The organism is Shewanella sp. SM74 (genome assembly GCF_025653725.1).
Classification (GTDB): domain Bacteria; phylum Pseudomonadota; class Gammaproteobacteria; order Enterobacterales; family Shewanellaceae; genus Shewanella; species Shewanella oncorhynchi.
In genome coordinates, this window is record NZ_JAKKRZ010000008.1 from 1 (window position 1) to 188,855 (window position 188,855).

The window sequence follows — 188,855 nt, forward strand, 5'->3', positions numbered from 1 at the left end:
GAACGACGCACCCGATGCCATCGATGACACTTACGAGGTTGCTGAAGGCGGCAGCGTCACTGGCAACATCATCACTGACCTACTCGGACGCGATACCGACGCCGATGGCGATACGCTGACGATCACCCAAATCAATGGTCAGCCCGTCACCTTCGTGAATGGCGTGGCCACGGTGGCGGTGGCTGGCGGCTCTTTGGTCATCAACCAAGACGGGACTTTCACCTATACCCACAATGGCAGCCAACCGGCGCCAACCAGCTTCACCTATACCATTACCGACGGTAATGGCGGCAGCGATACCGCTACGGTGACCCTGAATGTGGATAACGTGAACGATGAAGTAATTCTTGATGGTCTTGATATCCAAGGTGGTGAGTTAACAGTTAGCGAGGCAAACCTTTCAACGGGTTCAGCGCCTAATAGCAATGCGCTGACTCAGACTGGTAACTTTAGTTTTACCTCTGTTGATGGTTTAGCCTCTATCACTATTGCCGGGCAAAGCTTCAATTTAGCGGCTTTACTTGCACTAAGTTCTAGTATGGTTAACATTCCAACACCTTATGGTGTCTTAACACTGACTGGTTTCACAGGCGATGCAAGCGGTGGGTCCATCAGCTACAGCTACACCTTAAATAATAATGTCGACAATGACTCCCCCCCTGCAACCAACACTAGCTATTTAGATAGTTTTGCTGTAACCGTTGTGGATCAGGATGGTAGCCAAGCAAATGGCAGCCTTGATGTGAAGATTGTTGATGATATCCCTAATGCCAAAAACGACACAGGCAGTGTCGATGTGATCGTGGATAGTTTTAAAGTATCTGGCGTTGAGGCGAATTGGGGATTACCGGAAAATGGGACAAACGTAACCAGATTCGATGGTACAAATAATCCTAATGGTGGTGGCACGGATAATGACAGTGGTCTCGACCAAATCAGATGGGGTAATCCAACTAACACTTATAAATCTGGCTATGGTTTTATCGATAATGACGGAGCGTTAAATGGTCAGTTTGCCTTAAACCAAGATATTGTTTTAGGTACTTTTACCCATTATAACTTCCCGATCTCTTCCGGTGGTGCTATCACAAAAGCAACCATGGATGTCACCTTCTCGGTGACAGATGCCTATGGGGTCGTCACACCAGTGACCCTTAAAGTCAACTTTGATCACAATGAAACACCGAACAACGACAACGATCCTGAAGCCTCAAAAGATATTATCAAGGTCGGCAATACTAATGTAACTTTTGAGCATGCCGGTGCACTTTATACACTACAGGTCATAGGTTTTAGAATTCCAGGTACCAATCAAATCGTCACTGAAATTAGAACGGCTGAAAATGCTGCAAATAGCTATGAACTAGTTGTGCGTGTAGTAGCTGGTAATGGTTACGAATTACCCTCAACTACTGGCAATGTGTTAGCTAATGACGTAATCGGTGCTGATGACGATATCACGGTAATTGGTGCCGCAGCGGGCAACCAAACAGGTTCAGGCACCTCTGGTAATGTAGGCAGCATTATTCAAGGTCTATATGGCACGTTAATCGTATTCGCCAATGGTAGTTACACTTACACCGTAACAGCCAACGCCTCTGCGATTCCGGCTAATGCAACGGAAACCTTTACGTACACCATGCAAGATGCTGATGGTGATAAATCCAGTGCATTACTGACTCTTAATGTCAATACTATTAATGCGAATGCGCTTAAAGCGGCTCAAGATCAAGATAGTGGTCTTGAAGATACAGCTGTTATCGGTAATGTACTGGATAACGACGGCAATAAAAATACGTCAGTCACTCATTTCACTGTGGCTAACGATACCACTCAGCATACTGCGGGTAGTAAAATCACCTTGGCAGAAGGCGAACTGACTCTCAATGCTGATGGTAGCTACACCTTTACACCCGCGGCTAATTGGAATGGCCAAGTCCCAGTGGTTACCTACACCACAAATACGGGAACAACAAGCACGCTGACCATCAAAGTAACGCCCGTTGATGATCCAACGGTAACAAATCCAGATAGCAAAACCATTTCTGAGGATGCCTTAGCTAATGGTAACGTGCTTAACAATGATATCGATATTGATAATACATTATCCGTAACCAGCTTCCAGGTGAATGGTGCGACCTATGATACAGGCAATACTTGGTATCAATTGCCTGAAGGTAAGCTGCAATTGAAGGCAAATGGTGAATACAGCTTTGACCCAAAAGATCACTGGAGCGGTTCATTACCTGAAATCACCTACACCACCAATACTGGTGTAACAGGTAACCTCAATATTAATGTCATCGCTGTGGCAGATACTCCTAATCTGAGCATCAATGGCTATACCTCTGTTGCGGCGATCAACTTTGAGGACGCGAATATTTCTGACAGTTGGAATGGTGTTAAAGTCAACGGTATAAGCGGTCTCAATACTATAGGTACTTGGCACACCAATAATAATGGCGGCCGCGTCGAGATAGGCTATGAGAGTGTCTATATTACAGGCGGTTCCTCCACCAATAAGGTAATGGAGGTCGAGTTTAACAATGGTGATAAAACACTTTATACCGATATACAAGCGGATGCAGGTAGATTCTATGAACTTGGATTTGATATTGCTGCACGCACAGGCAATGCTTCAACGTCAGGCCTAACCATTAAGCTTATTCCACTCGACGCTGCGGGAAACCCATTATACGCTCAAGCAGTCACCCTTTATGATTTCAACCCAACTGACTCTAACTGGTTAAAAGATCAAAAAGTAACGCTACCTATCGATCAAACAGGTAAGTACCGTTTGCTGTTTGAAGCCGATAACGCAGACTCCATTGGTGCTATTTTAGATAACTTAGCTTTCAAAGCTGTCGACAATATGGGCTATCGTGGGGAGTTTATAAAACTGAGCGCTATTTCTACATCACTAAAAGATATTGACGGCTCAGAAAGCTTGACCATAAAACTTCAAGGGCTACCTGAAGGCGCAGTTTTAAAAGACGCTAATGGGAAATTAGCGACCATTGGTGCCAATGGTGAACTCGACATCACTAATTGGGATCGCAGCAGCCTGCAAATTAAAGTTCTAAACAATGGTAACTTTACTATCACAGTTAAAGCCACAACAACTGAAAGTAGCAACCAAGATACCGCTACCAGTACTACAACCATCCCTATTACAGTGCTCCATCCCAATGAATATCTAGGTCGCGGCGGTGTTGATAGCTTCCAACTGGTCAAAACCAGCGGGGATAATGCCAATTTAAGTATTGCACTCAATGGGTACTATGAGGATACGACAGCCGTCAGCAGCGTCACCCAACAAGCTGCAGTGACAATAGATACCGATCTATTGATACGCTCCGGCAATAGTAATGACTATATTGACTTAGGCATAAGCCGTGCAAATAACATTGTCTATACTGGCAGTTCAATCCCTAATATTGATAACAGTAACCCCACATTGGAACTGCTAAAAGGCAGCAAATTCATGCAGGATGCTGTAATCACAGATGCTGATGGCAAGCTGTTACAATCAGTGCAGAGTGAAGTTCAGCCCATCACAGACACTGTCAATCTGGGCTCAGGCAATGACACTGTCTACGGCGGAGGTGGTAATCTTGCTGCTTACGGTGGTGCAGGCAATGACACCTTAATAGGCGGCACAGGTAATGATGCTTTACGAGGTGGTTCAGGTAACGACACCTTAATAGGTGGACTCGGTGATGACGTCCTGCGTGGTGATAGCGGCGCTGACACCTTCGTATGGCGCTATACGGATGCAGACCAAGGTACTGACCACATCATGGACTTCAATGTAAGTGAAGATAAGCTTGATCTGAGTGATTTACTCCAAGGAGAAACGGCTAATACGTTAGAAAGCTATCTGAACTTTAGCCTAGATAGCAATGGCTCTACCGTTATCGATATAGATGCAAACAAAGATGGGACTGTCGATCAACACATTGTGCTTGATGGGGTTGACCTCTATAGCCAATATGGTGCAACTGATAATGCGGGTATTATTAATGGGTTACTTGGTACCAATGGAAGTGGGCCGTTAATTATCGATACCCAGCCTGTCAATCCAGAAACACCGCAGGGATTAACTAGATTTACTGATGATCCTAATACCAATGGCGCTGTGATCCCTTAGATAAAATCAGTTCAGATGGCCTATAGAAATATAGGCCATCATGACCGATACTTGCCATAACCATATAAAAATCCAAAGGATAAGTAATTAGGTGTCAGCTGCAGCTTCTGAAAAAATTGATCAATGGACCATTTCAGCCTCACAAAGAGTGTTAGTGGATCCTTTGCTGGATTGTTTAGTGTTACTCACTGAGCATTTTGGCAATCCGTGCTCGAGCGATTCGCTTGCGGCAGGTTTACCCTTGTCAGGTACCGTATTATCACCTGACTTATTGCCTCAGGCAGCTTCAAGAGCGGGTCTAGCGGCTAAGCTGTCTCGAAAAGGCTTAAACGAAGTATCACCTATATTGCTCCCCTGTATTTTATTATTAAAAGACAAAAAAGCCTGTATATTGCGAGAACTTGATGTTGCATCAGATAAAGCAATTATTCAATTACCCGAGACGGGCGGTGAAGAGACACTGACAATTGAGTCGCTCGAAGCCTTATATGTGGGATATTTATTCTTAGTCAAACAAGAATACCGTGGTGACATGGGTTTCGATGTTTATCTACACGATAATAAAACCCACTGGTTAGTACAAACCCTCAAAGATTCAGCCCCCATTTATCGTGATGCATTAATCGCTTCTGTATTGGTGAATTTATTCGCCTTAGTTTCACCGTTATTTATTATGAATGTGTATGACAAAGTCGTCCCAAACCTCGCCTTTGAATCCCTTTGGGTTTTAGCGATTGGTGCGGCGATTGCTTATATGTTCGATCTTATCATGCGGCAACTTAGAAGTTACCTCATCGATGTTGCAGGAAAAAAAGTAGATATTATAGTGTCTTCGCGACTTTTTGCTAAAGCGATAGGCATTCCCCTAGAAAAACGTTCTCCTAGTATCGGCGGCATGGCGAAACAGTTAGGTGAATTCGATAACATTCGTGAAATTTTAACTTCGGCAACGATCACTACTTTAGTCGATCTCCCCTTCGCGATATTTTTCTTAATTATTATTTTTATTGTCGCTGGTGATCTCGCTATAGTTCCAGTCATTGGTGGCATCATCATTATTGGCTTCACGCTTTATATTCAACCTAAACTCAAAGCGGCAATCGAAGAAGGCAATAAATTTTCAAGCTTAAAACATGGGCATTTAATCGAGAGCTTATCAGCGCTAGAGTCAATTAAAGCTAATGGTGCTGAAGGAATTGTGCAAAAAAGCTGGCAACAGATGATAGGCCACAGTGCAAACTGGCAGTTAAGGTCAAAAAAGCTCTCCAACTCAGTATCGAACGTAGCGAACTTTACGGTGCAATTTACCGTTGTCTGTGTGGTGATTTTGGGCGTTTATCGTGTGGCTGATAATGCGATATCTATGGGCGGAATTATTGCTGCGGTCATGCTATCGAGCCGTGCCATTTCACCTATGGCACAACTTGCAGGCCTGATGACTAGAGCAAACCACACAGCCAGTGCACTACGCCAACTGAATGAAATCATGACTCAAGAAGATGAGTTTGAAAATAAAGGACATTTAGTTAGCAAACAAAGACTCATAGGCAAAATCAATGCTGATCATGTTGGTTTTAGTTATCCCGGTTCTGAAAAGCCTGTGCTGCATCCGATGTCGCTGACCATAAATCCCGGCGAGCGTATTGCAATTATCGGCCGTAATGGTTCAGGTAAAAGTACGCTAGCTAAGTTACTGGTCGGGCTATTTCAACCCACGGCAGGAAGCTTGCGCTACGACGGCTTAGACTCAGCACAGATTCATCCGAGTGATTTACGTCGTAATTTTGGATACCTACCGCAAGATGTCACCCTATTCCATGGTTCTATTCGCGACAATATTTTATTTGGTACACGTCAAGTCACTGAACATCAACTCATCCGCGCGGTACAGCTTTCTGGTGTGAGTCAATTCACCAACCTAGAAGCAGAAGGCCTAGACCAACAGGTCGGCGAAGGCGGCATGTCACTCAGTCGCGGACAAAGACAAACTGTCGCCCTTGCTCGCGCCACACTGAATGATCCCCCAGTGTTACTGATGGATGAGCCTACGGCGAGTTTAGATGCTCGCGCTGAACAACAATTTATTCGTTCAATGCAAAATGTCAGCAAAGATAGAACGTTAATTCTTATTACCCACAAGATGCATTTATTGCAACTCGTCGACCGCATTATTGTACTTGAACGCGGCCATGTGGTTGCCGATGGACCTAAAGCAGAAGTGCTAGAAAAACTCAATTTTGGCCTAGTGAACGGAGAGGCTAAAAGATGAGTAAACATTTAACAACAAACGACTTAGACATGGTTGATGATGTCTATGGCGCCATGATGACAGACGCTCCCAGCGGACACAGATTAATCATATGGGCACTTGCTGCTATGGTAGCGTGTTTTTTACTGTGGGCGGGGTTTGCTCAATTAGATAAGGTTACTACTGGAACGGGAAAAGTGATTCCTTCATCACAAGTTCAAGTAATCCAAAGTCTAGACGGCGGCATAATGCAAGAACTCTACGTTCAAGAAGGTGAGATAGTCACAAAAGGGCAGCCTTTAGTGCGTATTGATGATACCCGCTTTCGCTCCGACTTTGCTCAACAAGAGCAAGAGGTTTATGGCTTAAAAACCAATGCTATCCGCATGCGTGCCGAACTCGACAGCATTCTAATATCAGACATGACCTCTGATTGGCGTGAACAAGTGCTCATCACTAAAGAAGCATTGGTATTCCCTGAGGCTATCATTGCTGCGGAACCCGCCTTAGTGAAAAGACAACAAGAGGAATACAACGGGCGCTTAGATAACTTAAGTAACCAACTTGAGATCCTTGTACGTCAAATTCAACAAAGACAGCAAGAAATTGATGATCTCGCCTCTAAAACAACGACATTAACGACGAGCATGCAGCTAATATCCCGCGAGCTTGAACTCACTCGACCTTTAGCCAAAAAAGGTATTGTTCCTGAAGTTGAGTTACTCAAACTCGAACGCACGGTAAACGACTTGCAAGGTGAATTGAATTCAATGCGTTTACTCCGCCCTAAAGTAAAAGCGGCATTAGATGAGGCTATCTTAAAACGCCGTGAAGCCGTATTTGTTTACGCTGCAGAGCTGCGCGCGCAGCTCAATGAAACTCAAACCCGCCTCTCTCGCATGAATGAAGCACAAGTTGGCGCGCAAGATAAAGTCAGTAAGGCGATTATCACCTCCCCTGTTAATGGCACCATTAAAACCACGCATATCAATACACTGGGTGGTGTAGTGCAACCTGGAATCGATATTATCGAGATAGTACCGTCGGAAGATCAACTGCTGATAGAAACTAAAATCTTGCCTAAAGATATCGCTTTCTTACATCCAGGATTACCCGCCGTAGTAAAAATTACCGCCTATGATTTTACCCGCTATGGCGGCCTTAAAGGAACTGTCGAACATATTAGTGCCGACACTTCTCAAGATGAAGAAGGCAATAGCTACTATCTCATCAGAGTTAGGACTGCAGAATCTAGTTTAACCAAAAACGATGGCACACAGATGCCAATTATTCCGGGAATGTTAACTTCAGTTGACGTTATCACGGGGCAAAGATCCATACTTGAGTACATTTTAAATCCAATTTTAAGGGCTAAGGACACAGCGCTCAGAGAGCACTAAGCCTTTTTTTTATAAACCGGGAGGTTGGTCATGAAGACTTCAGCAATACGACAATTTCAATGTTCAAAGATAGCCATAGTGCTGTCATTAATCCTGTTACCTTTATCGGCTCAAAGTCAGACGTTAGAACAAGCCGTTGCACATACGCTAGATACAAACCCAGATTTACGAGTGGCCTTCAACCGCTTTAAAGCGCGAGAAGAACAAGTTAATCAAGCGATAGCAGGCTATATGCCAACTATTGATGTCAATGGTGGCTACGGTTATGAACAAACCGACAGCGTATCGACACGTAGACGACCCAATATCGGCGAAGTCGATAGCAAAGGGGTGGCTGAATTAAATCCCGGAGAGTTTGGTGTTAGCATAAAACAAATGCTTTTCGATGGTTTCTACACCAGCAGTGAAGTTGATCGTTATAGTTTTGAAGCTAGCGCAGACCAGTGGGTACTGCTTGCTGCCGCTGAAGATATGGCACTCGATGTCAGTAAAGTCTATCTCAACTATTTACGCACCGATGAAGTGTTAAAATTAGCCGAGAAAAACCTTAACAGCCATAAAGAAATTTATGACCAGATTAAACAACGTACTGACTCAGGTTTAGGCTCAATCGCAGACCTATCACAAATCTCGGGACGTTTGGCACGTGCTAATGCTAACGTTATTTCTGCTCGCAACAATTTACTTGATGCAAAAGCACAGTACATCAAAATTGTAGCGTCGGCTCCGGCGGACTTAATATTACCAGTGCCAGATGCAGACATGCTGCCAAAGGATCTTAGCTCTGGCATTATTGTTGCGCAAGAGAATCACCCCATACTCAAATCTGCAGCAAACGATATTAGTGCCGCTGAAAATGAACGATCTTCAGTACAATCCAATTACTATCCTCAGGTTTCTTTAGAACTGAATGGTAACTGGAACAACGATATCAGCGGCGAAGACGGAATATCAGGTGCTGGTGCTTTCCGCAGTGATGTGGGTGGCCATAGTAACGATCTCGTCGCCATGGTGAGGGTGAGATACAACTTATTTGCGGGGGGTAAAGATCTTGCCCGTGAAAAGGAAACTGCTTACAAGTTAGGTGAAGCGAAAGAAATCCGCCAACGTGCCCAACGTGAAGTTGTTGAAGGGGTAAACCTAGCTTGGAACGCATTTGAAATGCTAGCGCCGCAAAAACAATATATTCGCGATCATGTCGTGGCCGCAAAGGATACTCAAACAGCCTATGCACAACAGTTCAACTTAGGCCAACGCAGTCTACTCGACTTATTAGATACCGAAAATGAGCTCTTCGAGGCACGTAAAGACTACTTACAAGCTGAATATGATGAAGTTATTGCTAAGTATCGCGTGCTCAATTCTACAGGGCGATTATTAGACTCACTTAAAGTCACTAGACCTGATGCGTGGCGCGGAGAGCGCAATTATGAAGGAGGAGCTAACAAATGAAAACTCTCACATTTTTTCTAAGTGTCACTCTTTTAGCTGGTTGTTCGATGCGCGATACGGTTAATATTGACGAAATGGTCACAACTCAAACCTATGATCTATCTGATAAAGATAGCGATGGTGTCATTGAAGCCCGTGAACGCTGCAACGACACCGCCCAAGGGGCAGGTATTGATAACTATGGCTGTGGCAAAATAAAAGCGATTAACGAGCGAAAGGAAATAAATATTTTATTCCCGAATGACTCTGCTTATATTGCGCCTGAGTACTATCCTCAAATTGAAGAGGTGGCTATTTTTCTACGTCAGTATCCAACGACCAAAGTGACTATCGAAGGTCACACGAGTCGCACAGGAACCGATGAACGAAATACAGTATTATCTCAAGAACGTGCAAATGCTGTCACCGCAGTACTGGCTGAACGCTTTAGTATTGATAGAAGTCGATTAACTGCTATTGGATATGGTTCTAGCCGCCCAATTGTTTTAGAACAGACGCCAGAAGCAGAAATTCGTAACCGTCGTGTTGTTGCAGAAGTCACTGGTGATGATACGGCAACAGACATGAAATGGACAATTTACTCGGTCGATGACAACTCAAAATAAAGGACTAACACATTAGGTTATGAACGGCAGACTTGATTATAAAGATTCATTATTGCGAGTCTGCCGCTTTAGCCTAATAGCGTCAGCCTTAGGCATATGTTGCCTATATGCGGCCCCCACACAAAACCTTGATGAAGTGAAGATAACTTCAACCCTAGAAAAACATTACGGCGAACGTGCTGGAATGCGAGCAAGGGCTTGGTTCAAAGTGTTATCGGAAGCGAGTACGCTAGATGAAAAAGAAAAGTTATTGAAGGTGAATAACTTTTTTAATTTATTCCGTTTTGTGGATGACAGTAAATTATGGGGAGACTCGAATTATTGGGCAACGCCGATGGAGTTTATTGGTGTGAATGGCGGTGATTGCGAAGACTTTTCGATCGCAAAATACTTCACCCTACTCCAACTTGGTGTTCAAGAGGACAAGATGCGGATCACTATGGTTAAAGCCACTACGGTTAATCAATACCATATGGTATTGGCTTACTATGAAACACCATCATCAATTCCTTTAGTGCTCGATAATCTTGACCATGAAATAAAACCCGCCACAAAAAGAAAAGATCTACTGCCTGTTTATAGCTTTAATGGTAAACAGTTATGGCTCAATAAAGAGCAAGGTCGAGGCGTACTGGCAGGGTCCTCAAAACGATTAGAAAAATGGAACGATCTTAACCATAGATTAGGTGTTGACCGTCTTAGGCAACCAAAATTAAAACTGGAGTAGCACCAAAAATGACACTGTTTAGACAGATTTATTCGCTGCTTTTTAGCCTGTTCTTGCTTGTAGTTGCAAGCCTTGGCTATGTGCAATTCACTGAGACTCAAAGCTTTTTAACAAAGCAAATGGAGTCCGATCTAAACAATGCCAGCACTTCACTCGGTCTAATGCTTACCCCAGCACTCGAAGCCGGCGATACCGCTGCGGCAGAAACCTTAGTGAATGTTATTTTTGAAGGTGGTTACTATCAAAATGTAAAATTGACTTGGATGGTCGATGGTAAGCAACAAGAGTGGAATAATCCTTTAAAAATTGAAGATGTCCCTCAATGGTTTATCAATCTAAATCTGTTTAAAACCATCAAAAAACAAAGCACTATCACCTCAGGTTGGCTGCAGCTAGCACAGCTTGAAATCACTGCTCATCCTGGTTTTGGTTATCATGAACTATGGCGAATCATGTCCAATACCATCATCGCCTTCTCACTACTTTTTCTCGTTGCTATTTTTACAGCAAGAGTAGGCTTAACATGGATATTGAAACCTCTCCACACCCTGTCTGAACACGCGAAAAGTATCGCAGCACGCCAATTTGGTCCAGACATGGCACTACCCAAAACCACCGAATTAAAAGACTTAGTGACTGCATTTAACAGCATGTCAGCTCAATTGAAACAAGTGTTCCATTCTCTTGACGAAGAGGTAGGCGCGTTACGTAAGAAGAATCTTGTCGATCCCGCGTCAGGCCTGCCTAACCGCCAATATGTAGTAAGTCGTTTAAATGGTTGGTTAAGTGAACCTAGCAGCGGTGCTTTATTCCTCGCCAAACTCGACTGGCTCGAAGAAGTGCACAGTAAATATGGCTATCAAGTTCGAGATGAAACCATACGGATCCTCGCAGAAAAGTTTCAACAGCAATTAAACGAAATAACACCTTCGGTCATAGGCCGTATTGCCGCCTATGAATTTGCATTTTTAGTGACCGATGTTGAACACGATCAGATCAGCAAATATTTACAAACACTTATACGTACCATCAACCAAGAAATGTCAAAAGCAGGCTGTAAGCCCAACGAAGACTTTGCTATCGGTATTGCAGAACGTATTGGGCAAATGAATGTGTCGGATATTTTGGCCCAAGCCGACAATGCCCTTCAAAAAGCGTTACAAGAGAATAAAACCTTCCACTGGTTTGAAACCACAGAGCAGCAATTATTCACCCGCGAGCAATGGCGCGATAACCTCAGCCATGCTATCAGCAATAAGAAGTTTAAGTTTAGATGGCAACCCATCCAATTTTGCGATGGTGATGGCATAGCGCAACGGGAATTGTATTGCCAATTAGAGCTTGGTGATCAACTCGCCCATGCAGGGCAATTTATGCCGTATATCGAGTTATTATCACTTGGTGCCTTACTCGATAAATGCTTAATTGAAACTGTCTACGAGCAAAAACTGCTCGAGCGGAGCTATGAACCGCTCGCAATTAACTTAACCCACCAAAGTATTAACGATCCTCAGTTCCATGAGTGGCTAAATCAATTTTTGCGAAATGCCACATTTATTGAGCGCATCTGCTTCGAAATCCCTGAGGCTGGTGTTTATAGTGATCTTAAGTCATGCCAGCACTTATGTAACATCATTCGCGATAACGGTGCTAAGTTTGGTATTGACCACTTTGGTCGTCAGTTTGGCTCTATGTCTTATCTACAGGAATTAAGACCTAGCTATGTGAAGCTGGATCAATCCTTCGCCTACTATGATGAGACACACCACAATAGCGAATTGTGCCGCGCCCTAATCAACGTAGCAAAAGGATTGGACATTCAAGTCATAGTGACGGGTATTCAAGAAAAGGCTCAGCTAGAACGTTTTAACGAGCTTAGAACAGATGCCTATCAAGGCTTTATCGCCCCGCCAGTGAATCTTGACTAAGCCGTATTATTAAGAAGTGATGCTTGCAAACAAAAAGCTCCGTAAGGAGCTTTTTGTTTTTCTACGGTTGAGTGACTATGCCGATACAGTTCTGCTCTGCAAGTCTGCCAGGTGTAAATAAGAACTGTGGCCAACTTCTATACTCATTGAGGATACGCTATCAAGCAACAACAAACATGATAATGCAAGTGAGTAAGTTCCATTTCGCCAATGCAAAAAAGCCTCAGTGTATTCATTAATGAATGCTGAGGCTTTTCTACTTATTTGGTCGGTGATAGAGGATTCGAACCTCTGACCCTCTGGTCCCAAACCAGATGCGCTACCGGACTGCGCTAATCACCGTAAATTTTGTACTATTGTTTACATACGCTTAGAGGGTTCACCCTCTCGTCCACTTTCATCCAAAACATCTGGATGCGTTATAGGACTGCGCTTATCACCTTAAAACATTAACTATTTACTTAACTTACATTAAGCTCGCTAGTCACGCGAAGAATTTGGTCGGTGATAGAGGATTCGAACCTCTGACCCTCTGGTCCCAAACCAGATGCGCTACCGGACTGCGCTAATCACCGAGAATGAAAATCTTTATATCAAAGTAAATGAATGGGGTGACTGATGGGGCTCGAACCCACGACAACCGGAATCACAATCCGGGACTCTACCAACTGAGCTACAATCACCACTGATTTTCACTTACTTTGCTAACCTTAAAGCTCACAACTCTGTTCGGAAGTGGTGCGCCCAAAAGGATTCGAACCTTCGGCCTCACCCTCCGGAGGGGTGCGCTCTATCCAGCTGAGCTATGGGCGCTCGCCTTGGTTAGCGCCGCATATACTAGGGTCAAATCCCCTTTGAGTCTATAGCTGTTTTGCACTTTTTTTACTGACTGCTCAAGTTTTATCACATTAGCTGACTTTTAAAGCGGAATGCAGCCAAAATATGACTTGGATGTTACAGTATTTCATGCTAATTATAGACTTTGGTAAAAGCAAACATATATTTAACTAGTGAGTATCATGTTTAAGGATGAAGATGAAACTGGCCAGCCGCGTGTGAGTGAAACTGAACGCTTACGCAAAAAAATTATTCGCTTAAAACAATTAGCGCATAAATATAAGCATGCTGAGATCATTCAAAACGCATTACTCGAAATATCCAATATTGCGACTCATGCTTCTTCACTCGAAGAATTCTATGTCGGCGTACATAGCCATCTAAAACAGCTGATTCCCGCTGATAATTTTTTTATTTCAACCCTGGATACTCACACAGGTGAACTCGCCATCCCCTTTTTCGCTGATGAGAAAGATGCCCATCCAGCAGAGCTTTATCCTGAACAATCACTATCTACATTATTACAGCAAGGATTAACAGGCTACGTACTCAGAACTGGGAAAGCTTTGTTGTGTAACAATGACACAGTCAATGAACTGATTGCCGCTGGAGAAATTGTTAATTTAGGTTCTCCCTGTCATCTGTGGCTGGGCGTGCCCATCAAACAAGATGACATAGTAACGGGTGTGTTAGTGGTGCAAACCTATGACACAAACATCAGTTATGGTGAAATCGAACTCGAGTTAATGACGTTCATTTGTCACCATATTGCTGGGGTCATGGAACGACTAAAACATCAAGAACAATTAGAACAAGCTATCCAGCAAAGAACAAAAGAACTCAGCCAAGCCTACGATAAGTTAAAACTAGAAGTCTATGAACGGCGTAGAGCTGAACGCTTACAAAAATCACTGTTCGAAATCGCCGAGCTAGCAAGTTCCAGTGCAGACAACCCAGACTTTTATACCCAATTGCATAATGTTATTCGACATTTAATTCCGGCCAATAACTGCTATATCGCCCTATTAGACGACACAGAAACCCACCTCACGTTTCCTTTTTATGTCTCGCAATTAGCCAATAAGCACCCAGGCACTCGGCCGCTACAAGACGGCTTAACCGAATATGTACTCAAACATAAGCGCCCACTATTGCTAGATCAAAACAGTATCAATGCATTAATTGCCTCTGGTGAGCTATATTCCAAAGCGCCAGCGTTAAATCATACTCAAACCATGCATCAGTGGATCGGAATCCCGCTTTTTATCCATGATCAAGTTCGTGGTGCGTTAACGATTTACAGTTTTAGCATGACACAGAATTACCAAGTTAAAGACTTAGAATTACTGACATTTGTATCACAACATATAGGCTCGGCTATCGAGAAAAAGCTGTCCGCAGAGTCCTTACAACGCAGTTATGAAGAGCTAGAAGAAAAGGTTATTGATCGTACCAAAGCGTTAGCCGAACTGAATAAAAGTCTTGAGAAAGAAATTCAACAACGCCGTAGTATGGAAGCCAAGCTAGTTCACGATGCCAAACATGATGCACTTACAGGCCTGCCTAATCGCGCTATGTTTATGGAGCGTCTATCTCAAGCGATCAAGCATGTTCGTCGCCATAGCTTAGAACAGTTTGCCCTATTGTTTATCGACCTCGACCGCTTCAAACAGATTAACGACACTATGGGACACCTAGAGGGTGATAAATTCTTAATTGAGACGGCAAGCCGACTCAAGTCCTGCATTCGTGATAACGACACCTTAGCCCGACTCGGTGGCGATGAGTTTGTGATACTGCTCGATAGCATTAACAACATCAACGACGCGAAAGATATATCAGAAAGAGTGATCCAAAAAATATCCCAGCCCTATCGACTTGGCACAATGGAATTTAGTTCTGGAGCCAGCATCGGTATCACCATCAGTGGCAAACACAGAATCGATACCAGTGAATCTATGTTACGTAATGCAGATACTGCCATGTATCAGGCGAAAGCCAATGGTAAAGGCTGCTATGTTATTTTTGATGATAACGCCCAACATCAGGCCATGCAGGATGTCGAGTTAGAAACTGAATTTAGACATGCATTACACCATGCTGAAATCCAGCTTAGTTACTTACCAGTAGTCAATTTTAAAACAGGTCAAGTGCATGCATTAGAAAGCCGCCTGTTCTGGCAACATCCGCAGCGTGGGCTCTTACAGCAGGAACAACTTAGCACGCTTGCTGAACAGTCACACCTTACCGTTGAGCTCGATAAATATACGATCAGCATCATAGATAGCAGCTATCCCCAACTCCTCAAACAACATGATGAATCTGTTGAATTACATGTCATGCTTTCGAGCCAACATCTCAAGCATAAGCATGTACTGCGCAGTTTGAAAAACACTCTCAAGCAAACCCAGTTAAACCTGAGCCATTTGTGGTTATTCTTCAATGAAAAAGCCCTAGTGCAAGAAACTGAAAATCATATCAATGGCTTTGAATTGTTGCAGAAACTCGGGGTAAAACTCGGCATCAGCCAATACGGTAGCGGCTATAGTGCCTTAAATAGCTTATTGTTTCTGCCGATAAAAGGCTTAAAACTCGATGCCAACCTCACCAAACAAATACAAGGCGAGCAACAGCTTAAGTTAATGTCTGCCTATCAAAAAACGGCATCAACCTTAGAACTGCAAACCTTTGTCGATGGCATTGATAACCCTGAACAAAAACGTATCTTCAGTGAACTGGGTTATCAACTGGGTCAGGGGACTGCTTTAGCCAACACTTTTACCTTATGTGAAACCCAACCACAGATCTGTGCTCAGCTCGAATATGCCTAGTAAACAATAAGTAGCTGATTTAAAAGAATAGTAAGCGAAACCGCTCGCTATTTTTTAAACATGTCTCTTAAGCTAGAAATATTTGCCCGCCCCGTTTGCATCCGCTCCTGCTCCGTTTGTTGTGGCTTACGGTTTTCCCACACCACATCATCTTGAGGTAACTCAAGTAAGAAACGGCTTGGCTCACAACGCATGGTTTCACCAAATTGGCGCCTTTCGCGGCAGAGGGTGAACCAAAGCTCTCGTTGAGCTCGAGTGATACCCACATATGCCAACCGACGCTCCTCATCGACGTTATCTTCGTCTATGCTGGTTTGATGGGGCAAGATACGCTCTTCTACTCCAACCATAAACACGAAGGGAAACTCTAAGCCCTTAGAAGCATGCAAGGTCATCAACTGCACCTGATCACCCCCTTCATCCTCACTATTACGCTCCATCATGTCCCTGAGCGTCAATCGAGTCACCACCTCTGGTAGAGTCATAGCTTCATCTAACTCATCACCCGCGAGCATCTCAGTCACCCAACGGTAAAGCTCTGAGATATTCTTCATCCGCATTTCAGCGGCCTTGGCACTGGTGCTGGTTTCGTATAAGTAATCTTCATAATTGATCTTACGGATCAAATGCTTCACCGCCTCGACGGGTTCACCACGTTCAGCATGATCCCCAGTCTCCACGATAAAACGACCAAATTGATATAAAGATGACATAGCCGCAGGCGGTAAATGATGATTCAGTTCAGGCTCAAAAATCGCCGCAAACATAGAAATATGCTTCTCGTTGGCAAAATTACCTAAACGCTCTAAGGTTGATGGACCTATGCCACGTTTAGGCAAATTAACGATGCGCAGGAAAGCATTATCGTCATCGGGATTCACCACGAGCTTTAGATAGCCCATGATGTCTTTAATTTCAGCACGAGCAAAAAATGACGTACCACCACTCAATTTATAAGGAATACGGTTCGTCATCAGTGCGCGTTCGAGCAACCGTGATTGATGATTGCCCCGATACAAAATCGCATAATCGCCAAACTGAGTACGGCCGACAAACTTGTGACGCACAATTTCGGCAACAACACGTTCAGCCTCTTGCTCCTCATTGGCGGCAAACAGCACCCGCAACGGCTCACCATAGGCAAGCTCGCTAAACAGGGCTTTATCATAAACATGGGGATTATTCGCGATAAGAATGTTCGCAGCCCGTAGGATCCGCTGGCTAGAACGGTAGTTCTGCTCCAGTTTAATCAGCTTAAGCTGCGGAAAATCTTTACCCAATAACACGAGGTTTTGTGGCTTAGCACCGCGCCATGAATAGATAGACTGATCGTCGTCCCCCACCACAGTAAAGCGCGCCCGCTCACCCACTAACAGCTTTACCATTTCATATTGGCTGGTATTGGTATCTTGATATTCGTCCACCAGCAAATATTGGATCTTGGTTTGCCAGCGCGTACGCACTTCTTCATGGTGGCGTAACAATAAGGTTGGCATCAGAATCAAATCGTCAAAATCTAAAGCGTTATAGGCTTTCATATGTTGAGCATAACGCTGATACAACATAGCAAATAAGTGCTGTTGCTCATCTTTAGCGATTTTGCGTGCATGCTCGGGAATAACTAAGCCACCCTTCCAGTTTGAAATCGTACTGGCGAGCGCTTTGAGTAAATCTTTATCTTCATCCAACTCGTCTTGGGTTAACTCTTTGAGCAGTGCCAAGGTATCTTGATCATCAAACAGCGAAAAGCCTGGCTTTAAGCCTAAGACCTTATGCTCACGTTTAATGATCTCAAGCCCTAAAGTGTGGAAGGTTGAAATCCACAGACCTCTGGCTTCCTTGCGGCCCATCGACTGAGCGACCCGCTCTTTCATCTCGCGGGCAGCCTTGTTTGTGAAGGTCACCGCCGCGATATTACGCGCCTTATAGCCACATTTTTCGACCAAGTAAGCGATTTTATTGATAATGACGCGCGTTTTACCACTACCCGCACCCGCCAAGACTAGGCAAGGGCCTGAAACATAATGAACAGCATCGTTTTGGGCGGGATTGAGTTTCATCTTTGCGCAATATCCAAACAAGTCGACAGAAAGGGATGGGATCATAGCAGAATCGACAGTTTTAAGGCTAACAAATCCCCGCTTAGGTTGAGCAGAACTCAACTCTGTAGATAAGCTTCTCCGTGATATAAACCCCAACAACAGCCAACTAAAGTGTTCACGCGTCTGCTTTACTTTTGAAAGCTAACGTACTGAGTTACAATCGAGCTATTCAGTAAAGAGGCGGACAAGATTATGATCAATCCAAAGAAAATCGAAGAAATGGCGAAACAATTGAGCGAAAGTTTGCCCAGCGGTCTAAAGCAATTTGCCGGTGAATTTGAAGAGCGCAGTAAGCAAGTACTGCAAAATCAATTGCTCAAGTTGGATATGGTTTCCCGTGAAGAATTTGATGTGCAGCAACATGTACTACTGAAAACCCGCGAAAAATTAGAAGCCCTACAAGCTCAAGTCAATGAGTTAGAAAAAAAGCTCAACGCGGCGGGCTAACTTATCATGCATGTTTGAAAGAGCACAGTTAGCGATAGCGCAGCTGTGCTTTTTTGTTTTTAACACTTCAAGCATTGAGTCACTTGGGGAAATAATGCAACAACTCGCCAGCTATATCCTTGCTATTGAAGGCTATCCAAGCCCTGTCTACGTGGTAAGCCAATCAAACGAGCAGCAAACCTATCACGATGATAATGTGGAGATTTGTGAGTCCATAACGCTTTATCACTTCGATAACGGGGTTGTGATTAGCAAGCTAAGCGAGCAAGATAAACAAGTTTATGAGTCAGACATGGTTTGTGAAGATTATTGGCTCAGCTATCGGGTTGTAACAGCTCATATTGCGATTTCGCCGCAGCAAAAATCCTTTAGCAATCTATGTCAGCAAAGCTTTTGGCTTAAGATGCAGCAAGGGCTGGCAGTAAAGCCACCGCTGCAACCAGAGCATAAACAGACTTAATGCTTTAGCGTCGAACAATCAAGGAATGAAGCTACAATGGATGTCACAATCAGCACACACTATCAGGACTATCTTCTTTGGGGATTATTGTTGCTTGGTGGCCTGCCGCTACTCACTTATCCCGGTGTGCTTCTCGCCAGTTTGATGGGATTGGCCAGTCAATCAAGCATTAAACCCGCTTTTATCTATCGATTGATGAATCAGTGTTTTCTATGGGGAAGCCTAGTTTATCCCGCCGTGTATATTCCCTGTTATCGCATTACGAGCGATAGTACTGCGACTTCTTCATCTTTAGTCATTGCTGCGTTGCCACTGCTGTATCTAATCTTACTGTATGGCTGCTTTCGCTTTATGGATGCTCCAACTAAAGAGACAAATAGTTAAAGCTTTTGTTGGCGAGCATACTTTTGCTTAAGGCCTTTATGGTTAGCCTTAACTAACTTCCAGCGGTCACAACCATTGAAACGAGCATATTCACTGACTGCGATATCAAAGGCCGCACAGAAGTCCTCATCTAAGCCATTCACCATCACGCCCTCTTCTAAAATCAATTGCTGTAATAGCAATAGGTTAGCTTGACGATCGGCTTTAACATCCACGCGACCAACAAAAGTGTCGCGCCACAGAATTGCTAAAGAATAATAACCATACTGACGCTTTTCGGCTGGGACATAGACTTCAATTTGATAATCAAAATCAAACCATTGCTTTAATCTTTGCCGTTGGATCAATAAATTATCGAAGGGATTAAGCAGCCACACTTTATTAGGTAATGGTGCATTTAGCTGTAATGAAGGGCGATAAAAGTAGCTTTGGCCCGCCGTCTTAAAACACGCTAATAGCCCGTGAGCTAGCAGCTCTGCCAACTCTTGGGCTACTGCTGATTTCATACCTTTGCGTAAATAAGCCATTTGCGCCGCAGTACCGAAGGCGTGGGCATCGAGATAACGATCAATCAAATAGCGCGTAAACTCACTATCTGTCGGTGCTTTGGCATTTACATCTTGTGGCAACACTCGTGCGGTAAGATCGTAAACCTTTTGAAATTTCTCCCGCCGCACCACCATCAACTCACCACGCATAAACAGCTGCTCTAGGGCTTTCTTCGCGGGCTTCCAATCCCACCAGGTACCGTTTTTAGCTTCACTATGTTCGAAATCACTGGCCTTGAGTGGCCCTTCTGCAAGGATTCGCGCCCGCACTTCCTGCATTATTTTATCGTCGGGCTCAAACCAATGCTTACCGCCATTTTGCAGCAGCTGTTTACGCTGCAAACTAAAACGGTAATCGGCAATCGGTAAATAAGCTGCCGCATGGGACCAATATTCGAAAATCTCTCCTTTGGCTAAAGCCATATCGAGCATCTTTGGCTGATATTCTGGCATACGACTATGCAGCACATGATGATGCGCTCGCTCAACCACGTTGATAGAGTCAATTTGTACATAACTGAGACGTGAAATTGCCTCGGTAACTGAGGTATATGGTTGCAATAATCCTTGCTGCTGCATATTTAATTGCAGCCACTCGCGAGGTGAAAAGGGATTAGACATCGATTCTCCAAATTCAACGACAAGCAAATACCAAACCAGAGCAAAAAAACATAACAAACTGAAAATAAAAGTATTTAGCACACTATTCAACGAGTAGGTTTGTGAAATGTACGCACAAGTCTACTCACTAGGCAGTATCTTCGGATAACATAAGCTATTTATACCTTAACGGCTATCGGTTTACCTACCCGTTAGTTTCACGACTCGAAATAGAGCCTATCTGGCATAGGCTCTTCATTAAGGATTGATGATGAATATCTACTATCGCCAAGCACAACTCTGCGGCCGCAAAACGGGTAATGGCACTAAGCTGCCATTTTTGATGAATATCTTGTATTCACTTGCTGCTAAAAATGGCGATCACCAGCCCTTTTCAATAGATGACATTAACGCGGTACTGTTTAATCAGCATCAGTCGATTGGTTGCTCTATCGAGGCGCCGCTACCGATAGTGAGTTGGCGCACCGAAGCGATAGAGTATGAGTTATTTAAAGGCGAAGAGCTGGTGTACCTGCCCCAATGTATCATCTTTAGCAATGGCGCCATTGCCTATGTCATTGTCGTCATGGGTGATGAGTATGAGCTGCGTATTTGGCCCGATTACAGTAACCGTGATCGAGAAAAACACCACTGGTTTTCCCACCATGCCGTAGTCTATTCCGCAGAACTTGACGTCTTTAAACAAAGCTTCGAAGCACTGCTCAAACATATTAAAAAAGAAAATGACTACGAGAAAAAACACCCAAAATTTGGCAAAGACATCCCACTATCAGATTCATAAACTTGGATAATGAGTATGGATTTAGCGGCAATCGCCATAATTTTGCCACTATTGATCAGCAACTTGCCCGCAACTTTTGTAAAAAAATCTGTTTTAATACCCGCCGTGATACCGAGTTAACTCTGCACAATCTTAGCGGATAAGTCTCGGTCGTATTTCATAGGGAATGAAATTCAATGTTCAGCATTATTTTCTGGGTACTCACCCTACTTAGTTTGGCCTTATTTGGTAGCGCAGCCTATTTAGTGGTGCGAGCACTCCTCAAAAAATTTAATCGAAGTCAAGGAATCGATATGTCAGCACAAGAACCGTGGGCAGTAGCCACCGCAAAGGGAACGGCATTAAAAAACACCACCTTATTAAAAGCCTTAACCATTGGCATACTGTCAATCCTCGCGTTGATCCCGCTGGGGATCATTATGGATATGACTTCTGATCGCCAAGCCCTTTACCACAGCGTTGTCGATGAAATCGGCCGTTCATGGGGTGAGCAGCAAACCCTCTCAGGTCCTGCGCTAGTGATCCCTTACAGCTATTTTGTGTTACAAGAAGAAGTCAGTAACGACGGTAAAACTCGCCATGAAGTGAAACGTACCTATCAAGATGAGCTAGTGATCCTACCGAAAAAGCTCACCCTCGACTTAGACCTAAAACATGATTTTCGCACCCGTGGCATTTATCAATCGCTGGTGTATAACGCAGCTCTACAAGGTCAGGCCGACTTCAGCCTTAACCGTTATGATATTCCTAACCTTATCGCCTTCGATAACAAAAATGCCCGGTTAGTCTTTGGGGTGTCATCGAATCAAGCAATTGATAAAGTGGAAAAAATTGAAATTACCGGTGAATCGACCTTACTCTCTGGCTCGCTGATGTCGGGCACGGGGTTAACCACTGGCGGTTTAGAAAAAGGCTTTAATCAAAAGATCCAAGTCAGCGAAGCGAGTGATTTTAGTGTGGATTTTGCCATGACACTACGCGGCTCTCAGTCTATCAGCGCATTGCCACTAGGCGAGCAAACGCTAATCAATATTCGCGCCGACTGGCCGCATCCAAGCTTTAAGGGATTATTACCCGCAGAACGGGACATCAACGCGCAAGGCTTTACTGCAAGTTGGAATATCAGCCACTTAACCCGTAACTATCCACAAGAGTTTATTAAGAGTAATCAATCGACTCTCACTGAAGTGTCGGCCAATGCGATTTTATTCGAACCAGTGACTCACTACGGCAAGATTGATCGCTCGGTAAAATACGGCCTACTGTTTATCGTGCTGACTTTTATCATGTTGTTTATCTTCGAAATTGGACAAAAAACGAGCCTAAGCACGATTCAATATGTGTTAGTCGGCAGCGCCATGGCCTTGTTCTATTTGCTACTACTCTCGCTATCTGAGCATCTAGCCTTCTTGCATGCCTATTTAATTGCCGCCTGTATTCCCGTGCTGTCAGTATCGGCTTATGTAGGGAGTGCCACAGCAAGTATTAAGCGCGGTGCATTAGTAGGCATTATGCTGGTGAGTTTATATGCCGTGCTGTACTCGATACTGCAACTGGAAGATTACGCCCTATTGATGGGTTCAGGTTTACTGTTAGTCGTACTGTTGATTTTGATGTTCGTGACTAGGCATCACCCTAAGAACACGGCGCAATAGCGCCCTACCGATCCACCCTTGAAGACCCCCGACAGCGCCATCTTTTGCTGTCGGGATTTTTTTATTGGCAAAACCATTGCCGCGTTGTAGCCTATGGCGTTTTATGAAGAGGCTTATATTTTGACCCATAGCGTCTATCTTTTACGCCGTTTAGGTTTAGCTTGGATACTGTTGGCAACCATTCCGAGCTTACTATTACTGACACAGAATCAGCTGTTTCCACTGATCGATCTCCACTCTACCTTAGCCAAAACCTTATATTGGATTACCATGACGGGCACTGCGCCCTATGGCGTCGCAACAGTCTTGTTTGTATTAGCGATCGCCTATCGTCATATGCCTAAACCACTCTTTATAAGTTTATTTTTTGCCATCAGCCTCAGCCAAGTTATCAGTTTAGGCTTAAGCCACACCCTCAAATCCTATTTTAAAGAACCCAGACCTAATCTCGTTTTTCTAGCAGAACAAGCACTGCCTAAGCATGAACCGCTTTCACTCGATGCCTTTTATCAATTGGATAAACAGTCACGTTCTAAGACAATTGCCAATGCACTCGATGGCTTGATCGCTGCAGAACCCGCCTTAAAACTCGACTCACGGATCCATCAGCATTGGGAAGATGAAATCGGCTATTCTTTTCCTTCGGGACATACCATTTTTGCTGTAACGCTAGTGCTTACCGCCAGCTACTATTTGCTACTTGCTGGATTACCTAGCTTAGTCATGGCGTTATGGAGCTGGGGATTTTTGATGGGATTAAGCCGTATGCTGCTTGGCATGCATTGGCCGCAGGATGTGCTGTTTTCAACCTTTTTAGCCGCCATCATCAGCGGATGTAGCGTGTTCTTTGTCAGTAAGTTGCGTCCACTCTCCCATGCGTTTGCTAAAGGATCTGAGCGCTAACGCTGTTAATTCAGCGTCTCGATTTGGCTGTCGACTCGAATACGACAGCTTCAAACACTATGAAGTTAAATACTTAGGCATTGCTAAGCACTGCCTAAGTATTTTGCCACTAGGGCCTGATAAATCCCATTGGCCTTAATTCTAGCGAGCCCTTGATTGAAAGTATCCCGCGCCACTGAGTTGTGGAACACCATTCGATAGGATGTTGGGGGGAAAATAAAGTGGTAGCTTAATGCTTGCTGGATATCAATATCATCCTCAACGAACTTATTCAGTTGAGCGAATATATAACGATCGGCAATCACAGTATTAATGCGACCTAAGTACAACATACGGTTCTGGCTTAATTGGCTATCGACTTCACGATAAATAGTCTGTTGCGCTACGGCATTAAACTCAGTGCCAAGTAAGAAGCGAGCATTTTCAAAAGCGGCGACACTGTACTTTTTAAGATCCGCAATACGTGTTATTTCAAGGCGTTGTTCGGACAAACTGATCGCCACATTGGTATATTCAACATAATCATTGGACCAATAACCATCAACGCCATTTGCAGGGTTCATCGTCATCACAGCATCTAATCGATCTTTATTGAAATATAAAACTTGGCGTTTACGAGAGTAGAATTTAAAGTTGACTGGCTGCCCCATTTCCTTAAACGCGGCCTTAATAATATCGATCTCAAGCCCTGATTCAGCATCTTCGATAATATAAGGCGGTCGATTTAGAGCGCTACCAATGGTTAACGATGCAGAAAATGCATAAGTCGGTAATATGAATAAGCAGATTAGCAACAAACTCAAACGCATACAGTGTCTCACTCTTATTAGTATCATAACAATAGCGGTAAATAACGGGAGTTCCAAACCGCGCGACTCCCAAAATCTCTATCCGTTATCACTGTCACAACCTTAAAATGTTTCATTTGATCAAGATTTTTGGCAAAGTCCGCTAAGACTGGCAAACTAGAGGCTGACTCAGTTAACCCTAAGCTTTCGATGACAGACACTCACCCCTACAAACTCGATCAACTCGATTTAACGATTCTGCGCTTACTGCAAACCCACGGCAGATTATCAAATCTCGAACTGGCCAATAAAGTCGGACTATCGCCATCTCCTTGCTCGCGCCGTGTTAAAGCCTTAGAAGAAGCGGGTTATATTGCCGATTATGCAACGCGTCTGTCGGCGGATAAGTTCAACCTGCATTTGACCGCGTATATCCATGTTCGAATGGAGAAACATACACCGGCGATTCTCAATCAATTTGAAACCAATGCACTCGCCTACGAAGAAGTCCAAGAATGCGCGCTGATCACGGGCTCAGAGGCCGACTATCAACTTAAAGTGCTAGTACAAGATATGGCGCACTTTCGCACTTTCCTGTTAGATAAACTCACGACCAACGTGCATATCGCAGGGGTGCATTCCAGCTTTGTCCTCAAAAAGGTTAAGGACCACACGGCCATTCCCTTAGGACACGTCAACATTCAAGCATAAGCCAACACCCAACAGTCACAGTAAAGACCGCAAACAGGACAGCGGCACAAGTAACAGTCATAGCACAAAATAGCCATTAGACATCTGCCATACGGTATTTTTTGACCATAAGATCACAATTCAATGAATTTTTATCATCGCAATGATTCACCAAATCTCAACCATCAGTCGCACCTGATAGCAATAAAATCTCGCACAAAACAGATAGGCGGCACACAACATCAACTTACAGCCAAAAACCGATAAATTATTGCAGATTAACACCATTTTAACGCACTAAAATTGCGTTGAAATCCTAATTTATCCGCCTAAGATACGCCTTCTTTTTACGGGAGGCACAATGCAATCGGCCAATACAAGTTCAACTAACCACTTCAGCTCACGCTTAGGTTTTATCATGGCGGCCGCAGGTAGCGCCGTTGGCGTCGGCAATATTTGGGGATTCCCCACCCAAGCGGCCACCCATGGTGGCGGCGCCTTTCTACTTGTGTACCTAGTGCTGATTTTCATCCTAGGCATTCCCATGCTGATGGCTGAACTCATGATAGGTCGCCACGGGCAAACCAACCCCGCCGATGCCATGGGCAAACTCGGCTTCAACTCGCTCACCCGCGGTTTAGGCAAGACCATAGGTTTGCTTTCCATAGTGACAGCGGGATTGATTTATACCTTCTACAGCATTCTCTCCGGCTGGTTTGTCAGCTTTGCCATCGCGCCTATCGCCACTGCCTTTGGCTCGAATGATACCGCCGCTTGGCTAGTGGATTTTTCGCTGTCACGTAATCTGGTGTTTACACTGATCTTCAGCACGCTGGTTTTTCTGGTATTACTGCAAGGCGTGCAAGAAGGCATAGAAAAATGGTCGAAACGCTTAATGCCGTTATTACTGATCATGCTGATCGCGGGCGTGGCGTATATCTTCACCCTAAATGGTGCGAGCGAAGGGATAAGCGCGCTACTAACGCCTAACTTTACCAAGGCGCTGGCGCCAGATACCTTGATCAGCGCGCTCGGACAAACCTTCTTCTCCCTTACCATAGGCACAGGTGCCATGATGGTGTACGGCAGTTATCTGAGCCCAAAAGAGAATATTGCTAAACTGACCGTCTGGGTTGCCTTTACCGACAGCGGCATCGCCTTTCTCGCCGCCTTCTTGATTATCCCAGCCATGTATGTGGCCCAGCACAATGGCGTGCAGATTTTTAATGCTGAGGGCAAGTTACTCGATTCGGATGCATTGGTGTTTACTGTCTTACCCGCGTTATTTTCCACCTTAGGAGATACGGCTAACCTTATCATCAGCGTGATTTTCTTTGTTCTGCTGATCATCGCGGGTTTAACCTCGGCCATATCCATCGCCGAAGTGCCGACGAGTTATGTGATGCAAAAGTTCGGACTCAGCCGTCAACGCGCCACCTTGATCATCGGCCTATTGTTGACCTCATTATCCTTATTACTGGCGGTATTTTTTGAGACGCTATTTAGTTTCACTATAATGCTGACCACCCAAATCGCCCAGCCGCTGGTCGCCCTCGGTATTGCGGTTTACTTAGGTTGGATTTGGCGCCAAACCCAACTGCTCAAGGCAATTCGTGGGCAAGAAGGTGTCGATAGCACAGGGCTTTTCTGGCGCATTTGGCCAAGATATGTAAAGTATGTTTGCCCAGTGCTGATTATCGCCATAGCCATCAGACAATTTGTGTAACCATTTGAAAAAAATAACAAAATCCACGCTAATGGCGGGGATTTTTTATTTAGCAATTGATGCACTAATTAACTACTTTAAAATAATCAGCAAAGTCTTGCTGCCGCCAATAGTGAATGCGATGACAGCCGGATTTTTTCAATCTATCGATGACGTTGAACTGCTAGGGTAAGGCTGGATTGAAACGAAAGGGGATGTAAACAGCAGCCTTAAGAGATTAAGGCTGCTTTAAACACTGAGCTGATTACTGTTCGATACCCACAATTAACCAAGGTGAGTTGGCTTGCGTTACGTTACGCTCTAAATGCCAGATTTCCTTAATGTCCTCTTCTACGCCTTCAACGGTATCGCAATAGCGGCCGCTAAATTTAACACTCACTTCCGCAAGATTTGCATTGTGTGTGGCGCGGACAAGTTCTGCATCCAAAAACATCACTTCTGTGTGCTGATCGCCAACTAACTCGCGACGTTGGTTGCTGAGTTCATTGTAAAGATCAATAGAAACATACTCTTGGATTTTGCTTAAATCGTTTTCATTCCACGCCAATTGCAGGGTTTTGTAGTGACTACGAGCGCCTTCCAAAAAGCTTGGTAAATCAAAACCCGCGGGTAAATTAAAGGGCACATCGCTTATCGCTTGGCCAAAGCCATTGCTGCCGCTGTTTGCATTGGTGGCAAAACCTGTTTGTTCAGTCTGTTGGCGCTGTAGATTAGTACTTGGCTGACTCGCCCCTGCATAGGCCGGTCTTGGCTGCGCCCCCGCTTTTGAGGCCATCACAGTACGAACGATTTTGAATAGCACGAATGCCAGCAAACCGATAATCAAAATATCCATGATTTGAATATTTTCAAAACCACCGCCCATAAACAGCGCAGCCAATAAGCCACCTGCTAATAAACCGCCTAACATGCCGCCCATCATACCTTTTTTGCCCGGTGCTCCCGCTGGCGCCGTAGTCGGTGTGTTGGTCGCCGCTGGTTGAGCCGGAGCCGTTTGATGGCTTTTGCCGATAGATTTACTACCGCCGAATTTTTTTGCTTCAACGACTGGGCTAGTAACTAAGCTAACCGCAAAAATCATCGCCAGCATAATAAATAACTTTTTCATTTATAGGATCTTGTTCGTGTAATCTGAGGTGCTGCCATAATAGCGGGATGACATTATATGTCAATTAGCAAAAAGCGAAGGCTGATTGTCCTGTGCATATTTAGTGAGTTGCGATTAGCACTGTCATTCCAGTGACGCGCCAACTTTGGTTTAAAAATAAGTCATCCATGCGGGCTCGACGGCTGCATCTGCTGTATATGGACATACGAATGTCGCGATCACATGGATGTGAATGAGCGGCCATGCCGCCAACGGTCACTTACATGCCAGTGCTTAATCCCATAAACTGCCGTACATTCTGATAGCCTGAACTACCCAAACCGAAGTCCAGACAGAGGTGACCATCTCAGCAGTCATATCTTTTGAATCAAGATTTAGAATAATCGCCATGAAGAAAAGATGCGTTTGTCCTATATTTTTTCATCTTTTTTAAAAAGAGATTATTTTTCTATTTTTATAGATAAACCTGTACGGTTAATTAGTCAAATCTTAAAATAAATTCCATTAAAAGGGGGGCATCGTTTATTAATTTTGCAGAAGAGTTTTCTATTTCCTCAGACTCATCGTCGTCAGTAATTGAAACAAAACACACTGTCGAATTTAGCTCAATAGGCAGTTCTCTTTTTATTCTGATTAGTACATTTGATAATGTCTTAATTAGTTCATTTTTAAACTTTGCAAAGTTTATTTCTCGAGATGAGTCCTCTCGAAGCATCTTACTTATTTTAGAGAAGGCTCCCGCATTATATCCATCATAAAACCACTCAGATACTGCCCATCTATAGTAATTTTCACACTCTATGCTCTGATCTTCTTCAGCAACGAGAATGCTTTTAAGCTTACCCTCAGAGCTAGCACTTAATGATGCTGACATGGCACTACTGTCAGTGTAAAGAGATACCGCATAGAATGCCTCATCTTTATTTTCTAACAATAACATCTTGATTGTATCGTATGTAATTTCAAAGCATTTTTCTTCTAACTCAGTCCAGTCCATTATTCACTCCTTGTACTTAGCTTCAATATTTTCATTTTATGATACACTCAGCTCCATGCAGAATACTGATAATTATCATTTATTTCCTTAAAACTCACACCCGTTAAACCAAGAGCCTCGTACTCGTTTTTAAACTGAATAGAACATACAGAAGCCGCTATCTCGTTACAAAAGAATAAATGTTCACGAATATTATTCTTTATTTTAAATTTATCTATAGACTCATAATATGTCTTCTTTAACCCACGTTCCTCTTGCGTGTTCAATTTTCCAGAATCTAAGTCAATCGAGATAGTATAAGTGGACTCATCTTTATCTAAGATAGACAAATAACTTAGTGGAAAAAATAAAAAGTACTTTTTCTGCGGCCGAACTCCTCGATGCAGGTTAATATCGACAGGAATACGAATACACTTAACATTTAATTTTTCACACAAGTATAACATTTCATTAGAAACTAAATTTTCATCAACCAAATAATCACCATTCAGTTGATATGTTTTTGCTTTAAGAGAATAAGCATTTAAAAAATCACCCTCACATGGTGGTGAGTCATAAAACTCATAGTCAGGTAGCTCAGGAGTCCAATGTTTATCCATAAAATACGGTATTCCCTTACCATCAGGATCTGATTGCACAATAAAAAATGCCTGTGGATTTATACTCATAATAACTACCCTGTAATAGGTTAAAAGTTTAATGTCCCTAAGAAAGCATTAGCGCAAACTTGAATTTATTTTAAACATCGTTTTACTCTGTTGCCAGCAATAATATTCCCTCGCAAGTCAAAAAAGCTTAACGAGCCACCCATTGTTAAATTCTCGGTATTAAATTATCGGAATGCATAATTATAAATAACAGACTATCAGGTATACCAAGGGTTTAACGGGATTAAGCACTGTCGTGGAAGTGACCGTTGGCGGCATGGTCGCTCATTAACATCCATGTGTTCGCGACATTCTAGTCTTGTTATAAATCTAGCAGATGCCGCCGTCGAGCCCTCAGGGATGAGTTCATGGCGTGTCACTGGAATGACAGTGCTTAAGCAAAAACAGTATGCATACACAAAAACCCCCGCATTGCGGGGATTTTCAATATATCAAAGACAACTAACACTCACTGCGTTACACGCACTTTCCATCCGATGACTTATCGGAAAAAAGTGCTCGGCTGATGCCGCCAAAGATGACATTCAAGAAGCCGATACCGACATCTTTTTGCCGCTCATCGGCGCTGCCCGTATCGTGGCCGCTCGCATCGCGCATGCTTTGATTATTGTTGGTTCCGCGCACAAAATCGCAGGAGACATTGCTCGTATTATTCACCGAGCAGGCACTGAGCAAAGTGATCATTAGCCCGCAAAGTGCAAGGCGTAATCTTGGCATATTAGTTCAACACCTCTTCTAATGCCTTGAGGCATAAGGCGACATTTTCACGACGGGCACCAAAACCCATGAGGCCAATGCGTCATGCTTTACCCGCAAGGGCACCAAGGCCGGCGCCGATTTCGAGGTTATAATCCTTCAGCAAACGAGTCCGCACCGCAGCATCATCGACTCCAGCGGGGATGTAAACTGCGTTAAGTTGTGGCAGACGCGAATCTTCGGCAACCACAAAATTTAGCCCTAACTTTTCCAGCCCAGCACGCAGCACTAAGTGCATGTCATGATGGCGTTGCCACGCATTTTCTAAACCTTCGGCCGCTAACATACGCAGGGATTCATGCAGTGCATAAAGTGCATTAACGGGCGCAGTGTGATGGTAACTACGCTTGCCGCCCGCGCTGGTCCAATAGGCCATCACTAAGCTTTGATCGAGGAACCAACTTTGCACTGGGGTCTTGCGATTCTTGAGTTTTTCGACGGCAGCAGGCGAGAAAGACACAGGCGATAAACCCGGTACACAGGAGAGACACTTTTGGCTGCCAGAATAAATGGCATCTATGCCCCATTCATCGACCCTTAATTCGACGCCGCCAAGGGAAGTGACCGCATCAACTATGCTCAAGCAACCATAGGTTTTGGCTAATGCGCACAAGGTCTTAGCATCGGACAGTGCGCCAGTTGAGGTTTCGGCGTGCACAAAGGCTAAAAACTTGGCATCGGGATTGGCTTTCAGCGCAGCTTCAACCGCTGCAGGATCAACAGGTGTGCCCCACTCATTGTCCACCAGCACGGCAATAGCGCCCATACGCTCGACGTTTTGGCGCATACGCTCACCAAACACACCGTTACGACAGACAATCACCTTCTCACCCGGCTCGACTAAGTTAACGAAACAGGTTTCCATGCCCGCACTGCCCGGCGCTGATACCGCCATGGTCATTTCGTTTTTAGTTTGGAAAGCGTATTGGATCAGGCTCTTAAGCTCATCCATCATGCCCACAAACAGCGGATCTAAGTGGCCAACTGTAGGTCTGGACTGTGCCGCAAGCACTTCGGGATAAACATCCGACGGGCCAGGGCCCATTAAAATACGGCGAGGAGGATTAAAAGCGGTAAAACGCGGTGCTGGTAACATCATGTCTCCTTAATGCGTGTAGGTGTAGGTCGAAGTCTAGTTATTATTCGTTAGCCAATCGTCAGCGGATTAAGTCAGCGACTTAACTGTGACGTATTAATCGGCGGCTAGAGTATTAAGTCTACAAAACTACCACAAAAAGGAGCGCCTGTGCGCTCCTCCTTTAGCCTTAGTTATGACTAACATAACTATCACGCGCATGGTGCGCTAAGGTTGTAACGCCTTGTTGCCGTTACCCGCATTTAAAAACAGCTGATAGGCAGGACTTTGAGTTTCCTCTTGATAGACAAAACCCAACTCAGTTAAAAACTGTTGGAACGGCAAAGCATCACTCGCGGGTACTTCAAACCCCGCCAGCACTCGGCCAAAGGCCGCGCCGTGGTTGCGATAATGGAACAGACTAATGTTCCATTTACTCTGCAAGGTAGTTAAAAACTTCAGCAGCGCACCGGGATGCTCGGGGAACTCGAAGCTAAATAAACGCTCCTCTAAAGGCTCAGGTGGATGACCGCCGACCATATAACGCACATGCAATTTCGCGGTTTCATCACCGGATAAATCCTGCACTTCAAAACCATTGGCCTCTAAGGTGGCAATGATTTGTTCTAGCTCACCTTGGCCTCGGCTTAAACGAATGCCGGCAAACACCACGGCAAGATCACGACTACTGAAACGATAGTTAAACTCTGTCATCACCCGCTTATCGAGCAACTCACAGAATGTTAAGAAACTTCCCGGACGCTCAGGGACTTTCACCGCCAGTACCGCTTCTTTTTGCTCGCCGAGTTCGCAGCGCTCCGACACATAACGCAGACTGTGAAAATTCACATTCGCGCCACTTAAAATCGCCGCGACCTTTTCACCATTGCCGCAATCACCACTGGCATTAGCGCTGACATATTTTTTAAGCCCAGCTAAGGACAAGGCCCCTGCGGGTTCGGCGATCGCACGGGTGTCTTCGAAGATATCTTTCACCGCAGCGCAGATTTCATCCGAAGTGACAGTCACTACTTCATCGACATAGAGTTTAGCGACTCGAAACGGCTCAGTGCCGATACGTTTAACCGCCACGCCATCGGCAAATAAACCGACTTGCGCCAGCGTCACGGGCTCGCCCGCTTCCATCGCTGCCTTTAAACAGGCCGCGTCTTCTGGCTCGACACCGACAATTTTCACCTGCGGCATCACCGCCTTGTAATAGGCAGCGATCCCCGCGATGAGCCCGCCACCGCCTACGGGCACAAATACCACTTCGAGATCGCGCTGCTGCTGCAACATCTCTTGGGCGATAGTGCCTTGGCCTGCGATCACGGCTTCATCGTCGAAGGGCGCGATATAGACTCGGCCCTCTTCTTTGGCCATCGCCATCGCAAAGCCATTGGCTTGATCGAAGGCTTGGCCGTGCAATACCACGTTGCCACCTAAACGGCGCACCGCATCGACTTTAATATCGGGCGTCGTCTCAGGCATCACAATCACAGCATCCACACCGCGACTCGCCGCTGACATAGCCACACCCTGAGCATGATTGCCTGCCGAAGCGCACACCACGCCGCGCTGGCATTCTTCTTTCGTCAGCTGGGCGATACGGTTATAGGCACCGCGTAACTTGAAGGAATGCACTGGTTGCATATCTTCGCGCTTCAAAAATACCTGACAACCCAAACGCGCTGATAACTTGTTCATGCTGGAAAGCGGCGTCACTTTCGCTATGTCATACACGGATGACAACAGGATTTTTTGCAGATAGCTTTGTGCCAACTGAAAATGGGCTAAATCCGCCTGAGTTTGCGATGAGAGTGGCAACATAGATGCAGTAAACATAATTAGTCCTCCAGTTTACTGCGATCGCGCACCGCGCCCTTGTCGGCACTGGTGGCGAGCATGGCGTAGGCCTTAAGCGCGAGTGACACATAACGCTGGCGACCAATAGGTTTCCACGCCATTGGGCCAAGACTATGCATTTTTTCACGGCGAGCATTGAGTTCAGCATCGCTTACCGCCAGCTTGATGCTGCGCTTGGGTATATCAATTTCGATGCGATCACCATTTTCAATCAAGGCGATTGTACCGCCAGCGGCAGCTTCGGGTGAGACGTGGCCGATAGATAAACCAGAAGTACCACCAGAGAAACGACCGTCGGTGATCAGCGCGCAGGCCTTGCCTAAACCACGTGATTTTAAGTAACTGGTTGGATACAACATTTCTTGCATACCTGGGCCACCTTTCGGGCCTTCGTAACGGATAACCACCACATCGCCCGCCACCACTTCACCGCCTAAAATGCCCGCCACAGCATCATCTTGGCTTTCATAGACGCGAGCAGAGCCGATGAAGGTCAGATTCGATTCATCCACGCCCGCGGTTTTAACGATACAGCCGTTTTCGGCCACGTTGCCCGACAATACGGCAAGCCCGCCCTCTTGGCTAAAGGCAAACTCACGGCTACGGATACAGCCTTCTTGTCTGTCATTATCCAGTGACGGCCAGCGACAATCTTGGCTAAAGGCTTTAGTGGTCGGAATCCCCGCAGGTCCCGCCATAAAGAAATGTTTTACTTTTTCATCTTGGGTTTGCATTATGTCGTACTTGGCCAATACCGATTTCAAGGTCCCGCCGCCCAGCGTACCGTCATTATCGGCCGCCACATGGAACACATCGGTATGCAGCAATCCGGCTCTGTCTAGCTCACCTAAAATCCCCATCACCCCACCCGCACGGTGCACGTCTTCCATATGGTATTTAGGCGTCGATGGCGCAACCTTACAAAGGTGCGGCACTAGGCGCGACATGCGGTCGATATCAGCCATGGTAAAATCAACATCAGCTTCCTGCGCGGCCGCCAATAAATGCAATACAGTGTTAGATGAACCGCCCATGGCGATATCTAAGGTCATGGCATTTTCGAAGGCTTTAAAGTTGGCGATATTGCGTGGTAATGCCGATTCATCATCTTGATGATAATAACGTTTTGCCAGCGCCATCACGCGGCGCCCCGCTTCCAAAAACAGCTCGCGGCGATCGGCGTGGGTTGCCAACATAGAGCCGTTACCCGGCAGCGATAACCCTAGTGCTTCGGTTAAACAGTTCATTGAGTTGGCGGTAAACATGCCAGAACAAGAACCGCAGGTTGGGCATGCGCTACGCTCGATTTTAGCACTGTCTTCATCGCTCACGTTCGAGTCGGCGCCCGCCACCATAGCATCGACTAAGTCGAGTTTGATGAGCTTATCCGACAACTTAGTTTTACCCGCTTCCATCGGTCCACCAGACACGAATACCACAGGAATATTGAGGCGCAGCGCCGCCATCAACATACCGGGAGTGATCTTGTCGCAGTTGGAGATACACACTAACGCATCGGCGCAGTGGGCGTTAACCATGTATTCCACACTGTCGGCGATAAGTTCACGCGATGGCAGACTGTAAAGCATGCCGCCGTGGCCCATGGCGATACCGTCATCGACGGCGATCGTATTGAATTCTTTGGCGATACCGCCCGCCTCTTCGATGGCGCTCGCCACCAGTGAGCCCATGTCTTTTAAGTGCACATGGCCCGGTACAAACTGAGTAAAGGAGTTAGCAATGGCGATAATTGGCTTACCAAAATCATTGTCTTTCACCCCTGTGGCGCGCCATAACGCACGGGCACCCGCCATATTGCGGCCTTCGGTACTGGTAGCTGAACGTAACTTTGGCATTGACTGTATCCTTTATCTCAAATCGAAAATCGTATTCTTAATTCATATGGCGCAGGCTTACGCATTCGCCGTTTGTTGCAAGCTCAGTGGTAACAATACCTTACATTGAGTCACATCAATCAGTTTATTCAGCTGATTACTTAACAGTTCGATGGCACGTTCGCTATCGACCTCCATATCCAGCGACAGGCTAGCGTCGTCATTCATGCGCATCTGCATTTGGGTAATCCTAAAGCCACGATGGCGAGTCACGCGCAAAACACGCTCAAGCACTTCGGGGCGTTGTTGAACCGTTAATTCCAGAGAGTGGATCATGTTTGTTTCTCCATTTCGTCCATCATATCGCTGTTTGATGCGCCGGGGGGCACCAGTGGCCAAACGTTAAAAGCATCATCGATTGCAACGTGTAACAAATACGGGCCCTTAGCCGCTAACATTTCGGTTAAGGCTTCTTCCACTTCGTCGGAAGAAAAAATCGTCCGGCCGGGAATATCAAAAGCAGAGGCCAATAACACAAAATCAGGGTTATCGGATAAATCCGTTTCGCTGTAGCGCTCTTCAAAAAATAGCTGCTGCCACTGCTTCACCATGCCGAGTTTTTGATTGTCGATCAGCACTATCTTCACCGGCAGCTTACGGCGTTTGATGGTAGTCAGCTCCTGCACATTCATCATAAAAGAACCATCGCCAGAGACAGTCACCACTGTCGCATCGGGACGGGCCACTTGCGCACCAATGGCGGCGGGTAAGCCAAAGCCCATAGTGCCTAAGCCAGCGCTGGACAGGTGATCTTCTGGACGGCGGAACCACATATGCTGGGCCACCCACATTTGGTGCTGGCCCACATCGCAACAAACAACATTGTCTTCGGGTAATTTATTGGCTAAACGGCGCAGCAGCGCAGGCGCATAGATCAAACTGCCGGGGTGTTGATAATCCCATTGATGCTTACGGGATAAATGCTCCACCTCAGCCTGCCAAGGCGTAATGTTCATCGACATGGCTAAGGTGGGGAGGATTTGGCGTAAGTCACCGGCGATTGCCACCTCTGGCATACGTAACTTGCCCAGCTCAGCGGCGTCTATGTCTAAATGGATCACTTTGGCCTTGTCGGCAAAGCTCGCTAAACGGCCGGTGACTCTGTCGTCGAAACGGGCGCCCACCACGATCAGCAAATCACAATCCTGTACCGCTAAGTTAGCCGCCTTGCCACCATGCATGCCTAACATGCCTAAGTAACCGGGCGTGCCGTGGGCGATACTGCCAAGCCCTTTCAAGGTCGCGACCGAAGGTATACCCGTTATTTTGATAAACTCACGCAGTTGATCGACCGCGCCCGCCATGCCTACACCACCGCCGACATACAACATAGGCTGTTTAGCCTCAGCCAACAGCGCACGGGCAGCGTCGATATCACTCATCTCTGCTTGGGGTTCGTTCATGACGGCCAGCAAAGGTGTACGGTATTCAAGGTGAGCGAGTTGGATATCCTTCGGGATATCGACCAACACAGGGCCAGGGCGGCCGGATGCGGCGATTTCGAAGGCTTGATATAAGGTTGGGATAAGATCGTTGATGTTTGTCACCATAAAACTGTGCTTAGTGCAGCTCAGTGACATGCCCAGCACATCGATTTCTTGAAACGCATCTGTGCCGATAACGGCGGTGGAGACTTGGCCTGTGATAGCCACGATAGGCACTGAATCTAACAGCGCGTCGGCTAAGGAAGTGATCAGGTTAGTCGCGCCTGGGCCTGAAGTCGCAAAGCACACGCCGGTTTTACCGCTGGCTCTTGCGTATCCTACGGCAGCAAAGGCGGCGCCTTGTTCGTGACGGCTTAAGATATGTTCAACAGGGCTTCCATAGAGGGCATCGTATATTGGCATAATGGCACCACCTGGGTAACCAAACACTGTGGTGACTCCATGTGCTGCTAACACTTTGATTACCGCGTCTGCGCCTCTGATCATCTGCCCTGGTTCCATATTCTCTCTCGCTACGTTAGTCCTGAATTGCCGAAAATCGACGCTAATTTTTTACTCTTTCGAAGCTTAGAACCTTGCTCTAGGCCCTGAAACGAAGAACCCCCCGGTCCTTTCGGAGCGGGGGGTTCTTTCGAAACTTTTAACCTTTTAGGTCTATCAGTTCGCCATGCGCCGCCCCCGCTGTGATTTAATAATCACGACGGTAATAATCACGAGAATGAGCTTGGCAGCTTGGTTAAACATCAATATGGATTCCTAATCGGTGTTTCTAAAATTGGGATATTGCATGAAAGTTAGTTTCGCTTTGGACTTTGCCCTACCGCGAGCTATTAGCTTTACCATAAAGCGACAGCCAAACACAATAAAAAATATCTTTTGTCAAAAAAATTCAGCTTCCCTGCCGAGACAATGCAAAACAACAAAGTAAAACGTTAACTGTTGAGCCTCAGTCGGCGCGATTCACCTACTGAACGATAGACTCACTAACTGTGTCGTTTTTGCCCGCTCGACAACCCACTGAACAGGAAAAAATTTGTTTCTCACTAACTGATTTATCACTAAGCAAGCTCAAGATGCGCGTTTCACTATCTTGAGCTTGCTTGGGAACTGAGCTGAGACCCAAGTCCTTTGAGTCTCAACCCTCTCCCCCAATGCTAGGCTTAACTAACTATCACTTAAGCCTCAACAATGCTCTTCATATCTGTCATGTAACCGCGAAGCTCAGCACCAACATATTCCACTGCCGTTTCACGAATAGCTTCGTTAACAGCGATGAGCGTTAGGTTGTCGACACCGGTTGCGCTGTCTTTCAGGCCAGCACCTAAATACTCAGATGACATGGCATTAACATAGTCACGCAGCATAGGTACGGCAGCGTGATTGAACAGGTAGCAACCGTATTCGGCTGTGTCTGAAATCACTACGTTCATTTCGTACAAACGCTTACGAGCAATCGTGTTAGCGATCAGTGGGGTTTCATGCAGTGACTCGTAATAAGCCGACTCTTCCACAATACCCGCAGACACCATAGTATCGAACGCCAGTTCCACACCCGCTTTGATCATAGCAACAAGGAAAATACCTTTGTCGAAATAGGTTTGTTCGTCGATATGCTCGCTCGATACGGGCGCATTTTCGAAACCGGTTTCGCCGGTTTCCGCTCTCCAACGCAGCAAGTTCGCATCATCGTTCGCCCAGTCTTCCATCATAGTGCGTGAGAATTCGCCGCTGATGATGTCATCCATGTGCTTTTCAAATAATGGTTGCAGAATTTCTTTTAAATCTTCTGCAATTTCAAATGCTTTAATCTTGGCTGGATTAGACAAACGGTCCATCATGTTAGTGATGCCGCCGTGTTTCAGCGCTTCAGTGACCGTTTCCCAACCTTGCTGGATAAGCTTGGCCGCGTAGCCTGGCTCAACGCCATCGGCGATCATTTTCTCGTAACCTAAGATGGCACCCGTCTGCAACATACCGCACAGAATGGTTTGCTCGCCCATCAGATCCGACTTCACTTCTGCGATGAAAGACGACAGTAAAACACCGGCTCTGTCTCCACCCGTTGCGCTAGCATAGGCTTTAGCAATCTCTAAACCGTCACCGTTTGGATCGTTTTCTGGGTGAACCGCGATAAGGGTAGGCACACCAAAACCACGTTTGTATTCTTCACGCACTTCAGTGCCAGGGCACTTAGGCGCAACCATCACCACAGTGATATCGGAACGAACTTGCATACCCTCTTCAACTATGTTGAAGCCGTGTGAGTAAGACAAGGTAGAGCCTTGCTTCATCAGTGGCATAACTGCGTTAACCACGTTTGAATGCTGTTTGTCCGGCGTCAGGTTAAGTACCAGATCCGCCGCGGGTATTAATTCTTCAAAGGTACCGACACAAAAACCGTTGTCAGTCGCTTTTTGCCATGAGGCACGTTTCTGTTCAATCGCTTCAGAACGCAGGGCAAAAGAGATATTCAGACCCGAATCACGCATGTTCAAGCCTTGATTAAGACCTTGAGCACCACAACCTAAAATAACAATATTCCAATCTTTGATGTAGTTACAGCCGTCGCTAAACTCAGAACGATCCATGAAACGACATTGGCCAAGCTGTGCTAATTGTTGACGTAAATTCAGAGAGTTAAAATAGTTAGCCATCTGATATACCACCTATAAGTCAGAAATTTTGGACGCAACCAAACTAACATAATGTTACGGCTTGGTTGTGATTGAAATCACTATAACCCATGCTTATCATTGCTTAAAATGATATATTCGGAACTTCATATTGCATTCTACGCAACGTCAACTGCAATAATGAGCAGTAACATCGGCGCCAATATGCGCTACCCAATCACGCCGCCACCTAAGCCAAGGCTCAAGCTCAGACTAAACAGGATAAGATCATGGATATTCGTACCCTCAAATTGTACCTGCACTTATGTGACAGTTTGCACTTCGCCAAGACCGCGGAGCAGATGCATGTGAGCCCATCAACCTTAAGCCGAGCCCTGCAAAGATTAGAAGAGGAAGTAAACGCTAAGTTGTTAGAGCGGGATAATCGCAGCGTGACCTTAACCCACGCGGGACACGAGTTTAAGCGCTTCGCCGAGCAGACCTTGAACCATTGGAGCACCCTCAAGCACAGTATCGATCTCAAGCAGGACGTGCTACGCGGTCGGTTAAATCTGTATTGCTCGGTCACCGCTGCTTACAGTCATTTACCGGGTTTATTGGATTTATTCCGCCAAGAACATCCCTTCGTCGAGATTGCTTTAACCACGGGAGATGCAGCCAACGCGCTAGCAGAAGTGCAGCAGAATCGCGCCGATATCGCCATCGCCGCCCTGCCCGATCCTTTCCCCAGCAGCTTACATTTTGCCAAAATCGACGATGTGCCACTGTCGATTATCGCACCGACGATCCGCTGTGCAGTACAGCAACAAGTGAGTCAAACGCCCATAGATTGGTCGAGCGTGCCCTTTATCATCCCAGATCACGGCCCAGGACGGCGCCGCGCCGATAACTGGTTCAAACAAATGGGCATCAGCCCTAATATTTACGCCCAAGTCTCGGGACAGGAAGCGATCGCCTCTATGGTAGCGTTAGGTTGTGGCGTGAGCATGAGCCCAGAAGTGGTGATCAATAACAGCCCAGTGCGTGATCGCATTCAGCTGCTCTCGTCGCCAGTGGCGATTCCACCGTTCGAGTTAGGTTGCTGCTGCAAAGTGAAACGACTTGATGATCCCATCGTTAATGCGTTTTTGGATGTGATTTAAACGGGGAAAGTAATACAAAATAAAAGTGCGAGTGAATAGTTTCAACGAGATAGAAAACCGAAACGGCTCTCAAAAGGCTAAAAACTTAGCTAAAGAGAACCGCTTCACTATCGAACAGTTGCGATCAAATTGGTGCTAACGAGCTATTGCCACAGGATTTCTATCGCAAGGCAATCAACACAAGATGACAGGATTACACATCCGGCGAGTTGAGCTTATCAATAGGATCGATACGGGTCACCAATAGCTGATCGACCTTGTACGAATCGATATCGACCACCTCAAATTTATAGCCCGCATAGTTCACGAAATCCGTACGCTTAGGGATTTTACGCAGCATATACATCATAAAACCAGCAATGGTTTCGTAGTTCTGATTATGCGGAAACTCCTCAATACCAAAGGCGCGCATTACGTCGGTAATAGGCGTCACACCGTCGACTAACCAAGAGTTGCTATCACGGGCGATGATCTGCTCTTCGCTCTCGTGCAATGACCAAGCCCCCATTACGGCGCGCTGTAGATCGTTAGTCGTGACAATCCCCACCACTAAGGCGTATTCGTTCATGACCACGGCAAAATCGGCGCGACTATTTTTAAAGTATTCCATCGCTTCTGACAGGCTCAGCGTATCGGGAATGATCAGCGAAGTATGGATTAAGTTACTGCCTTTTAAGATGATATTCTCACCGTTGATCACACGGATCAGCAATTCTTTCGCATCCACGAAGCCTTTGATCATATCTAACTGACCATCGCAGACGAGGAACTTAGTATGGGGATCTTCAGAAATTTTACGCTTGATATCTTCTTCACTGTCTTGCAGTAAAAAGTACACTAAGCTTTCACGGGCCGTCATGGCCGAAGTCACAGAAACGGTTTGCATTTCAAACACATTTTCCATCATCTGTTGCTCACCGCGATCTAGCACCCCAGCTTCGGCACCCGCATTCATGACGGCATAAATGTCGTCGGAGGTGATGGCATCATTACGCACGGTTGGGATCTGCAGCAGTTTAAAGATACCACTCGCCATGCCATTGAAAAACCACACTAATGGGCGTAATAGCACAATACAGAAAGACATAGGCCCGACAACAGCTAAAGCGACAGGCTCAGGCATCGCCATGGCAATGCGTTTTGGCATTAAATCGGCGACTAAAATAAAGGCGCTGGTTACCGTTATGAAGGATAAAACAAAGCTCAATTGGCTCAGCCAAGGCTCGGCAACTAAAGGGGAAAGCAACTGATAGAAGTAAGGCCGAAATGCCGACTCACCCACAATACCGCCCATGATGGCAACGGCATTAAGACCAATTTGTACTACCGTAAAAAAGCTACCGGGAACGGCTTGTAACTGCAGCACTTTTTCTGCTCGTGCATCGCCCTCATCGGCTAACTGACGTAAACGAATTTTACGTGAAGCGGCAAGTGCAATTTCTGACATAGAGAAAAAACAACTCGCGCCGATTAGACACAATATAATCATCACGTTATCAAAGAGACTCATGTAACACCTTTCATTTAACACTGGACTAACTAGGACCAACTCGCGCTTTATTGCTCGCGAGTCAGTTGAATTCATTGTATTTGAGCAAAGTTTGCTTTGTCTGGTCGCTGCACAACAAGATTGTATTGACCACTTTCACCCCAAAGATGAATGATCGCTTAGATGACAATCCTTAGGGTGCACTCAGTATATCTGCAAATTCACGAGTTATGCGTGACTCCGCTCTCGCAGCCCACGCATAGCGCTAATGCACTTGCATCATTTAAGTAATGTTTTATGTCGAAGCGACTGAATATACAGCATTTAATTATTTTACTCGACTCGATGGCATTAGACATCCGAGCGCGGTGGCTTTGATATTGAGCTGCTAGAACGTACATTTAAACCAATAGAATTGACTATGCAGTCGTGGCTTTGCTTAGTTGCGTTACGTAAAATACGTCCAGAATGGCAGCATGGATGTCACTCAGAGTGCATCGCTAAATCGACATTAGGCGGCAGATTATATCTCATCTGCCGCCTAATATTACCTCACCTTGGGTAATTTTTATCTTAGCGACTTATCTACCGCTATGTTTCACATAAATGTTATCAATTAGTTATCATGATTGAGGGCGTCTGTGGCGTGGTGATGCTAACCGAATATGTCTCCAATTTTGCAGCATAGAGCCTAGACTCTTGAAGCTCAGTAGCCAATCCAGCAACGCGTTGGGATATCTTGGCGAAAGAGTAACGTCACCTTCAACCGGCTCCCATTAAATCACTTCAACCTCGACTCTGTTGCGACCTTTATCCTTAGCGCGATAGAGGCAAACATCGGCGCGGCGTAATACGTCGGCCATCTTAAACCCCGAGATCTTATCTAATGGCAAAAACACGCTGCCAATACTGATCGTCACCACAGCCAAGGGAGATACTTGATGGGGAATATTGAGTTGCTCAACGAGATAACACAGTTGCGTAGCAATAGCCGTTAACTGTGCTGGCGTGACCTGCTCGACGACCAAAGCAAACTCTTCACCACCAATGCGAGCCAATAGAGCATTATGCGGCAGGATATCGCACTGTGCTAAGGCATCTGCCACTCGCTTGAGCACAGTATCGCCTTCAAGATGACCATAAGTGTCGTTGTAGGATTTGAAATAATCGATATCCAACATTAACAATCCCGCTGGAGTGTTAGCTTGTAGCACAGTAGCTAATCTTTCGGTAAAGGGTCGTCTATTAGCTAAGCCAGTTAACTCATCGGTTTCAGCCATCACCTTTAATTGGCTATTCGCGGCAACCAGCGCTTGTTGTAGCACTATCATCTGACGCTCTTTCTGTTCGCGTAGCAGTAACTCGTTCAATGCGGAGGCGAATTGGGTCAGCATATTCTTTTTCTGGGCGTTCCAATTTAATGGCCGCGACACAGTCGACAGCGAGAGCAATCCCAATAACTCCCCAGCATTTTTAATCGCAAAGGCGGCAATCGAACATATCCCCACGGATTTCATTACCTCATATTCCTGTGGTGAAAAAGCCTTTAACGCCTCAAGATCCTCAATCACTAAGGTCGATTCCGTCTCGAATTTTTTAGCCAGTTGAGCAATATTATCTACCGAAATCACTTGGACCTTATTTGCGTGTAAGTCACTGGTCCAAAAGCTGCGGTAATAGGCATGCTGCTGATTGAATTCGAGAAGACTCACCCTTTCAACATCAAATAACTGACCTATTTTGTGGCATACTTCAGTTAAGGTTTTATCCACATTGCAGGTATCTATGCTCAAAAATTGCAACGAAATCTCTGCCAACAATTGATTCGACTGCGACTGCCAATCTAATTCTTTAGTTCGTTCTTTGACTAAGTCAGACAATAAATGCTGCTGTTGTTGCAGTGCACGTTGCTGACGTTTATTGATGGCTAAATCATTACGTATCCTTTGATACATACCCTTAAGTGACAATGCCACATGGGCTATTTCATCGGGTCTTGCGGTTACCGTCTCGGGCACAGATAACTTTTTTAACGAGTTAAGATTGATTTTATTAGTGAAATCTTCCAATGCCGACAATCTATCTGTCACCATGAGTCGCACTAAGGTCAAAATCAAATAAATCATCAATAGGGTCTTTAACCCATTACCGAGCACGATAAAAATCAACTGCCGCCACAGCTCGTAGTAAAGCCGATTGGTATCTAACCCTACGGTCAAAGTCGCTATCGACTGCTCTTGATAGGTCACAGGATAGTGAAATAGAGTTTGCGACTCATCATCGGTTAACAAAGGTTTACCCAGATGCATAGTGACGCCATCGATACTGTCTAAATGTACACTCGACACTAGTGGCATCATCCCCAGTCCAGAGAGCAAATCCGATAACAAGCTACGGTCGACGTCCCACAGTGACTTAGCCACGCTTGGCAAAATAGATTCTGAATACTCGCGGATATCCGAAGTCGCATTATCGATACTATCCTGATAGTTCCAAATCAACTGTACCAGCATAGTTAACACAGCAAAAAACGAGCTCACCCCAATAATAATCAGCGTCATCTTGTGGCTAATAGAATGATTACGATGCTTCATGTACACCTGTTATTACGCCTTGAGGGGCAACTTATTCAAAATCTGAGACTGGAAAATCTGTGGCCAATCTCGAGCAACTAACATTTGATAAAATGCCGAATCTGGTTGCAAAACACCGAACAAGGCAACATTGTCATAGGGGAGATATTTTTTATGCTGCTGATAATATTGCAATTCGACCAAACCTAAAGCGCCAACCAAAAAATGCCCGCCACCAATAACACTCACAGAGTGCTGGCGACAAAGCTGTAAAATCTCAGGTGAAGTATTGATCGTACCGACAAATACATCTTTACCAGACACCAAACCTTTTTCCTTCAATGCCTTAAGCACCCCAATCGCCATACGATCACTGGCGGTCCAAATCACATTCAGATCAGGATAACGATTCAGCAGGGTTAACGCTTGCCCATAAGCCACAGCCTCACTCCATTGGCCATAAACCGTTTGAGTCAGAGTGGCATTGGACTGCATAAAGAAATAGTCACTGGCGCCTTGGGTTCGTAGCACTGAAGCAGGCGTCGATTTATCGCCCGAAATCAACAGAACTTTAGCCGCCTTTCCCTCTAAGTCGTCCATTAAGGCCTTAGCGGTCGCCGAACCAATAGCGTAATTATCGGGAATAATGGCGGGTAACAGATATTCTTGCCAATGGGGATCTTGCAGCAAGGCATCACGCTCACCAGGGGAAATATCATTTAAAATCAATTGCACATAGACAGGGTGAGGATAAAGCGCCTGCAGCATTTTTATCGCGGATTGTTTTTCATTAACCAGAATAACGTAATTAGGTAACGCTTTTGCAGAAGCTAACAACTCATCGAGTTGAGTGATCATCTTGAAGTGATTGCGATCGGAATGAATGATATCGAGTTTAATATCGAGTGTCGTCGATGCCGCCAACATCAATTGGTCGACATCTCCCCAAAAACTGTCATCGACAGCCCCAGGATTAAAGAAAACCACATCGAGTTTTGCCCATGCTGCCCCACCAAAACCCGCAGTACAGATAAACACACACGCTAACATCCACGAACGCATAGGCGAGTTCTCCTCGACCATGTTCCCTCAAATGTCATCCTTCACAAGAGGTCACTTTATTATTATCGATTCACAACCTTGTTACCGCATCGCCGCCCAAAATGTTGCTAAAATCGGCAGCAGATGTTTCGATTAAACCACAAAATGATACAAAGTATACTTTATATGCTGACTATTTATTCCGACACCCTGTCTGTATAAGGAGTTCGAGTGGCTCAGTAGCAGAATGTTTATGGGGATGGTAAGTGGCGGCCTTATGGTCAGTCTTGCAACCTAACCACGGAGAAAATGACGGGGACTTAAAAGGAATACAAGTTAGAACTCAGACGTTAATGCAGCCTAGCGGTCAAGTTGAATCAAGGTCGTGGGGAGGGGAACCATGATTTTCAGTGGAGGGTAAACCAAATGAGACTGCTCAACGATGCCCTCATATAATGGCATAGGTTGACAAATCTCTATTAACTGATTGAAATGATTAAATATAACTATCAAGCACTCAATCTATTCAGTGGTAATCATTTATCCCAGAATCAATCCTTTATAACTCATATTCATTCAAAGGCACTAAATTGTGCTTGTGACTCTTCTTTTAATCGGTCGCAACATACATCTTCAATCGTCTCGATATACTCCAAGTGCTGTGTAGCCCGCATCGCCAAACAAAAAGGTTGGCAGTAGCCAACCTTTCAATACGCTAATAATCATAAATGCAGTAAATGCGATCGAATTTGCCTAGCGCTAAATCCGCTTGGTGGATAATAAAATTCAACTGCATAGAGTGCTCACTATAGACGGCTTTGAACAGCACCAGATAATCTTCAGCATTGCCGCCTAATTCAGCCGCGGCGCGGAGTTCCGGGGCTTTATAGCGGCTATCGCCATGGCCATTAATGCTGGCGATACCATCGTAATACGGCAGCGGCTGCTCGGGAACGAGCAATTCCTGCAAGTTGGATGACTGCCAGTCGGGTAGCGCTGACCATTGTGCTTGAGTGAGAATCTGGCCGGGGATTAACCCGTGTTTATTCATTTTCATCAGATCAAAGAAATAGAGCTGATCTTGCCACTCTGGTGCCAATTCATCTTCCGCAACCTCTAGGGCCTCCAGCACCATAGCTTGTTGCGGTTCTGGTAGCGCTTGTAAACGTGCCTTGGCTAACTTTACTAAATGCGGGTTGTCACTATTAATCATGTCAGTGGCTATCATCTTAATGCTGGCAATCCCCTGAAGTTGATAAGCCGCCTCATACTCATAGTTTGCACATACCGCATCGTCGAACTTAAGTTCGGCAATCGCTTTCCCAGAGTTCAGTTGCTGACCCTCTGCGATATAATAGACATGGCCGCGAAGCATTTCCGAGAATCGCCAGCGCTCCAAAAAGAACAACAATCGCCCCTCTCGAGGCAAATAAGATTGAAATGCCTTCAGTTCGCTACAATTGATTTGTGCGATAAATTGCATAGGCACACGGAAGGCTTGCGCAGCCTCGTCCCAATCCGAATCTTGCGACCAACAGTAATGCTCCTCGATATACTCGCGAGTGTGGTCGAATTCCTCAGCGTAAGCATCCAGCATCTCCTCCCGTCCAACCAAAGTCACTGGGTAATCCATGCCGACAGGCAAATCAGGCAATCCACCCAGTCGGCTGTTACCTAACTGGGCATAGTCTTCGATTGCACTGGGATAGAGATCGACACTACTGCGAATAAACGTAGATAACGTATGGGCAAGATGCGGGTCTTTAAACTGCACCAGCTTTTGCTCGAGCAGCTGCTGACGAATGGGGGAATTTTCTGCTAACAACATATCCATATTTACCTCACGACTCCAATGTTTGCTTTTATCATTTCTATCAACTATTTGCCATCTTCAAATAAGGTAAATTGCCAAACCTATCACACGATTAGCAAAGCCGGAGTCAACGGCTTGCTAATGAGAAGGGCAACGGCCTAGGCGATAGGAAACCCCTCCCATTAATTACTGCTACACTCAAATTCAGCGAAAAAGATCAACAAAAGGATTTGTTTATGGCGATTGCCTGTGTCAATACCCGAGCCAGTTGTGGGGTCGAAGCTCCTCAAGTCACAGTTGAAGTGCATCTCAGCAACGGCTTACCAGCATTTAATCTTGTAGGCTTACCCGAAGCTTCGGTAAAAGAAGCCCGTGAGCGAGTACGCAGTGCCTTGATCAATGCGGGATTCGAGTTTCCAATGCGGCGGATAACAGTCAATCTCGCGCCAGCTGATTTACCTAAACAAGGTGGCCGCTACGACTTACCCATCGCCGTGGGCATATTGGCGGCTTCGGAACAGATTCCCATTAACAGTTTAAAAAATATCGAGTTTGTCGGCGAGCTGGCACTGTCAGGGCACATACGTTACTGCCAAGGGTTATTGCCCGCGATTATCGCGGCGAAGCGCCAAGACCATACCTTGGTCTTACCGCTAGATAACCGCCACGATGCAGAGCTAGTCGGCTATCCCAATGTGTTATTTGGTTCGCATCTGCAAAGTCTAGCCGCGTATTTACAAGGGCAAAACCAACTGCCCACACTGGCGCCACAGTTAGAATGGGTAAGCCAAGAGACACCCGAGTCCCATACTTGCCTGAGCGATGTGATTGGCCAATATCAGGCCAAGCAAGCACTCGAAATTGCCGCTGCGGGTAACCACAACCTCTTGATGCTAGGCCCGCCGGGTACAGGCAAGACCATGCTTGCCAGCCGCATGATGGCACTATTGCCTGCACTCAATTATGAGGAAGCGTTAGAAGTGGCGGCAATTCATTCCGTTGCTGGACTCGACATTAAACCGCAGCATTTTTTACAGCGACCATTTAGGGCGCCGCACCACACGAGTTCTTCGATTTCCCTCGTGGGTGGTGGCAGTATCCCAAAACCAGGGGAGATCTCCCTCGCCCATCGCGGTGTATTATTCTTGGATGAAGTGGCTGAATTTCCTCGTAAAGTCTTAGATTGCCTGCGTGAACCGATGGAAACCGGCGAAGTGGTGATTTCCCGCGCCGCCGCTAAACTGACATTTTTGAGTCGATTCCAATTAATCGCAGCGATGAATCCTAGCCCTAGTGGCGACTTGGATAGCCATCATAGATCCAGCCCTGAACAAATCCAACGTTACCTTTCGCGGCTTTCAGGTCCGTTTCTCGATCGTTTCGACTTGACCATAGAAGTGCCCAAACTTCCCGCGGGCACTTTGACTCAAGCCGCGCCGCAGACAGAAACCAGCCAAGATATCGCCAAACGAGTGAAGCTAGCACGTGAACTACAACTTGCCCGTGCTGGTGTGCTCAATAGCGAACTTACAGGGAAACAATTGAAACGCTTCAGCGGACTCAGTGATGCTGATTTAGTGTTTTTGGAGCAAAGCGTGGTGAAGCTTGGCCTTTCGGTTCGCAGTTTTCATCGTATACAAAGAGTCGCCCGCACTATCGCCGATCTTGAACAAGCACCTAACACCGAACGCCGCCATCTTGCCCAAGCACTGGGTTATCGTGCTATGGATAGGTTGCTGGCACGACTATCCCAGCAATATTGAGTCAGCCGCTTTACAGTGAAGATGAACAAATGCACCGACCAGCTGTGCCTAAGATTGAGCCAAACGCCTACACCGAGTAACATAGGCCTCCAATTTTTGTCAGGGGGCTCGGATGGGAATGCTGTTTTCACAGATAAAAGGCTGTATTGCATTTTTAGGTTACGTTATAAATACCGTCTTTTGGACTATCCCAATCGTGTTAATCAGTTTTATAAAACTGATACCTATCAGTCCATTAAGGACTGCGACTAGTCATGTGCTCGACTTTTGTGCCAGCGCTTGGATCAGCGTCAATGGCGTGATTGAGCGTTGCTTGCATCCCGTTAAAATAGAACTGAGTGGTGACACCGACTTTTCCACTAAAGAGTGGTATATGGTGATTGCCAACCACCAGTCTTGGGTCGATATCCTGATCCTGCAGCGGATTTTTAACCGAAAAATCCCTTTCTTAAAGTTTTTCCTCAAGCAAGAGCTGATTTTTGTGCCCGTATTAGGCCTAGCTTGGTGGGCACTCGATTTTCCTTTTATGCGTCGTTATAGCACAGCGCAGTTGCGTAAGAATCCTAAGTTAAAGGGCAAAGACATTGAAATTACACGTAAAGCCTGTGCTAAGTTTAAGGCTAAGCCTGTGAGTGTGATGAACTTTGTCGAAGGCACGCGCTTCAGCAAGGCTAAGCATCAAAAACAAAACTCACAGTTCCAACATTTGCTAAAACCTAAAGCTGGCGGCATGGCCTTCGCGCTATCAGCCATGGGTGAACAGATCCACAAGCTAGTCGATGTCTCCATTTACTACCCAGACGCAGTGCCGAGCTATTGGGACTACCTGACAGGCAAGTTGCCAAGCGTTAAAGTACACATTAAGGTCTCCGATATTGATCCTGCAATGCGCGGTGATTATATGAATGACCGCGATTTTAAAATTGGCTTCCAAGAACAACTGAATCAACTCTGGCTCACTAAGGATCAAGTGTTAAGCCAACTCGCTAGCCAAGCGAATAAAGAATAAAGGTAACGCCACTATGTTGAATTTCCTGCCTGGTTCAGTGTTGTTTATTCTGAGCTTAAGCTTGCTGATCATTAATACCGCCGTTTGGGGCTCGCTTATCAGCATTGGCGGATTAGTGAAACTTGTGATGCCAGCGCAAGGTGCGCGCAATGCGGTGACTGCGGTCATGAACCGTTTTATGTGGGCTTGGGCCTGCTGCAACGGTGGCATCTTGTATTTGATCGCTAAAATTGAGTGGGATGTCAAAGGGCTCGAAGGACTCGATAAAAACAGCTGGTATTTGCTGATCAGCAACCACCTCAGTGGATTCGATATCGCCGCGCAAACTTACGTGTTACGTAACCACATCCCTATGCTGAAGTTCTTCCTTAAAAAAGAACTCATCTATGTGCCCATCATGGGCCTAGGATGTTGGGCGCTGGATATGCCATTTATGAATAGAACCAGCCCCGCAAAACTCAAAAAGAATCCAAAGCTTAAGGGTAAAGATTTAGCGACCACACGCCGCGCCTGTGCCAAGTTTAGCAATATGCCCACGTCAATCATTAACTATGTTGAAGGCAGCCGTTTTACCCAAGATAAACATCAGCGCCAAAACTCGCCTTATCAACATTTGTTACGTCCTAAAGCGGGTGGTATCGCCTTTACCTTATCAGCCATGGGCGAACAATTTACTAACCTGCTGGATATGACAATCGTCTACCCAGATGCGCCTGAAGATATTCTGTTTGGGGTGATGAATGGTAAGGTCAGTAAGATTATTGTGCGAATTAACGCCCTGCCCGTGCCTCAGGTCGATGCGGCACGTTATTTCTCTGAGTCTGAGTACCGCGTCGAATTCCAGCGCTGGTTAAACCAAGTGTGGGCGGAAAAAGATCAACAAATTGATGCTTTACTCCAAACGCACCAAAGTGTGAATAATAAGGCCACCAGCCCCAATCACACTCAAGCAAGCTAGCTCGTCTCTAGCTTTGCTCTAGTTCAGCAACGCATGCCGCTGCAGCGGATAACTCCAATTCATTGAATACGGTTATCCCTGCGGCACTGAGTTTTTCAGCCGTTAATCCTTGTCCCGCAATTAACTGTTTTACAAATTGACCATCGTAAATCTGCCTATTACCACAGGATGGACTGCGGGCTTTTAAAATCGCCACTTTAATCCCGTGTTGCTGCGCCAGCTTAAGCGCGAGATCGGCTCCCAGACTAAAAGCGTGGGTTACATCCTCACCTTGGGCAGTTAAGATGCGCTGTCCAATCCGCTCCGCTGGCGGTCTAGGTGTTGGCAAACCGCCTGCACATTCGGGACAAATCGCCACAATCCGCCCTTGCTCGAGCCACGTTTGCACCAGCTCGCTCTCCATCAAGTTATGGCCACCGTCGTAGCGCACCGCTTGTCCGAGTAAACAACTGCTCACTAACACTTTTTCCACTGTCATCCCCAAATGTCTCATTCCGCCCATAGCATAACGCGAAGGATAAACATGCCAAATGCATTTGGACGATTTCCCCCAAAACCATCAACATCCGCAACGAGGTTGGAAGGTTAAAACCATGCCATTGTTGACAATTTAATATTTAAACATTCATAACATAAAATATTAATAACGATATAATGAAAATAAAATGATAAAAATCAATAGCAAAAACAGAAACCCATTGAAATATAGACTTACGTCTAAGTAAACACATTGTTGACAATCCACCAAGGGAGGGCTATTTTTTACCCATTGTCGACAATCCTATTAATAGTGATGCGTTCTATGTTGAAGCAAGACACGACGTTCGTTTCTGATGACACTCAAGTTCCCCACCTGCATAAGGTCAAATCGACCTCGGCAGATAAAACGTCGACCACACTCGCCGATCAAATTTTGGTGCAGATCCAAACCAGCATCATCAAGGGCGAACTGCCTGCGGGCAGTAAAATTAACGAGCAAGCGCTGGCCGAAAAATACGGCATCAGCCGCGGCCCGACCCGCGAAGCCCTGCAAACCTTAGAAAGACAACGCTTAGTGGTGCGTGCGCCCCATGTTGGTGCCCGCGTCGCCCAGCTAACAGTGAGTGAACTTAACGATTTATATCAACTACGTAGCGTGCTTGAAGGCATGGCCTGCGAACTCGCCGCCAGCCGTATTACCCCAGAACAATTAGCCAAATTAGAAGATCTGCTCGCAACGCAAGAAGCGGCGCTCGCCAAGGGCGATACTTACTTCCAAGAGGAAGGCGATGTCGACTTCCACTACCAAATTATTCAAGCCAGCGGTAACAAGCATCTGCAGGAAACCTTAGTCGGCGGCCTGTATCACTTGCTGCGTATGTATCGCTACCAGTGCACTAATAAAAATCGTCCCGTGAAAGCGATTGCCGAGCACAGACGCATAGTCGAAGCCATTGCCCAGCGCGATGGTGAGTTGGCCAGTTTGCTGATGCGCCGCCATATAGAACAAGGGCGTAAAAATACCGAATTACGCTTAATTGAATTGCAAGCCAATGCAGCCGCAAAAGAAACCTTAGCCAACATTAGCTAAGTTCATACGGCTCAATATGCCCACTTCCCATAAAATGGAAAAGGATAACACCATGACCCAAAGCGCAGGATTACGTTTTCGCCAAGCTCTTGCTAAGGCCAAACCGTTACAAATCGTTGGCACCACCAATGCCTATTTTGCCTTAATGGCAGAACAAACAGGCTTCCAAGCCTTGTATCTTTCGGGCGCTGGCGTTGCCAATGCTTCCTACGGTTTGCCTGACTTGGGCATGACCTCAATGAATGACGTGCTGATTGATGCAGGCCGCATCACCTCTGCCACGCAAGTGCCTTTATTGGTCGATATCGATACTGGCTGGGGCGGCGCATTCAACATTGCGCGTACCATCAAAGAATTCGAAAAAATCGGTGTCGCCGCAGTGCACATGGAAGACCAAGTGTCGCAAAAGCGTTGCGGTCACAGACCCAACAAAGCAGTTGTGAGCATAGAAGAAATGGTCGATCGCATTAAAGCGGCCGTCGATGCCCGTACCGATCCTAACTTTGTGATCATGGCGCGTACGGATGCGGTTGCCGTGGAAGGTTTAGAAGCAGGTATCGAACGCGCGCAAGCGTATATCGCCGCCGGCGCCGACATGATCTTCGCCGAAGCCTTAACTGAGCTAGACCAATATCGCCACTTCAAGGCTCAAGTTAAAGCGCCGATTTTGGCCAACATGACTGAATTTGGTCAAACCCAATTGTTCAATAAAGAAGAACTCGCCGAGGCGGGCGCCGACATGGTGCTCTATCCACTCGGTACTTTCCGTGCAGCCAACCAAGCCGCACTGAACGTCATGCAAGCGCTGATGAATGATGGTCATCAACGCAACGTGCTAGACACTATGCAGACCCGTAAAGACTTGTATAAATACTTGGGCTACCACGCCTTTGAAGACAAGTTAGATCAACTGTTCAGCCAAGATAAATAACCGAAAAGCTGCAACCCTACAGAGTTTGGCGTTAAAACAGATTTAGCGTTAAACAAATTAAATAAAAAGTGCAGCCTTAACCAATAAATGCCGGCGAATAAGTGCTCTGAAATGAGCACTAAAATCCGCCAGCAATAACCAAACAGAGTTAACGGAAGGGAAGGATTATGTCAGAAGCTAAAAAACTAAGCGGTGCAGGATTACGTGGCCAGAGCGCAGGCGAAACCGCATTGAGCACAGTGGGCGTGTCAGGCTCGGGCCTAACGTACCGCGGTTATGATGTGAAAGATCTCGGTGAAAATGCCACCTTCGAAGAAGTCGCCTACCTTATTCTTTACGGCGAGCTGCCCACTCAAGCCCAACTTGATGCCTACAAAACCAAACTCAAAGGCCTTCGCGGTCTGCCGCAAGCATTAAAAGAAGTATTGGAGCGCATTCCCGCCGACACTCATCCTATGGATGTGATGCGTACTGGCTGCTCTATGCTAGGCAACTTAGAAGCCGAGCACAGCTTTAGCGAACAGAGTGAAATTACCGACCGTTTACTCGCCGCATTCCCATCGATCATCTGTTACTGGTATCGCTTTAGCCACGATGGCGTGCGTATCGATACTGAAACCGATGACGATCAAATTGGCGCACACTTCCTCCACTTATTACATGGCAAAGCGCCGTCGGCACTGCATGCTAAAGTGATGGACGTATCGTTAATTCTTTATGCAGAACATGAATTTAACGCATCAACCTTTACCGCTCGCGTATGTGCTTCAACCCTGTCAGACATGCATTCGTGCGTCACTGGGGCGATTGGTTCACTGCGCGGCCCGCTGCATGGCGGCGCGAACGAAGCGGCGATGGAACTCATTCAAGATATGAAAGATGAAGCCGATGCGCGCGACATCTTAATGGGCAAACTCGAGCGTAAAGATAAAATCATGGGCTTCGGCCACGCAATTTACCGCGACAGCGATCCACGTAATGCCATCATCAAAGAATGGTCAGAAAAACTGGCTGCCGCCAACGGTGACGACCGTCTATACCGGGTATCGGTTGCCTGTGAAGCCCTGATGTGGGAACAGAAAAAACTCTTCTGTAATGCAGATTTTTTCCACGCCAGCGCGTACCACTACATGGATATTCCGACTAAGTTGTTTACGCCTATCTTCGTGTGTTCACGCGTTACAGGCTGGGCGGCGCACGTGATGGAGCAACGCTCTAACAACCGCATCATCCGCCCGAGTGCCGATTATGTGGGCGTTGCGCCGCGCAAAGTGGTACCGATTGCCAACCGTTAAGCAAAATTGACCACACTTGGCGCGAGATTTCACTCAATGTAAGTCTCGCGCCAACTTCATTTTCCGAAATGGATGATGTTATGAGCACTGCTATGAATACCCAATATCGCAAGCCCTTACCCGGCACTCAACTCGATTACTTCGATACCCGCGAAGCCGTAGAAGCCATTCAAGCTGGCTCGTATGCCAAGCTGCCTTACACCTCGCGCGTTTTAGCTGAAAACTTAGTCCGTCGCTGCGATCCGGCCGTTTTGACCGACTCGCTAAAACAGATTATCGAATCTAAGCAAGAACTGGATTTCCCTTGGTTTCCTGCCCGCGTGGTGTGCCATGATATTTTGGGGCAAACCGCTTTAGTTGACCTTGCAGGTCTGCGTGACGCTATTGCCGCTAAGGGTGGAGATCCCGCCAAAGTGAACCCTGTTGTACCAACACAATTAATTGTGGATCACTCACTCGCTGTCGAATTTGGTGGTTTTGATAAAGACGCCTTTGCCAAAAACCGCGCCATCGAAGACAGACGCAACGAAGACAGATTCCACTTTATTGATTGGACGCAAAAAGCCTTTAAAAACATTGATGTTATCCCTCAGGGTAACGGCATCATGCACCAAATTAACTTAGAACGTATGTCGCCTGTGGTGCATTCACGCAATGGCGTGGCCTTCCCCGATACCTTAGTCGGCACCGATAGCCACACGCCGCACGTTGATGCGCTCGGCGTTATCGCCATAGGTGTCGGCGGCTTAGAAGCCGAAAGCGTCATGCTAGGGCGCGCATCCTATATGCGTCTACCGGACATTATCGGTGTCGAGCTCACGGGCAGACCACAGCCCGGCATTACAGCTACCGATATCGTATTGGCCTTGACCGAGTTTCTACGCGCACAAAAAGTTGTCTCTTCTTACTTAGAGTTCTTCGGCGAAGGCGCAGCGGCGCTGACATTAGGCGATCGCGCCACGATTTCGAACATGACGCCTGAGTTTGGCGCCACTGCGGCCATGTTCTACATCGACCAGCAAACCCTTGATTATTTGACCTTAACGGGCCGCGAAGCCGAGCAAGTTAAACTGGTTGAAACCTATGCCAAAACCGCCGGTTTGTGGGCCGACAGCTTGACCGAAGTGCACTATCCACGCGTACTGCATTTTGATTTATCTTCGGTGGTGCGCACCATTGCAGGGCCATCAAACCCACATGCACGGGTGCCAACATCAGAATTGGCTGAGCGCGGAATTAGCGGCGTAGTCGAAAACGAGCCCGGCTTAATGCCCGATGGGGCTGTGATTATTGCGGCGATTACCAGCTGTACTAACACCAGTAACCCACGCAACGTGATTGCTGCAGGTCTCATTGCCCGCAACGCCAATGCTAAAGGCTTAAGCCGCAAACCTTGGGTCAAAACCTCACTGGCACCCGGCTCTAAAGCGGTGCAATTATATTTAGAAGAAGCCAAGCTATTACCTGAGCTTGAACAACTCGGCTTTGGGATTGTTGGGTTTGCCTGTACGACGTGTAACGGTATGAGCGGCGCGCTGGATCCTGTGATTCAAAAAGAAGTGATCGACCGCGACTTGTACGCCACCGCTGTGTTATCGGGTAACCGTAACTTCGATGGCCGTATTCATCCCTATGCTAAACAAGCTTTCTTAGCATCGCCGCCATTGGTCGTCGCCTACGCGATTGCAGGCACCATACGTTTCGATATTGAAAAGGATGTGCTGGGATTAGATAAAGACGGTAAGCCAGTAAAACTTATCGACATTTGGCCATCGGATGAAGAAATCGATGCCGTCATTGCGACCAGTGTTAAACCTGAGCAGTTCCGTAAAGTGTACGAGCCCATGTTCGATTTAGCCGTCGATTATGGCGAAAAAATCAGCCCGCTGTACGATTGGCGTCCGCAATCTACTTATATTCGTCGCCCACCTTACTGGGAAGGCGCATTGGCGGGTGAACGCGCACTCAAGGGTATGCGACCACTGGCGGTGCTGGGTGACAACATCACCACAGACCATTTATCGCCTTCTAACGCCATTATGATGGACAGCGCCGCGGGCGAATATCTGCACAAAATGGGCTTGCCGGAGGAAGACTTTAACTCCTACGCCACCCACAGGGGGGATCACTTAACCGCCCAGCGCGCAACCTTTGCCAATCCTAAGCTTAAAAACGAAATGGCAATCGTTGACGGCAAAGTGCAACAAGGCTCACTGACGCGTATCGAGCCAGAAGGTCAAGTGACCCGTATGTGGGAAGCGATTGAAACCTATATGGAACGTAAGCAACCGCTGATCATCATCGCGGGCGCAGATTACGGCCAAGGTTCGTCCCGCGACTGGGCTGCCAAAGGCGTGCGTTTAGCGGGCGTTGAGGCCATTGTTGCCGAAGGTTTCGAGCGCATTCATCGCACTAACTTAGTCGGTATGGGCGTGTTGCCGCTGGAATTTAAAGCTGGTGACAACCGCGCCACCTACGGTATAGACGGCACAGAAGTGTTCGATGTCCTAGGCACACCAGCGCCAAGAGCGGACTTAACTGTCGTTATCACCCGTAAAAACGGTGAGCGCATCGAAGTACCAGTGACGTGTCGTCTCGATACCGCCGAAGAAGTGTCTATCTACGAGGCGGGCGGCGTATTGCAGCGCTTCGCACAGGACTTTCTTGAATCAAATCAGGCTTGAGTCGACATTTGAATCGACGCTCGAGTCTGGTTAGAGACGACACTTAAATATCAGCTAGCGAAACCGAGCGCCAGCGACTTCACCATTAAGTTACTGGCGCTCATTTGGACTCCATTGGGAGTCCTTTTGGAGTTAATGAATGAATGCTTCAACAATCCACGCGCCACAAATCAAAGTCGCCGCGACTTATATGCGTGGCGGCACCAGCAAGGGCGTGTTTTTCCGTCTGCAGGATTTACCTAAGGCCGCACAAGTTGCAGGTGCCGCCCGTGATGCCTTGTTACTGCGAGTGATAGGCAGCCCAGACGCTTACGGTAAACAAATCGATGGTATGGGCGGAGCCACCTCGAGCACCAGCAAAACCGTGATCCTCTCCCCTAGCACCCAAACCGATCACGATGTCGATTACCTCTTCGGCCAAGTGGCCATCGATAAACCCTTTGTCGATTGGAGCGGTAACTGTGGCAACTTAACCGCCGCCGTCGGTGCCTTTGCCATCAGTAATGGCCTAATTGATACGGCCCGCATTCCACACAATGGCGTCTGCACAGTCCGAATTTGGCAAGCCAATATAGGCAAAACGATTATCGCCCATGTGCCAATCACTCAGGGTGAAGTGCAAGAAACTGGTGATTTTGAGCTCGATGGTGTGACCTTTCCCGCCGCCGAAGTGCAAATCGAGTTTATGAACCCCGCCGCCGATGAAGACGGTGAAGGGGGCAACATGTTCCCTACGGGCAATCTTGTCGATGTGCTAGAAGTGCCTGGCATTGGCAACTTTAACGCTACTATGATCAACGCGGGCATTCCCACCATTTTTATCAACGCAGAAGACTTAGGCTACACAGGCACTGAGCTACAGGATGATATTAATAGTGACAATGCCGCCCTGGCTAAATTTGAAACCATTCGCGCCTATGGCGCCGTGCGTATGGGCTTGATTTCGCATATTGATGAAGCCGTTGCACGCCAACATACGCCTAAGATCGCCTTTGTCGCTAAACCCAAAGCCTATGTGTCATCGAGCGGTAAAACCGTCAATGCAGATGAAATCGACCTGCTGGTACGCGCCTTGTCTATGGGCAAACTGCACCACGCTATGATGGGCACGGCTGCCGTTGCGATTGGTACGGCGGCGGCAATTCCCGGCACTTTAGTCAACTTAGCCGCAGGCGGCGACACTAAGGACAAAATAGATGCGGTACGTTTCGGTCATCCCTCTGGCACCTTGCGCGTTGGCGCTGAGGCAAACTTAGTGAATGGTGAATGGACTGTCGTTAAAGCCATTATGAGCCGCAGCGCCCGCGTACTGATGGAAGGTTTTGTGCGGGTGCCCGCTGCGTAAATTTATCTAAGTAAAACAGTTCAACCAAAGACCTTGCTTCTCCCCCTTCCGGCAAGGTCTTTTTTCTATTCTCGCCCATCATTTTAATCTGCTTCGCCCGTATTTGTCTTAGCATGATATGTTGACATACCTGAAACAATGCTAAGATCCTTTAGCAAAAACGCCAGAATACAAACTCGTCATAAAAAGAATATTGGCAGTAAAACGGTACAGTTAATATATTGCATGATCTATTACAGAATCACGCCCATCGATTTTGGTTATTTTTAAACCAAGTCAGCAATTTAAGTCGCATTTTTACAGCAAAATGGCATGTAAGGTCTAGGCTAAGAACTAAACTAAATAGAAACCTAATCAGGATGGGTCCGTTTTTGGTAGGGGAAAATTTGAGTCAACTAATCCACAAGCTAATGTTAAGTACGCTTTTTATCCTAAGTTTGTGGGGGATCTCGTGCAATGGATTAGCTCAACCATTGAGCGCGGCTTCCACACAGCTTAAATTTGAACATATTCGCAGTGAAGATGGCCTTACCCAAAATACGATTACTAGCCTATTTATGGATAATGCAGGTATGTTATGGATTGGCACTCAAGATGGTTTGCATGCTTATAACGGTCACAGCTTCAATATTTTCCCCCATTCACCCAATGATCCGAGGAGTATTTCTGAGAGCTATGTATCTGACATTATTCAAGACTCAGAAGGTAATATCTGGGTTTCGACTTTCAGCCAAGGGGTAAATCGACTCGATTTGAGCACAGGGACCTTTGAACACTTTGGCCAAGAACAAGGGCTTACCGATCCGCGCACAACCAAACTCAGCGTTGTAGGCAATACACTCTGGATTGGTACTAAAGCAGGACTATTTTCCCTATCGACCAAAACCAAACGCATTACCCAAGTAAACTTAGGTAATAGTGTTCAACCCCACATCACCAGCTTAGCCAATGTTGAAGACACTTACCTTCTGGCAGGAACACAAGATAGCGGCACCTTTGCTGTCAGTGCCAATACTATCACTCGCTTAAATGTCCCGCAGAATCTCACTGCACATCAAATTAGGGCACATTCCGCTAATGCGATCACTTTAGCTCTGGGAGAGCAATTATGGCATTACAACTTGGCCTCACAACAGGGCGAAATCCTCTGGCAGACAGACGATAATGTGCCTTACATTAAAGATTTTATCCAAACTGAGCAGGGTGACTTTTGGGTTGTTGGGCCAGAAGCCGGTCTTATTCAACTCGAGAGAAACGATAAGGCATTTACTGCGACTTACCACAGGTATGATCCTAAGCGTACCAACAGTATTAGTGAAAATAACATACTGAGCTTACTGCAAGATCCCTTTGGCAATTTATGGTTAGGTGCCAGTTATTCTGGTCTGGATAAAATTAATACCCGTCGTCAGTATTTTCAGCATATTTACGAATCCACCCCTAACCTGTCGCAACAAAGTAACAACATTCGCACCTTGTTCCGCAGCCAAGATAATGCGCTATGGATAGGCACCGAAGGTGCTGGGCTTAAACGCATGTTAGCCAATGGAAAATATGAACACTACACGGAGCTCTTTGCTAACGCCTTAGGGATGCATCAACGCAACTTGAATCTTATCCTGCGAGATATAGACCAAGACAAAAATGGCGTGCTTTGGTTTGCCACTAACTATGGGCTAGGTCGACTGGCGCTAGATGGCCACTTCCAGTTACTCAAGGTGACAGAACGCACTGATCAAGGCTCAGAAACCAATTATATCCGTAGTTTAGATATTGATGAGCAAGGTCGCCTCTGGGTGGCAACAACCAATGCCCTCTACCGTAAGGCGATAGATACCGATGAATTTACTTTTATCTCATTGGCGCATATTGATAATTTCTATCCAGCACAAAACCAGTTTTTAATCCTCAGAACACACAAAGACACGCTATGGATAGGTACTCTCGATGGCCTACTTAAACTGGATATGAAAACAGGCACAGGTAAATCCTACTTCCATCAATCCTCAGACAAAAACAGCCTGATCAACAACCGTGTCCGCGATATTTTAGTCACAAAGTCGGGCGAGGTATGGTTTGCCACCCATGGTGGGATCGGCAAGTTACCGTCCCAAGAGACTGATGCAGGTTTTAGCCACTATACCCGCAATCAGGGATTACCAAGTGATACCATCTATGCCTTACTCGAGGATCAAGAACACAACATTTGGTTTAGTAGTAATGCGGGGATAGGAAAGCTCAATCCTAAAACCAATCGTGTCATCATATTTAATGAGCAAGAAGGGCTACAAGCACTGGAGTTTAACGGTGGCGTAAAACTTGAAGACAGCGATGGCGATCTCTGGTTTGGTGGCATTAATGGCATAAATCGTTTCAATCCAAAGTCAATTCCAGATCAACGACCCGATGTTAAAGTCGCACTCACTGGCTATAGTATTGCGGGTAAAGGGCACACTATTCTCGATTTGAGCCATCCACCTAGCATAGTAATGGACTATAGCGATCAGCTGATCAGTTTTGAGGTGACCTCATTGGATTTCAGCTATACGGGTAAAAACCGCTTCAGCTACTTTCTTGAGGGATTTGATAACGAGTGGCATGAGCTCCCCACAGGTAATGAAATCACCTTCACCAATATTAACCCTGGTCACTACCAACTGCATGTTCGCCATGGGCTGCAATACAACACTCAAGGTGACTACGCCCTGTCTGTCGATCTTCATGTACAAGCGCCCTTCTATCGAACTCAGTTCGCCTACGCCCTCTACAGCTTGCTCTCTCTATGGCTGTTGGCTTGGATCATTATCTGGCGTAAAAGAAAACGCCAGCAACAGCGCGAATTTGAAACCAGTATCCGCGCCTCAGAGGAGCGACTCAAACTTGCACTTTGGGCCTCTGGCGATGGCATGTGGGACTGGAACATACCAGAAAATCGCGTCTATCGTACCAATATGGATTCTTCAGTCCCCCATTGGAATAGCAGCAATATAGCCCATGAGAGCATGCACTCAGAGGATAGGGAAAGATTCAAATTTGAGCTTAACGAACACCTTCAAGGTCGTTCGCCTTTCTTCGAAGCATAGTACCGAGTCGAACGCTCCCCCGGTAATTGGGTATGGATTTTAGACCGCGGTAAAGTGGTGGAAAAAGACAGCCTAGATAATCCGATCCGCATGACAGGGACCAATCGTAACATTACCTCGCGCAAACTGATTGAAAACGAGTTAGTACTGTCATCACAAGTGCTCAACAGTATGAACGAAGCCGTTGTAGTGGGAGGATTAAACTATCGAATTCGTTCGGTCAACCCAGCATTTTGTGCCATTACAGGGTACACAGAACGCCAAATAACCGACAGGCATTTCATTCACTTAGCCTTTAGTCGCCAACAGCGGGAGTTGTTCAATACAATTGAACAACAGCTACTGCGTCACAAACATTGGGTAGGAGAACTGTGGATCCGCAATAAACAACGTCAGGCCATTTTAGTCTGGCTTGAAATCAACCAAGTGATCGATATCAAAGGCGAAACCAGTCACTTCGTTGCAGTATTTACTGACATCACAGAGCGGAAAAAAGCCGAAGAAGATCTGCGTTTCCTCGCCAGCTTCGACACATTAACTGGCTTACCGAACCGAACTTTATTTCAAGACAGGCTCAACCACGCGATTACTCAAGCGCACAGAGCGAATAATATCGTTGCCTTGCTGTTCTTAGACCTCGACCGCTTTAAACATATCAACGACTCTATGGGTCATCATGTCGGGGATTTGTTACTGAAAGCCGTGGCAAGACGACTGCAAAATGCAGTGCGTGATGGCGATACTGTCGCACGCTTAGGTGGCGATGAATTTACTATTATTTTAGAAGGTGTTGCGAAAACAAAAGCCGCAACCCTGATCTCAGAAAAAGTACTCAGAGCATTCCAAACGCCCTTCCTATTGGACGATAAAACGCTGACCATTTCGACCTCAATAGGTATCAGCTTATACCCTAACGATGCGGACAATGCCGACTCACTGATTAAATTTGCCGATACCGCCATGTACCACGCAAAATCATCAGGTCGAAATAACTTTCAGTTTTATACCTCTAAGTTAAATGAAATCGCCACCCGTCATGTACAACTCGAAAGTGGTTTAAAGGAAGCTATCCAACGCAAAGAACTAAGCTTAGTTTATCAACCTAAATTCTGTTTACGAGATGGTTCACTCACAGGACTGGAAGCACTTTTACGTTGGTATCACACTGAACTTGGTCCTATTTCACCTGTGGAATTTATTCCACTGGCGGAAGAAACGGGTATCATCACTCAAATTGGCCATTGGGTGATCAACCACGCCTGCCAGCAATTAGCCGAATGGAATAGCCTAGGATTTAACGGGATCACTATCGCCGTCAACCTATCGGCTCGCCAACTGAAGGCGGACATTATCTCCACCATCGAAGTCGCTTTAGCCGTATCAGGTCTCCCGGCTCAATCCCTTGAGCTTGAGCTTACTGAATCAATGATCATGGGCAATCCGCAGGAGTCGGTCAGCATCCTATCTAAACTCAAGGCCCTAGGATTGACCATAGCCGTGGATGATTTTGGGACGGGTTATTCGAGCCTAAGCTATCTCAAACGCTTCCCGATAGACACACTCAAAATCGATCGAGAATTTGTCAGAGACATCACCAACGATCCCGACGATGCCGCCATCACCAGCGCCATTATTGCCCTCGCTCACAGCTTAGAACTGAATGTCGTCGCCGAAGGCGTAGAGACCCAAGAACAGCTCAACTTCTTGGCGATGCAAGGTTGCGATCAAGTACAAGGTTTTTTACTGAGTAAACCCTTAAATGCCGAAGATTGTTTAACCTTACTCAAAAATCAATCTAAGCCACAGCCACTTTGATTTAAGGCATTATCGACAAAAACAGCCAATAAAAAAGGCTCCTAGGAGCCTTTAAACATCATCACAAATTCCTTACTTTGCTAAACGTTCAACACGCTTAACCCAGCCTTCAGGACCTTTAATATGGCCCTTTTGGATTTCGGTATACAGTTTATAGATGCGCTGAACATGCTCGCCCACTTCACCATTACCGACAGTGACAACATGGCCATCTTCAAAAATGTAGGAGCCCACAGCAGAAACCACGGCCGCCGTCCCAAAACCACCCGCCTCGATAATTTCACCAGATTCAATATCAGCGATAAATTTATCAAGCATGACAGTCTCTTGGCGCACTTCACAACCGAGCATCTCACCCAATTCCATAATGGATTGCGAGGTGATCGACTTCAAAATAGTATCTGTGAAGGTTGGAATAATCACAGTGCCATCTTTCAGAATGTGGAAATGGTTCATCGCGCCCGCTTCTTCAATCTGTTGATTGGTTGAATCGAGATATAGCACTTGCGATGCACCAAAGGCTGCCGCCGCTTTACCCGCACGCAACGAAGCCGCATAGTTACCCGCGGCTTTTGAGGCGCCAGTGCCACCCGATACTGCACGATGGAAAGTTTTGCTGATCAGTAAGCGTATACCTTTGTTCACGCCAGCCGCGTAATAAGCGCCACTTGGGCTTAACACAACACAGAAGGTATAACGCGAACTTGGGCTCACAGAGAGGCGGTCTTCGGTCGCAAAAATAAAAGGACGAATATACAGACACGCGCCTTCTTGCATCGGGAACCAGAGGCGATCGACATCGATCAACGCATTGATCGCATCCATCTGCATTTGTTCATCGATATTGGGAATACAGACGATATCGGCGGAGCGATTCATCCGCTCAGCATTCTTATTAATGCGGAAAGTATAAATCTCGCCATCTTCGTGCATAAAGGCTTTCGCGCCTTCGAAGATCGACTGGCCATAATGCAACGCCATTGCACCCGGTGCCATTTCAAATGGTCCATAAGGAACGATGCGCGGATCGCACCATTGTCCATCATGATAATCCATCAAAAACATATGATCGGTTCTGAGGCTACCAAAGCCCACATTCCCCTCGGGCTTGAATTGCTCAGTACGGCGCTCGGACGCAGGTTTTAAATTGTAAGTTATATTCATACTGCTTATTTCGCTCTGCTTAATAACTGTAATATTTAACTAATAAAAACAAGATGATGAACAAATTAACACTTGATTTATTTTCCCTTCAAAAACTACTGATGGCGACAAAGTGGCGACAGAGCTTTTTAATTGTGACTCGATAATATCGCGCTGGTTGGTTCGTCACAACATGCGTTTTTCATTTCAGTTTTTGATCGTCTTAAGTTGTTGATTATTCTTGCTTAGATCTTTTTCAATATTTCCTCATCATTCATAAAAACCCCACGGAATCCACGTAAAACCCTATTAAATCAATACTTAGATATTTTACACCATCACCAAACGCGCTGTATGGAACTGTAAAACAGTGAAATAAACCGCGATCATTTCAGATCTTCGATCCTTTAAAACCCCTAGGAATGGCGCTGGCTGCGCCTATGAACTGCAATAAACTAAAACTGAAAAAAAATTAACATACAAAGCCCGCAGGAGGGTGAGGAAGAGTGCGGATTTCGTGTCGTGGAATCTGTGTGGCGCTGGATTCCGTGGCGTAAATGGTCGGTGCTGGTGTTTGTGTGGCGATGATTTGATGACGTGGCCAACATAGTCGGCGGCGTCTTTACTCGATATAGATGCGAGTGGCTTTGCTGCAGATAACAAAAAGCCCTGCATTGCAAGGCTATGTGTCTGGTGTTGGCTTGATGCTTAGCTGGCTAGTAATGGGTTAATGGTTGTATGCAATTGGTTTGCGTGACTACTGCGTGCGCTCATGCTGCTGGTTAGGTCTGGCTTCTTGGTCGGCGTTGGGCCCACGTTAGACTTGTCATATAGATGAGTATGGTTTGCGCAATGATCCGCGAGTGATGAAACGCACTGCATGAGTTGGTCGAGTAATTCATAAATGTTGATGCTGTCTGTACCAACCCAATGCGTTGCAGCTTCAAATCGTTGCAACTCGAATGCTACCGAATGCCGTAACTTGCCGATCACTTCGATTAACTCGCCTGCGGTGGTGACGTGCATATTGCCGAGTGAGCCGAGCGATAAATCATCGGCGGCGAGCAGTTCGATTGCGCCGAGTGCTTCAATCAGTTTCTTTCCGCCAATGGTTTCGATTGAATGCTGTTTTACATCGATGACCGATGATCCAACTCTTGCCAGATACTCGTCAGCCTCGATAAGTTTCTGATACGCGATGTCGGCTTGATGCTGGTCAGTCGCGCGCGTTTGATTGCCTACTGTGTCGGTGCGCTCAAATACTTCGGCACGTTGCTGTTGCAATTGTTCGCCTGGCTCAATATCGGGTAGCGTCCAATCTGTGCCGAGCACGGTTCTGATAAATGGTTGGTCTGGTCTACCGTAGGCAAAACCCACCTCAACTAGCGTTCCGTCGACGGGGTATTGCATCAAACCTTGCTCAGTTCCGGCAAACATCACAGGCAACGGCATGGCTTTATAAACTGGCACATCAATGTCGCTCTCGCCGTTTTCGTCGAGCAGCTGCACATCAACCGCATAGCGCGGGCGAAATGGGTTATTGATATCGCCAGCGGTTGCACGGTCTGATATCGCCACCACTTTCGCAAACCTTGGCAGATGATAACCGCCTGCAATCTCAGGGAATGCGGCTTTAATCTGGCGCGCTAACTGCGAATTATCGGCGTTTTGTGCTAACCATGTGATATTCATCGTGTCGCCGATCAGCTCGACTTGATTCACTCGGTTGCTATTCACTAATGCACCTGGGCGCATGGCGGGCATTGCCAATAATGTCCAGCTGTTATTGGTTTGCGATTGGCTGACATCGCTAGGAATATCAACAGGCCTCGTTGCCCAGCGGCTATCCTGATAGCTACCCGCAAAGATTTGGCCGTCTTGCTGCTGATACCAAACCCCGTCAGGCACATTAAACGCACGAAATAGGTTTTTGAGTAACTGGTAGCCACTGCCCTGCGACGTAAAATTAGCAATGGGTTTATCGACATACTCGGCCGCTTCAGGGATAACAAAACTTAAGCCAGTATCATGCGCTAGCTGAGTGAGTACTTTTCGGTAAGTGGCATGCTGCATCGATAGCGGATAGCGCTCGGCTAAAATCCCCGCCAGCTCGCGCACCATCACCCGCGTTGTACCCGTTGCTGCTGGTGTTGACTTGCTCACATAGCCCGTAAAATAGCGCACTAATTGATTGTTATAACCAATATCTAGGCTAACTAGTTGGCCTTTGTTAATGTCACCTTTAGCGGTAATAATGCCGCGCCCGCCTGCTGACAATTCTAAAACAATATGGTGCGAAATCAGTTCGCGCACGTCAGTGCCAATGGTGAGGCGTTTGGTTAATTTCATGCTGGCGCGCCTATGCTGTTATCGATACCTTTTAACAGTTTCTCAAATGACGATAGCTCTACCTGTGGCGGTGCGTCGGTTATCGCGGCAGTTGGGATCACGCTGGCGGTTTGCTCGCTACTTTGTCCGGTATTGGCGGCGGCCTGAGGTTGGCGCTGTTCGGCCACTTCAGGAATACTCAAATATTCTCTTAGCTGAAAACTCACATTCCACGCCATCAATGTGGGGTGTTCTGGCGCCGAAATCGTGCCAAAAAACTTTACTTGGCGGATTTTAACCACACGGGCTAAATCTGAGCCAATCCGCATGATCACTCGATTACCTGCACCATCTTTGGCAACGGCCAATTCAAATAGGCGAGATAATTGCGCATCGTCAGTAAAGGGGATTAAGCCGGTGACTTTTAGCTCCTTGGCTTTGTCGCCCTGCTCGCTGCTGCCCGTTGCTGATGTCTGCCCCGACATATCTTGTTCAGCCAGTTGCATCGACAGCTCAATTTTACAGCTACGTAAGTTTATCAGTTCGCCATCAAGTGCGATTTGGCTCATGGCAATAGCTCCCGAATAAATAACAGCGGTTGCTCGCTGCAGATCACTAACGCCACACTGACCGGATTATTGATTGGCGCTGGCTGCGCCTTGAGTGCAGCGGCCAATTGAGTGGCATTGCCTGCATAGTCAAAGCGCCAAATGTTAGCCGCAACCTGCTTTATCTCCGTCAGCGCGGTGTTTAATTCGTTTAACATCGCCGTTCGCTTGGCGGCTAACGCACTCAGTTTGGCAAGGGGTGGCGTACGGTCATCACTTAATGATTCCAATTGCGCCAGCTGCTGGCCCATTAAGCTGGCAGCGCTGCGTAATGGCTGATAATTCAAGGCTTGCGCTTGTTTCCAGCGCGGCGCGATAGCGGGGATCATCTGCTGCATTTTATCATCGGTTAAAGTCAGCATTTTTTTCAGTTGGCGTTGATACGCTAATAGCGATGGCAAGGCTAATAAGCTGCAAATGGGTGTTAACTGGCTAAGCAGCTGCGCTGGTGAGGGTGCGCTCAATAACAACACTAAGGCGTGGGTCTGCGTCACGGGTAAATGGCGATCGGCGTGGTCAGTGAGTTTTTTCGCTATCGCATCAATCGCCGCTTGTCCCGACAAATTGCCCTCATTACCCAAACCAAACACGCTCGGGGTCACTGTGAGGATATTGCCCATCACAGTCAGATCATTAAGCGCCGTACGTAGGCTTAATAATGCCTGCGCATCATCGCTTAAATCGTGGCGGCTGTAGCTGACGTTATCCACGTTCGCGGCGACTCTGGCAACGGCTTGCGCCATAGCAGAACCGACTTGGTTTAATACCGAGTCGGCCGCGTTACTGATATTGCTAGCTGATGGCGGCCAACTGGCGCTAGTGTTAACCCATGCCATTAAATAGTCTGCCTGAGCACATCGAGTTTAATCGGTGCCACGGTAAAGGTATTTGGCGGCAAATCGATATTGGCCTCAATGTCGCTATAGCTGTATTGCCCCGATGTGGGAAAATTGAGCACGGCCTCAAACTCACCATTAACCACAGTCACAGGGAATAAGATCAGGCGGCCATCGTCACGACGAATCGGCATCGAAAATGTTCTATCGTTGACAGCAACATTACCTTTAACAATGATATTTGTTAGCTCACTGCATGTAATGTGAGTAAAGTCGCTGCTGCTCATTAGTGCACCTGTCACTGATGATATTGATATCTCAATAGGCGCTGGCTGTTCAAATGACTGCCCGAATCGAATTGCAGAGTGCGTTTCTATTTCAGTAGTATTACCAGCACTGTTTATGTGGATTTCAATTCTGACCTCTTCGTACTTAATTTTATTATCAGTAGGTCGTTCAATTAATTCTCTTATCCGCTGATTCTCGTCATTCAGCAGAAATAGTCTATTTATGATGTTCATTGGCTAATCCATATTTTCAACTGAAACTTGTGAATAACGTGCAGAAAACTCAATGTAGCTAGTTTCGCTTCGTGCTCTATATATCAATATTTTAAAAGATTGTTTGCAATATTGAGGGGTGTCTGGCGTTTTGAAAGCGGTCATATAATCGCTATATCCTGTGCCAATCACTGCAATATCTCTCCCCTGCAGTCCGCTATGAGTGATGGATTCCACTCCGTCGATGACATATTTAATAAAGTTTCCAACATTAAACATATATGCGACATTTTCGATAACGTGCTTGCCTGTCAATGATAAAACCTCTGCCCATTCATTAGCGGGTAAGATGCTTGGATAGTCATTCTTATCAAACTGTTGCACCACGCTAACTTGATTCAGCCTCTTTAAATATTTTCCGCCGCCGATTAATTGACTTAAGTCCATTAAAAACCCCCTGCATATCTAAGTTGATTTGGCGCGACACACTCAAAAATTAACGTGCCTGTTTTGCCTGCTGGCAACCAGTGATTTAACTCGCTTACCCCATTGGGCACGGCGATATTGACGGTGCCAACAATGTCGATGCGGCCGAGCTTAGCGAGCTTTTGCACTTCAATAACATCACCCGCGACTAGCGTAGCGGCGTCGAGTGTGACGGTTGCCGATTGCCCTTGGTCAAAGACCACGGTTTCACGTTGCGCAATACCGCTACAGACATGGTTAACCGGATTATGGGCGAACTTGTTAAATGTGCGGTTTTTAATGGCGTCTAACTCGCCGCCGATATCAAACATCCAACTCTCAGCCGACACCACAACAGGCGTTGCGTTAGCAATGCCAAGGTGTTCTATCACCATGTTGCGGGTGAGCACGTTACCCGCTGATGCCCCTTGCGTTTTAATTTTTTGCGTTAATGGCACATAGGCAAACATCACTAACTGGTCACCGGCTACGGGGTCGGTATAGACCAGCCCTATCCAGTTAAACGAAAAATCCCCCACGTCTGTCAGCATCATTTGGCTATAGGTCACACGGTTTTCATCTAATAGCCCCGCCTTAGTTGGCGCGCGGCTAAAGACAATATTGGCAAGCAGCGGCATAGGTTCGTCCACGGGTTCCGGTGCTGTGTGGTCTAGCCCTGGGATATTGGCAAACACAAATTTACTGATTGTTAGTTTTGGGCCATTGCCTACCGCAGCGGCGATCAGGTTTTGGCCTATGGTGGTTAAACGTGCCATTAATTGGCCCTCGCGGTTAATGTTTGATAGTCGTTATTGCACTCACTCGCGGCAAGAAACAGGCTAGTAGCTTTATTGGATACGTACTCATAACGGCGGCATGTGCGGCCGTAATCTTGGATTATCGTACCGAGCAAGGCGGCGCTGGCGACTTTGCTGTCGTCCAATTCAATCGAAATAATGTCCCAATCACGGTCGGTTTGGCGCTCAGCAATACTCAGTACAGGCACCCCAAGGCGGCCCATGATGTTAATAAATCCTTGGGTACTGCCTGCGTCTTTAGCATTGACAAAGGCATAGGCGACGCGCTTGCGGTATAGCCATAATGGTTCGTCACGAAAACGGGTTACATTGCGCTCCCATGCCAGCAAATTGAGCATTTCAACTGAGCACGTTAGCGGGTCATTTTGAGTCAGCAGCCATAAAAACCAGCCGCGCACACGTTGCCAAAACGATTGCATACCGTCGTTTAACATGGCGGGCTCTTGCGGCTGTTCTGGCGCGACGAGGGTTTTGCCATCCATCCACCACGGCAAGGTTAACGCGGGTAATTTAGGGCTAGTGTCGGTCATTGCGCTATCCCACGGTTGATGATGGTTAGGCTGTTAATGCGTGGCAATTCCAGCCCGTTAATTAGGTCAGCATTGGCCCAGCGCACGCTTTTCAGCGTGGCTAAATCGGCATGCAATTCGCTGCTTAATACCGAAAACGCAAACACGCTCTGCGGTGCGGTGCGGCTGATATTGGGGTATAAATTTGACTGCCTAAATGCCGCGCGGATACGCGACTCCATAGCTGTTGCTAATAGGGCGATATCCTCAGCGCTTAAGTTAGCCGAGTGCCAATATTCAAGGCTGAGGTCAGTAGGTGCAGGGGCTATCGCTTGCGCGCGCAGGTCGTCACCGTGGCCGTGATAGCCTTGGGTGTTAATGTAATCGTTAATCTCATCAATGAGGCTTTGCGGGGTTTCGCCCACATCAACCATCACATGGCAGTTTGCCGTGCCCGGGCCCCGCGGGGCGTTATGTTCAAAATACAGTAGATCACTGCGAATACCCGCGAACGTGGAGATGGCCGCGCGGTAAACCGCATCAATGTGATAATTGCCCACGGCGGCAAACTGGTCGCGAATACGTAACGCTAGCTCTTCGTCTTTTTCTTTGTCAGCGCCTGCGCGCGTTATCCAGTTGCCCACATTACGCGCGGATTCGATACCCGCTGGCGCACTGGGCAACACGTAGTAATAACCGGCTGCTAAGTTGTGCCCTGCGCCTGCGGTTTCGGCCTCGCATAAAATGGCGGCCGACAATACCCCCGAGGGGATCAGAGTATCAGCCAGTACAATCACTTTATAGATAGCGCCCAAGGTGTTATCGGTTTGCACTATCGTGCCCGCTTGGACGATGATATCGGCGTTAATGTCGTTTTTAAAAAAGGTGATGTTACCTTGGTTTTTTACCGCCGCTTTGGGCTCTAGGCCGACGTCCCACGCTTTTAAGGCTAAAAACTTTTCGGTAGCGGTGGCGGCAAACATGGCGGGTAAAACATGGTTTGCTAACAGGGTTTTAATCAGCCATAGCACAGGAGTAACAACGCACGCCGCAAACAGTTTCCAAAATGGACTCATGGCACTGTTGTTAGAAATGATCGAGTTAGCCGCGACCACATCGTCCTCAAGCAGTTTTATCACTGCATCGCTCGTCATCGGCACGCCTTGGTCGGCTAATATTTTTTCAAAATTAACGGTTGGACGCGGCATAGCTGACCTCGGTGTTGATGTTGCCAAATTCGTAGGTAGTGGCGTTAATTGTGATCTGGGTTTTATCGCGGGTATCGAGGGTGATTGAACCTGGCACTAAGCGGGTGTCGGTTTCGATTAACAGCTCGATTTCTGTATAAACATCGTTGCGCAAGGTATTGCTGCGCTGTGCCAGTAATTTAGTGACTAGCCCTGACTCCATTAGCATGTGTTTAACGTCCTGTGCAATGCTGGCGCGGGTGTTGGTTAGCTTTGGTTGTGCACCAACGTCGATGGTCATGCCGCCGCCAACAATGAGCAAGTCGCTGTATTTTTCGAGTGTCATGCGGTCATTAGCTCCTGTTGATCAGCGATTTCAGCAAGGCTAAAGTTTTTCGGCGGGTTGTGGATCACTACATCGCCAAAGCTCATGGTTTTGCCTGTGTTTGCCGTTTTGCTGGCCGTTCTGTTGGCCTGTGCGCTGGCGGCAATTTGCTGATTAAATTTAGGTGACATCATATTCGCCAACGCTGGGCTGGATGTGGGTTCAATATTCAGTTGCTGAGTTAATGGCGATGGCGTGTAAGGCGCTGGTATAGTGCGCTGCACATCAATTTGCTGTTTTACGGCGTCAGGGATAAAGGGCGCTGGCGCAAATGCGTTGGCGTTGGTGTTGCCTGCAGCATAGACATAATTTACCGCATCATTGGCGGCATGCTGTTGCATCCAGCTGGGCACCGCTTGCTGATTATGCTGGCTGATCACATCGGGGATTTGCGCGGCATTGACTTGCTCAACAACAGGATTTACTGCGATATCGATGCCCGGCAACATATTGAGGTTATCGACAATCCAGCCCCATGCGTCGCTAAAACTGGCTTTAATACTGATCCACAGTTGGCTGAAAAACTCGCCGACACTGCTGGCGCCCGAGATCAACCCTTGCACCCATTCCATGCTGCTCAATGCGCTAATCACATTGGCCCAGCCATCCGTCACGTAGTTAAAGGCGAATGAAAAGCCGCTAGAAATCGTGTTCACTAACCAACCGATAAGTGTGGCAAGGCCGCCAACGGCATAGGCGATGGCACCAAAAACCGCCCCCGCAACTGCGCCAACAACTTTAAGCGCAAACACCAACAAATCGAGCAGGAATCCGGCAACGGGTTTTAATACTGTCCAGACGATTTTTAGGTAGTCGAACCAAGATGAAAATGCGCTAACGGCGACAGAGCCGAGGATTTTTAATACATCGGCTATCGCATCCACAGCGAACAGGATTGGCTCACCCCATGCGGTGCCCGCTAGCATGGCGCGCAGGTCGTCAAAGTAGTAAATCGCCAGTCCGACGACGGCAATAAGCGCCGCTACGCCTGCAACGATTAGGCTGATTGGGTTGGCTGTCATAGCTAAATTCAATGCCCACTGCGCGGCAGCGGCTATTTTGCTGGTTCGTGCCATCCGTTTTAGAAAATATGGCATTAGTGCCATTTGGCGCGACAACCGGCTAAGATCAAGCGTTAATATTTTATACACACCACTGGTGATCATTCCGACAATGTTCCATGTGGTCATCGCCATTTTGCCCGCGCCCATCATTACCGTGAACAGGCCGCCAGCGGCTGTCAATGCACCAAAGCCAATCACGACATAACCCAGTTGGCGCGTGATATTGGGGAACATATCAGTGAACCACAATACCTTAGTGCCCATGTCGGCAATCTTGCCAACAAAGCTATTAAACGCGGGTAAGATGGCGCTACCGAAGGCGGCGCGGATCACGTACCAACTTTGGGCAAGGCGTTCGCTTTGGACTGTCATGGCTTTGGCCATATCTATGGCTGGGTCTAAACCGTTGACGCTTTTAAATCCTTGTATGGTGCTTTTAAGTCCGTCTAAGTTTTTCATCATATTGATGATCATTAGCGAGCCATCACCTAAGCCAGCATCGTCAAGAAATGTCCTTGCTTGAATACCCGACATGCCTTTCATCATGGGTTTTAATTTTTCAATTACATCAATCATTGGCAGCAAATTGCCTTTGCTGTCAGTGAGTTTTACACCTAATTTTTCTTGCGCCCCTGCTACACCTTCTAAAAAGTTTGTGTATTGGGTTACCGCGTCGCCTTGCCCCATAGACTTATTAAGCGTTGCTAACACGGCAAATTGTTCTTCAAGTGCAACGCCTAGCGTTGAAGGTAATGAGTGCATGCCGTCAATCATGCCCTCTAGATCACTCATTCCTGTGCCAAGTGTCTTTTTAGCGTATGCCGTCATGCCTGCAATTTGGGCAATAAATTTATCCTGCCCCATGGCATTGGCTTGGCCGCCATAGTTGCCATAGAGGGTTTTAAAATATTTGCTGGTAGTGTCAGCGTCTGACTTCATTGCCATAGCTAAAACGGCAGAACTGTTAGTCGCCGATGCCAATACATGGTCTGGCATTTCGCCTAATACACCGCGTAACTTTTCGGCATGGTTAATCACATCAACGCTGGATTTACCAAACTGCAAAGAGAAATCCATTGCAGTTTTAGTAATTTGTTTGAGTGCAGAGTCAGCAACGCCAACACCTTTAGCTTCGCCTAGCGCTCTATCTATTTCTAACGCAGGTTGCAAGGCTTGGTATAAACCATAACCGCTGGCCGCGATGCCACCGATACCTGACGCCATTTGCATGGTTCCGGCTTGGTAGTTGGACGCTAGACCGCTTAATCCTTGGCTGATTTTGGCAATCGGCTTGGTGATTTGGTCTATCAACCCAACGGTGAACATTAGCGGTTGCGGTGAGCTCATATTTTGCCTTATTTGCCGCTAAAGGCGCGGTTTACGCCGTTGGCGGTAATCACTTCTAATGATTCAAAATGGTTTTTTTGTAGCCACACTGCGCGGGCGAGTGATTCCTCGCTGTCGTCTTCGTTCGGTAGCCAATGCCTGCGCAGTGTTAACATCTGCCCGAGTTGGTTGCGGTCCAGTGCCTCAACCAGCTCGGTTATTTTTTTACGGCAATTTCCAGCACTGGCGAGAACTCGGCTTTAAGTTCGCCAGAGATTTGCAGCTCTGCACCTGGTGCGCCATCTAACAAGGTTTTAAAGTCGTCTTTTTGCTTGCTGTCGATGGCCCGCATCGCAAAGTTGTATGATGCGGCGGTGATTGACGAACCGCGCGCGACAGCATCCATATAATCACCGTGATCTTGTGCGGTGACATTGAATGAAAAATCGGTTCCGGCGATGGTTAAAATGATGGTCTTTTTCATGCTGCATTTTCCTTTTGTTTAGTCATAGTTGTATCAATAAGTGGGTTGTTACTGGGCAGTGCGCCCAGCTGAGCTTGTAGCAAAATTTTTTCTCTATGATCACGCCGTGCTTGGTAAAACCAGTTAATCGCAAACGTCAGCATGGCTAAAAATATGCCCATTAAAATGGCAATGTCATTCAGTGTTAATGCGCCGCCGATAGTGCTGATTAACGACGACAAATAGCTCGCTAGCGTGAATGATTTTTGGGCACTTAACTCGCTAAAATTATTTACTGCGTTGCTCATTGCTGTGTTCCTCTATCCATTTATGCAGGGCGTCCCAATCAACGTTGCATCTAGCAATTTCGGCGATCAGTGCTTGCGCGTAGTGGTATAACTCTTTGTTTGTCTTGCCGCTGTAATCTGGCACTTGGCAATAGCTCAGCAGCTCGCTTGGTGGTGTGACATATTGCGTCGTGCTGACGGTGACGGTTCGCACAATCGGCGGCGCGCTTGAGCAACTGATTAAGCTCATTAGGCACACTGCCATTAGCCCATTGTTTAATGGCTTCATCGGTTGAGTCCTCAATTACTGCGTTCGCTTTCGCCGTTGCGTCTTGCAATACGGTTGCAACCTTATTACGCCCCAGCTCGCGAACCGTGAGCGTTTCAGCGGTGAGCTTTGCATCAAGTCGTAACTGTTCCTTTTCAATCTCGGCCGCCTTAAGTGTTGCGGTAGCGTTGTCTAAGTCGGTTTGCAGCAGTGTTTTAGCCGCAACTGCATTAGCTAAGTTGGCGTTCGCCGTCGATAACTGGCCTGCCGTAATGGCCCACATGGCACCGCTAGCGATCACCACAATGGTTAGCAAGGCAATCGCAACTAGCGCAACGTTGTCTTTAATGGTTTGAAACATGCTGCAATTCCTTTAAACACAATTGCCGCTCAGTTTCACGGCGGTTAACAAGCCCTTGTAGTTTCTTGCCTTTGGCATAAACCCAGCGACTTAGCTCATTGCACGCGCCAATACGGTCGCCATGCAGTAACTTTTTTCGCAGTGTTGAATCACTAAAGTTCTGTGCGCCAACGTTGTACATAAAACTGAGGTAAGCCGCGCGTTCGCTATCCGTCAGCGGCACACGCACTTGATTCGTTAATTGGCGGTCAAATACGTCCAAATCCTCGGCTAACATCGCCAGACATTCTTGCTCGCTAAAGCGCTGCCCTAGTTCGAATTCAGGCCCCGTCTGACCGAAGCAGGCCGTTACAATTCCAACAGGATCAACGTACGTCCCGAGCACTAGCCCCTCTTGCTGAGCGACGAGTACGCCGCCAGTGAGTAATGCACCAGATAATCCCATGGCTAATAACGACTGCTTGAATTTGCTCATGTCATTTCTCACTTAGGCTTTGGCACTCAGTGCACAGTTGCACGCCTTTGATGGCTTGGCGGCGGCCTTCTGGTATGTCGTTGCCACACTCGGCGCAGTCCGTTGCGCTTTGTGGTACTGGCTTGGCGGCTTGCGCTTTGCGGTGCTGCTCGAAACGTTGCTCGGCGCGTAGCTGCTCACGGGTGACTAAATCCACTGCATCCATTCGTTATTGCGCCTTTACTGCTTAATGTTTTCGATTTCTTCAGGGCGCAGGTATGGCACGCCATCGATATGGATAAAGTCCGGGCTAGTCACATCAAATGGCAGTTTGATCAGTTGCGCTTGGCCGCCTTTTTTGTCGATGTCGAGTAAGTCACTTAGCTTGAAGCGACAGCCGAACGCTTCGACTTTCATTTCGTCTTTCGCTGTCTTGGCATAAAACATGTTGTCAAACGTCGGCATGGCGCGCCATGAACCCGCCTTTTTTGCTTCGGCAGATATCAATTCAAACTGGCTAACACTGAGTACTAGCTCACCGCTGGCTGCGACGTCACCGTCTGCCCAACCATCCGGTACGCCTCCTGTTAGGACTACGGCGCTGTTGTCGGTGATGGTTAAGGTACAGGTGTCAACTTGGATCATGGTGTCGCCCACGGTGACGTTGTAATTCATTCCAGAAACTCGAGACATGGTGGCGACTCCTTAAATGCTGTTTAGGTCTAATAAGATGTTGACGGTGATTTCTTTGGGGCTGTTGTACGGACGGACGATCATGTAAATGGTTACCGCCTTGTTACTGGTCCATACAATGGTGATGTCGCCGTCGCGGGGCGGCTGAATTTCACCTGGGAACTGCGTACCTAAAATGGTGGTGCTTTTGCTCATGTTGCGCAGCGGCTTCATAAAGTAGCTTTTGTTTAGCTCAATACTGGCTGGCGTGGAGTTAAGCGCGCGGTTACCAATGCGGCGAATGGCGAGGATGCGCACTTCGCGGCTGGCTTTGTGCACTGGGCGTAAGTGCTCAATGTATTGATAATCCCCGCCTGCGGCGTCGAGCGTTGTTCCGTCTCCCCAGTAGATGCCCTCTAAGTCTGGATACCACTGCGGCACGCTAAAGCGCGCATTGGCTAATGTTTCGAGCGTGTCTAGCGTGAGCGGTTTTTCGGCGCTATCAATCGGTGCAACGCCTAGGCCGAGTACAGAACCTGTGGCGACACGCATCGGGCTGTCGGCAATACTGACGGCACGATTGCATAGGCGGCCAGCGAGTACACCGACGTTGTTGCCATGTAACTGCGGTACGGGGATGACTAAGTGCGCGGCAATACCTGCTTGCAGTGTCACCATTGCGGTTTCGTACTGCGGCCACGTTTGAGTGGCAACATCGATACCCGCAACGGCGACTAAGCCTGATACAAAGCGGCCGTGGCTGGCTTGTAGGCTGGCTAAGTAATCGTGCTTGGCGCTTAAGTTGGCGGCGCTGATTGTGACGTCACAGAACACCACCATTTCAAAGCTTTGCACTTCGTTGGCGGCGGTGATGGCGTCGAATAGGTTTTCATCGGCGGCGAGTGGATACACGGCAGCTGTCCAGTTTTGTCCGGCATTAAGCTGGGCGGCGATCAACTGTTTACGCAAGGCGCTATCGGCAAAGTTCGCCTCGATATCGGTTTGCGCGCCGATGCTAAATAGCTGGCTTTCTTCATCGGCATGACCGGCTAGACCAATGAAAAGGAAGTGGCGTTCGATGGCGTTAATGTCACCTTGGCCTTGATTGAGATTGTTAACTTGCGCTTTACCTAGTGCCATTTTTAGCCCCTTTTCTGACGTTCTTTTTCAATGATGTTCAACAGTTGGTCTTGAATTCTTGCGGTTTTACTGCCCAAATGCCCCCTTGGTGATACGTTGACCTCCCAAGTTCTAGGCGCATCCCTTTTATCTCTCATTAGTCTCAGGATTAATCCCGCTTGACCCATTTTCATCCGCGCCATAATTTCGTTAATGGTGGCTCTACGATAATTTTTTCCTTTCGCTCGTCGGATTTTATAACCTTCATTTGCCAACGCTTTCGCCTGCCTTTTAGTACATGGATCGTCGTAAGATAATGGCCCGTCTTTTTTTGCCATTTTGGCAGCGGTCATGGTTTCAGAGCCGCCAAATTGTTGGAACGCAGCTATCTTGCCCGTTAATGTATTCTTGTGTTTAAGCTCAAGACGATTGGCGCTATAAACATATGGCTCTAATGTTTTCCCCAATTTGCGCAGCATCTTCACTCGGCTTTTACTTGCTCGCGCTTCGAATTTAGTACCTTCAACTGTGGTTTGTTGCCTGATGCGTTTTCTCGTTTCTGCGCGTTCCCAAGTGCCGAGTTTTTTCAATACTCTGATACGTTTTTTGGCAGGTAATGAGGCAAGCATTACTTGATTTTGAATGTTAAGTGCTTGCTGTTTGTTTGGCTTAATCGTCAGGCTCATAGCGCGCCCTCTGGCCGAGTTTGCAGATCAACACTTTCGGCATAGTCCACTGGCACTAGCGACACGCGAAAACGCTCACCGTTAAATAACACGGGGCCGTTGGCGTCGGGGATTAAGTCGATGTCGTCGATCAGTTCCAGCTCTATCAACACCATGGCGTGGTCTTTACTCACGACATCAATATCAAGTTCAGGATCCGCTAAGCCGTATTCATCACGCGGCCAGCCGCTATCGATTAAAAAAGCCGGTAGCATGGCGAGCAGGTTATAGGCGTTAAATTTGCGGTGCGGGAATTGCTCAATCGCGATCACTGCGTTGTGCTTCCACTTGGCGACTTGATAGCCGCCTTGGCCTAAGTCTTCGCTGCTTAAGATCAGCGTGCCGCGCTCTTGCCATGCGTCGATATTGCTGGCTTTAACGTATGGCGTCAGACTCGCGAGTAAAAATGCGGTGACTTGCTGTAGTTGGCTGACGGTTTGGCTCATAGAGAGTGCACTCCGGCACGGCCAAGGCCGAGCAATAAACGCACGGCGCGGTTAGATTGCGCGAGGATGGCATCTTGCTGCTGGGTATCTTGGGCTTTGTTGTTACCCGCATCCTTTTGGTCTACGGCAGAAAAATAACCCAGCAAATCGGCATGGGAACGGGCATAAACTGCGCCGCGGTAAATGCTAATTTGCTGCGCACTAAAATTAGGCGCTAGGCTAGCGCCTAGGGTAAAGGGTGCGTCCTTGCTGCTTGCCTGCTGCTCTTGATTGCTCGTTAAGTAGTTAATAAGTTGCTGCTGGATTTCGGCCACGCTGCGGTTGAGTGAGTCTTCGATGGCTTTTTCTGAAAAAAACTCAGGGATGCGGCGCAGTTCGCGAAATTCGCCTGTCGATAATTCGGGCCAGCCGCTAGCCGCATCGATAACGATGCTTGGCTCTACTGGTGCTTGAAATCCGAATCCGCTCATTGCTTTGCCTTCTTACTCATCAATCATAAATTGGGTTCAGTGCGGTTAACGTCGACGTGGTTTTTAACAGTCACCCGTTAAACACTCGGTTAGCGCACTGGAGGGTTGGGAGTCGTTCCCGTGCGGCTTATTGGTCTTGAACTATGCCTTGGCTGGCAAAGTCTTCTAACGCCCTAAGTCGCATCGCTATCTTGTTACGTACCGTTTTTACCTGAGCATGCTTGTGCAAACTAGCTGCCTTTTCGAGCAGGCGATCCGCTTGAGTAAGCCGCTCCACATCACCGATATGGCTTGGGGTAATGTCCCCGTTTGCTGCACGTAGTAATGCCAGCCCCGCGAATTTGTAGAACTTTGCGGTAACAGGTTCCGGCAGTTTCCAATCGTTAATAACGCGCTTAAACACAGTGCCGAAATACGGCTCAATGCTGCTTCCGTTTTCCGCTTGAGCTTCTGCCCAATCGAATACAGTGTCGGCAATAAAGCCCGGCCATTTGCGGCGAATGATTGGCGGCATTGGTTGCCCGAGTTCAATCGCTTTAAAGGCGTATTCGAGGCCACGACTAAGATCCACCACGTCAAACAGCCACACAGCGCAGTAAGCAAAAATAGGGTTATCGCTAATTCCATCATTTGGTTTTCTCGCTTTCTCGGTTAAATACTCTTCGACGATGGGTAGCCATTTAGGCAGTAGTACGTCACGTTTGTGGGCGATTTTGTCGGCCCGTCGTTCAAAGGCTTTGAGCCGCTTGAGGTCTGCATCTAACTCGATGAGCTGTAAATGCAGACTCGGCGCGTGCTCGGCGTTGCCTGTTAACCTGACTTTTTCGAGCTGCTTTTGGGCGCTGCGGCTTTCGCGCCACGCGAGGATTCTTGCGCCGCCGACGGCTTTTTTAGCTCTGCGTGCACTTCTTTCAGTTCGGCAACTACTTGGCCGAGATCGTCGGTGGTGTAGGCAAGCGAACTGGCGCTATCGTCTACAGCGCCAGCGGCGTTTTCTAAGTTGGTGGCGGCGGATTGGAGATCACCAGCTGCGCTGCTTACCTTGTCGGCTGATTCGCTGACTTTATCGGCGGCATCAATGGCGGTTTCGGCAGCGTCACTCACAGTGACGGCGCTGTCTTCGAGTTCTGCAGCGTGATCGATGATGCTGGCGATGTTGCCTTGGTCATCAGTGGTGACGGTGGCAATGGCGGTTTTGTCTGATTCGTCAGCGAGGTCAAATTGCCGATTCATTTTTTCAAAGAATTTCTCTTTTTCTTCTGCGGCATTACGGCCTTGCTCAATGGCGCTATCAACATCACAGCCGAGTAGATATGCAAGTAAGTGCAGCGCTTCGTTTTCTGGCGCTGGCGTGGCTGTTGTTTCCGTAGCGGTTGGTTTTTGCTGCGTTCTTTCTGCTTCACGGCGCTTTCTAAAATTGGCGATGGCACTCATGTCATTTCTCGCTTTGGTGTTCGGTGGAGTTGATAGCTAGGCACTGATTAGGTGCCTAGGCTGGTTTACTTAGCTTGTGTTACTGATCGATGGCCTAAGGTGCTGGCGCTGGGCCAATGTTCATCGCGGCTTCATCTACTGCGCCGTATGCCAAATACTCATCAACGGCATAACCTTCCATGCGCCAGTATTTGTCTTCCCAGCGTTTACGGTCTTCGACGTTCTCTGACTTGCGTGAACGGGTGCCCTTTTGCGTGTAGCAATGCAGGTTAGAAAGGAAGGTGACAACAAGGCGTTTACCTGGGAAGAACGGCGGCGTATAGGCGCGTAAGCCACCGATGGATTTATCCATCATTTGCGCGGCAACACGTTCGCTTGGTTTGTCTGCTTGGTTCATCAGCTTGATTTGTGCAGCAGCAATTAAATCGCTACCGACTAACACCACTAAGCGCGGGTCGTTACGGAACTCTTCAGGGACTAGGGTCAGTTTGATTTCGGTGACGATGGCGTCGAGGGTTTTATACTCGCCGTCTTTTAGCTCGCCCGTTGCATCAGGGTTAAAGTAAATGGCATCGGTCATGATTTGATCCGGTGCTTTTTCTTTTACTAATTGGTGCCAGCCTTTGTTCACATCTTGGCCTAGCGGGTTAGTGGTTGGATTTGTATTAACCGCCACCGATGTACCGTTAAAGCCGACACGCAGAATATCCAGTGCAAAACGCAATGTGGCATTTTCGCTCATCAACTGCATAAACTGGCGTTCGCTGCCTGCGTTGGCCCATACCGCTAATGTGGCCCATGGCACATAGGCACAAGAGTCGGTTTCGACGAGTTCATAGGTATTACCGTCAACGTCTTGACCTGTGGTAAAGCGTCCGTCTGACTTACGACCTGTGGCAATGCCATTGTTACCTACGCTGACGACTTGGCCTTTAATTTGGTCAACGTCCATCATGGTGATCAGTTTTAAAAACTCGACTGACTCTAGGATGGCGGCGCGGAGTTTGGTTTCCATTGGACCAGTGACGCTAAATTGTTTACTCACGTCTGGCGTTTGATAACCGGTTGCCATGTTGCTGCTGTATGCCAGCAAACAGGCTATTGCAAGTGGTGTTAAGTTCATGCTGTGTTCTCGCTGCTAATGTTTAACGAATTGGTTAATCTGCTTTTTTGCAGCGATTAAACCACTGTAAAGTTGTCGCCTTTACCTGCTGGATTTGGCTCTTGGTTCGGAGCTTCGGCGCTTAATGCGTTGAACTTGGTTTCCATTGCACCCAGCTTTTCGCTAAAGCCTGTGAACATAGTTTCCAGTTTGCTGAACTGCTCGGCGGTGATACCTGTGGCGGCTTTATCGTCGACTTTCTTGTCGGCGTCCGATTCGACTTTTACGTCGTCTTTTTTGTCGGCTTCTGGCTTTTTACCAAAGGTTTCAACTTTGGTTTCCAGTTCAGTTAGCTTGGTGCCAAAGGTGTCGAATTTGCCCATTAAGGCGTCGAATTGCTCTTTGTTCATCGGTTCTTCCTCGGTGTCGGTTGCCGCTGCCTTTGTCGGTTCGGGCGTGGTGTGTTTTTTAAATAAGTCGAGCAGTGCGGCAACAAAGCCTTTTTCCGTGGCTGAGTATTTTTCTGGGTTTTGCTGAGTGGTGTCTTTGATAAAGTCAGAGCTGAGCAGCTCTTCTAATTGGCTGACTTCGTAGTCGTGTTGGGTTTCACCCACGGAGAATTTAAGGCGAGTGGTGCCTGTAGAGGCTGGCGAGTCAGTAACGGCAATACCTTGCAGATAGGCTTTACCTGTGCCTTTGTAGTCGATATTTGGTTCGATTGACATAAACAGCTTTTGGCCGTCTTTGTTGGCTTCTAGCAAGTAGTCGTTAGCGGTTAACTTGACGTATAAGCGCAGCTTGCCACCTGTGGTTGATGCTTTTACTTCGTCAACTGTGCCCCAGTTTTTACCTTCGAACGGCCCCCAGTTTGAGCGGAAGTGCTCAGGCCAAATCATGGCGGTGTATTCATCGGTTGAATACTGGGCGGCCATGTCTTCAATCCACTGTTTAGTAATAGTGCGACCGTCGACGGTAGCGCCTTCGGTTGCTGCGATTACCCAGCCAGTTTGTTTGCTCATGTTTTTGCCTGCCCATTTGCTAAAAAATTACCTGTAAGGACTACAGCTTAAGGCGTTTGCAATGGGCAATCACTGGGCAAACTTCGGCGTAATTCCGATTTTTGCTAAATCGGAATTGATAGGAAAATTAGTCAGTTAATACGGCTCAGCAAACCAATACACTGGCGCTATGTATTCGTTAACGATGGCGTTTGACCGCATTTATGGCCTATTCACCCGAGATCCGCGAGGCAGCAAAACGGCTGTATTTAAAGCGTTGGACGCCCGACGAGATCCGCCTCGATTTAGACCTGCCTAATACCCGCATAATTTATTTTTGGGCGGCGAAATACGGTTGGAGTGATTTGCTGCGCGAGGAAGAAGTCGACGAGGCGATTGCGCGCCGCATTGTGCTGTTGACTGATATTGCGGATAAAAGCGGTAATCAGATAAAAGAGTTAGACATGCTGATTAACCAGCATGTGCGACTTAAAAAACAGCGGGTAGATGCTGAGCGTAAGTTATCATCTGATGATAACCAAGGCTCTGGTGAGCGCCAATCCGGCGCTAAGTCAGGCGCTCATGCAAGTAAGTCGGGAGCTGATAACGGTAAAGCGCCGCGCAATGGCCGCAAGCCTAAAAACGATATTAGCGATTTAACGCCTGAGGATTTCGAACCTTGGGTTGATAGCTTGTTTGATTATCAAAAGCTAATGCGGGCGGTGAAGAATGATCCCACTAAGCCACGAACGCGCAACGTGCTTAAGTCGCGGCAGATTGGTTTTACCTATGGCTGTGCGGGTGAAGCGTTTGAAGATGCGGTACTGACTGGCGAAAACCAGATATTTATCTCAGCTACTCGAGCACAGGCTGAGGTGTTTCGTTCGTACATTATCAAGATCGTGCGTAACTTTTTTGAAATTGAGTTAACAGGTAATCCGATTGTATTAAGCAATGGTGCCGAACTGCACTTTTTAGCGACTAGCGCTAACTCTGCTCAATCCCGCTCTGGCAACGTTTATGTCGACGAATATTTCTGGATTAAAGACTTTAAAAAGGTGAGCGCAGTTGTTACCGCTTGTGCAACTCAAACCCGCTTTCATAAAACTTACTTTTCAACGCCCAGCGCTAAAAACCACCCTGCTTACCCGTTTTGGACTGGTGAAGATTGGAAGGGCGACAATAAAACTCGTGAATTTATTGAATTTCCCAAAGATGCTGAATTAAAAGACGGCGGCCGCGTTTGCCCCGATAAGCAATGGCGCTACATCATTGACGTTGAAACCGCTGTGGCTATGGGTTGCAACTTAATCGACCCTGCAGAGTTGCAAGAAGAATACAGCCCTGAGATTTATGCAAACCTGTATTTGTGTGTGTTCGTTGATGATAGCGCCTCGGTGTTCAAGTTCGATGCACTTTCTAAGCTGATGATTGAGGCGAGCAAATGGCAAGACTTTAAGCCCGGTGAAGCGCGGCCGTTTGGCAATCGTGAAGTGTGGCTTGGTTATGATCCGTCGCGTACTCGTGACAATGCCTGCTTAGTGGTTGTGGCTCCGCCGATTGGTGATAAAGAAAAGTTCCGCTGCCTTGAGCGGCATTACTGGCGCGGGCTCAATTTTCAGCATCATGTGAGCGAAATAGAAAAGGTGTTTAAGCGTTATAACGTGACCTATTTAGGCGTTGATACTACCGGTATTGGTGGCGGTGTTTGGGACACGATTCACGGACTGCACCCACGCGAGGCGGTGGCGATTCATTACAGCAATGAAAATAAAAATCGCCTGGTGATGAAGATGATCGATGTGGTGGAAGGTAACCGCCTGCAACTCGATCAAGATATGAAGGATTTACCTGCGGCGTTTATGGCAATTAAGCGCGGCATGAGTGGCAGCGGCAATATGATGACATTCAAAGCTGATCGCTCTGAAAAGGTCGGCCATGCCGACGGATTTTGGGCGTTAAGCCACGCCATTATCAATGAACCCCTTAACTATTTACATAAGAGAACATCATCATGGGCGATGCAACACTAACGGCCGCGAACGACGACACACTGACCACTGACGCTAACGGCCCCGCTAAAACGGTGGTGTTTAGCATGCCCGAAACCGTGATGCCGAACATGTGGCTGACGGATTATGATTCACTTTATTACAACGAAATGCACGGCTACTGGGAACCGCCAGTCGATAGGCAACTGCTGGCGAACTTGACCCGCCGTAATGCGCAACACGGCGGCATAGTGCAAAGTCGGGCGAATATGGCGACGGCGCGCTATATGGCTGGCGGCATGAGCACGCAGGAAATTGGCGCGGCTTTTTTAAACTGCATTCAGTTTGGCGATGTGGCGTTACTCAAGATCCGCAATGGCTTTGGGCAAGTGCTGCGCTTATTCCCGCTGCCCAGTTACCGGACCCGCGTTGCTGGCGACGGTGGCGCAGTGGTGCTTGAGCGGGAAAATACGGTTAAGACTTATAAAGCCAAAGACATTATTTGGGTGCGAGTGTATGACCCTGTGCAACAAGTGTATGGCTGCCCCGATTATTTAGGCGGCTTACAGTCGGCGCTATTGAATGAAGATTCAACCCTGTTCCGCCGCAAATATTATATTAACGGCGCGCACATGGGCTTTATCTTGTATTCCACTGACCCGAATTTAGATGCGGAAGTCGAGAAAGATATCAAAGAGAAAATCCAAGAATCTAAGGGCGTGGGTAATTTTAAGTCATTGTTTGTGAACATACCGAACGGTAAAGAGAAAGGGATTCAGATTATCCCCGTTGGCAATTTTGAATCGAAAGACGAGTTTTTTAACGTCAAGGCGGTATCGGCGCAAGATGTGTTTAACGCGCATCGGTTCCCCGCGGGTTTGGGCGGGATGATCCCGACGAACACGGCTGGCCTTGGAGACCCTACAAAGTATGATGAAGTGTATTTTAAGAGTGAAACCCGCACGCTGATCAACATGTTTGTGGATGCAGTGAATCGTGACCCCGAGATCGGCAGCAAGTTAAAACTGGTGTTTGATATGGCTACTAACTAAGTAATAAATTTATCGTTATCAATAAAAATAAAAAAACCGCCTTAAAGGCGGTTTTTATAATGTTAAGATTTAATAGCTACTTACTAGCCTATCATCAAGCTCGCTTTCTACTTCAACTTCAACTTGTTGACTCATAGACTCTCTAGCGATCATCTTCATTTCAGCTTCTACGAAGCGCTCTAAGACCCTACGGATAAGAGGTTGATAACCACCTAAACCATTACGTGTAGCCAAATCTTTTAAATCTTGGATTAAAGATTTTTGTAGCCGAATTGAGATCATTTGTAGGGCTAACATATCATCAACTTCTTTAGAGGTGATATCCGTAGCTATCTCTACAAATGCTTCATCACTACCGAGAACTCGGTTTTCCCAATTCTCTACTGTACTTTCAATTTTCATATTCATACCCTTAATCATGAAGAGTTACATCGGTGTATGGATTCATATTTCCTTGGAGAATCGATAATAAATTGCTAACTCTACCTCATTAGGTGGAAACACAGATTTGATGAATAAGTCTTCATCATCTTGTATATAACAAACCTTTAGCTTCAATCCTTTGTCTGTCTCAGAAATAAACCATTTTGTAGGCGGGTCAGTGCGGTTTTCTTCTCGATTATCGATTAAATCTGTATGAGTACGGTTAACGAAGCATTCATAAGCCTCGCTAATGTGTACACCATGCTTATGTAAGAGCTTATCTCTTACCGCCTTCGACATTTTTATCGCCAAATGAGACTCCTTCCTTAGCTTTGGCCGTGTAATATACAACTGCCATTTGCATTTGTATATACAAACTGTATATATGTTTGCTCTAAATAACAACTTTCAATAGTAAATATCTGTTTTACACTAGGTATTTTACTGTTTAAAAAAACAGTACTTTGCCTTACACTATGCACTGTTCATTAAGCAGACGATTGGGAGATCGGTATGCGGATTTTATGCCCTACGTGCCACAAGAAAGCGATTATCGGTAAAACTGACCGCTTAAGCGCTGCCCACGCTAATTTATATTGCTCGTGCACTGACCCCGAATGTGGTCACACATTTGTGACTAATGTGTCGTTTAGCCATACCTTGAACCCTTCCGCAAAAAATACTACCGAGTTGGCAATGGCGTTAGTGAAAGCGCTGTCCCCCGAACAGCGCAAAACTTTGCAACGCGAGTTAGCCTTCTAATCCATCCTGCTGATGGTGTGCAAGCACCTGCGCAATGATTAAGACAGCAAGATCTTTTTGCTTTTCGTTAGTTTGCACCGCGTACAAATCAACCAACATCTGCATTTGTTCTACCAAAATCATCTTTTCATTCATCGTTTTATTCTCATGTTAGGCACACTAACGTCTTTAGTGCCTTACCTATTTTCCACACATTTGATCGGTGCTCGTCTTTCGGAAAATCAAATTTCAAAACTCAAATTTTCATTGCAAATTTTTTTCCTATGCATTGGCTGGGTATAGGCTAGTGAATTTGTTATACGCATGACAATAGGGCTAAGAAGAGTAAAAAATTAACACATAAAAAATTCTCATCTGAATGTTAGTTTTGCATTTAAAAAATGTACTCAGCGATTTATCTTTTTATAAAAAATGAACACTATTTTTCAACTGTTAAAAAACATACTAAAAATCAATAGCATAAAAAAAATTATTTATCTTTCTAACTTTTTTTCTCAAAAAAAAAACGTAACTGTTTACGTAACTGAATGCGTAACTGTTTACGTAACTTATTGACTACTAAATAAGTTTTTATGATCAAAAAAAATGTCATGCGAATAATTACACCACTTTTTTAGTGTTGTTTTTATGCTTTGTTGTTATTCGATGCTGCGTACTTCATGGCAAGATCCGCTTTTTGGTTAAGCGTGGCGAGTGCTTCGCTAAAGTGCTGCTGTGTTACTCCGAAACGGGCATAGGCGCGCTTTGCTGGTAAACCGTCGACAAGGTGCGCCCGTAGCGCATCCTTTTTGGCTTGGCTGCTGATGCTGGTTAGCATTAGCAAGATGTCGAACTGCTGCGCGCTTTCGCAGCCTTGCACGAGTGTTTTCATGCACTTGCCCTCATGGTGTCGATAGCCAGATCAGCAAACGCGATGCTGTTATCAAGGTGAAGTTCTGCCAGCCTTGATACACAAATCAGACATGTGCCGTTGTAACCTGCAGCCCTTTGTGTTGCGGCGAAATAGGCTAATATCGTGTCGTGGTCTGCTTGAGTAAGATCATCTTTAGTCAGTTGCATCATGCCACCTGCTCTATGTTGATTGGTGTTTGATAGTTGGCGCTGACCAGTGCTGCGGCCAGCAATGGCGGTACTGAATTACCACAGCGTGCGACTTGTTTTGCTTTGCTGTATTTCTTGCCAGTGTGATCGACGGCGATGATGTAATCGCTTGGGAATGATTGCGCGGCAAACAGTTCGTGTGGCTCAAACATACGCAAGCCGATATCAATAATTTGATAAGCCTCACCGCGAACCATGACTAGGCCAAAGCAATCACCTGTTCTGATGGTGTGCAATGGTTGGTTGATGTCTTGGCCTATGCCTTGGCCGTAATACTTCATTAAAAATGCACGCACTTCGCCAATGTGGTTACCGCCTGCGGTGATGGTGTGCACTGGTTCATCTGTTGGGAAACCGATATTGGTACCGCGCATTTTAATCATGTGGCTGGTGACTAATGCAAAGTGCCCACCTTTCACCTGGGCGCAAATGGTTCTTAATGGTTCGTCTGCTGGCATGTTGCGTTGGCTGCTGGCATTCGCAAATTCGGTGATTAATGGCACTATCGTCGCTTCTTCTGGGGCGATAAATGGCTCATTTGCATCAATCACAAACTTTTGAATACCTTTAGCGATGCGTTGCATGGTTTTTTCTGCTAACGGCTTATCGCGGTTAAATATCGATTTGCATGGGATTGACCAGTCGATAATGTCTGCGGCGGTTTTCCATGGCTTAAGGGATTTTCCGTTAGCCGGCTGCTTTTTTGGGTTGCCATGTGTCGGCGTTGGAAAGCTAATGGCTTTGCCATCGTTACGCGCTACTAAAAAGAAACGTTTGCGAATTGTTGGGCAGCCATAATCACTGGCGATCAGTTCGCGCCACTCGACTTTATAGCCATGTTGGCGCAGTTGGCGCACAAAGCTGTTAAAGGTTTGCCCTTTGCGTTTTTGACATGGGCGCCCGTCGATTACTGGCCCCCATGTGACAAACTCTTCGACGTTTTCTAGCATGATGATGCGCGGCTTGACTAATGCCGCCCAGCGCATGGCTACCCATGCAAGGCCACGGATTTTCTTTTCTAATGGCTTGCCGCCTGCGGCTTTTGAAAAGTGCTTACAGTCAGGGCTAAACCATGCCAAACCCACTGGCCGACCTGCGCACACTTTAATCGGATCGATATCCCATACTGATTCGCAATAATGCATTGTTAGCGGGTGATTGGTTTTGTGCATGGCAATGGCGTCAGGATCATGGTTGATGGCGATATCCACTGGACGACCAATCGCCATTTCTATGCCTGTTGATGCGCCGCCACCGCCCGCAAAGTTATCGACAACGAGTTCGTGTGCTTCAATATCTAATTCAAATTGGTTATTTCCTCTAAACATTTCCCTTTACCCCTGTTCTATTGGCTAACGCTTGGCGCAGTGCTTCGCGTTCGGCTGGTGTTGGCATGGCTGGCGCATCTTTTGCCGTGCTTGGTTTAGTTGGTTGGCCGCTGGCTTTGACTGCAGCATAGTGGCGCTTGGCGGCGACGATGCCGTTGAGCACGGCGCGGCATAGCTCGCGCTCGGTGTCTGGTTGGCTGGCTATCCACTGGCTGATGCGCTGCTTGCCGTTCGCTTGGCTGCTAAATTGGGTGAGTACCGCCTGGCAGCGTTGATAACGGGCAAGGCACTCGCCTGTTTTTTCATAGGCCGTTTCGATTTTTTGGCGTTCGTCGGTTTTGATCAGGTTAAAAAGGTTCATCGTCGTAGTCCCCTTCGTCATAGGCTGATACGGGTTGCTGAGTTTGTTCGTAAATACCTGGTGATGCGTATTTGTCTTTGCGGTGCAACTCGACAATTTCGCCCAACTGCTTAAGGGCGCGTTTTGCTGTGGCTGGCGTCATTTCTGAGATCCACTGTTCAACGTCGCGGCCTGTGTCGATTAGCTGCCATGCTTGCTGGCGCAGCTGCTTATCGAGTGCTTTATCGCTGGCGCGTTGATACGCATCGAACTGATGATTTAATGCGGCGTCGTCGTAATCGCTGGCGTCTCGCGGATTAAAAGGCTGACGACTGACGATAAGCATGCCGCTGCGCAGCCGAATGAACTGATGCGAGCCATTAACCACGGAATCAATGACAGCCCCCGCACGTAGGCGTTTAAGATCATCCGCGTCGAGTCCCAACTTTTTGCCCTCTTGAATTAAGAGGCGATCCCCTTTTGCGATCTTTTCATTGGTTTTGATCGACTGCGTACAGTTATTGCCAGTGCTCCAAGTGGCGCGGTTGTCACCGCTTTTAGAAGCCAAATCAAAAGCACAATCAAAAGCCAAATCAAAAGCCCGTTCCTCGGCACTGGGTGGTTCTTTGGCTGACTCTGGCGAGCGGATTTCCCAGCCGTCGAGGCGGGTATTGATTGGGGTGTGGTTTTCGAGCGACATCACGCCCATGATTTTTTGCACGTCTTCGCCGTAAGTATTGGCGCCGTCGTGGGTGACTTTGGCGAGTTGCACTGGCCTTTGGGCACGTTTGCAGAATGTGCCGCCCATGACTTCGACATAGCGCGACCAGTTGCTATTGTCGGCGGCGTGGCGTGCCAGCTCGATAATGTCGTCAAAGTCGATGGCTTCACGCAGGCGGCGCAGCTCGCGCCAAACCGTGACGCTAGGACCACCGATTTGTTGAAACTGGCGAATGTTCCATGTGCTGGCCCACGCTGCGACGTTTTGCGCGCCATGCTCGCCGCTGGTTTCGGCTTCGTAGTCGTCATCCACTTGAAAGCCGTCGATATTTTTGGCGATGTATTTAGCGATGTAACCTGTGGCGCTGCCCTTGGATGGATCGATAGTTTTAAAGTCAAAGCGTGGGCGGTAGCCTTGGAAGTTTGTACCGCGCTTGCCCTTAGGTGGGGCGAGTTCTTCTTTGTGATGTTCGAGCGCATAACGGCGCATGATCGAACGCGCTTGGCGCAGTTGTTCCGGTTTGAAAAATAGCAGTAGATGCCAATGTGGCGTGGCGTCGTGGTGCGGCTCGACCACGCGAAAGCCAAATACTTCGATATCTTCGCGGGCTAATTTGCTGCGAGCTTTGGCCCATTGGTGACAAAGATAGGCTTGGGTTTGCTTAGGGGTTGCCCCGTCGTAACGCTTATTTGAGTAAGTTTTACCCTTTTTGCTTTTACCCCATGAGTGATAACGGCTTGGGGCTGTCCATGTGTAAAACTCGCCTACACAGCCTTGCTCGACGGCTAAGTCTTCAAAGCCGCGCATACGGACCATGAGTTCAGCGCGGCGCACTTCTGGGTTAGCAATAGATGCGGCCACGGCATCGGCAAGGCTTAACTCGATGCCGTGTTCTTCATTCACGACCATCATGCTATTTAGCCATGCGGCGTTAGCGCGCTTGCGTGCCTTGTACTGTTTAAAGGCGTGATGGCTGACGTAAGGCGATACCCCGCCGCGCACTTTGCCGACGATGATGGCGACGTGTTCTTCGTAATGGGTATAGGCTTTGTCGAGTTTGCGTTGCCACCAAGCCTCGTCGGTTAGGCGTGCAATCGCGCCCGCGATCATGTCGTACATGGCGGGCGATTCATCAAATAAGCCGCTAGCTTTTTTATCGCCGTAGTTTTTAAAGCTGGGCAACATGGGGCAAAACTGCCATTGGTCGGCGGGTTGTTTTACGCCTTTGAGCAGTTCGAGTGCATCGACTTGCGCTGTGCCAAACTGCGTCATGTTGTTGAGTATGCTGGCGCAACGGTCGGCCCATTCGGTGCCAATGCTGGCGCGGCGGTCGTCGGTTTTTAGGTGATAAATTGGGATCGGGAATTGCTGCATGATGATGCGCAGCGACTTGCAGCGTTTACGCAGCCAAATGTTAGCGCTACGGCCAAGATTGAGCGCTCGGCGCTTGCGGCAGTATTCACGAAACAGGGTTACTGCGACATCTTCGGGTAAGTCGATAAGCTCTTTTACCGACCAGTTTAGGTCGGTAATCGCGTGCGGCGTGGTAAAAATAGCCGTCACATTGACGGCTGATTTGCGGACCAAATCATCGTGAGTCATTAGGCGTCGGCGCCTTCTTCGTCATCGTCTACAAAGTCATTTATATCGATACCGATACAAATGCACTCGGCTGTTGGCGGGGCTGTCATTTGTCGCCAATCAGGCTCTAACCAATCATCTAAAAGCATCTGTGCGGCAAGCTCTCCCATGCGCCCATGCTTGCAAACGTAGTCGATCAGCTCTTGGGCGTATGGGGTGATTTGTGACTGTGATTCTGTGGTTAAAAAGCGAGTGCTCATAAGCCACCCAGCTTTTTAATTTCGCGTGATAATCCTCGTGATAACAAAGCCCACTCGATGGCGTCTTGACGGAAAAATATTTCATCGTCTTGAATACCTGCAATTTTTGCCATCTTCAAAACTTCTTTTGAACGCTCACGCTCTAGATCTGCAAAATTTTTAATGTAGTCCAAGTTAACTGGCTTCATTTTATTGATGGCGCAATAGTGATTAAACTCATCGCGCGTCATCCAAACGAGGTCTTGGCTTGGGAATAGAAACCACTTCTTTTCTATTTTAGCAAAACAGCGGTCAATATTTGCGTGCAATTTTGTTTGCATTTCTTCTGGCGTTGCTGGCTCGCCGACTTGATCGAAACCTGCGAAAAAATCACCGATTTCAGATTGGATAAGCTGTTTAAATTCGATAATTGATTGATGGTCGCTCATAGGCCTACCACCCGTTCAGATAAAACAAGTGATAGCTGATCGAACGCTAAGGCGTCTTTTTTCATCGTCTCATAATGCCCGTAATCGATATCTTCTAAATGCGCCTCTACCTCTAGTATGTAACGCTTAAGTTCTTGGTTTCTATGAAAGACATGTTCTAGGATTCTGCCTAAGTGCCTGACGCTTAAATTGCTTAATGCCTGCGCTGCTTCATAGCTAAAATGTTCTTGTTTAGTTTCGCTAACCTCTACAATTTCAAATCGTTTTTTCTTGGCTTTGAGGTATTCAGTGATTTCATTCAATTTTGCTTCGCTGTTTGAACCGATTAAAAACAATTTTGCGCCAGCTAATGACCACGCCGATTGCACGCTCTTGCCTTTTCCAAATCCGTAAAAATAACGATCACCTGACGGTGTTTTGATTTTGATAGCGACTGTTTTATGGCTCATAGCGTGCCCCTTAATTCTTCCAAACTGATACCCAGCTCTTTGGCAAGAGCAATGTCTTCGATGCGGCGACAGGTTTCACGACTAGCACGCTTTTGCACACTAACGTTGACACGAGTGGCGAACGGCTGGCCGTCGCTGCGAATGCCTGCGTCTTGATAGGCGCGCACGCTGCGCTGCTTGTAGCCGAACTCGGCTAAGATTTGGCTCTGATTTGAATGCGAAAGGCTCATGCGCTGGCCTCCGCTTCGTTTTCTTGTGCTTCTTTGATGCAACTAGGGCATGCCACTGAACAACTTTCATCGGCGATTTCGTAGCTGTGCCAACCTTGTGAAGCGGCCATCGCGGCGGCATCACCGACACTGGCATCAATTTCACTCGCTGCTAGATGGAGTGGCTTTTCACAGAAGAAACAGGTGATCACGTAAAGCGATACGACTCTGATTTCTGATAACTCGACGTTGGCTAATTTCATGCTGCACCGCCTGTACATGAAGCGCTGGCGATTTCTCGATAGCGTGATTCAAACTTTAAAACTCGGCATACTTGGCTTAGGTCAATCTCCATTTTTTCGGCGATTTTATACGGTCTCATCCCTGCTTCACCGAGTTGGCGGCATAGTTCAATGTCGTGATTTGAATGTTTTGCCAATGGGCTCAGTTCGCCATATTTCATAAAGTGAATGCCAAGTGAGTAGGCTTTACCTTTGACTGAACACTCTGTTCTGCTGAGTTCTTCCGCGATGGCTGCTGATGTGTGCGTGACTGATAGCAGTGCTAACTGTTTAATCTCTGCATCCGTCCAAGGTCTTTTAGGTGTTACTGGCTTATTAAATGCCAGTGAAATACCTCTGTATCTGGCTGCTGCCCTTAGTTGCTTTTCGCTTAAGTGGTACTTTGCGCAAATGTCTTTTACAGGCATTTCCCCTGCGTGTTGTAGTGCCAACACATTTACAGGATTCGGCTTGAATTGATTACTGTTTTTCATGCTGCTGCCCTCGCTCTGTAGATTTCTTCCATGTAAAACATGGCGAAATTTAACGAGAGAGTTAATGAACCGAGCACAGGATCCGCAAGCACGTAAATGGCGGCGCGCTCTAATCCTTCCCCCACACCGCGATAGGCAGTGGCTGAGCATGGCCGCCCACACAAAAGCGCGTTGGCGTGGCTGGCATACACATATGCCATCTGTTTTCGCATGGCTAAATGCTGCGGATTGCTTACGTCAAATTGCGGCCCGTTGGCCGCTGTGGTTTGTGTGCTCATTATCAGGCCGCCTGTATGCTGTTGACGTGGATGTTGTTGCGGATGGCGATTAAGCGAATGCCAATGGTTTTACCGACGGCTGGCGCGATGATGTCGGCGACTTCTTTGAGTGATTCAAGCGCTACCTGAACCATTTCGCTGTCTGCTGGCGTGGGTAGTTTGAGGGTGGCGATAACGCGGTTGGCCTCGTTAGTGATGGCTTGCGCTGGGGTGATGTGTGCTGCTATGCTTGGTTTCATCATTTGGTGTGTCCTCATTGAATGATTGGGCCATAACCGTTACCGCGGTTGTGGCTTTTTGCTTTCTAGTGTTTTTCAATCTCGTTAATGTCAGCGCTGAGCGAGGCTGCCAGTCTGTTAATTTCTGCAAGTGTGCTATCCACATCGTTATTGATCTCACGTTCTATTGGCGCGGCTTGACTGCGGGCGACGGGTTTAAGTGCGCGTGGCGGGAAAAACTGGTCACGCGATAACGGCACACAGCCAAAGGCTTTGCCGAGATCGAGCAGCGCGATTATCGCCACGCGAATGGCTTCGCGCTCTTCTAAGGTCAGGCTGAGCAATGGCAGGTTGATGTATTTAGCGGGGCGTAAACGGGCGGCAAATAAGATCATCGCGCGCTGTTGCTGATTTAGTTTGTCGTACTGACTTGCTGCGCTGCTTTTACCTAACATGCTGCGCATCGCGGCAATGGCTGCTTGCCCCGCTTCGCCGTGGTGTTCGTTGGCGGCGTGCAGTGGTAATGCGGTTGGCGCTGGCTTAGTTGCTAGTTGCTTCATCTTCATTAATCCTTACATTACGCCCGGCATGGGCATGGTTTGCACTGCATCAAAAGCGACGGACAACACGGGTATCGCTTGGAATTTCTGTTCAACGTCATGCACAAATAACGCGAGTTGCGACATAGCAACACTGGCGCGCTTTACCGCCTCGTGGCGCATGCGCTCGGTAACGCTGCCGCGACGGGCTTTTACTTCTAACGCCATATTTCCCAGCCAGCCCGCATTAGCGCTGATTTCTAACGCGCGGTCGGTTAACGACATGCGCTCACTGTGGTTTACGTTGTCTATCGAAACGGAGGGCGCACAGCCGAGTTCAAACAACATGCCGTCGATAATGCAGCGATTGCCGCTGGCTTTGGCGATGTCCACGGCTTCGTGGATGCTCAATTGATGCGGTTGATTCAGTAACAATTTATTGCGCAACATTTGCGGGCGATTGAAGTGTGCCGCCTTAGCGATTTCATTCAGTTGCTCGCCATCGGCAAACTGCCTTAGCGCCCCCGCAATGTGCGGTTGGTGCGCTGCTTTGGCTGGTTGTGTGCATGGGCTGGTGCTATACATGGCCGCAAATCTCCGTTTTGCTATTCTCGTGTTGCTGAATACGGCTGTTAATAACCGGCTTGTTCGGCCAGTTGGTTTGCCTGTTTAGTCAGCGCAACCATGTTTATTAGTGGGGTATCTTTTGGGCGAACTTTAGGCGCGATAGGTAATTGACCTTGGCGCGCCATGTCTTGGATCTTGTTAAGCGATAGACCAGACATTGCGGCGTACTGTTGATAAGTGATAAACGGCGCACCGATGTGCAGGACAAGTTCACTCATTTGCTGGTATCCTTCTGTTTATGTGTACCTGTAGCATGTTGGCGCATGTTACTGGTTTAGGTGTTTTCATTTGGTGAGGCTATGATTGATCAAATGTCTGAGCTAGTCAATATCAAACGGTCAACTTTTCGTTACCCATTAGACAAACCTTGCTCGTTTGAAGGTGGCAAGACGATTATTGAACGTTTAATTACATTATTTAAAGTTAGAAATAGAGTTGAACTTGCTGATATTTTGGGCATGACTACTGGCACAATTGCCACTTGGCAAACCCGCGATACGATCCCCTTTGAACTATTGGTAAGAATCCATTTAGCTACTGGTGTATCAATGGATTACCTCTGTTTTGGCGGTGATGACTCATCTATAGATGTGATGGCTCACGCAGTTTCTAATATTTCAGAATATAAAGATGGGAAAGTGATTACTGTTGAAGAACGGCTCGCTACTTATCGCTTACCTTCACTAAAAATATTTTCAATTGAAAATGGTCATTTGAAACCAAACGCTGAAATTTACACCGATAAATCTTTCATGCGAATGGCTGGTGTTAATGGTATTGACACCGATATGGTGATCAAAGATGGTCATGTGCTGCTTTTTATCAACTCAAATGAAACTGCGGTTTCAAATGGCCGCTATTTATTTGCTATCAATCAAACTTACCAAATTGGTGATCTGCGCATGCTGCCAGATGGTTATGTGTATCTGTTCCATGAAGGTGACAAATATCAAGTCGACCCAAACACCACCAAGATCCACGGCAAAGTGGTATCAGTTTTAGAAAAGGTTTAACAAGGAGGTTTTATGAGTGAGCACCTAAAAAATACTAAGGTGATTTGGCAAGGACAAACTAAGACTGTTGAGTTTTCTTATGTTGATTTTCAAGGTAATAAAACAAGACGTAAAGTTGATGTTAGTCATGTTCTTTTTGATGCCGATAATAATTACCTGTATTTACAGGGGCATTGTCACTTAAAGAACGCTGAACGTCATTTTAGAGTCGATAAAATTGTTACAATGTTACTTGTTGGCTCAAAAAGAATTGACGTTCACGAGTGGTTATCTGAATCACTTGGTATTGATGATTGTTATTTTGATGGCACCTACTCAACAGATAAATCATCGACTACTGACCATTTTAAAGATCCTGAGACAGCCGCTTTACTAAAAAAAGTTGTTGATCAAGGAAATGGCAGAAATAGCCAAATCCCACTTTATGCTAAAACTACCCCTGAGCCATCAAACCGAAAAATAAGCCTAATTCTTGGCATTGGTATTTTCTTTATACCTGTGATTTTCTCATGGGTGACGTTGAAAAAAGGCTATTCAACTAAGGCGAGAATAATTTCTTTTGTTTGGCTTAGTGTTTTCGGCATTCTCACGTTATTGTCCGATGATAAAAAAACGGCTGCTATGCCTCCCGCTGTTCATACTCAACCTAAAAACACAATTGATACTGTCGTTAAAGCTAATGATTTTGAAGGTTTATCTGATTGTAAACTAGCTCAATTCATCATAAAAGATTACATGCCGCTGATGATTTCACTCGGTAAGTTTATTGATGAAAACCCGAACATGACTTATCAGCAAACTAATGTTTGGAAACAAACGGTTAATTTTGATGCTGTGCTTGCTGAGATAGATGCTAAATATCCTGTCATTACTAGAAGCGATATGCACAACGCACAAGTTGCTAAAGGTTTAAATTTTAGAGTTGGACAAATATGGCGTGATCTCTTCTTTAGCCTTAAAAAATCAAATAATGAAGGCCCACTTAAATTAGACCAGTTTCAACTTGTTCAAGATGAACTAACCCAAATTACAGCTAATTGTGCAGTTGAATTTGGTGACAAATAATGTCTGTTCGTAATCTAAAAGACGGCACCGATAAACCTTGGCTATGTGAGTGCTACCCGAACGGCCGAGAAGGTCGACGGGTGCGCAAGAAGTTTGCGACTAAAGGCGAGGCCACGGCGTTCGAGTTGTTCACCATGAAAGCGGTGAACGATAAGCCTTGGTTGGGTGAAAAGGCGGATAACCGCCGTTTGTCTGAGTTAATCCAGCGTTGGCATGACTTGCACGGCAGGCAGTTGAACTCGACGTATGGACGTATGCGGCGAATGCAGATTTTTTGCAAAGTGCTCGAAGATCCTATCGCGAACAGCATCACGGCAAATGACTTTGCCAACTTCCGAAATTTACGCATGAATGGCGACTTTGTAGACGAGCGCAATCGCTCTCGCATGGTGAGCCCGTCTTCGCTTAACACTGATTTATCTTACCTTAAAGCCATGTTTAATGAATTGCGCCGACTGGGTGAGTGGAAGTATCCCAACCCGTTGGCTGATGTTAAGCCGTGGCGCACTGATGAATTAGAACTGAGTTATTTGCACACTGAAGATTTACCGAAGTTATTGCATGAGTGCGAGCAAGCCATTAACCCGCACTTAATCTTAATTGTTGAGATTTGCCTGTCCACTGGATGCCGTTGGTCTGAGGCGGCAAACTTAAAAGGCTCACAAGTTAAGAATGGGCGGATTACGTTTATCAAAACGAAAGGCAAACGCAATCGAACAGTGCCGATCAGTGATGAATTGTTTAATAAGATACCCAAGAAAAACGGCCCATTATTTAGTGTTCCTCGCCACGATTTTGCATCGGCAGTCAAACGTGCTGGGCTCACGTTCCCAAAAGGCCAGATGACGCATATTTTACGCCATACTTTTGCATCACATTTTATGATGAACGGCGGGAATATTATTGTTTTACGCGATATTTTGGGGCACACAAATATTGAGTTAACGATGCGCTATGCCCATTTTGCACCTGAGCATTTAGACGATGCTATCACTAAAAATCCGCTGGCAAATCTTGATAGAAAGTGGCGACAAAGTGGCGACGTTTAAATACAACATGCCATAACATACCACAACATAACGCCTATAAATGATTGATATAACTGTAAGTTACTGTTTTTACGCATACTTATAAGTTATAAGTTATTTCCATCGCATACCACCTTGATTACTGAACAAGCAGACTAGGGAGCGACAGGAATAAAGTCAAGAGGGGCGCGCATATCTATACCCAAACAACCTGAAGATGCAGAATTCAGCGGCTGATTTTAATGATTAAGCAACACACTTTAGGTAAGGCCATTTATTGCTCCTGCATAAATGGCATTCACGCCATTCATGGCGATTGTGGTTATTTGCAGACCTAGCGGGCTAAGTTAAAAATAACCAATACGGCCTCAGAGACAGGATAAAACAATCCACAATAATGCCAATGGCAAGTATTTTTGCCACAATAGGGTCGAACTCCCAATGAGATGATTCAATGTCAGATTATAAAATGATCCCCTGCGCCCACTACGACTATCTCGAACTCGCCTGTCTGCGTGGTTATCAACTCAACATTGAGCTTATTGATGGCACCCAGTGCCAAGGTAAAGCCATCACCACGCAGACAAGAGCCGACAAAACTGAGTGGCTTATCATCCAACTGCAACAAACTAAACAATCCCTTAGACTCGACCATATCGCCGCCATCACGCCCCTCGAGCCTAATGCTGAATTTAGCCGAGTACTCATTGCGGCCAAGCAACCCTAGCAAAGGATATAACATGGCAACTATGATTTTATCGGTTGAAATCGGTCACTGGATCGGTGGGCATAACGGCCAATACCCTCATCTCATTGAATTTGATATGGCACATCTGGATAGACCCTTTCAGGTCAGCGAAGGTTGGGGGCATGGTTTAGGAGGCTCCGCTTACTCACTCGCACAATTTGTCGAAACGCCTTATTTCCTCAAACTCAAAACCGAGGCTCCTTGGGCGTTTGCCATTATCGAACAAGGCTTAGCCCAACAAGATATTGAGACTATCGCCACCGCACTCTCAGAACAATATGGGGATCATCCGCCGCTTGTCCCTACACATTTAATGGAATACTTATTAAATTAAAGCTAAAGAGCTTTATTAGAAGAGAGTGGACGTGCTGAACAATACAGGTTTAGTTAGTGAGGTGTATTGCAGAAAAGCTTCACCGAGTCATGACACTCGGTGACAGGATTCGAAATAGGGATCGAAACAGGCTTCTAAACGGGACGAAAAATAGCTTAGCGCTTAAACCGCAACCGCCGCAATCACTGAGACTTCAACCAAATATTCTGGCTCGGCAATAGCGGCTTGCACACAAGCACGGGCTGGCGCATGACCTTTAGGCACCCAAGCATCCCATACCGCATTCATCGCATCATAATCACCCATATCTTTCAGATAAATAGTCGCTGACAGTAAATGCTCACGCGAACTTCCCGCCTGCGCTAACAAGGTATCGACCTCCTCAAGCATAGTGACAGTTTGCTCGGTGATGCCTTGATACTTGTCCTTCGCCACTTGACCACACAGATACACAGTACCTTGGTGGATCACTATACTGCTCATGCGGGTACCTACATCTAAACGGGTAATACTCATATTGATAATCTCTTAAATCAGATGCACTTAAATAAATGGCTCAGCAAGAACCGAATCGGCTATTTTAACGATAAACAGGCTTTATGTCTGCGCCACGAATCTGGGCAAAGGTGAATAAAAACGTGCCATCAAGGCAAATAATCCTAGGCTACAGCTCACCACGGCCAGCCACACTAACGGCGTCGCCACGGCTAAATTGACTAATTGAAATCCGACTAAGGCTGCGCATGCCGCGATCAAAGCAAAGGGCAACTGAGTCACCACATGGTCATGGGGAGCGCAACCTGAGCTGGTCGCACTGAGCACGCTGGTATCTGAAATGGGCGAGCAGTGGTCGCCAAATACCGACCCCGCCATCACAGCGCTCAGTACAGGTAACAATAAATGAGGATCTAAGTTATGGGCAATCTCTGCGCCAATAGGGATCATAATTGCAAATGTTCCCCAGCTTGAACCCGTCGCAAAAGCCATTATCGCGCAGAGTAAAAACATTCCCGCTACCAGCAGGTGCGGAGAAAGATAAGCCTTAGCCCAAGCAGCCAACAATTTAGCGACGCCAAGATCTTGGATCACAGCGCCAATCATCCAAGTGCAGAGTAAAATCGCAATGGCGAAGGCGATCATGCGAACTCCGTGGCTCAAATCCCCCACTAACGCCGTTAAACGTCGCCCAGACAAGCCTAACATGGCAAGAGTGACTAAGGTTGCCAACAAACAAGCATCGCGCATAGAAGCGCCAATATCAGCCTTAGCAAGCCAAAGTGACACATCCCAAGAAGAGACCTGCTGAGCCCCCGACCACAAAGTTAATCCCACTGAAGCAGACAGCAGAGTCAGCATAGGGATTGCGAGCAGCCAAGGATTTCCCTTAACCTCGACCGTATTGGAGGATTCCACAGCAGTAGCAGCAACAAAAGAGTGAAAACCTACGCCATACCAAGCGACGAGCACGGACAAGCCTAAGGTCACTATGGCGTAAAAGTTAAATAAGGCCACCTCAATAAAGGCTTCCAGCGGCGACACGGGCAAAAAGCTGATCCCCGCGATAAGCGCCATCACATAGGGGCCCCAACTGGAGAAAGGCAATAGCGCGCATAAAGGCGAAGCATTGGAATCAACTAAATAGGCGAGCTGCTCATGGCGAATACCATAACGCTGGCTGAGCGGCTGACACACATGGCCGACAGCAAGACAACTGAAAATCCCATCGATAAACACTAACCAACCAAGAAATACGACCCCAAGACGCGCCTGACGTTCAGTACGAATACGGCTATATAGCCAATCACCAAACTGACCCACGGCACCACCACGTGCTAACAATTGCGTCATGCTACCGAGCAGTAACATGGCGAACAGCACATTGAGATGCCACGCTTGCCAAGCACCTTGGGCATAAAATTGTTTTACACCGATATCAAGCAAATACAACCCCGTTTGCAGCGGGTCAAATTGGGCGATCAATAGGGCGCCAGAGACGATACCAACGCCTAACGCCACCAGCGTGCGGCGTAAAAATAGGGCTAAGGTTAAGGTCAACAGTAACGGGAGTATGGCGAGCAGACTAGGCGACATGGACCATTCCGATAAAAAATAAAACCAAGAATACTAACGAGTTAATAACAAATGCAAAAAAACTTAATTTAGAACCCAGTAATAGGGTGTTTTTTAACCAAACGGCAAGAATCGCTATTCCTTAAGTTCTAGGCACTGCTAGAATCACAGTCCCATCCAGAAACCATAGGACTCTCCAGATGAGCCTTGAATTACTGTCCAAACTGGAAACCAAAATCCAGGCTGCACTCGAAACTATCGAGCTTCTAAAAATGGAGCTTGAAGAAGAGAAGCAAAAAGCGTCTACGCTGAGTGAGCACAATCAACAATTGAATGCGCAAAACCAGCAACTACAAGAAGAACTCACTTCTTGGAACGAAAAAGTGACTGGCCTTGTTGGCTTGTTAAACAGCGAAATCTAAACTGCATTAGTTTGATGATGCTGCGCTTCGATCAGTTCGTTCAATTCTAAAATAGCCTGCTTCACTTTTGGCAGGCTTTTTCTTGGCAGTAAAAACCGTCCCTTCTCAAATTCCAATCGTCCTAAATCTTTAACCCAAATAACACCAGTGAGAAAAATACGCGCGTGCTTAACGATAAGCTTAGGTGCGTAGACAGGAAAAACTCTCATATGACCACCTACAAGCATTCTTGTTGTTATTGATTACAGTTGTTTGACAGAAGCTTTGCCACTTGAGTTTCATCGTTAGAGTGGTATTTTTCATCTTTTATCACCAAAAATACTTAATCGTTTGATTTAGTTAAACTATGAATATGTCACCCTGTGAGTAAAAAAGAAGATCGCCATAATAATGTCACTTGCCAATTTTTTGACACTCTGCTAAATTATTAGCGTTACTCAGGGTAAAAATGAGTCCTCTGGCTCAAGTCCGTACTTTCTTTTACAAGAAGTACGGTTTTTTTTGCCCATTTTTTGCCTCGTCTTTATTCAATAAGTTCAAACGACTAGCCTACAGAGGCCTAACTCAGTACGTTAAACTCCCTATCAAAGCGCTATTTGCCTTGTTGTTGCCAACCGCCCAATAAAAAAGAGCCCTTAGGCTCTCTTTAACATGCAATCGATACAGCATTATCATCCGCTCATATGACAGCAGTGCGGGTAACGCCTATCGAACTATTTTTTTGCTAGGTAGAAAGCAATTTCTAACAGCTCGTCGTAGGATTTGATTGCCCCTGTTTCAACACGGTACTTACCGTTAACAACCAGAGCAGGTACACCCGTTAGCTTAGCGTTTTCAGTATCACGCTTCATCTTTGCCATTTGTGCCTTTACCATGAAAGACTCTGCGGCCGCATCGAAGGTTTTACCATCGACACCGTTAGCAATAAACACAGCACGAACATCATCGCGATTAGTAAAATGCTGTTTCTTCTCATGAATAGCAGAGAATAACGCCGCATCCATTTTCTCATCGACGTTTAACTGATGTGCGACTGCAAATGCGCGTGACATTTCAACCCCCATCTCTTTGCCGATAAAATCAACGTGTGCTTGGTTAAACGCAACGCCTTCTGGCTTCTCGGTGAGAATTTTTGGCACTACGGTTTTAGAGAAAGTAAAACAATGCGGACAATAGAAAGAGAAAAACTCAGTAATCTCAGGCTTCGCAGTTGCTGGGCCATCGTTAATCACTGTGTAATGCACACCTTCTTGGTATTCCACAGCCGATACTGCCAGTGGCGCCAGTAACAGAGCCGCGGCCATGAGTAATACTTTTTTCATGAAAATTCCTTAAATCATTTTGATAAATTGGCTGGAGACTAACATATTCCATTTTTTGAGTGTAACTCAAGCTTAAGAGTTCAATCTAATGTCACAAGATACGTCTGTGAAATCATATTTTGCTCAATGCTAATACGGCACTAGGCTCAGTGGTGGTTCGCTAAGGGCAAATAATTGCTCTTTGAACGCCAAAATCTGCTGTTCCCAATACTTTTCATCCCCAAACCAAGGGAAGTTCATCGGGAAGGCCGGATCGTCCCAGCGACGGCCAATCCACGCGTTGTAATGCACCATACGCAGCGCCCGCAGCGGTTCAATCAAGGCTAACTGTCTTGTATCAAACTCACAAAATTCTTCATAGGCTTCGAGTAAGATCTCAAGCTGCATCAGTTGCTGCGCTCTATCCCCGGTTAGCATCATCCATAAATCTTGAATCGCCGGCCCCATGCGAGCATCGTCTAAATCGACGAATCCGGGACCGTCTGGCGTCCACAAAATATTGCCTGGGTGTAAATCGCCGTGCAAACGAATGACCGCAAAATCTTGGCGATCCCAAATCGCATTCGCCTTAGCCAGCACCTGCTCTACTACGGTAAAGAACGGCAAGCGTAGGCTATTAGGCACCAGATTAGATTGCTTTAACCACGCGAGCGGCTCGGCGCCTAAAATCTGCGGATTCAGCGGTTCACGTTCAGCAAATACCGTTTGTGCCGCGTACTGGTGTATCCGACCGATGAACCGCCCCACTAATTCCAGCTGCTCTAAATTATCGACTTCGAAGGCGCGACCACCTAAGGAAGGAAACAGGGTAAATCGATAACCTTGGTACTTGTGTAACGTATGGCCTTCGATAATTACAGGTACGGCAATCGGGATATCTTCTGCCGCGAGTGCGAGCGCATAATCATGTTCCTCTTGGATCTGCGCATCGCTCCAACGGTCTGGGCGATAGAACTTCACCACATAGCGCAGTCCTTCATCGCTACGGAACTGATACACGCGGTTCTCGTAACTGTTCAGCGCGAGTAAGCCCGTTTCTGGGTACACGCCCAGACTTTCGATCGCATCTAAGATCAAATCCGGTGTTAGGGCTTGAAAATGGAACTCAGCGCCGCTAGAACTCGTGGCCGGTGGCGTCATATTCTGACTCATATTCAATTCACTCTTAGGTGAGGTTGCAGCAAAATGGCTAAGTATTCCAGCACCTCAAAATCGGCTTCTCGTTCGGTCGAGAGCCAGCAAATGTTGCCGTAAAACTCATAATTGAGCCATAACTGGCTGCCTTCAAATTCTAATAACCATTGGTGCCTATCGGCGCCCCACTGACGCTCGCGCACAGTGCAATCGAGCGCCGCGGCTAAGGGTTCGGCAAAATCGGCGAAACGATCAAAATCGATATCCGCACTGACCGCTAAACTTAAGGCGCTTCTATCTAAGCGAATGGTATCTAAGCTAATGGCTTTTAGGTGCGTGCTTGGTAATTTCATGCTTGTTATCCCATCAACTACTACATGACATGATCAAACCTTGGCCCCAGTCCGGTGGACGCTTGGCCAAGTCTTCATGCTCTGCGTGTTCGGCAAAGGGCTGAGTTAAGATTTTTTGCAGCAAATGCAGCGGCGCAAGATTACCCTCTTCCACTGCGATTATCGCCTCTTGGGCTAAATAGTTACGCAAAATATATTTGGGATTCACACTATTGCGCTCAGTTTGCCACGCTTGGATATCCGCTACTGCGCCCAATCGCTGTTGATAAGCTTGATACCATGCATCAAACTGACTGACATCGATAAAGTCATCCCGTAGCGCACTGTGTTTGCTGGTCGGATCTAACTTACCTAATTGACGCCAAGTCTGAGTGTAATCAAGCTGATTTTTCTCCATCAGCACAGTAAATCGACCTATAAGTTCGAGATCCTGTTTGTCCTGCTCTACCGACGAAACATCAACTGCTGATAGACCTAGTTTTGCCCGCATCAAGCGCAAATAAGGCTGCACTAGCGCCTCTTGGTATTGATTAAGAATGGCAATTAAGTCATCGGATGGGATCACAGGTGTGAGCGCCTGCGCTAAGCGTTGCAAGTTCCACAAACCGACACCCGGCTGCTGACCAAAGGCATAGCGACCTTCGGGATCCGAATGATTACAGATAAAATCCTCTTGGAATGTATCGAGGAACGCAAAGGGACCGAAGTCAAAACTGTCACCCAGAATCGACATATTGTCTGTGTTCATCACGCCATGGGCAAAACCGACCGCCTGCCAGTGAGCAATCATCTTAGCGGTATCTTGCACTACCTGTAAAAACCACGCCTTATAACCTGCGGCATCACAACTCAAATGGGGATAATGCTGAGTAATAGTGAAGTTGAGTAATTGAGTCAGCTTGTCGGCACGGCCGCGCTCACTGTGGCAGAAAAACTCGAAATGACCGAAACGAATGTGGCTGCGGGCTAAACGTACGGTAATGGCTGCGGTTTCTTGGCTCTCACGCCATACGGGCAAGTCAGAGCCAATCACAGCCAAGGCGCGGGTAGTCGGCACATGCAGATGATGCAGCGCCTCAGAGACTAAAAACTCGCGCACCGCGGAGCGCATCACAGCACGGCCATCACCACGGCGCGAATAAGGCGTCGGACCGCCGCCTTTAAGAGCGACATCCCATGCGCCATTTGGACCAATCGCTTCACCTAAAATGATCGAACGTCCATCCCCTAAGCGCGGCGTGTAACCGCCAAATTGGTGGCCGCTATACACTTGGGCATAGTAGGTCGCGCCATCGACGGCAGCATTGCCAGATAAGCCCAATAACAGCTCATCGGTGGGTTGGCTTAAGCCTATCAATTGGGCGGCGTCATTACTCCATGCCAGCCATTCAGGCTTAGTTATCCCTTGTGGATATACTTGCGAGTAAAACTCAGGCAGCTGAGTAAAAAAATCCTGTTTAAACTTCATTTTGTCCACCTATTGGCTCATGGTCTTGCAAACCAGCACCGATTTATCGTCGAACTCGCATAGGTGCCCACATTGATAAGATCCAAGGCCAAAACCACTCACGCCAGAACGACTTAGACGTTGCATACCATGAGCCTTGCTCTGGCATTGCTCTAGAGAATCGTAGTAACCATTAATATCTTCGGCCTGCAAAGGTGTCACCGGAATGGCACTCACATCGGGATAATAAAATAGGGTCCATTCTGGGGTTTTAGTACAGCCACTGAGTAGCAATAATCCAAGCCCGAATAAGACATTCGGTAAGGCATAGCTTAGTTTCATTTTTCCCCTATTAAGCCCATAAAAAAAGCGAACCTTAGTTCGCCTTTTGCGCATTCAGTTAGCAGGGATTCTACACTGCTTAGACGAGGGAAATAACCGCTTTTCGACTAAGGGTTTACCCGCTAAGCGCTCCCTACAACATATCAAGCCGTGGTTGCTTTAGTCTGTGCTTTCTCAATCCGGTTGATTCGGCCCTCAAAGCCAGTGACAGTGCCATCACTCAGCCCAAGCTCGAGTGCTTTACGACAGATGACAATGGCGGCATCGAAGGCTTGGGTATCATTTAGCAAGGTGGCTAAATGCAGGAAACCGGAAGATTTAAGCTCAGTATCTTTGCCTTGCTCGGCGCTAGCCGCTTGGAACAGTGCAATATACTCTTCCGCTAATTGAGCACCATAGTTGAGATAATCCGCCGATTTACGCTGTTTGTAGCATTCAGCAATCATATTTTGCAGCGCGGTATAGCGAGCACTGGCTGACGTCGCTCCTTGATACTCCTCAAAGGCCCGAACTAAAGTCACATTCGCCCAAGCCCCTGGCGCACCGACCTCAGAACGTGTGTTCGATGCTGGCTCTGCTTCAGTCTTAACGTCATCTTGTTCATCTGCAGGCGTGGCGCCTAAAATGATCACCGCCTCTTCATTATGGGCCGCAGGAATATCGACTTCGATGATATCTGTATCTAGCGCCACCGAAATGCTCGCAGGGCTTTCGGTATCACGGGGCATTAATTCGGCTTCAACTTCGATAACGGGCTCTACTTCAGCCACACCAGTATCCTCAACCCTGTTAACTGGCTCAGGTTCTACACGCTCGGGCTCAACAGCGGAGAAAATAGGTGCCTCTTCGGTGGGAACTACAGGTTTTACCGAGGTCGACTTGGGTTTCATCGCCTCTTGTTCTTCTTTCGCCAATCGCTGCGCGCGAAGGAATAAAAACACCCCGACAGCAATCAGTATAAATACGACTAAGATCTTCATTCTTGTTCACCTTTGATGGCCGCTTCTCATCAGAAGCCGTGTCAATGGGTTTGCCAACGTCCATCAGGACTGCGTCCATGGCAACCGAGTCTAGCTAAAAATTGAGCAGAGATTAACCGCTATTAAAGTCCATTGTGTCGGTGCAAATCAAGTATTTATGCCTTTTTATACGATCTTGCGCTCAAATAGTTATAGCCAATTGCGCTAGACTGGCACAATCGAGTTCCCTAATCCCCCCCATCCACCTGCTTATAACAAACATAAGGAAAACCTGATGCAAAGTATTCTTATCGTGGCCCATGCCAGTCCCTACGGAACAGAAAAGCTATTTAATAGCTTACGCATCGCATTAGCCCTGAAGGATCAGGACGAGCAAGCGGTCGATCTTAAACTTTTTCTCATGTCAGATGCCGTGTTTGGCGCACTCAAAAATCAAACCACACCTGACTTAAGCTACAACCTGCAGCAGATGTTTGAAATTCTCTCGGCACAGCAAGTTCCGATTCTACTTTGCAAGACCTGTGCTCAAGCGCGAGGCGTTACCGCGGAAATGATCATCGAAGGCGCGCACATAGGTACGCTGCAAGATTTAACCCGCTGGACATTAGCTGCCGACAAAGTGATGCATATCTAAGGTTGACTTGTAAGTGCGACATTGAGGATGAAGGATTGTTTAAAGCCCTATTTTGTGCGCACCTTCATAAATTGGCGCTTTCGTTTTGTCAGCGCCAATTTCACTGCCTATGATGGGATATCCGAGTGACAAGCTAAGGTATTCCAATGGGCACAGCCACACTGCTTACGGGCAAACTCCTGTACGAACACCAAACCATTGCCGCTATGGTGGCGATTTATTGCAAAGCGAAACACCAAGGCCAAGACTCAACAGGTCTATGTGTAGATTGCATCGAGCTATTGGATTATGCCGCGACACGCCTAGATCGCTGCCCCTACGGACAAAACAAACCCACCTGTAATAAATGCCCAGTACATTGCTACAAACCCGCGCAGAAACAAATCGTCAAAGAGATCATGATCTTTTCTGGTCCACGGATGTTATTACCGCATCCCGTTCGTGCAATCAAACACTTACTCGCAGAACGCGTTCCCGTTCCCAGCGTTGTGCCAGAGGCGGCTTCAAATCGTCATCGGCGCATAGCAAGCCAGCAGAAAAACTAACGGCGATACTTTTACCGAGCCGATTTCCCTGATATAACAGGGCTCGAGGTATCGCATATGAACGAGTTTCATAGTTTTTTCACTCAAGCTTATTGGTGGCTGTCATTATTTGGAGGCGTACATTGCCTCGCGTTAGCTATTTATATTCGCTATTTCTATCACCCAGACGCTAACCAAAAACTCCTCGCCGCTTTCTTAAGTCTTATTGCTCTATACTTCCTCACGGGTATGTTGAACCGCGATAACAGTCCAATTCCCATTCATATCCTATTCAATCTGATTAACCCTATCTATTTTTTGCTCATGCCTTTGCTCTATCTATATTGCAAACGCAGTTTAGCACCAACCAATAAACCGCTAGGATTTTCAAAGCATTACTGGCCATCTGCATTCACCTTAGTTTTCGCCATTTTAGATATTGCCTTAAGATTAACTGCGCATCCCATCAACGAGTGGCAACCCATAGCTCTGATGCTTAAAGAAATGAGTATCAGCCAATGGGGCGCTCTACTCCCAGCGCTGTTATCTGTACAAACCTGTTTTTACTTTATCGCGCTGTGGATGTTGTTTCGTCGACATAAACGCAATCAAAGAGATGTCACTCAAACCCAAGAGGCGCTCGGCACCATTCGGTTTCGTTGGCTGATAAGCTTGACCTTGGCCATGTTGTTGAATTGGTTAATCCGCGTATTTGTGGTGATCTTGCCTTTCTATCTTGGTGATAATCTATCGCTACTTTCCCACGCATTGCCAAGGCTGACCTTACTACTGAGCATGTATATGCTGGCGGTGTATGGGCTAAAGCAAATCACCCGCTCTGCCTACTTAAAAGGCCGCATGGCCGAACCACAGCTAGAGCAACGCCCACTCGTCATTGAAAATATTCTCACCCCAGAGGAGTATGAATTTTTGCATCAAGTTCAGCAGGACGATGCAGAAAAAAACCAAGGTTCTTCGCCACCTAAGAACTAATTGGCGAAACCGCACTCCAATCATCACCACCAATATCACTCCAACCATTAAGTCGAACACTGAACCTAAGCTGACACATATGTCACTTTTGGCTGTCATTTGTGTCGATAAAGGCTAGTCTGGAACAACTAAAGACTTGAAGAGGCGTTACCATGAAATCATTTTTAACAGCCATTGCGGCATCAACATGCCTTATTGTGAGCCTATTTGCTGCCCCAACTGCACATGCAGATGAAAGCTACGATCAGGCAGTAGTCAATTTCCAAAAAGCGAAAGAAACCAGTAAATTTTTCGACACAGCCTATGGCTATGCTTTATTCCCAACTGTGGGTAAAGGCGGAATTGGGATCGGTGCAGCCTATGGCAAAGGCCGAGTCTACCAAGGCGGTGCCTATATGGGTGATTCGAGTCTGACTCAATTATCCATCGGTTTTCAATTAGGTGGACAAGCCTACAGCGAGATCATCTTCTTTAAAGATGCCAAAGCCTATGAAGCATTCACGAGCGGCAGTTTCGAGTTTGACGCCCAAGCGTCGGCAGTTGCAATCAACATGGGAGCAAGCGCTCAAGCAGGAACCACAGGCAACTCAGCAGGTGCTGGTCAATCGGGTGGTAATCGCTCGGCGAGCGGCTCTTATATCAACGGTATGGCAGTATTTACCGCAGCAAAAGGCGGCTTAATGTTTGAAGCCGCTCTTGCGGGTCAAGCCTTTAGCTTCGAGCCAAAAGCTAACTAAGACGAGCCATTCGGCTGTGATATCAAACGGCGAGCCTAAATGCTCGCCGTTTTTTCTTAAATGATTACCTCAAGCTTCTGACTCAGATGTTCTAACTAAAACCAAGTCATTAGGATTGAGCGAAATAAGTTGAAATGCATATTTAACTTAGCGAAGTAATAATAAGGGGATATGGCTTTTACTGATCATCCTTGTGGTGTTACTACCCACAAAAAACTCCCGAATACGCGAATGACCATAGGCGCCCATCACCATAAGATCGATTTGATGCTCAAGTTGATAGATCTCAAGGGCCGTTTGCACTTCTCCCTGACAAACGGTGGTAACCACATTGAAATCCGCCGCAATCAGAGATTCGGCCACCAACGCCAGTTCAGCTGTCGCCAGCGATTGAGCATCAGACACCATCACTAAATGACATTCAAGCCCTTTTAAAAGTGGACTCGTTAGCACTTGATTAAGGGCTTTTTTCGCAGTAATGCTGCCATCATAGGCGATCATAAATCGAGTCGGTGCAGTAAACTCGTCCATCACCACTAAAATAGGCTGCTTAAGCGTGCGAATGACATTTTCTAAATGGCTGCCAATGGCCTGCGCTTGATCTTGATGCTGCTCCCCTTGACGGCCCATCACCACCAGTCTGGCATGAGATTCTTGCTCTAACAGGGTTTCGACTAAATCGCCGTGACGCTGCAAGGTTGCAACCATTCTGCTAGGCTGCTTCTCAACAACGCGGATTTTTGCGTCTTGCAGCATATACTTACCCTGCTCAAGTGCGAGTTTGCCTCGACGCGCTTCAAGCTCAACCATTTCATTGAGTAAGTGCTCCCGTGTACCTAGGCCAATATTTCCTGACAGATTTGACTCTATCGGATAAGCAGACTTATCCAATACATGCAATAGAGTTACTGGGGCATCCAGTTGCTGAGCGGCCCAGCCACTGGCGTCACATACGGCGAGTGTCACTTTTGAACCGTCGATACAGGCAATCACATTTGTCATCGTTATTTTCCTTTTACTGTGTTGCTAAGGGCTTAGTGACCAGACATCATGTTTTCAACGTCTTCAGGCTTATCGTGCACCCCAAATTTATCGACTATGGTTGCACTTGCTTGGTTAAGGCCAATTAACTCCACTTCAGTTCCCTCGCGACGGAATTTAATCACTACCTTGTCTAGGGCCGATACCGCAGTAATATCCCAGAAATGCGCTTGAGATAAGTCGATAGTCACCTTATCAACCACTTCCCTAAAATCAAATGAATTACTGAACTTATCTGCCGAGGCAAAAAAGACTTGCCCAATAACTTGATAATGGCGACCAGCGTCGGCAGCAGCCGTTAGACTCTTAACCACCATAAAACGGCCCACTTTATTAGCAAAGAACAGAGACGCGAGTAATACCCCCACAAATACTCCCATAGCTAAGTTATGGGTAGCGACCACCACAGCAACGGTCGCCACCATCACAAGATTGGTTGATATTGGATGATGCTTAAGATTACGAATTGAATCCCAAGAGAAAGTACCGATAGACACCATGATCATCACGGCAACCAGTGCCGCCATAGGGATGAGCTTTAACCATTCGCCGAGGAATACAATCAATATGAGTAGAAATACCCCCGCTGAAAAGGTCGATAACCGTCCGCGACCACCCGATTTAACGTTGATGATCGACTGACCAATCATAGCGCAACCAGCCATACCACCCATTAAACCCGCGCCGATATTGGCAATACCTTGGCCCTTACACTCGCGATTCTTATCGCTTTGGGTATCGGTTAAATCATCGACTATGGTGGCGGTCATCATAGATTCTAGCAAACCCACCACGGCAAGGCCGGCCGAGTATGGGGAGATGATCATCAGAGTTTCAAGGGTCAATGGCACTTCAGGCCAGAGGAAAATAGGTAAAGTATCAGGCAGTTGTCCCATGTCGCCGACAGTACGAATATCTAACCCCATATAAACCGCAAAAAGCGTTAATCCGACAATACACACGAGAGGCGAAGGTACAGATTTACCGATCACAGGGATGAGTGGGAATAAGTAGATAATACCAAGGCCTGCAATCGTCATCGCATACACATGCCAAGTAACATTAGTCAGCTCGGGCAACTGGGCCATAAAGATCAGAATCGCCAGTGCATTCACAAAGCCCGTCACCACAGAACGGGAGACGAAACGCATCAAGCTTCCTAGCTTTAAGTAACCCGCGGCAATTTGCAGCACACCAGTTAATAGGGTCGCCGCGAGTAAATACTCGAGGCCGTGTTCTTTCACTAAGGTCACCATCAACAACGCCATAGCACCCGTTGCGGCAGAGATCATACCAGGACGGCCACCTGTAAACGCGATGACCACTGCGATACAGAATGAAGCATACAGGCCGACTTTAGGATCGACGCCTGCAATAATAGAAAAGGCAATCGCCTCAGGGACTAACGCCAGTGCAACCACAATACCGGCTAACAGATCTCCGCGTATGTTGGAGAACCACTCTTTTTTCATGGTTTGTATCATGTCACTCACTCTGATTGAAATTTAATCATATCTTCCAATAGCTAATATCAACACTTGACTCAAATGTCAGCGCATAGCCAATAAGGTACTTATGCGTCAAGGTGACGGAATGCAATTGGGATTATGGGGTACTGCAAAACAACTACCGAGTCGGTAGCTACTAAGGACAGATCTTAACGATCCAAGAAGGAAGGATTAAACTAATGCGGCTTAATGCTCATCACCGAAAAATAACCTCACTTATATGAGCCAACTCAAATTTGACTGCATTAAAAATAGTTGTGCTATTGGGAATAGCGACATAATGACGTGTATAAAACAGGCCGGAGTATAGAGAGTTGTTTGCTCAAAATCAAAAAACTTCAGTTAACATCAGAGTGATTAAAATACCCACCATACTTTGGTGGGTATTGAATAAAAACAACCGCAACAACTCAGGGATAGCTTAGGTAAGTATTAAGCACCATCTGATATCGCTTTATGCCGAGGCAGCTTAATTGAGATAAGCGCCGCTAACGCAATAAATGCCGCCGATATCCACAGACAAGCCGCCATGCCATACACTTGATACACCCAGCCAGACAACACAGTGCCGATCAAGCGTCCCATAGCATTCGCCATGTAGTAAAAACCCACATCTAACGATACGCCATCTTCATCCGCATAACTGACGATAAGATAGCTGTGTAATGAAGAGTTGATCGCGAATAAGGCGCCAAACAGCATCAATCCCCAAATCAGTATATTCTCGGCATGAAAGTCATAACTTATCGCCAGCGCAATGCCTGCCGGCACTATGCTCAATATCGCCGCCCAACCTAAGGCGCTACGTCCATCGGGAACCTTGTTTTTGCCCGCCGACTTTGTCCCCGTCAAGCGAGGTGCGAAGCCTTGCACTATGCCGTAGCCTATCACCCAGAGTGCGAGAAAACCGCCGACATACCAATGATCCCAACCAAAGGCTGAGGCCAAATAAACGGGTAAAGCCACCACAAACCACACATCCCGCGCACCAAACAAAAACATGCGTGCGGCAGAAAGCGTGTTTACCGCCGGACTCTTAGAGAAAATTTCCGTGAACTTAGGTTTGTTTTTGGCTTTACCTAAATCGCGCTGCAAACTTAACAGACTAAAAATCCACACCAGCAATAGGCCAATCGCCATACCTAACACGGCCAGCTGGAATCCAAACAGGGTCAGCAAGGCACCGCCCAAGAAGAACCCCGCGCCCTTTAGCGCATTTTTGGAGCCAGTGAGCATGGCAACCCACTTATACAGCTCACCCTGAGCATCATTGGGCACCAACAACTTGATACTGCTTTTAGCGCTCATCTTATTGAGATCTTTAGCGATACCCGACAAGGCCTGCGCCGCCATCACCCAAGCAACCGTCAGCATACCGCTAGGCACAAGCAGCATGCTAAGGGCAACAATCTGCATAAATAGGCCCACATTCATGGTCTTATTTAAGCCTAAACGCGCCCCGAGCCAGCCGCCGACTAAGTTCGTTACCACCCCAAAGATTTCATAGAAGAGGAATAGCATGGCAATTTGCAGCGGGCTATAACCTAAGCCATGAAAATGGAGCACCACTAACATACGTAATGCGCCATCGGTAAGCGTGAATGCCCAATAGTTGCCTGTGACCACCAAATACTGGCGGATCTCGGGTGATATGTTAGACAAGAACCCTGTCAGCTTAGCCATAAAGCTTATGCCTTATCCATCAGACCGACCATGCGGGCCAGTTCGACGGTGCGATTGGCATAACCCCACTCGTTGTCATACCAAGCGTAGAGTTTGACCTGAGTGCCATTGATAATCATGGTCGATAGCGCATCGATAATGCTCGAACGCGGATCGGTTTTATAATCAACCGAGACTAACGGTCGTTCCTCATAACCTAAAATACCTTTTAGCGGTCCGTCTGCCGCTTCTTTTAACAGGCGATTGACTTCAGCTTCGGTCGTTTTGCGACTCACCTCGAACACGCAATCGGTTAATGAGGCGTTCGCTAATGGCACCCGCACCGCATGGCCGTTAAGCTTACCTTTGAGTTCAGGGAAAATATGGGTAATGGCCGTCGCTGAGCCCGTTGTCGTGGGGATTAAGCTTAAACCACAGGCCCGCGCACGGCGGAGATCTTTATGCGGTGCATCTAAAATAGTTTGAGTGTTGGTAATATCGTGAATAGTCGTCATGGAACCATGCACTATGCCGAGGTTTTCGTGGATCACTTTAACGATCGGCGCCAAACAGTTAGTAGTACAGGAGGCCGCAGTCACAATCGGATGAATGGCTTTGTCATAGAGTTGATGATTCACTCCTATGACAACGTTTAACACGCCCTCTTCTTTAACAGGCGCCGTGACTACAACGCGTTTAACGCCTTGATCTAAATAAGCTTGTAGCACTGCTTTGGTTTTCATCTTACCCGAGGCTTCAATCACCACATCACAGCCGGACCAATCGGTTTCGGCGATGGTTTTATTGCGAGTACAGCGAATACGCTTGCCATCGATAATGATGTCATCGCCATCGGCATTGGCTTCGTACTGCCAGCGACCATGCACAGAGTCGAATGTCAGCAAATGGGCTAAGGTCGCCGCATCCCCTGCGGGATCATTAATCTGCACAAATTCAACCTCATCCCAGCCCCAAGCAGCGCGCAATGCTAAACGTCCCATACGGCCAAAGCCATTTATCCCGATTTTGATTGTCATACCTGCATCCTTCACACTCAGTTTTATATTAGGTGTTTTATATTATTTTTTAAGATTAAAGCGTTATCTGTTCGATATAGCCGCGTTGATGCCCTTCTCGTTGGCAATGGCCGTAATGATCTCAGCGGTTTTAGTGCATTTAGCGCATCCGCTACCTAATACTTTGATGTTTAACATTTTTATAATTCTCACAGAATAGGACCTATAGCGTTAAAGATCCAACCGATTAAGGTGAATGAAATCAATAAAATGGCAAAAACGATGGCCAGCAAACGCCATTGCATCACCTGCTTGAGCAAAATGAACTCGGGAAAACTGGCGGCAACCGTAGACATACAAAATGCTAATGTCGTCCCTACGGGCAAGCCATTAGTGATAAGGCTCTCCATGATAGGAATAACCCCTGTGGCATTGGAATACAGAGGAATACCAATCAATACCGCCGCAGGAACCGACCACCATTGACCATCGCCTAAGTGGGCTTCGATCCAACCGTCAGGCACAAATCCATGGAGTGCGGCGCCAAGCCCAACCCCAATAATGACCCATTTCCACACTCGGCCAAAAATCTCTAGGGTCTCGCCTTTCGCAAATTCATGTCGCTCGGTTAACGTCATGGATGTCGATGTCATACCCTCGCTATTATCGCGACTTGCTTGCGCCTGACCTTGCTCGAGTGCTTTGGCGGCAAAGGATTGCAGCCAACGCTCAGCGCGAATCGTGTCTAAAAATGCCCCCGCCAACATACCCACTGACATGCCGACTAGCACGTATATCACAGTGAACTGCCAGCCCAGCAGACTCACAAGCAACAGAACGGCGACTTCATTAATTAACGGCGAAGTGATCAGAAACGCCATAGTGATCCCAACGGGGATCCCCGCGGAAGTGAAACCTAAAAAAACCGGAATACTCGAACATGAGCAGAATGGGGTAACAGCGCCAAAACCCGATCCCATAACGTAACCGACAAAACGATTTTTACCCGCCAAGTAATCCCGAACACGCTCAACATTGAGCGAGGCCCGCACCAAAGCGATGCCATAAATCATCAGCAACAGGAGCGCAAAAATCTTAGTGGTATCTTCAATAAAAAAATGGATGGCGTCGGCGAGCTTAGTATTGGGCTCTAAACCCATCAAATCAAAAGTTAACCAGCTCGCTAAATCTGAAAATATTTGCAGCATTGTTACGCCACCTTAATATTAAGCAAAACTTTAGACACGTAAACATATGAAAAAACGTATATTTGAGGTTAAATTTTTGCTGCTAGTCTTCTAGCAGCAAGCTTTAGCACGGTCAGGACGCCCGCCCATCTTGCACAAATTACGCATATTTTCTTCAAGGAATACAGTGTGTTGGTTGGTAACTTCACTCAGCACTAACTGACTCCATTCGGGTAAGTCATTATTGATACGATAGAAAATCCATTGCCCCTGACGGCGATCAACTAATAAACCGCATTTACGTAATTGGGCCAAATGTCGCGAAATCTTAGGCTGGGTCTCTTGCAATGCCTCGGTCAATTCACAGACACAGAGCTCCCCCTCTTGCTGGATCAACATCATGCAACGCAAGCGGGTTTCATCGGCTAAACATTTAAAAAACTGGGTTGGATTAATCATTGATGCCCTTAGACTGAACTAGTACAAACATTTTGTTCCTTTTGTTAACTTTCCTAAAGGTTCATTCAAACAGCAAGCTGTGAGCGGTAAGAAACAACACTCGTTTTTCATGGCTATGGATCTTTTGGAAAGACCTTGTACAATATATACGAATTTTCATATATGTAAATATCCGTATATATGATCACCTTAAGTTTCACGCATTAATCAAAATGGTGTTTGAGTATAGTGTTCAACACTAAGATACATACGAAAATTCACATATAAAAAATCATTCAGACCCACCGACAATATCGTTAGGTGAGGCATTATTTTATGGTTACGGGTAGACAATCTCTACTCTTTGAGGAGCTTGTATGTGGTTAGCAGGGGCAATTTTTGTTCTCACCATAGTGTTAGTAATTTGGCAACCTAAGGGGTTAGGCATAGGTTGGAGTGCTACCTTGGGCGCCGTATTGGCCTTACTACTGGGTGTGGTCCACTTAGGGGATATTCCTGTGGTATGGAATATTGTCTGGAATGCGACCGCCACCTTTATTGCCGTGATCATCATCAGTTTATTATTGGATGAGTCGGGATTTTTCGAATGGGCCGCGCTGCATGTGGCCCGTTGGGGCAAAGGTCGTGGGCGTTTACTCTTTACTTACATAGTATTACTCGGCGCGACTGTTGCCGCATTGTTTGCCAATGATGGCGCGGCGCTGATCCTCACCCCCATAGTGATTGCTATGTTACTGGCTCTGGGCTTTAGCGCCGGAGCAACCTTAGCCTTTGTAATGGCGGCGGGTTTTATTGCCGATACCGCAAGTTTGCCGTTAATTGTCTCTAACCTAGTCAATATTGTTTCAGCGGACTTCTTCAACATAGGTTTTAACGAATACGCCTCTGTGATGGTGCCTGTCGATATTGCTGCTATTAGTGCCACCTTAGTCATGCTGCATCTGTTTTTCCGCAAAGATATTCCCGCGACCTACGACCTAGAAAAACTACGCGAACCTAAGGCCGCTATTCGCGACCTCAACACCTTTAAAACCGGTTGGGGCGTATTAGTCTTACTCTTGGTGGGCTTTTTTTGCTTAGAACCCCTCGGTGTGCCCGTGAGTTTAGTCGCTGCCGTGGGTGCCCTGATCCTGTTTGTTGCCGCGAAAAAAGGCCATGCTATAGATACCACTAAAGTACTTCGCGGCGCGCCATGGCAGATAGTGATCTTTTCATTAGGCATGTATCTAGTGGTTTATGGTCTTCGCAACGCAGGCTTAACCGATTACCTATCAAGCGTATTAAATAGCTTGGCAGAACAAGGGCTTTGGGCTGCCACTATGGGCACAGGCTTCTTGGTCGCGTTTTTATCGTCCCTCATGAACAACATGCCAACGGTGTTAATTGGCGCCCTGTCGATAGACGGTAGCAATGCGACCGGCGTGATTAAAGAAGCCATGATTTACGCTAACGTGATTGGTAGCGATTTAGGTCCTAAAATCACCCCCATCGGCAGTTTAGCAACCCTGCTATGGCTGCATGTACTGGCGCAGAAAAATATTAATATTACCTGGGGTTATTATTTCCGCGTCGGCATAGTAATGACGCTACCAGTGCTATTTGTCACCCTAGCGGCACTGGCGCTGCGCCTCTCCTTCTAATCTTCGTCCATGGGCACTAGAGCATCTGTTTAGTGCCTATGGATAAATTTATAAGCGATTATTTATCAGAGACATGTTATGACTAATATGATTGATGACAGCATTAAGATTTACCACAATCCAGCCTGTGGCACATCGCGCAACACCTTAGCATTGATCCGTAATAGTGGAGTCGAACCCCAAATCATCCACTACTTAGAAACGCCGCCCTCCCGCGATGAATTACTTAAGTTAATTAATGAGATGAAAATCTCTGTGCGTTCATTGCTACGCAACAATGTTGAACCATTTGAACGACTAGGACTTTCTGAAGACACATTTACTGATGAAGAACTGGTTAACTTCATGCTGACTTATCCCATTTTAATTAACCGTCCTATCGTCGTTACGCCGCGAGGCACAAAACTCTGTCGCCCGTCTGAGACAGTGCTTGATATTTTGACCAAAGCACAACAAGGCCCTTTCACCAAAGAAGATGGCGAAATCATCATTAATGAACAGGGACAAAGAGTTCGCACATGAAACCACTAAACCACGATATGCCAGCGCTCAAACAAGAATTAATGGTTAATAACATGGATATGGACTGTTTTAATCTAACTCCTCTAACCCATCCGCCTAGAATACTGATGCTTTATGGCTCAGTACGAGAACGCTCCTATAGCCGACTGACGACGGAAGAAGCCGCACGACTATTAACACACATGGGCGCAGAGGTGCGTATTTTTAACCCTTCTGGACTCCCACTTCCTGATGATGCGCCTGACAGTCATCCCAAAGTCATGGAACTAAGAGAAATGGTACGTTGGTGCGAAGGTATGGTGTGGTGTTCACCAGAACGCCACGGTGCGATGACCAGTATTATGAAAGCCCAAATCGATTGGATCCCTTTGGCTGAAGGTGCTGTCCGGCCTTCACAAGGTAAGACATTAGCAATAATGCAGGTGAGTGGTGGTTCACAGTCCTTCAACACACTAAACCAAATGCGAATATTGGGCCGATGGATGCGCATGTTCACCATACCCAACCAGTCTTCAATTGCAAAAGCTTGGTTAGAGTTTGACGAGGCAGGCCGAATGAAACCTTCGCCTTACTACGATCGTGTAGTTGATGTTATGGAGGAATTGATGAAATTCACTTTACTCCTGAGGGGCAATGTTAATTTCCTCACGAACCGATATAGCGAACGCAAAGAAAGCGCTTCAGAGCTATCAACCCGAGTAAATCAAAAAGAAATATAGATTAAACACTAAAAGTATTCTGAACTATGGAGCAAAAGATTAGCCCAGCGCCAACTTTTGCTCCATATAAGAACCATCACGCCAAATAAGTACATTCCAAATACACGAGTGAGCACCTAAATCCTTAAAGCCAGCTAAAAACTCTCTATAACTTGCGATTAACGATGCAATTCGTCCATTTGCTTGAATTCATGTTTAATCTGTTGGTATTGCGATGGCCATTCGTCGTACCAAAGAGCAAACTCCTCTACAGGCATAGGCCGAGCAATACCATAGCCTTGGCACAATTGGCAGCCCAATTCAGCTAAACTTTTACCATGGGCAATGGTTTCAACACCTTCAGCAATAACATTAAGATTAAATACTGACGCTAAGCGGATAACACCCTCCACGATACGCCAATCATCTTCGCTATCGAGCATACCTCGCACAAAACTCTGATCAATTTTAATCGTCGATATGGGTAATTGGCGTAAATACGTTAACGACGAATAACCTGTACCAAAATCATCTAGGGAAAAATGGACCCCAAAACGCTTACATTCCTGAAGGATATCAATTGCCAATGTCATATCTTCAATGGCGGCACTCTCTAAAATTTCCAATTCTAGATCCGAGGCCGTCAAATCGGGATATTGCATTAACGTCGATTTTAAAAACGCGCTAAAGTGTTCAGCCAATAGCTGCCGAGCGCTCACGTTGATACTTACTGCTATCGGACGACCACTCTGTTGCCAATTCTGCCATTGTGCTACTGCAGTATTGATAACCCATTCACCTAAAGCAATTTCAAGATCACTGCCTGCAATATCCGGTAAAAACTCACTCGGACCGACTATACCTCGCAGTGGATGACGCCAACGAATTAAGGCTTCCGCACCAATAATTTTACCGGTAGCGAGATTCACTTTTGGTTGGTAAAACATCACAAATTCATGACGTTCAAAAGCTGATTTAAGTTCTTCTAACCAAGTTCTCCGAGCAATAATGTTACGATCAATGTCAGGATCAAACATTTGGAAACGATTCTTACCTGCCGATTTTGCCATATACATGGCTTGGTCGGCATGGCGCAATAAAATGTCGGGGTCAACGTTATCCTCTGGATACAAACTCACGCCAATACAAGCCGTTAAACAAAGATTTAAATCGCCGATTGATATCGGCTGATCGACCGCCGCCAGTATTCGTAATAGTACTTGAGTACATTCTTCCTCAGACATCATCTCAAATAAGATAACGAACTCATCGCCTCCTACCCGGGCCAACGTATCTTGCTGCCGAATCACCACAGACACATTATTTGCAATCGCGATCAACAGTTGGTCACCAACCTCATGGCCATAACGATCATTGATCACCTTAAACCCGTCAAGGTCCATAAAACACACTGCACAGATACTGCCATTACGTTGAACATGGGCAATCATTTGCTGAAAACGGTCTAAAAGTAAGCGACGATTTGGTAATCCTGTAAGTGCATCATAATTTGCCACGCGATCTAACTCAGTCTCATGGGTCTTTAATAACGTGATATCGGCTTGGGTTCCCGAAATCATCAACGCTCGACCTTGACTATCCTCTTCAACGACCCGCCCCTTACACAATATCCAGCACAGCTCGCCAGTCTTTTTAATGCAGCGCACTTCCAACTCTATACTGCTTGTTTTATGGATGAGATGCTGTAGAACCTGTTGCTCTATATTTTGCACATCTTCGACATACACATATTGACGCCAATTATTAACCGTCAGCTTCATCTCGCCAGCTTGATATCCCAAAATGGCTTCAAATCTTGGGCTGATTTGCACTTCTCCAGTAACAGCATTCCAGTCCCAGAATCCTTGTTCAGAACCTTGAATAACCCTTTGCAATTGTGCTGTTTGAGCCGCTAGTTGTTGTTGAAGCTGTCGCGCCTGGGTAATATCTTGCACTGTACCGTGCAATTTAAATATCTTACCGTGCGGATCACGCTGTGCTTGACCCCTAGCCATAATCCAACGATGGGCACGATTAGGATCTAGCAACTCAGCTTCGCATTCATACTCTTCTCCCGTATGCACACATCGCATCACCAGCGTACTTAACGCTTGCCAACTCTCAGGAGTAAATAATTTCTGCACTTGTTCTATCGAAGGGGCGGCTTCTTTATATGGCAAGCCATAAATCACAAAAACCTGTTCAGACCAAGTATGCGAATCAGTAACTAAATCCCACTCCCAACTGCCAATCCCTGATAATTGTTGTGCTTGTTTTAATCCCAACTCACTAATGAGTAAATGTTCAGCATTTTTTTCTTGAGTCGTGACATCCCTTGCTATTCCAAATAAGCCACAAATTGCACCTTGAGCGTCAAACACAGGACCTTTGGTCACTTGAAAAATGGCTGCTTCACCCTGAATATGTAAATACTCTTTATGTGTGGTGACCATTGCGGACACTAATACAGTGCGATCTTTTTCTTGGATAATATCAATAGAGTCAGCATCAAAAATATCAGTGTCATCTTTGCCCAAGATATCACTCATACTCTTGCCGACAAAGGTAGCGGCACCTTGGTTGACCAAGATATAACGCCCCGCCAAATCCTTCACAAAAATACCATCGGTTGTTTGAGAAACCACAGAATCGAGCAGTTGATGATTCACATCCAATTTCTGTAATGAGGCACGTAAATAGCCGCTTAGTGCACTGATCACTATGCCGTAAACACTTAGACTAATAAGCTGTAACCAATCGACAGAATGAATATTATCGAGACTATTGGCGGTTGGATGAAGATAATAGACACACAGAACAGAGAGACATGTCGCGACTAATCCAGGGGCAAATCCGCCACCAATAGCGCTTAATGAAATAGGCAACATAAAAATCAGCAATAGTAAGCGCTGGTGCTGCTCAGCTGAAAGCGAATTGGCAAACCATAGCGTTATCAGCGTAAAACTCAATATTGCAATGTATTTAAGCCATGAGATATTGCTTATCGCTACAGAGCGAGCAAAGGTTATTTCAAGCAAATTACCCGATGGAGCATTATGACGGTCAGGAACGGCATTCAGAACAAAAAGTAGGATAAAGGCACTGGTAAATACAAAGAAAAAACCTTTAGCGAGGGATAAACGAAACACAGTTTCTGTGTCCGTAAATACAAGCAACAATTGATCGGATAAAAAGATCCATCCAAGCGCTGCAAGCGCATAAATAGCCACAGCTAAAATAATATATTGAGTCCGAGATTTATGATTATGTACAGTATTGTCAACCATCCTAACTCCATCACAACTAGCGCCATCAAAACGACTCCCTTGATCTATGATTGGCACTAACGCCAGCCAACAATAGGTGGTCATTCCACAGATGAACATCATATTCAAGCTAAAGACTATAACTTAAAAAGCATCAGTATAATCTAATAAAAACCCGAAAGAACAATGTATAACATAAAAATGCAAATCAAATACATGCCTAAAATATAGCTATCAGATATTAAACTGCAAACAGTATCTAAAAATGATTATTGAGCGTTCAATCATTAACGATAGAAAGCGGTATATTGCTAACTTACAGTAAATTTTCTAAGTAAATGCACAGCATATCTGGCTCACAGTGCGATGAAAATCTAAAATCCCCGATGTAAATCATTAGAAACTCAGTCACCACATCGCATTTCTAACTCACCAACTAAGATGAGTGCTGAATCAGCTATGCTGACATAAAACCTCTACCTCCAAAACATAAAAAAACCATAATTTAAATACCTAAAAAGGTAGATATTACGGGTAAGGATATAAGCCCATACCTGTGAGGTTAAAAGAAAAATATACAAGCACTATTAAAACCCATGTCTATAGAACTATCGCAAATGCAATGGAATATCATACTTCCTAAAAAGCTTGATTATCGAATCCTTATATAGTGGTTTGATAATGTAACCTTTAGCTCCTGCAGCTATTGCCTGCTGAACTGATGACTTATTTTTATTCCCAGTCAACATAACAATGGGCGTAATTGCATTTATTCCATTAGACTTATTAATGTGGTTAATAATATAAAACCCATTAGTATCAGGAAGATTTATGTCCATTAAAATAACGTCATATTTTTTCTTAGAAAGTAAATCTAACGCCATACGTCCAGACAATGATGTATCAAGTTCAATGGCATACGTTCTAAGAAGCATAATAGTTAAATTCAAACTAATGTGATCATCCTCAACAATTAACATCTTTGGCACTACAGGAACTTCAACTGATACAAGAGAATTTTTTGACTCCGAATACAATCGATTAAACGTGTATTTAGTATCAGGCACGGTTGGAGCTGCCTTATTGCTAACCTCAATATGCTCCTGTTCTGGCAAAGGGGCTTCTGCGACCATCGCCACATTTGATACATCAGTAACAACAAGTTCAAGTAAATGCAACGCCTTACTTTGTAGTTTCAACAAAGCTGGTCTAATTTCATTAGAACGAATAAATGATAATATCTTCTTCAATGAAGCCAGATCTAACTCAGCGGTTCTATTACTTGCAAGGTGCGCTTCTGCCTTATCTAATGATTGCTCGATTTCAATCAAACTTAATTCAAAGCTATGTTCTAAATCCTTCTTGCGCTGAACACCTTTAAGGACAATCTCCTTGATATGCGAAGAGTAGTTATCTTGTACATTTACAAACTCTTCAACTTTTTTATATTTTCCTCTTAACCCAATTTCCCGCAATAAATGTGTACATATTATAATTGCTCTATGTACTTCATACATTGGCCTAGCGATTAAATAATCATTAATCACACCACTACGATAAGCCTCGTACGCTTCTCTTTCTTGATGTTTTGGAATAAGTGAAACAACAGCATGCTCACATATTTCTACAGCCTGCAATTCCTCTATGGCTTCGTAATAAATAAGTAAAGTTTCTTGTAAAGTTTCAGCAGCAACAAGAATCACTTTTGGGGTTGATTGTTTGATTTGCTCAACAAGCTCAGCATTCGTTTTAATCACATGAATACGAGAAAAGTGACGAATTAGAACACTTATCAATAATCTATCATTATCTTGGTCGTTCGTATAGAGAACGATATGCTCAAAATTGACTCTATCCACTAGCATTACTCCTTTGCATAAAAAACTCAATTAACGCAAATAAATCATCATCAACCTCTTGCCAACATTTTAAGATAACTTTGTAATCAATAGCATTGTTACGCGAAACAAGCTCTAGTTCTTGGCAAGATAAATTTAATTTTTTTGCTCCTATGTAAAGAGAATTACTTTTAAGGGTATGGCTAATTGCAGTAATAATACGAAGATCATTATCCACAATTGCAGACCTTAATGCTTCACGCTTAACAAGTAAATTACTGTAATATTGCTCTAAAAAAATAGATAACTCTTCATCGCTTATATCTTCACCTACAAAATTATATATATCTGACAAGTTGACTATCTGTAAGATGTCTACTAATTCCTGCGGTGTTTCATCACAACAGAAAAAACTATTATCAAAAGAAGTATTATCTGCTTTAACTGTAGACTTTTTTAAACTTGTATTATTTGACAAAGTGAGTTTTACTTCATCTAAAAGGCCAATCAAATCATTCAACGTCAGAGGCTTTACAAGTACGCGATTTGCCCCAGCCTGCAAACATTCATCTTTACATATGTCGCCATGATCAGCGGTCAACATCACAATAATCGATGGTGCTAATTCCCGATACCCTTCAACTTCTCTAATGACGCCAATGAGGTCTGAGCCCGATATAGTTGGCATTATCACATCAGAAATAACGACATTAAATTTATTTGTCTTAAAAAGCTCAATTGCTTGCATCGGATCTTGAACACAGGAAACTATGACTCCAACAGATAATAACTGTTTTTCGATAACAAATAAGTTTTCTTGACAATCATCAATAACTAACACACTAATATTACAATAATCAGCACTATCCGAAGCCTGCTCGTCAATAATATTCAAATAATTTTTAACATTAACAAAATCAGTTACTGATTGAATTCTGAGTGGTGGATATGAAATCACTTCGTAGTCGGAGTTAGACTTAGAAAGTGACACTCTCCTCAACTCTGCAACTCTTTCTTTTCTTGTAAAAAGACTAGTTACAAATTCATTCTTTGAGATAATATCATTTTGATTCAAGTCAATAAAAAGTATTGAGCTTTCAGTTTCAAATTCCAGTAATTCATTACTTGGTAAATATAGCAACTCGAAATCAAGCTCTTTGGAATATCTTGAAACTGATTCGTGAAAAATGGAACTGTTAGTATATGCTGTTACTGAAGCATCAATATCAGAATGATAGGAGCCGCTTACATCAGGTGCCGTAAAGTGACTATCTAAAGCAAAAGCAAAATCAATAACAAAATAGAAAACGCTACCATCACCGATACGACTAATAACCTGAAGATCACTTCCCATTGAACGACATATACTTTTACTTATGTATAGTCCTAAGCCAACACCACCATACTGACGGTAAGAATTTGATGATGCCTGCTCATACTTACCGAACACTTTTGATTGTTCCTCTTCAGTTAAACCGATACCATTATCAATAACAGAAAACTTTAGTTTTACATTTTCGAATGACTGTTCCAGAACTTCTACTTCTAATAGAATCGACGAGTCAATTTTATTGGAAAACTTAATTGAATTGGAGATTAAATTATAGATAACTTGATTTAGTTTAACTTCATCACAAATAACTCTGCGATTAAAATTCAATGGCATAAAAAAGTCTAAATTAATGTCTTTTTTATCTGCTTGAAGGCTAAACGTATCAACAACAGATTCGCCTAACAACCTAACATCTACCGAGTCATTTTTAACATCTGCACTACTCTCATTTGTCTTTTTAAAATCCAACATACTATTAATGAGTAATAGAACTTGTTTTGAAGTACTGAATGCGACAGATAATAACTTCTTATCCTGTGCCCTTACATTACCTAAACTGAGCTCAATTAAGCCTAGCACTGCATTTAATGGTGTTCTAATCTCGTGACCTAGAGTAGCAATAAAATCACTTTGAAAACTATTCAATTGTTCCAGCTCTGAACATTTCTCTATTAATACTTTTCCTTTCTCATATCGTTTAGATTCATCTATCATTAACCCAAACCGAGTTCCATCATCAAGGAAGAAATCTCTATACTCAAAATACAACCCTGATTTAGTTTTAAAAGATAGACATATTTTTTTATTAGTTGCACATTTATATCTAAACCACTTCATAATTCTATAATTATTTCCACCAACAATCTCGTAGATAATAATATCTTGAATTAAACTAAAAAATGACTTACCAATATAATTATCAAAATGTAAATATGGAAAAAGGTATTTAACCCCGCCACCAATAAAATCAATATTGCCAAGACTATTTACGACAAGAACACCATCTGAAGTAATTTTCTGATATCTAGAGTCATCACCCGCAGGATTCTCACACCTAAATTGGCTATACTCGAAACTTTTTGTTATTGACGCATCATGCTCTACAACACAGAGCACAATAAAATTTTTATTGACCATCTTTAATAGGCTAAAATTTAAACAGTTACTTCCTATCATTAAGTATTCATTAGGCGTGATATTCTGTTTAAGTTTTTCAAAATGCTGAATTATTTTTTTCTTGGCATTTTTTAAAAAATTATTATTTGAGAAAATTTGATTCTCGCCTAACCACTCCCCCTCAGGTGATAGCATAAATGCACAAGAATCAAAAAAGTCTAAATCAATATCATTCATCATCACATGTCCTTATTGCAAACTAGCATTCATTACTACTGAACTGAATTTTTATACTGATTAAACCAGCTATACACTTTATCACACGCAGAGATGAGCCTCTCAGGATCAATATTATAATTATCAATGAAATAATCGACAGTAACCCAATCACCTTTCATATACGCCAGAGTAAGTTGTAAACAATGAGCTAAATATCCATGATTATTAAGTAAAGCACGCTTTATTTGCTGTTCAAGAGGAAGCGGCTCTATCGCTCTGTTCATCGGCTTATCTAAAATGGCATCTAAAGTAGATAATAATCCAGTCAAAAATGCTGACTCTTTCAAAAAAGGAAATCCCATTAATGATATTAACTCTTCACATAACCGAGCCCTGATTATAGTATTATTAATTAACACAACTGGTTTGTTGGGATTAAGTTCAGCCAAAATAATGAGACTTACAAACTTACGAAGTTTATTTTCACCTAAAAAAATCATAGTCTGCTTAATTGAGGTAAATTCATTCACATGCTCAAACTGACTTGAATTGACATACCTTAGTAATTTATAGGTAAGATCTAAATCTTGAGAAAAATAATGTTCAAGTTTTTTATAACTAAAATCAGACTTAAAAACCTCATTGTAAATAGACATAACAAAATGTTGTGTAGCACCTATTTCACTCCCCTCTATGAGTTCTGGCTTATAAAAATAATAACCTTGAAAATAATCAAAACCGAGTGACTTAGCGAGCCTATACTCTTCCAATGTTTCAACTTTCTCTGCAAGTAACTTTAAATTATACTGTCTAAATTTAGGTATCAGATGAGAAACACTATCTAAAGGCGTTGAAATTATATCAATTTTTATAAGTTTAAAAAAAGGAAAAAAACGTTCCCACTCAGGTGAATAAACAAAGTCATCTAAAGCAAGATAATAACCCAAGTTAAATAACTCTTTAATTAAAATAAAGTTATCATCGCTTGGGCTAACAGTTTCCAATACCTCAACAATAATATTTTTGTATGGAAACATGTATAATAAATGGTCGCGCAAGAAATGAGATGGAAAATTAATTAATGCTGGCTTCCCTTCAGTTAAATCCTCTAGATCCATACTTAAATAACTATTTACAAATACTTTAGCTGTAGCAACATTGTCTGTAACACCCTGTGGGAAATAGTTATCCCGGCTATTTCTAAAGAGCAATTCATAAGCAACAACGTTTTTATTTCTATTCAATATAGGCTGTCTTGCCATATAAAAGCGCATAGTTCACCTCTTCCCTTTGGGTCACTTAACTTTATAATCATTAGTGAATCAGTCCTTTAATTTTTCATTCTAGACCTAGGTGCATCATCTTTCAACAGCACTTTCTCAAGCCTACACTATAAATTGATATAAGTAGCGATTAAATCCGGCTTAAATCTCAGATTTATACTTAATTTAGGTGAATATTTAAAAAAATATTCCCAAGACATAAATACCTATTTTTAGGTATGATCATCTTGTTTATCCATAAAAATTAAGTATTAAATGAACAGCTATTCTAGTATTCCGCAATGAAATAAAATGAGTAAAATGAACACTTAAAACAGAAAAAACATATTATTAATCCTTTTAGACATAATGGACTTATTGGCTTATTGCCAGTTAATGGCGTCATTACATAGCAGTGATACTAGACGAAAAACTTACCGCACTAGGGTTTGCTGGCGAGGATGTCACAACGATTTGACTGGATTTGATGCGAGGCTGAGCCCGTGTAGTGTCGTTATCCACATAAACGGGCAACATAAGCAGGTGATGAACACAATTTTGAGCTAGCTTGATAACAACACTAGTCGTGTCCCCAAGGTTTGGGTGGTAATGCTACTGGCTGGGTAAGATCAAAATCGACTTTGAAATCGCGGTTTTCGCGCGTGAGTTGGTAACTAAAAATCGTTGGCGTAATTTCCATGTGCCACACATTGGTAATCGACTGAGTTAGTCCATTCTTGACGAAGTTATCGATTGATTCCCTATCAATGGGAAATGACTGTTTCTGTACTGTCCCATCATTCATAGTGTCGCCGCCATACATGGTCACAGCATCTTCACTTCCATCCTGATGGCGATGGTCGTGCTTCAACTTAAGCCCTTGCTGCGTTTTAGTCAGCACCCAAGTACGCGAGTGGTCATCACCCACATGGAACGGGATCTTAAGCTCAGTGTCGCTACATTCACGCACGTGCATAATTAACGACTTGCCGCTAAAGGCCGAATCGGCACTGTCACCCGATACCACTTTTCCCGCAAAGGCTTGGCCACAATGGGCCGCAATTTGTGCGAAAAAAGTATTCTGCGTCTTGGTGGATAGCGACTCAACTTGAGCGGCGATGGATGGCAACGCGATAAAAGACAAACTGATGAACCCGAGGCTCGGTAGGGTAATGTTGGGATTCATTATGTTCTCCACTTTTTTAGATGGAAAACACCCTAACACTAGGAAATAAATTCAAACTGAATTTCACCTAGTGTTAGTGATGATAAACCAAAGTGATTACCAGCCGATATAAGTACGCGAACGATTACCCAGACGCTTTTTGATAAAGCGAGCCGTCATAATACTGCCTACCATCATGAAAATGAAAATCCCAGCGGAAAAGAGCACGCTAGTCACAGCAGAATCTGGTGGGAAGCGGAAACGCATTACGGTTGCAGCCGTGTTAAATAGCATATCGAAGAGTGGATGAATAAAGAAAATTGCAAAACTCATCTCAGCGACTTCGACTAACCAAGGCAAACGACTTCGTCCCGACAACCATTCACAGAAATTCAGTACTAATACACATAAACAAAGTTTCTGAATAAACTGCCAATCGATACCGTTGTACTCAAATGGTGCCTTATGATAGTTACCAATATGCTGCACTATGTAAGTTTGTTCGACTAAGCTCACCACTAAAAAAATCATCGCTAGTGCGGTGAAAATAGAGCCAAAGCGCGTCACAATATGTTCATCTTGCGAATATAAAATACCAATCAAGTAGAAAGGTACAAAATACACGACTGAGTGAATGAAATTGACGTTACCTATAGGTCTATGCAATAGGATTGCTACCACACAACTCAGTACAAATAGTGTCCAACGCATCTGCTGCGAGCAACGGATAAACCATAAAAAAATCGGCGAGAATAAAAACACCGCCATGATGAAGGGAATGTACCAGTGCGGATACAGAATATAACCGTTACGCACAGTATAAAAAATACTCAGCAAGACATTATCGAGCGGCTGATGCTCCATAAATATCCAGCGCAAACACAAACAAAATAGACCAATTAATGACACAACTAAAAAAGGATAAAGTACGTTTTGTACTTTGTTCTTCATAAACTTGCTGTAGTCGAAATCCTTATAAAAAATGCGGTGGAAAAAGTATCCCGAGATAAACACAAATAACGCCGTGCCACCACGCAATAGATTTTCCAACAACAGCGGGAAACCTTCACCAGAGTTGTAAATACTGTGGCCAAGCACGATAAAGATAATCGCAATGCCACGCATGTAGGTAAATTCGAGCTGATTTTTTCTCATTATTAATTCATCGCACAGTAGAGGGTTCTTCCATCAACAACACTCGCAGAAACCCTAATAGTTCCATGGACTTCCGCTTCGTTGAATACCAGATACTGACCCTCACGCTGAAAGGGGAATGCTAAAGGTAACAGAGTTGCCGCCTCAATGCCCTCACAAAAATTTTGTACTGGAACATCGAGTAATGGACTGCCACTCACTGACAAGTTACTAAATTGCGCGCTCATCCCTAAATAAGCTTGAGTCATTTCCTCTTGATAGGGCACTACATAAAAGCCAGAACGTACGTCACCCACATCAATAAAACTGCTACTATCGCTCACGCTCGGCATAACCAATAACGGCACTTTTGGATCCTGCACATTCAACAACAATTGAGACAATTTTGCTTGAGTGGCAGGGTAATACGCTAGCATCTCCTGCAACTGTTTCTTCTGTTTAGTGTCTTTCTTGTCTAACGGGGATACTGGCTTTACGCGGTTCAGTAGTAAATCCACAGGCAACATACCCGACATGACCGACTCTTTCCATACATAAGGGTCTTGAGTGCTATCCAACAATATGCCCGCCAGAGCGCCAATATTTGCCGCCTCAGCCGTCCAACCAACCCACATCTTCTGCTGTTGATAATAGTCATACACATATTTTGTCAGTATTTGCTGATAACCCAGTAAAGTTTGATTTTGACTCAACACACGTGCACCAGCGACCAATTCCACATACTTAGCGCTGCCTTCAACTAGATCATTGATGTAACCGACTTTATCTTCATTCGGCGCAATTTGGCGCCATTGCTGCAACCAATAGGCTGCATAGCTAAGGTGTAATGACTGTTGTTCGGGTTGTGCCAGCGCCGCCATTAAGGCATCAAATAACTGTAAACGATAATAGCGAGCATCGAAGTTGAGCGGAAAGACCTCGCCCTCATAACGCTTACCGTCTTCCAATACTCGCCATTCGGATTGAGCATAAAAATGGAAGGCTTCATGCAAGCCATTGCTCGCCCAGATTAAAAAAGCTAAATCCGTTGGCTTAGTGTCGCGAGTAAATTGGATGTTAGGCACTTCGAGCTGGATCAATACGCCCGGCTGGCCATTATATTGCGGAAAGCCGAAACTCACCGATAGACCCGAGTGCAGATTGACCGACTCTAACACACTGTTATCTTGGATTATTTCGCCACCAGGCTGTCGAAGCCAGACATTACCACCATAACTAAAGAGGTGTACTTTATCTTCAAGGCGAAAACCGGGCCACAAAGCTTCGCTCTGGCGACTATTCTGTGCCATAAAATCGAGGTAAAGACGGGCGAGTTGTTCCGGAGAGGCCTCATCGGCAAACGCGGGGGTAGCGGCAGAGACACCTAAAAGCCATAGGATCACTACCATAATATTTTTCATTTATCTGCCTAAACAAACACAAGGGGTTTACAAAACAGCGCTAGCATATAGCGCAATCAAGCAATAGTGAAACATTTGCAAAAAAATATTTTTACCCCAGAAAATCTCAGTCAAAACCAAATCAACGACTCCTAATGAAATCATATTTTTAGCACAATTTTGCATCACTTAGGCGATTGCGTTCGCAATAGGCTTAAGTCTTAGGTTCGCTCGGCTTATCTCCAAACCACAGTGCGAGTTTATCCGCCGCAAGGGATTTCACTTCATCATCGATATATAAGGTCACCATAGTCAGGGCAGCGGCAAGGGCACCTAAATCATCGGTAAAGCCAACTAAAGGAGTCAGATCGGGAATCGCATCTAAAGGCAAAACAAAATATGCTAACGCGCCGTAGATGACTGACTTAGCCCACTTAGGCGTATTGGGTTGTTGCGCTGCATAATAAAGCCATAGTGCCCGCTCGATGACCTCTCTACCTGCTTGACGACTAAAGAGTTTGATCTTGTTCCAAAATCCGCTGTCAGTAAATTGCTCATCCGCCATCATATTTCTCCAGTACCCTAAAGTTGTTTGGGTATACACCTATGCCACTTCACAGTGTACGACGATAAGCCGCAGGGGTCAGGCCAAATTGCTGCTTAAAACGTAAGGAAAACTTTTCCGCAGATTGATAACCACAGGCCAAAGCCACTTGCAATACTGGCTCGCTCGAATTCTGCAACATGGCTAAACCATGACAAAGCCGCACTTCTACCAGTAACTGCCTAAAACTAGTGTCTTCTAAGGCCAATTTACGCCTAAGGCTTGCCGTGCTCATGTGTAACTTGTCGGCAATATCCTCCTGCTGCCATGACGCCGAAGGACTCACACTCATCAAGGCCAAGGCCGCTTGAGTCACGCTGCGTTGGGTGTGTCCATACAACCAGTTCACACTGCGTTTATCCGGCAAACTTAACAGTAACGCGGCCAAATAATGTAGTTGAACAGGATCGGCCAGAGACAAGGTCAAACTCTGTAATAGCGCATTCCAAGCTAAGTCCACAGCGCGTGATATGTTTTGGACTGGCATAGGGTCACGCCAATCGGTAGCGCTTGATAAAATGCCTTGGGGTAAATCGTGGGGGAGTAATAACTGCACCGCCCGATAACGCCCAAGAAAAGGTCGATTAACAAAGCTAATATGCGAACCAGCAGGAATTAACAGTAACTGCCCTTGGCCTACTAAAACAGATTCATCTTGCCAGAGCAGAGACTTTTCACCATAGATAACCCGAATAATCGACGGCTGATGTACAGGGACTTGAGATAAAGATTGTGCCTGCTTCGAATCATATTCAAACATACGGATCATGACACCAGCCTAATTATCAATGGATTATCGATTATATACCGCAGTCAACTTGGCGTTGCCGAGCGCTTGTGCCCTGAGCATAAAGCCCAATAAGGCAGGGCTAGCATCCTTTGGCAATTCTAAAGCACTGGGTAATGCCCACACAGTAAATTCATACCTGTGAACGCCATGACCTTGGGGCGGGCATGCGCCACCAAAATTTGTAGTACCAAAATCGTTCTTCAAGGCAATGGCGCCTTTGGGCAGTGCATCAACATGCGAGCCCGCACCTTGTGCGAGCGAAGTTTGCGCTAAGGGTAAGTTATATATGGCCCAGTGCCACCAACCGCTGCCCGTTGGTGCATCAGGATCATAAGCTGTCACTGCAAATGCTTTAGTTCCTGTGGGCACCTCAGTCCAAGTCAGTTGCGGCGAAATATTTTCCCCTTGGCAACCAAAGCCATTAAACACTAATTGCGATGTCAGTTTATTGCCCTCGCTCATATCTTTGCTCGTTAATGTCATAGCACTTGCTTGTCCAACGAATAACCCAAGCACTAAACTCGCCCCTAACCACCCTTTATTCATGTCTATCTCCTATTCATGTTCGACCTGACTCACTTTACGTCAATCAAAAAAATAACATCTGCCCTAAAACGACAACTTTCTGCCCCAAATGCTCAAATGTGAGAAAAAAGTTATCATTTTTGCATTTTTCAAGCAGGAGGATGATTTTGTAACGAAAATATCTGCATAACAATGCAAATATGCAATGCGGTATAAATCAGAATGATGATTACAGCAGCCTTTAAATTAAGATTAGATATTTGAAATAAGATATTTTATGCAAATAATATTATTTAAATAATGCTGACAATATTTACTTTCATAATTTAGATAAAGATACTTAAGCATGATTGACTCCATTTAATATTGATAAATTAAGTTAAATTGACGTGCTAATTATTTAAAAATAAGACATAGGTCATGATTTTATTTATAACTCGCATATAAACTTCATTACGTAATAAAAACCTAACCATTTTCTCTAAGTCATAATGGAGTCGTATATGAAGAGGAAATCTAAAATTATGGCGCATATCAGGCGCACACGGCATATCATGATGCCTAGTCAACGTGACTATTTCGATCATTCCTTTATCTTCCTCCGCTAACCTTAGCGTAGGTAGTAGGCCAATTAACAGGTCTAAAGTGCTATTGCCCTAATAGGCGCAAACACTTATCGTACTGTTTTCATTTGGTTTATTATCTAACACCTTAATCAAAGCATTCTTTTATCAGTGCAATTTTACTGCGGCTAAGCTATTCATACGCTCAATAAATATATTTCTACTTATATTTATTTCGTAACTTTGGCATAACCACATTTAATCTGCGCACGGAATAGCTATATCTAATTTTCATACCATTAATGTTTTTAATTAGGTATAGGCACACTTGTATCTATTTTTTATAAAGTAAAAGGGAAATTAACTATGAAATCATTAAAAGTAGCCGCTAGCTTATCTGTTAGATCTTGTTTCGATATCGACAGAGAAGTTGTCAATGTATTAACCACAGATTTTTGCGATGTGGGCGCGGCTGTCGTCTCTGTTGATGATGTTAGAAATGGTATTGTTGAAAAGATTAAAAACACCGGATTGAAACTGCCCATTTTCGTTTCAGTTTGCTGTGAAGAAACCTTCCCTGATGATGTTTGCTCATCGATTACAGGGGTATTTGAACTCTGCGGTGATAACACTGACTTCTACGGAAAACAGGTTGAGACTGCAATAAGTAAATATGAACAAGCGCTATTGCCACCTTTCTTCGGTACGTTAAAAAAATACGTCGAAATGGGTAACTCTACCTTTGCCTGTCCTGGTCACCAAGGTGGACAATTCTTCCGTAAACACCCTGTGGGCCGCCAATTCTTCGACTTTTTTGGCGAAACAATTTTCCGCGCGGATATGTGTAATGCCGACGTGAAACTGGGTGATTTACTGATCCATGAAGGCGCTCCACTGGAAGCACAGAAATACGCTGCCAAAGTTTTTAATGCCGATAAAACCTATTTCGTACTTAACGGCACTTCGTCATCAAATAAAGTCGCGACTAATGCACTGTTAGCGAAAGGCGACCTCGTGTTATTCGACCGCAATAACCACAAATCAAACCACCATGGCGCATTAATTCAAGCAGGTGCTACACCTGTTTATTTAGAAACGGCACGTAATCCCTTCGGATTTATTGGTGGCATTGATGCCCACTGTTTCCAAGAGTCCTATTTAAGAGAGCAAATTCGTGAAGTCGCGCCAGAAAGAGCCGATGAAAAACGCCCGTTCCGCTTGGCGATAATCCAACTCGGCACCTATGACGGCACTATCTACAATGCTCGACAAGTGATTGATAAAATTGGCCATCTTTGTGACTACGTCTTATTCGACTCGGCTTGGGTGGGTTATGAACAGTTCATCCCTATGATGAATGACTGCTCACCACTCTTGCTCGAACTGACTGCTGAAGATCCAGGCATTATCGTGACTCAGTCGGTGCATAAACAGCAGGCAGGTTTCTCACAAACCTCGCAAATCCATAAAAAAGATAAACATATCAAAGGCCAAGATAGATATTGCAACCATAAACGCTTCAACAACGCCTTTATGATGCATGCCTCTACCAGTCCCTTCTATCCTTTATTTGCGGCGCTAGATGTAAATGCGAAAATGCATGAAGGCGCAAGCGGTCGTTATCTGTGGCGCGAAGCGGTAAAGGCGGGTATCGAAGCACGTAAGCTATTGCTCAAAAAGTGTAAATATATCAAACCATTCGTGCCAACAATGATCGATGGCCGCCTATGGCAAGACTATGAAACCGAACAAATGGCCGATGACTTACGCTTCTTCGAATTCGAACCTGGTCAGAAATGGCACTCCTTCGAAGGTTATGAAAAAGGCCAATACTTTGTTGACCCTTGTAAGTTCTTATTAACAACACCGGGCATAGATGCTGAAACAGGCAAATATACCGAATTTGGTATTCCAGCGACTATTCTGGCTAACTTCTTACGGGAAAATAATATTATTCCAGAGAAGTGCGACTTGAATTCGATTTTATTCCTGATGACACCTGCGGAAGATATGGCCAAGATGCAACATCTGGTATCACAAATATCTCGTTTCGAGAAATTAGTCGATGAAGATGCGCCATTATCTGAAGTATTACCTAACGTTTATAACGCCAATAAAGCCCGTTATAAAGACTATTCTATCCGCCAACTCTGCCAAGAAATGCACAATCTTTATGTCAGCCATGACGTAAAACAACTGCAGAAAGAAATGTTCCGTAAAGCGCATTTTCCTACAAAAGTGATGGACCCGCAGGAAGCAAACCTAGAGTTTATTCGTGGCAAAGTAGAATTAGTCCCACTCTCGCAAATTGAAGGAAGAATTGCAGCAGAAGGTGCACTCCCTTACCCACCAGGCGTGTTATGTATGGTGCCAGGTGAAATATGGGGCGGTTCTGTTCAGCGTTATTTTCTTGCCCTTGAAGAAGGCATCAACCTATTACCTGGATTCTCACCAGAACTGCAAGGTGTTTATCTCGAAAATACCGCAGACGGTAAAATTCAAGCAATGGGCTATGTACTAAATAAATAATGAAGACTGACTGCAGAGTTTATTAACCCCACTCTGCAGTCAAATTCATGCCTCCTATAATAAGTCACCTAAATTAGGTTATTAGTATGAGTAAATCAGACAATAAAATTGGCGTCGTCCAATTAACTATTATCACCATAGTCAACATGATGGGTTCGGGCATTATTATGCTGCCAACCCAATTAGCTCAAGTCGGTACTATCTCCATTTTATCTTGGTTAGTAACAGCAGCAGGGTCAACAGCCCTCGCCTTCGCTTTTGCTAAGTGCGGTATGTTCAGTAAAAAATCCGGTGGTATGGGCGGTTATGCCGAGTATGCCTTCGGCCGTTCTGGCAACTTTATGGCCAACTACACCTATGCCGTCTCGCTGTTAATCGCCAACGTCGCGATTGCTATCTCTGCCGTGGGTTACGCTGCCGTGTTGCTCGAAGTTAACTTAAGCCCGATGGCAATTTGTCTTGCGACCATTGGCGTACTTTGGTTGGCAACCATTGCTAACTTCGGTGGTGCCCGCATCACGGGTCGCGTCAGTAGCGTGACTGTGTGGGGGATTATTCTGCCTGTGATTGGCGTATCTTTAATTGGTTGGTTCTGGTTTGACATCGACCTCTATAAAGGCGCATGGAACCCGCATGATATGCCATTCTTCAAAGCGTTAGGCGGTTCTATCGCTATGACTTTGTGGGCGTTCCTCGGTTTAGAATCGGCCTGTGCAAACTCAGAAGCCGTCGATAACCCAGAAAAAAACGTACCTATCGCCGTTATGGGCGGTACCTTAGGTGCAGCAGTGATTTATATCGTTTCCACTAACGTCATTGCCGGTATTGTGCCAAATGCCGAGCTTGCCATGTCGAATGCGCCATTCGGTTTAGCCTTTGCACAAATGTTTAATCCAGTAGTCGGTAAAATCGTGATGGCCTGCGCCATTATCTCCTGTACTGGATCACTCTTAGGTTGGCAGTTCACTATTGCCCAAGTGTTTAAAGCCTCTGCTGATGAAGGATTTTTTCCTAAAATATTCTCTAAAGTTAGTAAAGCCGATGCGCCAATTTGGGGCATGACTATTATCGTCTCGATCCAAACAGCATTATCTCTAATGACCATTAGCCCATCACTGAGTAAGCAGTTCGAAGCACTCGTTAACCTCGCCGTCGTCACCAACATTGTGCCTTATATCTTATCTATGGCCGCGCTTGGCATAATGCAAAGACAGCAAAAAGTGCCTATCAATAAAGCCCGCGTTGCCAACGTGATCGCCGTAATCGGTGCGTTATATAGCTTCTACGCTCTATACAGTTCTGGCGAAACCGCAGTGATGCTTGGCGCCATAGCCACCTTCTTCGGTTGGACTATTTTCGGCGTAATCTCAAACCAAGCGCCTGTTGCCGACACACGTCCAGCCTAAATATGGCTAACGCATGATCGAAAACAATTAATACCAACATCCACATCAAGACTAACGATAACTCAGGGATCATAGGCCAAGCCTATGATCCCCTGGAGAATACTTGCTCATTATCGGGGGATTTATGAATAAGACTTGTCTCGCTTTAGTGTTACCTATGCTATTAACGGCCACCAGCAGTCAGGCGGTAGAGCTCTATAAAGATCAAAAAAACACATTAGATTTAACCGGTTGGTTAGGGTTTGCAGCATTAAATGACAGCCACGATACTTCAGTTATCGACGACTCATCACGCCTAAGATTCAGCTTCGAGCGCAGCGAGAAAAATGGCTGGACCGCTTTCGCTACCACAGAATGGGGGATCAACATGGTCTCCAGCGACGATGGGCTAGTGATGCAAGGGGGCAAACTCGCCGCCGAAAAAACCGATGATTTTCTCTATAACCGCTTAGGTTATGTTGGCATGTCCCATGATACATTGGGCAACCTGAGTTTCGGTAAACAATGGGGCGCCTACTACGATGTCGCAGGCACTACAGATTTACCGAACGTATTTGCAGGTTACAGCGTTGGCGCTTACACCTTCGGTGATGGCAGCCTCACAGGTACAGGCCGTGCCGATTCCGCCTTCATTTACCGTAATAATTTAGGCCCAGTACAAATCGCCCTGCAATATGCCGCCAAAACCAATGGTGATGTCAGCCTAAAAAACGATGACGGTAGCGAGATGACCAACTCAGAACTGAGTTTTGACAGCAGCTACGGCGCCAGTATCACTTATGCGATAACCGATAAATTTAAGCTACTAGCAGGTTTTAACCGCGGTGATTTTGAAGGCCACTTAGGCAATACTCAAGTCGATGAAACCAATGAAATTATGGGCATTGGTGCCATGTATGGTGACTACTATCACTATGCCGAAGGACGTGAGGCCAACGGTCTCTATGTGGGCTTTAACGCTCACAAAAGTAAAAATAATGAACTGGTCAATGGCGATCTCTACGACGCCACTGGTGCCGAGTTGATGACGGCCTATCAATTCGACAACGGTTTTGTGCCCATGGTTGTACTCAGTTATTTAGATTTAGACACAGATGCAGCTACGCCGATTCAAGGTCAATGGACTCGCCAATTTGCCATGCTGGGGCTGCATTATCGCTACAGTAACGACACTGTGATGTTTGCCGAGATGAAGCTAGATTTCAGTGATATGGATGATCCTGCATTTGAAGCACAGGAAGACAACAGCTTCGCAGTGGGGATTAACTACTTTTTTTAGGACTAAAGGAGATGTTAGCTAAGGTTTCTAAAGCGCTCATTCTACTTTGGCATTGCTTAGTCGCATGAAGCAGGACAATTTTGAGTATCAGTCTTTAGTGACAGTTCTAATCACATGTTGAGTTAAATCATGTTTAGCAGGATAGGCAGCTCGCGTCATCGCTCATATGCGTGAGCTTATTTGAGACTGAGGTGCGGCGCACGTTCCGTCTACAAACGCTCGCCGTAACACTCATTGGATGGTACCGCTGGCTTACCATTATCTCTACGCCACTCCAAGTTAGTTTCTGGAGTGGCTTTTTTTCTAAAAAATTGAGCGGTTTAAGCCGATGTGCATTACGACTTTGCGCTTGACTTCAATGGCCAACGTTTACCCTACCCTTCGCCATTTATCGCATTAATACAGCGTTGTACGACTTCTTCGAAAGTGCCATCTATGCTCACTTGGATAACATCAGCTTCATCGGTCGCGGGCATTTCCAGCGTGTCGAACTGACTCTTGAGCAGCTCAATCGGCATAAAGTGGGCTTTTCTGGCAAACATGCGTTCTTTGACTAATTCAAAGTCACCGTATAGATGAATGAACACCAGCTTGCTGTTGTTCTGACGGATTAAGTCACGATACTGGCGACGCAGTGCAGAGCAGACAATCACCCCCTGCTCCCCCTTTTGCTCAATGCTATACACAGCGTCGTTGATGCGCTCAAGCCAAGGAGCGCGATCGCTATCATTGAGCGGTGAGCCAGATTTCATCTTGATAATATTGGCTCTAGGATGCAGATCATCACCATCAATAAATTTCGTCTCTAAAGCCTCTGCGACCGCGGCACCAATCGAAGATTTGCCACAACTAGAGACGCCCATGAACACATAGCTATTGCCTTTTTTTCTCTCAGTCACTTTGTTAACCTCATGCCAATTCTCGAATTTAGTCACTTCCCACTCTACCATATTACGGGTAACATGTTACCGGTAACCTACAAAAATGTGGACAACTTAACTAACAAGGAAAAGTCCTCTTATGTCTGATATGTCATTGATTCTGACAGCACTGGGTTCAATCGCCCTGCTACTGTTCTTAGTGATGAAAGTGAGATTACATGCAGTAGTATCACTGATACTGGTGTCGATCATTGCCGGCCTTTTCTCTGGCATGAACCCAGCTGATATTACCAATACGATTCAACAAGGTATGGGGGGAACACTGGGCTTTGTGGCGGTGGTGGTCGCTTTGGGAGCCATGTTTGGCCGGGTAATGGAAGAGACTGGCGCGCTAGATCAGATAGCCCATACACTGCTGAATAAATTTGGTAACGACAAAGCTCACTGGGCCATGACCTTTACAGGCTTTATCTGTGCATTACCTCTCTTCTTCGATGTTGCTGTGGTACTGCTGATTGGCATCGCCTTTGCCGTGGTTCGTAAAGGGGGCGGCAGCGTCGTTAAAATTGGTATTTCACTGCTCGCGGGTATTGCCACCTGTCAGGCATTTCTCATCCCTGCACCAGGGCCTATTTTGGTCGCTTCCCAGCTCAATGCCGACTTTGGCTACATGATAGTCTTCGGTTTATTGGCATCGATTCCGGCAATGATTCTAGGCGGCCCACTCTTTGCCAGCCTCATCTCGCAAAGAGTCCATGTTGAGTTGCCTGCCCACGAGCAGCAGGAAAAAGGTGAACGAGAAGGCGGACCTATCCCCTCATTCGCGCTATCAATCAGTATTGTGGTGTTCCCACTGCTGCTTATCGGTTTAAAGACTGTGGTGTCACGCTTTATTGATGAAAAATCCGATCTGCATAATTGGCTCGCCTTGATAGGTCATCCCTTCACGGCCATTTTGCTAGCCTGTTTAATCGCATTCTATGTGCTGGGCGTGAGACGCAATATTCCCAATGAGCGCATCATGGAAATCTGTAGCAGTGCGTTACAACCTGCTGGGATCATTATTCTCGTCACCGGTGCTGGCGGCGTGTTTAAGCAAGTGTTGATCGATTCGGGTGTCGGCGATGCATTGGGGAATATGTTGGCAGGTTCGGGATTACCGATTGTAATACTAGCATTTATTTTGTCGGCGTCGGTGCGCGTGATCCAAGGGTCGGCAACCGTGGCCATGTTAACGGCTTGCGGCCTTATCATCCCAATACTTGAACCACTAAACTTAGATGGTGCTCAATTGGCGGCAATTACGATTGCCATTGGCGGTGGTTCGATTGTGCTCTCGCACGTTAATGACTCAGGCTTCTGGCTCGCTAACCGTTTTCTTGGATTATCAGAAAAACAAACGCTGCAAACGTGGACTGTGATGGAGACCATTATAGGTACGACGGGCGGCATAGTCGCAGTCATCATCTCTGCGTTTCTCTAACGATAACCTGTGATGACAAACATAAGTCGTTAAGCGAAAGAACGAGGGGAAGTCTACAGTGTTTCCCCTAAATCAATACGATAGCCCAGATCGATAACCGATTCTGCTATCTCTTTGCCATTTAACCTGTCTAATAGCTCAGTAGCAGCAATTCGACCAATCTCTTTTCTCGGCGTAATAATGCTCGCCAATTTTGGCGTCATAGATTGGCCAATATCATGGCCATGAAACCCTGCAACGCCAATTTGTTCAGGGATCTTGATGCCTTGTCTTTGACACTCAAATATCACCCCCGCCGCTAAATCATCGTTGGTGCAGAAAAAACTATCCACATAGGGATATTTCGCTAATGTTTGTTGCAATAACGACGCCCCCAAGGAAAACGACGAGGCCTCATTTGTGGTCATCGCCAAAGGTGTAAGCTGAGCTTGCTGCATCGCTAACTCGTAGCCTCGCATCTTAAGCTGAGTACGAATATCCATGCGCGCGCCTAGGTAGGCAATGTGGCGATAGCCTTGTGCAATCATGGCCTTAACCATTTCGCATGCGGCCGCAGTGTTATCGAAACCCACACACTGTTGAATCGAAGGCGACACGCTATCCATCATTTCGATGACCGGAATGCCCGCCGTTTCAATCATTCGCACGGTACGCGGCGTGTGGTAACTTTCGGACAAGAGTAAGCCATCGATATTGTAAGAGAGCAGTGATGCAACCCGCTCTTCTTCTAATTCAGCCTGATACCCGTAGTGAGCCAGCATGGTTTGATAACCGCGTTTGCCGGTCACATTCTCGATACCGCGCAGCACTTCAGCAAATACTTGGTTGGTTAACGAAGGCACTAACACGCCAATGGCGCGACTGGTTGCTTGCGCTAAAATTTCCGGCGCGCGATTAGGAATATAACCTAAGGTTTCTAGTGCGACAGCAATCTTCTCTTGAGTGCTTTGTGCCACCCTTGTTGGATTTTTTAAATAGCGACTCACCGTCATTTTGGTGACCCCAACTTGATCGGCAACGTCTTGAAGACTGGGTCTACGCTTTTTATTCATAATATCTAATGTTAGTTAACGAACCGCGGATATGGGTGAGATGTATAGCTAAAATATCGAATATAAACAAATAGTAGACATAAACATCAGACAGGGATCTTATAATAGTTCGCCCAGCGATACCAGTTGAGGACTATTTTAGCGGAATGACCATGCTAGCTAGGCCACTCCAAACTCATATCTGGAGCGGCCTTTGAACATTATTTGTGATGGTGAAAAGTGTTACTTAGCCTGTTGGCGCCCCTGAGAGGGCTTTCCTGCAGGTTTACCACCCGTTTTTGATGGGCTTCCGCCTTGAGCACTGCTGTTCGCTTGAGCGCCGCCGGCCTTAAAACCAGACTGGCCGAAGGGCGCTTTTGCTCCCGGACGGCTCGAATGGACTCCACTAGGTTTAGAGCCAGTTGGTTTAGATCCCGTTGGCTTAGCGCCATTCGCAGCGGGTTTTCCACCTTTGCTGGCAGGTTTTGACTCAGCACCAGCCTGAGTTTGTGCGCCGCCTTTCGCCGCACCTTTAGATTTGCCATCGCCCTTGCGGTCATCAAATTGATTACTCGAGAAGCGCGTAAAGGCTTTTTGGCCTTGGTTGGCATCTTTCATCCACTTAGGTCCGCGCTCATTTCGACCTTCTGGCGGCACTAACTGATGCGGACTATTACCGATCAAGTCTTCACGCCCCATGGCGGTTAAGCCTTCACGGATTAATGGCCAACCCGCAGGATCGTGATAACGGAGCAATGCTTTGTGCAAGCGACGTTGGCGCCCTTTCTTCGGCACCGATACCACTTCGCTGGTGTGCTTAACGTTTTTCAGCGAGTTTAACTCGGTATGATAAATCGTGGTCGCATTCGCCATCGGTGACGGATAAAAATTCTGTACTTGATCGAGCTTAAACTTACGTTCCTTCAACCACAACGCTAAGTTCACCATGTCTTCGTCGGTCGTACCTGGATGCGCCGAAATAAAGTAAGGGATCAGGAACTGCTCTTTGCCCGCTTCCTTAGAAAACTTATCGAACAATTCTTTAAACTTATCGTAGGCGCCCATGCCAGGCTTCATCATCTTACTGAGCGGACCTTCTTCGGTATGCTCAGGGGCGATTTTTAAGTAGCCGCCCACATGGTGCTGCACTAACTCTTTAACGTAAGCAGGATCTTCGATTGCCAAGTCGTAACGCACGCCAGAGGCGATCAATACTTTCTTGATACCAGGTACAGCACGCGCCGCGCGGTACAGGTCGATAGTGTGTTTATGATCTGTGCCTAAGTGGCCGCAAATCGATGGGAACACACAGGATAAACGACGACAGGTTTTTTCAGCCTTCTCGCTGGTACAACCTAAACGATACATGTTGGCGGTTGGGCCGCCTAAATCGGAAATCACCCCAGTAAAGCCTGGCACTTTTTCCTGAATATCTTTGATTTCTTTAACAATCGACTCTTGTGAACGACTCTGAATGATTCTGCCCTCATGCTCGGTAATCGAGCAGAAAGAACAGCCACCAAAGCAACCACGCATGATGTTGATTGACGTCTTGATCATGTCATAGGCAGGGATTTTTTCCTTGCCGTAAATCGGATGAGGAATACGCTGGTAAGGTAAATCGAATACGGCATCCATCTCATCGGTATTGAGCGGCCATGCGGGCGGATTCACCCAAACGGCGCGGTCGCCATGGGGTTGAAATAACGCACGGGCACAACCTGGGTTTTGCTCTTGGTGCAAAATCCGTGAAGCATGGGCATATAAATATTTGTCTTCAGAGACTTTTTCAAACGCTGGCAGCAGCACATAGGTTTTATCCCATGGCTTAGGTTTAGGCGGTTGAACGCTAATAGGCTTAGGGGCTTCGTTATCGAAAATTTTCACATCCGACGGGCCAGACAAGTTAGCACAACCCACATCATCGGCGCCGTAAGGATTCGGCAGCGGCTCTATCTTGTGCAGTTGGTCAATCTTGCGCGAGTCCATACCGCGCCATTCGGGCAGTGGCTCTTTACGGATAACAGCTGTGCCACGCACATCGTGCAACGAGCTTATCGGTTCACCGGCTGCTAAGCGGCGTGCCACTTCAACTAAAGGACGCTCGGCGTTGCCGTACATCAAAATGTCGGCCTTGGCATCGAAAATCACACTGCGACGCACTTTGTCCGACCAATAATCGTAATGGGCGATGCGGCGTAAACTGGCTTCGATACCACCAATAATCACAGGCACATCTTTAAAGGCTTCTTTACAACGCTGGGTGTACACAGTCACGGCGCGATCTGGGCGCTTACCACCAATATCCCCCGCAGTATAAGCATCGTCGGAGCGTAAACGACGGTCGGCAGTGTAACGGTTGATCATCGAATCCATGTTACCGGCGGTGACGCCAAAAAACAGATTCGGGCGGCCCAATTGCATAAAGGCGTCTTTGCTCGACCAATCTGGCTGGGAAATAATCCCAACTCGGTAACCCTGAGCCTCTAACATACGGCCGATCACCGCCATGCCAAAGCTTGGGTGATCCACATAAGCGTCGCCTGTGACTATGATGATGTCACAGCTATCCCAACCAAGCTTATCCATCTCCTTGCGAGACATAGGTAAGAAAGGCGCAGTGCTGTCGCCCGTGGCCCAATACTTGGGATGACTAAAGAGTGTGGATTCAACTTGCATGGATTGTGACCCGAAAACGTAATGTCGAATAAAGGCGCCACGAAAATAAGTTACGCCAATTTAGGGACGCGGAGTATAGCAGGGAATGGAGGATAAATGCGATTAAAAAAACACCAATCTAGGCATTTTCAGGGGTATTTGAGCCAGAAGCGTAATACCCCTAAATCCGCTATGGATATGGCTTAGGGCGGAATTGACCGCCCAAACCTGCGAGCCTAGAGACCCTTTCCTAAACCTTGAGCAAAATGCAACAAATTCACCAACGCCAAACTGATAATCACTAGCCAAGTGAGCAATACGCCCCAAAAACGACCAAAATGGTAACCACCTTGGCCTTGAGTTAAGCCAATAGCATGGAGTAAGCGCGCCACTATCCACACGGTCCCAAAACAGTGTAAATAAAATGCAGGCAAGCCACCCGCTTCGGCCACCAGCATTAAAATCAATACGATAGGCGCATTTTCGATCAGGTTAACATGCACTCGATTAGCCAAAGCTAAGGTGCTGTTACCACCATCGCCTAGGCCGATTTTCTGACCTCGCCTTAATTTCACTACTCGATAAGCCAAAGCGACAATTAATAGCCCTGTGAGGCTAGCGTAAAGACCCGTTACCATCAAAGACATGCCTATTTCCCCTTATCAAAAAGCTGACTATAGCCCGAGCTGCAAAAAATCAGCAATTTATTTGTATTAAGGTTAAAAGCCATTAACCTTTTATAGACAAGATAGGTTAATATGCGCGCGTCATTCCCTACAACTTTTTATACAGTGAATACCCCGATTGGATAACGACGAGTTTATCGAAAAACGCAGATTTATCATAAAGCTAGGCAAAGCCTTGCATAAGTTTGGCACACCCGCTTATCGTCTAGAAACCCACTTACAAACCGTTGCTCGCACCTTAGGTATCGAAGGCTATTTCCTTATTTCTCCGACGTCGATGACCTTCGTTTTGCAACATGATACCGATCAAGAATATAACCATGCCGCTCGCGTTAAGCCCGGTGAACTCGATTTAGGTTCACTCGCCCGCACCGATGAATTGGTCGATGAGTTAACCTCAGGTAAACGCACTTTGGCCGAGGCCTTAGATCGCTTAGAAGAAATTGCCAATAAACCCAATCCCTATGGCCCTGTATTAACTTGCTTTTCTTTTGGAACTTCTGCCGCCGCTTTCGCTATGCTGATGGGCACGGGTTGGAACGATGTATTTTGGTCAGGATTATTAGGCTTATTCGTCTATGGCTTGGTATACCGTGCCGAACGCTCGGCCCGCATGGCCGAAGTGCTCGAACCCTTCGCCACTATCCTTTGCGCCATCGCAGCCTGTGGCATAGCGCGTATCGATCCAAATATTAATATCCCAGTAGTGATCCTCTCCTCCATTATTATTTTTATTCCCGGCTTAGCCTTAACCTTAGGTTTAGCCGAACTCGCCGCACGGGATTTAATTTCTGGCACGGCGCGCATCATGGATGCGAGCATGCAATTATTTAAGCTGTACTTTGGCGCAGTGCTCGGCATGGCAATCGGTAAAGCTATGTTCGGCGAAGCGATTCACATAGAACCTGAGGGTTTACCTCGCTGGGCAATTTGGTCGGCGGTTCCGATTCTATCTATGGCGCTGGTTTTTATTTTCAAAGCAAGGATGCAAGATTCGCCTTGGGGCGTATTGGCTGGGATAGTGGCGTTTTTCTCAGCCATGCTCGGCGGACATTATTTTGGTGATTCGGTGGGGATCTTCTTTGGTGCCTTAGCAGTAGGAATTTATTCTAACCTCTTCGCCCGCTGGATGAAGGCGCCAGCCTCCATCGCCCTGTTGCAGGGAATAGTGATCTTAGTCCCCGGCAGTAAAACCTATATCGGACTCAATGCACTGATCTCAGGAGAGACCATGCTCAATCAGTCGCACATAGGCTCGCAAATCTTTTTGATTTTTATGTCGCTGATTGCGGGGCTCATCTTTGCTAACGTCGCTGTCCCACCTAGGCGTACACTGTAACAATCGCTAATCCGGCTGGAGCCCGCGCCCAGCCGCTACCTCAAGATAATCTTAAGCTAACCTTAAGTAAAATAAGAAACTTATTAAAATGTTTCCTTGACTAACACTCGTTTTCCATGTGTTATTAAATTGTGAATTGCAACGTGAAATTGTTTTCGCTGCAGTCGTCGATTTCATGGGAGTGGCCTTTTATGCAGAAATTTTTTCAGTATGCATGCATCCTATCTTGTTGTGTTGGCAACCTAATCAGGATTGCCCAAGCAGAAGAGGCTAAGCTCGCCGATCCCGCAAACCAAGATCAAACCAAACAAAAAGTCAGCAAGATTGTGGTGGTCAATAACCCCATTTTTGATGAGTCAGATCCCGATGCTTTTTTCATTCACCGCTGGGCTAACGCCCTGCATATCAATACCAAAGAATATGTGGTTCTCGATAATCTAACCTTCAGCGAAAATGATACTGTCACACAAAAAGATCTCGACGAATCCCAACGACTTTTGCGGGCAATGCCTTACATTCGCGATGCGAAAATTTATATCGCAGAAAAAGATCCCCAAGCCGATGTCGATCCATCCGTTGAGTCCGTGGTGGTGGAGACCTGGGATAATTGGTCATTATTACCGACAGCGAGTTTGAGTAGTTCAGGTGGCGACACCCGTTACTCCTTCGGGCTCAAAGAAGACAACTTGCTTGGAACGGGGATCCGCACTCGACTTAAATATCAATCCAATGAATCCCGGAATGGCTATAAATTTGCTTTCGAAGCGCCGCTCAGCATTATTGAACACGGCACAGTTGCCGCTGAGTTCTACGACAATAGCGACGGCCAAGCTAAACACGTTTATGTGAGTAAGCCCTTCTATTCCCTCAATACGAGTACCATGTATTCGGCGGAGTTTTTAGACGATAACCGTACAGATACCCTCAGACAAAATGGGCAAGAGGTGAATGAGTTCACACACACAGTCGACTATCTCAATCTGCAATATGGCTGGTTAATTAATAAAAACAGTCAGCACCTTTCTCGCTTTATTACTGGTGTCACCCAAGACAAGCACGAGTTTGCCCATTCTGAGCGCTATCCTACGTCCATGCTCCCTCAAGACAGGGACTTTATGTACCCTTGGGTCGCGTACGAGTTTATCGAAGATGATTTCCACGTACTGAATAATGTTCACCTGATCACCAATAATGAAGACTTTAACTTAGGTTGGCATCACTATGTGCAATTCGGCATAGAAACCAATGATATAGGTGATAATAATCCCTTAGGCTACCACGTTAACTGGCAAAGCACTGGCGGGTATAAGTTTAACGATCAACTGTGGCTGTTAGAAATGGGGGGAACAAGCACTATCGGCACCACTCAAAAAGATACTTATAAGGTCGATGTTCAAGCCGAATACTTCTATCAAATTCATCCTAAGTGGACGGCTTATGGCAAAGCTTGGGCTAGCCTTTCACAGAACACTTATCTGGATCTAACAAAAGGATTAGGGGATGAAACTGGCGTGCGCGGTTATCCAAACGAATACCAACAAGGGGATAATCAGTGGTTACTGACCGCCGAGATACGCAACTACCCCAATATCAACTTATACCAACTGGCTGAATTAGGCTGGGCAGTCTTTGCCGATCTGGGTCAAGCTTCCGGCGGCCAACTCGCCGAGAATAACGAAGTCAGCGGTCCACTGGGTAGCATAGGCATAGGCGCGCGGATTTATTCCTCTCGATCCAGCTATGGCAACGTAGCCCATATTGATTTTTCACTCCCTTATACGGGCGGCGAGTCAGTAAACAGCTGGGAATGGCGATTCCTAGTGAAAAGCAGTTTTTAAACTAAGGTACATAATAATCGTATGAACTATGTACTTTTTAAGACAATCTTTGGCGCCTTGTGGCCTAAAATAATCCTGACGCTATCTGCCTGACCTCCTGTTCAACCCTCTGTACCAGAGAAGCGTCTGCCAATATGGGAGAACCGCAATTAAAGGGAGGTTTAGGATCATATTCAAACAATAACTGCAGTGTTTTAGCCTGTTGTTCACCCTCTATATTGGCAATGAGTGCCAAAGCAAAATCGAGCCCTGCAGTAATACCGCCGCCACTGATCCGATTACGGTCAATCACAATACGTTTATTTTCAAAAGTAATTTGAGGATATTGTGCCAATACTGAAGCATAAGCCCAGTGAGTGGTCGTGCGATAACCATTAAGTAAACCTGTTGCTGCAAGAATCAAGGCACCAGTGCATACAGATGTAATGTATTGCGCTTGCTCCCCCTTGCGTTTTAAGAAAGAAATGACTTTCTCATCCTGTATTTGCGCCAAAGGATTTGCGCTCCCAGGCACTAAAAGGATATCTATCGGCGGACAATTATCGAAATCGTAATTAGGTTGTAAGTTAACGCCCGCATCACAGGGTAATAGCATGCTGGTTTTCGCAAAAGTGAAAGTTTCAAAAGATGGCACAAAGGCTAAAAACTGTAGTGGCCCATAGGCATCGAGCATCGTCATGCCGGGATAAAGAAAAATACCTACTCTTAATTTGTGTTTGATTGGATAATTTGTTTTATCACTTTGAGCAGCTTCAATATTTTCACTCATCACAGATTCTCCATCGGTAGTGACAATTTCATATTTCAGGTAACACTGTCATTGCAGTTAACCCTATGACCGTCACTATAAAGCCCATTATTCCTAACCATCAGGCACAAACCCGCCCGCATGTTTCAAATGGTACACCTGAGCCTATCTGTTCCACTTAAGCAAAAATCACAACACAAGAGCCATTGAGGCTAAGGTATAATCACACGCCTAAACTGAGTTGAATTTAAAGTGGGATCCAATATGCACACAAAGCACTGCATGCACATAGCGAAAAGCCCGCGGGCTGTGCTCAAGGTTCTCCACGCTTTTAAGGAAATGCTGAAACAGCAAGATTATCGTGATATTGCAGTGGCAGATATTGCCTACAAAGCCGATGTCGGACGTACGACGTTTTATCGCTACTTCAAGCGTAAGCTGGATATTCTTATTGCACTCCATCAAAATATTTTTGAAAATATCTTTGAAGATCTACAGTCAACCGAAGACTGGCTTTCAACTAATACACCCCCCTCATTGGAAAAACTGCTTATTACTTTTAGCCGAAACAGCATGTTTCGCCGTTCCATGTCATTTAGACTAGGTAGCGACCTCGATGCAGCAACTAAACAATTACAAACTAAACTTGTGCAACATATCGAAAATAAATTGATCAACACCTTCAACACTGACGAATTTATTATCCCAAGCCACACGTTGGCCCACAGCATAGCCGCTCTTTATTTAAGCCAAATTCAACAACTTATTGCCAGCCCTCATCCCTGTCCTACACAACAAGCCAAGTACTTACATCTGCTTACGCGGGGTATCATTTTAGCGGCGTTAACGAAAAGAAACGCATATCTAAACCAATGAAAGTAATCATGGTAAAAGTTACGGCGTTTAAATAATGATCAAACAATTAGCTTGGTAATCCAACGCAGGCCAAAGGTGCTACGCAGTAGTTTTACAGTACTGTTGTGGCGCAGCTGAAACAGACAACCAAGGCTAAAACTGACGATTAAACCTGGTGTCGACCCTATAAAATCACGACTGCTTTGCGCTAATTGTCGTTTCCTCATCAGTAACAAATCATGCTGCAACTGGCCTTGTTCCGTCAGCACTGTCAGCTGCAACTGCTGTTTTTTAAGTAACTGTTGAATTAGCATACTCGCGCCCCCTATTTTTGATGTCCCGACTCTCGAGTCGAGAACAAAAGCTGTAATTGCTGCCAAGTCTTCGAAAAGCCCGTTTGTGACAACACATAGCCAAGACTACGCCAACACCAAAGCAATAAAACAAACTGTAGTACCACCAAAGCGCTCACAGTGGCTAATAACGAACCACTCAATTGAAACAGCATATAGCCCAACAGCAATAAAATACTGCCCCAGAATAACGTAATGCCAGTACCAAAACAGACGACTAAAGCCGCAGCGATAATCAGGCTACGCCCTGTTAACCGCCATTCTGCCGTTGCTATTTTCCCGGCCAACTGCAACTGCTCGAGATAGGCTTGCTTCACTGAACTGCTAAGAATAGCTATTTCAGCCAGTTGCTCAATTGCCTGATCAATAACGTTATGCTGGGCAGCAGCGGATGCTGTCTGCCCAGTTTTAGCGGTTTGCGCACTATGCTGGACGGGCCTTTGTTCTGGCGCCTCTGACCTTGCACGGTTTTGCATAAATCCACCTTAGCGACGGCGCAGCAAGGCCGTTAATACCACCCCGGCGGCAAACGCAATCCCAGCAGTAGCCAATGGATTTTGCGCTGCCAACTCACGGGTTTTGCTATAAGAACTTTGCAGTTGTAATTTGATTTCCTCCTGCTTGAGCGCCAGAGTTTCCTGTGAGCTAGCTGCCGTTTTACGCAAAGTGTCTTCTGCAACAGCGGCTTTCTCTGCCACTGCGTCAACGGCATGGTGCGTCACTTCAGTTGCTTTCGCTGTTGTGGGTGAATTTAAAGCACTGCTATCTTTACTGTTAGTTTGTTCTGCTACGCTTTTTGAACTGGCCATAGAAAGCCTCCTTGGTGAACACTGTGCAATGCAACAAGATGCTGCACTTTGCGTACAAACCAATGCAATGGCTATACCAAACAATATAATTTCATAAAAACAAAAGGTTATAACTCTACCATTTCTATTAACCCTCCCAGTTAACGGTAGATGTTACCTGCATTGAGTAATTTTTACCTGCGACGAAGAAAGACTGGAAATGGCTGTAATGGCGGCTAAACTGAAAGCTAAATAAGCGATAGACGGGATGTACAGGAGAACGAGCTAACTCTGATTTTTTAATGAGTTAATCAAATAAAATTGATCATTACCGTATAAATTAAAAAACAAAAAGCCCGTTTGTCATTACGACAAACGGGCTTTTTGTTGAATGAGGTGAGTTGGCCGATAAGCCGGGTCCTGTCTTGGACAGTCATTCATCTAGGCCTGCAATCGCTCACAGGCTCAAGCGACCTACCCGGTTCCAACGCGAGCCACGCCATACGGAACCCTATTTGGTCTTGCTCCGGGTGGAGTTTACCTTGCTACGAACTATTGCTAGCCGCACGGTGCGCTCTTACCGCACCCTTTCACCCTTACCGACCTGATAAATCAGGCAGGCGGTCTACTCTCTGTTGCACTTGTCGTCGGTTCGCACCGCCCAGGCGTTACCTGGCACCCCGCTCTTTGGAGCCCGGACTTTCCTCCCCGTTCTTGCGAACGCGGCGACTGTCTGGCCAACTCGGCGCGGATTATAGCCTAAGCCACCCTGATGCACCACAGATAATCCGCTCGTAACCGTTTTAGCGCTTATAAATCAGACTCTAGGCCGTATTTGTACAGAGCGTTCTTTTTAAGTCCATGAATTTGCGCGGCAATTGCTGCGGCTTTCTTCAATGGCAATTCCTCACATAAGAGTTTGAGCGTATTAATGGCGACGGTGGGAATTGCTTCGTCATCACTCAAATGGTAGCCATGCACCATAAGCACGATTTCCCCCTTCTGCTGATTCAGGTCAGTACTTACGGTGGCAAGCACCTCTGAGACAGGACCAGATAAAAAAGTTTCGAAGGTTTTGGTTACTTCACGCGCCATGACGACATGGCGTTCGCCACCAAGCACTTCAACCATAGTCGTTAGACTGTGCTCGATGCGGTGTGGTGATTCATAAAATATCAGCGTGCGCGGATCTTCTTTCAATGCCAATAACTTATCAGCGCGGGCTTTTTCTTTAGAGGGCAGAAAACCTTCGAAAGAAAAACGGTCCGATGGCAAACCCGAGGCGCTCAGGGCAGTAATTGCCGCGCAAGGGCCGGGCAAAGGGATCACATTAAACCCAGATTGGCGCACATGAGAGACCAAGTGATAACCCGGATCGGAAATCAGCGGGGTACCCGCATCTGAAATTAATGCAATTGACAACCCAGCTGCAAGCTGATCGACAATCCACTGGGCACGAGCACGCTCGTTATGATCATGCAGCGCCGTAGTTTTTGTAGTAATACCAAAGTGGCTCAATAACTTACCGCTGTGGCGAGTATCTTCACAGGCGATCAATGAAACCTGATTCAGCACCTCTATTGCCCGTGAGCTCATATCACCCAAATTACCTATGGGAGTAGGAACTATGTAGAGTGCGACGCTTTGGTCCATATATACCTCTGTAATGACAGTGCCAAGACTTTCGTCAAGCGCGAGAGAAGGTTAAACTAGAGGCTGCATCTTACCAGAGTGAAGCCCAGTGTTAAAAAGCCTGAATACAACTAAGTTCGTTTCCGTGGCCATTTTATCGGTAATCTTGGCGGGTTGTGGCACTTCAACGCCCACCTCGACCGGAACTGCACCCACAGTGGCCACCTCTTTAGCATCCGCACCTTTGTCGGCCAATGTGTATTTGGCACAAGCCGCCAATAGCAAAGATCCGCAGCAGCGCGATACTAATCTGCTGCTCGCAGCCCATGCTTACATCAATGCCAACGACTACGCAGCGGCGCAGAAGCTACTAAAATCGATACAGCCAAGCTTGAATCAGAGCCCAACATTTCTGGCCGAACATAAATACTTGACCGCGCGCGTGCTTGAACACACGTCCACCTATAGTGATGCACTTAAAGTTCTGAATTATCCAAGCAATTGGAGTTTGCCAAGCTGGCAGATGACGGCTTATCACCAATTCAAGGCGCATTTATATCAATTGAATAAACAGCCTATTGAACAAGTGCGTGAACTGAGTTTGCTGACGACTTACTTGCCCCCCGCCCAAGCCAACGAGGTGAATAACGCGATTTGGCAAGTTCTGCAGCCAATGCACGAACAAACCTTAAAAGCCTTTACCCAAGATGCTAAGACTCCTGTGTTTACGGGTTGGTTACAACTGGCTTATATCGCGAAGCATTATGCTGTCGATCCGACACAGTTAGTACGCTACTTAGGCGAATGGCAGAAACAAAATCCTTATCATCCTGCAGCGGCTAAGCTGCCCGCCGATCTTGACAGAGCCTTAAACGCTAAGCCATTTACGCCAAAAAACATTGCTGTGCTGTTGCCGCTGACAGGCTCAAGAGCTAACGCTGCCAATGCAATTCGCCAAGGCATATTAGCCAGTTACATGGCCAAGCAAAATGACCAAGTCGCAGTCAACTTTTATGACACGGCAAACGATGCTGCCAGCGCTTACCAACAGGCGCTAACTGCGGGAGCCGAATTTATTATTGGCCCATTATTGCCTACGGAAATTGAACAACTGCAAGTGATCAATGCAGCAAACACTGCCGCCACTAATGCGGTGACTAATACTGCTAACCCAGACAAAACGGCCAATACAGCACCTGCTACGCCTGTGCCACAACTATTTTTAAATCAAGTAGATAAGTTCACCCCCGATCCGAATAAGTTCTACTTTGCATTATCTCCCGCACAAGAGGCGGCCGATGCGGCGGAGCATTTATATCAAGATGGCGTAACTATGCCATTACTGCTGGCCAGTAACGATGCCCTTGGCAAACGCATGGCCGAAAGCTTTATTCAAGCATGGAAAAAGAAGAGCGATAACCCTGTCGAAGTTCACTACTTCGATGGCGGTGATAAAATGCGCACCACAGTACAAGATGCCCTTGGCGTGCGCGATAGCCAAGAGCGGATCGCCCGTATTAAAGAGCTGTTAGGCAATTCAGTACAAGCCGACTTCCGCTCGCGCCAAGATATTGATGCCATTTATATGATTTCAACCCCACAGGATCTAACCCTGCTCAAGGCCTTTATCGACGTCAACTTTAACGTTTTCACACAACCTGTGCCTTTATATACCTCAAGCCGCAGCCGAGTTGAAAATGAAAGCACACAAACGGCGCAGGATTTAAATAACCTGACCCTAAGCGACGCACCTTGGCTAATGCAAAACGGCGAAGAAAATCTGATGGTCAACACACTATTTTCGGGCTGGAATAACAGTCAGAAACGTTTGTTTGTTATGGGTTATGATGCAATGGATTTGATCGGCCGTTTGGCGCAAATGCGCTCATTCACAGGCTATCAATTCAATGGTCGCAGTGGTGCTTTATCTGTCAGTCCAGATGGCATAGTCAACCGCCAATTAAGCTGGGGACGTTATGAAAGAGGTAGCTTCCGCCAGTTATGACTCTCGGACAGCAGGCAGAATCGCACGCCCAACGTTACCTTGAACAACAAGGCTTAACTTTTGTCGAACGTAATGTCCGCTATCCGTTTGGGGAAATTGATTTAATCATGCGCCATAAAAACCATTGGGTATTTGTCGAAGTGAAGTATCGTTCGGCAAATCAATATGGCGGCGCATTACAGGCCCTAAGCAGCGCGCAGATTTCGCGAATTCGCAAAGCGGCTAGCCACTATTTACAACTCAATAGACTCGATGTGCCCTGTCGTTTCGATGTCATCGCCATGGAAGCCGATCAAATTCATTGGCTGGTCGATGCCTTTTAAGCGCCAATAGTGAAAGAGTGACTACACAAATTATTTTAACGTCTGTGCCTCAACACGCTTGTGGAAATATGGCATGATAGCAACACTTTATCCTGAAAGGATTTATCCATGTTAGAACGCATTAAAGACAGCTTTACTGAATCTATCCAGACAAAAATCGATGCAGCCGAAGCACTGCCAGAATCCATCGCCAAAGCGGCCGAGATGATGGTGCACTGTCTTTTGGGTGGCAATAAAATCCTTGCTTGCGGTAACGGCGGCAGTGCTGGCGATGCGCAACATTTCTCAGCAGAATTGCTAAACCGCTACGAGATTGAGCGTCCACCATTACCGGCCATCGCTCTGTCTACCGATACTTCAACCATCACAGCTATCGCCAACGACTATAGCTATGATGAGATTTTCTCAAAACAGATTTTTGCCTTAGGTCAACCGGGCGACATTCTGCTAGCAATCTCGACCAGTGGTAACTCAGGTAACGTGATTAAAGCCATTGAAGCCGCATTAAGCCGCGACATGACTATCGTAGCGCTAACAGGTAAAGATGGCGGCGCTATGGCTGGCCTACTGAGCGTGAACGATGTGGAAATCCGCGTGCCTTCAAATGTCACTGCACGTATCCAAGAAGTGCACTTACTGGTGATCCATTGCCTGTGTGACAATATTGACCGCACCCTCTTCCCACAGGACGAGCAGCAATGAGACACGCTGCCCCGCTGTTAATGGTTTGCTTGCTGCTTCAAGGCTGCGCCGGTGCCGTTATGGTGGGCGCAGTCAGTGGCGCTATGATGGCCAACGACGAACGTACTGTTAAGACTCAGCTTGATGATACCAATACTGATTTTAAGATCACCAGCGCACTGCTAGAGCAAGAAGATCTTAAAAAACAAACGAATATCACAGGTGTATCCGTCAATGGCAATGTACTTATGATAGGCCAAGCCCCTAACTCTACGTTAAGGGATAAAGCCATCAAGGTCGTACAAGATCTTAAGCTCGGCGGCAAAATACATAATCAAATCCGCATTGGCAATCCAACCTCTTTCACCACCCGCAGCAATGACACTTGGGTTACGACCAAAGTGAAGGGCCGCATGCTGAACGAAAAAGATTTGGATGTGACTCGCATTAAAGTCATCACTGAAAATGGTGAAGTCTTCCTGCTGGGGGTTATTCATCGCTCACAAGCAGACTTAGCTGTTGATATCGCCCGTAATACTGCTGGCGTGCGTAAAGTGGTGAAAGTATTTGAGTATGCTAAGTAATTTTGCAGTTTACCTATTTAAAACTTGAGCCTAAGTGGTGAGCTAACTCGCCCACTTAGGCTTAAACCCTCGCTGTTATTTTCCCGTGAGTGTATCTGCTATCTTAGGTGCCGATTTTGATAGGAGCGATCCTAGCCAAGGTAAAAACAACGAAGGCAATACGATTAAGGCGGCACCGAGCCAACTTAAGTTATCCAACCATTCATCGAACAACAACCAGCCTAAAAAGACAATAAACAACAAGCCTGTGTATTCCGCAATCGCGATATCACTCGCCTGGGCCTTGCGGTAAGCCAACACACAAAACCAGTGATAAACCAATAAAAATGCGTTGCTCAGCAAGGCCACGCCCACCAGCTCCCAACTCAAACCTTCGATGCCCTGAAACGCTGCAATCACTAACGTTGCCGGAATACCCAGCAAGTTATATAGCATTAGCGTTAGCACGGGATGCTCAGTATGGGGTACTTTTTTAAGTGCTAACTGATTCACTGCAAAGGTAAAAGCAGAAAACAGCACAGCAATGCCGTACCAGTTCATTTCACTCGGTCGCAGGATAATCAAGATGCCGACAAAACCTAAGCCAGTACAGATTGTCTGAGCAGCGGTGATCCTCTCGCTCAGGAAGAAATACCCCATCAAAATAATCATTAGCGGTGCGGAGTAAAACAATGAGCTAACTGTCGCGAGCGGTAATGCCATTAAGCCAATAATTAAAAAAAGCGCGCCAACTGAGCCTATGTTGGCACGCCAAAGGTGAACTGAGATATGTGTCGTCATCGGACGCTGCGAATACAGCCACACTGGCAACAACATAAATACTGAAGAGATTTGCCTGACAAGGAGGAAAGTCGAGGCACTCGCATCGTCCGGTAACCACTTGATCGACACATCATAGAAGGCACTGAATAGGTTACCTACTATCAATAAAATCAAACCAATAACTACTGGGCGTTGCATTTTTTAACATCCATAAATCTCAATGGCGGCATGATAATCCTCGCAAAACTTAAGCTGAAATGATGCTTTCTCATGCTAGATGAATTAAATTCATACTAAAGCCTTTAGATATTGAAAATCATGAGAAAGCTCCCGCCATTACGCGCTCTACAAGTATTTGAAGCAGCCGCCAGACAGCAGCATTTTTCTAAGGCCGCCGATGAACTGTGCATCACCCAAAGTGCAGTGTCTCACCAAGTGCGAGTATTAGAAGAGTATTTTGGCGAGCAACTGTTCGACCGTCAGGGGCGTAAACTGCAGTTAACGCCTAAGGGGCACGGACTATTTCTAGAGTTAGAGCGGATATTCAACGAGTTAAGTGACCTTAATTTGAAGATTCGCGACACGCCCAATCAGCAGCTGTGCTTAGCCGTTTATAGCTCCTTCTCGGTGAAATGGTTGATCCCCAGACTCACCGATTTTCGCCGCCAATATCCGAGCGTGAAAATCCGCCTCGAGATGATCACCCAAGATCCTGATCTAAGCACCAGCACCGCGGATATCTTCATCGCAGGTAAGCTAAATCAACGTGGCTATTGGCAACAATTACTGCACAAAGAGCGTTTAATTCCTGTATGCAGCCCCAGTTTTTACCTTAAATGGCGCGATATAAGCCTGAGTAATTTCCAGCAACAAGCTCTGCTTGTGGTTGATGAAGGCCCATTAGGGCTTGACTGGCACAAGTGGTCATCGGCGCACCAAATACCACTCGATAACGAACAACAGCATGTGTTTAGTCATATTGTGATGGCGATTGAAGCAGCGATTGCCGGCCAAGGCTTAGCCCTAGCGCCGGACTTTATGGTGGCTGGCGATATCACCACGGGGCGTTTAGTCGCCTTGAATCTGCCCGATGTGCATACCGGATTTGAATTTACCTTCTTTTGTAAGCAACGCCGTTTATCAGAACCTGCGATTGCCGCTTTCTCATCTTGGCTAAAATCACAGGCTTAGGATGAATTTACAGGCACAAAAAAGCCGACGCGAACGTCGGCTTAATTTATCGATCGATTGATTACACTAACAAACCAATCTTCTCATACACTTTCTTCAGGGTCACTTCGGCGCGCGCCTGCGCACTCTGTGCACCAGCTTTCATCACTTGGTCTAAGTAAGCGCGATCGCTACGAATCGCGCGGTAACGCTCTTGCAGTGGCTCTAACATACTCACAACCGCTTCACCTGCTGCACCTTTCAAATGGCCATACATCTTGCCTTCAAACTCGGCTTCTAGGCTCGCAATGCTTTGCCCTGTCACACCCGACATGAGACTCAGCAGGTTAGAAACACCCGGTTTATTATCCACATCAAAACGCACGACTGGCGGCTCATCACTGTCTGTCATGGCTTTTTTCAGCTTCTTCAGCACTGATTTCGGATCTTCTAGCAGGCCGATAACGTTATTACGGTTGTCGTCTGACTTAGACATCTTCTTTAGCGGCTCCTGCAGCGACATGACTTTAGCGCCAAGCTCAGGAATAAAAGGCTCAGGAATGGTGAAAGTATCACCATAGGCATTGTTAAAACGAGTAGCGATATCACGTGTTAACTCAAGGTGTTGTTTCTGATCTTGGCCAACAGGGATTTCGTTCGCTTGATAAATCAGAATATCCGCCGCCATCAACACTGGGTAGCCAAATAAACCCACGTTGATGTTGTTAGCGTGCTTTTGTGATTTATCTTTAAACTGAGTCATGCGGCTCAACTCGCCCATTTGGGTATAGCAGTTTAATGCCCAACCCAATTGCGTATGTTGTGGCACCTGTGACTGGATAAACACTGTACTCTTTTTAGGATCGACGCCACAGGCCAAATACAGGGCTAAGGTATCTAAACACGCTTCGCGCAACGCTTTAGGATCTTGGCGCACGGTAATGGCATGCAAATCGACGACACAATACAGGCAGTCGTGGCTATCTTGCATCGCAACCCATTGACGCAATGCACCCATGTAGTTACCTATGGTTAATTCGCCGGACGGCTGTGCACCGCTGAGTACTATGGGTTTGGTCATTACGTCATTGCTCCACTATCTATATATAAAAAGACTAAAAAATCGACTAAAGAACAGGTAACCCCCATTACTTGGTAGGTTTTACCCAGTTCAGAATCTCACTAAATTGCCCACATACGGCATCTGGGCCACTGAGCCCAATATCTTCACCGTAGTTGTAGCCGTAGGTCAAGCCGATTGACGCTATCCCAGCCGCTTTCGCCGCTAAAATGTCGTTTTTAGAATCGCCGACCATCAATAACTCAGTTATCTCCAATTGCCACTCATGCAATAAGTGCTGCAGCGGCAAAGGGTCGGGCTTCATCTTCGCTAAGGTATCACCACCTAACACTAAGCTGAAAAAGTCGTTAATCCCAAAGGCTTTGAGTAATGGCATGGTAAAACGATAGGGTTTATTAGTGACAACCGCTAACTTAAAGCCTGCATCAAACAAAGTTTGCAGCACTTGATGCACGTCGCTATACAGCGCACTGTGCTTTTCAAGATTTTCTTGATAATGATGCATAAAAATCGGCATGGCCGTATCAAGCGCGGTCTGCTCAACATCCGTACCCAAAGCATGACTCATAGCACGGCGCATCAACATCTCTGCACCGTTACCGACCCAAGTACGAACTTGCGCCTCAGAGCAGCTCTTCAAACCTAACTCGGCTAAGGCTTCCTGCGTGGCAACGGTTAGGTCAGGCACACTGTCAATCAGCGTGCCATCTAGATCAAACGCAATCGCTTTAATCTTATCCCACATGGCTATGCCCCAACTTTAGCAAGTTCGGCACGCATCTCATCAACAACGGCCTTATAATCGGGCTTGCCGAAAATAGCCGAGCCCGCAACAAACATGTCCGCACCGGCGGCCGCGATTTCTGCGATATTGTCGACCTTAACGCCGCCATCGACTTCTAAACGAATATCAAAACCACTGGCATCAATACGCGCACGCACTTGGCGCAGCTTATCTAAGGTTGATGGAATAAAGGATTGACCACCAAAACCAGGGTTCACTGACATCAATAGGATCACGTCGAGTTTATCCATCACATGGTCAAGATAATGCAGTGGTGTCGCAGGATTAAACACGAGACCCGCCTTGCAACCGCACTCTTTGATGAGCTGAAGAGTGCGATCGACGTGCTCAGAGGCTTCTGGGTGGAAAGTAATAATAGACGCGCCCGCTTTAGCAAAATCAGGCACGATACGGTCAACCGGCTTGACCATCAAATGCACATCAATATCAGCGGTAATCCCATAGTTACGCAGTGCCTGGCACACCATAGGGCCAATCGTTAAGTTAGGAACATAGTGATTATCCATCACATCAAAATGTACTACGTCGGTTCCCGCATCTAACACAGCTTTTACATCGTCACCCAAACGGGCAAAATCGGCAGATAAAATTGATGGAGCAATCAAGAATGGACGCATAAAACACTCGCTGCTATTTGGATAAAAAGTGCCTTATTTTACCCTGAGCCAAGCTAAGCCTCTATAGCTAAAGCCACATTTCTGGCAATTGATCCGCTATGTCTATGTCAGTAAAGCAGCGCACTCTGCAGCTATCGCAGTAAATTAGGGCTTAGATTCGGTAAAATAAGCTAATATTTCCGAGCATTTTGGCTGGAATTGATAATTTTTTGTTCATAAACTAAGCGAGTTTGTTATACTCGAGGCGCAGTGCTGGTTCATTCCAAAGGAAGCGTTATGATGGAGCGGTTTAGTCAGTTTTCACACTATGTTAGGTCGGTGACATTCAAGTCATCTATGATGTTGGCATTTACTGCAGTTGTAGTGGCCACGCTAGCTTTTGGCGTTGAAAAACTGACGGAAAATACCGAAACAGCATCTTGCGCTTGTAGCAATGACACTCGTTACAACAATGCACTGCCCAGTAGCCACCCTAATAATCGCTGCGCCGATCAAGCACAAACCTTAAGCTGGAAAACGTGGCTTACAGGTAAAAACCGTTCAAGTCAGTTCCACTTTGTCGATCTACTTGAACTATTACATGGTCATCAAGATAAACCTATGGATGATCTCAAGCCCACTACGTCGCATCTCGCCTATTAATGCTTAGCCGCATTTGGCAAGTATTCCACAGTACCGTTGCCGCCTTTTTCGGGGTACAAACTAGCGAAAATCGTAAAAAAGATTTTCAAACCAGCTCCCCATTGCCCTACATAGTGATGGGCATAGTGTTAGCTGTCATCTTAGTGGCAAGTCTGATGTTTCTCGTAAGACAAGTGCTTAGCTAAACGTTATTTATGTTGAAACTAGTCGTCTTTTGGATCGTAGTTTTCATCATATAGCGCCATCAACTCATCCACTTTGTTACGACCACTGCCATTTTGGCTAATGTTTCGTTGCACTTGAATTTTTGCTAAATGCGCGCCGCGATATAACTCGCGAGTTAATGGAATATCGTGATTACTAATCAATACCGGAATACCACGCTCTAACGCGGTATGACGCGAATGACGAGCCAGCAGTGCTTGATCGTCTAAACTAAAACCTGCACCAACATATGTCGTGAAACTGGATGTAGTAGATAACGGTGCGTAAGGTGGATCGCAATAGATAACATCGCCACTGCGTGTCTGCTCAAAGGCTTTTTCGTAACCAATGCATTTAAACTCAGCACGTTGCGCTTTTTCAGAAAAAGCCCAGATTTCCTTTTCGGGGAAATAAGGTTTTTTATAGGAGCCAAAGGGCACATTGAAGCCACCCTTACGGTTATAACGGCATAAGCCATTAAAACCATGGCGATTTAAATAAAGAAAATACACAGAACGCTGGAAAGGGTCGCGACATTTATTAAAGTCGGTCCGCACCTGATAGTAAGCTTCCTTTTGATTCATCTCGTCGACAAACAATGCTTTAGCGGCGGCAATGTATGCTTCTGGTTGATGCTTCACTATCTGATATAACTCGATCAAGTCCTGATTAATGTCACAGAGCAGGTAGCTAGGATAATCCGTATTCAAGAAAACGGATCCTGCACCCACAAACGGCTCGACCAAACGGTCTCCTGCGGGTAAATAACTGGCTAAATCATCCACCAATTTAAATTTACCGCCAGCCCACTTAAGGAAGGCTCTGTGTTTTTTTATCATTTAACTTGATGAATGCCGACAAAAATAAAGGCCATGATTGTACTCTGTTTATTCTGAAATTTCACGATTTGAGAGACTTTCTTCTACTTGATAATCTTTCAAATCGGCCCATTTTCTGACCCAAGGTTGCTCAAAACGATACTCCTTAACCAATTGAGCCGCCGCATTCGAAGCCAATTTGCTACTGCTATAGTGACCAACGAGGACAACCCACCGCTGTTTATACTTTGCGACTCGAACGCCCTCGACATTCTCAAGACTCTTTAATGTCGAACGCAAGGTCTCTAACTGAGCAACACTCGCTATTTGTACGGTATAACCTTTGAGTGGCTTTTGCGGTTCCAAAACTGTTTTATCAACCTTTGCAGCCTCTGGCGCTGGAGACTGGACATCTACTGTTTTAGATTGAAGCTCTGCATCCACAGTTGGCTCATCACCACCAAAAGACTTGCTACTGACTTCACCAACGATCACTAAGGCTGCATCATCAGGCTCAGGATGTGGTGCCTCACCATGGAATTCACTTAATGGATCGACAGCCGGTTCTGTTTTGGCTTTGGATGTTTCTATTTCGTTAACTGTCACGGGTACGGCGGCAAACTTTAATTGATCAGCGCGCAGAGCAAAATAGGGGGCTAAGATTTTTTGCCCATAGGACAAGAAAGCGGGTGAATCTATCGCAGGAAAAGTCGCAGTCTCTAGGGCTTGCTCTTCAGAAAATGGTTGAGTAACACCAAGCCAAATACCTAGCGCTAACAACATGCTCACAGCTGTCACCACCACAGCTTTATATTTCATCCAAGAAGATCTTTTCTCTTGCGGGCTATGCAAGGCTTTATCTAACAGATTGACCACTTCTTGCGGTGTACCCGTTTGCTTCTCAAGCTGACTGCGTACGATTTCCCTTGGCGTAAAAGGGTTTTGATCGCTGTATCTCAGCAATGTTTGATACAAAGCTTCACGCTCTGGCATGGTTAACGGCTCAATACTGATAGGCAATATTTGCCGCCGCAATTGCTCGGGTAATTGTGGCAATAGGTCCGCTAAGAATGCCGGTGGAACCGTGAGCGTGACAGCAATATTCTTACCCGCACACTGGATCTGATTGAGAATAATACACTCAGCCCATAGCGCCTTAGGTAATAAATGCGCATCATCGATAATAATATGTAAAGGTTTAGTTTGCGTGCTCGCAAGCCGCAACAGGGTATCGGCGAGGGGAATGTCGTCGTCAAAAATAGGGGATGAAATTAGCTGGACTAGAATTTTGCGGCGTATCTCAGCGTTATCTGCATGCATAGGACAAATCACAAATGCCGCATTTGACTCGTCAAAATCGGTCGCTAATCCGGTAACTAAGGTCGTTTTTCCTGAACCGCTGACACCAGAAAGCACCAGCAGCTGATCGCTATAACTGGCAACATGATGCATTCTTTGTATGAGGGCTTCCTGAGAAGGAAGCAAGACAGAACCCTGAAACATCACTCGCCCACCACACAGTTTTTATGCGCAGCGAATAACCTGTTCAAGGGTAGATTCTGTGACTTGACTAAACACATCCGCGCGGCCTATTGCCGTTGGGAGCACCAGTCGAATCTGACCGCCTAAAACTTTTTTATCGCGTCGCATATGTTGAATGAAACTGTCGAAATCCATAGATTCCGGCGCACTCACTGGAAGATCAAAAGCTTGTAGTAACTGTATGATACGACAAACGATTGACTCATCGATAAGCCCCAGTGCCTTAGCTGTTTTAGCAGCAAGGACTGTGCCAGCTGACACGGCTTCACCATGCAGCCAATTACCGTAGCCCATTTCGGCTTCAATCGCGTGACCAAAGGTATGACCCAGATTCAACAAAGCACGCACGCCCTGCTCAGTTTCATCTTGGCTAACCACATCGGCTTTAATCTCACAGCAACGAGAGATAGCATAAACTAATGCTTCGGCATCTAAAGTTTTTAGCGCCGTTACATTATCTTCAAGCCATTGAAAAAAATCAGCATCCCACATGATGCCATACTTGATGACTTCCGCCATTCCCGCCGCAAACTCGCGCGCTGGAAGCGTATGTAAACATAAAGTATCGATAAGCACGATTTGTGGCTGATAAAAGGCCCCAATCATGTTTTTACCAAGAGGATGGTTAACAGCAGTTTTACCGCCGACGGAAGAATCCACCTGCGACAATAAAGTTGTCGGAATTTGAATAAAATCGATCCCACGTTGATAACATGCCGCGGCAAAGCCCGTCATATCACCAATCACGCCGCCACCCAAAGCCACCAGCACAGAATCTCGACCATAGTTTTGCTGCAGCAGTGCAGTAAAAATAGTATCTAGATGTGCTAAGTCTTTGAATTGTTCGCCATCGGGAAGGATAACACTCTCTACCTCACCAAACGAAGCCATCGTCTCTTGTATCTGTTTAAGATACAAAGGCGCGACAGTTTCATTGGTGACGATAAGAATACGTTTTTTAAGCAGGTAGCGAGACAAAGTCTCGCCATCACTCATCAAATTCTGGCCAATGTAAATGGGATAACTACGTACACCTAAATCAACCTGAATTTGCTTCATAAATTCTGCCTAAAAACCTAATTGCTCAATGATCTGATTTGCGACGATCTTTGCGCTTTGATCATCGGTTTTGACAATCACATCGGCAATTTCTTCGTACAATGGATTACGGATCTCTGCAAGATTCTCCAACACTTCTCGAGGATCATCCACTTGCAATAATGGGCGTCGCTTGTCTCTTTGAGTACGAGCAACCTGTTTGTCGATAGTGGTTTCCAGGTAAACCACAATGCCACGAGCAGACAGATGATTACGGATATCTTTGCTTTGTACTGAACCACCACCGGTGGCAAGGACGATACCTTGTTTCTCAGACAAATCAGCAATAACCTGAGCTTCACGACGACGGAAGCCTTCTTCACCTTCGACGTCAAACACCCAAGCAATATCAGCGCCTGTGCGTTGTTCAATCTCTTGATCCGAATCGTGGAATTCTAAATGCAGCATTTGCGCCAGATGGCGACCAATTGTGCTTTTACCTGCGCCCATAGGGCCTACCAGAAAAATATTACGTTTTTCAGCCATTTCTTGTACGTCTGAATCTTATTGAAAAGTATGCCTATATCGACTCAACATCAAGCCGACCTATATGTTACCTTGCTCTTATGAGACTTGACCGAGGATTATCTCAGCTTAGGGTCTACTATGGCAAGCCATGTGCGCTATTTATGCAAAGAATTGTATTCCAGTAATAATAAAGCCAGCAATCACTGCTGGCTTTAGTCGATACATAGCAAGTGCTTAGATCTTCTCACCGACTATTTTGGGGGTTACGAAAATAAGTAGCTCTTGACGCTCATTTTTGTCTGTTGTGTTCCTAAACAGGAAACCGACTAAGGGAATGTCACCGAGAATAGGGACTTTACTCACCCGGCTGATCAAGTTTTGCTGATAAATACCACCAAGGACTATGGTTTCACCGTTATCAACTAGCACTTGAGTGCCAATACGTTGGGTATCGATGGCGACAGCGGGGCCCGTTGGTGTGTCAACCGTCTTGCCCTGAGAGTCTTGGGTGATTTCCAAATCTAAAATAACGCGGTTATCTGGTGTAATTTGTGGTGTAACTCGCAAGGACAACACGGCTTTCTTAAAAGTGACCGAGGTTGCACCGCTTGAAGTCGACTGCACATAAGGTATCTCCACACCCTGCTCAATATAAGCCGCCTTTTGGTTAGAGGTAGTAATACGAGGGCTGGCGATAATTTCACCTTTATTTTCTTGCTCTAACGCACTCAATTCCAAATCAAGAATAGTACCATCTGCCAACTTAGCAACGTGGAATGCGATACTTGTTGGATTGGTCACTGCCGCAGGCAAATTAACGTTCAAACGTTGGTCTGGAGTTGGAATGATGCCGTTGGCAATACTCTGGGCACCTTCTAATGTACCTGAGGTTCCCTTACTGCCCTGCTGATCCGTTACGCCCCAACGTATACCTAAGTCTTCAGAGACATCATCTTTGACCGTTACCATACGTGACTCGATCAGTACTTGACGAATAGGGATATCGAGTACTTCGACTAAACGATGGATGTTCTCAATCGTTTCTGCCGTATCTTTCACGAGTACTGTGTTAGTACGTTCATCGACCGCGACTGAGCCGCGTGGCGAGAGTAAACTAGAATCTGCGCTTTTAAGCAGCTCAGCAATGTCGATCGCTTTGGCATAGTTAATTTGCAAGTACTCAGAATACAAAGGTGCTAACTCTTTAACTTCTTGCCTATTTTTGAGATTTTGGCTTTCACGAATAGCCAACTCTTCGCTCGGTGCCACCATTAAGATGTTGCCTTCGATACGCTTATCTAGGCCTTTGGTTTGTAGAATCAAATCTAATGCTTGGTCCCAGGGCACATCGTCCAACCTCAAGGTGATGTTGCCTTCAACAGTATCACTCGTGACTAAGTTAAAATTGTTATAGTCAGCAATGATCTGCAAAACAGTACGTACAGGGATATTTTGAAAGTTAAGCGACAAAGTACGGCCATTGTATTTTTTAACATCTTTCTTGGCGGCAACTCTCTCAACTTTATTCATCGAGAGTCTAAAGAGATTATCCTCTTGCTTGTAACTGAACTCATATTCCCCTGCAATATCAACTAAAATGCGCGTTGTTAAATCTTCTTTAAATGTCTCGAAGCTTTTTACTGGTGTTGAAAAATCTTTCACATCCATAACATAAAGCAGATCACTATTAATATCAGTGTTATATAACTTAACTTCGAGTTTAGCACCCACTTGCTCAACGTTAACGGCAACCGAGCGGTTATTCAAATAGACTAATAACTCACCGCCACCATTTTCATTACGACGAAAATCGATATTTTTAATGCTGTTAACGAAGGGGTTTTCTGCCTGAGTCTGAGCGCCCGCAACCTCATCATTAATAGTGAGTCGATATGAGTTGCCCATGACTGAACCTTGGTAAGGTTTCACTTTGGACATACCTAAGGTGACTTTAAGACGAGTATCTTGCTGCTCAGTCATCATGTCAGTTACACCGACTTGATTAATGGGTAAGCGATCCTTAGATAAACCAGAAATACTATTATCAAAGGTTAATACGAGCTCTGCAGGCGAGGCATTAGAGTCAATAACTGGCGGTGTTACCGCTTCTTCAAATACCAACTCTAGCTCTAACTGATGGTCAACCAAGGCATGGTACTTAACATCCATTAATCGGTTTGCAGCATAACTCGATGGCAAAATTCCAAATACCAATGCGATCCCAATAACAGACTTGATTAAGCCTGAAGAAATTAACGGGACTTTTATCGCGGCAGAAGATTTCATTATTCCCTCATCCTTCGCTCGTTATTCTCCAGAAAGTTCTAAATTGCTCGTCCTTTCGGACCAACAACCTGAACCATCTGGAATTAATTCTACTACTTCGACATTTTGTGAAGTAACTTTAGAAATGCGTCCATTAAACAGACCTAAATACTCACCAACGCCCATCCGATAAACACTGCCGTCATTTGTTTCAACTAACGCCCAAGTTGTATCGGCTTCACTTAAGGTGCCACGCATTTTTAAATTATCTAAAGGATAAGTTTCTAATCGTCCTTTTCGACGCTTTAAGTCCGGTTGTAAACAATCTTTGCTGGTATCAACAACTTCTTCCGTTAACTCACGCGAAGGTGGTACAAAAGGGCTACGCATTAACTCGGCTTGATAGGCAAAGTGCTCAAATCTTGGCGGCTCTTTCAAGGGCGGGATATGAGCAACATGTTGCGCTTTGGTTGTAGTAACAAATAGCTCTAAATCACTACGATCGCCAACACAACCCATTAAAAAAAGACTTAAGGCCAACAAAGGTAAGAATTTCATTATTTCTTCCCCTTATTAGCAGGTTTTTCAGGCGGTAATTCAGCCCCTTCTTTAAAGCGATATGTCTTGGCTAAGATATCCATTGCTAAGTTACCGGCTTCATCTCGCTTAATGGTGAAATCATGGAGGCTAACGATACGCGGCAGCTTAGCGACACCACTCACCATACTACCTAGCTGATGGTAATCTCCCGTCACAGACATTTTAATTGGAAACTCAATATAGAAATCCCGCTGAATTTCTGCCTCCCAATTCAAACTATTAATTTTGAGTCCTGCATCCGTAGCCACAAAAGTTAAATCGTCTAGCAAACCTGGCATTTCATTTTCAGATGGCAGCATCTTCAGTAACTCTGCAAACTGTACTTCCATCGTCGCTAGCTGCTCTCGGTAGAGTTTTAAATTTGCCGCAAGTTGATACTTATTCTTGAAATCATCTCTGAGCTGCACTTCTTTATCCTGCTCTGCGGTATAAATATCTACCGAATCGGAGACGACCAAGAAATATCCCGCAGCAAAAACACAGAGTGCTAAAAGGATCGCGAAAAAGGTTTTAACTTGATTTGGCCAACCACCAATATTTTCAAAGTCGATATCATTAAATTGACTTAGATCGAGTTTCATTTACTCGCTCCTTTTGTCATTTTCTGAGGCTCATCTAGACTCGCGCCTTTAATAGTGACTCTCAAACTAAAACGCTGTAATTGTCGTAACTCTTCATTTTGGGTCACGATCGATTGCATATTAGGATCGGTTAACCATTCGGAAGTTTTCACTTTTCGCATCATGTTGGCGACGTTATTGTTCGATTCACTACGCCCTTCAATCAGCAACAAACTGCCCTTTTTCTCTAGACTAGACAGATATATTCCTGGAGGTACAATTCGAACAAGCTCATCTAACACGTGAGTAGGTAAATTACGGGATTGCTGTAGATTAAGAATAATTTCTGTACGCCGCTCAATGTCTTTCTTACGTTCAGTAATTTTCTTGATCTCAGAAATTTGTGTTTCAAGCAGACTGATTTCCGATTGCAAATAAGCATTACGTGCTTTTTGCTCATCTGTCATAACATCTAATAAAGATACTGCGACATAGACTAAAATCGCCGACGCTAAAAATACTGCCGCTAAAATACCAATATAGTCGCGCTTTTGTTTTTCTCTCGCCTCTTCTCGCCAAGGGAGTAGGTTTATGTTCGCCATTGACCGTAACTCCTCAATGCTAAGCCACAAGCAACCATATATTTGCTGATTGTAGGTTGCAGCGCACTTTTAACCGACTCATCGGCATGCAAACACCCTTGAAAAGGATCGGCGATAATAGTGTGAACACCCAATTCATTTGTCAGTAAATTAGCCATACCTTCTAATTTAGATGTCCCACCGCATAATACGAGGTAGTCGACTTTATCTTTACCGCTGGAAGTGCAATAAATCTGTAGCGTACGTTTTATTTGTTGTAATAGCTGAGTTTGAAAAGGTGACAAAACTTCAAACATATAATTTCGTGGTAAGTCGCCTTCAATCTTTGCTTTCTCAGCTTGATCATAAGACATGCCATAGAAGGATAATATTGACTGAGTAAATTGCTCACCACCGAAAGCTTGCTCACGAATAAAAGTCGTCTCACCCGACTCAACCACAGAGAAAGTCGTCATATTCGCGCCGATATCAACCATAGCGACGGCTTTATGTTTCGCTCCTTCTGGAAGCTGAGCCAGAATTAACTCGGCAGCTCGACCTAAAGCGTAACCTTCAACATCCACCACTTTAGCCTCAAGTTCCACGCTATCCAGCGCATCGACTCTCACATCAATATTGTCAGTGCGGCATGCGCTCAACAGCACATCAACTTTAGTAGGATCGGTACTGTTTACGTTTAGCGTTTCAAAATCTATGCTAACTTCATCGAGTGAATACGGAATAAGGTTATCGGCTTCAATTTCTATCTGTGCCTCCATTTCTTCCTCACTAAGGGAGGCATCCATGTAGATCACTTTCGTCATCACAGCAGAACCCGAAACAGAAACAGCGGCATATTTAACGGATTTAGGCAGGCTACGTTTTATTTGCTTAAGGCATTCAACAACGGCATCAGCATCACGAATATCATGATCGTTAACGGCCCCCTTCTTAATGGGTACCGCGGCATGACTCAATATTTTGTATCCGTCAGCAGTCTTACTCAACAAAATGGCCTTAACTTCATGGGAACCGATATCGATTCCCACCATCTGCGGAGCCTGACGCTTCCATAAATTTGAAAGCATATCCATTGTCACTTTTTTATTTATATTTCAGTAAAAGAGATTAGCACAAAATCAACTTGTTATACTTACTTGTATCGAATGTTTCATCATTTTACAAATGCTATTTTATGAGTCTCACGTTTTTACTTCACCAAGACGTGTGCGCCTTATATACTGTCGCACTTAACAGAACATTAGGATAAATTTTGGTGAAGTGGTTAAAACGTATTGTTATAGCACTATTCAGTCTAGCCCTTTTGGGCGTAGGCGCCATTGTGGCAGCATACTTTTATGTTTTGCCAGATTTACCGGATGTTTCAACACTAAAAAATGTGCAACTTCAAACACCTTTACGTATTTACAGTAGTGACGGCAAACTTATTTCTCAATTCGGTGAGAAACGTCGCATTCCACTAACGTTAGACGAAGTGCCAAAACCTCTGCTACAGGCGTTTATCGCAACCGAAGATGCCCGCTTTTATGAGCATGGTGGTATAGACCCTGTTGGCGTGCTTCGCGCCGCATTAGTGATGTTGACCACTGGTGAGAAAAAGCAAGGTGCGAGTACGATTACCATGCAGGTCGCACGTAACTTCTTCTTAACCCGAGATAAGACTATTATTCGTAAAGTGAAGGAGATTTTTATCTCCTATCATATTGAAGAGTTACTCACCAAAGATGAAATTTTAGAGCTCTACGTAAACCGCATTTACTTAGGCCAACGGGCCTACGGTGTTGGGGCTGCTGCGCAAGTGTATTTCGGTAAAAACGTGCAGGAACTCAGCTTATCTGAACTGGCCGTTATTGCAGGCCTACCCAAGGCGCCCTCTACACTCAATCCAATCACGTCACCTTCGCGTGCATTGGCTCGCCGTAATGTCGTCCTCATGCGGATGAATGAAGTCGGCTACATCAGCCAAACCGAATACCAAACGGCACTACAAGAGCCATTGGTGGCCAGATATCATGGCGCTGAAATTGATCTGTATGCCCCTTACATTTCTGAAATGGCTCGGGATTACATGGTACAGAAGTACGGTGAAGAAGAGGCCTATACCAATGGCTACAACGTCTATACGACTATCTCATCGGATCTACAACTTAAAGCTCAACAGGCACTGCGTAATAACGTCTATGCCTATGATGAACGCCATGGCTACCGTGGTCCTGCTGCCGTGTTGTGGACGGACGAAAAACCTGAACCTGCTCAAATCAAAACTGAACTAGCCAAGATTGCTTCAGTACAAGAATTGCAACCCGCCGCAGTCATCAGCATTGCAGATCAGCAAGCAAGTATAATGACCGCCAAAGGCGAAACTAAAGTCATTACTTGGGATGGATTGAAGTGGGCACGTAAGTTTATTACTGATAAGCGTCAAGGTAGTGTACCGAAATCAGCTTCTGACATGCTCAAGGTCGGCGAGCGTATTTGGATCCGTGATAACGGCCAATATTTGCAACTATCGCAAGTACCAGAAGTCGCCAGCGCAACAGTATCACTCGACCCCAAAAATGGTGCTATTCGCACTTTAGTTGGTGGTTATAGCTTTAGCCAAAGCCAATACAACCGAGTGACTCAAGCGAAACGTCAATTAGGTTCGAATATTAAACCTTTCATCTATGCCGCAGCATTAGAGAAAGGCTTTACCTTAGCGACCCTCATAGACAATGCGCCAATTAATAAACCCGATATCAGCCAAGGCACTGCATGGCGCCCTAAAAATTCACCCGATATCTATGGCGGCCCCACTCGTTTACGTGTGGGTTTAGCGCAATCTATTAACGTTATGTCTGTGCGTGCAATGCGCCATGTCGGACTCGACGAAACCATTGCTCAACTCGTTGAATTTGGTTTTGATCCTAACGACTTACCTCGCAACGAATCGATTGCATTAGGCTCGTCTTCAGTCACGCCATTGCAAGTAGTTACTGCATTTAACGTATTTGCTAACGGCGGTTTTTTACTCGAACCTTTCTATATTGATCGCGTAGAAGATGCTTACGGCAATGTTATCGAAAAAGCGAACCCTACATTGGCCTGTAAGCCTAGCCAAAGTCTTAGCCAACCAGTTACACCGAGCGATCCTATGGCGTTCAGCGTAAGTGGAGACTCTAGTGCTGAACCTAGTGCCCCCGTTGCGCAGTGTTTCGAACAAACTGGTCGCTACGCTCCGCAAATTATTTCAGAGCAAACGGCATTCCTCATTACCGAAGCACTGAAGAGCGTGATCTGGGGTGGCGGCGATTGGAGTAAAGGCACGGGTTGGCAAGGTACGGCTTGGCGCGCGGCAAAATTGATTAAGCGCCATGATATTGCAGGTAAAACGGGTACTACCAACGAATCGCGCGACACTTGGTTCAGTGGTTTTAGCCCAGTCATCACTAGCACTTTCTGGGTCGGTTTCGACGATCACGGTCGCCAACTGGGCAGAACCGCATGGAATGCAAACGGCGAAAAAGATCAGATAACTGGCGCCGAAGCGGGTGCGAAAACAGCAGGTCCGGGCTGGAACGAGTTTATGAACAGTGTCTTACAAGGCACTCCTGAGACAACCTCGATTCCGCCAGAAGGCATAGTTTCGGTACGCATTGATTTAGCGACGGGTAAACTTACTCGAAAAACCGACTATACCAGTGCGTTCGAGTACTTTATTTCAGGTACAGAGCCGAAGGAATACATCAGCGAAACTCAGGATGAAAATAACCTCTTCATCGATGCGCCAACTGACGACTTATTCCAATAAACAAATGCTAAAAAGTCATTACCACTAATTGTGGCCCAATAAAAAACGCGACCTAATGTCGCGTTTTTTATTGGCTTGAATTGTGGATTTGAATAACTCGCTAACGTACTTTCTTGGCCGCAATCGCCTTCTGAATTCGTGGCAATGCAGTACCACCGAGCACGTCACGTTTCGCTAAACAAGCTTCAATAGTCAGGTTTGGATAGACATCATCTTCAATGATAGCGGCAAAAGTTTTTAATTCGGCCAAGGAGAAATCCTCGAGCGGAATTTGCTTCGCTATCGCAGCAACCACGACTTCACCCACAACATGGTGCGCCTCACGGAAAGGCATACCTTTAGACACGAGATAATCCGCAAGCTCAGTTGAATTTGCATAACCTTGCTGCGCAGCTAACAGCGCATTAGGACGATTAACTTTCAGACCCGATAACACTAACGCCGCCATATCGAGGCAAATTGCCCAACTATCGACCACATCAAACAGGCCTTCTTTATCTTCCTGCATATCTTTGTTGTACGCCAAAGGCAGCGCTTTCATCGTAGTGAGAATGCCCACTAAGCTGCCATACACCCGGCCCGTTTTACCACGGATAAGCTCTAATGCGTCTGGATTTTTCTTCTGTGGCATCAGGGATGAACCCGAGGTCACTTCATCACTCAGGGAAATAAAGTTCGCTTCACCTGAGTTAAAGAAAATCAAATCTTCAGCCATACGGCTTAAGTGCATCATGCTGATCGATGCGGTTGAACAAAGCTCTACCACGTGATCTCTGTCTGATACGCTATCTAAGCTATTCAGCGTTGGCGAGGCAAAATTCAGCGCCGCGGCCAGTGCATGTCGATCCATCTTATAAGCTGTGCCTGCTAATGCTCCAGAACCTAAAGGACAGGTATTAGCGCGGGTTAACGCATCGCTTAAACGGCTGATATCCCGCTCAGTCATTTCCACATACGCTAAACACCAGTGGCCAAATGTCACAGGTTGCGCGCGCTGCAAGTGAGTATAACCCGGCATTACCGCATCAAATTCACGCTCAGCCAACGCCAGTAATTCAGCATGTAAACCTTGAAGGCGCGCGAGTAATGCTTTGCCTTCGGATTGACACCAAAGCTTTAAATCGGTGGCAACTTGATCGTTACGGCTACGACCGGTGTGCAATTTCTTACCGAGATCGCCCACTTTGGCAATCAAGGCCGACTCGACGAAACTGTGAATATCTTCAGCGCCCGAGGCGAGAATAATCGCCGGATCGCCCTGTACTTCCACCAGTAAGTCATTAAGCGCTTTTTTCAAGTCGCGGCATTCAGTTGCCGAGATAATTCCCACGCTGGCGATCGCATCCGCCCAAGCGATGGAGCCGACCACATCCTGTTCGAACAAGCGATAATCCACAGGCAACGAATCGTTGAATAATTTGAATAGCGCGCTCGTTTCGCCCTGAAATCTTCCACCCCATAAAGCCATGCTAACTCCCCTTACTCACTGCTTATTTGAAATCGACTCATCTGAATCAAAAACTAAATCAAAACCTAAAAACAAAAAAGGGCGCTAGGCGCCCTTTTAAACGACCTCTTACTTAAACTTTACATCATTAGCATTGAGTGCGCGGATGCGACTCGCTAATGAGTACAGGCGGATAAAGCCTTCGGCATGTTTTTGATCGTACACTTGATCTTCACCAAAGGTGGCAAACGCTTCAGAGTACAAGCTGTTAGGTGAACGTTTCTTCACTGCGCTCGCTTGGCCTTTGTAGAGTTTAACCACAACTTCACCGTTAACTGATTCAGCCAGTGACTCAGATGCTGCCAGCAATGACTTACACAGTGGCGTGAACCAACGGCCGTCATACACTAAATGCGCCATTTGTGCGGCAACTTGCTCACGCCAGTTACGGCTAGTCTTGTCGAGCACAAGCTCTTCAATCGCACGTAGTGCTGCGAACATCACAGTGCCGCCGGGTGTTTCATAACAGCCACGAGACTTCATGCCGACTAAACGGTTTTCAGTGATGTCGATACGACCCACACCGTGTGGCGCAGCAATCGCGTTTAATGTCATCAGTGCAGCATAAGGCGTTAGGGCTTCACCATTCACTTTAGTAATACGGCCATGTTCTACTTCTAGCGACACATATTCAGGCTTGTTCGGTGCATCTTCAGGATCGGCAGTCAGTGTCCATACGCCTTTGCTTGGCTCGTTCCATGGATCTTCTAACTCACCACCTTCATGGGAAATATGGAAAGCGTTGGCATCACGGCTATAGATTTTAGTCGCTGACGCTGACGTCTTGATGTCACGTTCAGCTAAATAGGCCAGCAGATCTTCACGGCTCTGCATAGTCCATTCACGCCATGGTGCAATCACTTTTAAATCAGGTGCTAATGCGGCGAAGCAACCTTCGAAACGCACTTGGTCGTTACCTTTGCCGGTACAACCGTGGCACAGAGCATCTGCGCCCACTTTACGAGCCACTTCAACCTGCGCTTTAGCAATGATAGGACGCGCCATTGACGTACCGAGTAAATAAGTGCCTTCGTAAATCGCACCGCTCGCAATCGTTGGGTAGATATAGTCTTTAACGAATTCTTCTTTTAGATCGACGATATGACATTCAGAAGCACCTGAAGCTAAAGCTTTTTCAGTCAAGCCAACCAGCTCTTCTTCGCCTTGGCCAACGTCGGCGCAGAATGCGATGATTTCACAGTTATCGTAGTTTTCTTTTAACCAAGGAATAATGGCCGAGGTATCTAGACCACCTGAATAGGCTAAAACCACTTTTTTCACGCCAGTATTTTTTATCTCGATAGACATCTTAAATTCCTATGACTCGTTTCTCTCAGGGAGAAAACAGGCTGCTAAACAGGGTTAATTTAACTAAATAAGGTTACCAGTACCGCATTTTGGGCATGCATCCGATTTTCGGCTTGTTGCAGAATTAAGGATCCTGCACCGTCCATCACTTCATCTGTTACTTCTACACCACGGTGGGCGGGCAAACAATGCATAAAGAAGTTAGCGCCCGCTTTCGCCATCAAAGCTTTGTTTACTTGGTATGGTGCAAACTTCGCTTTGATATCAGACAAAGGCGTTGGATCGCCCATTGAAATCCAAGTATCAGTATAAATAGCGTCGTGACCTTCAATCGCATCGATATCTGAAGTCAGCACTATCTTGCCGCCATATCGTTTGGCGAGCTCTTGCACTTCTGCCACTACGTAGCCATCAGGAAAGTGACCCGCTGGGCAGATCACTGTCATGGTGGCACCGAGAATAGCCGCACAGTACATCAGCGAGTTAGTGACATTATTACCATCACCAACATAAGCTAATTTAGCTTTACTGACATCCTCAAACTGCTCTGCCAGTGTTAAAAAGTCAGCTAAGGCTTGGCAAGGATGATAAAGATCCGACAGCGCATTGATCACGGGCACAGAGCCGAACTCGGCTAATTGTTCGATAGTGGTGTGTGAATAGGTTCTCGCCACAATTGCGTCGGCCCAACATGACAGGTTAGAAGCAAAGTCAGCAACCGATTCCCGTTTTCCCAGTTCACCATTTTGCTGGTCTAGGTATAAACAGTGGCCACCGAGCTTATTAATACCGATATCAAAGCTAACGCGTGTTCTGAGTGAGGGCTTTTCAAATAACATCACCACACTCTTGCCATCCAGCGCATGACGATACTCAGCCGGGTTGGCTTTAATCGTTTTTGCCAAGGCAATTAGATCCTGTAACTGCTGCTGGGTTAAGTCTTTTATCGATAGTAAATGCTTCATAACCTACTCCACTTATGGTTGGATTTGTGTTCCTACGGCTTCACCTTTTGCTAATGCGATTAATTGGCTTGCATCACGCCACGAGGCAACTTGTACCGCCTGCCCCATCCACTGTGCTACTTCGAGCGCAGCTTCAACTTTGACCTTCATTCCTTTTTCGATCACACCTTGCTTAACAAGGTCTGCTATCTGCTTGCCATTTAAACTGTGGATGAGCTGGCCTTTACCATCGAGCACCCCAGAAACATCCGACAGTAGCACTAACTTGCCGCCCACTAATTTGGCTAATGCCGTTGCCGCTTGGTCTGCATTGACGTTAAGCATTTGGCCATCGTCCATCATGGCGATGGAGCTACAAATCGGCATCCAACCTTGGGCGAGGATAAACTTAAGATAAGTGCCATCGTTTGGCGTGACTTCGCCCACTAGGCCTAAACGCTCATCTTTAATCTTAGCCGAAACAGTATTGCCATCGGCAAGACTCATGCCCACACTCACAATGCCAGCCTTAGTCGCTGCGCCTTGAAGGATTTTGTTCGAAGTGCCAGCCAATGCGCCGGCAATAATCGGCATTTGCTCTGGCGGAGTCACACGTAAACCTTCTAACTTGACGGTCTCCATACCATTAGCCGCTAACTGCTCATCCACCAGACAGCCACCGCCATGTACCATCAACACTTGCTGACCATTGGCTAACATAGCCGCAGCCGTATCCATCAATCGCGCCATCCCCATTTCACATTGCAGCAGCGCGCCGCCCACTTTAAGCACTAATACTGAGTTGTTTGTAGACATCTTGACGACTCTCTTAAATAAGGATGAACAATTAAAGGTTAAAATGAATCTTTATGCATTGCAGCGCTTGGCTGGCAGCACCTTTCATCAAGTTATCGATGGCACTGGCTACCACTAAGTAACCGCTATTCTCATCAAACTTCCAACCTAAATGGCAATTAGGTGTCAGCACCACATCGTCCACTTTCGGGAACTGATTGTGCTTTACAGTTACCAATGGCGCCTTGTCATACACACTATAGGCCGCGGCCACATCGGCAGTCGTAGTGCCTGGTTTTAGCTGCACGGTAATGGTCGCTAAAATGCCACGCTTAAAGTTGCCAAGGTGCGGGGTAAATATCACTTCTTGGCCAAGCTGAGTGGCGATCTCGGGTTGATGTCTATGGCCTAATACGCCGTAAGGTGTCAGGCTCACTTCACAAAAACTGGTATGTAACTGCGCTTTACGGCCCGCACCTGTTACGCCGCTCACGGCATTGATTACCGGATAAGCCGATGTCAGTAAACTCGCTAGCGGCTTTAACGCTGTCAATGATGCGGTCGGGTAACAACCTGGCACGGCAATCATCTTAGTCGCAGCGATTTCTTTAGCATTCCATTCGGCAAGGCCATACACGGCTTTGGCTAAAACTTCAGGATATTCATGCTCAAAGCCATACCACTTCGGATATTGCGCCACATCACTGAAACGATAGGCACCGCTTAAATCGAATACAGCTAACCCTTGGCTATAAAACCAAGCCGCTAAATGCAGGCTCACCGAGTGCTCAGTCGCGAGCACCACAGCATCGGCTTCGGCAACGATTTTTGCCTTAGCTTCATCGGACAATGGCGACAACGTTAATGCGATATGGCTGTAGCTAGGATACAAATCAGCTAAAGGTTTACCTTTATCTAAACTGTTTTCAGAAACATACAACCCCTGAATCGTCAGTTCTGCTGACGCATGGATTAAAGCGGTCAGTTGCGCGCCTGTGTAACCACTGGCACCAATAATGGCGATATTTTTCATGTTTTTTGTCTTATTAACCGAATCAAAGAAACTTAAAGAGTAGATGAATAGCTTACACGCAACCGCGCATATCTATGATGACAAGACTATCGTCGCAGGAAATCGTAATAGGTTGTTATTTTATTCACTGTCAGGCTAATACTGTGCATCATGATATTCACTCTACAGGTCACAGGTGGTGACTCATCTCAACTGATGGCTAGACTACCACAAAGATCTACTTATGCAATATATGTGAATATATATTTTTAATTTATTTTCATATTTTAAGCTCAAACTGGGATATCGAAGACACGCCTCCCATTCAGCTAACTCGTTAATAACTCAGTTATCCAGGGTCAATATGAGTCAAATCAGTCCTTTTCATTAACAGCTAAGATACATGTCTGCAAAGCATAAAATGATGCACTTCATATTCACTTGCACTAATCATCAAAAAATATTGCGTGACTTCGCATTTCTATTGAATATTCTTCATCAAATACCGTGATTGGTTGCATATCGGATAAGCCAGTCGTATAAGTTATAAGTTCTGCTGTTGACCATAGCCCCAAGTGATAGGTATTGTGCTAACGGGCTAAATGCACAGCGGAATTTTCATGTTTTTCTATTCGGAGTAACTATGTCAGTAACCATGGCAGACAATATGACAGATATGTATGCGTCATTAAGATCGAACGTGAGTATGTTAGGCCAAATCCTTGGCGATACTATGCGTACCCATCTTGGGGACTCTTTTCTTGAGAAGGTTGAACAGATCCGTAAGCTTGCCAAAGACTCACGCCGAGGCGATCAAGCCGCCAGAGAGCAAATGCTCGAGTTACTGACAGCTTTGCCAGACGAAGAATTAGTCCCTTTTGCAAAAGCTTTTAACCAATTTCTTAACTTAGCTAACTTATCCGAGCAATTTCATACTATCAGTCGTAATTGCGACGAACTTGTCTGCGTACCAGACCCAGTGGAACAACTCCTAGGCCGTATGTTAAATGGCCGTGTAGACCAAACGAAAATGCTCGACTGCCTTAAGACACTGGATATCGATCTGGTGCTGACAGCGCATCCCACAGAAATTTCACGTCGCACCTTGATCCAAAAGTACGCCGCCATTGTCGACTGCTTAACTGAGCAAGAAAACGATCAATTATCAGATAGAGAACGTCAGCAAATCAGTCTGCGCCTTCGCCAATTAATCGCGCAAATTTGGCACACCAATGAGATCCGCCGTGAGCGCCCAACACCTGTTGATGAAGCTCGCTGGGGATTATCAACCATTGAAGAGTCACTCTGGCATGCGGTGCCTGACTTCTTAAGACAACTTAACGATCGAGTGCAGCAACGTACAGGACAACAATTACCGATTGATATCGCGCCAGTGCGCTTTTCAAGCTGGATGGGCGGCGATCGCGATGGCAACCCGTTTGTTACCGCAAAAGTCACCCAAGAGGTGCTCGACCGTAACCGCCATGCTGCCGCCAGATTATTCTTAAAAGATATCGTGCTGCTGGTCGGCGAACTGTCGATGGAAGAAGCCAATGATGAGTTAAAGGCTTATACCAATAACAGCTGCGAACCTTACCGCCACGTGTTGCGCTCCATTCGTCAAAGACTGCGCGATACCATAGATTATTTAAATGCGCGCATCGAAGGCCACAATCCTGAAGTCGATAAGTCGAGCCTGATTTGGCAAGAAAGCGATCTCAAAGCGCCGTTAGAAATGCTTTATAAGAGTTTAACCGACTGCGGTATGCGCTTAATCGCCAACGGTTTATTGCTTGATATTCTCCGTCGCCTCGCCTGTTTTGGCATTCACATGCTCAGACTCGACATTCGCCAAGACGCCAGCCGTCACAGCGATGTGCTCGCCGAATTAACTCGCTATCTCGGCATGGGTGATTTCAACCATTGGGATGAAACCGAGAAACAAGCTTTCCTATTACGCGAACTCAGCAACCGTCGTCCACTGATCCCAAGTAACTGGCAGCCGTCAGCCGATGTGGCCGAAGTGCTCAATACCTGTCGTTTAATTGCTAAACATCCGGCTAAAGCACTTGGATCCTATGTGATTTCGATGGCGGGTAAACCATCGGATGTCTTAACGGTTTTACTGTTACTCAAAGAAACGGGCTGTTCGCACCCAATGCGCGTGGTGCCGCTGTTTGAAACCCTAAGCGACTTAAACAACGCCGCGGCCTGTATTACCGATTTGCTCGATATCGACTGGTATCGTGGTTATACCAAAGGCATGCAAGAAGTCATGATTGGTTACTCTGACTCAGCTAAAGATGCCGGCGTAATGGCGGCGGCTTGGGCTCAGTACTACGCCCAAGAGCAGTTAGTGGCGGTCTGTAAACAAGCGGGCGTCAAGCTCACATTATTCCATGGCCGTGGTGGCAGCATTGGTCGCGGGGGTGGTCCTGCACACAAAGCGATTCTATCCCAACCACCAGGTTCGGTAGATGGCCGCATTCGCGTGACTGAGCAGGGCGAGATGATCCGCTTCAAGTTTGGCTTACCAAAACTCGCGGTTCAAAGCTTGGCCCTGTATACCTCGGCCGTATTGGAAGCAACCCTGTTACCACCGCCAGAGCCGAAGCAAGAATGGCGCAATTGCATGCAACGTATCGCAGAAGAATCAGTGGGTGCTTACCGTGGCATAGTGCGTGATGAACCTGATTTTGTGGCTTATTTCCGCGCGGCAACGCCAGAAGTGGAATTAGGAAAACTACCACTCGGCAGCCGTCCAGCCAAACGTCGTGTCGATGGTGGAATAGAAAGTCTGCGAGCCATTCCGTGGATCTTTGCTTGGTCGCAAAACCGCTTGATGTTACCTGCATGGCTTGGCGCCGGTGAAGCACTTCAAGCCGCCTGTGAACGCGGTGAAATGGGCTTACTGCAAGAGATGGAACGGGAATGGCCCTTCTTCAGCACTCGCATTTCAATGCTAGAAATGGTCTACGCCAAGGCGGAACCTAATTTGGCCCGCTACTACGAAACCTGTTTAGTACCTAAGGACTTGCATCACTTAGGCGAAACCTTGCGCCAACGCTTAGATCTGGGCATTAAAGTCGTGCTTGAGCTGACAAAATCGGATAGTTTAATGGCGCATACACCGTGGAATCGCGAATCAGTTAAACTGCGAAATCCGTATATCGATCCATTAAACTTCTTACAAACCGAGCTATTAGCGCGGACACGTAAGGAAACAACCGAAACTCCTGCGTCTGAACATGTACAGTTAGCGCTAATGCTGACCATTGCAGGTGTGGCAGCGGGAATGAGAAACACTGGTTAATGAAAAAACTTTCCCGCACGATTTGCTTGGGATTGACTGTACTGCTTGGCGGCTGCGTCTCGCAGTACAGTATCAGCGAGCACGAAATGGAGCAGTACCTCAGTAAAGAGATCCATTTTGAGATTAAACAAGGCAATCAGTTAGTTGGCGCAGAAGTGCGTATTAACGACATCAGTGTCAAGCTAGGTGCAAAACCTGACACTATGAGCGTAAGTGCCGCAACTCAAGTTTCAATTAAGAATCCGATCTTTCCATTGAGCGCCAAACTCACGACGACTTTCGAAGCCAAGCCTTGGTATGACAGTGCAACGCACAGTGTCTATCTGCGCCAACTCGAATTAGTCAAAGTGGAATCAACGCCCAAGGATATTGAAAAAGCGATTAGCAGTGCCACGCCGCAGGTGATGGGTTATCTAAGGCAATTCTTAGAAAACCAGCCTGTGTATGTACTGGATACCAAGGACAGTAACCAAGCACTGATGGCAAAAATGACCGAAAGCATTCAAGTTGCCCCAGGCAAATTAGTGCTTAAGTTCACTAAATAATCTGCCATTTTTGTATCTCTGTAGAAGTTAAAATGCTCCCTCGGGAGCATTTTTGTTGGCGGGTTTAAACTGGTATATGCCCGTATAAGAGTTACTTACTGAATCGCCCAATCGACTGATAATCGACGATCACAGCTTCAGCTAAAATCTCACGTCTTAGCATATCGTAAGCAACAGCGGCACTTAAACTGCGTACCAGATCCCGTGAACGTCTCGGTAGTTTAATCATCTGACTATAAACACCGCCGCGAGTTGCTAAAGCGATCGCCACAGTGCCCACAGGTTTCTCATCTGTGCCACCATCAGGCCCCGCAATTCCACTGGTTGCCAGCGCATAATCACTGTCTAAAATTTGCCTTGCCCCCTTAGCCATTTCTTCCACAGTCGCAATGGAGACTGCACCATGATCATCTAAGGTTGAAGGATTAACACCTAACACACGCACTTTAGATTCATTACTGTAAGTCACTAATCCGTGCTGTAAGTAAGATGAACTGCCAGGGAAATCAACTAACAGACTAGTGATCATGCCGCCAGTGCAAGACTCGGCAACGCTTAAGGTCAAGCCTGAGTTAAGTAGTTTGTAATGAATTTCTTCGGCAAGAGTGGCTTTATCTTCCGCGACAACCGCAGTACCCAGCACCATTTTGATGTGCCCAGCGACGCGAGGTAATACCGCAATCGCCTTCTCGCCACGGGCGAAAATCTTAATCTCAATATGCGGCATGGAAGAGCGGTAACCAATAGTAATGCCTTCTGGCAGCTCTAGCGGTTCTAACTTATCTGCCAAAGCGGACTCACCTTGGCCTATGGTCAATAGTTTCTTTAAGGCAACCTTAGCATCAAGGTTAAACTCTTCGCGAATAAAGGGAACAAACTGCTCTGTAACCATGTGCTTAAGCTCAAAAGGCACACCAGGCGTGAAGAATAACCAAGCGCGATTAAGTTTAACTCTAAAGCCACAAGCGGTTCCCACTGGGTTATCAACCATCACAGCTGAGGCTGGAAGCATAGCTTGCTTGAGATTACTTAAAGGCATTTCACGGTTATTACGGGTAAACCACTCCTCTAAACGCTCACGCCACTCCGCATTCTCAACCAATGGTTCGCCCTTCGCCTTCGCCATCGCTAAAGCAGACATATCATCACTCGTCGGCCCGAGACCACCATTAACGAGAATCACATCGGCATGTAAGCTACGTTCTTGGAAAACTGCAATCAAATCCTCGAGGCGATCACCTACGGTTACTCGACGCTGGATCTCGACACCATGCTCCATCATAGTACTGGCAAACCAAGCGGCGTTGGTATCAACAATCTGTCCCGCCAACACCTCTTCCCCAGTACAAATCATCTCTAACTTCATCTCAGATCCTTATCTACCCCAACAAATTAAATCATAAGGTAAGTAACCGCTTAACTAATAGCAATAGCTAGGCGCGATCTAGAACTCAGATCGCTGTAGCGAAATCGGAGCATTGACAAAATAAACGAACAAATAATCGACAACCATTACTTACTATTGATGTCATGAAGAATGAAAGAATGTGTTAAGGAGAGAAAAATGGGAGGAAAACTGACTAATTAAATAGACACTAGGCTGGATTTCACAAATTGCAGACGCAAAAAAGCCAGCTTATTCAGCTGGCTTGGTTACATCTCAATGAGATAATTAGGCGCTTGGCGATGACCTACTCTCACATGGGGAGACCCCACACTACCATCGGCGCGTTTGCGTTTCACTTCTGAGTTCGGGATGGGATCAGGTGGTTCCACAAGGCTATTGTCACCAAGCAAATTCTGTTTATTACCGTGTCCATCGCTGGCTCACGCTAATAATAATTCGGAAAGCTGATTTGCTTTGTTTGAGTTCAACAAGTACAAGGATGTACTTGATGTCATAAATGCAGGAGCATTTTATGACCAC

At 46.0% G+C, this 188,855-nt stretch carries 175 protein-coding genes, 4 tRNA genes, 1 rRNA gene, 1 other RNA gene and 2 pseudogenes; 60 read left to right on the top strand and 123 right to left on the bottom strand.

What is annotated here, in order from left to right:
- The 7 genes from L5M49_RS10250 to L5M49_RS10280 form a co-directional block, all read left to right on the top strand.
- The coding region (locus tag L5M49_RS10250) for an Ig-like domain-containing protein (RefSeq protein ID WP_263265987.1) at positions 1–4,150 on the top strand (4,150 nt) is incomplete at its 5' end.
- Positions 4,151–4,241: 91 nt separating this feature from the next.
- Entirely contained in the window at positions 4,242–6,419 is a 2,178-nt protein-coding gene (locus L5M49_RS10255; protein WP_105250446.1) for a type I secretion system permease/ATPase, read from the top strand.
- A complete protein-coding gene (locus L5M49_RS10260) occupies positions 6,416–7,798 on the top strand; it encodes an HlyD family type I secretion periplasmic adaptor subunit (protein ID WP_263236971.1) in 1,383 nt (460 codons plus the stop codon). Before L5M49_RS10255 ends, L5M49_RS10260 begins: the two co-directional genes overlap by 4 nt.
- Before the next feature lie 30 nt (positions 7,799–7,828).
- Complete coding sequence (locus L5M49_RS10265; RefSeq protein ID WP_263265988.1) at positions 7,829–9,250, top strand: TolC family outer membrane protein; 1,422 nt, start codon at positions 7,829–7,831, stop codon at positions 9,248–9,250.
- Positions 9,247–9,855, top strand: a complete 609-nt coding sequence (locus tag L5M49_RS10270) for an OmpA family protein (RefSeq protein WP_219251756.1) — start codon at positions 9,247–9,249, stop codon at positions 9,853–9,855. Before L5M49_RS10265 ends, L5M49_RS10270 begins: the two co-directional genes overlap by 4 nt.
- 19 nt (positions 9,856–9,874) lie before the next feature.
- A complete protein-coding gene (locus L5M49_RS10275) occupies positions 9,875–10,582 on the top strand; it encodes a transglutaminase-like cysteine peptidase (protein WP_105250450.1) in 708 nt (235 codons plus the stop codon).
- 8 nt (positions 10,583–10,590) lie between these two features.
- Complete coding sequence (locus tag L5M49_RS10280; protein ID WP_219251757.1) at positions 10,591–12,510, top strand: EAL domain-containing protein; 1,920 nt, start codon at positions 10,591–10,593, stop codon at positions 12,508–12,510.
- Positions 12,511–12,775: 265 nt separating this feature from the next.
- Here L5M49_RS10280 and L5M49_RS10285 read toward each other — a convergent pair.
- The 4 genes from L5M49_RS10285 to L5M49_RS10300 form a co-directional block, all read right to left on the bottom strand.
- A tRNA-Pro gene (locus tag L5M49_RS10285) sits at positions 12,776–12,852 on the bottom strand.
- Positions 12,853–13,008: 156 nt separating this feature from the next.
- A tRNA-Pro gene (locus L5M49_RS10290) sits at positions 13,009–13,085 on the bottom strand.
- A gap of 32 nt (positions 13,086–13,117) precedes the next feature.
- Positions 13,118–13,193, bottom strand: a tRNA-His gene (locus L5M49_RS10295).
- A gap of 53 nt (positions 13,194–13,246) precedes the next feature.
- Positions 13,247–13,323: transfer RNA gene (locus L5M49_RS10300), tRNA-Arg, on the bottom strand.
- Positions 13,324–13,529: 206 nt separating this feature from the next.
- On the opposite strand from L5M49_RS10300, the gene L5M49_RS10305 reads away from it, so the two are divergent.
- Positions 13,530–16,178 (top strand): diguanylate cyclase domain-containing protein, encoded by a 2,649-nt coding sequence (locus tag L5M49_RS10305; RefSeq protein ID WP_263265989.1) that lies wholly within the window; start codon positions 13,530–13,532, stop codon positions 16,176–16,178.
- Between the two features lie 47 nt (positions 16,179–16,225).
- Here L5M49_RS10305 and rep read toward each other — a convergent pair whose 3' ends face one another.
- Positions 16,226–18,238 (bottom strand): DNA helicase Rep, encoded by a 2,013-nt coding sequence (gene rep, locus L5M49_RS10310; RefSeq protein WP_263201272.1) that lies wholly within the window; start codon positions 18,236–18,238, stop codon positions 16,226–16,228.
- A 234-nt stretch (positions 18,239–18,472) separates the two neighbouring features.
- Here rep and ubiK point away from each other — a divergent pair, with 234 nt between their 5' ends.
- The 3 genes from ubiK to L5M49_RS10325 all read left to right on the top strand — a co-directional run bounded on the left by ubiK (position 18,473) and on the right by L5M49_RS10325 (position 19,571).
- On the top strand, positions 18,473–18,727 hold the full coding sequence (ubiK, locus tag L5M49_RS10315; protein WP_006083441.1) for a ubiquinone biosynthesis accessory factor UbiK: 255 nt from the start codon (positions 18,473–18,475) through the stop codon (positions 18,725–18,727).
- Positions 18,728–18,821: 94 nt separating this feature from the next.
- Positions 18,822–19,187: a hypothetical protein gene (locus L5M49_RS10320; protein WP_263207577.1), complete on the top strand. Its 366-nt coding sequence runs from the start codon at positions 18,822–18,824 to the stop codon at positions 19,185–19,187.
- A gap of 36 nt (positions 19,188–19,223) precedes the next feature.
- Positions 19,224–19,571: a hypothetical protein gene (locus L5M49_RS10325; RefSeq protein ID WP_173496177.1), complete on the top strand. Its 348-nt coding sequence runs from the start codon at positions 19,224–19,226 to the stop codon at positions 19,569–19,571.
- Here the strand turns inward: L5M49_RS10325 and L5M49_RS10330 are convergent.
- Complete coding sequence (locus tag L5M49_RS10330) at positions 19,568–20,740, bottom strand: winged helix-turn-helix domain-containing protein (RefSeq protein WP_263265990.1); 1,173 nt, start codon at positions 20,738–20,740, stop codon at positions 19,568–19,570. The two genes, L5M49_RS10325 and L5M49_RS10330, sit on opposite strands and share 4 nt — an antisense overlap.
- A 250-nt stretch (positions 20,741–20,990) precedes the next feature.
- Here L5M49_RS10330 and L5M49_RS10335 point away from each other — a divergent pair, with 250 nt between their 5' ends.
- The 3 genes from L5M49_RS10335 to L5M49_RS10345 all read left to right on the top strand — a co-directional run bounded on the left by L5M49_RS10335 (position 20,991) and on the right by L5M49_RS10345 (position 24,079).
- Positions 20,991–21,521: a hypothetical protein gene (locus L5M49_RS10335; protein WP_263265991.1), complete on the top strand. Its 531-nt coding sequence runs from the start codon at positions 20,991–20,993 to the stop codon at positions 21,519–21,521.
- Between the two features lie 176 nt (positions 21,522–21,697).
- Entirely contained in the window at positions 21,698–23,176 is a 1,479-nt protein-coding gene (gene creD / locus L5M49_RS10340) for a cell envelope integrity protein CreD (protein ID WP_263163982.1), read from the top strand.
- A gap of 93 nt (positions 23,177–23,269) precedes the next feature.
- The gene (locus tag L5M49_RS10345) at positions 23,270–24,079 is read left to right on the top strand and encodes a phosphatase PAP2 family protein (protein ID WP_173496175.1); all 810 of its coding nucleotides are present in this window, start codon (positions 23,270–23,272) and stop codon (positions 24,077–24,079) included.
- Between the two features lie 83 nt (positions 24,080–24,162).
- Here the strand turns inward: L5M49_RS10345 and L5M49_RS10350 are convergent, their stop codons facing one another.
- Positions 24,163–24,888 carry a substrate-binding periplasmic protein gene (locus L5M49_RS10350; RefSeq protein ID WP_263265992.1) on the bottom strand — a complete coding sequence of 242 codons (726 nt, stop codon included), beginning with the start codon at positions 24,886–24,888 and terminating at the stop codon, positions 24,163–24,165.
- A gap of 189 nt (positions 24,889–25,077) precedes the next feature.
- Here L5M49_RS10350 and L5M49_RS10355 point away from each other — a divergent pair, with 189 nt between their 5' ends.
- Positions 25,078–25,578, top strand: a complete 501-nt coding sequence (locus L5M49_RS10355) for an Lrp/AsnC family transcriptional regulator (protein ID WP_105253008.1) — start codon at positions 25,078–25,080, stop codon at positions 25,576–25,578.
- 340 nt (positions 25,579–25,918) lie between these two features.
- Positions 25,919–27,283 carry a sodium-dependent transporter gene (locus L5M49_RS10360; RefSeq protein ID WP_263265993.1) on the top strand — a complete coding sequence of 455 codons (1,365 nt, stop codon included), beginning with the start codon at positions 25,919–25,921 and terminating at the stop codon, positions 27,281–27,283.
- 244 nt (positions 27,284–27,527) lie between these two features.
- Here the strand turns inward: L5M49_RS10360 and L5M49_RS10365 are convergent, their stop codons facing one another.
- From L5M49_RS10365 to ilvC, 10 genes and pseudogenes are all read right to left on the bottom strand, one after another.
- Positions 27,528–28,391 carry a Tim44 domain-containing protein gene (locus L5M49_RS10365; RefSeq protein ID WP_263147544.1) on the bottom strand — a complete coding sequence of 288 codons (864 nt, stop codon included), beginning with the start codon at positions 28,389–28,391 and terminating at the stop codon, positions 27,528–27,530.
- A gap of 478 nt (positions 28,392–28,869) precedes the next feature.
- Positions 28,870–29,388, bottom strand: coding sequence for a DUF4303 domain-containing protein (locus L5M49_RS10370; RefSeq protein ID WP_263265994.1), 519 nt, complete (start codon positions 29,386–29,388; stop codon positions 28,870–28,872).
- Positions 29,389–29,435: 47 nt separating this feature from the next.
- Positions 29,436–30,056: an imm11 family protein gene (locus L5M49_RS10375; protein ID WP_131526149.1), complete on the bottom strand. Its 621-nt coding sequence runs from the start codon at positions 30,054–30,056 to the stop codon at positions 29,436–29,438.
- A 456-nt stretch (positions 30,057–30,512) separates the two neighbouring features.
- Positions 30,513–30,773 carry a hypothetical protein gene (locus L5M49_RS10380; RefSeq protein ID WP_263265995.1) on the bottom strand — a complete coding sequence of 87 codons (261 nt, stop codon included), beginning with the start codon at positions 30,771–30,773 and terminating at the stop codon, positions 30,513–30,515.
- Between the two features lies 1 nt (position 30,774).
- A pseudogene (locus tag L5M49_RS10385) lies at positions 30,775–31,908 on the bottom strand (pyridoxal-phosphate-dependent aminotransferase family protein).
- Between the two features lie 207 nt (positions 31,909–32,115).
- A complete protein-coding gene (ilvA, locus tag L5M49_RS10390; RefSeq protein ID WP_263147684.1) occupies positions 32,116–33,717 on the bottom strand; it encodes a threonine ammonia-lyase, biosynthetic in 1,602 nt (533 codons plus the stop codon).
- A gap of 17 nt (positions 33,718–33,734) precedes the next feature.
- Positions 33,735–35,609 (bottom strand): dihydroxy-acid dehydratase, encoded by a 1,875-nt coding sequence (gene ilvD / locus L5M49_RS10395; protein WP_263265996.1) that lies wholly within the window; start codon positions 35,607–35,609, stop codon positions 33,735–33,737.
- A 57-nt stretch (positions 35,610–35,666) separates the two neighbouring features.
- Positions 35,667–35,924, bottom strand: coding sequence for an acetolactate synthase 2 small subunit (gene ilvM, locus L5M49_RS10400; RefSeq protein WP_007651625.1), 258 nt, complete (start codon positions 35,922–35,924; stop codon positions 35,667–35,669).
- Positions 35,921–37,594, bottom strand: coding sequence for an acetolactate synthase 2 catalytic subunit (gene ilvG, locus L5M49_RS10405; RefSeq protein ID WP_263265997.1), 1,674 nt, complete (start codon positions 37,592–37,594; stop codon positions 35,921–35,923). The genes ilvM and ilvG overlap by 4 nt, the downstream gene beginning before the upstream one ends.
- A gap of 674 nt (positions 37,595–38,268) precedes the next feature.
- On the bottom strand, positions 38,269–39,747 hold the full coding sequence (gene ilvC, locus L5M49_RS10410) for a ketol-acid reductoisomerase (RefSeq protein ID WP_263265998.1): 1,479 nt from the start codon (positions 39,745–39,747) through the stop codon (positions 38,269–38,271).
- Between the two features lie 248 nt (positions 39,748–39,995).
- Between ilvC and ilvY the strand changes: the two genes are divergently transcribed.
- Positions 39,996–40,868: an HTH-type transcriptional activator IlvY gene (gene ilvY, locus L5M49_RS10415; RefSeq protein ID WP_105250471.1), complete on the top strand. Its 873-nt coding sequence runs from the start codon at positions 39,996–39,998 to the stop codon at positions 40,866–40,868.
- A gap of 193 nt (positions 40,869–41,061) precedes the next feature.
- On the opposite strand, the gene L5M49_RS10420 is transcribed toward ilvY, so the two are convergent.
- From L5M49_RS10420 to L5M49_RS10435, 4 genes are all read right to left on the bottom strand, one after another.
- Positions 41,062–42,378, bottom strand: a complete 1,317-nt coding sequence (locus L5M49_RS10420; protein ID WP_105250472.1) for a hemolysin family protein — start codon at positions 42,376–42,378, stop codon at positions 41,062–41,064.
- Between the two features lie 755 nt (positions 42,379–43,133).
- Positions 43,134–44,918: a GGDEF domain-containing protein gene (locus L5M49_RS10425; RefSeq protein WP_105253010.1), complete on the bottom strand. Its 1,785-nt coding sequence runs from the start codon at positions 44,916–44,918 to the stop codon at positions 43,134–43,136.
- 45 nt (positions 44,919–44,963) lie between these two features.
- On the bottom strand, positions 44,964–45,992 hold the full coding sequence (locus L5M49_RS10430; RefSeq protein ID WP_173248009.1) for an ABC transporter substrate-binding protein: 1,029 nt from the start codon (positions 45,990–45,992) through the stop codon (positions 44,964–44,966).
- Positions 45,993–46,686: 694 nt separating this feature from the next.
- The gene (locus tag L5M49_RS10435; RefSeq protein WP_263265999.1) at positions 46,687–47,805 is read right to left on the bottom strand and encodes a YwqG family protein; all 1,119 of its coding nucleotides are present in this window, start codon (positions 47,803–47,805) and stop codon (positions 46,687–46,689) included.
- A 215-nt stretch (positions 47,806–48,020) separates the two neighbouring features.
- Here L5M49_RS10435 and L5M49_RS10440 point away from each other — a divergent pair, with 215 nt between their 5' ends.
- From L5M49_RS10440 to L5M49_RS10450, 3 genes are all read left to right on the top strand, one after another.
- Positions 48,021–49,547: a YifB family Mg chelatase-like AAA ATPase gene (locus tag L5M49_RS10440; RefSeq protein WP_105250475.1), complete on the top strand. Its 1,527-nt coding sequence runs from the start codon at positions 48,021–48,023 to the stop codon at positions 49,545–49,547.
- 112 nt (positions 49,548–49,659) lie between these two features.
- Entirely contained in the window at positions 49,660–50,556 is an 897-nt protein-coding gene (locus L5M49_RS10445; protein ID WP_105250476.1) for an acyltransferase, read from the top strand.
- Between the two features lie 13 nt (positions 50,557–50,569).
- Positions 50,570–51,514 carry an acyltransferase gene (locus L5M49_RS10450; RefSeq protein WP_131524936.1) on the top strand — a complete coding sequence of 315 codons (945 nt, stop codon included), beginning with the start codon at positions 50,570–50,572 and terminating at the stop codon, positions 51,512–51,514.
- 7 nt (positions 51,515–51,521) lie between these two features.
- Here L5M49_RS10450 and L5M49_RS10455 read toward each other — a convergent pair whose 3' ends face one another.
- On the bottom strand, positions 51,522–52,016 hold the full coding sequence (locus tag L5M49_RS10455) for a DUF523 domain-containing protein (protein WP_113941620.1): 495 nt from the start codon (positions 52,014–52,016) through the stop codon (positions 51,522–51,524).
- Between the two features lie 300 nt (positions 52,017–52,316).
- Between L5M49_RS10455 and L5M49_RS10460 the strand changes: the two genes are divergently transcribed.
- From L5M49_RS10460 to L5M49_RS10485, 6 genes and pseudogenes are all read left to right on the top strand, one after another.
- On the top strand, positions 52,317–53,084 hold the full coding sequence (locus L5M49_RS10460) for a GntR family transcriptional regulator (protein WP_006084449.1): 768 nt from the start codon (positions 52,317–52,319) through the stop codon (positions 53,082–53,084).
- Between the two features lie 52 nt (positions 53,085–53,136).
- Positions 53,137–54,015, top strand: coding sequence for a methylisocitrate lyase (gene prpB / locus L5M49_RS10465; RefSeq protein WP_006084450.1), 879 nt, complete (start codon positions 53,137–53,139; stop codon positions 54,013–54,015).
- Positions 54,016–54,182: 167 nt separating this feature from the next.
- On the top strand, positions 54,183–55,310 hold the full coding sequence (prpC, locus tag L5M49_RS10470) for a 2-methylcitrate synthase (protein WP_014611487.1): 1,128 nt from the start codon (positions 54,183–54,185) through the stop codon (positions 55,308–55,310).
- Positions 55,311–55,390: 80 nt separating this feature from the next.
- On the top strand, positions 55,391–57,994 hold the full coding sequence (gene acnD, locus L5M49_RS10475) for a Fe/S-dependent 2-methylisocitrate dehydratase AcnD (RefSeq protein WP_173248019.1): 2,604 nt from the start codon (positions 55,391–55,393) through the stop codon (positions 57,992–57,994).
- Between the two features lie 139 nt (positions 57,995–58,133).
- On the top strand, positions 58,134–59,339 hold the full coding sequence (gene prpF / locus L5M49_RS10480) for a 2-methylaconitate cis-trans isomerase PrpF (protein WP_263266000.1): 1,206 nt from the start codon (positions 58,134–58,136) through the stop codon (positions 59,337–59,339).
- A gap of 371 nt (positions 59,340–59,710) precedes the next feature.
- A pseudogene (locus L5M49_RS10485) lies at positions 59,711–64,237 on the top strand (EAL domain-containing protein).
- A gap of 72 nt (positions 64,238–64,309) precedes the next feature.
- On the opposite strand, the gene L5M49_RS10490 reads toward L5M49_RS10485, so the two are convergent.
- The 26 genes from L5M49_RS10490 to L5M49_RS10615 form a co-directional block, all read right to left on the bottom strand.
- Positions 64,310–65,401: a branched-chain amino acid aminotransferase gene (locus L5M49_RS10490; RefSeq protein ID WP_263266001.1), complete on the bottom strand. Its 1,092-nt coding sequence runs from the start codon at positions 65,399–65,401 to the stop codon at positions 64,310–64,312.
- Positions 65,402–66,088: 687 nt separating this feature from the next.
- Positions 66,089–67,729, bottom strand: a complete 1,641-nt coding sequence (locus L5M49_RS10495; RefSeq protein ID WP_263266002.1) for a hypothetical protein — start codon at positions 67,727–67,729, stop codon at positions 66,089–66,091.
- Complete coding sequence (locus tag L5M49_RS10500) at positions 67,726–68,277, bottom strand: DNA-binding protein (RefSeq protein ID WP_263266003.1); 552 nt, start codon at positions 68,275–68,277, stop codon at positions 67,726–67,728. Before L5M49_RS10500 ends, L5M49_RS10495 begins: the two co-directional genes overlap by 4 nt.
- Positions 68,274–69,152, bottom strand: coding sequence for a hypothetical protein (locus L5M49_RS10505; RefSeq protein WP_263266004.1), 879 nt, complete (start codon positions 69,150–69,152; stop codon positions 68,274–68,276). The genes L5M49_RS10500 and L5M49_RS10505 overlap by 4 nt, the downstream gene beginning before the upstream one ends.
- Positions 69,152–69,673 carry a hypothetical protein gene (locus L5M49_RS10510; RefSeq protein WP_263266005.1) on the bottom strand — a complete coding sequence of 174 codons (522 nt, stop codon included), beginning with the start codon at positions 69,671–69,673 and terminating at the stop codon, positions 69,152–69,154. Before L5M49_RS10510 ends, L5M49_RS10505 begins: the two co-directional genes overlap by 1 nt.
- Before the next feature lie 3 nt (positions 69,674–69,676).
- A complete protein-coding gene (locus tag L5M49_RS10515; RefSeq protein WP_263266006.1) occupies positions 69,677–70,099 on the bottom strand; it encodes a hypothetical protein in 423 nt (140 codons plus the stop codon).
- Positions 70,099–70,893, bottom strand: coding sequence for a phage tail protein (locus tag L5M49_RS10520; RefSeq protein WP_263266007.1), 795 nt, complete (start codon positions 70,891–70,893; stop codon positions 70,099–70,101). Before L5M49_RS10520 ends, L5M49_RS10515 begins: the two co-directional genes overlap by 1 nt.
- Positions 70,893–71,465, bottom strand: a complete 573-nt coding sequence (locus tag L5M49_RS10525; protein ID WP_263266008.1) for a phage tail protein — start codon at positions 71,463–71,465, stop codon at positions 70,893–70,895. Before L5M49_RS10525 ends, L5M49_RS10520 begins: the two co-directional genes overlap by 1 nt.
- Entirely contained in the window at positions 71,462–72,652 is a 1,191-nt protein-coding gene (locus L5M49_RS10530) for a baseplate J/gp47 family protein (RefSeq protein WP_263266009.1), read from the bottom strand. The genes L5M49_RS10525 and L5M49_RS10530 overlap by 4 nt, the downstream gene beginning before the upstream one ends.
- Entirely contained in the window at positions 72,633–72,977 is a 345-nt protein-coding gene (locus tag L5M49_RS10535) for a DUF2590 family protein (protein WP_263266010.1), read from the bottom strand. The genes L5M49_RS10530 and L5M49_RS10535 overlap by 20 nt, the downstream gene beginning before the upstream one ends.
- On the bottom strand, positions 72,974–75,427 hold the full coding sequence (locus tag L5M49_RS10540; RefSeq protein WP_263266011.1) for a phage tail tape measure protein: 2,454 nt from the start codon (positions 75,425–75,427) through the stop codon (positions 72,974–72,976). The genes L5M49_RS10535 and L5M49_RS10540 overlap by 4 nt, the downstream gene beginning before the upstream one ends.
- A gap of 8 nt (positions 75,428–75,435) precedes the next feature.
- Positions 75,436–75,582 (bottom strand): DUF6890 family protein, encoded by a 147-nt coding sequence (locus L5M49_RS10545; protein WP_263266012.1) that lies wholly within the window; start codon positions 75,580–75,582, stop codon positions 75,436–75,438.
- Between the two features lie 41 nt (positions 75,583–75,623).
- Positions 75,624–75,890: a putative phage tail assembly chaperone gene (locus tag L5M49_RS10550; protein WP_263266013.1), complete on the bottom strand. Its 267-nt coding sequence runs from the start codon at positions 75,888–75,890 to the stop codon at positions 75,624–75,626.
- Complete coding sequence (locus L5M49_RS10555; protein ID WP_263266014.1) at positions 75,887–76,177, bottom strand: phage holin family protein; 291 nt, start codon at positions 76,175–76,177, stop codon at positions 75,887–75,889. Before L5M49_RS10555 ends, L5M49_RS10550 begins: the two co-directional genes overlap by 4 nt.
- Complete coding sequence (gene lysC, locus L5M49_RS25335; RefSeq protein ID WP_411569103.1) at positions 76,158–76,445, bottom strand: Rz1-like lysis system protein LysC; 288 nt, start codon at positions 76,443–76,445, stop codon at positions 76,158–76,160. Before lysC ends, L5M49_RS10555 begins: the two co-directional genes overlap by 20 nt.
- Positions 76,446–76,768: 323 nt before the next feature.
- On the bottom strand, positions 76,769–77,260 hold the full coding sequence (locus L5M49_RS10565) for a lysozyme (RefSeq protein ID WP_263266017.1): 492 nt from the start codon (positions 77,258–77,260) through the stop codon (positions 76,769–76,771).
- A gap of 1 nt (position 77,261) precedes the next feature.
- Complete coding sequence (locus L5M49_RS10570; protein WP_263266018.1) at positions 77,262–77,465, bottom strand: TraR/DksA C4-type zinc finger protein; 204 nt, start codon at positions 77,463–77,465, stop codon at positions 77,262–77,264.
- 14 nt (positions 77,466–77,479) lie between these two features.
- Positions 77,480–77,932: a DUF2597 family protein gene (locus L5M49_RS10575; RefSeq protein WP_263266019.1), complete on the bottom strand. Its 453-nt coding sequence runs from the start codon at positions 77,930–77,932 to the stop codon at positions 77,480–77,482.
- A 12-nt stretch (positions 77,933–77,944) separates the two neighbouring features.
- On the bottom strand, positions 77,945–79,051 hold the full coding sequence (locus tag L5M49_RS10580) for a DUF2586 domain-containing protein (protein WP_263266020.1): 1,107 nt from the start codon (positions 79,049–79,051) through the stop codon (positions 77,945–77,947).
- A gap of 2 nt (positions 79,052–79,053) precedes the next feature.
- Positions 79,054–79,716, bottom strand: coding sequence for a hypothetical protein (locus L5M49_RS10585; RefSeq protein ID WP_263266021.1), 663 nt, complete (start codon positions 79,714–79,716; stop codon positions 79,054–79,056).
- Positions 79,713–80,201, bottom strand: coding sequence for a phage tail protein (locus L5M49_RS10590; RefSeq protein ID WP_263266022.1), 489 nt, complete (start codon positions 80,199–80,201; stop codon positions 79,713–79,715). Before L5M49_RS10590 ends, L5M49_RS10585 begins: the two co-directional genes overlap by 4 nt.
- Positions 80,198–80,671, bottom strand: coding sequence for a head completion/stabilization protein (locus tag L5M49_RS10595; protein ID WP_263266023.1), 474 nt, complete (start codon positions 80,669–80,671; stop codon positions 80,198–80,200). The genes L5M49_RS10590 and L5M49_RS10595 overlap by 4 nt, the downstream gene beginning before the upstream one ends.
- A 127-nt stretch (positions 80,672–80,798) precedes the next feature.
- Positions 80,799–81,539, bottom strand: coding sequence for a phage terminase small subunit (gene gpM, locus L5M49_RS10600; protein WP_317630123.1), 741 nt, complete (start codon positions 81,537–81,539; stop codon positions 80,799–80,801).
- Complete coding sequence (locus L5M49_RS10605; protein ID WP_263266024.1) at positions 81,482–82,105, bottom strand: hypothetical protein; 624 nt, start codon at positions 82,103–82,105, stop codon at positions 81,482–81,484. The genes gpM and L5M49_RS10605 overlap by 58 nt, the downstream gene beginning before the upstream one ends.
- 94 nt (positions 82,106–82,199) lie before the next feature.
- On the bottom strand, positions 82,200–83,228 hold the full coding sequence (locus L5M49_RS10610) for a phage major capsid protein, P2 family (protein WP_263266025.1): 1,029 nt from the start codon (positions 83,226–83,228) through the stop codon (positions 82,200–82,202).
- 56 nt (positions 83,229–83,284) lie between these two features.
- Positions 83,285–84,226 carry a GPO family capsid scaffolding protein gene (locus tag L5M49_RS10615; RefSeq protein WP_263266026.1) on the bottom strand — a complete coding sequence of 314 codons (942 nt, stop codon included), beginning with the start codon at positions 84,224–84,226 and terminating at the stop codon, positions 83,285–83,287.
- 191 nt (positions 84,227–84,417) lie between these two features.
- Between L5M49_RS10615 and L5M49_RS10620 the strand changes: the two genes are divergently transcribed.
- Positions 84,418–86,238 (top strand): terminase large subunit domain-containing protein, encoded by a 1,821-nt coding sequence (locus tag L5M49_RS10620; protein ID WP_263266027.1) that lies wholly within the window; start codon positions 84,418–84,420, stop codon positions 86,236–86,238.
- Positions 86,220–87,248 (top strand): phage portal protein, encoded by a 1,029-nt coding sequence (locus tag L5M49_RS10625; protein WP_263266028.1) that lies wholly within the window; start codon positions 86,220–86,222, stop codon positions 87,246–87,248. Before L5M49_RS10620 ends, L5M49_RS10625 begins: the two co-directional genes overlap by 19 nt.
- Positions 87,249–87,317: 69 nt before the next feature.
- Here L5M49_RS10625 and L5M49_RS10630 read toward each other — a convergent pair whose 3' ends face one another.
- Together L5M49_RS10630 and L5M49_RS10635 are read right to left on the bottom strand one after the other, a co-directional pair.
- Complete coding sequence (locus L5M49_RS10630; RefSeq protein WP_263266029.1) at positions 87,318–87,650, bottom strand: hypothetical protein; 333 nt, start codon at positions 87,648–87,650, stop codon at positions 87,318–87,320.
- Between the two features lie 42 nt (positions 87,651–87,692).
- Complete coding sequence (locus tag L5M49_RS10635; RefSeq protein ID WP_263266031.1) at positions 87,693–87,983, bottom strand: DUF4258 domain-containing protein; 291 nt, start codon at positions 87,981–87,983, stop codon at positions 87,693–87,695.
- Positions 87,984–88,184: 201 nt separating this feature from the next.
- Here L5M49_RS10635 and L5M49_RS10640 point away from each other — a divergent pair, with 201 nt between their 5' ends.
- A complete protein-coding gene (locus tag L5M49_RS10640; RefSeq protein ID WP_259558638.1) occupies positions 88,185–88,433 on the top strand; it encodes an ogr/Delta-like zinc finger family protein in 249 nt (82 codons plus the stop codon).
- Here L5M49_RS10640 and L5M49_RS10645 read toward each other — a convergent pair.
- From L5M49_RS10645 to L5M49_RS10725, 17 genes are all read right to left on the bottom strand, one after another.
- A complete protein-coding gene (locus L5M49_RS10645; protein ID WP_259558639.1) occupies positions 88,422–88,568 on the bottom strand; it encodes a hypothetical protein in 147 nt (48 codons plus the stop codon). The two genes, L5M49_RS10640 and L5M49_RS10645, sit on opposite strands and share 12 nt — an antisense overlap.
- A 490-nt stretch (positions 88,569–89,058) precedes the next feature.
- The gene (locus L5M49_RS10650; protein ID WP_263266032.1) at positions 89,059–89,304 is read right to left on the bottom strand and encodes an adhesin biosynthesis transcription regulatory family protein; all 246 of its coding nucleotides are present in this window, start codon (positions 89,302–89,304) and stop codon (positions 89,059–89,061) included.
- Positions 89,301–89,495, bottom strand: a complete 195-nt coding sequence (locus L5M49_RS10655; RefSeq protein WP_259567102.1) for a hypothetical protein — start codon at positions 89,493–89,495, stop codon at positions 89,301–89,303. Before L5M49_RS10655 ends, L5M49_RS10650 begins: the two co-directional genes overlap by 4 nt.
- Positions 89,492–90,862: a DNA cytosine methyltransferase gene (locus L5M49_RS10660; protein WP_263266033.1), complete on the bottom strand. Its 1,371-nt coding sequence runs from the start codon at positions 90,860–90,862 to the stop codon at positions 89,492–89,494. Before L5M49_RS10660 ends, L5M49_RS10655 begins: the two co-directional genes overlap by 4 nt.
- Positions 90,855–91,223 carry a hypothetical protein gene (locus tag L5M49_RS10665; protein WP_263266034.1) on the bottom strand — a complete coding sequence of 123 codons (369 nt, stop codon included), beginning with the start codon at positions 91,221–91,223 and terminating at the stop codon, positions 90,855–90,857. The genes L5M49_RS10660 and L5M49_RS10665 overlap by 8 nt, the downstream gene beginning before the upstream one ends.
- Positions 91,210–93,525 carry a replication endonuclease gene (locus tag L5M49_RS10670; protein WP_263266035.1) on the bottom strand — a complete coding sequence of 772 codons (2,316 nt, stop codon included), beginning with the start codon at positions 93,523–93,525 and terminating at the stop codon, positions 91,210–91,212. The genes L5M49_RS10665 and L5M49_RS10670 overlap by 14 nt, the downstream gene beginning before the upstream one ends.
- A complete protein-coding gene (locus L5M49_RS10675; RefSeq protein WP_263266036.1) occupies positions 93,525–93,764 on the bottom strand; it encodes a hypothetical protein in 240 nt (79 codons plus the stop codon). The genes L5M49_RS10670 and L5M49_RS10675 overlap by 1 nt, the downstream gene beginning before the upstream one ends.
- Positions 93,761–94,192, bottom strand: a complete 432-nt coding sequence (locus L5M49_RS10680; RefSeq protein ID WP_263266037.1) for a hypothetical protein — start codon at positions 94,190–94,192, stop codon at positions 93,761–93,763. Before L5M49_RS10680 ends, L5M49_RS10675 begins: the two co-directional genes overlap by 4 nt.
- Positions 94,189–94,641: a hypothetical protein gene (locus L5M49_RS10685; protein ID WP_263266038.1), complete on the bottom strand. Its 453-nt coding sequence runs from the start codon at positions 94,639–94,641 to the stop codon at positions 94,189–94,191. Before L5M49_RS10685 ends, L5M49_RS10680 begins: the two co-directional genes overlap by 4 nt.
- Entirely contained in the window at positions 94,638–94,871 is a 234-nt protein-coding gene (locus L5M49_RS10690) for a hypothetical protein (protein WP_263266039.1), read from the bottom strand. The genes L5M49_RS10685 and L5M49_RS10690 overlap by 4 nt, the downstream gene beginning before the upstream one ends.
- A complete protein-coding gene (locus tag L5M49_RS10695) occupies positions 94,868–95,113 on the bottom strand; it encodes a hypothetical protein (protein ID WP_263266040.1) in 246 nt (81 codons plus the stop codon). The genes L5M49_RS10690 and L5M49_RS10695 overlap by 4 nt, the downstream gene beginning before the upstream one ends.
- Positions 95,110–95,625, bottom strand: coding sequence for a hypothetical protein (locus L5M49_RS10700; RefSeq protein WP_263266041.1), 516 nt, complete (start codon positions 95,623–95,625; stop codon positions 95,110–95,112). The genes L5M49_RS10695 and L5M49_RS10700 overlap by 4 nt, the downstream gene beginning before the upstream one ends.
- Complete coding sequence (locus tag L5M49_RS10705; protein ID WP_263266042.1) at positions 95,622–95,903, bottom strand: hypothetical protein; 282 nt, start codon at positions 95,901–95,903, stop codon at positions 95,622–95,624. Before L5M49_RS10705 ends, L5M49_RS10700 begins: the two co-directional genes overlap by 4 nt.
- A 2-nt stretch (positions 95,904–95,905) precedes the next feature.
- Complete coding sequence (locus tag L5M49_RS10710) at positions 95,906–96,145, bottom strand: hypothetical protein (RefSeq protein WP_263266043.1); 240 nt, start codon at positions 96,143–96,145, stop codon at positions 95,906–95,908.
- A gap of 62 nt (positions 96,146–96,207) precedes the next feature.
- Positions 96,208–96,681 (bottom strand): hypothetical protein, encoded by a 474-nt coding sequence (locus L5M49_RS10715; RefSeq protein WP_263266044.1) that lies wholly within the window; start codon positions 96,679–96,681, stop codon positions 96,208–96,210.
- 12 nt (positions 96,682–96,693) lie between these two features.
- Positions 96,694–97,245, bottom strand: coding sequence for a phage regulatory CII family protein (locus L5M49_RS10720; RefSeq protein WP_263266045.1), 552 nt, complete (start codon positions 97,243–97,245; stop codon positions 96,694–96,696).
- Positions 97,246–97,292: 47 nt separating this feature from the next.
- Positions 97,293–97,505, bottom strand: a complete 213-nt coding sequence (locus L5M49_RS10725) for a DNA-binding protein (RefSeq protein WP_259567083.1) — start codon at positions 97,503–97,505, stop codon at positions 97,293–97,295.
- Positions 97,506–97,586: 81 nt separating this feature from the next.
- On the opposite strand from L5M49_RS10725, the gene L5M49_RS10730 reads away from it, so the two are divergent.
- The 5 genes from L5M49_RS10730 (at position 97,587) to L5M49_RS10750 (ending at position 101,475) form a co-directional block, all read left to right on the top strand.
- Complete coding sequence (locus L5M49_RS10730) at positions 97,587–98,300, top strand: helix-turn-helix transcriptional regulator (protein ID WP_263266046.1); 714 nt, start codon at positions 97,587–97,589, stop codon at positions 98,298–98,300.
- A gap of 12 nt (positions 98,301–98,312) precedes the next feature.
- Positions 98,313–99,365, top strand: coding sequence for a WYL domain-containing protein (locus L5M49_RS10735; protein ID WP_263266047.1), 1,053 nt, complete (start codon positions 98,313–98,315; stop codon positions 99,363–99,365).
- A complete protein-coding gene (locus L5M49_RS10740; protein ID WP_263266048.1) occupies positions 99,365–100,414 on the top strand; it encodes a tyrosine-type recombinase/integrase in 1,050 nt (349 codons plus the stop codon). Before L5M49_RS10735 ends, L5M49_RS10740 begins: the two co-directional genes overlap by 1 nt.
- A 433-nt stretch (positions 100,415–100,847) precedes the next feature.
- Positions 100,848–101,120 (top strand): Rho-binding antiterminator, encoded by a 273-nt coding sequence (locus L5M49_RS10745; RefSeq protein ID WP_105251101.1) that lies wholly within the window; start codon positions 100,848–100,850, stop codon positions 101,118–101,120.
- Between the two features lie 13 nt (positions 101,121–101,133).
- A complete protein-coding gene (locus L5M49_RS10750; protein WP_263266049.1) occupies positions 101,134–101,475 on the top strand; it encodes a hypothetical protein in 342 nt (113 codons plus the stop codon).
- 162 nt (positions 101,476–101,637) lie between these two features.
- On the opposite strand, the gene L5M49_RS10755 is transcribed toward L5M49_RS10750, so the two are convergent.
- A complete protein-coding gene (locus L5M49_RS10755) occupies positions 101,638–101,991 on the bottom strand; it encodes a RidA family protein (protein ID WP_173248029.1) in 354 nt (117 codons plus the stop codon).
- Between the two features lie 81 nt (positions 101,992–102,072).
- A complete protein-coding gene (locus L5M49_RS10760) occupies positions 102,073–103,566 on the bottom strand; it encodes a Na+/H+ antiporter NhaC family protein (protein WP_173496157.1) in 1,494 nt (497 codons plus the stop codon).
- Positions 103,567–103,745: 179 nt separating this feature from the next.
- On the opposite strand from L5M49_RS10760, the gene L5M49_RS10765 reads away from it, so the two are divergent.
- Positions 103,746–103,967: a cell division protein ZapB gene (locus L5M49_RS10765; protein ID WP_006083484.1), complete on the top strand. Its 222-nt coding sequence runs from the start codon at positions 103,746–103,748 to the stop codon at positions 103,965–103,967.
- On the opposite strand, the gene L5M49_RS10770 is transcribed toward L5M49_RS10765, so the two are convergent.
- The 7 genes from L5M49_RS10770 to L5M49_RS10800 form a co-directional block, all read right to left on the bottom strand.
- Positions 103,964–104,176, bottom strand: a complete 213-nt coding sequence (locus tag L5M49_RS10770) for a DUF1107 domain-containing protein (RefSeq protein ID WP_006083486.1) — start codon at positions 104,174–104,176, stop codon at positions 103,964–103,966. The two genes, L5M49_RS10765 and L5M49_RS10770, sit on opposite strands and share 4 nt — an antisense overlap.
- A 504-nt stretch (positions 104,177–104,680) precedes the next feature.
- A complete protein-coding gene (locus tag L5M49_RS10775) occupies positions 104,681–105,289 on the bottom strand; it encodes a thiol:disulfide interchange protein DsbA/DsbL (protein WP_173496156.1) in 609 nt (202 codons plus the stop codon).
- 129 nt (positions 105,290–105,418) lie between these two features.
- Entirely contained in the window at positions 105,419–106,441 is a 1,023-nt protein-coding gene (locus L5M49_RS10780; RefSeq protein WP_263266050.1) for a serine/threonine protein kinase, read from the bottom strand.
- A 2-nt stretch (positions 106,442–106,443) separates the two neighbouring features.
- Complete coding sequence (locus L5M49_RS10785) at positions 106,444–106,776, bottom strand: DUF3630 family protein (protein WP_263266051.1); 333 nt, start codon at positions 106,774–106,776, stop codon at positions 106,444–106,446.
- Between the two features lie 13 nt (positions 106,777–106,789).
- The gene (locus tag L5M49_RS10790; RefSeq protein WP_263266052.1) at positions 106,790–108,244 is read right to left on the bottom strand and encodes a protein adenylyltransferase SelO; all 1,455 of its coding nucleotides are present in this window, start codon (positions 108,242–108,244) and stop codon (positions 106,790–106,792) included.
- Between the two features lie 9 nt (positions 108,245–108,253).
- Entirely contained in the window at positions 108,254–108,565 is a 312-nt protein-coding gene (locus L5M49_RS10795) for a hypothetical protein (RefSeq protein WP_105250486.1), read from the bottom strand.
- Between the two features lie 143 nt (positions 108,566–108,708).
- Positions 108,709–109,545, bottom strand: coding sequence for a hypothetical protein (locus L5M49_RS10800; RefSeq protein WP_263177603.1), 837 nt, complete (start codon positions 109,543–109,545; stop codon positions 108,709–108,711).
- Between the two features lie 274 nt (positions 109,546–109,819).
- Between L5M49_RS10800 and L5M49_RS10805 the strand changes: the two genes are divergently transcribed.
- From L5M49_RS10805 to L5M49_RS10820, 4 genes are all read left to right on the top strand, one after another.
- Positions 109,820–110,179 carry a DsrE/DsrF/TusD sulfur relay family protein gene (locus L5M49_RS10805; protein ID WP_006083495.1) on the top strand — a complete coding sequence of 120 codons (360 nt, stop codon included), beginning with the start codon at positions 109,820–109,822 and terminating at the stop codon, positions 110,177–110,179.
- Positions 110,180–110,325: 146 nt separating this feature from the next.
- Complete coding sequence (locus L5M49_RS10810; RefSeq protein ID WP_173248043.1) at positions 110,326–110,724, top strand: nitrous oxide-stimulated promoter family protein; 399 nt, start codon at positions 110,326–110,328, stop codon at positions 110,722–110,724.
- Between the two features lie 57 nt (positions 110,725–110,781).
- On the top strand, positions 110,782–111,696 hold the full coding sequence (locus L5M49_RS10815) for a hypothetical protein (protein ID WP_131524953.1): 915 nt from the start codon (positions 110,782–110,784) through the stop codon (positions 111,694–111,696).
- A gap of 152 nt (positions 111,697–111,848) precedes the next feature.
- On the top strand, positions 111,849–112,433 hold the full coding sequence (locus L5M49_RS10820) for a YSC84-related protein (RefSeq protein WP_219251787.1): 585 nt from the start codon (positions 111,849–111,851) through the stop codon (positions 112,431–112,433).
- Between the two features lie 147 nt (positions 112,434–112,580).
- On the opposite strand, the gene L5M49_RS10825 is transcribed toward L5M49_RS10820, so the two are convergent.
- The 7 genes from L5M49_RS10825 to L5M49_RS10855 all read right to left on the bottom strand — a co-directional run bounded on the left by L5M49_RS10825 (position 112,581) and on the right by L5M49_RS10855 (position 119,306).
- Positions 112,581–113,435: a universal stress protein gene (locus tag L5M49_RS10825; RefSeq protein ID WP_263266053.1), complete on the bottom strand. Its 855-nt coding sequence runs from the start codon at positions 113,433–113,435 to the stop codon at positions 112,581–112,583.
- Positions 113,436–113,467: 32 nt separating this feature from the next.
- Positions 113,468–114,958 carry a SulP family inorganic anion transporter gene (locus tag L5M49_RS10830; RefSeq protein ID WP_263266054.1) on the bottom strand — a complete coding sequence of 497 codons (1,491 nt, stop codon included), beginning with the start codon at positions 114,956–114,958 and terminating at the stop codon, positions 113,468–113,470.
- A 456-nt stretch (positions 114,959–115,414) separates the two neighbouring features.
- The gene (gene arsJ / locus L5M49_RS10835; RefSeq protein WP_263266055.1) at positions 115,415–116,665 is read right to left on the bottom strand and encodes an organoarsenical effux MFS transporter ArsJ; all 1,251 of its coding nucleotides are present in this window, start codon (positions 116,663–116,665) and stop codon (positions 115,415–115,417) included.
- A gap of 5 nt (positions 116,666–116,670) precedes the next feature.
- A complete protein-coding gene (locus tag L5M49_RS10840) occupies positions 116,671–117,681 on the bottom strand; it encodes an ArsJ-associated glyceraldehyde-3-phosphate dehydrogenase (protein WP_263266056.1) in 1,011 nt (336 codons plus the stop codon).
- Positions 117,682–117,744: 63 nt separating this feature from the next.
- A complete protein-coding gene (locus L5M49_RS10845; protein WP_173248055.1) occupies positions 117,745–117,858 on the bottom strand; it encodes a thioredoxin family protein in 114 nt (37 codons plus the stop codon).
- A gap of 11 nt (positions 117,859–117,869) precedes the next feature.
- Positions 117,870–118,868: a permease gene (locus tag L5M49_RS10850; RefSeq protein WP_173248056.1), complete on the bottom strand. Its 999-nt coding sequence runs from the start codon at positions 118,866–118,868 to the stop codon at positions 117,870–117,872.
- 90 nt (positions 118,869–118,958) lie between these two features.
- Positions 118,959–119,306, bottom strand: a complete 348-nt coding sequence (locus tag L5M49_RS10855; protein WP_263266057.1) for a metalloregulator ArsR/SmtB family transcription factor — start codon at positions 119,304–119,306, stop codon at positions 118,959–118,961.
- 356 nt (positions 119,307–119,662) lie between these two features.
- Between L5M49_RS10855 and L5M49_RS10860 the strand changes: the two genes are divergently transcribed.
- From L5M49_RS10860 to arsH, 3 genes are all read left to right on the top strand, one after another.
- Positions 119,663–120,946 (top strand): arsenic transporter, encoded by a 1,284-nt coding sequence (locus tag L5M49_RS10860; RefSeq protein WP_263266058.1) that lies wholly within the window; start codon positions 119,663–119,665, stop codon positions 120,944–120,946.
- 87 nt (positions 120,947–121,033) lie between these two features.
- Positions 121,034–121,468, top strand: a complete 435-nt coding sequence (gene arsC / locus L5M49_RS10865; protein ID WP_198573266.1) for a glutaredoxin-dependent arsenate reductase — start codon at positions 121,034–121,036, stop codon at positions 121,466–121,468.
- 17 nt (positions 121,469–121,485) lie between these two features.
- Complete coding sequence (arsH, locus tag L5M49_RS10870; RefSeq protein ID WP_173248745.1) at positions 121,486–122,187, top strand: arsenical resistance protein ArsH; 702 nt, start codon at positions 121,486–121,488, stop codon at positions 122,185–122,187.
- Positions 122,188–122,345: 158 nt separating this feature from the next.
- Here the strand turns inward: arsH and L5M49_RS10875 are convergent, their stop codons facing one another.
- From L5M49_RS10875 to L5M49_RS10920, 10 genes are all read right to left on the bottom strand, one after another.
- Positions 122,346–125,453, bottom strand: a complete 3,108-nt coding sequence (locus tag L5M49_RS10875; RefSeq protein ID WP_263266059.1) for an EAL domain-containing protein — start codon at positions 125,451–125,453, stop codon at positions 122,346–122,348.
- Positions 125,454–126,040: 587 nt separating this feature from the next.
- A complete protein-coding gene (locus L5M49_RS10880; RefSeq protein WP_263173967.1) occupies positions 126,041–127,291 on the bottom strand; it encodes a response regulator in 1,251 nt (416 codons plus the stop codon).
- Complete coding sequence (locus L5M49_RS10885; RefSeq protein WP_263266060.1) at positions 127,284–129,959, bottom strand: hybrid sensor histidine kinase/response regulator; 2,676 nt, start codon at positions 129,957–129,959, stop codon at positions 127,284–127,286. The genes L5M49_RS10880 and L5M49_RS10885 overlap by 8 nt, the downstream gene beginning before the upstream one ends.
- Positions 129,960–129,991: 32 nt before the next feature.
- Entirely contained in the window at positions 129,992–131,212 is a 1,221-nt protein-coding gene (locus L5M49_RS10890) for an EAL and HDOD domain-containing protein (RefSeq protein WP_263266061.1), read from the bottom strand.
- A 568-nt stretch (positions 131,213–131,780) separates the two neighbouring features.
- Positions 131,781–132,386, bottom strand: coding sequence for a hypothetical protein (locus L5M49_RS10895; protein WP_263266062.1), 606 nt, complete (start codon positions 132,384–132,386; stop codon positions 131,781–131,783).
- Positions 132,387–132,482: 96 nt separating this feature from the next.
- Positions 132,483–133,520 (bottom strand): acyltransferase family protein, encoded by a 1,038-nt coding sequence (locus tag L5M49_RS10900; protein WP_212600605.1) that lies wholly within the window; start codon positions 133,518–133,520, stop codon positions 132,483–132,485.
- Between the two features lie 2 nt (positions 133,521–133,522).
- Positions 133,523–134,920, bottom strand: coding sequence for a hypothetical protein (locus L5M49_RS10905; protein WP_219254197.1), 1,398 nt, complete (start codon positions 134,918–134,920; stop codon positions 133,523–133,525).
- A gap of 193 nt (positions 134,921–135,113) precedes the next feature.
- Positions 135,114–135,464 carry a YkvA family protein gene (locus tag L5M49_RS10910; RefSeq protein ID WP_168826089.1) on the bottom strand — a complete coding sequence of 117 codons (351 nt, stop codon included), beginning with the start codon at positions 135,462–135,464 and terminating at the stop codon, positions 135,114–135,116.
- A gap of 49 nt (positions 135,465–135,513) precedes the next feature.
- A complete protein-coding gene (locus L5M49_RS10915) occupies positions 135,514–136,272 on the bottom strand; it encodes a helix-turn-helix transcriptional regulator (protein WP_113941435.1) in 759 nt (252 codons plus the stop codon).
- A gap of 24 nt (positions 136,273–136,296) precedes the next feature.
- Positions 136,297–136,839: a YbhB/YbcL family Raf kinase inhibitor-like protein gene (locus L5M49_RS10920; protein ID WP_263266063.1), complete on the bottom strand. Its 543-nt coding sequence runs from the start codon at positions 136,837–136,839 to the stop codon at positions 136,297–136,299.
- Positions 136,840–137,342: 503 nt separating this feature from the next.
- Here L5M49_RS10920 and speFL point away from each other — a divergent pair.
- From speFL to L5M49_RS10935, 4 genes are all read left to right on the top strand, one after another.
- The gene (speFL, locus tag L5M49_RS25340) at positions 137,343–137,426 is read left to right on the top strand and encodes a leader peptide SpeFL (protein ID WP_224022194.1); all 84 of its coding nucleotides are present in this window, start codon (positions 137,343–137,345) and stop codon (positions 137,424–137,426) included.
- Between the two features lie 321 nt (positions 137,427–137,747).
- Entirely contained in the window at positions 137,748–139,910 is a 2,163-nt protein-coding gene (gene speF, locus L5M49_RS10925; RefSeq protein ID WP_105250508.1) for an ornithine decarboxylase SpeF, read from the top strand.
- A gap of 86 nt (positions 139,911–139,996) precedes the next feature.
- Positions 139,997–141,316, top strand: coding sequence for a putrescine-ornithine antiporter (gene potE / locus L5M49_RS10930; protein ID WP_263266064.1), 1,320 nt, complete (start codon positions 139,997–139,999; stop codon positions 141,314–141,316).
- A gap of 124 nt (positions 141,317–141,440) precedes the next feature.
- The gene (locus L5M49_RS10935; RefSeq protein WP_263266066.1) at positions 141,441–142,595 is read left to right on the top strand and encodes a porin; all 1,155 of its coding nucleotides are present in this window, start codon (positions 141,441–141,443) and stop codon (positions 142,593–142,595) included.
- Positions 142,596–142,969: 374 nt separating this feature from the next.
- Here the strand turns inward: L5M49_RS10935 and L5M49_RS10940 are convergent, their stop codons facing one another.
- A complete protein-coding gene (locus L5M49_RS10940; RefSeq protein ID WP_263186310.1) occupies positions 142,970–143,530 on the bottom strand; it encodes a gluconokinase in 561 nt (186 codons plus the stop codon).
- A gap of 85 nt (positions 143,531–143,615) precedes the next feature.
- On the opposite strand from L5M49_RS10940, the gene gntU reads away from it, so the two are divergent.
- Entirely contained in the window at positions 143,616–144,959 is a 1,344-nt protein-coding gene (gntU, locus tag L5M49_RS10945; RefSeq protein WP_263266067.1) for a gluconate transporter, read from the top strand.
- A 53-nt stretch (positions 144,960–145,012) separates the two neighbouring features.
- Here gntU and gntR read toward each other — a convergent pair whose 3' ends face one another.
- The 3 genes from gntR to L5M49_RS10960 all read right to left on the bottom strand — a co-directional run bounded on the left by gntR (position 145,013) and on the right by L5M49_RS10960 (position 149,295).
- Positions 145,013–146,011, bottom strand: a complete 999-nt coding sequence (gene gntR / locus L5M49_RS10950; protein ID WP_113941439.1) for a gluconate operon transcriptional repressor GntR — start codon at positions 146,009–146,011, stop codon at positions 145,013–145,015.
- Positions 146,012–146,233: 222 nt separating this feature from the next.
- Entirely contained in the window at positions 146,234–148,669 is a 2,436-nt protein-coding gene (locus L5M49_RS10955) for a YgiQ family radical SAM protein (RefSeq protein WP_263255466.1), read from the bottom strand.
- Between the two features lie 215 nt (positions 148,670–148,884).
- A complete protein-coding gene (locus L5M49_RS10960) occupies positions 148,885–149,295 on the bottom strand; it encodes an MAPEG family protein (RefSeq protein ID WP_113941441.1) in 411 nt (136 codons plus the stop codon).
- Positions 149,296–149,452: 157 nt separating this feature from the next.
- Between L5M49_RS10960 and L5M49_RS10965 the strand changes: the two genes are divergently transcribed.
- Both L5M49_RS10965 and L5M49_RS10970 read left to right on the top strand, forming a co-directional pair.
- On the top strand, positions 149,453–150,673 hold the full coding sequence (locus L5M49_RS10965; protein WP_105250515.1) for a threonine/serine exporter ThrE family protein: 1,221 nt from the start codon (positions 149,453–149,455) through the stop codon (positions 150,671–150,673).
- 191 nt (positions 150,674–150,864) lie between these two features.
- Positions 150,865–152,511, top strand: coding sequence for a hypothetical protein (locus tag L5M49_RS10970; protein WP_263147632.1), 1,647 nt, complete (start codon positions 150,865–150,867; stop codon positions 152,509–152,511).
- A 64-nt stretch (positions 152,512–152,575) separates the two neighbouring features.
- Here L5M49_RS10970 and L5M49_RS10975 read toward each other — a convergent pair whose 3' ends face one another.
- Positions 152,576–153,280 carry a DJ-1/PfpI family protein gene (locus L5M49_RS10975; RefSeq protein WP_173496136.1) on the bottom strand — a complete coding sequence of 235 codons (705 nt, stop codon included), beginning with the start codon at positions 153,278–153,280 and terminating at the stop codon, positions 152,576–152,578.
- 243 nt (positions 153,281–153,523) lie between these two features.
- On the opposite strand from L5M49_RS10975, the gene L5M49_RS10980 reads away from it, so the two are divergent.
- Positions 153,524–154,135 (top strand): TetR/AcrR family transcriptional regulator, encoded by a 612-nt coding sequence (locus L5M49_RS10980; RefSeq protein WP_173496135.1) that lies wholly within the window; start codon positions 153,524–153,526, stop codon positions 154,133–154,135.
- A 38-nt stretch (positions 154,136–154,173) separates the two neighbouring features.
- Here the strand turns inward: L5M49_RS10980 and L5M49_RS10985 are convergent, their stop codons facing one another.
- The 5 genes from L5M49_RS10985 to rsmI all read right to left on the bottom strand — a co-directional run bounded on the left by L5M49_RS10985 (position 154,174) and on the right by rsmI (position 156,908).
- Positions 154,174–154,428, bottom strand: coding sequence for a hypothetical protein (locus L5M49_RS10985; RefSeq protein ID WP_011791060.1), 255 nt, complete (start codon positions 154,426–154,428; stop codon positions 154,174–154,176).
- Between the two features lie 11 nt (positions 154,429–154,439).
- Positions 154,440–154,943 (bottom strand): hypothetical protein, encoded by a 504-nt coding sequence (locus L5M49_RS10990; protein WP_173496134.1) that lies wholly within the window; start codon positions 154,941–154,943, stop codon positions 154,440–154,442.
- A 9-nt stretch (positions 154,944–154,952) separates the two neighbouring features.
- Positions 154,953–155,276: a DUF883 C-terminal domain-containing protein gene (locus L5M49_RS10995; RefSeq protein ID WP_011920188.1), complete on the bottom strand. Its 324-nt coding sequence runs from the start codon at positions 155,274–155,276 to the stop codon at positions 154,953–154,955.
- Positions 155,277–155,648: 372 nt separating this feature from the next.
- Positions 155,649–156,000, bottom strand: an RNA gene (gene rnpB, locus L5M49_RS11000) — RNase P RNA component class A.
- 65 nt (positions 156,001–156,065) lie between these two features.
- On the bottom strand, positions 156,066–156,908 hold the full coding sequence (gene rsmI, locus L5M49_RS11005) for a 16S rRNA (cytidine(1402)-2'-O)-methyltransferase (RefSeq protein ID WP_113941448.1): 843 nt from the start codon (positions 156,906–156,908) through the stop codon (positions 156,066–156,068).
- 88 nt (positions 156,909–156,996) lie between these two features.
- Here rsmI and L5M49_RS11010 point away from each other — a divergent pair, with 88 nt between their 5' ends.
- From L5M49_RS11010 to dolP, 4 genes are all read left to right on the top strand, one after another.
- Complete coding sequence (locus tag L5M49_RS11010; RefSeq protein WP_263266068.1) at positions 156,997–158,892, top strand: penicillin-binding protein activator; 1,896 nt, start codon at positions 156,997–156,999, stop codon at positions 158,890–158,892.
- On the top strand, positions 158,889–159,215 hold the full coding sequence (locus tag L5M49_RS11015; protein WP_105250524.1) for a YraN family protein: 327 nt from the start codon (positions 158,889–158,891) through the stop codon (positions 159,213–159,215). The genes L5M49_RS11010 and L5M49_RS11015 overlap by 4 nt, the downstream gene beginning before the upstream one ends.
- Positions 159,216–159,323: 108 nt before the next feature.
- A complete protein-coding gene (locus tag L5M49_RS11020; protein WP_105250525.1) occupies positions 159,324–159,917 on the top strand; it encodes a phosphoheptose isomerase in 594 nt (197 codons plus the stop codon).
- Entirely contained in the window at positions 159,914–160,480 is a 567-nt protein-coding gene (gene dolP, locus L5M49_RS11025) for a division/outer membrane stress-associated lipid-binding lipoprotein (protein WP_105250526.1), read from the top strand. Before L5M49_RS11020 ends, dolP begins: the two co-directional genes overlap by 4 nt.
- Before the next feature lie 75 nt (positions 160,481–160,555).
- On the opposite strand, the gene L5M49_RS11030 is transcribed toward dolP, so the two are convergent.
- Positions 160,556–161,440: a DMT family transporter gene (locus L5M49_RS11030; RefSeq protein WP_263266069.1), complete on the bottom strand. Its 885-nt coding sequence runs from the start codon at positions 161,438–161,440 to the stop codon at positions 160,556–160,558.
- Between the two features lie 120 nt (positions 161,441–161,560).
- Here L5M49_RS11030 and L5M49_RS11035 point away from each other — a divergent pair, with 120 nt between their 5' ends.
- Positions 161,561–162,433, top strand: coding sequence for a LysR substrate-binding domain-containing protein (locus L5M49_RS11035; protein ID WP_263182467.1), 873 nt, complete (start codon positions 161,561–161,563; stop codon positions 162,431–162,433).
- A gap of 61 nt (positions 162,434–162,494) precedes the next feature.
- On the opposite strand, the gene trpS is transcribed toward L5M49_RS11035, so the two are convergent.
- From trpS to rpe, 3 genes are all read right to left on the bottom strand, one after another.
- Positions 162,495–163,493, bottom strand: coding sequence for a tryptophan--tRNA ligase (trpS, locus tag L5M49_RS11040; RefSeq protein ID WP_113941452.1), 999 nt, complete (start codon positions 163,491–163,493; stop codon positions 162,495–162,497).
- 67 nt (positions 163,494–163,560) lie between these two features.
- On the bottom strand, positions 163,561–164,238 hold the full coding sequence (locus L5M49_RS11045; protein ID WP_263266070.1) for a phosphoglycolate phosphatase: 678 nt from the start codon (positions 164,236–164,238) through the stop codon (positions 163,561–163,563).
- 2 nt (positions 164,239–164,240) lie between these two features.
- Positions 164,241–164,915 carry a ribulose-phosphate 3-epimerase gene (gene rpe / locus L5M49_RS11050; protein ID WP_012090481.1) on the bottom strand — a complete coding sequence of 225 codons (675 nt, stop codon included), beginning with the start codon at positions 164,913–164,915 and terminating at the stop codon, positions 164,241–164,243.
- A 276-nt stretch (positions 164,916–165,191) separates the two neighbouring features.
- Between rpe and L5M49_RS11055 the strand changes: the two genes are divergently transcribed.
- Together L5M49_RS11055 and L5M49_RS11060 are read left to right on the top strand one after the other, a co-directional pair.
- Positions 165,192–165,557: a hypothetical protein gene (locus L5M49_RS11055; RefSeq protein ID WP_105250531.1), complete on the top strand. Its 366-nt coding sequence runs from the start codon at positions 165,192–165,194 to the stop codon at positions 165,555–165,557.
- The gene (locus tag L5M49_RS11060; protein ID WP_263266071.1) at positions 165,557–165,742 is read left to right on the top strand and encodes a DUF2970 domain-containing protein; all 186 of its coding nucleotides are present in this window, start codon (positions 165,557–165,559) and stop codon (positions 165,740–165,742) included. The genes L5M49_RS11055 and L5M49_RS11060 overlap by 1 nt, the downstream gene beginning before the upstream one ends.
- Before the next feature lie 18 nt (positions 165,743–165,760).
- Here L5M49_RS11060 and L5M49_RS11065 read toward each other — a convergent pair whose 3' ends face one another.
- From L5M49_RS11065 to L5M49_RS11105, 9 genes are all read right to left on the bottom strand, one after another.
- Positions 165,761–166,600 carry a Dam family site-specific DNA-(adenine-N6)-methyltransferase gene (locus tag L5M49_RS11065; protein ID WP_131525404.1) on the bottom strand — a complete coding sequence of 280 codons (840 nt, stop codon included), beginning with the start codon at positions 166,598–166,600 and terminating at the stop codon, positions 165,761–165,763.
- A 48-nt stretch (positions 166,601–166,648) separates the two neighbouring features.
- Entirely contained in the window at positions 166,649–168,085 is a 1,437-nt protein-coding gene (locus L5M49_RS11070) for an AAA family ATPase (RefSeq protein ID WP_263266072.1), read from the bottom strand.
- Between the two features lie 18 nt (positions 168,086–168,103).
- The gene (gene aroB / locus L5M49_RS11075) at positions 168,104–169,180 is read right to left on the bottom strand and encodes a 3-dehydroquinate synthase (protein ID WP_113941457.1); all 1,077 of its coding nucleotides are present in this window, start codon (positions 169,178–169,180) and stop codon (positions 168,104–168,106) included.
- 9 nt (positions 169,181–169,189) lie between these two features.
- Positions 169,190–169,705, bottom strand: a complete 516-nt coding sequence (gene aroK, locus L5M49_RS11080; RefSeq protein WP_006083542.1) for a shikimate kinase AroK — start codon at positions 169,703–169,705, stop codon at positions 169,190–169,192.
- A 216-nt stretch (positions 169,706–169,921) separates the two neighbouring features.
- Positions 169,922–171,973, bottom strand: a complete 2,052-nt coding sequence (locus tag L5M49_RS11085) for a type IV pilus secretin PilQ (protein WP_113941458.1) — start codon at positions 171,971–171,973, stop codon at positions 169,922–169,924.
- Between the two features lie 21 nt (positions 171,974–171,994).
- The gene (locus L5M49_RS11090; protein WP_105250537.1) at positions 171,995–172,510 is read right to left on the bottom strand and encodes a pilus assembly protein PilP; all 516 of its coding nucleotides are present in this window, start codon (positions 172,508–172,510) and stop codon (positions 171,995–171,997) included.
- Entirely contained in the window at positions 172,510–173,133 is a 624-nt protein-coding gene (locus tag L5M49_RS11095; RefSeq protein ID WP_173496129.1) for a type 4a pilus biogenesis protein PilO, read from the bottom strand. Before L5M49_RS11095 ends, L5M49_RS11090 begins: the two co-directional genes overlap by 1 nt.
- Positions 173,130–173,714, bottom strand: coding sequence for a PilN domain-containing protein (locus tag L5M49_RS11100; RefSeq protein ID WP_168826061.1), 585 nt, complete (start codon positions 173,712–173,714; stop codon positions 173,130–173,132). Before L5M49_RS11100 ends, L5M49_RS11095 begins: the two co-directional genes overlap by 4 nt.
- Positions 173,702–174,781: a pilus assembly protein PilM gene (locus tag L5M49_RS11105; protein WP_105253014.1), complete on the bottom strand. Its 1,080-nt coding sequence runs from the start codon at positions 174,779–174,781 to the stop codon at positions 173,702–173,704. The genes L5M49_RS11100 and L5M49_RS11105 overlap by 13 nt, the downstream gene beginning before the upstream one ends.
- Before the next feature lie 188 nt (positions 174,782–174,969).
- Here L5M49_RS11105 and L5M49_RS11110 point away from each other — a divergent pair, with 188 nt between their 5' ends.
- Positions 174,970–177,504 (top strand): penicillin-binding protein 1A, encoded by a 2,535-nt coding sequence (locus tag L5M49_RS11110; protein ID WP_263266073.1) that lies wholly within the window; start codon positions 174,970–174,972, stop codon positions 177,502–177,504.
- Positions 177,505–177,604: 100 nt separating this feature from the next.
- On the opposite strand, the gene argH is transcribed toward L5M49_RS11110, so the two are convergent.
- The 5 genes from argH to argC all read right to left on the bottom strand — a co-directional run bounded on the left by argH (position 177,605) and on the right by argC (position 183,091).
- Positions 177,605–178,972, bottom strand: coding sequence for an argininosuccinate lyase (argH, locus tag L5M49_RS11115; RefSeq protein WP_113941462.1), 1,368 nt, complete (start codon positions 178,970–178,972; stop codon positions 177,605–177,607).
- A gap of 108 nt (positions 178,973–179,080) precedes the next feature.
- A complete protein-coding gene (locus L5M49_RS11120) occupies positions 179,081–180,319 on the bottom strand; it encodes an argininosuccinate synthase (RefSeq protein ID WP_263266074.1) in 1,239 nt (412 codons plus the stop codon).
- 59 nt (positions 180,320–180,378) lie between these two features.
- On the bottom strand, positions 180,379–181,284 hold the full coding sequence (locus tag L5M49_RS11125) for an ornithine carbamoyltransferase (protein ID WP_105250543.1): 906 nt from the start codon (positions 181,282–181,284) through the stop codon (positions 180,379–180,381).
- Positions 181,285–181,296: 12 nt separating this feature from the next.
- Positions 181,297–182,079 (bottom strand): acetylglutamate kinase, encoded by a 783-nt coding sequence (gene argB / locus L5M49_RS11130; RefSeq protein WP_106649098.1) that lies wholly within the window; start codon positions 182,077–182,079, stop codon positions 181,297–181,299.
- Positions 182,080–182,110: 31 nt separating this feature from the next.
- Complete coding sequence (gene argC / locus L5M49_RS11135; RefSeq protein ID WP_263266075.1) at positions 182,111–183,091, bottom strand: N-acetyl-gamma-glutamyl-phosphate reductase; 981 nt, start codon at positions 183,089–183,091, stop codon at positions 182,111–182,113.
- Between the two features lie 622 nt (positions 183,092–183,713).
- On the opposite strand from argC, the gene ppc reads away from it, so the two are divergent.
- Positions 183,714–186,383: a phosphoenolpyruvate carboxylase gene (gene ppc / locus L5M49_RS11140; protein WP_263266076.1), complete on the top strand. Its 2,670-nt coding sequence runs from the start codon at positions 183,714–183,716 to the stop codon at positions 186,381–186,383.
- A complete protein-coding gene (locus L5M49_RS11145; RefSeq protein WP_173248120.1) occupies positions 186,383–186,928 on the top strand; it encodes a DUF1439 domain-containing protein in 546 nt (181 codons plus the stop codon). The genes ppc and L5M49_RS11145 overlap by 1 nt, the downstream gene beginning before the upstream one ends.
- A gap of 91 nt (positions 186,929–187,019) precedes the next feature.
- On the opposite strand, the gene L5M49_RS11150 is transcribed toward L5M49_RS11145, so the two are convergent.
- Entirely contained in the window at positions 187,020–188,294 is a 1,275-nt protein-coding gene (locus tag L5M49_RS11150; protein ID WP_263266077.1) for a CinA family nicotinamide mononucleotide deamidase-related protein, read from the bottom strand.
- A gap of 312 nt (positions 188,295–188,606) precedes the next feature.
- Positions 188,607–188,722 (bottom strand): 5S ribosomal RNA (rrf, locus tag L5M49_RS11155).
- Positions 188,723–188,855: the final 133 nt, after the last annotated feature.

What these genes read in the sequence shown, in the direction of transcription:
- L5M49_RS10260 (WP_263236971.1), top strand. Translation starts at nt 6,416, where the DNA reads ATGAGTAAACATTTAACAACAAACGACTTAGACATGGTTGATGATGTC.
- L5M49_RS10265 (WP_263265988.1), top strand. Translation starts at nt 7,829, where the DNA reads ATGAAGACTTCAGCAATACGACAATTTCAATGTTCAAAGATAGCCATA.
- L5M49_RS10270 (WP_219251756.1), top strand. Translation starts at nt 9,247, where the DNA reads ATGAAAACTCTCACATTTTTTCTAAGTGTCACTCTTTTAGCTGGTTGT.
- L5M49_RS10275 (WP_105250450.1), top strand. Translation starts at nt 9,875, where the DNA reads ATGAACGGCAGACTTGATTATAAAGATTCATTATTGCGAGTCTGCCGC.
- L5M49_RS10280 (WP_219251757.1), top strand. Translation starts at nt 10,591, where the DNA reads ATGACACTGTTTAGACAGATTTATTCGCTGCTTTTTAGCCTGTTCTTG.
- L5M49_RS10305 (WP_263265989.1), top strand. Translation starts at nt 13,530, where the DNA reads ATGTTTAAGGATGAAGATGAAACTGGCCAGCCGCGTGTGAGTGAAACT.
- rep (WP_263201272.1), bottom strand. Translation starts at nt 18,238, where the DNA reads ATGAAACTCAATCCCGCCCAAAACGATGCTGTTCATTATGTTTCAGGC.
- ubiK (WP_006083441.1), top strand. Translation starts at nt 18,473, where the DNA reads ATGATCAATCCAAAGAAAATCGAAGAAATGGCGAAACAATTGAGCGAA.
- L5M49_RS10320 (WP_263207577.1), top strand. Translation starts at nt 18,822, where the DNA reads ATGCAACAACTCGCCAGCTATATCCTTGCTATTGAAGGCTATCCAAGC.
- L5M49_RS10325 (WP_173496177.1), top strand. Translation starts at nt 19,224, where the DNA reads ATGGATGTCACAATCAGCACACACTATCAGGACTATCTTCTTTGGGGA.
- L5M49_RS10330 (WP_263265990.1), bottom strand. Translation starts at nt 20,740, where the DNA reads ATGTCTAATCCCTTTTCACCTCGCGAGTGGCTGCAATTAAATATGCAG.
- L5M49_RS10335 (WP_263265991.1), top strand. Translation starts at nt 20,991, where the DNA reads ATGAATATCTACTATCGCCAAGCACAACTCTGCGGCCGCAAAACGGGT.
- creD (WP_263163982.1), top strand. Translation starts at nt 21,698, where the DNA reads ATGTTCAGCATTATTTTCTGGGTACTCACCCTACTTAGTTTGGCCTTA.
- L5M49_RS10345 (WP_173496175.1), top strand. Translation starts at nt 23,270, where the DNA reads ATGGCGTTTTATGAAGAGGCTTATATTTTGACCCATAGCGTCTATCTT.
- L5M49_RS10350 (WP_263265992.1), bottom strand. Translation starts at nt 24,888, where the DNA reads ATGCGTTTGAGTTTGTTGCTAATCTGCTTATTCATATTACCGACTTAT.
- L5M49_RS10355 (WP_105253008.1), top strand. Translation starts at nt 25,078, where the DNA reads ATGACAGACACTCACCCCTACAAACTCGATCAACTCGATTTAACGATT.
- L5M49_RS10360 (WP_263265993.1), top strand. Translation starts at nt 25,919, where the DNA reads ATGCAATCGGCCAATACAAGTTCAACTAACCACTTCAGCTCACGCTTA.
- L5M49_RS10365 (WP_263147544.1), bottom strand. Translation starts at nt 28,391, where the DNA reads ATGAAAAAGTTATTTATTATGCTGGCGATGATTTTTGCGGTTAGCTTA.
- L5M49_RS10370 (WP_263265994.1), bottom strand. Translation starts at nt 29,388, where the DNA reads ATGGACTGGACTGAGTTAGAAGAAAAATGCTTTGAAATTACATACGAT.
- L5M49_RS10375 (WP_131526149.1), bottom strand. Translation starts at nt 30,056, where the DNA reads ATGAGTATAAATCCACAGGCATTTTTTATTGTGCAATCAGATCCTGAT.
- L5M49_RS10380 (WP_263265995.1), bottom strand. Translation starts at nt 30,773, where the DNA reads ATGCCAAGATTACGCCTTGCACTTTGCGGGCTAATGATCACTTTGCTC.
- ilvA (WP_263147684.1), bottom strand. Translation starts at nt 33,717, where the DNA reads ATGTTGCCACTCTCATCGCAAACTCAGGCGGATTTAGCCCATTTTCAG.
- ilvD (WP_263265996.1), bottom strand. Translation starts at nt 35,609, where the DNA reads ATGCCAAAGTTACGTTCAGCTACCAGTACCGAAGGCCGCAATATGGCG.
- ilvM (WP_007651625.1), bottom strand. Translation starts at nt 35,924, where the DNA reads ATGATCCACTCTCTGGAATTAACGGTTCAACAACGCCCCGAAGTGCTT.
- ilvG (WP_263265997.1), bottom strand. Translation starts at nt 37,594, where the DNA reads ATGGAACCAGGGCAGATGATCAGAGGCGCAGACGCGGTAATCAAAGTG.
- ilvC (WP_263265998.1), bottom strand. Translation starts at nt 39,747, where the DNA reads ATGGCTAACTATTTTAACTCTCTGAATTTACGTCAACAATTAGCACAG.
- ilvY (WP_105250471.1), top strand. Translation starts at nt 39,996, where the DNA reads ATGGATATTCGTACCCTCAAATTGTACCTGCACTTATGTGACAGTTTG.
- L5M49_RS10420 (WP_105250472.1), bottom strand. Translation starts at nt 42,378, where the DNA reads ATGAGTCTCTTTGATAACGTGATGATTATATTGTGTCTAATCGGCGCG.
- L5M49_RS10425 (WP_105253010.1), bottom strand. Translation starts at nt 44,918, where the DNA reads ATGACGCTGATTATTATTGGGGTGAGCTCGTTTTTTGCTGTGTTAACT.
- L5M49_RS10430 (WP_173248009.1), bottom strand. Translation starts at nt 45,992, where the DNA reads ATGCGTTCGTGGATGTTAGCGTGTGTGTTTATCTGTACTGCGGGTTTT.
- L5M49_RS10435 (WP_263265999.1), bottom strand. Translation starts at nt 47,805, where the DNA reads ATGGATATGTTGTTAGCAGAAAATTCCCCCATTCGTCAGCAGCTGCTC.
- L5M49_RS10440 (WP_105250475.1), top strand. Translation starts at nt 48,021, where the DNA reads ATGGCGATTGCCTGTGTCAATACCCGAGCCAGTTGTGGGGTCGAAGCT.
- L5M49_RS10445 (WP_105250476.1), top strand. Translation starts at nt 49,660, where the DNA reads ATGGGAATGCTGTTTTCACAGATAAAAGGCTGTATTGCATTTTTAGGT.
- L5M49_RS10450 (WP_131524936.1), top strand. Translation starts at nt 50,570, where the DNA reads ATGTTGAATTTCCTGCCTGGTTCAGTGTTGTTTATTCTGAGCTTAAGC.
- L5M49_RS10455 (WP_113941620.1), bottom strand. Translation starts at nt 52,016, where the DNA reads ATGGGCGGAATGAGACATTTGGGGATGACAGTGGAAAAAGTGTTAGTG.
- L5M49_RS10460 (WP_006084449.1), top strand. Translation starts at nt 52,317, where the DNA reads ATGTTGAAGCAAGACACGACGTTCGTTTCTGATGACACTCAAGTTCCC.
- prpB (WP_006084450.1), top strand. Translation starts at nt 53,137, where the DNA reads ATGACCCAAAGCGCAGGATTACGTTTTCGCCAAGCTCTTGCTAAGGCC.
- prpC (WP_014611487.1), top strand. Translation starts at nt 54,183, where the DNA reads ATGTCAGAAGCTAAAAAACTAAGCGGTGCAGGATTACGTGGCCAGAGC.
- acnD (WP_173248019.1), top strand. Translation starts at nt 55,391, where the DNA reads ATGAGCACTGCTATGAATACCCAATATCGCAAGCCCTTACCCGGCACT.
- prpF (WP_263266000.1), top strand. Translation starts at nt 58,134, where the DNA reads ATGAATGCTTCAACAATCCACGCGCCACAAATCAAAGTCGCCGCGACT.
- L5M49_RS10490 (WP_263266001.1), bottom strand. Translation starts at nt 65,401, where the DNA reads ATGAATATAACTTACAATTTAAAACCTGCGTCCGAGCGCCGTACTGAG.
- L5M49_RS10495 (WP_263266002.1), bottom strand. Translation starts at nt 67,729, where the DNA reads ATGAAATTAACCAAACGCCTCACCATTGGCACTGACGTGCGCGAACTG.
- L5M49_RS10500 (WP_263266003.1), bottom strand. Translation starts at nt 68,277, where the DNA reads ATGAGCCAAATCGCACTTGATGGCGAACTGATAAACTTACGTAGCTGT.
- L5M49_RS10505 (WP_263266004.1), bottom strand. Translation starts at nt 69,152, where the DNA reads ATGGCATGGGTTAACACTAGCGCCAGTTGGCCGCCATCAGCTAGCAAT.
- L5M49_RS10510 (WP_263266005.1), bottom strand. Translation starts at nt 69,673, where the DNA reads ATGAACATCATAAATAGACTATTTCTGCTGAATGACGAGAATCAGCGG.
- L5M49_RS10515 (WP_263266006.1), bottom strand. Translation starts at nt 70,099, where the DNA reads ATGGACTTAAGTCAATTAATCGGCGGCGGAAAATATTTAAAGAGGCTG.
- L5M49_RS10520 (WP_263266007.1), bottom strand. Translation starts at nt 70,893, where the DNA reads ATGGCACGTTTAACCACCATAGGCCAAAACCTGATCGCCGCTGCGGTA.
- L5M49_RS10525 (WP_263266008.1), bottom strand. Translation starts at nt 71,465, where the DNA reads ATGACCGACACTAGCCCTAAATTACCCGCGTTAACCTTGCCGTGGTGG.
- L5M49_RS10530 (WP_263266009.1), bottom strand. Translation starts at nt 72,652, where the DNA reads ATGCCGCGTCCAACCGTTAATTTTGAAAAAATATTAGCCGACCAAGGC.
- L5M49_RS10535 (WP_263266010.1), bottom strand. Translation starts at nt 72,977, where the DNA reads ATGACACTCGAAAAATACAGCGACTTGCTCATTGTTGGCGGCGGCATG.
- L5M49_RS10540 (WP_263266011.1), bottom strand. Translation starts at nt 75,427, where the DNA reads ATGAGCTCACCGCAACCGCTAATGTTCACCGTTGGGTTGATAGACCAA.
- L5M49_RS10545 (WP_263266012.1), bottom strand. Translation starts at nt 75,582, where the DNA reads ATGTTAACACTGCGCAGGCATTGGCTACCGAACGAAGACGACAGCGAG.
- L5M49_RS10550 (WP_263266013.1), bottom strand. Translation starts at nt 75,890, where the DNA reads ATGAAAAAGACCATCATTTTAACCATCGCCGGAACCGATTTTTCATTC.
- L5M49_RS10555 (WP_263266014.1), bottom strand. Translation starts at nt 76,177, where the DNA reads ATGAGCAACGCAGTAAATAATTTTAGCGAGTTAAGTGCCCAAAAATCA.
- lysC (WP_411569103.1), bottom strand. Translation starts at nt 76,445, where the DNA reads ATGAAGCCATTAAACAATGGGCTAATGGCAGTGTGCCTAATGAGCTTA.
- L5M49_RS10565 (WP_263266017.1), bottom strand. Translation starts at nt 77,260, where the DNA reads ATGAGCAAATTCAAGCAGTCGTTATTAGCCATGGGATTATCTGGTGCA.
- L5M49_RS10570 (WP_263266018.1), bottom strand. Translation starts at nt 77,465, where the DNA reads ATGGATGCAGTGGATTTAGTCACCCGTGAGCAGCTACGCGCCGAGCAA.
- L5M49_RS10575 (WP_263266019.1), bottom strand. Translation starts at nt 77,932, where the DNA reads ATGTCTCGAGTTTCTGGAATGAATTACAACGTCACCGTGGGCGACACC.
- L5M49_RS10580 (WP_263266020.1), bottom strand. Translation starts at nt 79,051, where the DNA reads ATGGCACTAGGTAAAGCGCAAGTTAACAATCTCAATCAAGGCCAAGGT.
- L5M49_RS10585 (WP_263266021.1), bottom strand. Translation starts at nt 79,716, where the DNA reads ATGAGCCTGACGATTAAGCCAAACAAACAGCAAGCACTTAACATTCAA.
- L5M49_RS10590 (WP_263266022.1), bottom strand. Translation starts at nt 80,201, where the DNA reads ATGAGCCAAACCGTCAGCCAACTACAGCAAGTCACCGCATTTTTACTC.
- L5M49_RS10595 (WP_263266023.1), bottom strand. Translation starts at nt 80,671, where the DNA reads ATGAGCGGATTCGGATTTCAAGCACCAGTAGAGCCAAGCATCGTTATC.
- L5M49_RS10605 (WP_263266024.1), bottom strand. Translation starts at nt 82,105, where the DNA reads ATGAGTGCCATCGCCAATTTTAGAAAGCGCCGTGAAGCAGAAAGAACG.
- L5M49_RS10610 (WP_263266025.1), bottom strand. Translation starts at nt 83,228, where the DNA reads ATGAACTTAACACCACTTGCAATAGCCTGTTTGCTGGCATACAGCAGC.
- L5M49_RS10615 (WP_263266026.1), bottom strand. Translation starts at nt 84,226, where the DNA reads ATGAGCAAACAAACTGGCTGGGTAATCGCAGCAACCGAAGGCGCTACC.
- L5M49_RS10625 (WP_263266028.1), top strand. Translation starts at nt 86,220, where the DNA reads ATGGGCGATGCAACACTAACGGCCGCGAACGACGACACACTGACCACT.
- L5M49_RS10630 (WP_263266029.1), bottom strand. Translation starts at nt 87,650, where the DNA reads ATGAAAATTGAAAGTACAGTAGAGAATTGGGAAAACCGAGTTCTCGGT.
- L5M49_RS10640 (WP_259558638.1), top strand. Translation starts at nt 88,185, where the DNA reads ATGCGGATTTTATGCCCTACGTGCCACAAGAAAGCGATTATCGGTAAA.
- L5M49_RS10645 (WP_259558639.1), bottom strand. Translation starts at nt 88,568, where the DNA reads ATGAATGAAAAGATGATTTTGGTAGAACAAATGCAGATGTTGGTTGAT.
- L5M49_RS10650 (WP_263266032.1), bottom strand. Translation starts at nt 89,304, where the DNA reads ATGAAAACACTCGTGCAAGGCTGCGAAAGCGCGCAGCAGTTCGACATC.
- L5M49_RS10655 (WP_259567102.1), bottom strand. Translation starts at nt 89,495, where the DNA reads ATGATGCAACTGACTAAAGATGATCTTACTCAAGCAGACCACGACACG.
- L5M49_RS10660 (WP_263266033.1), bottom strand. Translation starts at nt 90,862, where the DNA reads ATGTTTAGAGGAAATAACCAATTTGAATTAGATATTGAAGCACACGAA.
- L5M49_RS10665 (WP_263266034.1), bottom strand. Translation starts at nt 91,223, where the DNA reads ATGAACCTTTTTAACCTGATCAAAACCGACGAACGCCAAAAAATCGAA.
- L5M49_RS10670 (WP_263266035.1), bottom strand. Translation starts at nt 93,525, where the DNA reads ATGACTCACGATGATTTGGTCCGCAAATCAGCCGTCAATGTGACGGCT.
- L5M49_RS10675 (WP_263266036.1), bottom strand. Translation starts at nt 93,764, where the DNA reads ATGAGCACTCGCTTTTTAACCACAGAATCACAGTCACAAATCACCCCA.
- L5M49_RS10680 (WP_263266037.1), bottom strand. Translation starts at nt 94,192, where the DNA reads ATGAGCGACCATCAATCAATTATCGAATTTAAACAGCTTATCCAATCT.
- L5M49_RS10685 (WP_263266038.1), bottom strand. Translation starts at nt 94,641, where the DNA reads ATGAGCCATAAAACAGTCGCTATCAAAATCAAAACACCGTCAGGTGAT.
- L5M49_RS10690 (WP_263266039.1), bottom strand. Translation starts at nt 94,871, where the DNA reads ATGAGCCTTTCGCATTCAAATCAGAGCCAAATCTTAGCCGAGTTCGGC.
- L5M49_RS10695 (WP_263266040.1), bottom strand. Translation starts at nt 95,113, where the DNA reads ATGAAATTAGCCAACGTCGAGTTATCAGAAATCAGAGTCGTATCGCTT.
- L5M49_RS10700 (WP_263266041.1), bottom strand. Translation starts at nt 95,625, where the DNA reads ATGAAAAACAGTAATCAATTCAAGCCGAATCCTGTAAATGTGTTGGCA.
- L5M49_RS10705 (WP_263266042.1), bottom strand. Translation starts at nt 95,903, where the DNA reads ATGAGCACACAAACCACAGCGGCCAACGGGCCGCAATTTGACGTAAGC.
- L5M49_RS10710 (WP_263266043.1), bottom strand. Translation starts at nt 96,145, where the DNA reads ATGATGAAACCAAGCATAGCAGCACACATCACCCCAGCGCAAGCCATC.
- L5M49_RS10715 (WP_263266044.1), bottom strand. Translation starts at nt 96,681, where the DNA reads ATGAAGCAACTAGCAACTAAGCCAGCGCCAACCGCATTACCACTGCAC.
- L5M49_RS10720 (WP_263266045.1), bottom strand. Translation starts at nt 97,245, where the DNA reads ATGTATAGCACCAGCCCATGCACACAACCAGCCAAAGCAGCGCACCAA.
- L5M49_RS10725 (WP_259567083.1), bottom strand. Translation starts at nt 97,505, where the DNA reads ATGAGTGAACTTGTCCTGCACATCGGTGCGCCGTTTATCACTTATCAA.
- L5M49_RS10730 (WP_263266046.1), top strand. Translation starts at nt 97,587, where the DNA reads ATGATTGATCAAATGTCTGAGCTAGTCAATATCAAACGGTCAACTTTT.
- L5M49_RS10735 (WP_263266047.1), top strand. Translation starts at nt 98,313, where the DNA reads ATGAGTGAGCACCTAAAAAATACTAAGGTGATTTGGCAAGGACAAACT.
- L5M49_RS10740 (WP_263266048.1), top strand. Translation starts at nt 99,365, where the DNA reads ATGTCTGTTCGTAATCTAAAAGACGGCACCGATAAACCTTGGCTATGT.
- L5M49_RS10745 (WP_105251101.1), top strand. Translation starts at nt 100,848, where the DNA reads ATGTCAGATTATAAAATGATCCCCTGCGCCCACTACGACTATCTCGAA.
- L5M49_RS10750 (WP_263266049.1), top strand. Translation starts at nt 101,134, where the DNA reads ATGGCAACTATGATTTTATCGGTTGAAATCGGTCACTGGATCGGTGGG.
- L5M49_RS10755 (WP_173248029.1), bottom strand. Translation starts at nt 101,991, where the DNA reads ATGAGTATTACCCGTTTAGATGTAGGTACCCGCATGAGCAGTATAGTG.
- L5M49_RS10760 (WP_173496157.1), bottom strand. Translation starts at nt 103,566, where the DNA reads ATGTCGCCTAGTCTGCTCGCCATACTCCCGTTACTGTTGACCTTAACC.
- L5M49_RS10765 (WP_006083484.1), top strand. Translation starts at nt 103,746, where the DNA reads ATGAGCCTTGAATTACTGTCCAAACTGGAAACCAAAATCCAGGCTGCA.
- L5M49_RS10770 (WP_006083486.1), bottom strand. Translation starts at nt 104,176, where the DNA reads ATGAGAGTTTTTCCTGTCTACGCACCTAAGCTTATCGTTAAGCACGCG.
- L5M49_RS10775 (WP_173496156.1), bottom strand. Translation starts at nt 105,289, where the DNA reads ATGAAAAAAGTATTACTCATGGCCGCGGCTCTGTTACTGGCGCCACTG.
- L5M49_RS10780 (WP_263266050.1), bottom strand. Translation starts at nt 106,441, where the DNA reads ATGAGTCAGAATATGACGCCACCGGCCACGAGTTCTAGCGGCGCTGAG.
- L5M49_RS10785 (WP_263266051.1), bottom strand. Translation starts at nt 106,776, where the DNA reads ATGAAATTACCAAGCACGCACCTAAAAGCCATTAGCTTAGATACCATT.
- L5M49_RS10790 (WP_263266052.1), bottom strand. Translation starts at nt 108,244, where the DNA reads ATGAAGTTTAAACAGGATTTTTTTACTCAGCTGCCTGAGTTTTACTCG.
- L5M49_RS10795 (WP_105250486.1), bottom strand. Translation starts at nt 108,565, where the DNA reads ATGAAACTAAGCTATGCCTTACCGAATGTCTTATTCGGGCTTGGATTA.
- L5M49_RS10800 (WP_263177603.1), bottom strand. Translation starts at nt 109,545, where the DNA reads ATGAAGATCTTAGTCGTATTTATACTGATTGCTGTCGGGGTGTTTTTA.
- L5M49_RS10805 (WP_006083495.1), top strand. Translation starts at nt 109,820, where the DNA reads ATGCAAAGTATTCTTATCGTGGCCCATGCCAGTCCCTACGGAACAGAA.
- L5M49_RS10810 (WP_173248043.1), top strand. Translation starts at nt 110,326, where the DNA reads ATGGGCACAGCCACACTGCTTACGGGCAAACTCCTGTACGAACACCAA.
- L5M49_RS10815 (WP_131524953.1), top strand. Translation starts at nt 110,782, where the DNA reads ATGAACGAGTTTCATAGTTTTTTCACTCAAGCTTATTGGTGGCTGTCA.
- L5M49_RS10820 (WP_219251787.1), top strand. Translation starts at nt 111,849, where the DNA reads ATGAAATCATTTTTAACAGCCATTGCGGCATCAACATGCCTTATTGTG.
- L5M49_RS10825 (WP_263266053.1), bottom strand. Translation starts at nt 113,435, where the DNA reads ATGACAAATGTGATTGCCTGTATCGACGGTTCAAAAGTGACACTCGCC.
- L5M49_RS10830 (WP_263266054.1), bottom strand. Translation starts at nt 114,958, where the DNA reads ATGATACAAACCATGAAAAAAGAGTGGTTCTCCAACATACGCGGAGAT.
- arsJ (WP_263266055.1), bottom strand. Translation starts at nt 116,665, where the DNA reads ATGGCTAAGCTGACAGGGTTCTTGTCTAACATATCACCCGAGATCCGC.
- L5M49_RS10840 (WP_263266056.1), bottom strand. Translation starts at nt 117,681, where the DNA reads ATGACAATCAAAATCGGGATAAATGGCTTTGGCCGTATGGGACGTTTA.
- L5M49_RS10845 (WP_173248055.1), bottom strand. Translation starts at nt 117,858, where the DNA reads ATGTTAAACATCAAAGTATTAGGTAGCGGATGCGCTAAATGCACTAAA.
- L5M49_RS10850 (WP_173248056.1), bottom strand. Translation starts at nt 118,868, where the DNA reads ATGCTGCAAATATTTTCAGATTTAGCGAGCTGGTTAACTTTTGATTTG.
- L5M49_RS10855 (WP_263266057.1), bottom strand. Translation starts at nt 119,306, where the DNA reads ATGATTAATCCAACCCAGTTTTTTAAATGTTTAGCCGATGAAACCCGC.
- L5M49_RS10860 (WP_263266058.1), top strand. Translation starts at nt 119,663, where the DNA reads ATGTGGTTAGCAGGGGCAATTTTTGTTCTCACCATAGTGTTAGTAATT.
- arsC (WP_198573266.1), top strand. Translation starts at nt 121,034, where the DNA reads ATGATTGATGACAGCATTAAGATTTACCACAATCCAGCCTGTGGCACA.
- arsH (WP_173248745.1), top strand. Translation starts at nt 121,486, where the DNA reads ATGCCAGCGCTCAAACAAGAATTAATGGTTAATAACATGGATATGGAC.
- L5M49_RS10875 (WP_263266059.1), bottom strand. Translation starts at nt 125,453, where the DNA reads ATGGTTGACAATACTGTACATAATCATAAATCTCGGACTCAATATATT.
- L5M49_RS10885 (WP_263266060.1), bottom strand. Translation starts at nt 129,959, where the DNA reads ATGATGAATGATATTGATTTAGACTTTTTTGATTCTTGTGCATTTATG.
- L5M49_RS10890 (WP_263266061.1), bottom strand. Translation starts at nt 131,212, where the DNA reads ATGCGCTTTTATATGGCAAGACAGCCTATATTGAATAGAAATAAAAAC.
- L5M49_RS10895 (WP_263266062.1), bottom strand. Translation starts at nt 132,386, where the DNA reads ATGAATCCCAACATTACCCTACCGAGCCTCGGGTTCATCAGTTTGTCT.
- L5M49_RS10900 (WP_212600605.1), bottom strand. Translation starts at nt 133,520, where the DNA reads ATGAGAAAAAATCAGCTCGAATTTACCTACATGCGTGGCATTGCGATT.
- L5M49_RS10905 (WP_219254197.1), bottom strand. Translation starts at nt 134,920, where the DNA reads ATGAAAAATATTATGGTAGTGATCCTATGGCTTTTAGGTGTCTCTGCC.
- L5M49_RS10910 (WP_168826089.1), bottom strand. Translation starts at nt 135,464, where the DNA reads ATGGCGGATGAGCAATTTACTGACAGCGGATTTTGGAACAAGATCAAA.
- L5M49_RS10915 (WP_113941435.1), bottom strand. Translation starts at nt 136,272, where the DNA reads ATGATCCGTATGTTTGAATATGATTCGAAGCAGGCACAATCTTTATCT.
- L5M49_RS10920 (WP_263266063.1), bottom strand. Translation starts at nt 136,839, where the DNA reads ATGAATAAAGGGTGGTTAGGGGCGAGTTTAGTGCTTGGGTTATTCGTT.
- speFL (WP_224022194.1), top strand. Translation starts at nt 137,343, where the DNA reads ATGGCGCATATCAGGCGCACACGGCATATCATGATGCCTAGTCAACGT.
- speF (WP_105250508.1), top strand. Translation starts at nt 137,748, where the DNA reads ATGAAATCATTAAAAGTAGCCGCTAGCTTATCTGTTAGATCTTGTTTC.
- potE (WP_263266064.1), top strand. Translation starts at nt 139,997, where the DNA reads ATGAGTAAATCAGACAATAAAATTGGCGTCGTCCAATTAACTATTATC.
- L5M49_RS10935 (WP_263266066.1), top strand. Translation starts at nt 141,441, where the DNA reads ATGAATAAGACTTGTCTCGCTTTAGTGTTACCTATGCTATTAACGGCC.
- gntU (WP_263266067.1), top strand. Translation starts at nt 143,616, where the DNA reads ATGTCTGATATGTCATTGATTCTGACAGCACTGGGTTCAATCGCCCTG.
- gntR (WP_113941439.1), bottom strand. Translation starts at nt 146,011, where the DNA reads ATGAATAAAAAGCGTAGACCCAGTCTTCAAGACGTTGCCGATCAAGTT.
- L5M49_RS10955 (WP_263255466.1), bottom strand. Translation starts at nt 148,669, where the DNA reads ATGCAAGTTGAATCCACACTCTTTAGTCATCCCAAGTATTGGGCCACG.
- L5M49_RS10960 (WP_113941441.1), bottom strand. Translation starts at nt 149,295, where the DNA reads ATGTCTTTGATGGTAACGGGTCTTTACGCTAGCCTCACAGGGCTATTA.
- L5M49_RS10970 (WP_263147632.1), top strand. Translation starts at nt 150,865, where the DNA reads ATGCAGAAATTTTTTCAGTATGCATGCATCCTATCTTGTTGTGTTGGC.
- L5M49_RS10975 (WP_173496136.1), bottom strand. Translation starts at nt 153,280, where the DNA reads ATGAGTGAAAATATTGAAGCTGCTCAAAGTGATAAAACAAATTATCCA.
- L5M49_RS10980 (WP_173496135.1), top strand. Translation starts at nt 153,524, where the DNA reads ATGCACACAAAGCACTGCATGCACATAGCGAAAAGCCCGCGGGCTGTG.
- L5M49_RS10985 (WP_011791060.1), bottom strand. Translation starts at nt 154,428, where the DNA reads ATGCTAATTCAACAGTTACTTAAAAAACAGCAGTTGCAGCTGACAGTG.
- L5M49_RS10990 (WP_173496134.1), bottom strand. Translation starts at nt 154,943, where the DNA reads ATGCAAAACCGTGCAAGGTCAGAGGCGCCAGAACAAAGGCCCGTCCAG.
- L5M49_RS10995 (WP_011920188.1), bottom strand. Translation starts at nt 155,276, where the DNA reads ATGGCCAGTTCAAAAAGCGTAGCAGAACAAACTAACAGTAAAGATAGC.
- rsmI (WP_113941448.1), bottom strand. Translation starts at nt 156,908, where the DNA reads ATGGACCAAAGCGTCGCACTCTACATAGTTCCTACTCCCATAGGTAAT.
- L5M49_RS11015 (WP_105250524.1), top strand. Translation starts at nt 158,889, where the DNA reads ATGACTCTCGGACAGCAGGCAGAATCGCACGCCCAACGTTACCTTGAA.
- L5M49_RS11020 (WP_105250525.1), top strand. Translation starts at nt 159,324, where the DNA reads ATGTTAGAACGCATTAAAGACAGCTTTACTGAATCTATCCAGACAAAA.
- dolP (WP_105250526.1), top strand. Translation starts at nt 159,914, where the DNA reads ATGAGACACGCTGCCCCGCTGTTAATGGTTTGCTTGCTGCTTCAAGGC.
- L5M49_RS11030 (WP_263266069.1), bottom strand. Translation starts at nt 161,440, where the DNA reads ATGCAACGCCCAGTAGTTATTGGTTTGATTTTATTGATAGTAGGTAAC.
- L5M49_RS11035 (WP_263182467.1), top strand. Translation starts at nt 161,561, where the DNA reads ATGAGAAAGCTCCCGCCATTACGCGCTCTACAAGTATTTGAAGCAGCC.
- trpS (WP_113941452.1), bottom strand. Translation starts at nt 163,493, where the DNA reads ATGACCAAACCCATAGTACTCAGCGGTGCACAGCCGTCCGGCGAATTA.
- L5M49_RS11045 (WP_263266070.1), bottom strand. Translation starts at nt 164,238, where the DNA reads ATGTGGGATAAGATTAAAGCGATTGCGTTTGATCTAGATGGCACGCTG.
- rpe (WP_012090481.1), bottom strand. Translation starts at nt 164,915, where the DNA reads ATGCGTCCATTCTTGATTGCTCCATCAATTTTATCTGCCGATTTTGCC.
- L5M49_RS11055 (WP_105250531.1), top strand. Translation starts at nt 165,192, where the DNA reads ATGATGGAGCGGTTTAGTCAGTTTTCACACTATGTTAGGTCGGTGACA.
- L5M49_RS11060 (WP_263266071.1), top strand. Translation starts at nt 165,557, where the DNA reads ATGCTTAGCCGCATTTGGCAAGTATTCCACAGTACCGTTGCCGCCTTT.
- L5M49_RS11065 (WP_131525404.1), bottom strand. Translation starts at nt 166,600, where the DNA reads ATGATAAAAAAACACAGAGCCTTCCTTAAGTGGGCTGGCGGTAAATTT.
- aroB (WP_113941457.1), bottom strand. Translation starts at nt 169,180, where the DNA reads ATGAAGCAAATTCAGGTTGATTTAGGTGTACGTAGTTATCCCATTTAC.
- aroK (WP_006083542.1), bottom strand. Translation starts at nt 169,705, where the DNA reads ATGGCTGAAAAACGTAATATTTTTCTGGTAGGCCCTATGGGCGCAGGT.
- L5M49_RS11085 (WP_113941458.1), bottom strand. Translation starts at nt 171,973, where the DNA reads ATGAAATCTTCTGCCGCGATAAAAGTCCCGTTAATTTCTTCAGGCTTA.
- L5M49_RS11090 (WP_105250537.1), bottom strand. Translation starts at nt 172,510, where the DNA reads ATGAAATTCTTACCTTTGTTGGCCTTAAGTCTTTTTTTAATGGGTTGT.
- L5M49_RS11095 (WP_173496129.1), bottom strand. Translation starts at nt 173,133, where the DNA reads ATGAAACTCGATCTAAGTCAATTTAATGATATCGACTTTGAAAATATT.
- L5M49_RS11100 (WP_168826061.1), bottom strand. Translation starts at nt 173,714, where the DNA reads ATGGCGAACATAAACCTACTCCCTTGGCGAGAAGAGGCGAGAGAAAAA.
- L5M49_RS11105 (WP_105253014.1), bottom strand. Translation starts at nt 174,781, where the DNA reads ATGCTTTCAAATTTATGGAAGCGTCAGGCTCCGCAGATGGTGGGAATC.
- argH (WP_113941462.1), bottom strand. Translation starts at nt 178,972, where the DNA reads ATGGCTTTATGGGGTGGAAGATTTCAGGGCGAAACGAGCGCGCTATTC.
- L5M49_RS11120 (WP_263266074.1), bottom strand. Translation starts at nt 180,319, where the DNA reads ATGTCTATCGAGATAAAAAATACTGGCGTGAAAAAAGTGGTTTTAGCC.
- L5M49_RS11125 (WP_105250543.1), bottom strand. Translation starts at nt 181,284, where the DNA reads ATGAAGCATTTACTATCGATAAAAGACTTAACCCAGCAGCAGTTACAG.
- argB (WP_106649098.1), bottom strand. Translation starts at nt 182,079, where the DNA reads ATGTCTACAAACAACTCAGTATTAGTGCTTAAAGTGGGCGGCGCGCTG.
- argC (WP_263266075.1), bottom strand. Translation starts at nt 183,091, where the DNA reads ATGAAAAATATCGCCATTATTGGTGCCAGTGGTTACACAGGCGCGCAA.
- ppc (WP_263266076.1), top strand. Translation starts at nt 183,714, where the DNA reads ATGTCAGTAACCATGGCAGACAATATGACAGATATGTATGCGTCATTA.
- L5M49_RS11145 (WP_173248120.1), top strand. Translation starts at nt 186,383, where the DNA reads ATGAAAAAACTTTCCCGCACGATTTGCTTGGGATTGACTGTACTGCTT.
- L5M49_RS11150 (WP_263266077.1), bottom strand. Translation starts at nt 188,294, where the DNA reads ATGAAGTTAGAGATGATTTGTACTGGGGAAGAGGTGTTGGCGGGACAG.